The sequence below is a fragment of the Pedobacter soli genome (assembly GCF_900101435.1).
GTDB classification, from domain to species: domain Bacteria; phylum Bacteroidota; class Bacteroidia; order Sphingobacteriales; family Sphingobacteriaceae; genus Pedobacter; species Pedobacter soli.
The window spans coordinates 173,015-403,700 of sequence record NZ_FMZH01000005.1 but is presented as its reverse complement, the minus strand read 5'-3'; the positions used below and the strand labels follow the sequence as shown (position 1 = coordinate 403,700).

The window sequence follows — 230,686 nt, the reverse complement described above, 5'->3', positions numbered from 1 at the left end:
CAGTGTGGCCAGCCATCCTGATCTAAGCCTTCCAGTTCGTAAAAGCCCATTTCGCTCAATAAACGGCAGGTAGCAATGTGCATCAGTTCTTCTTTCTGCCTTTTGCTGTATTTCTTTGGTCCTTTGCCCAGTTCCTGCACACCGATTAAAAAAAGCATCACTTTTAAATCAGGAAACTCCGAATCAAATTCTATTGAAATCTTCTCCTGTAAAACTTTCCACTTGGCATTAATCTCCGAAGGTTTCATGTGTTGTTTCGTTAATTGTTAATTTTTCGGATTTTGATTCCAAACATTTGTGCAAAGATAGTGTAAAAACGTGTAAGCAGCAGGTAAAAAGGTTTGTGCTTTTAGGGCCAAAGCTTCCATCTTAATTGTATTTTTGGTTACATTTATAACTTATGAACTCAAACAAAATAATCAATGCAGGCGTATTGGCCTATGGTATGTCGGGCAAAGTTTTTCACGCCCCATTTTTAGATGCTCACCCGGGTTTCAATTTAAAAGCAATAGTAGAGCGCAGCAAAAAAATAGCTGTTAACGATTACCCCAATATTTTAAGTTATAACAGTGTTGATGAACTCTTAGCTGATGATGAAATTGAGCTGGTTGTAATTAATACCCCAAACAACCTGCATTACGAACATGCAAAAGCAGCTTTAAATAACCACAAACATATTTTGGTAGAGAAACCTTTTACTGCTACAACTATGCAGGCAAAAGAACTTTTCGAGCTGGCCGATAGTGTAGGCAAACAAATTTTCTTTTACCAGAACCGCCGCTGGGACAGCGATTTTACCTCGGTGCGTAATGTAATTCAAAGCGGTAAACTGGGTAAACTGGTTGAAATGCACATGCGTTACGATCGATACCGCAAAGTAATCGGGCCAAAGGCATTTAAAGAAAACCCGATTGAAGCCAGCGGCTTGTTATACGATTTGGGGCCTCATCTTTTAGATCAGGTAATCGGTTTATTTGGTAAACCTTTAAGCTACCATAAAATTTTAGGTAAAAACAGGGCCGGTACTTTGGTTGATGATTACTTTTCGATCCAGCTAAGCTATCCTGATAGCTTGAATGTTTTTGTTACTTCGAGTATGCTGGTGGTAAACCCGCAGGCAGGCTTTGTTTTGCATGGCATGAACGGAAGTTTTATTAAGCATAGAACCGATATACAGGAAGAGCAGCTTTTAGCCGGTATGAAATTAAGCGATCCGGCTTATGGCATCGAATCTGAAAGCAAAGATGGTGTATTAACTACTATTGATGCAGATGGCAATAAAACCGAAGAAACCATTCCATCAGAAAGAGGAAGTTATCTGCCACTTTTCGAAGCTGTTTATCAGGGCATTGTTAACAATGAGCCTTATCCGGTAACCCGCGAAGATGTTATAACACAAATGGAAATTATAGAAAGCCCGGTAACTGCATAAGCCTGATCATGAATTCTCTTCCATTTGTATACCTGATTCCGATTTTTCTGATTGCCCTTTATTTAATCCTGAAGAAAAAGAAAGTGGCCATAGAACCATTAACAGACGTTGACAAAAAAATACTTGACGATTACGTGGACTATTATCATAATCTCGATTCGACGGATAAGCTAAGATTTGAAGAAAAGGTTGCTGTTTTTTTCAGCACAGTTAAAATTGAGCCAGTAGGTTTAGAAATGACTACCCTTGATGAACTGTTGATCGCCGCAAGTGCAGTAATCCCGATTTTTGGTTTCGACGATTGGCAATACAAAAACTTAACCAGCGTTTTATTGTATCCCGATACCTTTAACAAGGATTTTCAGTTTGAAGGTGGCGAACGGAACATTATGGGCATGGTAGGTACAGGCTATATGAATGGACAGATGATTTTATCGCGTTCGGCATTACGCCACGGTTTTTCTAAAAGTGCAGGGAAAGAGAATACAGCCATCCACGAATTTGTGCACCTTTTAGATAAATCGGATGGAGCAACTGATGGTGTACCTGAAAATTTAATGGCACACGAATATACTTTGCCCTGGATTAAAATGATGCGTGAGGAAATTGAAAAGATTGAAGACAATAAATCGGATATTAACCCTTATGCCATTACCAACGAGGCAGAATTTTTTGCGGTAGTTTCCGAATATTTCTTCGAAAAACCCGAGCAGTTGAAAGATAAACACCCGGAATTGTACCATCAGTTAAGCCGGATTTTTGCACAACAGCCAGCCGGATAGTTTTACAATTTAAAAGAATGAAAATAATCATCACATTGCTCTGCAGTTTGGCATCGTTTGGTGTATGGGCACAAAAAACATACTCGCTTAAGCAAAATTATCCGACTGGTAACAAATATGATTTTTCGTTTGTTTCAGATCAGATAATCAACCAGAAAATTAGTGGACAGAGCATTAATTTAACACAAACTATCGGTACCGATTATACTTTTGACATTACCGAAGGGCATAACGGCGATAAAGATATCAAAGTAACCTACAACAGGTTGTTTATGAAATCGACCGCCATGGGTAATACCATGAACCTCGATTCGGACGAGGCAGACAGCACTAAGAAAAATCCGTTTGCCGGTTTAAAAGGCGCGTCTTTTTATATGACAGTGGCTTCAAACGGAGGAGTTAAAACTGTAGCCGGTATTGATAAAATGCTGGATAATGTGGCTGGGAAAATGACCAGTGATACCGCTAAGTTAAAGGCTGTTAAAAATGCCATGAGTAAGCAGTTTAGTGCCGAAGCGGTTAAGCAAACCATGGAATCGTCTTTTAAAATTTACCCTGAAAAACCAATTAAAATTGGTGATAGCTGGACGGTTGATACCAAACTGCAAATGAGTATGCCGATTGAAACCATTACGCAATATACCTTAAAAGAGGTGAACGGTAATACCGCCATTCTGAGTGTAAAAGGTAATTTAATTTCGAAAGGAAATTTTGAGGCCATGAATAATCACATGGAAACAGATTTAAAAGGCACCAACTCCGGTGAAGTGGCTGTTGATTTGAAAACAGGAATCGTATTGAACAGTCACCTGCGCATTGAGCTGTATGGTAAAATGAAATCGATGGGACAGGATATCGATTTTGAAATGCAGGGCATTAATAAAATTGTAGGAAAAGAGATTAAATAATTTCATTAGATCTTAAGACCTTATAGGTTTTTAAACCTATAAGGTCTGATAAAAGCTTACAAACTACCTGTTAAAGCCACCAAGAACTCTGTCGGTATTTCGATGTGTGGGATGTGCCCACAGGCATCAAACTCAATAATTTTGGCGCCGATAATTTTAGCGGCCGTTTGTTTGCCCAATAAACGGTACTGGCCGTGTATCGCCTGCTGATCTGGCGATAGTAAACCCTTACCAACAATAGTTTTATCTTCTTTGCCAATAAACAGTACTGTTGGTACTTTAAGGTTTTGAAATTCGTAAACCACTGGTTGTTCATAAATCATGGTAAAGGTCATGGCAGCCACCATTGCCCAGCGCGGATAATCGGCACTAAGCGTAACGCCTCCTGCAACACTCACCAGGTATTCATATTCGGGTTTCCAATACGTAAAATAAGAACCCTGATAGTATTTACGTACACTTTCTGCCGTGGTTTTGAGCTCGGTTTGATACTGCTGTTCTGTAGTTACGTAAGGTACAAAAGTTTTGTAATCTTCTAGCCCGATAGGGTTTTCGAGTAAAAGTTTTTCAGTTTTTTCCGGATACATTAAAGCAAAGCGCGTAGCCAGCATCCCACCCATGCTGTGACCTAAAACCACTGTTTTCTGAACGCCCAGCGTATCCAGCAATCTCTTGTTCCAGCTAGCCATTTGGTGAAAACTGTAGTGGATAAAGGGCTTTGACGATTTACCAAAGCCAATCTGGTCGGGTACAATAACGCGGTAGCCAATTTGGGTTAAGGCTTTAATTACGTTGGTCCAGTAGTAGCCGCCAAAGTTTTTTCCATGGAAAAGGATAGCGGTTTTACCATTGGCCGCCTGCGTAGGCTGAATATCCATATAGGCCATTTTAATATCCTGGCCTTCGGTATTAATCGGGAAATATTTTACAGGGTAGGGGTATTTAACGTTTTCTAAAGTGATAGATAACGTATCGATTTTTTGTGCTTTAAGCTGGCTAAAAACGAAAAGGGAGAGGGTAAAAAGAAAGAAAAACTTCTTCATGCATGGGGTATTGATATAAAAAACTAAACTAATTGGCCAAGTTATACTTTTGCCAATTAGTTAGCTTAAAAATCATGCCTTTTTTACACGATCAGCAATAAAGCTATTTAAATGTGTGCGTAATTTAGAAATGAGTCTTATTTGTTAATCAATTGCTTTAAATTAATGGTTGGTATTTGTATGTTCGTTCCATCAGAAATAGAACCTTTTGCCATATTGATTTTAACATTATGAAAATTGATAGCGTTTGGACCTACACTGTTTAACGTAAGATTTTCAATGGGTTTAAAATTTTTATCTTCTTCGTTATTAAACTCAGTCTTTGCATCCTTCAACATTAAAACTACCTGTTTTAGTTGCATATTGTTTACGATTAGGTAACCATTGTTAACCTCTGCCTTGAGGTTATCTATTTTAGCGTCTTCTATCGTAATATTTGTTACCACTGCATTATTTTCGCTATGGTCTGCTTTCTTAGTTAAATTTAGGTTTTTGATGTTGGCATTTTTGCCAAACTTAAAACTGTTTGATTTACTAATTTCTACATTTAAGCTATCTGTATTAGCAGCTAATTCATTAATTGATACATTATTAAAAACGATCCCTTTTAAGTTTGGAGAAAAAATTAACAAAGTGCCATGGAGATAGTTACCTTTTGATGTGAACGACAAGCTTAATTTTCCATTTTTGTCTACTTCATGCTTAAGCACATCAGCAAGTACATTTGTTGTTTTAATGAGGAATTTATCGCTTTTAATTATTTTTACATCAAGGTATACTAGATCTGAGCCATTGATAACTACATTTTGAAACTTACCGAACTCATAATTTTTGATGAACCGATCAATATCGCTGTTGGTGCTTTCAGCTTTCATCAGCATCTCACTATAGGTTTTATTATCTATCCGGTTTGCCTTTGCAATCAGAATCATTACCGTTAGTGGAATGGTTAGCAAAATGATTGCTAAAGCTATTAATAGTTTATTACTTGTTTTCATTATTTAGTCGTTAAAGTTTTGTGTTACGAAAGTTTGATATTGCGATTTTAATTCATCAAAATCTATCTCCAGGAGATAAAGGTTTCTGAATAAGTTGGGCAATTCGTTTTCCATAAAACTGGTCTTACGATATTGTTTTACCTGATCTATGGTGTTGTCTGATAAGAAAAAGCCAATTCCCCTCTTGTTGTTAAGAATGTTTTTGGTTTGCAACAACTCATAAGTGCGCATTACTGTGTTTGGGTTTACCTCAAGGGTTACCGCCATCTCTCTAACTGATGGAATTTTTTCTTCCGTTTTCCACTTTCCCAATAATATCTGCTCACAAATGTATTCGGCTATTTGCAGATATATGGCCTTATTATTATTAAATTCCATTTAGGCCTCCTTTTCTTTTAAACGTATAAATGTGATTAACCAAAAAATCATGGTTAAGCATAGAGCCACAAGGTTTGTTGCAAAGAATATATGCGTTTCATCCTGCCAGTAAGGGCTTCCAACCCAAACGGTATTATCTGTTAATTTGCTCATCACGTAGATTGTCGAAGCAATCCATAAAACAACAAATACCATTAAAGAAATAGCGGTTTTAACATAATGGAAGTTTTTAAAAAAAATAGAACCGAGTAGGAATATACTATTTATCAAAAGCGGCATATAATAGAATGAACGAAATTGAATAGCGGTTTCTGTTGAGAAAAAGTATGCAAAGTGATCGATTACAATTTTTTTGCCGTCATAATCAGTATAACTTGATGTTAATGTATGAGAATCACGAATAGAAGAAACAAAAGCCGCATCAACGAGATAAAAGCAAAGCAAATAACTGGGTATGGAGACAATTAATGTGTAAAACATAGCCGTGAGAAATTTTTCAAGAGTTGATGCTGGTATTAAAATATTAATTATGGCTTTGGGTTTTTGTCCTAAATTCATGAAATAGCTGCTGGATGTAATACTGATAAATATAAAACCAGTAACCAAGAAAAGCGGATGTCTGAAATTGAGGGAGTTGTAGTAACGACTATTTAGATTATCTTCAGTTATGTTAATCTTGTAAAATAAGATTAACACGCCTAATAGCACACCAAAGCTAATCAAATAAATTTTTCCAAACTCCAGCCACTGCCTTTTAAGCAATAAGCCAAATCGATTCATATTAAAAGTGTTGTTCATGGTTTAGCTGAATAAAGGTTTAAATTTGGTTTTCTCGGCAAGGATGGCGTTAAATAACAGTTCCATGTCCAGTTTGCTTTCTTCGTGGTGGTAGTTTGGCATTACGGCATTGTAGCCCGATAAAGAGGGCTCTGCATAAAAAATGCTTTCATCTATTTCTTTTACCTTTTTAAAAGTGAGTTTAGTTGTGATTTCTTCAACAGAAGCCTTAAGTGCAACATCGTTTTCATCGAGCATAATTACGGTATCTATTAAGTTATCCAGATCGCGTACCTGGTGGGTTGAGATGATGATACAACGTTCGTCAGTTAGGGCAGAGGCCATAATTTTTCTAAACTGAGCCTTCGATGGAATATCTAACCCGTTGGTTGGCTCATCCATAATAACCAGCCTGGCCTGCGTAGCCAGTCCGAAAGCAATAATGAATTTTTTCTTTTGACCATAACTCATATCAATCAGTTTATTGCTGGCCGGAATATCAAATTCCTTTAAAAGCGTGGCCAGATACTGGTGGTCAAAATTGGGGTAAAAAGGAGCGTTGGCTTTCAGGTACGAATCGATTTTTACCGGTGGTAAATAAAATTCTTCGGGGATGAAGCAAATTTGCGATAACAGTGCTGGTTGTCTTTTGGTTGGATTAAAACCCATTACATCCAGTTGGCCACCTTGCGGGTAAACCAAACCAGCCAGGTTTTTGAGTAAGGTAGACTTACCTGCGCCGTTTTTTCCAAGCAAACCATAAATATGGCCATTGCTTAAACGCATGCTCATATTTTTAAATAATGGCTTATGCTTGCTGTAGCCAAAATTCAGATTGTTAATTTCGATCATATCTACTGTATTAGTTAAATAATACACTAAAGTATGTTGGATTTTTTAATTCACCAAATTTTTGCAGAAAAAAGTTTCGGCGGTTGGCAAAGAGCGTTTCCTTTCCATGCACCAACGCTTAGCGTCCTCCGCTCTCCGCCACGAGAACGTAAAATCTCTATTTAATAAGTGCTGCATTAAAACATCCTTAACTTGTAGATTGTATGTTTGTGGAATAGGCAAAACGCAAGCAATTTATTTCCCTTTGTGAAAATTTTTGTGTTTTGCAGTAAAACAATCCATTATCATGTCGAAATTATTTTCTCCTTTTAAATTAAAGGATGTAACCTTAAAAAATAGAATTGTTATTTCTCCAATGTGCCAGTATTCTGCAGTTGATGGTTTTGCCAACGACTGGCATCTGGTGCATTTGGGTAGTCGCGCCGTTGGTGGCGCAGGCCTTATTATTCAGGAAGCTTCGGCAGTAACAGCCGATGGCCGGATAACTTACGCCGATTTAGGCATCTGGAAAGATGAGCACATTGAAAAACTGAAACAGATCGTTTCTTTTATTCACGATAACGGTGCAATTGCCGGTATTCAGCTGGCGCATGCAGGCAGAAAAGCCAGTTGTGAAGTACCGTGGAATGGTGGCGAGCAAATTGCCGACGGTGAGCAAAGCTGGCAACCTGTGGCTCCGTCGCCTATTGCTTTTAAACCTGGTCAGGTGGTGCCGCACGAGCTGAGCATTAAAGAAATTCAGGATATTGTTTTTGCCTTCAGGGCAGCGGCAAAACGTGCTTTAGCTGCAGGTTATAAAGTTGTAGAAATACACGCTGCGCATGGTTATTTGTTGCACGAGTTTTTTAGTCCTTTAAGTAATAAACGCAGCGATGTGTACGGTGGGAGTTTTGAAAACCGTATCCGTTTGGTAATTGATGTGGTAGAGGCGGTACAATCGGTTTGGCCAATGGAATTACCTTTATTTGTACGGATTTCGGCTACCGACTGGAGTGAAGGTGGTTGGAACGAAAATGACTCATTGCAACTGGCTGCGGTTTTAAAAGATCGTGGAGTAGATTTAATCGATGTTTCTTCGGGCGGTAATGTACCTGATGCCTTTATCCCGGCCGGGCCGAATTATCAGGTTCCTTTTGCCGATAAAATCAGGAATGAAATTGGCATTTATACCGGTGCAGTAGGTGTAATTGTAGATGCACATCAGGCAGAAGAAATTTTGCAGGATGAAAAGGCTGATTTAATTTTTATTGCCCGCGAATCGTTGCGCGATGCTTATTTCCCGACACATGCAGCACAAGTGCTTGGCGATGATATTGAATGGCCTAATCAGTATGTTAGGGCGAAAAGGGAGACTTTTAAGAAATAGTTAGATAAAGTTATAACAATTGATATTCGTCATTGCGAGAAGGCTTTTTCAGCCGTCGAAGCCTGCCTGTAGCAGGCAGGCAATCTTACAACGATAGCCACTAGCGTTCGCTTTAAGATTGCTTCGTGCCTCGCAATGACGAATTTTTTATTGAGGTCTGTCTGTGATAACCTGTCGAAATATCTCGTAAGACGTTTCGACAGGCTCGACGTGACAAGATTTTATTATTTAGCTACAGTAAACGGAATATACAATCCGAAAGTGATATTCCTGCCTGGGTTATAAATACCCAGGTTTAAGTTTTCCTGGTCGAAACGACCTGGTTTAAACCTGCTCAATGCGTCGTAATATTTCTGGTTCAACAAGTTGTTTGCCGAAACAGATAGTTTAACAGGCTGTTTGCCCAGGTTAAATGTAGCACCAATACCTGCATTTAATAAAGTATAGCCACTGGTTGGGGTTTCAAAAGCATCGTCTACACGACTTTGTTTAAATGCCGAATTGATACCCACCGAAAGATAAGCATCATTTGTGCCTTTAAGCTTTGGCTCAAAACGCAACTCGTTTCTTAAAGTACCTGCCGGAATAAAGGCAAGCGGCCTGTTTAAAGAGTTATTTTGTGCGTGCACATAACCAAAAGTATTTTCGAAATGGATAAATGGAACCGGGTGGATGGTTAATGATGCTTCCGCACCATAAAGGTTTGCATTTACTTGTCCATAATGGTAAACATCGAACAATGTTCCATCAACTTCCCTTTGCTCGCCATTATTTGATGCATAAATGTAATTGTGGATATAGTTATTATAAATGCTTGCACTTGCACTTATTATTTTCCCTTCATATTCCAGGGCAGCATCTACCTGATAACTGCGTTCAGGATTTAAATTAGCGTTACCGATTTCATAACGGAAAGTGCCCTCGTGTACACCATTCGATCCTAGCTCAGCTGGGTTTGGTGCACGGAAAGCAGAACCTGCGTTGGCTTTAAAATTTAATTCATCGCTAAATTGGTGAGTGAAGCCCAAAGCTCCGCTTACATTAGAAAACTGGTTTTTGAAAGGCGCAAAACGCTCTTCTCCATCGTCAAATAGTTGTTTCCCGTTATTTTTTCTGAAATCATAACGTGCACCAATACTAAAAGTATTTTTCTCCCAATTTTTCTTTGCATAAGCAAAAGCACCTAATCCAAAGGTATCGTAAGCTGGAATTAAAAATTCTGTGCCTTTATTTTGGCTGTGCGCATTATCCACACTTAATCCAAAAACAGGCTGCCATCCATTGGTTTCATGGATATAGTACTTAAGATCGGCATTATAAGTTTTAAGATCAAAGAACAGAGCTGGATCAGGTCCGTCTAATTCGCGGCGTTGATTCTGCTGATAGCCTAAATCTACTTTCAAATTATTGCTCCCTAAGATGAAGTTGTTGTTCAACGCAACTTTGAAGTGCCTGATGTCCTGACGTGGGAAATCTAAAGTACGGTTTTTAAAATCGTCGTTAGTAAATGCACTGCCATCCTCTTTTACAAAAATTCCATTATCATCAAGATTTGGCTCATAAAAACCAATGTTGTTGCGGAAATTAGAAACGTTTAAATGCGTATAACCCCAGCTTTTGTTTAAGCCGATCATTCCGCTTAAATCTGTTTCGTTAAAACCCGAATTAGGGAAATATCCCGTAGGTGTTTTAAAAGAATAAGCGTTTTTATAAGTACCTCTTGCTCTCCAGACAAATCCGTTTTCGTTACCGTTTAACATTAGTGAATTAGCAGTCTGGCCATTGTTGGTCGAGTAATTGGTAATAAACTCGCCTTTAATCTGACCTTCAGGAGCGGTGCTTGGCTCCAATAAATTAATTACGCCACCAAGTGCATCAGAACCATACATTAGCGATGCTGCACCACGTAAAATCTCTACACGGTCTGATTTGAACTGATCGATTTCGATACCATGTTCATCTCCCCATTGCTGACCCTGTTGCTTAATTCCGTCATCTAAAGTTACAATGCTGTTGTAGCCTAAACCTCTGATTACCGGTTTGGAAATAGAAGGGCCGGTAGTGATTTGGGAAACACCAGGAACTTTGGCCAAAGCATCAATTAAATTGGTTGAAGGTTGCAAAAGCTGGTCTTTACCTACCACTGCCGATGAGGCACTGTTTCTTTTACTGGTACTGCTGATCAAACTTCCGGTAATTACAATTTCTTTGGTTTCGATTGCTGTGGGTTGCAAAGAAAACTGAAGACCTGCACCCGTAGCCAGGTTCACCATTTGGGTGGCCGTTTTGTAACCCACGTAATGAACCTCAACCAAATAAGTGCCCTTTACAGGCAGGTTTTTAAGTGTAAAAGCACCATCGTTATTGGTTACTGCTGTAACTTTTAAATCGGGGATAAAAATAGTAGCACCCGGCAATGTTTGTTTGGTACTGGCATCAATAACCTGACCTGTTATATCTTTTAGTGCCAAAGCAAAGGCTGTGTTGCCCAATAATGTATATAGAATTACTAAGCCAATTAGCTGTAATTTTTTCATGAGAATGTATTGTAAATAAGTTGGATAGAAAAACCAGAAATACAGCGCAAAAGGCGGCTATTGTTTAGTCTTTCGTATAAATAATTTTAATAAAAAGCACGCATAAGGTGCATCGGGGAGAAAAAATTATGCCAGCGGCGGACCACGTAAGCTTGTACGCTTTACTTCGGTAAAGGCATTTTTTAAGGTAGGTTCTGTAGGGTTAAAAATCTTTGCGCACAAAAAGATCCTATAAATGTGATGTGCAGAAACATAGTTTTTTTCAAAACTTGCATTACAAATTAAACAGGTATCGCCATGCGCCTGCAGGTGACTAACGTGTTTACAGTTCACCTCTTTTTCTACAACCGGAACAGGAGCATGGTTGTGGAGCACACTCCATGGCGTTAAAGCAATAGCAAAAGCAACCAGCATAAATGCCGATAAATACTTTTTGATATTTTGCCTGTGCTTTTTCAACGCTTCAAAAGTAGTAATTCCTAAGCAATTATATATATTTGAAAAGTAACATTGCTTTTATTAAGGTTTGACTGGTAATCTCAGCAATTGTTAACGCTAAATCCAAATTAATAACATGTCTCTATTCGAATGGTTTTTTGAACGCGATAATCCCGGGCCTACTGGAAGCGTCGAAACTTACCACCATAAATTAAACTGGCCACGTTTCTGGATTATTGTTGCGGGCACTGCAGCTTTAATTGCATTATTGTTTTTTATCTATTATCTGCCTTTTAATCAATTGGAGGCTTTTGTTTTAAGAGATGCCTGCCTCGCAACTCTTTTTACCCTGGCTTACCTTGTGCTATCGTATTATATTTATATTAAACCTGATTATGATAATATGGGCTACCTTGGCTTTATCGACAATCCGTTTAAATATACCGATGATGTTAACCGGTTTATGCTGTTTTTTCAGGCACTACTATTGCCGGGTAAAATTATTGCCATACCAATTGTAAATCTGTTTTCGTTATGCTTTAAACGAAAAAATTAAACCGCTAATGGCTTTTATAAGAAAAAATTTACTTAACGGACTATTTATTATCCTGTTATTAGTGATCGTACTAGTACCCGATGCCAAAGCTTTTTTAATTAAGGGCCTGATGGAGATTGGATTTTTTAAAGCCAGGGTAGAAACTCCGGTAGCTTCGGGCATGAACTTGAGCGGTATCCGCTTTAAAGATGCGAAAGGTAATCAGGTTGATCTGGGCGATTTGAAAGGTAAAGTAATTTTCCTCAACTTCTGGGCTACCTGGTGCCCGCCATGCCGTGCAGAAATGCCATCGGTTAATAAATTGTACAAACAGTTTAAGGCTGATAAAAATGTAGTTTTCATTTTTGCGGATGCCGATGGTGACCTGGCTAAATCTAACCGCTTTATGGCCGATCGTAAATATGAACTGCCTGTTTACAGGGTGGAGAGTGAAGTGCCAGAGCAGATATTTTCGGGTTCGCTGCCCACAACAGTGATCTTCGATAAACAGGGCCGCCTTGCTTTACACCACGAAGGTGCTGCAGATTATGCAGATAAAAAAATCGTCGATTTCCTGAATAAACTCAGTCATTCAAATTAATTAAGGTGTCAGTTTAATCATATTCTGATAGTAAGATGATATTTGTATATTTGATTTATGTAGTTGACTACATATATTTGAGGAAAATATTTTACAATGCAGAACGAAATTAAAATAGCACGGTTAAACAATCAGAGTTGCGAACAAATTATTGGTTTGATTTTACCCATTCAGCAAATCGAATTTAATGTGGATATCGATTTGGCTGCACAACCCGATTTACTGGATATTGAAGCGAATTACGATGCTACAGGTGGTGCTTTTTGGGGAGCCTGGCTAAATTATGAGTTAATTGGTACCATTGCGCTAATTGCTGTACCCGAATACCATTCTGGTGCCATTAGAAAAATGTTTGTGAAAAGGGAATTCCGCGGTAAAGAGTTGGGGCTTGCACAATCCTTATTGGAAACCCTGATTGCTTATAGTCGTGAAAATAACCTCAAAGAATTATATTTAGGCACTAAAGATATTTTACAGGCAGCCTGCCGTTTTTACGAACGCAATGGATTTGTACAAGTTGAAATGGAAAAGCTACCTTCGTATTTCCCAAGGATGGCTGTTGATAATGTTTTCTACGGCCTGGATTTAAAACCTGCCTAAATGGAACAAAATGTAATAGATGCTTCGGGTTTATTGGCCATCTCTACGCGTTTACAACGACTGAGCGATCAAATCCGTAAAGATGGCTTGCTGATTTATAAAGCTTTTGGTATCGATTTTCAGCCCAAATGGTTTCCGGTTTTGTATACCTTATACAAAAAATCAAGTATGAGTGTGGTGCTGCTTTCCGAAGAAATTGGTTACGCGCATCCATCAACCATCAGTTTACTAAAAGAGCTGGAGAAAGAAAAACTCATACGCTCTAAAAAAGATAAAACAGATACGCGTAAACGCTTGGTAGAGCTTACAGAGAAAGGACAAACATTGCTTTCGACCATGGAACCGGTTTGGGAAGTGATTGTTAAAGCCACCGCAGAAATTACCAACACCCAAAATAACCTGATGGCAGCCATAAATGAAGTTGAGGCGGGTTTAAGAGAGAAAAGTTTTTTGCAAAGGGCAGAGGCTTACCTGAAAAAATAATTCAGTTTCGAATGGCAGAATGATGGTATAACGGGAAAGGTTAACCAATGATTTTGTTATTTTTGCCCTTATGATTTCATTTTTCGAGGCTTCGCTGAAGCAACTTTCCATCCATCATACAGGCAACAAATTGCTTGAAGAATATTATAAGCTTTCTGATGCGCCGTTAAAAATTGATGATGAGGTTTTGGGAAATCTGTTGATGCAGTATTTTTTAAAGCCTTTCGAAAAGGTAAATGAAGTTTACCATTTTTATCACCCCAACGATAACCTGGAACTGAACGAAGTATTTCACTTTGTGCACGAAATTTTCGAAAATAACCAACTCTTTCACGAAGATTCGCAACAACTGGCCAAACATCTATACGATGTAGCCAATCACCCCAAAATTAAATCGGGTGAGTTGTATGTGGCTTATTTCGAAAAAGTACAAATTGAAGGCGAACAGCTGGATGTGGTAGGGATATTCAAATCGGAGACCAAAGATACTTACCTGAAAGTTTACCCTGAGCTGGATGGCTTTAATGTAAGTTACGAACAGGAAGCCATCAGCATTAACAAACTGGATAAAGGTTGCCTGATTTTTAATGTAGCACGAGAAGAGGGCTACAAAGTGGTGGTACTTGACCAATCGAAAAGCAGCAATGATGCTGCCGTGTACTGGAAAGATGAATTTCTGAAATTGAAAATCCGGAACGACAGCTATAACCAAACGAACAATGTTTTAGGGGTTTACAAGAACTTTGTTACCCAGAAATTAGACGAGGAATACGAAATTAGCAAGGCTGATAAAATTGACTTGTTAAACCGTTCGATGAAATATTTCAAGGAGAAGGAAACTTTTGATATCGAGGAGTTTGGCAACGAGGTAATTGGCAATGCCGAAGGGATTGAATCTTTTAAAAATTACAAGAAAAACTACGAAGAAGAATACGAAAGTCCAATTGCCGACCACTTTGAAATTGCCGAATCGGCCGTTAAAAAGCAGGCACGTACCTATAAAAGCGTTCTGAAACTGGATAAGAACTTCCATATCTATATCCACGGCAATAAGGACATGATTGAAAAAGGTTATGACGATGATAAATCGATGAACTTTTATAAGGTGTATTTCAGGGAAGAGGAATAGTTTAGTCCTAAGTCAATAGTCTTAAGTCCTGATGCTTTGGACGATTATTGACTTTGGACTGCGGACTTCAGACTCAAGACTAAATCCGTTGTTGCGCCTTAAGCGCCAGGTACTGGTTGATAACGTTTACAGTTAATTTTTGCGTGGGTGTAAGAATGGCTAAAATACCATGTGCATTCAGTTCTTTAACCATCAGTTTTTTCTCGTACATAAACTTTTCTGCAATGGTTTTGTGGTAAATTCCTTCAACATCTTTGGCCGGATCGCTGCTCAGGGCCTTGAGTTCAGTATTTTCGAAAAATACCACCACCAATAAATGATATTTTGAAATCCGCTTTAAATAGGGGAGTTGTCTTTGCAAAGCCGATAAGCTTTCGAAATTGGTGAAAAATACCAATAACCCGCGTTGTTTTACCACCGAACGCACAGTAGCGTATAAGGCTTCGAGATTGCTTTCTAAATATCTCGTTTTTTCTTTGTAGAGCACGTTCATAATCGTGCCCAATTGTGCTGATTTCCGGTCGGCGGGCACCACGGCGCCAATGTTTTCTGATATGGTAATTAAACCGGCTTTATCTTCTTTCAGCATGGCTACTTTGGCCAGGGCAACTGAGGCATTGATGGCATAATCGAGCAGGCTTAAACCTTCAAAAGGCATTTTCATTACACGCGATTTATCGATAATGCAATAAATATTCTGCGAGCGCTCATCAGTGTAGGTGTTTACCATCAGACCGCCTTTCCGTGCAGTAGCTTTCCAGTTAATGGTGCGGATATCATCGCCACCTACGTAATTTTTGATCTGATCAAACTCGCTGCTGTGGCCAACCTTTCTAATCTTTTTAATGCCAAATGCCGTTAAATGATGCGAAACAGCCATCAGTTCATACTGCCCAAGGTTAATAAAAGAAGGGTAAACCGGTAAAGTTTTAGCACCATCAAAATTGTAACGCCGGCTGATTAAGCCCAGGGGCGAACTAATATAAGCCCTGATAAAACCAAAATTGTATTCGCCACGTTTTGTTGGGCGGAGGTTGTAGTGAATCGATTTAATTTCAGCCGGCTTGATATGCAGCCTGAAATCTTTATCACGCAGTTGAAACTGAAATGGAACTTCGTCAATTACCCTTACGGTAACACCAAAGCCATAGCGGTTTTTAATTTCGATTTGTACCGGGTTTTCATCGCCATTACTTAGGCGTTTCGAAGTAAACCTTTTGGCATCAACGCCCTCGCTAACGCGGTAGAGGATAAAAACATCGATCAAAAAAAGGATCAACAATACGCCTGTAGCTATTTCGGGTATATCGCCAAGCCAGGCAAAAAAGAATTTCAGCAAGAAAAGCACAACACAAAGCCCAATCGCCGTAAAAAGGCGGTCGCTTAGAAACAAATTGAGGTAATATTGCTGAAAGAGTTTTTTCAATGGTGCTTAATTGTTTAAACTGTTTAATCGGTTAACTGTGAACTATAAACTGATAACTGCAAAACTGACTACCTCGGTACTTCAATTTTTTTAATAATCTGATTTACAATATCGCTGGTGGTTAAGCCTTCCATTTCTTTTTCGGGCGATAATAAGATGCGGTGTGCCAATACCGGTCCGGCAACAGCAATAATATCATCAGGAGTTACAAAATCGCGGTCTTGAATAGCGGCAAAGGCCTTGGCACTATGTACAATGGCTAGCGATGCGCGTGGCGAAGCACCTAAATATAGTGCGGAATTATTGCGTGTTTCGTGCACAATTTTGGCAATAAACTCAAGCAACTTAGGCTCTACATACAAATTACGGATAATGGCCCTTGCTGCCTGAATCTGATCTACCGACAGCACAGGTTTCACTTCATTTAGTAAAGTTTTATTAACCAAAGTGTGTTGTGCCGTTAATATAGCCGTTTCTTCTTCGAGCGAAGGGTATTTTACTTCAATTTTAAACAGAAAACGATCCAGCTGTGCTTCGGGTAAGCGGTAGGTGCCTTCCTGCTCGATAGGGTTTTGGGTGGCCAGTACCATAAAAGGCTCATCCATTAAATAGGTTTCGCCATCAATGGTTACCTGGCGTTCTTCCATCACTTCGAACAATGCCGATTGCGTTTTGGCAGGAGCCCGGTTAATCTCATCAACTAGGATGATGTTGCCAAAAATGGGGCCTTTCCTGAATTCAAAATCGCCGGTTTTGGTGTTGAATATCGGCGTGCCCAAAACATCAGAAGGCATTAAATCGGGGGTAAACTGCACCCGCGAAAACTGCGCTGCGATAGATTTGGCCAGCAATTTGGCACTAAGCGTTTTCGCTACTCCTGGTACACCTTCAATTAAAATATGTCCATCGGCAAGCAGGCCTACAATTAAAAAATCGATAACCTGTTTTTGGCCGATAATGATATGCCCCAGTACGTTTCTGATCTGGTTTACCGCTTCATTTAATGCGCTTAAATCTGTACGTGGGTTAAACTGTTCTTGTTCCATTGCTATGCGTATTTTTATAAAACTGTTCTATGCTATCGTTTAAGTTGATCAATTCTGCATCATTTAAATAACCCATTTGAGGTATCTGTATAAAGTACCGGGTTAATGTTTTAGCCAAAGCCTCGTTAATGCCTGTCTTATCGATTAATAACTGTGTAAATTCTTTATCAATTTCGTTTGTTTTAAGGTAATACCGGCTGCGCAGGTGCTCCATAAAATAATTAATCCTTTTCAGTGCAATATCGTGGTTGTTGCGTTCCTGATAATACACACTGCCCACTACATGCGTAAATGCCAGCGACGAGTTTGTATTTGGATCGGCTACCGGGATGATCCTTTGCCTGCGTTTAATTTCAAACAGTACGAAAATGAGCAGACTGAAAATAGCCAGGTAGTAGGCGAATTTTAGTTCAGGATGTTTAAAAAACACCCCTAAAATATCGGTATTTGTATTTTTCTGCCCGGTAAAATATTCGTCGAAAAGGAGTGTTTTATTACCATGTAAATAACCCAGGGTTTTGGCAGCATATTCGGCACCGTATTTATTGAGCAGATTAAAATTGGTGTAAAAACCTGGCTCTGCAATTAAATACAGAAAACCCTTACCATAGTTGTAGCGGATAAAGTTTGGCTTACCGTTTCCATTTATGCCTAAAACAGTTGCTTTAGCGGTATCTATTTTAGTGAAATACTGACTGCCTATCCCTCTTTCAAATCCATAACTTGCCTCCGTTTTAAGGTTGGGATGTGTAAAATTAAGGGTATTACCTGCAGCATTTAAAGCCGTACCTGTTTTTAGTTTCAGCGCTTTCTCCATTTCGCCAAAATCGTAACTGGCAATAAAAACATCATTTCCGGCTTCTATGTATTTAATCAGCTGGGCTAAATCATCTTTACTGAGATCTACCTGCTGGGCAACCATAAAATAAACTGTTTGGTTAAAATGCTTCGATTTTAAAGTGTTGTAAACAGCCAACGGCGAAGTTTTAACAGCAGCGCCTGGCAAAATATCTTTTAACTGATGAAATAAAATATAGGTGCCATAAGGAATTTTATCTTTTGCAGCATAAGTGGGCGCCCAGTTGGTTGGTGTGGGCTTATTATATTGGGCAAGCAGGTAAGCCAATATTAAAATGCAGCCGGTAATGAAATATAATTTATATCCTTTCATCTAATCTGATTGTTAAAATGATTAAATGATTGGTTTATGGGTTCGAAGCGGTTGGCATCGACCGGGAAATCGCCATACCAGATATAATCGAACTGGAGGGTAAGTTTACCAAAATCATTCTTAAGTGCCGGTTCACGAAGCTCCGTTAGATAATGATAATTGGTTTTTTCAGGCTGCCATTCAATCAATTCAGCATCGCTTAGTTTTTTTAAAGCCCTTAAATACAAAAGCCTTACCGCCAGGCGGAATTTACCTTCGGCAACGAGGCGTTGCAGTTCCTGCTCGTAATCAATTTCGTGAATGTTTTCTGTTAAAACATCATAAGGCAGGATAGTTTCTTTTGATTTCTTGCTGAATATATTTTCTGACCCAATTAACTTAAGTACAATAAGGATCACCACAGCAACCCCCAGGCCAATAAAGATATAGCGCGAAAAAGGATTAGCCGCTGCGCCCTGAAACAACTCGCCAATTAAGCGCCAAAACTCCAGCCAGAACCGTTCCCACAGTGAAAGCTGTTGCTGACCAATTTCATCGTACTGAAATTCTTTTTGTGCTTTATAATTGCTTATGGCTTCTTTATCAAATTTTGAAGCGATAACCTGGCTATTGGTATCAATACGCACAAGCTGAGGTACAGAGCCGGTTTTGCCAGTTTGTGCTTTACCAATTAGCGGGGCAAAAAATAAAAGGAGTACGAAAATATGTCTGATTAAAGCGCCTTGCATCTGCTAGTATTCTTCTGGTCTGCTATCAACTGGTTTTTCGTTACTGCCGAAATTGGAAATGCGCTCCATTAAACCGGTATTTTCTTTTTGCTCAACCAAACTGAAGTACGCAAGTGAAATGGTAATTATGGGTATGATGGTAAAAACCTGACATAACGATTGTAGCACTGTAGTAATCATGCTTAATGTTACCGACATGTGCGGGCTTTTGCGGCCAAACATGCTGACCATGTTCAATAGGCTGGTTGGTAAAATGACCATACTCATGCAGGCATAGACAATAATCCAAACCACAACCAGTGTACCGAAGGTAACCCAGAAATTATCTTTTATAATTTTGAAACTTCTGTTAAAAGAATAGCCTAACGATCCGTTTTCGATTACCATAATGGGAAACATCATGGCCACAAATGGAAAAAGCCAGAAGCCAGGAACCAGGCAGAAGATAAAGGCAACCCCCAACATTAACATCAGTAAGAGTGAATTGCCAAAAACCCTGAAGAAATAGTATTTAAAGTAGCCCCAAACTTCATCGGTAGTAGGCGTTTGGTTACCTTTCTGTACGTATATGGCAATATAAGATAGTATGGCAACACTCATGCTGGCGTATGTGGCAAGCGAAAATAGAATGGTCAGGAAATACTCTATACCATATAAGCTTCCAAATCCAATTCCGGTGGTATTTCTACCATTGCCAATAGTATTAATAATGTTGACCATTTTATACTGTTGCATCAACATGGCGGCCATGCTGGCCAAAACAAACAGGCCGCAAAAAGTAAAGTAAGTTTTAATTAAGGGCTTAAAATTTTGCCGCATAAACGTGAAGGTATCGTTAATTACCTGGCCGAAATCTCTTCTTTTCTTAAATTCTAATTGATTTACCATGTTAATTACTTTCGGTTTGTTTGAGCTTAATTTTGGCTGGATAAATGAATACGTACCAAACGATAAAGGCTGCTGATGATAATAAAATGCTTGCACTCAATACCAGTGGCATTTCGGTATGGCGGGTAACAAAACTTTCGAAAAAGGCCGCAACAAGGAAGATGGGAATTAAACCGATTACGATTTTTAAACCATCTTTTGCACCTCTTAATACCGATGCCATGCGCGAATAAGTTTTGGGGAAAAGTAAACTATTACCTAATATAATACCCGCGGCACCTGCCAGCACAATGGCCGATATTTCGAGCGTTCCATGAATCCAGATCACCATTACCGATTGAAAACCCAGTCCTTTGCTAAAAAAGAAATATTGAAAAGAACCGAGCATTATTCCGTTTCGGAAAAGCGACACAATAGTGCCGAAAGAAAATATAATGCCCAACACAAAGGTATACAGCGCCACGTAAATGTTATTGGCGCCAATTTGAAAGAACATCATAAATTCGTTCTGTCGTTTGTACACCCCGAAAGGATCGCCTTTGGCAATGTTCTCGTTGGTCATATTTACATAACTATCGCCCATGATCAACCTTACAAAAGTATCGTCGTATTTGGCCGAAAGGGCACCAATGGCACAGGAAATGATAAAAAATGCAAATGCATACCAGATCTGTTTTTTGTATTGAAAGAATACCAGCGGAAGTTCGGTTTTCCAGAAATGGATAAAACGGTTGGCTTTCTCTTTTTTGTTCTTGTAAACCGACCGGTGTAATTTAGACGCCAGCCCATTTAAATAGGCTGTTGTTTTAGAGTTGGGATAAAATGTTTTGGCATAAGCCAGGTCGTTGGTGATTTCGATAAACTGATTGGCCACTTCATCAGGATTTGCCTGCTGCATGGAATCGTAATGCTGCCACTTCTCCGAATTTTGTTTAACAAATAGTGCTTCTCTCATTTAAGGCGTTACCAAATCTTGGGTTAAAATAGTTAATTTTTTATGGATAAAGAACCAATCGGATAAAATGGTGAAAAAATATAAGAAATGCTTAGTTTAAAAATTACCTATTGAAAATACAGCGATTATCCTTAAAAAAAATTATGTTTGAAATATGGATAGTATCAAAATTAGCACTGCTCAAAATATCGATATCTCTTATGAAATTGCCGGTCTGGGCGAACGTATTGCCGCAAGGTGTATAGATTTGGGCATTTTTCTGGTACTTGGCGTTATTGCTATGATTCTGATCGGCGCAGCTTCATACAGCATGTCGAGCAATGCTGCCATGGTAGTGTTTTTTATATTCCTGGCCATTTTTGTTTTTTACGATCTGGTTTGCGAGCTTACCATGGATGGACAAAGTTTAGGTAAGAAGGTACTTAAAGTAAGAGTAATTAGCCTGGATGGCGGCCAGCCAACGCTTAGCCAGTATTTATTAAGATGGTTGTTCAGGACCATTGATTTTGGCATTCCCTTTGGCTGGGGCGTGGTTGCTATAATTTCAGTAATCGCAACTAAAAATCATCAGCGTTTAGGCGATATTTTGGGTAAAACCACCTTAATTAAAACTACTCCGCGAACACAGTTTACCAACACCGCATTTAGTTTTAGCCTGCCCGAAACCTACGAAGCACAATTTAAAGCAGTTCTGCATTTAAACGATCGCGAAGTCGAGCTCATTCACGAAGTATTAACCAGTTACTACCAAACAGGCAATGCCGAATTAATTTATGCCATGGCAGCCAAAACAAAAGAACATATTGTGGTAAGCATACCGGCGGGTATGAATGAGTTACAGTTTTTAGAAACGGTGCTTAAGGATTATAAACACCTAACCTCGATGGTGAATGTTTAAGCTGCCAGATAATTGAATGGCTTAAAGGGAATATTTCTGGCAACCCAGAACAACATAACAAGCGCGAAAATAATTTTTGGGGTAATGGGTTTATGCCAAAAATTAAGGACAATAGCTTGTTGGGTAAAATAAGCATAAACTTTAGCACTAAGCTGCGCCAGCAGGAGAGGGATACTTAGTACCAGAAGGAGGTTATAATCAATAGCCTTTTCAATATTTAAATGCAATAGTGCATTAATTGCCCGTTGCGAGCCACATCCAGGGCAGTCGAGGTGTAGAAATTTATGGAAAGGACATTCCGGGAAGAAATGGTACACCTCAGGATTAAACTTATAGTATACTACAGAGAGTACTACTGCAATGATTAAACCTAAGATGTACTTCAATTTCATTTATTAGCGGTTCATTAATGCTCCACCCATTCCTAATACTACAAAGAACAAGATATATAAAATACCTACGCCAATTCCGCAGAAGAATCCGATTTTGGTCCATTTTCCGGCAGCAGCTGAAGCAGCCTGTGCACCGGCATAATCTCCCATTGCGTATTTGCTATTTACATTTGCCGCGTTTACAATACCGGCAATGCCGAATGGTAAACAGCAAAACAGCGTTACCAATATCGATTCTACAAGCCAGTTTTTAGGTTGAGGGGTTGGTGCGCCTCCAAATGGAGACTGGCCAAATGGCTGTTGACCAAATGGAGCTTGATCCTGAGGTTTTTGATCTTCCATAGTGTGGATTTAATTTGTTATTAATTTAAATAGTTAAACTAAAGTAATTTTTTTAATTTAAAAACAAAATAATCAACGAGTTAAATTATTTCAACACTGCGGCTACTTTTGTTAATAAGGCATCGGCCCACTGGCCATACATTTTACCGCTTGGATGTAATCCATCGCCTGCTACCAGTGCTGCATCGGTAGCTGCATTTCTTGAGGCCGGTGTAATATTGGTGTAGTTTACGCCTGCTGCGGCTGTTATTTCCTGATTTGCGGCATTAAAACTATCTATTTCAGCAGCAATAACCTGCGTATCCCTTCCAGAGTTTTTGCCAAATGGTGTAGCCCCCCAATCGGGTATAGAGATTACAAAAACCTTGCGCACATCGCCACCTGCAAAAGCAATGGCCTTTTGTAACAATTCTGCGAATTCCTTACGGTAGGTACTAAGCGGATAACCACGGTATTGATTGTTTACTCCAATGAGCAGGGTAACGAAATCATAAGTTCCGCTTAAATTCTCCTTTTTTATGCCTGCCTGTAATTCATCGGTAGTCCAGCCGGTTACCGCAATAATTTTGGGGTTGGCCACCCTGATGTTTTTATCTTTCAACTGGCTTTGCAGCTGGTAAGGGAAAGACTCAGCTTGCTTTACTGCTTCGCCAATGGTATAAGAATCGCCCAGGGCCAGGTAACTAAAAGTGCTGCCACCGGTAATGGGTTGGGTAATAGAAGTATCGGTGTTTAATGGCATGTTTTCGTGCTTAGTACAGCCCGAAGTTAAGAAAGAAAATAAAAGGACACTCAATAAAATCTTCATGGCTTAATTTACGAAGTAAGCCTGGCCTTAGTTTTATTGGTATGGAGTAATTTGTTTAAAGATTATTAAATCAGTTTCATTTTAAACAGGCTGGCAATATGGTTTTTAAGTTTTTCTTTCACTTCTTCCATATCCATTTTTCTGCCCAGTTCATGCTCTAGGGAGGTAACCGCCTTATCATCTATCCCACAAGGTACAATGTTTTTAAAATAACCGAGATCTACATTTACGTTAAAGGCAAAGCCATGCATGGTAACCCATCTGCTGCAGCGCACGCCCATGGCACAAATTTTTCGTGCTTTTTCGTTGTCGGGATCCAGCCACACCCCGGTGTAGCCTGGATAGCGGCCCGCCTCGATGCCATAATCTTTGAGGGTTAAAATTACTGCCTCTTCAAGGGTACGCAGGTAGAGATGGATATCAGTAAAAAAATTATCCAGATCCAATATCGGGTAGCCTACAATCTGTCCCGGCCCATGGTAAGTAATATCGCCGCCCCGGTTAATTTTATAATAGGTAGCCCCTTTATCTTTTAAGCCCTGCTCATCAAGCAACAGGTTTTCGGGGTGACCACTTTTGCCTAAAGTATAAACATGCGGGTGCTCACAAAAAATCAGGTGGTTAGGTGTTGGCGTGTGGGTGTTGTTTACCCTGTTTGCCGTTTTAATGGCTACCGTTTGGTTTAGCAAATCTTCCTGCTTATCCCAGGCCTGCTGGTAGTCGGTTAATCCCCAGTCGGTAAAAACTGTTGGCACTAAATCTTTGGCAATTACTTTTTCTGCTGTCTCGTTCATCTCCATTGGTATTTAATAATTGCCGGCTACATAGCCCAGCATGTAGCCATCTTTGGTTTTAAAATAATTAACAGTTAGCTCGCGGGGGCCGTTTGGTAGTTCTACCAATGCATTTAAGCTACCTTCGTTTTTAAGTTTAAAAGGTTTAATGTGGATATGTTGCTTAAACTCCAGACCTTTTTTGCCATGCCATTTGTAAATGGCTTCTTTAGCACACCAGGCAACATACAGGCCATCGGTATTATCGCCAATTTGTTTTTGGGCAAGCTCTACATCGCTTAAAAACTTATGTTTAATGCTTTTTATTTTATGCTTAATCAGTTCAATATCTACACCCACAGCATAATCTTTGCTAATCATTACCGCTGCATAATCGTAAGAGTGACTTAACGAAATCTGATAATCGAAATTAACCAGGTAAGGTTTGCCATGCTCATCAAACTGGCAATCAATATACTCGGTAGTATTGAGCATGGTGCGGAGCAATAGCCGGGTGCTTAACCAATGCAATAGCCTTTTGCCACTGTTTAACGATGAGATGATATCGTGTTCGTGCTGTTTGAGTTGCAGCCCAGCCAGCAATTCATCTTCTGTTTCCTCAATTTTCCAGATAGCTAAAACAGCATGGTCATCAATATTTTGGTTATAAATTATTGGCATTGATTAAATTGGAGATTACATGCAAAATTATCTTAAATAAATGATAATTTAGGCCAAAAATACGCATAAAAATGATATTATCTGATAGCAGGATATTAGAAGAAATTGAGAAGGGTACCATCATCATTGAGCCTTTTAAACGCGAGTGTTTAGGAACAAACTCTTATGATGTACATTTGGGAAAATATTTGGCTACCTATAAAAGCCGTGTGCTGGATGCCAAGGCACACAATGAGATCGAACATTTTGAGATCCCGAAAGATGGTTATATCCTGCAACCCGGAACATTATACCTTGGCGTTACCTTAGAGTATACCGAAACACACGGCCATGTGCCTTTTTTGGAAGGTAAGAGTAGTACCGGCCGTTTGGGTATCGATATTCATGCCACTGCAGGTAAAGGCGATGTTGGTTTCTGTAATACCTGGACATTGGAAATATCTGTTGCGCAGCCCGTAAAGGTTTATGCTGGAATGCCCATTGGTCAGCTCATTTATTTTGTGGTAGAAGGCCAGATCGGAACCATGTACAACACCAAAGGAAACGCAAAATACAACAATAAAACCACACGGCCGGTTGAAAGCATGATGTGGAAAAACAAGTTTTAGTTTAGGTGGGTTAATCGGTTAATTGTTTAAATCGGTTAACTGCTTATTGCAAACTGCCGATTGTAGGCTGAGAACTACAAACTTAGTATTATTTTCAAATTTCATGTGTTCTTCATAAAAATATGCCTCATGTTTTGTACCTTGAGGCGTATTTATTTTACCTAACCACATGAAACCCAGAATTATTCTCGCCCTCAGTTTTGTTTTACTCTTAATTGGCTTCACAGCTTTTAAAATGGACGATGATCCGTTTAGCCAGCTTTTACAAAAATTAGAAGATTATACCACCAAGTACCCTCAGGAAAAAGTACATATACATTTAGATAAGCCTTATTATGCCATAGGCGACGATATCTGGTTTAAAGCCTATATCGTAAATACGAAAACATCGGCTCCCTCCAACATCAGCAAAATTTTATATGTAGAGCTCATTAACGAAAAAGATTCGCTTAAAAAACAGATTAAACTACCCATAATGGGAGGCATCACCTGGGGCGATTTTAAGCTGACCGATTCGCTGAGCGAAGGAAACTACCGGATCAGGGCTTACACCAATTACATGCGTAATTTCGGAACGGATTTCTTTTTCGATAAAACCATTAAAATTGGAAACAGCTGGGCCAATAAGGTATTTACCAAAACAACTTACAACTTTAGCAAAGAGAACAATGCCGATAAAGTAACGGCTACCATTCATTTCGAAGATAAAAATGGCATTGCCTATAGCGAAAACGAAGTAAGTTACGATGTACAGCTCGATTACCGGAGTGTAACCAAAGGCAAGGTAAAAACCAGTTTAACCGGCGATGCCGTAATCAGTTTTACCAGCAACCAGACATTTCAAAATAAATCAGGGAAAATTATAGCTACCCTTACGCTCGATAATAAGCAGAAAGTAATTAAATCGATTCCGATTACTTCAACTTCTAACGATGTAGACGTGCAGTTTATGCCCGAAGGCGGTACATTGATTGAAGAGTTACCTCAAAAAATTGCCATCAAAGCCGTTAATCCAAGTGGTAAAGGCGAAGATGTACAGGGCGATATTATAGACGAAACCGGAACAACCGTTACCAGCTTTGCAACCACTTATCTTGGTATGGGCAACTTTGTGTTCAATAGTCAGGCAGGCAGGGTTTACTCGGCAAAAGTTAAATTTAAAGACGGTTCCGAAAAAACATTCAAGCTACCAGTGGCAGCAAAAAGTGGTTATGCCATTTCCTTAAACAATACCGATACCGCTAAAGTATCGCTAAAAATAATGGCCAGTACCGATTTGGTTAATGGCGACGAATTAAAAGTGGTGGCGCAACATGGTGGCACCGTGTATTATGTTTCGAAAGCCAAAATGGATAAACAGGTGTTAATGGCCAATATCCCAAAAAAGAACCTGCCGGCTGGCATTGTGCAGTTTACGCTGTTTTCAGCTACCAACCAGCCTGTGGCTGAGCGATTGGTATTTGTAACCAACAAAGCAGATTTAATCGATGTATCGTTAAATACCGGCGATGTAGCCAAATCGAGAAAAGGGAAAGCCAGTTTTAGTTTCGATGCTGCCAGTGAAGGTAAACCTGTTTTGGGCAGTTTTTCTGTTGCCGTTACCAATGCAAGCAAAGTGGCACCTGATGAAGATAATGAAACGAATATCCTTACTTCGCTTTTACTTACTTCTGATTTGATTGGCTATGTAGAAAAACCAAATCATTATTTTTTAAAGGATGATGTGCAAACCCAAAAAGAGCTCGATAACCTGATGCTTACCCAGGGCTGGAGAAGGTTTACCTGGAAAAATATCATCAACAACATAGGGCCAAATATTACCTATCAGCCAGAACAATCTATCACCATTAGCGGTACCGTAACCAAGGGCAACAAGCCTGTACCTGGCGGCAAGGTAATGTTAATGGCTACCAAAGGAACCATGTATATTTTGGATACGGTGACCAATGCCGAAGGGAAGTTCGTTTTTGATAACCTGAGTTTTGGCGATAGTACCAAATTTGTGGTGCAGGCACGTACCAAAACCGAACGCAAATTTGTTGATATAAATCTCGATATCGTACCCGGACAAATTGTAACTAAAAATAAAAATGGTGCCGATATCGATATCAATGTAAACAACACTTTAATGAAATACATTAAAGAAAGTGATAATTACTTTAACGAAATGACCCGCTTAGGTTTGTTAGAGCGTACCATTAAACTAGAGGAGGTAACCATTACCGAAAAGAAAAATCCGGCTAAAAACTCGTCCAACCTCAATGGTGCGGGGCATGCCGATTTCGTGTTAACTGCCGATCAGTTATCTACCTGTGTTACCCTTTCGCAGTGTTTGCAGGGGCGTTTGCCGGGGGTAATATTCAGGGGCAATATTCCTTATTTAATGCGTAGCCAAAATACCCCTATACAGCTAATTGTGGATGGCATGCAAATGGAAGCTGATTTTCTGGATAATGTTGTGCCATCTGATGTAGAATCGATAGAATTATTAAAAAGCATTGGTAATACCGCTATTTATGGTTCGCAAGGTGGCGGTGGTGTAATTATCATTACCACCAAACGTGGCGATGGTGGCAGAAGTTCTAACCGTTATGCGCCTGGTATTGTTACGTTTAACCCTAAAGGATTTACTGTATCGAGGGAGTTTTACTCGCCTAAATATGATGCGGCAAGCACCAGCAGCCGTGCCGATTTGCGAACTACCATTTACTGGAACCCACAAGTGGTTGCGGGGGCCGATGGTAAAGCCAAATTTGAATTTTACAATGCCGATGAACCCGGAAATTACCGCGTAGTAATAGAAGGAATCGATGCACTGGGCCATTTAGCGAGAAAAGTTTACACTTATGATGTGAAATAAAGAAAAATAGATAAATTTGAGTTGTTATGCAAGCATAGCTTGTTGGTTGCGAACTTTCTTGATACTTGCATCCCGATACTATAAAATGCTTGCTACTAAAACTTGATACTATTTTACCATGAACACCATAAAAGTAAGTGTTAAAGATCGTTTAGCTACGATAACATTAGATAGAGGAAAATCGAACGCCTTAAACCGCGAGCTGATTACCGAACTGGATGATATGCTGAAAAATATCGCTGCCGATGATAACATTGGTGGCGTTATTTTAACAGGTACAGCTCCTTTCTTTTCGGCTGGACTAGACCTTGTAGAACTTTATAACTACAATGAAGTCGAAGCCAAATCTTTTTGGGAGCTGTTTTTAGGTTTTACTGCAAATCTGGTTTCCTTTAAAAAGCCAATGGTAGCCGCAATAAGCGGGCATAGCCCGGCGGGTGGTTGCGTAATGGCCCTGGCTTGCGATTACCGGGTAATGGCCGAAGGTCAATACATTATCGGCTTAAACGAAGTACCTGTTGGTATCATTGTGCCTAACAGCATTTTTCAACTCTATGCTTTCTGGATTGGCAAGGCCGAAGCTTCACGAAGTTTACTTTCAGGTAAATTGTATAATCCGGAAGAAGCACTAAAAGCAGGTTTGGTAGATGAGCTGGTGCGTAATGAAAGTTTGCTGACTGCTGCCGAGCGTAAGATTAAAAAATACATGGAGCTCGAAGGCAACACCTGGTCACAAAGCAAACTTAACATCCGCGAAGAACTGATTGCTGCGGTAACCGCCGATCAATCTGCCGCACTCGAGAAAATGCTTGCCCAATGGTGGTCGCCGGCAACGCGTCAGATTTTAAAAACCATTTTGGAAAGCCTGCAGAGGAAGTAGTTTTTAGTTGGCAGTTGGCAGTTATCAGTTCACAATTGGCGGTTTTCAAGAACAATTAACCGATTAACCAGTTTGAACAGTTAACCAGATACCAACAATTTAACCTCTCCTGAAATTAACCAGTTTCAACAATTAACCGATTTAACCAGTTAACCAACCTTCATTATGTTCAGTTATAATTCACCCATGCTTAGAGACGATGCTTTAAAAGGTAAAACCATTGTAATTACCGGTGGCGGTACAGGGCTTGGTAAAGCCATGGGCGTTTATTTCCTGAAATTAGGGGCTAATCTGGTCATCACCAGTCGTAAGCAGGAGGTGTTGCAAAAGACAGCCGATGAGATGGAGGAGAAAACAGGAGGCAAAGTATTGGCAGTAGCTTGTGATGTTCGGGAGATTGCTCAGGTAGAGAATGTACTGGCCAAAACAATCGAAAGATTTGGTTCGGTTGATGTCTTGCTAAACAATGCGGCAGGTAATTTTATTTCACCTACTGAACGCCTGTCGGCCAATGCCTTTTCTTCCATTATCGATATTGTTTTAAAAGGAACAGTTAACTGTACACTTACTTTTGGTAAACACTGGATTGCCACAAACCAACCCGCTACAGTGTTGAACATTGTTACCACCTATGCTTTTACAGGCTCGGCCTATGTAGTGCCATCGGCCTGCGCAAAGGGTGGGGTTTTAGCCTTAACCCGTTCATTGGCCGTAGAGTGGGGCAAATATGGGATCCGTACCAACGCCATTGCCCCCGGACCATTCCCAACCAAAGGTGCATGGGAGCGTTTACTGCCCGGCGATTTGGCTAAAAAATTCGATTTTAAAAACCGTGTGCCGCTAAAAAGAGTTGGCGATCATCAGGAACTGGCCAATCTGGCTGCGTTTTTAGTGAGCGATTTCTCAGGTTATATTAATGGCGAAGTAATTACTATTGATGGCGGCGAATGGCTGCAAGGGGCAGGGCAGATGAATGGTTTAGAAGCCATCCCAAACGAAATGTGGGATATGCTCGAGCAAATGACCCGAAGCGCCAAGGGAAGCTAAGCAATTGTTGTAATGTTTGAAAGTTGGAATGTTTTAAAGTTTAACCCCAACATTACAACTTTTCAACCTTGTAACTTTCAAACCTTAGCATGTTGGAAGGTTTGACCCCAACATTACAACTTTTCAACCTTTTAACTTTCAACCTTAGCATGTTGAAAGGTTTGACCCTAACATTACAACTTTTCAACCTTTTAACTTTCCAACCTTAGCATGTTTTAAGATTCCTGCCAACATGCTAACCTGCAACCTTTCAACTGCTTTTGAATATTCAAAATTCCAACAAAATCCTATCTTTGCCCTATATGAATATCTTACTTTTAGGTTCAGGCGGCAGAGAAAGTGCATTTGCCTGGAAAATGAGCCAGTCTTCGCACTGCGATAAATTAATTATTGCGCCAGGAAACGGTGGTACAGGTGCTTATGGTACCAATATCAACATCAATGTAAACGATTTTGATGCCATTAAAAAAGTAGTTCTTGCCGAAAAGATTGAACTGGTTGTGGTAGGCCCCGAAGAACCTTTGGTAAATGGTATTCACGATTTTTTCCTTGCCGATCAGGCGCTTGCGCACATTCCGGTTATCGGACCGAAAAAAGAAGGTGCAATTTTAGAGGGAAGTAAAGATTTTTCGAAGCAGTTTATGGAGCGCCATGGTATTCCAACCGCGGCTTCTAAATCTTTCACCCCCGAAACCTTAGAAGATGGTTTAGCTTATTTGCAAAATCATGCTTTGCCGGTTGTTTTAAAGGCCGATGGATTAGCTGCGGGTAAAGGTGTATTAATCTGTACCGAAACCGTTGAAGCGCAGGAAGAATTAAAACTGATGCTGGGCGGTAAATTTGGTGCAGCAGGAGCAACAGTTGTGATCGAAGAATTTTTAAGCGGAATTGAGCTTTCCGTATTCATTTTAACCGATGGCGAAAATTACATCACCCTTCCATCAGCGAAAGATTACAAAAGAATTGGTCAGGGCGATACCGGTTTAAATACTGGTGGTATGGGTTCGGTTTCTCCGGTTCCATTTGCTACTCCAGAGTTTTTGGCCAAAGTAGAAGAACGCATTATTAAACCAACGGTAGAGGGTTTGAAAAAAGATAATATCGATTATACAGGCTTTATTTTCTTTGGTTTAATCAAAGTTGGCGAAGATCCTTATGTAATCGAATACAACGCACGTATGGGCGATCCGGAAACAGAAAGTGTTATTCCACGTATCGAAAACGATTTGGTAGAATTGTTTATGGCCAGTGCCAATAAACAGTTAAATCAGGTTAATCTGGTTATTTCAGAACAAACGGCTGCTACTGTAATGATTGTTGCTGGTGGCTACCCGGGCGAATACTTAAAGGGGAAAGCCATTACAGGTATCGAAAATCTGCGTCACTCTAACGCTTTCCACGCCGGAACACTTTTAGAAAACGATGTGGTTAAAACCAATGGCGGTAGGGTAATTGCCATTACCAGCTTACAAAAAGATTTGTTTACCGCTTTACAATCGGCCACAGCCGATGCCGGAAGAATTTACTTTGATGGAAAATATTTCAGAGAAGATATCGGCTTTGATTTAGTTTAACCGCTAATTTTTTTATAAAAAGAAACCCGCAGATTTTAATTTATCTGCGGGTTTTTTTCTTTATTTTACGTCATGCTGGTCCGATAGCTATCGGATTTATTTCAGCACCTCTGATACAAATAATCTTTACTTCGATTTATTTCCCAATAATTCCTGAAGTTTATCTTGCAATGCCTGCTCTCTTAATCCTTTAGCAACAATTTTTCCATTCGGATCAATCAAGAAGTTAGCCGGGATAGATTGAATACCATACATTTTAGCCACTTCGTTGCTCAATCTTAGCATTTTTTGTGCAAAAAAACCATCTTTTAAATTTCTGTAAAAACAGATAAGGCAATTTAGTTGCATTTGAGGCGTTAGATAGTAATTTTATTATTTAATTGAATTAAAATTGGTTAAGAAATTATGCGGCAATCGTACTGAACGGCTTTTTAGCCAGTTGCAAAACAACCGTGCTCAGTGCAGTATCGAAGAACAAGCAGATGCAAAAAGCGCCTGAAAAGCCCATTTACCGTTGTTATTTTTCCATACTGAGAACATTTTCTGACTTGAAGTCACCCCGATTTGATAAAGAAATAAAAAAACAAGATTGAATGCTTATCTTAAATCCTAAAATAAATGTGTTATCATGACTAATCCTGAAATTAAGAAAGGTAAAGGCCTAACGCTCTTTTGCGTACTTATGCTCGCCAATACCTGGCTACTGTCTGCGCAAACAGTAACCAAACAGTATGTAGACACTATTGTACACCGCTTGTCGGACCAATTGGAAGCACACTATCCTTTTCCCGAAATCTCGGCCCGCTATAAGCAAAAGTTGCTGGCCCGCCTGCAAGAAGGGGCATACCACAACCTTTTGGAAGAGCAACTGGCTAAGCAGCTAACCACCGACCTTAATGCCGTGCATAAGGACAGGCACCTGAATATTATAAGAGATAGCCTGGCCTACAGGGCAGCCATAACGCCAGCTTCGGCATCACCAGATAAGCAGCCGCCTGAAGAGCTGGCTTACGAGGGTAATTACGGGTTTGATAAAGTAGAAATAGATCATTTTCTTTCTACTGCTTACATAAGCGTACCGGGGCCCTGGCACGCTGTGCCCGAAGCCTTTGCTGCTGCAACCGCTGCCATGAACCTGGCTACCGGTAGTAAGCACATCATTATCGACATTCGCCGCAACGGAGGCGGTTCGGGCGCTATGGGGCGCTATCTGGCATCTTATTTTTATGCTACAGGGAATGATCAGTATTACCTGTATGGGTTTCATAAGGATAAAAGCCAGGACGAGCAGGAATGGACTTTGCCTTTTGTACCAGGTAAAACTGCACCTGATGCAAAATTGTATATACTAACCGGCCGCAATACCGGATCTGCTGCAGAGGGTTTTGCCTTTGCCATGCAGCGGCTGAAACGGGGCGTTGTTATTGGCGATACCACTGCCGGTGCGGGCATAGCAGGCAGCTATGTTCCGCTGCAATGCAACCTGATGCTTTTTTTACCCGTAAAAATGATTGTAGCACCGCATACTATCAAAGGTTGGGAGGGAGATGGTGTAATTCCTGATACTGCTACCGGCAAGCAGGATGCCTGGCTCCGTACCCGGAAAATCATTATACAGGATCTTTTAAAAAATGAAAAGGATGAAGAAAGAAAGGAAATGCTTACCTGGCGATTAGAAGATTTTTTAATAGGCGACACCAGGCCTATTGATTGGGCCCGTTACAATCGGCTGCCCTTCCAGTATTCCGAAAAAATATCTATCCGTAAAAAAGATGGTTTGCTGTGGTATGGTATTACCGAGAAGAATAAAACCACTAATTATTACCAGATGCAGGAGATAAAACCTGATGTTTTGTTGATCAAAGACCTGCTTCCGGAATTGGGCGCCAATGCCGCCCGTTTGTATATTAACCGCGATACCAGGGGCAATATTGTAGCGATCACCCGAAAAACGTACCTGAGGCAAGAGAACAATAAAATTGTTACCGGCAGCAGTCTCTCCCGTTCGACAAAGCAGCCATAGGCCAGGCACAGTTTTAATGCTTCTGCGGTCGCACTCAAAAAAATAGCCCCAACCTTCATCCGGTTGGGGCTTTATCTTTTATACTTCTGGTCTACACAAAAATGTGCCTGCCGGAAGCTGATTAACAAATGAGGTATTACTTCGATTTATTTCCCAGTAATTCCTGAAGTTTATCTTGCAATGCCTGCTCTCTTAATCCTTTAGCTACAATTTTTCCATTCGGATCAATCAGGAAGTTAGCCGGGATAGATTGAATGCCATACATTTTAGCCACTTCGTTGCTCCATCCTTTTAAGTCAGATACATGTGTCCAGGTTAACTGATCAGCTTCTACTGCTTTTAACCAGGCTTCTTTAGTGGTTCTGGTTGTTCCGCCATCTAAAGAAACGCCCAATACGGTAAAGCCTTTATCTTTAAATTTATTGTAGGCTACTACTACATTTGGGTTTTCCTGACGGCATGGGCCGCACCATGAAGCCCAAAAATCTACCAATACATATTTACCTTTAAAATCAGATAGTTTTACCGGTTTACCATCAGCGTCGTTTTGGGTAAAATCCATGGCTGTTGCTCCAATAGCTGTTTTTCGGCCTGCTTCAAAAATACCAGCAATTCTTTTACCGGTGGTTGTAGCTTTTAAATCGGCAGATAAACCTGTAAAAGCTTTTTCCGCTGCCTGAACCTGGTCAGGATCTGAAGCCAGCTGGCTAAGTGCGGTTAAGCTGATATACGATTTTGGGTTATTGTTTGCATAAGATAGTAAGATTGGTGTTAAAGCCGCAGTAGCTTTCTCATAGCGGCTCATGGCTTCCTCTCTGTTTTTTGGATCTTTTTGTTGCTCTGGCGTAAGCTTCGCATATCCTGTATTAATTGCGTTAATCTCATCATCAACTGATTTGGTTAAGGCTTTTAATTTTTTGTTGTCGTCGTTAATTACCGAACCGGTAATGGCGGCTGTTTTAATCGAATCGGTACCGGTTAGCTTAATGGTTCCTGGTTCAACAAAGAAAGGGGTAAAATCCAATACTTCGCCTTTGGCCGGACGATTGACAAATGGATTTTTATTGAGGAATAAGTTACCCGCAGAAGGCTCGCTTAATGTGCCTTTAAAGGCGAAGGTTCCGTTGGCTACAGTTGTAGAGTCGGTAACAGATTTGTCGCCGGCGCGGTAAACCAGGTAAACTTTATCTCCGGCTTTTAAGCCTTTAATATTCCCTTCGATGGTAAATGGCTTTTGAGCCAATGCTGCCAGGGGCAATAATGCCATAGCAGATAATACTAATTTTTTCATGTGGTCAGTTAATCGTTTTTCAAATATAGCTATATGTAGGCCTAAAACGTAATGGGCTGTGTAAAATTATATTAGCTAATTTCAGGAAAAACCAATTAGTTTAACTTCTGATACGTACGCCACCATAAATCGGGCATTTCGCCATTAACCGCAGTTTGGTAATCATCATACCGGCAAGGCACTAAATGGTAGCGTTCATTTTTAGATTGGCCCGATGGATAAGGTACCTGCATCCACCAGCGATCTGATTTTTTACTTTTTACAAAAGTCATTTCGCCCGAACCATCTTTCAAACTGGTTCTGTAAATAATAAACTGCGATTTTGGCGTAAGCGGGAAGTCTTTTTTGCGGGCGTAAAACCCATCAACAAAATACCAAACCATTTGAGCAAGTAAAAAAGCAGTTTGGCCGTTGTTGTCGTAGGCAGGGTTAAACTCGTAAAAACCGATTGAAGTTAATTTATCGTTCATACCCGCATAACGCGCCAGCCTGCAGGCTTCTTCGCCATCAAAACCATTTGGGGTAGTGTTGGCATTTGCTGCAGCATCGGCCGAGCGGATGGCACCCATATCAAAGCTGATCATGTTGGCATTGCGGATAATCGGTTCTGTTAGTGTAATATCCTGTGCAAACTCGCCCAGGCGGTGTACATCGAAATAGAGTTTATCCATTACACTCAGGCTCTCCTGATTTACAAAATAGGTTTGGTAACCCACATTGCTAAAGTTGAAAAGGTAATTCGGCTGGTGCAGAAAGATTTTGTTTAAATAACAGTCAGAACGGGTAGCAATGCCCTCAGTATCATCATCGCCAATGTCAAACTGGTTGTCGATAATAACCAGGTCTACCTTTTGTTCAAGATCTTCGTAGCCTAAATATTGCGCATAGGTTAAATCCTGTCCGCCACCGATGATGACCGGAATGATATTCATTTTAATCAGCTCAGCCACCACCATTTTAATGGCAATGTAAGTATCGGCAATGGTTGCACCATGTTTTATATTGCCTAAATCGACAATGCGGCTGGTAAAAGCTCCTTCGTTTAAGCGATAAAATTTCTCCCTGAAATAATCAGGTGCCAGGGCAGTACCTTCGTTGTTTACCGCGCCGCGACCATCGAGTACACCAAAAATGGCTAAATCGTAGGTATTCTCCTCAAAATCGGGGAACGATTCGGTATAAATTTGCGCTTTTAAACCCAACTGACTTGTAAAAAATCCTTGTTTTGGTGTAAAACTATCGGCGTTTATGGGCGAAAAGAAATCCGTTAATGACATATATTTAAAACTCTCGGCTCAAATATCTATTTTTGAATGCGTATTTCCACATATAGCTCGAAAAAAATAAAATGATACTGGTAACCGGAGGCACGGGATTTTTAGGATCGGAACTGATTAAGCAATTAACCAATAAAGGTTTACCTGTTCGGGCATTAAAGCGGGCGCAATCTAAAATACCGGCTTTAATTAGCAATAACCCGTTAATCGAGTGGTTCGAGGCTGATATTAATGAAACAGCAGCGCTAGAAGATGCATTTGTGGGCGTTACCAAAGTTTACCACTGTGCCGCATTCGTCTCTTTAAATTCGAAACACAAGAAACAGCTTTTTCATGTAAATATTGATGGCACTTCAAATATTGTAAACCTTTGCGCCGATAATAACTGTCGCCTGCTGCATGTAAGCTCTATTGCTGCGCTGGGAAATGCCAGGAAAGACAGTAAAATTACCGAAAAGGATTTTTGGGAATACGACGCTCAGGCACATGCCTATGGCCTGTCTAAGTACGAAGGCGAAATGGAAGTTTGGCGGGGCATTACCGAAGGGCTTGATGCTGTAATCGTTAATCCTTCTGTTATTATTGGTAAAAATGCAGGTTTCGAAGGAAGTGGAGCCATTTTCAAACTGGTAAAAGAGGGCTTTTCATTTTATACCGATGGCGCTTCGGGTTTTGTTGATGTGGAAGATGTTGCCAAAGCGATGATTTTATTGATGGATGCCGAAGTTTCTGGCGAACGTTATATTATTTCGGCTGATGATTATCACTACAAAGATCTTTTCACAGACATAGCCAAAGGTTTTTCGGTTAAAGCACCTACCAAAGAAGCTAAACCCTGGATGCTGGGATTGGCCTGGCGGGCACTCAGATTGGTATCTCTTTTTTCTGGCAAGCAGCCTTCAATAACAAAAGACACAGCCAAAAGCAGTGTAACATTAAGTTATTACAACAATAGCAAAATTATAGCGGAAACTGGTATTACGTTTAAACCGGTAGCGCAAAGCATACAGGAAATTACCCAACACTTAAAATAATGCCCAAACAAAAAGCTTATTACATTATCGATTTCGATAGTACTTTTACGCAGGTAGAAGCACTTGATGAACTCGCGAGGATCTCTTTAAAGAACCACCCAGACAAAGAGGCCATTTTCCAAAAAATTGAAGATTACACCAATTTTGCCATGGAAGGCAAGCTGTCTTTCTCTGAAAGTTTAGCCCAGCGTGTTAAACTTTTAGAAGCCAATGAAGATCATCTGAAACAGTTGATTAAACACTTAAAAAAGAAGGTATCTACTTCTTTTTCGCGCAATGCGGCTTTTTTTAAAAAGCATAGCGATGAGGTTTTAATCGTTTCCGGTGGATTTAAAGAGTTTATTACGCCCGTTGTTAGCCAGTACCACATCAAAAAGGAAAACATTTATGCCAATACTTTTGTAACCACCGGCGACGGGAAAATTATCGATTACGACCATGCGAACCCTTTAAGTGAAGAAGGCGGAAAAGTGAAGCTGCTTCAGCATTTAAAACTCGAAGGCGAATTATTTGGTATTGGCGATGGTTATTCTGATTTTCAACTGCGTGAGAGTGGTTTAATCAACAAATTTTTTGCTTTTACTGAGAATATTGCCCGCGAAAGTATTGTGGCTAAAGCCGATCACGTAACGCCTAGCTTTGATGAGTTTTTGTATGTAAATAATTTACCCCGTGCTATTTCTTATCCTAAAAACCGGATTCTTTGTCTGGTAATTGGCGATGTAGATCCTTTAACCATTTCGATTCTGAAAAATGACGGTTTATCCATCAGGCATAAAACTACTTTCGAAGAAAAATATGTTAAAGATGTGGGTATTATCCTTTTGGCAGACGGTGAAAAACTGAGCAAAGAGCAATTAAAAAATGCTGTTAAACTTAAAACCATTGGTTATTTGGGTAACGCCAAAAATAAAATTGATCTCGATTTGTGTACCAAACAAGGGATTGTGGTTTTTGATGACCAGAAAAATAATCCGCGTAACCTCGACTTTATCCCGAAAAGGGTAACTGATTTTATGAATACGGGTGCCACTTATTTGAGCAGTAACTTTCCGAATCTACAGTTGCCTAAAATTGATAAATCGCATCGCCTAATTCACATCCATAAGAACGTTCCGGGTATTATGGCTAAAATCAATACGGTTTTTGCCAAACACGATATTAATATTGTAGGTCAGTTTTTAATGACTAACCCCGAAATTGGTTATGCCATTACCGATATTAATACCGAATACGATAAGCAATTGTTCAAATCACTTAAAAAGATTGAACATACCATTAAGTTTAGGGTATTGTATTAGTTGTAAAATGTAAGATGGATTACTGAAATTCTGTGTCATCTAAAATTATTAGTGGGGAGCCTTTACCTTAAGGTTTCCCGCTGATTTAAATTCCATTGCTCCACGCTTAGCGCCAAACGCTTGCCCGCTTACTTCAAAAACTGGTGCCTCTTCAGTAATAAATGTTTCGGTGCACCAATAGCCTGCGATTTATAAATCCCGGTATGGCCCGAAAATAAATAAGCTGTAACGCAAGCCAGGGCAATGTACATTCCGGACGAAGTGCCAAAGAGCTCTACACCCATAAAAATACAGGCCAGGGGAGTATTGGCAGCTCCGGCAAAAACAGCTACAAAGCCCATTCCGGCTAACAAGCCGTAGGGAAGCGGAATAAGCAGGCTGAGAAAACTACCCAATGTGGCGCCTATAAAGAAAAGAGGCGTAACCTCACCACCTTTAAAACCTGCCCCAAGCGTTAGTGCGGTTAAAAATAATTTAATGGCAAAGGTGTAATAAGGTTCCTGCTGTGTAAAGGCTTCTGATATAACCGGAATACCGAGACCAATGTAACGTGTATTGCCGATAAGATAGATAATTGCAATTAAAATAAAACCGCCAATAAATGGACGTAGGGGAGGATAGCTAACCCGGCTAAAAAGTTTCGATATCCCATGGTTCATGGCAGAGAATAAGCGGGCGGTTAGTCCGAACAATATGCCGGCACCAAGAGACAGGAATAAATTAATTGCGTTCATTTCGGGTACGCTGGCGATGGCATAATGTGTATGTCCAACACCCCAGGTCTTACAGGCATAATCGGCAATTACGGCGGTAATAAACGAAGGTAAAATGGCATTGTACATTACCGAGCCGACTACAAAAACCTCTAATCCGAAAACGGCTCCGGCCAAAGGTGTGCCAAAAACCGAAGCGAAACCGGCACTGATGCCGCAAATGAGGATAATTTTCCGGTCTCTGGGTTTAAGTTTAAATATTTTGGTGAGCTGATCGGCAAAGGCTCCGCCAATTTGAACAGCAGTTCCTTCTCTGCCAGCAGAACCACCAAATAAATGCGTAATAATGGTACCCGCATAAATTAAGGGAGCCATTATAAGCGGGATAACCTTTTTTGGCGATTGCAGCTCTTCTATCAAAAGGTTATTCCCTTTTACCACTTCGGTACCCCAGTAGTAGTAAGCCAGGCCAATAATTAAGCCCGCCAGAGGTAAAAATGCTATGATCCATAAATGCGCTTCGCGATAATTCGTTGCCCAACTTAAGCTGGCTAAAAATAATGCAGATGCAGAGCCGATAATGCTACCGAGAACAAGTGAAATTAGTAACCACTTAATGGTGCTGGTTAATAATAGACCGAAATCTTTTTTGATGAAATGGTTGAAAGACAAAGCAAATCCCTCACCTAAATTTTTAACAGGCATTTAATTCAATTTTAATAAAATCGTAGGAGTCATCAGCCTGTTTTGGCGGTTTTGGCGGCACCCCATCGCCCTGATTTCAAATGTATAAAATTTAGCGATGGGTTGCAAAATTTTTAGCGGCTTAGGTGGCGGTGATGGAGCAGGAGGATAGTCGGCTAATTAGTTGCTTAGTGTACTTAAAACACTCAAAAACAAAGATTAATATTAGAAAAAACTATTAAAGAAGCTTGTTTTTTCTTAATTTGCGCAAAAAAATAATGATTGAATTCATGAATGCTAAAATGAGCGAATCTGTTTCAGAAATACCATTCGATCATTCAAAAATCAGTCTATCCAAAAAATAATAGTATGACCGAGACATTGGATATAAAAATCACCAAAGCAGATCAAACACGTTTGACTGTTACTGATTTTTCGCAATTACCGTTCGGTAAGGTTTTTACCGATCACATGTTTACCGCCGATTTCGAAAACGGCGAGTGGAAAAATTTACAGATTCTTCCTTATGGACCTATTCCGATGAGTCCGGCAATTTCTGCCCTTCATTACGGACAAGCCATTTTTGAAGGACTAAAGGCTTATCGTCAGCCAGACGGAAAAATTAGCGTCTTCCGTGCTGATAAAAACTTTGAGCGTTTTAATAAATCAGCTGCAAGGATGTCGATGCCAACCATTCCTGAAGAAATTTTTATGCAAGGTTTGGCTGCATTAATCAACGTTGATGAGAAATGGGTACCATCTCAGGAAGATTACGCCCTGTATATCCGTCCGGTAATGTTTGCAATGGATCCTTATTTAGGCGTTAAAGCTTCTGATAGCTATAAATTTGTACTGTTAACCACGCCAACAGGCCCATATTACAGCAGTGCTTTAAAAGTTAAAATTGAAACAGAGTATACCCGTGCCGATGATGGTGGTGTGGGCTTTGCCAAAACTGCAGGTAACTATGCCCGTTCATTGTATCCTTTTGAGCAGGCTAAAAAAGAAGGTTTTGATCAGTTAATCTGGACAGATTCGGTAACGCATGAGTTTATTGAAGAAGCTGGAACAGCCAATTTACTTTTCGTAATTGATGGTAAGCTTGTTACTCCATCTGTACGTAGCACGGTTTTAGATGGCGTTACGCGCGATACGATTATTAAACTGGCTAAAGAAGCTGGTGTTGAAGTTGAAGAACGTCGCGTGTCTGTTAAAGAAGTAATTGCCGGTATTGAGAATGGTTCGTTAACCGAAGCTTTTGCCGCTGGTACTGCTGCTACCGTAACACATGTTGGCGAAATGGGCTACAATGGTCAGGTTTATAAATTAACCGATCCTGCAACAAGGCACATTTCAAACGGTATTGCTAAAAAATTAAACGATATCCGTTATGGACTGGCTCCTGATGAGTTTGGCTGGAACTGGGTTTTATAATTCAGTAAAAAGATAATAAAAATGCCCCGGTACTAATTGTAATGGGGCATTTTTTATTTAATTTAGTTTTTAGACTTACTTATCCAGTATCACCACCCCTTTAGCTTCAAAAGCGAGCTCTTTTTTAGGATCGGTAATTTTAGCTACTTCTTCCGGTGTTTTTTTAGCATCTTCTGCATAGTGGCGTAAGGTTTCAACAGAAATGGTTTGTTTTTTGGCTAAGCCATCTAGAACCACTTTTTTACCTACAATATCTTTCGGCATAAAGAAGGCATAATCTTTAAAGGTTACGCGCATAGGATCTCCGTTTGGCATTTCCAAAGTCATCCAGCAGCCCTTTTTCTTGCATACATCAACTACTTTGCCTTCTATTTTCATTTCAGCTGTTTTTTTGTCGCCCATTGCGGCCTCCATTTTAGCAGCTGGCTTAACATCGCCTGGTTTAACTTCTTCTCCAAATTTCTGACCAGTATAAGCTGTTTGCGCAAATGCTACAGCGCCAAACAGGCAGAAGCTAAGGCTTAAAATAATTTTTTTCATTTTTTATGAATTTAGTTCCGGTTATTATCTTTTCAAAGTTATTTAAAAAAAGTCTAAATAACTAAAAAGTAAAAAACCCCGCTATCTGATAGCGGGGCCAATCATCCCTTTTTGAACTTAGTTAATAAACTTGAAGATGAGTTTAACCAATTAACTAATGAACAGCTTAAGGCAAACCTTATTCCAATTCAGGATATTAATTTGTGTTTTGTTTTAATTGTTTGTTTATCAGTGATTTGTCTTAGTTTGTTCCCTTGCGCTACTGGTGTGCCCAAAACTAAAGCGTGGAATTTATTCATCAATCTGGGGAAAGTTGTTGAAATATTTCCCCACATTTAATGCTTAACCAAATATCATTTCGAAAACCTCTTCTATTTTATTTACTGCTTTAATCTCCAGCTTGTATTTAGAAATGTCGATGCCTTTTAAATTATACTTAGAAATATAAATCGTTTCGAAGCCCAGTTTATCGGCTTCGGCAATGCGTTGTTCTATCCGGTTAACCGCCCTGATTTCTCCTGATAAACCAACTTCGGCAGCAAAACAGTTTTTGGAGGAAACGGAAATATCCTGATGAGAAGAGATAATGGCAATCAGCACAGCCAAATCTATTGCAGGGTCCTCAACCCTTATTCCGCCCGCAATATTTAAGAAAACATCCTGGGTACTTAACCTAAAGCCGCAACGTTTTTCCAAAACTGCCAACAGCATGTTCATCCTTTTCGTATCAAAACCCGTTGCCGAGCGTTGTGGGGTGCCGTAAGCTGCAGTGCTAACCAGTGCCTGTGTTTCAATAAGCATGGGGCGTGCACCTTCAAGCGTAGCGGCTATGGCTATTCCGCTTAATTCTTCATCACGTTGCGAGAGTAAGATTTCTGATGGATTGGAAACTTCCCTGAGCCCGCTTCCCTGCATTTCGTAAATACCCAGCTCAGCGGCGGCTCCAAACCTGTTTTTAATTGAGCGCAGAATGCGGTAAACATGGTGTCTGTCGCCTTCAAACTGTAAAACGGTATCAACCATGTGCTCCAGTATTTTCGGCCCTGCAATGGCTCCATCTTTGGTAATATGGCCAATTAAAAAAACTGGTACGCCTGTTTCCTTTGCAAAACGCAATAATTCGGCCGTGCATTCTCTTACCTGCGATACACTACCTGGTGTTGAATCGATATGCGCTGAATGCAGGGTTTGGATTGAATCGACAACCAGGATTTCAGGTTCGAGGATTTCGATCTGTTTAAAAATATTCTGGGTCGACGTTTCGGTTAGGATATAACAATCAGACGATGGACTTTCTTTAATTCGTTCGGCCCTCATTTTAATCTGCTGCTCGCTTTCTTCGCCAGAAACATAAAGTAACTTTTTGCCTTTTAAATTCAGGGCAAGCTGAAGCATTAAGGTCGATTTACCGATGCCAGGTTCGCCGCCAATTAAAACCAGCGAACCTTCTACCAATCCGCCTCCCAGTACGCGGTCGAGCTCTTTATCACCGGTTAATATCCTAACCTCGGTTGAGGATTGAATTTCATCTACCTTACTGGGTTTGCTTAACTTGCGACTGGTATTGTCGTTTTTCCAGGTAGGTACCGATGTGGGATTTTTTTCTACGATTTCTTCAACAAAAGTGTTCCATTGGTTGCAGGAAGGACATTTGCCCATCCACTTTGCCGATTCGTAACCACAACTCTGACAGAAATATGCTGTTTTTGATTTTGCCAATTGATTAAAATTTAGAGTACGAATTTAATCAAACCTCACAGGTTTCACAAACCTGTGAGGTTTGTACGATGGAACTGTAGCCCCTAGGTCGGATTTGTAACGCCGAAAGTCTGATCCCTCGGGGAGGATTAAAAATCCTCATTGCGGAAGACGGGATGATAAATCCCGACTAACAAAAAAAGCCTGGGGTTTAAATCCAGGCTTTCTGTTAAAATGTTTTGAGTTATAATTTAATCTCTTCATCCTTTGCGGAGATGAAGTGAAACTCAGTTAAGTAATACGATGATTGTGCCTTCACCTTAATCCACTGGCCATATTTAAAGAACCAGCGGCGCTGAAGGTTGAAAATACCTTTGGTAATGTAAGCTTCAATGTAAGGGTGAACACAAAGGGTTACACCTTTTTCATTTTGCTCTCTTAAAATATAATTAAGGTTGTTTTCAATATCATCCATTAAAACGATACTCGCTTTAATTTCTCCGGTCCCGTCGCAGGCCGGACATTTTTCTACCGTAACAATGTTCATTTCCGGACGTACACGTTGTCTGGTAATTTGTACCAAACCAAATTTGCTCGGTGGCAAAATAGTGTGTTTGGCCCTATCCAATAACATCAGCTCGCGCAGATAATCGAATAGTAATTTACGGTTTGTTGGTTTGTGCATATCGATAAAATCGATTACCACAATACCACCCATATCGCGCAGGCGCAATTGACGGGCAATTTCTTTAGCCGCCTCTTTGTTTACCTGTAAAGCATTTTCCTCCTGGTTTTCTTTACTGGCAGTACGGTTTCCACTATTCACGTCTATAACGTGGAGTGCTTCGGTGTGCTCTACAACCAGGTAGGCACCGCCGGGTAAGTTTACGGTTTTACCGAAAGCATTTTTAATCTGCTTTTCAACACCAAAATGATCGAAGATTGGTTCTTTCTGTTTATACAGTTTCACAATTTTTTCCATTTCCGGAGAAATATCGTGAACATAAGAACGGATATCATCGTACAGCTCTGGTGTACTTACGTAAACGTTTGTAAAATCAGGGTTCAGAATATCGCGTATTAATGTCGATGATCTGTCCATTTCTCCCCAAACTCTTTTTGAGGGCTCGGTTGAAGGCATTTTTTTAGTGAAGTTTTCCCATTTTGCAATCAGGTCTAAAAGATCTTTTTGCATTTCGGCAACCCCTCTGCCTTCAGAAACGGTTCTGATAATAACCCCAAAATTTTGAGGCTTAATACTTTCGATAATCTTCTTTAAACGATTACGTTCGGTATTACTTTTAATTTTTTTTGATACGGATATGGTATTGGAGAATGGCACCAGTACCACATACCTGCCGGCAATAGATAGGTCGGAACTTAAACGCGGTCCTTTGGTAGAAATTGGTTCTTTTGCAATTTGTACGGGCAGGAGCATGTTTTTACTCAGCACATCAGAAATTTTGCCTGCCTTATTAATATCGGCTTCGAGCTTTAAATTATCTAATAATGTGCCTGTAACCGAGCCATTACGCTTGATCTTAGTTAGCTTAATTAAAGATTGCACCTGAGGGCCCAAATCAAAATAATGCAGAAATGCATCTTTTTCATAACCAACATCCACAAAAGCAGCATTCAGGCCGGGCATAATTTTTTTAATGCGGCCTAAATAAATATCGCCTACGGCGTAGTTATTATTGATTTGTTCTTTGTGAAGCTCAACAAGTTGTTTGTCTTCAATCAACGCTATGGTAACTCCGGCAGGAGTCGAATTGATAATTAATTCTTTTACCAACAGCTACAGATTTAAGGCTTTCGCCTATTAACAAATGGATAGTAATAAACAAGAAAACATTTGATATAGCCACTCCGCTACGAAATAAAAATCGTATAAATACTTTAAACCTCACAGTGTTCAACTATGAGGTTTAAAGGGGCTTTATCAAAATAAGAAACTATTTTTTCTTATGTCTGTTTTTTCTTAAACGTTTTTTACGTTTGTGGGTAGCCATTTTATGTCTTTTTCTTTTTTTACCGCTTGGCATAATTTTAAGGTTTTAAATGTTTTTATTAATCTGTTAATTAATTTTTATTTTTTAGCTCAGCCACTTTCTTATCAATGAATGAAGATAAGGTTGGGTTTGCCGCTAATTTTTTGCTTGCTAAATAGGCGTTAACCGCTTCTTTATTTCTGCCTAAGTTTTCTAACGCTGTACCTAAATAAAAATAGGCCTCAGGGGTTTGTGCAGCAGCAATTACCGTGTTAAAACGCGGAATAGCTTTGTCAAACTGACCCGATTTTATAGAGAATAAACCTAAATTCATATTCGCTTTAACGTTTTTAGGATCTTTAGCAACAACCTCAAGCAACATGGCAATACCTTGCATTGGTGCACCCAGGCCGTTTACTATCGTTACACCTAAGCCCGTTTTGGCTTCAATGTTTGTAGAGTCTTTCTCTAATGCGTTTTTGTAAGAAAGGTTGGCTTTCTGCAATAATGCAGGTTGAGCCAAACTATCTTGTGTACTTTCAAAAGCTTTTATAAACTGATTACCTGCAGCTAGCCATGTTTTTGATGATGGTTCGCCCTGGGCAACAATCTCTAAATAAAGTGCCGATGGAGTGATCTGCTCAACATCGTCCCATTTTTGGGCCAGTTGTTTGGCAAGTTCTACTTTTTCTGGACCCTTTGCGCCTTTGTAACTGTTCTCTAAAGCTGTAATATCTGTAGCTAAATTTTTGTTTATTACATTTTTTGCAGCTGTAGAAGAAGTCTCGATGTTTAGTACCGTTGAGGTTGATGATGCTCCTGCTTCAGCCATTTGGCCACTTGCAGGCATTTTACCATTTTCTTCAGTTGGTTTAACTAAACCCTTAATGTCTCTTGTAAATAAGAATGCAACAAGCAATACAATCGCTCCAATAATAATGGTTTGTTTTGATCTGATGCTGCTACTCATACGACTAAAGGATTAGGCTTCTACGTTAATTTTTTTTGAATTACTTTTTACTTTATCAACAAATACTTTTGCTGGTTTAAAGCTTGGAACGAAGTGTTCTGGGATAATTATTGCAGTGTTTTTAGAGATGTTTCTCGCAGTTTTTTGCGCTCTCTTTTTAACAACAAAGCTTCCGAAGCCTCTAACATATACATTTTCACCGCCAATCATGCTGGTTTTGATAACCTTGAAAAATGCCTCAACTGTTTCCTGTACATCAACCTTCTCAATTCCGGTTTTTGTTGATATTTCTGAAATAATATCTGCCTTAGTCATATTTTATTATTTATTATATTATTATGTTTTAATATTACTACTGTTTTGGGGTTGCAAAAGTATTGCTTTTTAATGAGATAGGGAAATAAAAGATGATTTTTTTATCTCCAGACTTATCAGCGTAATGCAACTTTTTTTTTAATCGGATAAATTGGCCGTAATTTGCAGTAATGACATTTCAAAATGAACTCATCAATTGGTACCTGGTAAACAAGAGAGATTTGCCCTGGAGGCACACTAATGATGCTTATACCATCTGGTTATCAGAGGTTATCTTACAACAAACAAGAGTAGAGCAGGGGCTCCCATACTTTAACAAGTTTTTAGAGAATTTTCCTACTGTGACTGATTTTGCCAATGCCACCGAAGCTAAAGTTTTGAAGCTTTGGCAGGGCTTGGGCTACTATTCGCGAGGCAGAAATATGCATGCTACAGCACAGAATGTGGTAAATAATTACCGCGGAATCTTCCCAAACCTGCACGATGAGCTGATAAAATTGAAAGGAATTGGGGAATATACGGCTGCCGCAATCTCTTCTTTTTCATCAGGTGAGGCCCGCGCAGTAGTTGATGGAAATGTGTTCAGGGTGCTTTCGCGTTATTATGGAATTGATACACCGATAAACTCGCCAGCTGGTAAAAAAGAGTTTTATGCATTAGCTAACGAATTGCTTTACCGGGCCGATCCGGCGCTGTATAACCAGGCCATTATGGAATTTGGAGCCATGCAGTGTAAACCCAAAAGTCCGAATTGTACCATTTGTCCGCTTGTGCAAAGTTGTTATGCCTTTAAAAACGACAAGGTTAATGTATTACCTGTAAAAACCGGTAAGATTAAACAAAAACACCGATACATTAATTATTTTGTATGTACAGAAAATGATCAGGTTTTGGTCAAGGAAAGGCAGGCAGGCGATATATGGCAGCATTTATACGATTTTCCGAGTCTGGAGACAAAAGAAAGCATCGGAATTAACAATGCTGGCTTTTTAGAACAGGTAAAAGCTGTTTTTGGTGAGGAAGTTGAAGTAACACTCATTTCAACAAAAAAACACTTGTTAACACACCAAATTATCCATGTGCAATTTTTTGCATTAAAAAATTATATATTTAACTTTAAGAAACAAAAGGAACTTAATTGGGTTTCTTTAAATAAGTTAGATGAGTTACCGCAACCAAAAGTTATTCATGATTTTATTCAGGGATACTTTTATAAAAATGAAATGGAGTAACTAACCAGCTTAGCGGTGCGCATTTTATACAAACAACTAACCAAAAATATTTATGTCTGGGATTAACAAAGTTATTTTAGTAGGCCACTTAGGCAAAGACCCTGAGGTGCGGCATTTAGATGGTGGCGTAACTGTTGCCAGCTTTCCATTAGCTACATCAGAAACATACAACAAGGACGGAAAAAGAGTAGAGCAAACCGAATGGCATAATATAGTGCTGTGGCGCGGGCTGGCAGAGGTGGCATCTAAATACCTGCAAAAGGGTAAGCTGGTTTACATTGAGGGCAAGCTAAGAACAAGATCTTTTGAAGATAAAGAGAAGGTTAAGAAATATGTGACCGAAATTGTAGCCGAGAACTTTACCATGCTGGGCAGAAAGAGCGATTTTGAGCAAAGTCCGGCAATATCAGCACATACAACTCCAAGCACAGAAACTAAAATTGAGGATGAGTTTACCATTAGTCCATCCGATGAAAACGGCGACTTGCCTTTTTAAGCTATAATCTCATTAACAAAAAAACGGCCATCTGCTATCAGATGGCCGTTTTTTGTTATTATGGGGTATTACTAATTAATTGATCTTAGTATAGTAAATATTTAGTTTTACCTTATTCGTAGTATTGGTGGTTGCGCCAAGTACCGATCTTTCTGCGTTAATAGCAGTTGGTACTACCTGGAAGGCATCAAAACCTGTTGGTGCAATGAAAGTGCCATAATCTTTTGCTATAGTTTTATCAATCAGGCCTTGTACATAATTGGTAACAATAAAAATATACCTGTTTTTAAGCGAATCGTAATAGCCCCCAATTACTCCAGGGTTTGTTGTGCTGTAATCAGGAGTTGTTGTAGGTTGGTTCGCAATATCCCAACGGTATAGCGATAGGCGCTGAATTGGCGTAACCGGATAAGCGTATGTCCCTGCGCTTAAATCAACCACTAGTTCAGCTTTGTTTACCACAACTTTACCGTATGTACCGGTAAATGCATCTAGCTGAGGAAAAGAGATCTTTGTTTTAACTCCCGCCAAACCTTGAGTATAAGTTACGGTATAAGGTGAAGAAGAGCCGGCTGCCGGCGGATTTTTCAATTGTGTATCAACAGCTGTACCTGTATAGTCGTGTACAATTGTTGCAGCTGCAGCACTTGTAGTAGAAACAGGGAAGTTAACCGAAACAGTATCTACTCCACTTGTTGAGCTGGTTTTTTTGTATACCAGTTGCAGGTAAGAATTACTCAGGTTAATAAATGCAATACCTCCGGTACCAGTTGAAGTATTTTTGTTTACCTCGGCATATAAACCTTTAAAATAATCAATAAATTTAGCATTGGTTGATGTGCCTGTAGTGGGTAAACTCAATATTTGTGATTGAATAAACGCTTTATCCAGTGGAATTCTGATTTGTGCTTTTACAGTTTGTAAAGTATCGGCTTTACCAGTAACAACATTGGTAACTTTAATTGGCGTGTTTGGATAGAGTTTCTTTTTTACATTACCCAATAATTGCGCATTGTGCGCCTGAACGTCAGAGCTTTTAAAAGTGGTAACCTTATTGGTTAACTGATAAACATCAACGCTGTATTGAGATGAAATGGTATCACCATAAAATTTATTCGCAGTAGTGTCAATTCTTAAAACCAGAACGGCAGAGTCTAAAACCGGCGAAGTACCGAAATCATAGCTCAGGGTGCTTGGTGTAACCGTCATGGCTACGCTCGATTTGGTGGTGCCAAAAACAGGATCGACCATATATCCCAATGGGTAACGCGTTAAACTTTGCGTATTAGCGGCAGGTTCGGCTATTGTTTCCGATCTAACCTCGCTGGTTACCAGGGTACCGGTAATAGCCGTGCCAGGGTCAACATCTAAACCAACACCATCAGGATTTTTGCACGATGCAAAAAGAAAAAGACCTATCAACAGGGTTAATAAGTCTTGTTTTGTAAATTTCATATTTAAAATAATAATACCTAATTAAGCAAGTGAAACCAATTCATCATTTGAAATTTCTTCATAAAAAGTATAGAAGTTTTCAAAATTCTCGGTTAAGTTAAATGCTAATGTTGGCTTATTTGAATCTTTAACAAATTTTAACAAAGCAGCATCCAGGTTTTCGTCGCCTAAAACCACTGCATCTGAATGCGTTACCGCACCAACGTGCATGCTGTTGCAATCTGCCGGAATGAAAGCTTTGGTATCATCTTCTGTCATGTTGGCCATTACTGCTTTTTTAGCGAACTTATCGTTTAGTTTTTCAGTAAAGCCATCTTCGTAGATAGAATACACCACTTTCGAGTTTTTAAAAGTAGGGTCGTTTTTGTAAGTTGTTTTAATGTAAGCAGGTACCAACGAGCTCATCCAGCCGTGGCAGTGAACGATATCTGGTGCCCAGCCTAATTTTTTTACCGTTTCTAATGCACCTTTGCAAAAGAAAATGGTACGCTCGTCATTGTCGTCGAAGAATTTTCCGCTCGCATCTCTAAATACTTGCTTGCGTTGAAAATATTCTTCATTGTCTAAGAAATAAACCTGCATACGTGCAGCTGGGATGGAAGCTACTTTAATAATTAACGGGTTATCGTTGTCATCGATGATGATGTTCATTCCCGATAAGCGGATTACTTCGTGTAAACGATTTCTTCTTTCATTAATGTTACCGAATTTAGGCATCAAGATGCGGATTTCGAATCCTTTTTCTTGCATTGCTTGAGGTAATTGGCGTGTAATTTCAGAAATTTTAGTAAGCTCGAGGAAAGGCGACATCTCGTGTGTAACAATCAGCAGCTTCGTTTTTGCCATCTCCATATTCTAAGAAAATATTAAGTTAAATAAAAGATAATGAGCTGCAAAGGTAAGCATAATAATACTATTTATCAATATCGCAAGCATTTGTTTGGTTTCGTTTAGATTAATTTACACCTTTACGGCTTTAATTTAGATTGTCCGAATTGGAAATATTTAAAACAAAGGCAGCCCTTAAAGCATTCTTAAAACCTTTAAAGGCTTCAGGCAAAAAAATAGCACTCGTGCCTACCATGGGGGCGCTGCATAATGGCCATATATCACTGATCAAAGTGGCCCAGCAAAATGCCGATATCATTATCTGCAGTATTTTTGTTAACCCAACCCAGTTTACCGATCCTAAAGATCTGGAAAAATATCCGCGACCAATTGAACACGATCTGGCCATGCTCCAGGATGCTGGTTGCAACGGCGTTTTTATGCCCAATGTGGAGGAGATGTATCCGGCAGGTGCCGACGAAAAATGGCATATCGATTTAGGTAATGCTGAATTTCTGCTGGAAGGCGCTTTCAGGAAAGGACACTATCAGGGCGTAACCCAGATTGTGAAAAAGCTTTTTGATGCAGTTGAGCCTGATGTAGCCATGTTCGGGCAGAAAGATTTTCAGCAGGTACTGATGATTAAAAACATGCTGGCTCATTTTAACCTGCCCATTACCATTATTACCTGTCCCATTATCAGAGAGGATGATGGTCTCGCCATGAGTAGCCGGAATATTCACCTAACTCTTGAAGATCGCAAGCACTCGCTGGTATTGAGCAAATCGCTTCAGTTTGTGCTTGATCATTTTGACGAATACACCTTAGCCGAACTCGAAACCAAAGCAAAAGCATTGTATGATGGGATTGATGGTGTGGCGCTCGATTATTTTACCATTGCCAATGGCGATACTTTAGAACCGGCTAAAAGCAAAGCAGAAGATAACCTCGTGGCTTTAGTTGCCGCAAAAGTAGGCTCGACCAGGTTGATTGATAATATGATTATAAAGTAGTATCCGGATTAAAGTATCAGAAGTGCTTTTAGCTTTAAGCTTTCCTGAAACTCCAAACTGATGACACAAAACTCCAAACTGATTACTAACTTTGCTGAATGGTTATCACAATATTAAAATCGAAAATACACCGTGTTAGGGTAACACAAGCCGAATTAAACTATGTAGGCAGTATTACGATAGATGAAGATTTGATGGATGCAGCTAACATTATTGCTAATGAAAAGGTGCAGATTGTAAATAATAATAATGGCGCCCGTTTCGAAACTTATGTTATAAAAGGCGAACGTGGTACCGGAACCATCTGTTTAAACGGTGCAACAGCACGTTTGGCGCAGCTTGGCGATATTCTTATCATCATGTCATACGGCGCGTTGCCTATAGAAGAAGCAAAAAAATATAACCCAATATTGGTTTTCCCTGACGATAACAATCATTTGCTAAAATAATTTTGTGACCCTCGACCTTAAAACAGCGTTAAAATATCTCATCCTGTTTTTAATAGGAGTGGGTGTTTTATACTTAGCGTTTAGGGGGCAGGATTTAGGCAAAATCTGGGAAGAAATAAAAGGAGCTGATTTCTTTTGGGTAATCGCTTCTTGCTTAGCAGTATGGATTGCCCATGTGTTGCGGGCATTACGCTGGCAAATGCTTTACCGTTCCATTCACTATCAAGTTGGTTTCTGGAATGCCTATCACGCCGTAATTATCGGGTATCTGGCCAATCTGGCTTTACCCCGTTTTGGCGAAATTGGCCGCTGCTCGGTAATTAACCGGGCCGAAAAAGTGCCCATGTTTGCTGCTATAGGCACGGTAATTACCGAAAGGCTTTTTGATGTATTGGTGCTTTTTAGTACCGGACTGGCGATGCTTGTTTTTCAGTACGATATCGTTTCAGATTTTCTTTACCATACCATTTACCTCAATGTGGTTAGTAAGTTGGCAGCCTTAAATTATTTCTGGCTCGCAGGTATTGGATTGGTTGTTCTGCTTTTGATTCTCCTGGCGATTTATTACCTCAAACAAAAACTCAGTAAAAAGATGCTGCGGGTGTTTGTAAACTTGCGCGAAGGCTTTGGCTCTTATGGTAAACTGCAGCAAAAAAGCTTGTTTCTAACCTATACATTTGCTATCTGGTTCTTTTATTGTTTGTCGGTTTATCTGGCGTTTTTGGCTATTCCGGCCACTGCCCACCTGCCATATCAGGCGGCATTTACAGCTATTGTTTTTTCTGGCTTTGCCATGGCCGCACCGGTTCAGGGTGGGATAGGCGTTTTCCATTGGATGGTTGCGCAATCGCTTGTACTGTATGGGGTATCCTTTAAAGATGGATTGGCTTATGCTACCATTATCCATTCGGCACAAGTGCTGATTATTCTGATACTGGGAAGCTTAAGTTTATTTGTGATCTTAACGCAGCGGACAAACCGAAAATAAATACTATGCAGCCATAGTATTTTTGATCTATAAATCATACATTTGATTTACTAACCTTTTATACATAATTGTTATGCATTTTGAATTAAGTGAAGAACAGATCATGATACAGCAGGCTGCGCGCGATTTTGCCCAGCATGAACTAAAACCAGGAGTAATTGAAAGAGATGAGCATCAAAAATTTCCGGCCGAGCAGGTGAAGAAATTAGGCGAACTCGGCTTTCTGGGGATGATGGTCGATCCGAAGTACAATGGCAGTGGTTTAGACGCTATTTCTTACGTTTTGGTAATGGAAGAGCTGTCTAAAATAGATGCCTCTGCTTCTGTTGTTGTATCCGTAAACAACTCGCTGGTATGTTATGGCCTTGAGGCTTATGGAAGTGAGGCGCAAAAGGAGAAATATTTGAAACCCCTGGCTGCCGGCGAGCAAATCGGGGCTTTCTGTTTGTCTGAACCCGAAGCTGGATCTGATGCCACTTCGCAGCGCACTACAGCCGAAGATAAAGGCGATTATTATTTGCTTAACGGTACCAAAAACTGGATTACCAACGGCAGTACAGCATCAACTTATCTGGTTATTGCACAAACGCACCCTGAATTAAAGCATAAAGGGATAAATGCCTTTATTGTTGAAAAGGGAATGGAAGGTTTTACCGTAGGGCCTAAAGAAAATAAACTGGGCATCAGGGGCTCAGATACGCACTCGCTGATGTTTAATGACGTTAAAGTGCCCAAAGAAAATAGAATTGGTGAGGATGGATTTGGGTTTACCTTTGCCATGAAAACACTGGAAGGCGGGCGTATTGGTATTGCAGCCCAGGCATTGGGTATTGCTCAGGGGGCTTTTGAACTGGCTACGCAATATGCTAAAGAACGTAAAACTTTTGGCAAACCAATTGCAGAGCACCAGGCCATTGCCTTTAAACTGGCCGATATGGCTACCCAGATCGAGGCTGCACGCTTACTGGTTTATAAAGCCGCCTGGTTAAAAAGCCAGGGACTTCCATACACACAGGCAGGCTCAATGGCCAAATTGTATGCTTCGAAAGTGGCAATGGATGTAACCATAGAGGCCGTTCAGATACACGGTGGTTATGGTTTTGTAAAAGAATACCATGTAGAGCGTTTAATGCGCGATGCGAAAATTACCCAGATTTACGAAGGTACATCTGAAATACAGAAGATGGTGATCTCAAGAGAGGTAATCAGATAGTTTACAATTGGCAGTTATTAGTTGGCAGTTTGAATTGGAAACTGCCAACTGAAAGCTGGATTATTCCTTTTCTCCTGCAATAGCATTAAAAATCGCTTTCAATAAAGCTACAATAATGGCCAAAAAAGCTGCAGAGATAAAACCCGATGTGTTAAAAGAAGTCATCATGTTATCAACCAATAATACCATTAACACGGTGATGATAAATGAAACCAAACCCAGGGTAAGGAAATTAATGGGAAAAGTTAGCAGCCTTAATATAAAGCCAATGGTAGCGTTGGCCAGGGCAATTAAAACAGAGGCGATAATCGCACTGCCATAGCTATCAATATGTACACCTGGTACTAAGAAGCTGGCGCCGATAAAAAAGGCAAGTCCCGTTAAAAGGATTTCGATGATAAATCTCATAATTGTTTATTTTTGTGAATGTTAAAATGCTTTTCTAAATACTCAGCCTTGCTTATTGTTGTGTTTTTGGCAATTTCCTGTTCAAATACAAACAACAGGCCAATTATTCAGTTTTCTGGCGATAGCACCTCAATAATAATTAAAAATATTGATGAGGCCAGTCTTTTGCAGGTTAAAAATGCCTATAAAGCCAATGCTGATACCATTAATATGGTTACAGTATTGCTTAAACCCGGGGAACTGGATAGTTTACAAGATGAACTCGAAGTGCCAGGAAAGATTAGCATTGCCGGCGATTCATTGGTTTTTAATCCCGATAGCGCATTTGTGAAAGGTAAAAGCTATGTGGTAGAAAGTTATATCGGCGTAAAGTTTGCCACGGTAGGTAATTTGATCTCGGGAACAGCAAAACAGAACTTACAGGCACAGCGACAAACACTTAAGCGGTAATAATCAGCATAATAATTGGTGCAGGTGTTTGATTTTGTCTAAAAAATTACTACATTTGCATCGTAATCGAAGAAAAGAGAAGGGGACAGTGTCCCCTTTTTCTATGAAATCAGGTTAAAATATGCAGGTAGAAAAGAGAGTTGCAGCCCTCGTTGAGGAAAAAATTGCAGATCGGCCGGAGTTATTTCTGGTTGATGTGAAAATGTTGCCAAACAATAAATTAATTATCCATGTTGATGGCGACGAAGGTATTAGTATCCAGGATTGTGTGGCCATTAGCAGGCATGTTGGTTTTCATCTCGAAGAAGAAAATGCAATTGAGCAGGCTTATAACCTGGAAGTTTCTTCGCCGGGAGTTGGCGAGCCTTTAAAGCTTGTTCGCCAATACAGCAAAAATGTTGGTCGTACTTTAAGCGTTAAGCTAAAAGATGGCTTAAAAAAAGAAGGTAAACTGCTATCAGTTACAGAAAATGATTTGCTGATTGAAGAATCGGTAAAAGAAAAAGGGAAAAAGGCGGTAGCGGTTCAAACAACTGTTCCGTTTAATGATATATTAGAAACAAGTGTGTTAATTTCATTTAAGTAAGAATGAGTACTACAACAATTAATTTGATCGACTCTTTTCAAGAGTTCAAAGATTTCAAAAATATAGATCGCCCAACGGTGATCAGTGTGCTGGAAGAGGTTTTTCGTAGCATGTTGCGTAAAAAATACGGAACAGACGAAAACTGTGATGTAATTGTAAACCCGGATAACGGGGATTTGGAGATCTGGAGAACAAGAAAAGTAATGGAAGATGGCTTCTCTGAAGATGATGATCTGGAAATCGAACTTGCTGATGTACACAAACTTGACCCGACTTTAGAAGTTGGCGACGATTATATTGAGCAAATCACTTTAGAAAGCTTTGGTCGCAGAGCGATTTTAGCAGCACGCCAAACACTCGTTTCTAAAGTATTGGAATTAGAGAAAGATGAGATTTTCAAAAAATATAAAGATCGCGTTGGTGAAATTGTAACCGGCGAGGTTTATCAGGTTTGGAAAAAGGAAACTTTGGTTTTAGATGATGAAGGTAACGAACTTTTAATGCCTAAAACTGAGCAGATTCCTGCAGATTATTTCAAAAAAGGCGATGCTGTAAAAGCAGTAATCTCTAAAGTAGAAATGATCAATGCCAATCCAAAAATTATCATTTCGAGAACTGCACCTGAGTTTTTACAGCGTTTGTTCGAGCTTGAGGTTCCTGAAATTTTTGATGGTTTAATTACCGTTAAGAAAATTGTTCGTGAACCAGGAGAGCGTGCTAAAGTTGCTGTAGAATCATACGATGACCGTATTGATCCGGTAGGAGCTTGTGTGGGTATGAAAGGATCTCGTATCCATGGTATCGTTCGCGAATTGAAAAACGAAAATATTGATGTGATTAACTTCACAAACAACATCTCATTATACATTACCCGTGCTTTAAGCCCGGCTAAAATCACTTCTATTAAATTGGATGATGAAACCAAACATGCATCGGTTTACTTAAAACCAGATCAGGTTTCATTGGCAATCGGACGTGGCGGACATAACATTAAACTGGCTGGTAAATTAACCGGTTACGAAATTGATGTTTACCGCGAAGCTGGTGAAGAGAACGACGAGGATGTGGATTTAGAAGAATTCTCAGATGAGATTGATAGCTGGATTATTGATGAATTAAAGGCTATCGGGTGCGATACTGCTAAGAGTGTTTTAGCACTTACAGTAGAAGATTTGGTAAAACGCACCGACTTAGAAGAAGAAACCATTAAGGAAGTGGTTCAGATTTTACAGTCAGAATTTGAATAAGTGGTGTAATTGCCAAATAAACACTACTTTTGTTTTATTATAAAAAATAACAGGAGCTAAATGTCAGACGACAAACCAATCATTTTAATTAAAGCTATTAAAGAACTTAATATAGGCATGGGTACGGCCGTTGAGTTTTTAAACAAAAAGGGCTTCTCTGCCGAGAAGAGCCCTATGTTTAAACTTACGGGTGAGATGTATAATGCCTTATTGAAAGAGTATCAGGGAGATAAGATCGTAAGAGAAGAAGCCAAACAAATAGTGATTGGTAAAATACGTCGCGACGAGCCTGAAACTGAAAAGCCAGTAGAAGCGCCGAAAAAGAATACCGATTTTGAGAAAAATGAAGAGATTTTAATTAAAAATGCTCAATCATTTACTCCACCGGTAGAAAAACCAAAGGTTGTTGAAACACCTAAGGTAGAAACGCCGGCACCAACCCCTGCGGCAGCAGCACCGGTTGCAACACCAAAAGCTGAAGAAAAGGCTGATGAAAGCGCTTTACCTGGCGTCAAAATTGTTGGCAAGATCGATTTAAACGATCTTAACTCAAAAACACGTCCGGTTAAGAAAGAAGAAACACCTGCACCAGCACCAGTAGAAAAGGCTCCGGAACCAGTAAAACCGGTAGAGCAGCCCAAAGCTGAAGAAAAACCGGTTGAGGTTAAGAAAGCAGAAACTCCGGCGCCTGCTCCTGTAGCAGCTGCACCTGTTGCAAAAGCACCAGAGCCGGTAAAACCAGTAGAGCAGCCTAAAGCTGAAGAAAAACCAGCTGATGCTAAACCAGCAAGCAGCGAGCCTGAAGTAATTAAGGCACGTACGGTTAAATTAACCGGCCCGAATATTATTGGTAAAATTGTTTTACCAACTACGCCAGATCGCAGAAACGGTCCGGTTGCTTCATCTAGCGATAGCGAAGCAGCCAAACGTAAGCGTAAACGCAAAAAAACTCCTGGAGCGCCAGGGCAGCCAGGTCAACATGGTGGTCAGGGACAGCAAGGACAGCATCCTGCAGGTCAGGGTGGTGCACCAGGTCAGCCTCGTCAGCCTTATCAAGGTAACAGGCCGGGTGGTGGTACGCCATACCAGGGTAACAGGCCAGCCGGACAAGGCGGTACGCCTTACCAGGGCAACAGAAATAACAACAGACCAGGTTTCCAGAATAGAAATGCTGCACCAAGCGGACCTAAAGAAGAACCTACAGAGAAAGAAATTCAAGATCAGATTAAAGCAACACTTGCCCGTTTAAGCGGAGCAGGTAAATCTGGTAAATTTGCGCAGCGTGCTAAATTACGTCGTCAGAAACGTGATGATGTAGCAAGTAACGCAGAAGAAGCAGCAAATGAGCTTGAATCGCAATCGAAAATATTAAAAGTAACAGAATTTGTTACGGCTAATGAGCTGGCGAACATGATGGATGTACCGGTAACCAAAATTATTGGAACCTGTATGAGCTTGGGTATGTTCGTTTCCATTAACCAGCGTTTAGATGCTGAAACCTTAACCATTGTTGCCGATGAGTTTGGTTACGAAATCCAATTCGTTAAACCAGATGAAGAAGAAGACAATATCATTGAGGAAGAAGATAACGAAGAAGATTTAATCGAAAGAGCTCCGGTTGTTACCATCATGGGTCACGTAGATCATGGTAAAACCTCATTGCTGGATTATATCCGTAAAGCAAATGTGGTAGCTGGAGAGGCGGGTGGTATTACTCAACACATTGGTGCCTACATGGTAACTACTCCTTCTGGTAAAAAAGTAACTTTCTTAGATACTCCGGGTCACGAAGCCTTTACCGCGATGCGTGCACGTGGTGCTAAGGCAGCCGATATTGCCATTATTGTAATTGCTGCGGATGATGCGGTGATGCCTCAAACAAAAGAGGCGATTAACCACGCACAGGCAGCAGGTGTACCATTGGTATTTGCATTCACCAAAGTAGATAAGCCGGGTGCAAACGCAGATAAAGTACGTGAGCAGTTATCGGTAATGAATATTTTGGTTGAAGACTGGGGTGGTAAATACCAATCGCAGGAAATTTCGAGCAAAAGCGGCTTAAATGTTGATTTACTTTTAGATAAAGTATTATTAGAAGCCGAGTTATTAGAATTGAAAGCCAATCCGAACAAACGTGCTACAGGTACGGTAATCGAATCGGCATTAGATAAAGGACGTGGTATTGTAACTACAGTACTTGTTCAGGGTGGTACCTTAAAGGTTGGAGATCCAATTTTAGCGGGTAGCTACAGCGGACGTGTAAAAGCGTTAACCAACGAGCGTGGTGCTAAGGTAGATTCAGCAGGCCCATCACAACCAGTACAGGTTTTGGGTATGCAGGGTGCGCCTACAGCAGGCGATAGATTTAATGCTCTAGAAAGCGAAACCGAAGCACGTGATATTGCAAACAAACGGATGCAGTTACAACGCGAGCAGGGCTTACGTACGCAGAAACACATTACTTTGGATGAGATTGGTCGTCGTTTGGCAATCGGTAACTTTAAAGAGCTTAATATCATCGTTAAAGGTGATGTGGATGGTTCTATCGAAGCCTTATCAGATTCATTACTGAAACTATCTACCGAGCAGATCCAGATCAATGTAATCAGCAAAGGTGTTGGGCAGATTTCAGAATCCGATGTATTGTTGGCTTCGGCTTCTGATGCGATCATCATTGGTTTCCAGGTACGTCCGTCAACAGGGGCACGTAAACTGGCCGAAGCTGAGCAAATCGATATCCGTTTATATTCTATCATTTACGACGCAATCAACGAGATTAAATCGGCAATGGAGGGTATGTTAGATCCGGAATTTGAAGAGAAAATTGTGGCTAACGTAGAGATCCGCGAAACTTTCAAAATCACTAAAGTGGGTACCATTGCAGGTTGTATGGTATTGGATGGTAAAATTACCCGTAACAGTAAAGTACGTGTAGTACGTGATGGTGTGGTAATTTACACCGGTGAATTAGCCTCATTAAAGCGCTTTAAAGATGATGTAAAAGAAGTATCGAAAGGTTACGAGTGTGGTTTAAATATCCAGAACTTTAACAACATCGAAGTTGGCGATATCGTAGAAGCTTACGAACAAGTTGAAGTAGCGAGAAAACTGTAAGTTTTTTACTCAATAATAAGCGAGGGCATCAATAACATTGATGCCCTTTGCGGTTAAGAGGAATTTTTTGTTTTTTTTGAAAATCTGATTGAATGATAATTTCTGGAATAGAAACTTCATAGAGTTCAGCCACTTTGCCTAATTGTGATATGGCAAAATCAACCTCGTTATTTTCCCATTTTCGATAAGCAACCCTGCTTATCCCAATTATATCTGCAACATACTGTTGCGTGTAATTATATTTATCTCTATACCTTCTTAAGGTATTCCCTATATCTAACATGTGGAGAGGCATTAACGAATATGTGGTTTAATTATTCACTTTTAGTATAAATAATAAGTAAATAATGATAACAAGGGATTGTCAAAATTAACATTTTTTCTTTGTCTATTTGAAGAAAAAATATTTATGAAAAACTGGGTTAAAAGTGGGAAATTGATAATACTCTTAAGTTGTATACTCGTTGGCTCTCTACAAAGCTGCAAGAAAAATTTGGAGAAAGTTGAAGAAATTAAATCAGAAGTAACAAAAATTGAAAGATTAGAGGTGTATATCTCTAAGGTCTGGAATATTCCAGTTGATAAGATTAAATATGATGCTGTTAAAGAGATATTTGTCTTTAAAGATTTTGAAATTAATAGAGATGAAATTGATACCCTTTATTCAAGAGCAGCTGAATATCATTTAAAAATTGGGAAATAATTATGAGAAGGATTATTTTTCTTTTGGCATCTGTTTTATTAATGCTCAATTTAAAATCTCAAGCTCAGACTTTGGGAGTTAGTTTAAATGATTTTTCGATTAAAAATGAATATCTTAGTGAAGGTAAAATATACTCACCAAATGGCGTTGCTATTTCAGGTAATTTCGGCTTCGTAAGAACAAGTTCAAACGGGAATCCAATTAATGTGAAATTAGTGTATGTAGAAGGAGGAGTTGAAACAACTATAAGTGCAGAATCTGTATATAAAGGATCTTGGTCAAATGAGACCTCATGGATGTCAGAAGTTTCTGGTAAACTAACTACAAGTCAAACTTCAGGAAAAGTCTATTTAAAATTTACTATTTATAATTTAAATGGAACTATCTTGTCTGAGAATTTATCTACTCTAGCGTATTCAATTACTATATCGAACCAGGCTTCCAGTCCAGGTGATTCAGAGCTTCCAGCAACTCCTCCTCCTTTTACTGTTCCGGTTAATGGTTCTATCCCTCTTTTTGAGTTCTATAGTGCAACTCTAAATAGTCACTTTTATTCTACAGAATATAAAAATTACAGTGGTTACGTTTTTTCAAGAATTTTAGGTTATGTTTTTACATCCCCACAACCAGGTACTTCCCCAATGTATAGGTTTAAAGGGCCGAATTATTATGCATATTCTATCATTCCTTCTTCTCCCTACATAGGCTATAATTATGATGGACTTTTGGGATATATTTATCTAAATCAGGTTAGTAAAACAATACCAATATATCACCATCAAACTTCAATTGGTGGTGATATCTATTGGTTTGATGGACCTGGAGGCTTTTCAGGATATGATTTTTTAGGTATACAATTTTATATTCTTCAAAACCCACAACCAACAACTTATCCATTACCTGAAGAAGACACAATGGAATTGTATCAATATTACAGTACAAATGGTGACCATTTTTACACAACTTTAAAAAAGGATAGACCGGGATTTACTTATGAAAAGATATTGGGCTATGTTCATACTATACAAAAACCTGGAACTATCCCGCTTTACAGATATTATACTTCTGTTTCAATAGCAAAAGATCATTATTACACAACAGTTAAGCAGAACTATAATAATTATGTATACGAAGGTATTGTTGGTTATGTTTATCCTAATGCCGGAGCCCCCGGAACAACTCCTATCTACAGCTATTATGCTTCGGTTAACGGAGATCATTATTACAATAATGTAAATTCTACCTATGGAGGCTATGTTAATGAGGGTGTTAAATTTTGGATGCTTCAATACAATCATTAGAAAATGCTAATCTGTGCAAGGAAGGGTTATAATTTAAAAAAAGAAAGAATTGCCTTTTATGCATTCAAATAAGTTGTTAAGATATAACTCATATATTTCTAAATGAACTGAAGCCAGAAGATTTAAACTCTTCTGGCTTTAATGGTTTAATGAAGTGCTCTTTTTTATATCGGAAGGTTATTAATTAAAACAGTAGATTTGTATAATGATGAGTAAAATTACCGGTGGACCAACTGAATACTTCTTTAAACAAAGAATATTAAATAAGTACGATATTGATTATTACCAATGCCTGGAAACAGGTTTCGTTCAAACTGAAGAACCTTATTGGCTGGATGAAGCTTATTCATCAGCGATAACTAAATTAGATGTGGGCTTGGTAATGCGAAATGAGGGATTAAGGAACAGCGCATCAAGGATTATTACTAAATATTTTAATGCCGATGCCAGGTTTCTAGATTATGCTGGAGGCTATGGCTTATTTACAAGGATGATGCGTGATAAGGGCTTCGATTTTTATCATACTGATCGGTATTGTGAAAATATATTTGCAGAGTATTTTGATTTGGAAAATGTTAATGCAGCGCCAGATTTTGAGCTTGTTACTGCTTTTGAAATATTTGAGCACCTGGTCAATCCTGTTCAGGATATTGAGCGGATCCTGACTTATAGTAATAACTTGTTATTTACGACTGAAATTATACCACAACAGTTTAAAGATTGGTGGTATATAAGCCCGGAAACGGGTCAGCATATTGCTTTTTATACAATTGCATCCTTACAGTACCTGGCGGATAAGTTTGGCTATAATTTTTATACAGATGAACAGAGTACTCACCTCTTTACAAAAACTACACTGAAAAAAAATCCTTTTCAAGAAGAAGAACTTCCTTATTTGATTAAGAAAATCAAAGCAAAATTAGATCGGTATTTCAGGAGAAACAATCCGGAAAGAGAGTCATTGCTTCACCACGATTGGGATTTTATAAAAAATAGCATCGTTTAACTTTTTCAAATCATTAAACAGATTACTTGAGCGCAATGTAATATTTCCCATACTTATATGTTAAAAAATCTGGATTTGTTTAACTAAAATTCTAATTTGTTGATATTAGCGGATTATATATTATACCTGGAATGGAAAGCAAAGAATTAGGGACGGCAACAAAAAAAAACAACAAAAATTTTAATTTTATTGATGGTATTCGCTGCATTGCCATGATTACTATTGTGATGGAACATGCTATTTCTTTAGATATTTATCATCCAACAGATAAACTTGGTATCCTCATTGTTTGCGCATGGACTCAATTAATCAAGTTTGGAACAATATGCTTTTTTCTCCTGGCAGGGTTTCTGATTGGAGAAAAGTTTATGGTGTATACACCCGCAGAGTACATGAAAAGAAGAATGGGGACAACTATTGGGCCTTGGTTTTTTTGGTCTGTTGTATTTCTCTTAACCATGTTGGCGAACGACCTGGTGAAGGCTGTTAAATTTAGCGGAGGAGATTTTGGGCCCAATTACGCAGCTGATTTTATGGAACACCTTAGGGCTGTATATCTTTTTAGTAATTTCTGGTTTATTCCTAATTTTTTAATATGCATTGGTATTTTATTACTATTTAGAAAATACCTTTATTCTAACTTATTTGGTGCAATATTGCTCTTGCTAACCTTATTCTATACCGTAAATATCTATTTTGAATGGATAGAGCCGAGGCATTCTGTTGCACTTTTTGGCTTTATTTTCTTTTTATGGCTAGGGGCCCAGATTAATAAGAATCTTAAACAGTTTGATGTTTTTATGAATAAGGTGCCTTACCTTTTAATCATATTCCTTTTGTTGGTCTTCTTTGTACTTGGAACGAAAGAAGAACTGTATTTAACGACTGTTAAAAGTACCGATCCTTATAATACTTTAAGGATTACGAATATTATTTATTCATTACTTTGCTTTGCACTTTTATATAAAATTAAAGAAATAAAGGTAATCAGCTTTTTAAAACCCCGCGAAACCACTTTTGGTGTCTATCTGATACACTTTATTTTAGTTGCATCATTGCTGCCAATGATATTTGTATCGTTAAAATTTAGTGTCGCCACGCTCTCATTGGGCGAACTGGTGTTGTACCAGTTTGGAAGGTTTGTAATTGTTTATATCCTTACGTATTTGATTGTTATGGGCATTAACAGGACAAAAGCAAGTTGGTTAGTAGGAAGATAGGGAAAGCATTTTTATACTCAAGAATATAAGCGTATTTTTGTCGATTAAAATAGTTTATTTTCGGAAAATTGAAGAATTATAGTAGTGCAATGATAAAAGTGCTGGTAATCGGTGATATCATGATCGACCATTATATTTATGGTAAATGTAATAGAATATCACCAGAAGCACCTGTTCAGGTGGTTGAGGTGGGGAAAGAAGAGTATACACTGGGCGGTGCGGGAAATGTAATTAAAAATCTTATTTCTTTTAATTGTGAAGTAGAGATTATATCTGTTATTGGAGAGGATAACTATGGAGATCTGATCCTCAGTCAGTTACGGGGTTTAGGAATTGGCACTGCTGGGATAGCTAAGGATCCCAACCGCTGCACCACTGTAAAGTCGAGAGTGCTTGCATCTAATCATCATCTTATCAGGCTGGATCGTGAAAATACGATCAAAATCGAGCAAGAAATAGAAGCCCAACTCTTAGTCAGTATTAATGATAGGATCGGTTATTATGATATTATCTTGATCTCGGATTACAACAAGGGTTTGCTTACCCCGTCATTTTTAGAAAAGATATTTGCAGTTTGTAAAGCTAACGGAAAGAAAACATTACTAGATCCTAAAGGAACCGATTTCTCTAAATATAAAGGGGTGAATATTATAAAACCCAATAAAAAAGAGGCTGTTTTGGCAACAGGTATTGAAATCAATAATCAAGAGACTTTATTGGAAGCCTGCATAATGCTTCAAAACATTACACAGTGTGATGAGGTTGTGATTACTTTGTCTGAAGAAGGGATTGCATCCTTTTCAGCCGGCAAGTTAAACCTGATCCAAACGAAGGCTTTAGATGTTATTGATGTAACCGGGGCTGGGGATACCGTGTTGGCTTCCATCGGTGTTTCAATTGCGTCAAATAAATCGCTTACTGAAGCTTGTGATTTTGCCAATCATGCTGCTGCCATAGTAGTGAGTAAAGTTGGAAGCGCAGTGGCCAGTTATGAAGAAATAGAAGAAAAATTCCCAACTATTTAAATTATAGAAATGCAAGACCAGATTAAAAACTTATTTGTAGAGCATCTTGAAGTTGCAAAACAATCTGCAGAAAAGCTTGAGGATAAAATTGCCCAGGCGTGTAAAATTATTACGGATTGTATCAAAAGCGGAAATAAAGTACTGTTATTTGGAAATGGTGGTAGTGCAGGAGATGCACAACATATAGCTGCTGAGTTTACAGGCAGGTTTTTTAAGGAACGGAAATCTTTGCCAGCTATCGCTTTGACAACAGATACATCAGCATTGACAGCTATTGGCAATGATTATGGTTTTGAGCGTGTTTTCGAACGTCAGGTAGAGGGATTGGCCAATGCAGGTGATGTGCTGATCGGCATTTCTACCAGTGGCAATAGTGAGAATGTGATCAGAGCGTTGAAACTGGGAAAAACCATAGGCTGCCATACTATTGGATTGAGCGGGCGCGATGGCGGAGAAATGAATGAGTACTGTAGCCCTAATATTGTCGTTCCTTCTCCGGTTACTGCAAGAATTCAGGAAATGCATATATTAATCGGACATATTATCTGTAGTGAGGTAGACGCAATTTATTAATAAGATATATGGAAACTTTAAATGAGCTTCAGGCTGAAAAGGTTTTAAGCGGTGATCAATTAACGTCAAAACTCGCAACATGGAAAGCACAAGGGTTAAAACTGGTATTTACCAATGGCTGTTTTGACCTGCTGCATATAGGCCATTTAAGCTACTTGTTAAAAGCTGCATCTTTTGGCGATAAATTAATAATCGGGCTTAATGCTGATAGCTCGGTTAAAAGGCTAAAAGGCGAAAGCAGACCGATTAACAAAGCCGATAGCAGGGCTTTAATGCTTGCTTCTCTGTTCTTTGTTGATGCGGTTGTGGTTTTTGAAGAAGATACTCCGCTGAATCTCATTACAACAGTGATGCCCGATGTATTGGTAAAAGGGGGAGATTACCTTGTTGAGAATATTGTTGGTGCAAAAGAGGTGATCGACAATGGTGGAGTGGTAAATATCGTGGATTTTATTAACGGTTATTCATCTACTTCTCTTATTCAAAAAATTTCTGGTCGATAATCTTTAAACCAGATTCTCAACCAACTTTTTTACTGTCCACTCAAAATGTGCTTGTAAATAGAAGTCGTGTCCGTTCTCACCATCCGGAATTACATTTGGTGTTTCAAAACTCGTTTCCAAAATCCGGGGAATTTTGAGTGCTTCTGCAATCGAATATGGGAAAGATTGGTTTCCGATAAAAAAGGCGGAGCCTGCAATAACTTGTGCCATTTGTTTAAAATCATTAACAGGCTGAAATTTTATATGCGGTAATTCTTTTTGCATATCCTGAAATTCAGACTCCACACCTAAAAAAGTGATATTGGGATATTGTTTCAAAAAATCGTAGCTAATATGCGGGTTACGGTAACGTGTACTTCTAGCCAGTACAATCTCCTTTGAAAACTTTTGATTAGCAATAACTCTGATCCATGGTTCGTTTACAGTAGGAACTACACCGGTAGTGTAGGCGTACCATTTAATAATGTTTCCTTTGTCCAACCATATCGGAAGTTTCCTGAATAGATCCAATTTTAAATGAATTTCTTCATTTTGATAAATTGAACAACCGTTGATGTAATCCTGCTCTAAAATCAATGGGATAAGCATTTCTGCCATTTTTTTATTCAATGTAACATTGCCCAACGGATGGGTGTAGAGCGGATGTAAATTGTGTGGCTGATCTATAAGAAGATAAAGATTTACTGGTTCGCTGATTAATTTTGTGATAGCTTTTATGGTAGGTAGTGCATAAATAATATCGCCTGCATTTCCGCTATGCACAATGTTCAGTTCTCCGTTTTGCTTTGCCAAGGCAATAATCTGATCAGGGTTCAGGAAATTATTTTCTGCTGTAAACAGATTTATCTTATCCTGTCGTTTCTTATTTGTTTTATACTCTTTAAGCTTGTGCTTATAGACGATGTATTTAGGTTTATCGGTAAGTTTTAAATATAGACCGGCTATTTTATTCAGCTTCTTAAATTCTTTGCCCATTTTATCTTTAACTATGTTTTTAACGTGATAAATCACTCACCAAACTTTCGAAATGATCCTGGAATAAGATATCATATCCCCCTTTTCCTTCAGGAACTACATTTATAATATCGGTACTCAGCTCTAATATTCGCTGCACTTTTAGTCCTTCGGCAACTGAGAAAGGAAAAGATTGATTGCCAATAAATAATTTACAGCCTGCAATGGTTTCTGCAAGTTCCAAAAAGTTTTTTACCTCACACCACGCTAAGTCTGGAATCTGCTTTTTCATCTCTTCATATTCAGAAGCTACGCCTATGAATTTTACATTTTTGTACTGAGCTAAAAATGAGAAATCAAGATTAACATTCTGATAGCGCCCGCTTCTTGCCAAAAGAATAGTTTGATTAAACTCCTGGCGTGGCGTAACACTTAGCCATGGCAACCATAAATCTGCATTTACTCCGGTAATATAACCGCACCATCTGGCTATATTTCCACGGTCGAGCGGAAATACACCTGCTCTAAAAACATCCAGATCTATATGGATGTGTTGATTGGTATAGGGTTCAATCAAATTAATATAGGGCTGCTTTTCAAGTAAAGGCAATAATAAATTAACCATTTTTTGATTAAGCATTACATTTCCTAAAGGATGGGATAATGTGCTCGAAAGAATTAAGGGTTGATTGAGCCTTAAGTAGAGATTTAGCTTAGCGCCTGTTAACTCATGTAATTTTTTGAGCGTAGGTAAAGCATAAATTACGTCGCCGGCATTGCCGCTATGATTTACATTTAGTGTATCTGTTTCGGTTAGTATCGATTTGATTTTTGGCAGGCTATTTAATCTATTGCCGCTTGTAAACAGATTGTTGAACTGTTGTTGATGGTAGTTCTTTAATTCCCACTTGTAAATTTTATATGCGCTTTTGTCGGTGTATTTTAACCACCATTTGCTGATAAGATTTCTTTTCTCAAACATAGTTTAATCGTTAAAAGCCTGCATATCTATTAACCTCTTATATAAGCCGTTCTGATGTATTAATTCGGCATGACTCCCGGTTTCTACAACATTACCTTTATCAATTACCACAATTTTATCGGCATGTTGTATCGTACTTAAGCGATGGGCAATTACAATTGAGGTGCGGTTCCTCATCAAGTTGTTTAATGCATCCTGTACCAGTTTTTCTGATTCGGTATCTAATGCAGAAGTTGCCTCATCTAAAAGCATAATGGGTGGATTGGCCAATACCGCCCTGGCAATACATACACGTTGACGCTGCCCACCCGAAAGCCTGTTGCCGCGGTCGCCCACAAAAGTTTGGTAACCATTTTCGGTATTTTCAATAAAATCGTGAGCATTGGCAATTTTTGCTGCAGCAATCACTTCTTCCATTGTTGCATTGGGGTTGGCAAATGCAATGTTGTTAAAAATAGTATCATTAAATAGAAAAGACTCCTGATTTACAGTTCCCATTTGAGCTCTGATACTTTCGGCAGTAAGACTTCTATAATCATTCCCATCTATAGAAATAGAACCAGATTTGGGATCATGAAAACGTGGAATTAAATCCATCAAGGTACTTTTTCCACCTCCTGATGGACCTACCAGTGCAACGGTTTTTCCTTTTTCAATTTCAAAGTTAATTCCGTTTAGAATTTGTTTCTCACCATAACTGAAAGACACATCTTTAAAGTTTATGGTATGGTTAAAGTCTTCAAGTACTTTTGCATCCGGGGCATTAACCAGTAATGGTTTGGTATCAATTAAGTCTAAAACGCGGTCGCCGGCAGCTATACCAGAGTGGATACCACTAAATGAATCGGCAAGGGCTTTTACCGGTTGCATTACTTGAGAGAATGTTGTAATGTATACCAGAAATTTTGCAGGCGTTAAGTCTCCTTGACCTGTTAAAATCATGGTGCCTCCGTAAAGTACAATAAATACCACCACAAATACCCCTAAAGTTTGTGAAACAGGAGAAGCAAGTTGTTGTCTTCTGGCCATTTTTCTGTTTAGAAAAGAATAGAATTTGTTCTCTTCGTCAAATTTATTTTTGATCCGTTGTGTAGCATTAAAAGCTTTTATAATTTTAATCCCACTTAAAGATTCGTCCAAAAAACCCAGCATTTTAGCAAAAGATTCATGTGATTCTTTAGCCTGTTGTTTTAAACGTTTAACAATTTTGCTGATAATAAAGCCTGAAACTGGGATTACCAGTAATGAAAATAAGGTTAATTTAAGTGATATTGATACAAGAACACCGACATAAAATAAAAGCTGTAATGGCTCTTTAAAAACAACCTGTAAGGTATTAGTTACCGTGAATTGTACCACCTGAACATCAGAGGCAACTTTTGAAATGATATCACCCTTGCGTTCATTGTTAAAAAAACCAACGTGAAGGTTCATTACATTATTAAAAACTGTTCTTCTAAGGTTTAATAAGGTATGTACCCTTAAATCTTCCATAAACCTTTGTGAAAGGTAACGGAAAAGATTTGACAGCACAACCGTTATTGAAATCACAATACATACTATTTTTAAGGTTCCGGTTTTGCCATAAATTGTGATCGCATGTTTGATGTACTCGCTAAACCTGGCCATAAAATCTATCGATGAACTTACTTTCGAAAGTGTGGTAGGGGCATCTTTTATGAATAAAGTTTCTAATAGAGGGCCTAAAAGTGTAAATAGAAAGGTGTTGAAAATAATGGCAAAAAGTGTCGCAATAATATAAGGTATTGCAAACTTTTCAATTGGTTTGGCAAATGATAATAAACGAAAATATGTTTTCATTTTATATAAAATGGATATGTATGATAGAAGATATAATGTTAACTTCCAGAAAAAAATCTAATTAAAACTCAGCAAATGTACGTTTTTCAAAGAAACCTTAGCAAAATAGAGCTTTAATCGCCGCTAAAATTACAATCGCTTAATTTTCTTGGCAGTAACAGATTGGTTAATAATTTGCATCACATCATCTATTTTTAGCAAGGATTGATGTTTGTGTTTGAGTACAGTTAATCTTTTTCTGCTTTCCAGTATTTGGGGCTTATGCGCCAGATAATCGCGATAACTGCTCCAAACCCAGGTTTTCCCAGTTAATAGTTTCGGAATTAGTTCAGTGAAGATTTGTTGTAGGGGATATAAAGTCTTTCTGGCCCCATGTAGGTGTATGCCTTGAAGGATATACCGGTTACGATAATAGATTTTTTTGATAAAGTCTGATTTGATCTGTGTTTTGGTACTGCCACTTACATGATGGAAACAAACCGACTGATGTTCGTAATAACATTTCCATCCCAATTGCCAGGCACGAAGGCTTAAATCAAAATCTTCTGAAGAGAAGGGTGAATAAATTTCATCGAAACCACCCAGTTCTTTCAGTTTTTTGGCATTAACCAAAGCATTCGCTCCAGAAAGGTAAGCCGTATAAACCGTTTCATCAGTTGGATTTTCGCTATAATAAAACTTATTAGCCTTTATTCTACAGCCTCCATAATACAACAAACGGGCGGCATCTTCAATTCTGGATTCATCAAAACTCATAATGCGAGCCATTACCCCAAAAGTATCGGGCTTGTTAAAGTATTTAAATTGATGTTCAAAATAGTTGGGCGTAAGTTTAACATCAGAATTTAAAAGTAAAATCAGTTCATGTTTTGCTTCGCCTATACCGTGGTTGCAGGTATAAGAAAAACCTCTGTTGCGATCATTAACAAGTAATTTTATCTGCGGGTAATTCGTTTGGACAAATGAAATACTGTCATCCTTTGAACCATCATCAATAACAATAATTTCAAATTCGGTTCCGGCATTTTGAGCCGCAATGAAAACTGAAGGCAGGTACTTTTCCAGCAGATGCTTGCCGTTATAATTGGGAATTACGATAGAAACACTTTTCTGCATCTATTTAACAATTTTATAATTTCGGTATTCAAACAATCGTAATCCGGTTAAATCTTCAATTTTCTGAAGTAGCTTTCTTCTGAAATTCATTTTTGGCGTTTCCTTGGTCAGGTCTTTTTCAAATTTCCAGTTTGCAGCAGCAATCCTGGTCTGCATTACTTTGGGGTGACTTCCCTTAAAATGAACCAAACGGTCGGCATTGTGCATATCAAAAGTATCCTGAACGGGATAATTTGCCTCGATCCATTCTTCTGTTTGGTAGAATTGATTAAAGTTACGCACTTTTCCTTGTAAGCCTTTGGGGGGCTTTACCCAGCCATAATGATAAACATAGGCATCAATCAATTTAACCTTTAGCTTACGGTCGTTAATCCTGAAACCTTGCGCATCCCGGTAGGAATGCACACCAGGGAGGTTTTTAATGATACGTACCTCTCTTCTGTACCAACGTCTTGATTCAGCCAGGTAATCGTATGAAGCGTAAAAGTGTTTATATTTTAAAAGCAGGGCCTCAACATTTGGATTGTTAAGCTCCTGTTCCATCTCTTTTTTAATTAATGGCAAATATTCCTCGTGGATGGCTTCGTCTCCCTGGATATAGATCATCCAATCGGTATCTGCTGATATTTCGGCGAGGGCCTTATTGGTTTCGTCGGCAAAAACGCGCCCGCCTTCGCGAATGCTATCGTCCCAAACGGTATCAATCGTTCTGATCTTCTCAGGGGCGATCTGTTTAACCATTTCAGAAGTTCCATCGGTAGAATTTCCTAATGCCACTATAAAATCATCGCATAAAGGGAGCACTGAAAGTATGGCTTCTTTTGCCGGGTAATCGTTAACAATCGCATTTCTTAAAAAGGTAAAGCCGGTTACTTTCATTCAGTTTTGTTGTTGATGGCCTTTTGTGGCTAATAATTTTTGTTTATTTGTACAAAGATAGCTTTATTGATGAATACGTATCTATCCATTTTAAACGAAGTAAAAGCTGGCAATTATCGGATATTGGCAAGGGCTTTAACCCTGGTTGAGAATGATATTGAGCCATCGGTTGCAATTTTAAAAGATTTGGATAGCCGTGTTAATGTGCCGGTTTTAGGGATTACTGGTCCCCCGGGTGCTGGTAAAAGTACCTTGGTGAATGCCATAACCAATCATTTTACGGCCAAAGGAAAACGCATTGCCATATTGGCGATAGACCCGACCTCTCCTTTTAATTTCGGTTCTTTACTCGGCGATCGCATCCGGATGGCCAGTCAGTTTAATAAGCCTGATGTTTTTATCCGCTCATTAGCTACCCGTGGGGCTTTGGGAGGTATTTCTGCCAAAACCATCGAAATGGTAGATGTTTTAAAAGCCTCGAATTTTGATTTAATTATTATTGAAACAGTTGGCGTAGGTCAATCAGAAGTGGAGATTGCAGGGTTGGCAGATAAAACTGTTGTGGTACTGGTACCCGAATCGGGAGATGAGGTGCAGAATATCAAATCAGGTTTGATGGAAATTGCAGATTGCTTTGTAATTAACAAAGCCGATCGGGCAGGGGCTGATACTTTTGCGAACAACTTGAAGAAAGTAGTGCATCAGGGCACTAAAACCATCCCGATTTTAAAAACCATTGCTGATAAAAATTCTGGGATTGATACTTTATGTGAATGGATAGAAAAACCAAAAGCTTTAGATCATGAGAAGAGAGCACTTTTATTTGCTGAAAAAGCATGGAAAATTATTCAACATCAAAAAATGCAGCATATAAATAAAAAAAGGCTGCTTGAAAAAATCCAGGCAGCCTTATTGCAAGATGATTTTAATATTTACAGGTTTGCAGATAGCTTTTGCAACAGTTAAATGGTTAATTGTTTAAACTGGTTAACTGAGGACTGTAAACCGCCAACTGTGTACTTAAACCCAGCTAGCTATTCATAATATCTTCAATCTCCTCTGCAGCTAATGGAATATCGGCCATTAAATCTACATTGCCATTAGCAGTAATGAGGATGTTGTTTTCTAAACGTATGCCTAAGCCTTCTTCAGGAATATAAATGCCTGGTTCTACCGTTAATATATTGCCCGTTGCAAATGGTGTGTATCTGCCTGCAAAATCGTGTACATCGATGCCTAAATGATGAGAAGTGCCATGCATAAAGTATTTTTTGTATGCAGGCCATGCAGGATTTTGATTTTTTACTTCTTCAGTAGTGATTAAACCCAGTTTAATCAGTTGTTCTGTCATCACTTCTCCAACCTGTTCATGGTAAGTATTCCACAAAACACCTTCACCAATTAATTTAATCGATTCTTTCATTACATGGTGTACGGCATTGTAAACCTCTTTTTGTCTGGTCGTAAATCTTCCGTTTACCGGGATTGAACGGCTCATATCGGCGTTATAATTTGCATATTCTGCACCAAAATCAAAAAGAATTACATCGCCATCTTTGCAAGTCTGGTTATTATCGTTATAATGAAGGATATTGGCATTATGGCCAGAGGCGATAATCGGCGTATAGGCATGACCTGTACCACCCTGGCGGATAAATTCATGAATAATTTCTGCTTCAATTTCATATTCCTTAACACCAGGTTTGGTAAACTTCAATACTCTTATAAAGGCATCGCGTGTTATAGTACATGCTTTTTTGGTCAATTCAATCTCTACATCAGATTTTACCGCCCTTAAGCCTCTCATAATTGGAGCCGAACGCTCAAAATGATGCAACGGATATTTTGATTTTATTTTTTCGATGAAACGCAAATCGCGGTAGGGCACCTCAGGCGAATAGCGATCGTTTTCATTGGTGTTTAAATAAATGTGATCGGCATAGTTAACAATACTGTGTAAGATGTTGTCAAAATCTTCCAGCCAGTAGATAGCCTCAATGCCCGATGCAGCTTTAGCCTGCTCTTTGGTGTACTTATATCCTTCCCAAACCTTAATGTAATCGTTGGTCTGTCTTAAAAACAGGACTTCCCTGTACAAAGGATTAGGACAATCGGGATATAACAGCAGTATGGTTTGCTCCTGATCAATTCCTGATAAATAAAATAAATCAGGATTTTGCTTAAAAACAAAGTTTTGATCACCACTCCTGGGAAATTCATCACTGGCGTTGAATATAGCTAACGATTTGTTTTTTAGTTGTTTACTGAAGTTTTTTCTATTTAAGATAAATAACGACTGATCGATGGTTGGATATTTCATAGAAATGGTATTTTTATACTGTAAATGGCCAAATGTAAGAAAATGATCATTGACTGTGAAGTTTGGAACGGAGTTTGTATAAAAGTTTGAAAATTTAAAATTTTGTTTAATTTTGCGATTACTAAAAAATTAATCAATTAAATTGTTTAACCCTTAAAAAAGAAAAAGATTATGAATTATTCTACTTTAAAGAAAAGTGTTGCGCTTTCTTTAGTGGCATTAACAGGAGTTGCTTCTCTTGCTGTCGCTCAGGATGCTCCTGCAACCTCTTCTGCTGTCAAGGTATTTGGCGGTAGAGGTCAGTACAGAACTTGGTCTATCGGTGTACATGGTGGTGTTTTAATGCCAGTTGTAGCTATCGGTGGTACTAACGATTTCAACAAATGGGATGCTAACTTAGGTTACGGTTTAAACATCCGTAAACAATTAGGTCACTCTTTCGGTTTAGAATTAAACGGAACTCGTGGTAAACTTTCTGGTAACAACGATGGTCTTAGCAATCCTGCTATCAAAGAATTCGAAACTCAATTACAATATGCTGTAGATTTACGCGGTGTTGTAAATTTAGGTTCTATCGATTTCTTACGTCGTGAAAACTCTGTAGGTTTCTTCTTAACAGCTGGTGCTGGTATGTTGGCTTACGCTCCAAAAGTAACTACTTCTACAGGCGTAATTGACTGGAAAGGTAAAGCTGTTGGTCCTGCTGATGACAGACACGATGCTAAAGACTATGTAAAAGGTTTCTATATTCCAGTTGGTGCTGGTGTTAAATTCAAAGTTTCTGAGCGTGTTAACTTTAACTTAGGTTACACTATGAACTTTGTTGATGCTGATAACTTAGACGGAGTTTATGCTAAAGGTCAAACTAAAGATAAATTCTCTTACGGTTATGCTGGTTTAGAATTCTCTTTAGGTTCTTCAGCTAAACCAAGCTTAGAGTGGACTAACCCATTAGCTACTATGTACGATGAGTTAAAAGATCCAACTTTACGTCAAGAAGTTGAAGCATTGAAAAACCGTGTTTCTGCTGTTGAGAAATCTGTTGAAGATTTGAAAAAAGATTCTGATGGTGACGGTGTTGCTGATCAATTCGATAAATGCCCAGGTACTCCTGCTGGTACTGCTGTTGATGGTTCAGGTTGTCCGCTTCCAAAACCAGCTCCAGTTGAAACTCAAACTTCAAATGTAACTGGCTTCGAGAAAATCGGTTTCGATTTCAACTCTTCAGTTTTAAAAACTGAGTCTTACCCTACTTTAGATAAATTATCTTCAACTTTACGTGAAAACGGTGGTAAAGTAACTGTAAACGGTTACGCTTCTAGCGAAGGTACTGCTGCATATAACTTGAAGTTATCTAAAGACAGAGCTAACTCTGTTAAAACTTACTTGGTAAACTCTGGCGTTAACGCTAGTCAAGTTGCTACTAAAGGTTATGGCGAAGCTAACCCAATTGCTTCTAACGATACTGAAGAAGGTCGTATCCAAAACCGTCGTGTTGAAACTGCTAGAAACTAGTATTTCAATATAAAAGATAAGAAAGTCCCGATGCAAATCGGGACTTTTTTTATGCCTTTTAGTTTCGCCTGTTAAGCTTTTTCGCTAAGTTTGTATTATGTACTTCTTTCGAAAAAAGGATCCCAACAGGCCAACTAATATCAATATCAGGATTATGCATTTCATCAATGCACTGGCCATATCTATTTTTCTTGCAGGCATCATTTATAAGCTGATTCAATGGCTTGCCAGGTAATCTTAAAACTAATATGAAACAAATTATTAAAACCACTAATGCTCCAGCTCCAATTGGACCATATAGCCAGGCTGTACAAGCCGGAAATTTTTTATTCGTGTCTGGTCAGGTAGCAATTAATCCTGAAAACGGAGAGCTAAATATTGGCAATATCGAAGAAGAAACACATCAGGTTATGCGTAACCTTAAAGCGGTACTGCTTGAGGCTGGGTTAAACTTCGATCATGTTGTAAAATCTACCATATTTTTAAGTGACATGGGAACTTTTGCGCAGGTAAACGAAATTTATGGTCAATATTTTAGTGCTAACTTTCCTGCCCGCGAAACCGTTCAGGTTTCTGTATTGCCTAAAAACGTAAATGTAGAAATTTCTGTGATTGCCATTGTAGGATAATTCCAGCCTCTGGAAAATCATTTTTATTGCTGACATTGTTCCTTAAATGCGGAACAATGTCATGTCTATCCAATGCATGATAGAAAAGTAGCCAATCTCATATCATTTTCTATCTCTAATTGTTGCAGATTATAATCCTTAAAATTAGGAAGGTTAATCGCTACTAGTTTTTGTTTATTTGCTTTTACTGCCATCGATCATTATTTTTAATGCGCAATTGCTAAAAACGTAGTTTATCAGAAACACACTTATTCGTTGAATTCGATCTTAGATACACCTGTTGAATTTATAAAGGGCGTAGGGCCTAGTCGTGCCGATGTTTTGAAAAAAGATCTTGGTCTTTTTACTTTTCAGGATATGCTGGCGCATTACCCCTTTCGCTACATCGACCGCACCAAGTATTTTAAGATTAATCAGATTAATATCGATTCGCAATATATACAGATTATTGGACGGATTATTGGCAAAAAGGTAATTGGCGATAAAAGAGCAAAGCGGATTGTTGCTGTTTTTAAAGATGAAACCGGAATAATGGAGCTCGTATGGTTCCAGAGTTTAAAATGGGTTGACGACAACATTACGGTGGGTACAGCTTATGTAGCCTTTGGTAAGCCTACTTTCTTTAATGGTACTTTTAGCATTTCTCATCCGGAAATGGAATTGTACCAGAATAAACCTGTTGGAAGAGGAAACTTAACTTTGCAGCCTGTTTACAACTCCACCGAAAAGCTAAAAAAATTCAATCTCGATTCAAAAGGTATTCAGCGCTTAATTGCCGGCCTGCTAGATCAGGTAATTCAACAGGTGACAGAAAATTTGCCAGCCTATATCCTCGATAAATACCAGCTGCCGGATAAAAGAATGGCATTGCTGAATATTCATTTTCCCAAAAATCAAAAAGATTTAAGTGCTGCCGAAAGGCGTTTGAAATTTGAAGAATTGTTCTTTATTCAGCTTCAGCTTTTACATAATAAGCAGCTTAGGCAGCTAAAATTTAAAGGTGCAACTTTTGATAAGGTTGGCGATAAAGTAAACCGTTTTTACAAGGAGTTTTTGCCTTTCGAGCTTACCAATGCACAGAAGCGCGTGGTTAAAGAAATCAGGATTGATACCCAGCGCGGTGTGCAGATGAACAGGCTTGTGCAGGGCGACGTAGGAAGCGGCAAAACGGCTGTGGCGCTCATGAGTATGCTGCTGGCCAATGATAACGGCTACCAGGCCTGTATGATGGCTCCTACAGAGATTTTGGCCCGGCAGCATTATGCGTCCATTACAGATTTAGTTACAGACGAACTGGTGAAGGTTGCTATCTTAACCGGAAATACCAAAAAGAAAGAACGTGCTATTTTACATGAACAATTGGAAAGTGGCGAAATCGATATATTAATTGGTACCCATGCACTGATAGAAGATAAAGTTCAGTTTAAAAACCTGGGATTAGTGGTTATCGATGAGCAACACCGTTTCGGAGTAGAGCAACGTGCTAAACTCTGGCGAAAAAATATCATTCCTCCACATATTCTGGTGATGACTGCGACGCCAATTCCAAGAACCCTGGCCATGACACTCTATGGCGATCTGGATGTCTCAATTATTGACGAATTACCTGCCGGAAGAAAGCCTATTGAAACTAAACATCTTTTTGAAGGCCAGCGTTTAAGGATGTTCGGCTTTATTAAGCAGGAGATAGCCAAAGGCCGGCAGGTATATATTGTTTATCCGCTGATTAAAGAAAGCGAGAAACTCGATCTTTTACATCTGGAAGCAGGAGTTGAGCAACTGAGTTATCAATTTCCGCGGCCTGATTACCAGATTAGTATTGTACATGGTCAAATGGCCAATGCAGATAAACAGTTTGAGATGGAGCAGTTTATAGCCGGTAAAAGCCAGATTATGGTCGCCACTACTGTAATTGAAGTTGGGGTAAATGTACCCAATGCTTCGGTAATGGTGATCGAAAATTCAGAGCGGTTTGGCCTTTCGCAGCTCCATCAGCTGCGGGGCAGGGTTGGGCGGGGTGCTGAACAATCTTTCTGTATTTTAATGAGTGGCAATAAGCTGAGCAAAGAAGGAAAAGTTCGTTTAGAAACCATGGTGCGCACCAATAACGGTTTCGAAATTTCAGAGATTGATTTGCAGCTTCGTGGCCCCGGCGATATTACCGGCACCCAGCAAAGTGGGGTTTTAGATCTGAAGCTCGCCGATTTAGCTAAAGATCAGGTTATTTTGGCTGAAGCGAGGAATACCGTGATTGCTTTATTCGAAGATGATCCGCAGCTGTCCAAACCAGAACACGCTATGCTAAAAGCACATCTTCAAAAACTCGAGAGGGGAATTTCTTTCGATAAAATCAGCTGATTTTTCTGCAAGCTGATTATCCTTCCATTTTTAGAGAAAATACTGCTGCCCGGGCATTAGAAAAAAACAGACTTAGTGTATATTATACAAGAACTCCCGGCTTTGTATTTTTTAATCTACTTTGCGTAGTTTTATCCGTTTTTTTTACGAATACACCCCTTATAATTATTAATTTACCCCGGCATTAAAATCATAATAGTTTTTATCTTGCAGTTAACCAAATATAAACTGTCATACTGACAAGTCCAGTTCAAGGGCTGAAGAGTCGCAGTAGTTTTTAACTTCATAATATGGCTATATTGTTAATTTAAAGCAGTTAATAGGGGGTGATAAAAATATTGATCAATCCGGGCAGCCAAGGTGGAATCTCTGAAGGTAATTTTTGTGTAAGCAATTGTTTCAGTTGATCATATTTTAATCATTCATTTTTAGACGTCTAATCATTACTTCTATGTATTAAATAGTATTACAATCAGTATCTAACCAAAATAAATTGAAAACTATGAAAAAAAATCTATTGAAGACTTTTGCCAGAAGCAGCATGTTTCTTGTTTGCGGCGGTTGTCTTGTTTTTTCTTCGCCTGTAAGCGCTGCGATGCGCAAGAAAGAACCACTTCATCTTTACAAATTGCCCTTTCAGGACATCGTTGTAAAAGGAGAGGTTACAGATGGCAAAGGGCCAATACCTGGTGTTAGTGTTAAATTAAAAGGAGGAACAGCAAGTACGGTAACCGATGGTTCTGGTAAGTTTAGTATCAAAGTGCCGGAAAACGGTACGCTGGTTTTTACTTATGTAGGCTATGTAGACCAGGAAGTTGAAGTGAAAAATCAAACCAGTATTAAAGTAAAGCTGGTAGAAAACAACCAGAACCTTTCCGAAGTAGTCGTAGTAGGTTATGGAACACAAAAGAAAGCTGTCGTTTCAGGAGCGGTGGCTGCAGTTAAAGGTACTGAACTAGCAAAATCTTCTTCTGTAAACTTAACCAACTCACTGGCCGGACGTTTGCCAGGAGTAACTGCATTACAGAGTAGTGGCGAGCCCGGATATGATGGTTCTACTATTCGAATCCGCGGTATCAATTCATTAGGGAACAATAATGCCCTAATCGTAATCGATGGGATTCCAAACCGTGCCGGAGGTATGGAGCGCCTAAATCCGAACGATATTGAAAGTGTATCGGTTTTAAAAGATGCCTCAGCAGCCATCTACGGTTCGCAGGCGGCAAATGGCGTTATCCTCATCACCACCAAATTAGGTAAATCGGGCAAACCTCAGTTCTCTTACGATTTTAGCTATGGTTTACAGCAGCCAACACGGATACCTAAAATGTCGAACTCGACCGAATATGCCGAAATATTAAATGAACTGAATATTTTTGGATCAGACCTGAGCCCTAATGAGTGGTCGGCGGCCTGGAACAGTTTTAAAACAAATGGAACTTATACTTCAACAGCGGGAAAGGTAATCAATGCCGCTTATAAACCAGACGAAATCAGAAAATTAGGCGATGGCTCAGACCCATTAAGATATCCGAATACTGATTGGTTTAAGACCGTTTTTCAAACCTGGTCGCCACAACAAAAGCATAACGTTCAGATTAACGGGGGAAGCGAAAATGTAAAATATCTGGCTTCACTTGGTTACCTGGATCAGGATGGATATTACAAAAACTCAGCTACCGGCTATAAACAGTACGATTTGCGTTTTAATCTCGAAGCTAAATTAAGTAAATACATCACCACTACATTAGGGGTAAACGCCCGCGAAGAGGATCGTAATTTCCCAACTGTTGGTGCCGGAGATATTTTTAGGTTTTTAATGCGTGGCCGACCTACTGAAATAGCCATATGGCCTAATGGTTTACCCGGAAGGGATATTGAGTATGGTTATAATCCGGTTGTTTCTACTACTGATTTAACTGGTTATAATAAAGATGTAAGGGATTATTTTCAAACTACCGGTAAGGTTGAAATTAAAATACCAGGTGTGGATGGATTAAAAGTTACCGGAACAGCAGCCATAGATAAATATTCGGGCAGGCAAAAAAACTGGCAACTACCATGGACGCTTTATGACTGGGATAAAAAAACCTTTGAGGCTGATGGAGTAACTCCAGTATTAACCGGTACAATACGATCGCAATATACCGACCCAAGACTAAGGGAAACAGCTGGCGGACAGTTGGCGGTAAACTTAACCGGAATGATCAATTACGATAAAAAAATTGGCGATCATAATATTGGTTTAATGGCTGGGGTAACCCGCGAAAAAGTTGCGAACGATGGCTTCACGGCTTTTAGAAGGTATTTCCTGTCATCAGCAATTGAAGAGTTACTGGCAGGGGATGAAAAGGAGCAATCGCTGGGCAACAATCCCGGAGACCCCAATAATTTATATAACAGGGCACGTTTAAGTTATTTCGGAAGGGCTGGCTATAACTATAAAGAAAAATACCTGGCCGAATTTCTTTGGCGGGTAGATGGTTCGTACATTTTCCCAACCAACAGGCGTTTTGGGTTCTTCCCAGGTGTATCGTTGGGCTGGCGCTTATCAGAAGAAGATTTCTTTAAAAACAATGTCAGCTTTATCAATAACTTGAAAATCAGAGCATCATACGGTCAGATGGGAGCTGAGGCCTATTTTGGCGATGCCTTACAAGAATATCAATACCTCAGTTTGATGAATTTTGGAAGCTATATCTTCAATGATCTCGTTACTAAATCCATCACAGAAGGTAAGGTGCCTAATTTAGACTTTGGATGGGAAGTAGCCAATAATACTAACGTTGGTTTAGACGCGTCATTCTTAAATAACAGATTATCGTTAGAATTCGATTATTTCTATAATAAACGTACCAATATCCTGATTAGCAGAGGTAGCTCGGTTCCGGAAAGCACTGGTATAACCGACCGTTTGCCGCCTGTTAACCTGGGCAAAGTAAACAATAAGGGGTTCGAGTTTAAATTAAGTTATAATGACAGGGTTGGCGATTTAAATTTTGGAGTAAGTGTTAATGGTGGTTATGCCAAGAACAAAATCATATTCTGGGATGAAACTCCTGGAGCGCCTGAATGGCAACGTTCTACCGGTAGGGTAACCAATTCGTGGTTGGTATACGATTATGATGGTGTTTTTAGAGATCAGGCAGAAATTAACGCAAATACCTTAAATTATAGTGCCTTAACCAATAACCTGCGTCCTGGCGATATGAAATTTAAGGATATTAATGGTGATGGTAAAATTAATGCAGATGATAAAATCCGTTTGGATAAAAATGGTACCCCAACTTTTACCGGAGGTGTAAATTTAAACCTTCAATATAAAGGATTCGATTTATCGGTGCTTATTCAAGGTGCTACGGGCGGTATGCAAATTGTAGGCTTAACAGAATCAGGTGATATTGGTAACTTCCTGGAATGGTCGTATTTAAACCGCTGGAGCATTGATAACCCAAGTTCGGTAAATCCGCGCTTATCAAACCGTGGCGCTACCTATTATACCGATAGCAACAATGCATTAAATAATACCTATTGGTTACGCAGTAACAACTACATCAGACTTAAAAATGTTGAATTGGGCTATACATTACCAAATACGCTGGTAGAAAAAATTGGTCTTAATTCAGTACGGGTATATGCCAATGGCTTAAACCTGTTTACGCTGGATAAAATCAAGGTTTGGGATCCTGAATCGACCAACTCAAGTGGTCAGTACTATCCACAGGCCCGTGTAATTAACATGGGTATTAAAGCCGCCTTTTAAATAAATGTATAGCTGTTTATCAATAACAACGAAAAAAGAGATGAAAAATATAAAAGCAATAATTCAAAATAAAAAACTATACCTGTTGGTTTTAGTCACCTTTTTTGCAGCGGCATGTAAGAAAGATTTTATGGATGTTAATCCGCCTGATAAAATATCTGCCGATCTGGTGTGGAAAGATCCTGCATTAGCCCAGGCCTTTGTGAACGATATTTATAACGGATTAGGTAACGGTGGTTTTTCAGAGCAAATGCTGGCTTCTGTTTCTGATGAGGCTATGTTTACACACCCTACACGTGGTATCGATCTGGTTAATAATGCAACCATTAACCCTTCTACATTAGGTTGGGTTGACGATACCTGGGCCTACAAACAGATGTACAATCGCATCAGGGCATGTAATACCACGATTGAAAGAATTGTTGGTGGAGATAACGGATTGAGCAGTCAGGGTTTAAAAGACCAGTTACTTGGAGAAGCCTATTTTTTGCGTGCTTATTTTTACCAGCAATTGCTGCGCTATTATGGTGCTGTAGCCCTTATCACTAAAACCTATACATTAACCGATAACTTTAATATTAAACGCAACACTTATGAAGAGTGTGTTAACTTCATTATTAAAGATTGCGACGAGGCCAATAGGTTGCTTGCCGGTAAGACGCTGGATAAAGGCCGTACAAGCGCACTGGCAGCTTTGGCTTTAAAATCGAGGGTGTTGATTTATGCCGCAAGTGATTTGCACGATCGTGCTAAACTTACCGCAAAAATTACCGGAATAGCGGCGCAGAAATTAGATTTTCTATCCTACGCTTCGGGTAATCAGGCAGATCGTTACAGGCTGGCGCAAACAGCTGCTAAAGCCGTATTAGATGCAGGCACAGGTTATAAACTCACATTATCAGCTCCGGCAACAACGGCAGAGGGTCAGGTAAACTTTAAAAGCATTGCTATGGGGGGAGGAAGTAAAGCTCCCGGTATTGATGCAACTGCTGCCTCTGAGTTAATTTTTGCCCGTTATTTTATTACACAAAGCAACAACAGGCACGCGCAGCAAAACGGACCAAACGGATATCATAACTGGGCAGGTAACACGCCGATAGGTTTATTGGTAGATGATTATGAAATGAACGACGGAAGCAAATTTAGCTGGACTAACCCAGTTCAGAAAGCCAATCCTTATCAAAATAGGGATCCACGTTTTTACGCAACCATTTTGTACGATGGTGCGGGCTGGAAACCTCGCGATAAAGCATCAGGAAATGTAGATCCTGCCAATCAGATCCAAACCGGTATATATGATTTACTAAGCAGCGGAAGTGTAACAGATTTCAAAGGACTGGATACAAGGGGTAGTTCTATCGAAAACTGGAACGGTAGCTGGACAGGTTATTATTACCATAAATTTATTGATCCGGATCCAAATATTGTTGACGCTTCTGCACCTCAGACTATTCCATGGCCATTTTTTAGATATACCGAAGCTGTATTTAACTATATCGAAGCCAGTATTGAATTGGGTGAATTAACGAATGCTACGAACTGGTTAAATAAAATCCGTTTCAGGGCTGGCATGCCGGCAGTTACTGCTACCGATCAGGCTGGTTTGAGAGAGGTGTATCGTCATGAGCGCCGCATTGAAATGGCTTACGAAGAACAGCGGTATCACGATACCAGAAGATGGTTAATTGCAAGCGAAACATTGGGCCGTAAAGTAACTTACATCAAGGTAACCGGTAAATTTAAGGCTGGCAAAACCATGTCAGCACCTTACCATTACGATCCTACTGTTTACGATTATACTTATACCCCGGTTATTGAAAATGCACAGGAAAACCGCAGCTGGGATAATAAACTTTATTTCAGACCATTCAGTCGCGATGAAATAAATAAAAATAACCTGCTGGAGCAAAACCCAGGTTATTAAGATAACTGATTAAAGAAGCCCGGTGAGTTGACACTCATCGGGTTTTGTTGTTTATGCCATGCTAGTTTCATAAATAAACTTTGCGGCATCACAAAGTTTAACCCAGGTAGGAGATTTAAATTTTCAAGCCGTAGTTTTGCAGGGTAAACTTTTTTCAGTGACAGATTCAGACCCCAACCCCGTTATCGTAAAACCCGATCCCTTTGCCGCACTGCGGTATAAAGAATTCAGATCGTTTCTGGGTATGCGATTCTTTTTTACACTGGCCTATCAAATGCAGGCTGTAGTTATTGGTTACCACATTTACGATTTAACACACGATGCGCTTAAGTTGGGCTTGGTTGGCTTGTGCGAAGCTATTCCTGCTATTGGTATTGCGTTATATGGCGGTTACATTGCCGATAAAAGTGAAAAACGCGGATTGCTGATTAAAATTTTTACGGGTGTATGGCTGGCCTCGGTTTTAATGCTCATTATGACCAGTAAATATCTTCACCTTAAAGAAGATATAATTGTACTAATTATGTACGGCCTGGTGTTTTGTATTGGGATTGCCCGCGGCTTTTTTGGTCCGGCAACGTTTTCGTTGATGGCCAAAATTGTACCTAAAGAATTGTATCCTAATTCGGCCACCTGGAATAGCAGCAGCTGGCAGCTGGCTACTATTATCGGTCCGGTGGCAGGAGGTTTTGTAAACTACTTATGGGGCATTACTGCTGCTTATGGTTTTATAGTTGTACTTGTATCGATCTCCTTGATCTGCATTTTTAACTTCAAGAAACATCCATCAACCTATGTGCCCAAAGAGAATATCTTTCACAGCTTAAAAGAGGGAATACAGTTTGTTTTTAAAACCAAAATGATGGTTTGGGCCATGAGCTTAGACCTTTTCTCTGTATTTTTTGGTGGTGCGGTGGCCTTATTGCCCATGTTTGCGAAAGACGTTTTCCATTTGGGCTCTTATGGCTTGGGCATGATGCGCGGGGCAGCGTCGTTAGGAGCAGTAGTTACCATGCTGGCCATGACGCGCTTTTCGCCTATGGGCCGGCCATGGCGTAATTTACTCATCGCGGTAACCGGTTTTGGCTTAAGCATTATTTGTTATGGCTTATCTAAAAACTTTTACCTCACCCTGTTCTTCTTATTCCTCGAAGGTTCGTTTGATAGTGTAAGCGTAATTATCAGGCAAACCATTATGCAATTGCTTACACCAGATGAAATGCGCGGAAGGGTATCGGCAGTAAACAGCATGTTTATCGGTTCATCAAATGAGATCGGCGAATTTGAATCGGGTTTATCGGCTAAGCTGTTAACTTTAGTGCCTGCAGTTGTGTTTGGCGGAAGCATGACGATTGCCATAGCGGGCATTACCTGGTTAAAAACAAGGTCGTTAACGAAATTAAGCTTGCAGGATATTAACGAACAGACAACGAAGCCGGTTTAATCAATATCCTTGGTTCGTGTAGACACGAACCAGGGCGTTAAGTTTAGTCCGTTATACGCGTTTGTATTGCCCACCTAAACCCGATGGCACGGATGCCGGTATAGGTTATTATTATTTTCAAGGTAATTACCGGCAGGAGGAACAGCGGGACCGGAGCCAGCCGAAGCATTACTGAAATTGCTTTCCAAAAAATAATGCTGGGAATGGCTCGTGCCGACACGAGCCATGGCGATAGAAAATGGTTTGTGCGGATACAAACCATGGCAAAAAAAATGGTCCGCGTAAACACGAACCATGGTCAATTTAAAACTTTTTATTCTTGCCCCACATCAGGTAGATAATTGAACCCAGAAATGGAGCCAGCAGGATAATGATAAACCAAAGTACTTTGACCGAGAAATCCATGCTGCTGTTTCTCGAGATGTGGTACAATGCGGTTAATATGAGCGCCAGCCAAAGTATGGCAGCTACAATGATGAAAATAGCGATTTGATTGCTTTCTATTTGTGCCAGTAACATGCTTATTAATTTTGTTCCTAAACTTCAACAATCCGTTCGCCAATTTGTTGCCGCCACATGGCCTGATACAAACCATTTTGCGCAATGAGTTCTTCGTGTCTGCCTTGTTCAATGATGTGGCCTTTTTCTAACACATAAATCTGATCGGCATGTTTAATAGTCGATAAACGGTGCGCAATTAAAATGGTAATGTGATCTGTTAAATCGGAAACCGAACGAATGGTTTTGGTGATTTCTTCTTCGGTAATCGAATCGAGCGAAGATGTAGCTTCATCAAATACGAGGATATCAGGCCTGCGCAATAAGGCCCTGGCAATTGATAAACGCTGTTTCTCACCACCTGAAACCTTTACGCCACCTTCGCCAATGATCGAATCCAAACCTTTATCGGCACGTGCCAGTAAGGTTTGGCAAGCGGCCTGATTTAATACCTTGTAACATTCCTCATCAGTTGCCGTAGGATTTACGAATAACAGGTTTTCTCTTATGGTACCCGAAAACAGTTGTGTATCCTGCGTTACAAAACCAATTTTTTCGCGCAAGGCATCCAAATCAATTTTATTACTCGAAATGCCGTTGTATAAAATCTCTCCGGCTTTAGGCGGGTAAAGCCCAACCAATAGTTTTACTAAAGTTGTTTTGCCCGAACCTGATGGGCCAACAAAAGCAATAGTTTGCCCGTTGTGGGTTTTGAAAGAAATGTTTTCTAATGCATTTCTGTTTGCAGTTTGATGCTTAAAACCAACTTCGTTAAAGGTTAAATCTTTAATTTTCTGAATCGACGTTGGGTTTTCAGGTTTCTTATCTATCGGTGTGCTTAAAATCTTTTTAAAGTTACCCAACGAAACTTCAGCTTCGCGCCAGGCCAGAATAACATTGCCTAACTCTTGCAGGGGACCGAAAAGAAAGAACGAATAAAATAAAAAGGTTAAATACTGACCTGCAGAAATGGTGTTATCGAAAATAAGCAACAATAAAACCAGTACCATGGTACTGCGGACAAGGTTTACGGTTGTTCCCTGAACGAAGCTCATACTGCGCACATACTTTACTTTTTTAAGCTCGAGACCTAAAATCTTGTAAGTGGTTTTGTTCAATCGTTCAATTTCCTGATCGGCCAGACCTAAACTTTTAACCAGTTCAATATTTCTTAGCGACTCGGTAGTAGAGCCTGCCAAAGCAGTGGTTTCGCCAACGATAGCGCGCTGGATAGTTTTAATTTTACGGCTTAAGAACCAGCTTACAAAACTGATAATCGGAATAGCTGAAAAATAAACCAGGGTTACTTTGTAACTCACGGTAAAGGAGTAAACAATTACGAATACCATACCGATTAAGCTTACAAAAAGAATACTGATAAATGCGGTGATAAACTTTTCTGAATCCAACCGGACTTTTTGCAAAATACCCAAAGTTTCGCCGCTGCGCTGATCTTCGAAAACCTGGTAAGGCAATTTTAAGGAGTGCTGCAAACCATCAGCATACATTTTTGCACCAACCTTTTGTACAATAACGCTGGTAAAGTAATCCTGAAAGTTTTTGGCAATACGCGATACCATTGCCGCTCCGATAGCGAGGCCAATTAAGCCTACTGAACCCCAAAGGTATTCGGCATAGGTTAAGGAGTCTTTTTTGTTGATGAAGCGATCTAAAATTTTTCCGGTAATGAGTGGATCCATTAAAGAAAAGCCAATATTTAAACCCGCAAGCAATAACGCTAAGGCCACAATCCATTTGTGACTTTTCAGGTAGTTGAGTAATAATCCCATGAAAGTTTTGTTGTTTTATATACAAACATAAAAAAAGGGAACGGATAAAAATCCATTCCCCTTTTTTATGACTTTAAGCTAAGAAACTTAGCTAAATGTATTTTAGAAACCGTAGCGTAAGCCGATTTGTGCTTGCCATGGGTTACCTGTTGGTATAACGATACCGGTATTGTTTACGCGGTAGTTGTAATTAGAAGTAGCTGCATCAAAACCTGTAACGGCATATAATGCCTGCGTACCTAAAGTTTCTGAAGTACCCCAGGTTTTCTTAAACAAATTGGCTACGTTAAACAAATCGCCAGAAATTTCAACGCTTTGTTTTTTACCGCGTCCGAATTTAATCTGATAAGCTAATCTTAAATCAATTGTACCATAGAAACCATTTATACCACCATTACGCTCAGCAAAGGTACCTTCATACTTAGTGATATAGTCTTTCAAACTCTGGCTTGCGGCACCATTATCCAATAAGGTTTGTAAACCAGTTCTAAGTGCAGCTGGTACATTGGTGTTTGATCTGTTGAAGATATAGGCTAAATCATTTGTTGCCACGAAATCGCCATTGGTATTTCCACCAGATAGTAAACTATATCTGGTACCGCCAATACCCGAGTAACGGATACCAGCTTTAATACCATAGAATGATGGCAATGTACCGTATACTACTACCTTGTTTCTAAATTGACCATTCGAATAAGTCATTTTACTTAAGTTTCTTGGGTCATCAATTACAGGCAATGATAAGGTAGCTGAGTTGGCCACATTTCCGTTAAAAGAGGTGTTGTCTTTAGTATCATTCCAGGTATAACTTGCTGTAATTTCCCCATCTTTAAAGTATTTCCAGGTACCATCTATAACAATAGCAAACTGGTTTACTTTACCTTTGCTGTTCAATTCCAATACACGGCCAAATTGGTTGGTTAAGCGACCTAGTTTCCAATCGGTATTACCATTACCCGTATTAATTGAGTTTGCAGGTACATAAACTCCTCTGTTTCCTTCATTTGATAGGGTGAAGAAAGGGTTGGCAACCATATTCCGATCAACATACATGTAGTTGTTACGTGCTAAAGTTGCATAACCGGTAATACCTATCCTTATTTTATCATTTATTAATTTGTTATATGATATGTTGGCTTTATACACTACCGGTACTTTAGCATCATCAGCATAAGTGTTTATGGTAGGGATTTGTAATGCAGGTAAAGTTGGTGCTGTAGCGGTTCCGTTTCTATAGCCAATAAAATCTGGGGTAGGTACACCTGTTCCAGTAACGTCAACAGTAGCAAAGTGTTTACCATCAAAGGTCAGGTTGTTAATGGTCATGTAGTTGTTAATGTCCGATCCGAAAATACCTGCCCCTAAGCGAAGGTAATCGGTATGGTTTTCATTAACATCCCAGTTAAACTGGATACGGGGCTGAATTAAAAATTGTTTTAACTCATGATCCGTTCTAACGCCAATGGCATCAAATAGTTGTTGGTTAAGCGGCGATTTTGGATATGAACTGTAATCGATACGTAAACCACCTGTAAAGTCTAAGCCTTTACCCAGCTTGGTTTGCATCTGGCCGTAAATTGCCGTATTCCATAAATTGCCTACAACAGTCGGATCAGCAACTAACGGAACTTCTCTGTAATAACTGATTGGTATTAAATTTTCGAAGTTTTGCAGCGCGGTTGCATCGGTTGCTCCTGTGCCTGATCTGTTAAACATAAAACGACCATTTACTTCACTGCCATACAATGATTTTGCATGGGTGTACATGATATCTACACCAAATGTGTATTTAATTTTATCTGTATTATAATATAAGTTATCTACCAATTGGAAAACGTTATTGGTAAAACCTTCTTGTCCGAAGCGGTGACCACCAATTTGAACAGCTGTTGTTAAATTGCCAGTTGGGGTAGTAGATTGCAAGTTAGATACTATCGCTCTTGGTATAGCAAAACCTAATTCATCATTTTGCGTACTGGCCTGGTAGGTGTACAAATGCTGCAATTTTAATTCATTGGTAACTTTGCTGCTAATGGTTGAACGTAAGGTAGCCAATAAACTATTATCAACGTTTTTATCATTACCGTAACTTTCGTAAAAGTTGATAGCCGTATTATCTGCCAATCCCAGCGGATTTCTATCGTTGGTATAGTTATCCCTAACGGTTAATAAATTCTTTTCATCGATCTGCCAATCCAAACGTAAGAAACCGGCATCAGTTCCCCGCTTTTTATCGAAAGAACCAAATTGTGGTGTGTTGGCTACACCATATTTTGATCTTGCAACGGCTAAGAAATTATTTAATGTGGCATTTGTAATGTTGAAACGAGCAACATCCGCATCTGAGTTAATATCAGCAATAATTAATGGGCGAGAATCTCGTTGGTGATCCCAGGCTGCAAAATAATGTAATTTATCTTTAATGATCGGGCCGCCTAAGCTAAAACCATATTGATAAGTTGAAAAATCATTGGTTCTTCTGTTACCTCTGATGTCATACTTACTCGCAAGGAAATCAGCCCGGTTATAAGCAAAAGCACTACCCGTAATTTCATTTGTACCCGATTTGGTTACGGCACTGATTGTACCGCCACCCGAACGGCCTAAACTTACATCGTACTGATTGGTTACTACTTTAAACTCACGCACACTTTCAATGGAGATTGAGTATGGCGCACCACTACGGCTGGTTGTACTACCTGCCGAAGTTGGGTTTTTGGCGGTCATACCATCAATGGTGAAGTTGGTAGAAGAACCTAGCTGACCAGAAATACCACCTGGACCAGCCAAAGGAGATAAATCTGTTAAGCTTGAAAAGTTACGCCCGTTTACCGGCAATAAGTTCATGGTTTTCGACGAAATCTCTGTAGAGGCTCCAAATTGCTGAACCTTATTTTTTAATGAAGATCCATTAACTTCTACTCCATCAAGCATTTGGGCACTTTCCTGCATGTTAATGGCAATACGTACGGCATCACCTTGATTTAACATGTAGCCTGTTCTGTTTTGCTCTGCAAAGCCTATGTAAATGGCTTTTACAGAATAGGGGCCACCCAATGGTAACTCTTTAAAGGTATACTCACCTTGTGCGTTGGTTGAGGTTTTAGTGGTAAAACCGGTTGAGTTGTTTCTGATCTGTACCGAAACACCAGGAATAGGTTTCTTTTGCTGATCGGTAATAATACCCGAAATAGATGCCTGTGTAGTTTGCGCCAGCGCTGCATTATGAATGCTGCATAGCAGTAACAACACTGCAATAAGTAAATTTTTCATCATGATTAGTTTTCTGATTTTTTATGATCACAAAGATGTTACTGCAGTATTAAGCCGATTTGGATTCTGTATTATGAAATGGTTTAGGAATGGTTAGCTTTTGGCTTTATTGTTAAAATAAAGTGTATCAGGTAAACGAATTAAGCACTTGTTGTTAAGCTAGTGTTAGGATTGTCTTCATTACAAAGGAGGACGACGGCGAGGTATTACGATTACATGGGATGCATTACAAATGCATTTCTCACGCATCCTCGTTATTTCGAAGGAATCACTTTGTGACAAACGAGGACGATGCTGGGGCAGGCAGAAAATATTTTTATAAAGTTTTTAGCTTTTATGAATAATGTTTAAATTAGATACATGGCTGCTAACCAATTGGCTTTGTTTTAAAAGCTAGCTGGGTAATCCCTATAGCAGGTGTTTTTGAAATAAAAAGCACATTTCCAAAAAGGGTGAAAATCCCTATCATCCCAAATTACAGGGCCGGGGCGTAAAAACCAAGGCCAACCGATTAAAATGTTTTGTATGTCGGATGCTGACCAATTGTCAGTCGCAGGCTAACAATTCGATCTGTACACTGACCAATTGTCTGTGTATGCATTGCAATTGACTCTGGCGGGTTTACAAACGATTGTGGAAGCTAAACATAGCGTAGGGCTAGCCTCACAATTGATGCTGGCACCTCTGCAAATCAAAGTGGAAGCTACACAAACCGAAGCAGGAGCATCGCAATCGGCGCCGGATGCTTTGCAAAACATATTTAGCATAAAACAAAAGCCCTTACAGGCTTCGCACTACTTTATTAAATGAGATAAACCAATTATTAACATATATCTAAAAAATGAGAAACAATGACACAAAAGGATGAAAACTATTTAACTATGGCTACGGTAACGCTTCAAATATTGAATGCGAACAGGCAGATTTGGACCGATCAGACTGTATTCTGTAAAATTGTAGGCGAAATTGAGGAAGATCTTATGAGCATCGGCCTGGCGATAAACAAAGCAGGGGTGAAAAGTATGGGGGCAACTGTAACCAAATACCAGGCAGCAAATGCGGCCATTGCCGCTGCAGTTAAGTATTCTGGACTGGCGCAAATCCATGCTTTGGAAGTTGACGATAATGTACTTTTTGATGCGCTTAGAACATCGGCCACTAAACTGGAAAGATTGACAGACCAGCAATTAATCCCCGCATTGGAGCATATTTACAGTAATATCGCGGCGCTAACAGCAGAACTTAAGCCATATGGGCTTTCTGAAAAGGATCTTCAACTGTTTCAGAAACACATTAATAACTTTAAAAAGCATAAAGATAACCCAAGGGTAGTAATTGCTGAACGCAAAGGTTATAACGATGCTATCCCTACCTTATTAATTGAGCTTAAAACGTCTTTTTTTAAACTGGATCGTTTAATCAAAATTTGGGAGAGCACCAATGTGAAGTTTGTAAACGATTACGAGAATGCGAGGATTGTAATTAAGTTAGGTGCGAGGCATAAAAAAGAATTACCTACACCAGCAGCTGGTAATTAATATTCAGCGTAGTTAAGCCGCTGTGAAAGATTTGCATAAAAAACGGCCGATAAATGCATATCGGCCGTTGTACGCTCGGCTATAAAACAGTTAACCATATAAAACAGTTTTCGGTTAACAACTGGCAGTTTGCAATGCAGCAATCCAACAATTAAGCTATTGAATGATTAGCTATTTGCAGTTAACCAGTTCAAACAATTAACCGGTTAACCCTCAATAACTATTTCTTCTCTGCAGTATACTTATCGCTAAACTTCTTATCCAGCTGTTTGTGCAGGTTATCCAGGTTAATATCCCTGCCCTGAATAAAAGCCTGTTCTACCTTGTTGGTGCGCATATCCAATGCATCGCCGGCAGAAATAAAGAAGGTGGCATCTTTACCTGTTTCGATACTGCCTGTGGTTTTATCAACCCCCATGGCTTTTGCTGCATTTAAGGTAATGGTTGATAAAGCTTTTTCCTTATCCAGGCCCCAGGCGGTTACGGTACCCGCCATAAAAGGGAGATTGCGTTGTTGCCAATAACCATCAATACTTAATACCACATTTAAGCCTGCATTGGCCAAAACCGCTGCATTTTTGTAGGGCATATTCACATCATCATCATTATTGTTGGGCAAGGCATGTGGTTGTTTCACAATGAGCGTGATGTTGTTCTCTTTCAAAAAGTCGATGACCAGGTAAGCCTCGTCAGCGCCGGTAATTACCGGGGTTATGCCGAATTTTTTGGCAAAGTTTACGGCAGCAACAATATCCTTCTGACTATCGGCTGCGATAAATAATTTTTCGTCGCCCTTAAACACCCTTTTCATGGCTTCGAAACGGGTGTTAATCACCTCGGGTTTGCCCATTTCGGCGTAGGCCTTTGCTTCGGCAAAGAAAGAAGTTAACTGCGTAATGGCAGCCTGTGTTCTTTCTGCTAAAGCTTCGGGCGATTGCTGCGGGCGACCGAAACCGCCAAAACCGCCTCTAAAGCGGGGCGTAACCGGCCAGGTCATGTGCATGGCATCGTCGGTTCTTAAGGCTGCATCTTCCCAGTTCCAGGCATCGAGCTGTACTACTGAGGAACTGCCCGAAACGGTACCGCCCTGCGGAGTTGGCTGTGCCATTAGTATACCATTGCTACGCAATGTAGCAGGCACTTTAGAATCGGTATTGTAAGCTACAATAGAGCGGATGTGCGAATTGTAATCGCCGATTTCCTGAAAATCCAAAGTTGCTTTTACGGCTTCAATTTCGGTTAAACCTAAATTAGTGGTGGCAGCTATAAAGCCCGGGTAAATGTGCTTTCCGGTAGCTACAATCCGCATCACATCGTCTTGCGGCACCTGGCCATTGGCTGTTACCGAAATAATTTTACCATTGCCAAAAAGAATGGTGCCGTTTTCGATTACGGTACCGTTGCCTACGTGTACGGTTGCGCCGGTAATGGCAATGGTTTTGCTCTGTTTTTTTGCCGGCGAAATGTTGGCCTGGGCAAAACACATCAGGCTTGTTGCCGATAAGGCCAGGCTGAATAAATATTTTTTAGTGTGCATGTTCTTTCTCGGTTAATTCTGCTGAATAGTTTTCTAAGGTTTCGCAATTGTAAAGGCGTGGTGCATCACCCATTGGGCGTTGTGTGCGGCCTCCTTTACTTTTGCTCTCTAACATTTTCTGAATCAGACGGGCTTTTTCGGTCTGCATGGCTTTAATTACCTGTGCATCTTTTTCCAGATCCCAGTAAGCAATTCCATCTACAAAGGTTTTTTCTGCTTTGGCGTAAATAGAAAGCGGATTGGCTGTCCAGATCACCACATCAGCATCTTTACCTGCTTTTAAACTGCCCACTTTATCATCAATGTGAAGCATCCGGGCAGGGTTTAAGGTTACAAATTTTAAAGCATCTTCTTCAGGTACATTACCGTATAACACCGATTTGCCGGCTTCCTGGTTTAAGTGACGGGCCATTTCGGCATCATCAGAGTTAAAGGCAGTGGTAACGCCCACATTATGCATAATTTTTCCGTTGTATGGAATGGCTTCTGCTACCTCGTTTTTATAAGCCCACCAGTCAGAGAAGGTAGAGCCTGCAATACCGTGTGCCTTCATTTTATCGGCTACTTTATAACCTTCTAAAATGTGGGTAAAAGTATTGATTTTGAAGCCTAAACTATCGGCAACGTGAATGAGCATGTTAATTTCGCTCTGCACATAAGAGTGGCAGGTAATGAAACGCTTGTTGTTCAGGATTTCAACAATGGCATCCAATTCTAAGTCGCGGCGTACGCTATTGCCTTTTACCGAAAGGGCTTTGGCATACTCTTTTGCACGGGTAAATTCATCCACAAAAGTTTGCTCAACCCCCATGCGGGTAACCGGGAAACGAGCACCCGTACCGAAATTACTCTGTTTTACGTTTTCGCCCAGCGCAAATTTGATGAAACCATCGGCACCTGCAAATTTTAATTCCTCAGGCGATTTACCCCAGCGCAACTTAATCAATTGCGACTGACCACCTACTGGATTGGCCGAGCCGTGCAGGATATGCGAAGTGGTTACCCCGCCCGCCAGCTGACGGTAAATATTTACATCTTCTGAGTTGATGATATCGGCAATACGCACTTCGGCAGAAACCGATTGTGCACCTTCGTTAATACCGCCTGCACCTGCAATGTGCGAGTGCTCATCAATAATACCTGCGGTAATGTGTTTGCCTGTTGCATCAATTACTTTGGCATTGCCCGCCGAAAGGTTTTTGCCAATGGCTTTAATCTTGCCGTTTTCTAAAAGAATATCGGCATTTTGCAGTACGCCTTCTTTTTCATTCGTCCAGATGGTACCGTTTTTAATCAATACCGTTTCTTGCTTAGGCAGCTCAGTTGCACCAAAGGCCGTAAACGGATAAATAACCGGTCCAACCGCCAATACGGGTTTAGGCTCGTCTTTTTTAGGTGTTTCTTTTGCCGCTTCTTTATAGCTTGCGGTAAATTTTCCGCTGGTACCATCAGCAAGGGCCGATTCGCCTTTTATGGTAAGTGGATTGGCTGAGGTAATGTAGCCGCTTAAACGAACATCGCCTTTAGGGTTTTTCTTTAAATTGAAGTTAATGCTTACCCAATCGCCATTTCTGGTAAAGGTTGCCGTGGTTTTTACGCTATCTGCACCTGTTCTTTCTATGGCTGCTGCCGAACCACCACCTGTGCCGGTAATTTTAAGGGTTAAAGCACCTACTCCGTCAACATTGAGGTTGTAAGTTCCGCGTACATCGCTCACATCCATTTTGTTTACAATGAAACGTTTGCCCTGCACCCAGTTTTCGAAGATGATATTGGTGTTTTTAAACAGATTATCAGATGAGATTAGAAAGTTGGCTACTTTTCCTTTTTCAAGTGAGCCTACTTTATCGCTGATGCCCAAAAGTGAAGCTGGTATTTCGGTTACCGATTGTAAGGCCTGCTTTTCGGTTAATCCGTTTTCGATAGCTGTGCGGATATTTGCCCAAAAATCGCGGCTGTTTTCCAGACCAAAAGCTGTTAAAGCAAATTTAATTCCTGCTTTTTCTAATGCAGCCGGATTGGTTGGCGCCAGTTCCCAGCCTTTCATTTGCGATAAACTCACATTTCTGGCTTCGGCAGGATCTTCTACATCATACGCTTTAGGGAAAGTTAGTGGAATAATTAAACTTGCGCCGGTGGCTTTAACCTCGTTAATGCGTTGGTATTCATCGCCGGTTGATTTGATGATGTAGCTTTTGCCAAATTCCTTGCCTATTTTGTGGGCACGCAGGATATTCTGCCAGCCATCTACTTCAAAAATCTGCGGGATGTTTTGTTGCTTGCCAAATTCATCAAGCGAGATGTTGTACTCGTCTTTTTGTTTGCCATACCACTGGGCATCATAATAGGTTTGGCGCAATAAGGCAATCGATCCCATTAAAGAAGTTGGGTAATCGTTTGATGAGGTTCCTTTATTGAAAGAATAATTGGCTGCGGTCTGGTCTTTCAGGATCACACTGTTATCAGCGCCTTCATTTAAGGTTACTGCTGCAGAAACTCCGCGGGCAATACCATCGCGGTTAATCACATTAACACTCCCGAAACCAACTTTGCGCAGTTCGTCTGCTTTCTTACTGTCGGTTGAGAAAATGTTTTTCACATAAGTTTCTGGTCTGATGGCTTCATTCCAGCCGTAAGCCCCTTTTTTAGTCGAAACAAAAATAGACTGACGCTGACCACCAAAGCCACGTTGTGCAGCAGGTGTTTCGCCAATGCCATAACTGGTAAAGGCATCAACCAGCGATGGATAAATAAATTTTCCTTTTAAATCGATTACCACATAACCTTTGGGCACAGCTAAGCCGGCACCGACAGCCTGAATGGTTTGTCCTTTAATTAAAAGTGTAGCATTTGTTAGGGTTTGGTTGGCATTTACTACTATTGTTGCGTTGGTAAAGGCAAACATTCCAGGTCTGGTATCAAAAGAGCCGTTAACAGGGAAGGTGGTTTGCTGTGCAAACAGAAATGTAGCAGAAAATACCAGCCCAAGGGCGAGTAAAATTTTCTTCATAATAAGTTTAGATTTTAATTTGTTTAAAACTAATATAAATAAGCGTTCATTTTGCAGAATATCCTATTTTTTACAATTAATGCCTACTTTTGATTAAACATATTTTAGAAAAATGTACAATATCTTAAAATCTGCGCACTCCGGATGGCGCTACATCGTATTAATTTTATTGGTTATCGCGGTAATAAATGCATTATCGGGCTGGTTTGGAAATAAAACATACACAGAAGGTAACCGTAAACTAAATGTATTTACCCTGATTAGTGCACACATTCAATTGTTAATTGGATTGGTGTTGTACTTCTTAAGTCCGCTTACCAAATTGCCTATGAGCGATGCCATTGGTCGTTATTTTAAAGCGGAGCACACTTCTATGATGATTATTGCAATCATTTTGATTACGGTAGGTAATGCTAAATCGAAAAAAGTGGCTGATGCTGTTGCTAAACACCGCACCATCGCGGTTTTCTTTAGCCTTGCCCTTATTCTGATTATCGTAGCCATTACTTTGATGGTTAAAGAAGTTCCTGGAAGATCGTTTTTTGGGGTTTCTTAGTTAATATGCCTGATTACCCTCGTGGTATCCTTATAAGTTTAAATCCTGCCCTTTGGAGGGTGGGATTTTTTGTGTCCAGCTTTTTCAGCCACGGATACACGGAAAACACGGAATGTTATAAATATTGCTCAGTGTGCTCAGTGCTTTTCTTTGCGTGCTTTGTGGTTAAAAAAGAGATTCTGGCATGCTCCAGAATGACGGCAAGAATAGCTTTGTGGTTAAAAATGACGCTAACTTTTACCACCGAGGACACTGAGTTTTACACAGAGTAGCATTGAGGCATATTGCTCAGTTCACGCTGTGCTTTTCTTTGTGTGCTTCGTGTTTAAAAAAGAGATTCTGGCATGCTCCAGAATGACGGTAAGGGTAGCTTTGCGGTTAAAAACTAACCTTTTCAGCCACGGATGCACGGAAGACACGGAATGTTATAAATATTGCCCAGTGTGCTCTGTGCATTTCTCTGTGTGCTTTGTGGTTAAAAAAGAGATTCTGGCATGCGCCAGAATGACAACAAGAATAGCTTTGCGGACTTAGCGCTACTCTTTGTGTGCTTTGCGGTTAAAATGTAGCTAAGCCTTGCATGCTTTACATGGTAAATAAGCTCCATTGCCAACTTCGCGGCTAAAAAGCGATTTGTTTAAATTATTTTCATAAATATTTCGCTTTTTCAAAATTCTTTATATTTTTGTGGCTCATGATCAACAATATACATACATGGCTTTGGCAAAGTAATTCGAAAACGGATTGCGCTGGCTGCGTATGAAAAAAATATAGTTTATCAACCTAAACCTTATTAAAGAACCATTAAAGCCCGGCGTAGAACCACACGCCGGGCTTTTTATTGTTATAAGAAATAATTTAACCGTTGTTGCGGTGCACGAAGCAACAACAATACTGTAAAATCATGTATAAAATAAATACAACTTACAAAAAACTACTTGCCGATACCACGACGCCGGTAAGCATTTACCTGCGCTTGCGCGATGTTTATCCCAACAGCATTTTGCTTGAGAGTTCGGATTACCATAGTCGCGAAAACTCAATGAGTTTTGTTTGCGCCGAGCCGGTTGCGGGTATCATTTTAAAAGGTTCGCGACTGGAAACTTATTTTCCGGATGGAGCTGTTGAAATTACCGAGAGCAAGAACCTGATTGATGAAATCGCCGATTTTAAAGACAAGTTTAAAGCAAGCGAATTGCCCGAAATTAAATTCATTTCGAGTGGTTTGTTTGGTTATTTTACCTGGAATGCCGTGCAGCATTTCGAAGATATTAAGTTTACATCGGAGACACCTGAAGGCGAGGAGATCCCCGAAATGCAATACCACTTGTACCGGTATATCATTGCCATCGATCACTTTAAAAACGAAATCACCCTGTTCAAAAATACTTTCGAAGGTGAGGAGGAAGGTGGTTTGGAGAAAATGGAATACCTGATCCAGAACAAAAACTATCCGGAATATAAATTTCAGACCCGGGGTAAAGAATCATCCAACTTAACCGATAAAGGATTTATGGATCTGGTAGAAAAGCTACAAAAGCACATTTACCGTGGCGATGTTTTCCAGATTGTACCTTCGCGTGCTTTTAAGCAGGCTTTTTCTGGCGATGAATTTAATGTTTACCGTTGTCTGCGTTCTATAAACCCATCACCTTATCTGTTTTATTTCGATTACGGTAATTTCAAACTTTTTGGTTCATCGCCCGAAGCACAGATTACCATCAAAAACAATTCGGCTAATATTTTCCCGATTGCCGGAACCTTTAAACGGAGCGGAAACGATATTGAAGATGCAGAGCAAGCCAGAAAGTTAGAGCAAGACCCTAAAGAAAGTGCAGAGCACGTTATGCTGGTTGATTTAGCCCGAAATGATTTAAGCAGGCATTGTAACCGGGTGGAGGTAAAATCGTTTAAAGAAGTGCAGTACTACTCGCACCTGATCCATTTGGTGAGCAAGGTTAGCGGCCATTTGCAGGAAAACGTTAGTGCTTTTAAAGTAGTGGCCGATACTTATCCGGCAGGTACTTTAAGTGGTGCACCGAAATACAAGGCCATGCAGCTGATTGATGAAAACGAGAAACTAGGTCGGAATTTCTACGCTGGCGCCATTGGTTTTATGGGTTTTAACGAAGATTTTAACCACGCCATCATGATCAGGACTTTTATGAGCAAAAATAACGAACTGCATTACCGCGCAGGGGCAGGTATTGTGGCCGATTCGGTACCTGAAACCGAAATGCAGGAAGTAAACAATAAAATTGCCGCATTGCGTAAGGCCGTGCAGATGGCAGAGGGGATATAGTTGGGAGTTAAGAGTTTTTAGTTTGGAGTAAAATCCACTAATCAGAAATACAATGGAAAATATAAATAAGAAAACCGTTCTGGTGATCGATAACTACGATAGTTTTACCTATAACCTGGTGCATTTAATTAACGAAGTTGGTTACGAGGCCGAAGTTTGGAGAAACGATAAGTTTGAGCTGGCTGATGTAGAAAAGTACGATAAAATATTGCTTTCACCAGGTCCTGGCATTCCGGAAGAAGCGGGTTTATTGCTCGATGTAATTAAAACGTATGCGCCAACCAAAAGCATTTTTGGGGTATGCTTGGGGCAGCAGGCTATTGCAGAAGCCTTTGGTGGCACGCTGTACAATTTAGGTAGACCAATGCATGGCATTGCTACACCGGTTACGGTTGTAGATGGCGACGAACCTTTATTCTGGGAATGTCCGCAAACCATAAATGTTGGCCGTTACCACAGCTGGGTGGTGAGTAAAGATAACTTCCCCTCGTGCTTAAAAATTACAGCCCGCGACCATAAAAACGAAATTATGGCTTTAAGGCACGAAACACTTGATGTGCGCGGTGTACAATTTCATCCAGAAAGTGTGCTTACCGAGTTTGGCCGGCAGATGATGGAGAATTGGTTAACAAATTAAGAATTGTCCTGCTGGTCGTCATCCTGATCCGATAGTTATCGGATTTGTTTCAGGATCTCAACTGATGGAATTAGTTAAATTTTAGATGTGGATATCATAGCACTTTTTTATTGAAATTTGTCACGTTGAGCTCGTCGAAACGCCTCGAAAGAAGTTAATAAAGCTCCTTCGACAAGCTCAGGATGACAATTCGAGATTTATGATACCCGCTTAACAGATTGATAGATGAACATACTAGATAAAATCGTACTCCGTAAAAAAGAAGAAGTTGCCGCTGCAAAAGCGCTTGTTTCTGTTCAGGATTTAGAAAATGCCGTGCATTTTAAAAGGACACCACATTCTTTTAAAGATTTTTTGCTGTCGGCAGACCGTACAGGTATTATTGCCGAGTTTAAGCGACGTTCGCCTTCAAAAGGATTGATTAACGGTGTGGCTGATGTAGCTGAAGTTACACAGGCCTATAACAGCGCCGGTGCATCGGCACTTTCAGTATTAACTGATGTTGATTTTTTTGGTGGTAAAACGGAAGATCTTTTAGCTGCGCGGGCAGCGAACAATATTCCAGTTTTAAGAAAGGATTTCATGATTGATGAATACCAGATTCTTGAAGCAAAAGCCTGGGGAGCCGATATTATCTTATTAATCGCCTCTATTTTAACTCCGCAACAGATTAATGATTTTGGCAAGTTTGCCCAAAACCTGGGTTTAAATGTGCTTTTGGAAGTACACAATCTCGAAGAACTGGAAAGAAGTATTTCGCCTAATTTAGATGCCATTGGGGTAAACAACCGGAACCTGGCCGATTTTACTGTCGATATTCAGACCTCATTCGATCTGGTAAATAAAATTCCGGATGAGTTTTTGAAAATCTCTGAAAGTGCAATCAGCAATCCGCAAACCATAAGGGAATTGAAAACTGCTGGTTTTAATGGCTTTTTAATCGGTGAAAATTTTATGAAAACCAATAATCCCGGACTTGCGATTCAGCAATTTGTGGCAGAGATATAAGGACTTTTAAACCTCGCAGGTTTTAAAAACCTGCGAGGTTTGGTTGGCCGCAATTTTGTATCTTTGCATCAATTACATGGGAAGACAAAAATTTTATGATACTGCCATTGTGCAGGAACGGGCAATTTTAGTTGGGGTAGTAACTCCCGGCGAGAAAGAAGCCCAGACAAAAGAATATTTAGACGAGCTGGCCTTTTTGGTAGATACAGCCGGTGGGAAAGTGGAGAAGGTTTTTACGCAAAAAATGCTCAAGCCTGAGCGTGCCACCTTTGTGGGTACGGGTAAGCTCGAAGAAATTAAAGCTTACGTTAAATCAGAAGAAATTGATACCGTGGTTTTCGATGATGAATTATCGCCATCGCAACTACGCAATATAGACCGCGAATTAGGTGTTAAGGTATTAGACCGGAGCAATTTAATTCTCGATATTTTCGCCAACAGGGCGCAGACTGCCCAGGCCAAAACCCAGGTAGAACTGGCTCAGTTACAATACGTATTACCGCGCTTAACCGGTATGTGGACGCACCTGGAACGCCAGAAAGGTGGTATCGGGATGCGCGGTCCGGGTGAAACCCAGATTGAAAGCGACAGAAGGATCATTTTAAATAAAATATCTTTATTAAAAGAACGCCTGAGAAATATCGACAGGCAAAACGAAACGCAACGCAAAAACCGGGGGCAGCTCATTAGGGTTGCTTTGGTAGGTTATACCAACGTGGGTAAATCTACGATTATGAACATGTTGTCGAAATCGGAAGTCTTTGCGGAGAATAAACTCTTTGCAACGTTAGATACGACTGTTCGTAAAGTTGTGATCGAAAACCTGCCTTTCCTGTTATCCGATACGGTTGGTTTTATCCGCAAACTTCCTCACCATCTGGTAGAATGTTTTAAATCTACCCTGGATGAAGTTAGGGAAGCCGATTTGCTGGTTCACGTGGTTGATGTTTCGCATCCTAATTTCGAAGACCAGATTAATACGGTTAATGAAACTTTAAAGGATATCGGGGCAATTGATAAGGATATGATCCTGGTGTTCAATAAAATTGATGCCTATGTTTCGCCTGAAGTAGAAGGAGATGATGACGACGGTAAACTGACGTTGGAAGATTTTAAAAACAGCTGGATGAGTCATGGCAAAGTGCCGGTGCTGTTTATTTCAGCAACTCAAAAAGAGAATATAGAAGAATTTAAAACGTTATTGTACGATAAGATCAAGGCTGCGCATGTGGCGAGGTACCCGTATGATAGCAACCTTTTATATTAATGACCAAAAATCAATAATCAATTTTCAGACAGTTCTAGAGGGAAAAAATAACCAAGAATCAATACTCAATTTTCAAACTAATCCAGTGTATTAAATAATCAATTTGCAATAATCAATTTTCAGATGAAAGAAAAATGATTAAGCATTGATTGTGTACATTGTATTTTGGTTATGGGGTTTTGATCATTGGAATTTGGTTATTGGTCATTATGATTTGGTTATTGGTCATTTTGACTATTGCGATTTCTTGATGATAGCATTAAAAATTAACATGAGTTGATTGGCTTCACTTACTAGAAGTGATTTTGTAGGTTCTAACTCTTTTTGATCGTCAATATCGATAAGATTAAGCCAGAGCCTGGTTTCTTTAGCTTCTTTTCTACAAACCTTTATGCGGTAAACGAAATCAGCTTTGCTTAAAGATTCATTGGCTTCAATATAATTTGCAGAAACAGATCCTGAAGATCGGATAACTTGTTTAATATCCGGAATGTTAATTATATTATGGGTAAGCATTTTGCAATAAGCCCTAATGGATTTAGCAAATAGAAATGTTCTTTCTTCAAGATTAAAATTAGTTCCGTTGCTCATTAATTAAATATAAGTATTTTTACAAAAAAACTAGGAGCCTGTGATTGGGCCACAGTTTGAGAATTTGTTTTTTGAATTTTAACTATCTTTTCCAATTGATTGATTCAGGCCAATTCAGTCTGAAAATTGAATATTGGTAATTGATAATTTTAGAGTAAACCTTATCATTTTGATATTATCGCCTTTATGGTTTGATAATTGAATATTGGTAATTGATAATTTTACAGTGAACCTTATCGTTTTGATATTATCGCCTTTTATGGTTTGATAATTGATTATTGGTAATTGATAATTATAATAATATGGAAAGTAAACGTCAGCAGAAATTTGCAGGAGTATTACAAGAGGAGTTAGCACAGGTTTTTCAGCGCGAAGGAGCTTCATTTTTACCCAATACATTAGTAACCATTACACGTGTAAGGGTTTCACCGGATTTGGCAGTGGCAAAAGTTTACCTGAGCTTTTTCAATACCAATAATACCACGCTTTCTATCAACACTGTTAATGCACATGCCGGTGAGATCAGATATAAATTAGGTAGCAGAATCCGTCACCAGGTAAGGGTAGTGCCTGAGTTAACTTTCTTTGTAGATGATACCAACGAATATGTAGAACGAATGGATCATCTTTTTGATAAGATTGCCAAAGAGCCCAGACAAAAAGACGAAGACAGCGAATAATTTTTTGTGAGGAAGCTCAGGGAACCCGTTAATTTCTTCACTCATTTTATACCGGCTTTGATTGCGATTCCGGCAGGATACTTTTTGCTTCAAAAGTGCCAGACCCCGATTGAATATACCGCCGCGTGGATTTACAGCATTGGCACTTTTATCCTTTTCGGAGTAAGTGCCATGTACCATGGATATCCGGCAACAGAATATGGGGTGCGGTTTTGGCAAAAGTTCGATCATTGCTGCATTTACCTTATGATTGCTGGCTCTTACAGCCCTACAGCATTATTAGTCTTTGATGACTGGCTGAGCTGGAGTTTATTTACAATTGTGTGGATTATTGCCATTGTTGGCTGCCTGCTTAAAATCTTTAACCGGTTAAAAAGTACAGCTATTTCACTGTCTATTTATATTTTAATGGGCTGTTTAATTGTACCATTGATGCAAAAGATGCTGGGTACGCTACCCATTGGTGCTGTAGCCTGGTTGCTTTTAGGCGGTGTTTTTTACATAGGTGGTACCTATTATTATGCAAAAGACAAACAATTATCGAGGTGGATGCATAGTCATGAACTTTGGCATTTGTTTGTAATTGGTGGCGCATTATCGCACTACATTTATAATTACGTTTATATTTTTAAATAAACTCCTTTCATGCATATTCTCGGGCAGGTAATTGCAGGCAACCATGATTTGATCCACAAGGTGGTAGATTTTGATCCGGAACAGGATCAGCTTTTAACCCTTGATTTTACCGCTGCAAACACCGAACTCACCGATGAGATTTTAGGTAATATTGACCAGTTTTCGGCCTGGATTGATGAAAAGCTCAGGCTAGACCAGGCCAGATACGGTATTGGGGGCTATAATGAACACCGTACCATTTATTCGCGCAGTGCACATTTTGATACCGGTGAGGAACCCCGAAGGTTACATTTAGGGGTAGATATTTGGGCTCCTGCCGGAACACCTGTTTACAACTTCTACGATGCAACTGTTCAGAGCTTTGCCAATAATAATAACTATGGAGATTATGGCGCCACCATTATTTTAGCTTATGACATTGCCGGTTATAAATTTAATGCACTTTACGGTCATCTGAGCTTAGCTTCTTTAAATAATCTGGAAGAGGGCATGCAGATAAAAGCAGGAACCAAATTTGCCGAACTCGGGAATAAAGATGAAAACGGTTGCTGGCCACCACACCTTCATTTTCAGCTTATCGAAGATATGCAGGGCTTAAAAGGCGATTACCCTGGCGTATGTAAGTTTAGCGAGAGGGAAAAATATTTGGCCAATTGTCCGGATCCGGAGCTTATTTTGAGATCTACCTTCTTTTAACCGCAAAGAAAAGAGGGAACTCGCCAAGGACGCAAAGTTTAGCCGCAACCTTTCCGTGTTTCTGTGCTTCCGTGGCAAAAAAATGTTCTATGAACCAAAACTCATTTTCTCTGTGAAAACTTTGTGCCTTCTCTGTGGTTAAATAAGGGTTGGCTGCATAAACTACATCTATCTCATCCTTTCAGCTTTTTTTAGTAAATTAGTAATATGAAATACCTGATAACTATTTGCCTGGTTTTTTGTTGCACTTTGGCCATTGCTCAGGTACAGTTTAAATCGGGTAAAAGCGGTTTTACCAATTTCCTCAGAGATAACACCATTTACCCACAATTTTCAAAAGACAATTGCATTCAGGGAACTGTAAATGTGAGCTTCAAACTGGATGAAAAAGGAAAAGTATATTTTTCGAAAATAAGTAAAGGAATTCTTTCCGAGCTGGATGAAGAGGCACTCCGTCTGGTGCGGTTAAGCAGTGGTAAATGGCAGGTGCCCGCTGGTTACGATACCACCGTTTCGATTATTGCGCCTGTTAAATTCCAGCTTTCGGGCTACAATTGCGAAGGTAAATCAAGTGAGGATATTCAGGAAGCCATTCGCAATTATCAGGCTGAAGAAGGTTTAACCAATTCGGTTATTAATTTTTATAAAAATATCGATCAGGCCAAACCCGGACAGGAAATCCAGATTATTGCTATCAAAAACCAATTGGGCATTGATGATGAATACCTGGACGACCGCATTAAAATGGGGTTGAAAAAGATCAAACAGGGCGATAAACAAGGGGCCTGCGAAGACTTCCTTTTTGTTAAATACATGGGAAGCAAAAAAGCAGATGATTATTTGGCCAAATACTGTAAATAATAACAAGATCTTTTATTGCAAGCAAATCTGTGAGGAAAGCGTGGTTATTGTGGCCACTTTTTTACCCTTGCACTTTGCTGGTGTCCATTTAAAAGATTTAGCAATCTTTAACATCTGTTCGCCAACTTTACCAACCTGATCCTTTACTACTCTTTCTCGGGAAATACGGCCATCCACATCAACTAAAAAAGATACGATGAACCGGGTTGATGCACCGCTTGGAATCGAATCTAATCTTACAGCAGACATTGCCCTATAAAGTTTAGTCAGGCCGCCCTTCATTCGTAGCGGGTTCGTCATAGCTGCTATAAATTACCTTCCCCGTTAAAAGGTCTTTTTTATGGGGGCAATCTGTTTTGTTGTTAACAGGGGCTACCGATTTCTGATCAGTAAAATAACCGAACACTGTACCGAGAAACATCGAAAGCGCTAACATTAATCTGAACATGGAGCAATGAATTTGAATAATGGCTAAACCAAGATAACAAAATTGATTAATTTAGCCAATAATGAAAAACACCACCCGATTTTTTGCCTTATTGGATATCATCAGTATCGTTTTGCTGGCCAAACAATTTTGGCAAATTTTAACCCACCTAAACGAAATTCCCGATCAGATACTTTCGCAAGCCAAAGTGGTACTGCTCCTGCCGCTATTTGTTTCACTGTTTATCTCTGCTGGTGGTTTAATGCTGAATAAGAAGTTTGGTTTTATTACCTATTACATCCAGTTTCCGTTTCGCCTGGTGGTATGGGTGTTTTCTATCGGTTTCATTACCTTTTTACCCGAAATGTTAAACCTCAGTGAGCGCTGGTTCGACATTCTGTTCCGGATCTGTTTTATTGCTGAATTTTTCAGGTTGTATTTTACCATCAGGATTCACCGTTCTTTATTTCGCTAGGCAGAATAACCGTAATGGCTGCTGGCATAATGCTGGCTTCAACTTTATTTACGCGACCAATATATTCGCCATCTACCTGAAAATGGGCTTTGTGTTTAGAAGAAATCCTAACTTCGGCAGTTTGAAAAACTTCGATTTTCTTTGGGTTGAAGGGCAGTTTGGTAAACCAGATTTTTAAGATTTCGAGGTAAGAGTAATCCTTAACTAAAACCACTTCAAAAAGATCGTCGTCCAGTTTGCCATCGGGGTTTATCTTCAAACCGGTTCCGTACATGGTGGCATTGGCGATGGCCACCATAGCCGCTTTAGAAGTAATGGTTTCGTTTTTAAGCCTGAGTTGTACATCCATCCTGCGGTGGTTCCAAAGGGCATGCCAGGTGGCCTTGGCGTAACCCCACATGCCGCGCTGCGGAAGTGTATCGAACTTCTTAACCAGGTAGGCATTAAAACCCATATCAGATAAATGAATACAGATTTCATCATTGAGCTTAACCACGTGGATTTTCTGTTGCCGGCCTTCCGCTACAATAGCCAAAGCCATCTTTATATCCGTTGGAATCCCCAGCTCTTTAGCCATACCATTGGCCGAACCGGCCGGGATAATGCCTATCGGCGTTTCGGTATTCAGCAAACATTCAGCAACGAGCTTGAGCGTTCCATCGCCGCCAACTGCTACTACGCGATCTGCCTTCGAACCGGATATTTTTTGCTTAATCTTCTCTAAAGAGCAATCTTTGGGCAATTCGAAAAGATCGGTTTCAATTGCTTTTCCTTTAAAATAGGTAGAAATTACTTCTTTTAGGTTTATATCGTGACTGCCAGAACCTGGATTAATGATGAATAGTAATTTCATGAGTTAGCCAATGCTTTTACATCACAAACAACTTTTAATAAACTCTGTTTTAATAACGATGAATAAATCGGTTAGTGTAAAAGTATATCATGGTTATGGGCATGCGCATAATCTGGTGGTGTATGGCCATGTTTTTAAACGGAAGGCCAAAACCAGGCAGGTTTACAGCAACAATATCGTGGTAAATATTGTACATCTTTTAAAGTTGTTCATACTAAAACCCTATGCTTTTGTTGATGTGCGGCTGCAGTTTTTTGATCAGACCATTTATAACAAAACCGAACGCGATGGCTTCTTTAAATTTGAATGGAAAGCCGGGCGTGAAATTCCGGCCGGGTGGCACTATGTAAAAGTTGAAGCGGTTGACACAGCAGGGAAAGTTTTGAACGCTGGAGAAGGAAAGGTTTATGTGCCGCACCTTACGCAATATGCTTTTATTTCTGATGTGGATGATACCGTAATGGTTTCGCATTCGGCTACTATTGGCAGAAGGCTGCGGGAGCTGTTTATTAAAAACCCACATACACGGAAAACTTTCCCCGAAGCCGCCAGCCATTACCAGCAACTGGCCCTCTCGCATACAGAACCGGAGCAACCCAATCCTTTTTTTTATGTAAGCAGCAGCGAATGGAACCTGTACGATTATTTAATTGAAACCTTCAGGTTTAACAAATTACCGGATGGGGCTTTTCTGCTCAATACGTTAAAAAAATGGAAAGATTTAATTAAGACGGGTAAAACCGGCCATGAAGGTAAATTATTGCGGGTAATGCGCATTTTGGATGCCTTCCCGAACCAAAAGTTTGTGTTTTTTGGCGACAATTCGCAGCAAGACCCTGAAATTTATAGTACCATCGTCGAAAAATATCCTCAAAATATCGAGGCGGTTTACATCCGCAACATTCGCCCGGAAAAGGAAGCAGAAACAAAGCGCTTACTTAAAAAAGTAGCGGATAAAAATGTTAGCGCCTGCTTATTTAACGAAAGTAAGGAAGCGATCGAACATTCGAGGTTGATAGGCTTGATTCAATAATTTTTGGAGCGCAATTGCAGTGCCGGTCGGTTTCAGCAGTCCCGCTTTCCTTCCTGCCCCGATGAAATATCGGGGGCATCCATCCAATCGGGGCTAAGTACAGTACCATCTGCCAATGGCAACAGGCCATGATTCAATAAACCTGACAGGAGCGAGCACCGAACGCAGAGAGGTAAAGCGGATGGCAGGACTTTCGGATCCGATGACCACAGGACCCTGCTTTTCAAAAAAAAGATGAAGATCTCTCCTGCCTGTACCTGAAAAAAGCCTTCCCGCAATAACGGATAAGCTACGAAATCGACTTTCCGAAAGGGGTAAAGGCTAAATTCATTAATTTAAAATGCTGGCGGCCAAACGGAATGCCCACAATGGTAATGCACAGCAAAATGCCGAAGAATAAATGCGTTAAAGCAATCCAGAAACCTCCGCAGAAAATCCAGATCAGGTTCATGATGGTAGAAAGGCAACCGGTATTAGATGAGGTATCGGTAATTTTTACCCCAAAAGGAGCCAGGCCTACAATGGCAAATTTAAAGCATTGAATCCCGAATGGAATACCTACAATGGTTAAGCAAAGGATTAGCCCTCCGATAATGTATTCGAAGAAAATAAATATACCGCCAAAAATAATCCAGATAATATTGCCTAAAAAGTTCATTGTATTTTTTTAGGTTAAGATTGACTTTCGAAGTATTTGTTACAGGGTCATTCTTCTTTTCCCTGAATCATCGGAATCTGATAATCGAGTTTGCGGCTTTTAAAAAATGCTTTTAATTTTTGCCAGGTAATGATTCTTAAATTATCCGAAAGCTTAATATCAGCAGAGGTTACAAAATGTTTGCAGTCAAAGCAGATATCGAAAAAAGAGCATTTATTTTGTTTGTAAATTAAAATGCCATGATGGGGCATAAAGCACATACCCCTTTCAAATGTTTCTCCCAATTTTAGTGGCATAATTAAAGTGCTTGCTAATAAGTCGATATCTTTTTTGCCAAGTTTTAATCTTTGCTTTATAATTTTCTCATTCAGTCTACCATTTTCGATTAAACGTGGCGAATAATCACCATCATTCTGTATTGGCGTATAAGTTAAAGTATGGCTAACAATTACTACGGAATCGGCTGCCATAAAGGTTTGGTATACTTTGTTCTTACTTTTTTGAGCAAATGCAACTGGTGTTATGCAAAAAAAGAATACAGTTAAAAGGAAGATTTTTATCATGAGCGTTAGCAATTAAAACTAATATAGGCTTTTTTTGAGCTTTTCTTTTGTAATTTAGGAATACACACAAAAGAAACACAACATGAAAAAATTATGGATTACTGCGGCTGCGGTCGCTTGCTTTGCGTTATCTGCTGCGCGTGCGCAAACGGTTAATGGTATCAGATTAACCGAACTTAAAGCTGGTTATATTGAGCTTTCTGCAGTGAGTAGCACTTTTGAGGATAAATTATGGATTAAACTGGAGTACGGCCAAAAGGTTTCGGAGCTTAATGATGTCTGTATAAAAGACGACAATGGTAAACGCCTGGAATTTAATTCTGCCCTTGATGGCGTGAATAAACTCAAAAATTACGGTTATGAATTGTTTAGTGTTTATACAGATCAGATAAATCAGACTTCAAACCGCCCGGTATACGTGTTAAAAAGAAAATAAACAATAGCTCTGGGCTTAGGCACTGCGCTATCGTTTTATCTAAAATTAAGTATTACAATTCAAATAGTTTGTCATGTTGAGCTTGTCGAAACACTTTAATAGTCCTTCGACAGGCTCAGGATGACAATTAATAGATGATACCTAGATAAAATCAAGTGTATTAAACTTCTTGTTCAGGATATCGGCATTGTTTACATCGAGCCATTTATCTAAAATGGTACCGTAAACCTGCCTGAAATCGAGCTGGTATTTTAAATCGCCAGTATCCAGATCGCTTAGGTTTGGGGCTGCATTAAAAATGCCCTGTTTCTTTAATTTTCCACCAAACACGAACATGTTGTTGGCGGTTCCGTGGTCAGTTCCGTTACTGGCGTTCTGTTCAACCCTGCGCCCAAACTCAGAGAAGGTAATTACCAAAGTATCATCGAGCTTATTGTTCGATTTTAAATCTTTTAGGAACGCAGCCATGCCTTCGCTATATTGTTTAAGCAGGTTACCTTGTTGCCCAATCTGGTTTACGTGAGTATCGAAGCCGCTCAGCGAAACATAGTAAACCCGGGTTTTGAGCCCCGAAGAAATAAATTTTGAAACTGTTTTTAACTGATTGGCAAAACCGCTGTTTGGATAAGTTGATTTGGATTGATAAATCTTCGAGGTATTCTGGATATAACTGGCCGAAGAAGAAGTTTCGATCATGGTTTTATACAAATAGCCTAAATTATCTTCGTCTAAATGTTCCTTGTCATTTTGCAACATGGCCTTAAAAAACGGATCGTTGGTGTTGCGGAATAAAGCTGCGGGATCTTTTAAGGCAATTCCTTTTTTGGTTTGCCCTTTCATGGCCAGCGAAAGCGAATCATCAACTTCGATAGCGGTATAGGGGAATTTGCAGGTTTGGCAATTGCTATCTAAATAACGGCCAATCCACCCGGTTGATAAAAACTGGTTGCTGTCGCTACCGGTTTGCCAGATATCCATCGAACGAAAATGGGAACGGTCTGGATTGGGGTAACCTACATCGTTAATGATGGTCATCCAACCCTGGTCGTGGATTTCTTGTAAAGCGGCCATGTTAGGGTTTAAGCCCTGCATATCGTTAAGCTTAATTATTTCTTCTGGTTTAATGGCAATGCTTTTTCGCTTTTGGTAGTAAATATCGTTGCCATACGGGATAACCGTATTTAAACCGTCGTTACCGCCCGATAACTGCACTACAACTAGGTTTTTGTAAAGGCTGAGTTCATCAAGCGCCATGGCTTCAAGCGGTTTCATAAAAGCCGGCACAAATAACGAGCCTGCAGCAACAAAACCTGTATTTCTTAAAAAATTTCTTCTGTTCATTTTGTTAGTTCTTTTTGTGGTCAAAGGTTTAGTGTTTGATAAACTGCAATTGACTATAGTTCATCAGCTATTAACCAATTTTTAACAAAGTTGATATTCGGGCATGCTGGTAATTTCTACTGCTGTACTCCGTAAACCTTTATTGTCGCTCACCATTGAGGTAATTTTGGTATTCAGTTTAGGTTGTAACAGAAACTCGGTAAGTGCCAGTGGTGTTAAGCCTTTTGGCAGCGTATTTAAAAATTTTGGCCAGTCGGCATTTGCATTTACGTACGATTTCGGTTTGTTGTTGGCATTTGCATTGCTGGTTGCCGTTCTGCTCAAGGCAATTACGGCTTCATCTTCCGGATCGGCCTTGCCACTGAAATCAATTTCGCCATCGTTTAAAACCAGCGAGGGAATACGCATTCTGAGCATTAGGGATGAGCTGTCGATCCAGCTTTGCCCACCCGGCCAACCGGCAACGTTGGGTGGGTTAAATAAATACTGACCTAAACTGCTTTGCAGCTGAATGAGCACTTGTGGTTTGTTGTAGGTAACATAAAACTCGCGACTTAAACCCACTAAAAATTCAGCTGGTGATTTGATTTTAGTACCCACATTTTCCGAAGCGTAAAACCAATCAGAAGTGAACATTTTTTTCATCATCGCTGCAATGTTATACTTCGAATTGTAAAAAGTTGTAGCTAGTTCTTTAATGTGAGCATCGTTCGGGGTATCGTTTACAAAGAATTTATATACTTTCTGCGCAATAAATTGTGCGGTTTGGGGCTTTTCTAAAATGATATCGATAATATGCTCGCCTTCAAAGTTGCCAATTTTACCAAAGAAGGTTTTGGTACCATCATCGTGCAGATTTTTACGGAAAATAAAAGAACCATCTTTATCGTACATCCAGCCGGTAAATGAACGTGCCGATTCTTTAATATCTTGTTCCGTGTAATTGCCTCTACCCAGGGTAAAAAGCTCCATGAGCTCGCGCGCAAAATTTTCGTTGGGCTTGCCTTTGCGGTTTTGCTGGTTGTTGAGGTATTGCAGCATGGCGGGGGCTTTCGAAACCTCAACCAAGAGTGTTTTAAAGCTGCCCAAGGCATTTGCCCGCTGGATGTTGTTTAACTGCTGAGCAAAAAACGGGTTGTTGTTGCGGCAGGCAAAATGCCCATGCCAAAAGAGGGTCATTTTCTCTCTTAGCGGCGCATCGGTATTGATCATTTTATTTACAAAAGCAATATTGAGATCGCGGCTTACCTCATTTTGCTCGCGAACGATTTGCTGGCGCATTTTCTTTTCCTCATCCGTGAGGTCTTTTTTCGAGTATAAACCAGCCTGGGCCAATAACTGCCGCTTCGATTCATAATCGTTTACCAAAGCAATGGGATCGTCTTTTTGTGAAGTTTCGATCAGGCGGTCAACAGTTTTTTCGAGATTTTTTTTGCTTAATTTTTCCAGGTCGGTATATGAAATCCCGAAGCCTGCACGGTTATAAAGATGCTTAACTTTGAAGAAATTATCTTTGGCGATCATAGTTAACGATTTTACAGTATGACTTATTTAAAACACAAGGGTTTAATCTTTGTTTTCTTTCTTATTTTCGTTCCATGTTTTTTCAACTGTTAGCCGATGATCCCGCTTTTCCCGATCCTGCCCTGGCAGAAGAAGATGGTTTGCTGGCCGTTGGCGGTGATTTAAGTATGGAAAGGCTATTAATTGCCTACTCTAACGGTATTTTTCCGTGGTTTAGCGAAGAAGATCCCATTTTGTGGTATTCACCACACGAACGCTGTGTAATTTATCCCGATAAAATCAAGATCAGCAAAAGCATGAAGCAGGTTTTAAAGCAGGGGATATTTAAGGTTACCCTTAACCAGGCTTTTAAAGAAGTGATTTTAAACTGCGCCACTGCGCCAAGAAAGGGGCAGGATGGTACCTGGATTACGACTGAGATGCAGGAAGCTTACCTTCGGCTGCATCAGAACGGATATGCCCACAGCGTAGAGGTTTGGCAGGATGATAAACTGGTTGGTGGTTTATACGGTTTAAAGATAAACCAGGTTTTTTGTGGCGAAAGCATGTTTAGTCAGGTGAGTAATGCTTCAAAAACAGCCTTAATTTTTTTAAGTGAACTTAATATTGAACTGATTGATTGTCAGTTACCCAACGATCATTTAATGAGCTTAGGTGCCGAAATGATCAGTCGTGAAAGGTATATGGAAATGCTTCAAGCTCAGGCTTAATCTCTGTTAGCGGCATCATTCAACTCTTGTTCTTGCATGGCTTTTTCTATTCTTTTATCGGGGATAAACCAAATGCAAGCTACAAAGAAGTAAAGTGCAACACCTAACCATGGGTTTATAAAGCTCAGGCCAATTCCGGCAATGTAAAAAAGCAACGAAATTTTGCCTTTAAAATCGTTTCCTATGGCTTGTACTACTAAAGAATCGCGGCCTTCAGTCCGTTTAATTACGATTACAAATATTGTGTATGCAACTGCAGCTAAAAATAACACTACGCCATAAACAATTACCGGCCAAAGTGCAAAGTGATTTTCGCCCATCCAGCCTGCAGCAAACGGAAATAGCGATAACCAGAACAGAAAATTGAGGTTGGCCCACAACATGGCTCCGCTCACTTTTTTGATGGCATGCAGTAAATGGTGATGATTATTCCAATAGATACCTACAAAAATAAAACTTAAAATGTAGCTGATGAATTTGGGAATCAAAGGCTTAAGGCTTATCAAACTTTCGCTGTGCTCTGGAACTTTAATCTCTAAAACCATAATGGTGATGATGATTGCGATTACGCCATCACTAAATGCTTCTAATCTGCCTTTGTTCATAAACCGTATGCATTAACCTGCCGGATGCAATTATGAGCTAATTTATATAAAAAATAAACACCTGCAAGTTTTGGCCTGCAGGTGTTTCATTATTGTTTTGTTGTACTTAGTATTTAACGATAAAATCGCTGTTTTCGTTGATACTCGTTGAAAACGAGCACCATGATTAACATTATAATTCCCTAACCCAAATATTCCGGAAACTAATTGCCGGGCTTGGGTCGCCGTGATCTTGTAATTTAATTGATGCCGGACCATGTTTTTTATACTCAGGCGCGCCAATGTATCTGGTTTCGCCTTTTAATACAAAGCCATTTTGCAACAACACGCCGTTTAAAAACAGGGTAACGCTTGCTGGTTTTTGTAAGGTTCCGTCTTCGTTAAAACGTGGCGCATTCCAAATGATATCGTAATATTGCCATTCGCCTGGTTTTTTATTGGCGTTTGCTAAAGGAATGCCTTGTTTGTAAACACTTCCGGTTTGCCCGTTAACATAAGTTTTATTGTTGTAGGCATCCATAATCTGGATTTCGTAACCATCATCTCCGCCACCTGTTGAGGCTAAAAACACACCGCTGTTTCCACGTGCCTGTCCTTCGCCTGAAATATTGGCCGGAATTTTCCATTCCATGTGCAACTGGTAATCGGTAAATTTTTTATTGGTTTCAATATTGCCGGTTCCTTTTTTAACGGTGAAGAAACCATCATCAATAGTCCATGCGGCAGGTTTAGATGGATCTTTTACCGAATGCCAGGCATCCAGATTACGGCCGTTAAATAATATAATGGCATCAGAAGGGGCGTCTTGTGGCAATTTGCCAGGCGTAACAATCTTAGGTACGGGTTCCCAAACCTCGGTGGTTTTAGGGTCTCTGGCAGGATCTGGTTTTTTATCTTGTGCCATAGCTTGCCCTGCAAATAAAACAGGAATAAATAATAGTGTGTATTTGTTCATAATTGTGGTTTAACTTTTTAAAGTTAACCAGTTTATTAAGAAATGGAAATTTGGTATTTAAAATATTACCCCAAATCGTCTACAACATAGGTTTCGCTAATGATAACTTCATCTGGCGCAATATCTTCTTTTCTTTGTTCGGCTAAATCGCGCATAGGGCAATAACCTGTAATACCGCGGTATAACAAGCCAGCACCAATGGCTGCACCCGTTAACCCGATTACAGGATGAGTGAAAACACTGGTAATGCCTTTGAAAAGGAGGTAGGCGCCTGTTGCACCAGATAGCCAGCGTTCTGATTTGGAAACATTCTGAAACAATTCGGGGTATTTCCAGGCTTCTTTTACATTATTGACAGCAGTGTTAAAATCTTGATTTGTCATGATGGTAGAGTTTATGTTCTACAGTACAACAAGTAAGAGGGGAATGAGTTTGAAGTAATTTAAATTGTGAGGCTAATAAAGTTTTTTACCACCTAAGACATTTAAGGGCATTTAAGGAAACCTGTCATTCTGAATGCAGTGAAGAATCTCTGAAAGATAGCCTGATAAAAAAGATCCATCATTGCATTCAGGATGACATTTCACTTAGTTTAAAATCTCCCGGATATCTTCCTTACTCAGCGATTTAAAGAAACTTTCTTCGGTGGTAATGAGTGAATTGGCCAGCGATTTTTTTCGGTTTTGCAAAGCCAGAATTTTCTCTTCAACGGTATCTTTGGCAATAAACTTATAGATGAAAACCTTTTTATCCTGCCCGATACGGTGGGTCCTGTCGATAGCCTGTTGCTCTACGGCCGGGTTCCACCAGGGGTCGAGAATAAAAACGTAATCGGCTTGTGTTAAGTTTAAACCTACACCACCTGCTTTTATCGAAATTAAAAACACCTTCAATTCGGTGTTTTGCTGAAATTCGGCCACAATTTCGCCCCGGTTGCGCGTTGCTCCATCCAGATAAGCGAAAGGGATATTTTCGGCTTCGAAATGTTTTTTAAAGATATCAAGGTGCTTAACAAATTGCGAGAAAACCAAAACTTTATGTCCGCCTTTCAGCACATTATCCAGTGTATGAATTACGTTTTCGAATTTACCTGAATCTGATAGGTATTCGCCATCGATCATTACCGGGTGATTGGCCAACTGGCGTAAAGCCGTTAAGCCTTGTAAAAGCTGAACCTGTTTTTGCGCAAAAGTTCCATCATCCATACTTTGCAGCAGATCGTTGCGGTAAGCCGATTTTGTTTTTTCGTAATAGGCAGCCTGGTCTTCGCTCATATCGCAATAAATAACCTGCTCGGTTTTGGGCGGCAACTCTGCAGCTACCTGTTCTTTTGTTCTGCGCAGTACAAAAGGCTTAATTATAGTTTGCAGCTTGCGGGCTTTTTCCTCGTCTTTTTTCTTCTCTATAGCCTGCACGTATTCTTCAAAAAAGAAAGCCTGGGTGCCTAATAAACCGGGGTTTAAAAAGGTTAACTGCGACCACAAATCGCTTACCGAATTTTCTACCGGCGTACCACTCAAAATTAAACGGTGTTTCGATTTGAGGCTTCTAACGGCTTTGAATGATTTGGAGGCAGGGTTTTTAATGTTCTGACTCTCGTCCAATATTACGTAGTTGAAGTAAAAGTTCTTCAATTCATCCACATCTACCCGCGTAACGCCGTAAGTGGTAATAATGATATCGTAATTGGCAAAATTGGCCACATCTTTATTTCTGTTGGTGCCGGTATGCGCCAGTATTTTAAGTTTTGGTGTAAACTTTTTGGCCTCTGTTAACCAGTTATAGATTAAAGAGGTAGGCATGATAATAAGCGATGAGGTTTGGATGCCCTGCAGCTGATCATCTTCTTTTACTTTTTGCAGCATGGCCAGCGTTTGAATGGTTTTACCCAAGCCCATATCATCGGCAAGGCAACCACCAAAGTTGTATTCGCGCAAAAAGCTGAACCAGTTGTAGCCGGCTTTCTGGTAATCGCGTAAACTGCCTTTAAAATGTGCGGGCATTTGTGTATCGGCAATATCTTCAAAATCAGATAAGCGCTGAAGCTTACGTTCGAGTGTTACATTGGCCAGGCTATCTTCGGCAAGATCATTAATTAAGCCGATGTGGTGTTTCTTGAGCTTTAAACTTTTGCCAGTTTCGGCCAGGCTGAATAAACTGCCGTATTGCGTAAACCACTTATCCGGAATAATGGCCACTTCGCCATCTGGTAAGAGGAATTCGCGTTTTTTATGCAGGATATGCTGTTTTAAAGAAAGAAAAGGAATCTGGTATTTACCAAACCAAACTACGGCATTGATATCGAACCAATCGTTTTCTTCTTTAACCTCGAGGTCGATTTTACTTACCCCAAACACAAATTTCTTTTGCCCGGTGGCTTGCTCAATTTCAAAACCCGAAGCCTGTAATATCTCAATGTGCTCGTTTACCCAGTTTATGGCCGCATAACTCGGATTTTCCTCTCCCGAGATTACTTCCAGGTTACTGAATAAGGAACTTGTTTTTTTCAATCCGAGCGATAAAAGCAGGTTAAACTGTTTTTTCTCCCAGTCTGCCGAACGTTTAATGCGGTGAAAAATATAATTGTCTGCCGTTTTTTCCAGTCGAACGGTTACTTTATGTGCATTTTCTACCGGGAAAGTATATTCGCCATATTTAAAGTACAGCTGAATTTGTGAAAGACCTCCATCTACATACAATACTTTAATTACAGGGATGGCTTCAAACTGTTCGGTCCTGATTTCAAAGCCTTCGGCATAAACATGGTGCTTCTCGATTAAAGGAGCAACAAATTTTTCGAAATAGGTAGCCTCGGTAGTTTTGGGTATGGCGATATAGCGTTTGTTCAGAAAGGGCTGTAATTTTTTACCTTCAATATCCTGATCAAAAAAGTACAGTACATCGTTAAGCAGTAACCAGGCTGGTTTGTTGCTGATGATTTGCGCTTCTTTAAACATAAACTCGATGCGCAGGTTCTGGTACTTGATGGTAGGGAAGTAACGCGTTTCGGTTTCGTTTCGGCGGAAGTGAAAAAGGATAGAAGCGGGTTCGGCAGCGAGTTCTATTTTACGCTCAACCGGCCAGCCATCTTTATCCATTATATATAGCTCGTTTTTGGTTTTTAGTAATTCTAAAGCTTCAGCCAGTTTCTTCTCTATTTTCGGACGTACGCTTTCGTAAAATTTATCGTCGAAAACTTTGGTGAAGAACTCAGTTGGCCTGATTAACTTTTTATAATATTTTTTGATAACCGAATCCTGCTCAATGTCATCCAGAATCCGGATCAGCTTATAATCGATATCGCTTAAGAAACGGTTGAACTCCTCGGCCGTATGAGTGAAGATTCGCTGGTAAGTAAAAGAGAAATCGCCTTGCGGATTTAGCTGAACGATGTGTGGTTCAATTAAATAGCCCAAATACTCATGCTTGCACAAAGAGTACACTACTTTACAGGCTTTGGAACTATCGACACGTAACATTGATGGGATTAAAATTTTTGGAAGCTAAGCGCTTAAAAAACTTTAAACTTACAATATTTTGGGTTTACATCAAAAGAACTGATGGTTTTTGAAACAAAAAAAAACGAAATTTTTAAGGAACAACTGAATGGTAATACTTTGGCTAAACAGGCTATTGCAATGCCAGTAAATATTAATCCTTTATAATTGCTTACAACTTATTATCTTAGCAATGTATAACGGTTTGTTAAAAGCCGTTAAGCTTAACGCCGAACAAACCAAATGAAATTTTTTTACCCGCTCTCTCTGTTTATCTGCCTGTGCTTTTGCAGCTATGCGCAAGAAATTCCAAGAAGTACGCAATATATTTTTAATAACATTCTGCTTAATCCCGCCCTGGCTGGTATTGACAATTATACCGACTTAAAAATTGGTCTGCGCAAACAATGGAGTGGTTTAGAGGGAGCGCCCAGTACACAATATCTTTCGTTAAGCACAGCCATTGGCGAAGATTTTGTGCGTAGTAATGTAAATTCGTTTGCTGGTAACGGCGAAAACCCAATGAGCAGAAGTTATGTTAATAATTATACAGCAGCAGAGCCGCATCATGGTATTGGTTTGGTAGCCATGACAGATAAGGCGGGTTTGGTAAGGCAAACAAATGTAAATGTAACTTATGCTTACCATCTTGGCCTTACCAATGAGATCAACTTATCATTGGGCTTATCAGGTGGTTTTAAGTCTATCAGTGTAGATGTGCGTGGAATTATAGCCGACGAATCAGGCGATCCGTTATTCTCTGCAGATTACAACAACAAAATCAGGCCCGATATTGGCGCCGGACTTTGGTTGTATAGTCCCAGGTTTTTTGCGGGCGTTTCGGCGAAGCAACTAATCGGCAATAAAAATAGCGTGGTAAATAATCAGGTGAAAAGCAGTCCATACCAATCGGCAACTTTTTACGGAACGGCAGGCTACAAAATATTCTTAGATGAAGATATTGCCATGATTCCCTCAGCGTTGATTAGCTATTGGGCCAATGCGCCTGCAACTTTTGATGCCAACCTGAAATTTGCCTATAAAGATAAATTCTGGGTTGGAACCAGTTTCCGCAATAACGATTCGTTTTCACTTTTGGCCGGTTTTAATATTGCTTCGCTGGTTAACCTCAGTTATTCCTATGATGTTAATACTTCGGGCTTACGCTCGGTAAATAATGGCACGCACGAAATTGTGTTGGGCATACTCCTGAATAACCGTTATCAGGTAGCCTGCCCAAGCAGGCAGTTTTAACGTAAAAGTGTAATACTGCCTCCTAACGGTTTACATTCGGCCCTTAAATCGATTACGTAATAATAAACACCTGCAGGTAATTCCTTATCCCTGAATCTGCCATCGAAAGGTTTGGTATAGTTTCCTATAGATTCGTAAACCAGTTGCCCGCCACGGGTGTAAACCTTGATATTGGTGCCTTTAAAATCAGGTAAGCCACGTACCTGCCAAACATCATTCATGCCATCGCCATTTGGCGTCATGGTATTGGTGATCTCCAGGTTATCGTGTGTTACCTCTACGTGTACTTTGGTAAACTCGCTGGTACAGGAGCCGAGTTTTCTGCGCACAAAGTAATCGGCTGTTTTAGCAACTTTAAAGCTGAAAATACCCTTGGTGCTTTCTAAAAATGGTTTGCTGTCGTCTATTCTTTCAAATAGCTGATAAGTTCCCTCTTCTGGTGCAATTACAGGCAAAACAATATCAGATACATAACAAACGCGCAAATCGTTGATAACCGGGGCCAGAATTTTGAAAGGTTCATCAACAATGGTAAAAGGCTCACTTATGGCGTAACCACAACTCGTTTTGTCTTTCACTTCTAATCGGTAGGTACCTGCACCAATGTTGGTTAAATCCTGCGTAAACTGAACAGCCTCACCTGCTTCATTTATCCATTTAAAGTCGTACCCCGGCACACCCCCAATAACCTGAACGCCTGTAACAGAACCTCTTTGCAAAGAACAACCATCTTTAACTGCTTTACCTGTATTTGGAACTATAGTAAGCAATGGGGTAACTTCAATCGTGTACGGACCAATAACAAATGGTGCACAGTTATTAATGTCATAAGCATACATCGTATAAACACCGCCCGGTAAATTTTTGAGCGATATAGAATTAATAGTTTTAGTGCTTAGTACAATGTTGCCAGCTTCATCTTTCCATTCATATCGATACGGAAGTGCAGAGCTAAAATCAAGATCAATAGTTCCATTTGTAAGTCCGCAGGTTGTTGGCGATTCACGGTGCGAAAAATTATAAACCGGGGGAGGTGTTGCAGTTATCACAAAATCTCTGGACACACGTGGACAAGTAGAGCTACTGTTGCTAGCCCATAACCTGTAAGAACCAGGTTTTAAATTTTCGATTAATAAAGATGTTCCGGCAGAATAAGTTCCTTTCTTTATTGTAATTCCATCCGGACCAATCCATTCATAACCATTCGCGTCAGTTAAGGTAATTCCTCCTAAGGCGCCATTGTCGCTATTACAGGTTACGTTTTTCTTAATGCCTGCATCACTAATTTGAATGGTATTATCGGTTATGATAAAGTATGATGCCGAAGTAGATGGACATTCACCTTCATCAGATACCACAATCGTATAATTTCCTCCATCCACATTTTGTAGATCGAGCGTTGAAGCGATAACATCGCCCAGGGCTCCGGTGATCGGGTCAGGCTTATACCATTTGTAAGTCACAGTACCGGTAAAATCTGTAATTTTTAAGCCTGTAATTGCGCCATTCTGACTGCCACAGGTAGCATGTTTTGGCGCGATGGTACTGGTAATAATAATTTTTGGTTTTCTTTTTACTGTAATGGGGTCTGAATCTAATGAACAGCTTGCTTCATCTGAGACTTTTACATAATACGTGCCTTCTGGTAAATTAGCCGGATTGCTTCTGCTCACTACAGCATTTGTTGCAGTATTGATCCATTCGTATTTTAAAACTCCTTTTCCCCTTAAAACTTCAGCGGTAAATGTAAAAGATGTTTGTCCGCAAACCGGGTTAATTGGTAAAATGGTAGGTTTAGTTAATTTTTGGTCTTTAATGATGAATACAGTTGGAAATGCCTTACAGCCATCGTCAACCGTTACTTCGTAAGTGCCCACATCTAAATTAGATATGCTTTGCGTATTACCTTTGGGTACCCGGCTGCCATCTGTTTCTATTTTTACCCAGCTAAAGGTGAAACCCTCACGCGGCTCGGGAATAGTGATCGATCCATTGGCGTTACAGGTAACCGGTTCAACTATGGCTTCGTTGGGTAGTAACTCTGCCGTAGAGAAAGGAGAGGTAGTAGCATTTAATAAACTGGCAGTTGCCGTAACCATTCCGCTCAAAGCGCCGTTATACTCCCAGCGCCCATCGCTGCCGGCTTGCACAGTGGCAATATAGGTTTTACCCTCGCAAATGCCCTGACAATTTACGGTATAAAATAGCTCTACTTCCGAGTTTGGCGTAGCCCTGCCAGAAACATAATCGCTGCGTTTTTTGAGGACCTGGATATAGGGTTGAAGGATAGTGAGGGTTTTCCCGATCCCGAAATTTTTATTGCAGAAAAAGCTGTTGCGGGTAACTTTTACCGGTTTGGCCGATACTGTTTCTAATCCGAAGTTGTTATTGGCAATTAAGTTTGCTTCGGCAGGGGTTGCACCACCTACAGTTCCACTGGCGCCGGCCTCTAATTTTACGCCCATGCCGTTACCCATTACTACTGTGCCGGCTGCATCGGTACCAATGGCGTTACCTGTTAAAATAAAGTCGGAGTTGGTAATCGAAACACCTGTGGTGCGGTTACCTCCGATTATGTTATTGCGCACATAAAGCGCAGTGTTTATTGCGTTTACTTTTAATCCCGAAATTTCTAAGGCTGAAGACGATAAAAATAGCGGAAGCTCGTGGAAATCTTTCTTACCGGTATAATCAACCCCAATTTTGTTGTTAATTACATTGATGTCGAACCTGGCGCTGCTGGAGTAGGATGATCGGGTAATATCTACATTGATGCGGTTTGCAGCAATTACGTTGCCTTCGCCTGGGTTATCACCACCCACATCAAGCCCGCAGTCGTAAAGATTGGCCGAAATACCTGTTACGTTGGTGTTGGGGGTGATGCCATCATAAATTACCCCGATTAAATTAGATTGGATCTTTATTTTGGTATTTACCGCTGTACTGAAAAAAGAACTGTTCTGGACAACAATGCCATTAATATTGCCACCGATTACGTTTCCTTTTCCGGGTGCCCCGATAGTAATGTTGTTTGCACGGTAATCGAGTACAATACCCGATCCCTGGAACATATTTACATTTTGAAGGTTGGTTATGGTTGCGAAATTACGGATGTAAAGCCCATAAATTTCCACACCGGTGGTTTGGACTAATGTATTGGCATATTGGCCGATAACCAGGCCTGAAAAGGTGGTGTTGGCATATTCAGGTTCTAAAATTACTTTAGCCCCTGAAACACCGAGCGCAGGCCAGGAGGCTTGCGAAGTTCCATCGATGATCACATTTGAGGTTACCACCGGCAATGCCGTGCGGAGCCTGATGGTACGGTTAGCATTATCGGTTGGGGTACCCGGTAAATTAAAGTTAATGGTAAAGGTTGTTGCCCTGTTGGCTACAGCAGCCTGTGTTAAGCCCTCGCGCAAAGTACCGGGGCCGCTATCCGCGTTACTGGTTACCACATAAGTTTGGGCATAAATATTTTGAAAGAAAAATAAGCCTGCAAATAAGGCTAAAAGTTTAGAGAGGCGCATAAAATTGTTTGGTAAGGCCAAAATACGAATAAACTTTTAGTAGCTAGTGTTTTAGTTAAAAAACCAGATTATTTTTTGCTTTGCCTGGGGAGATTAATTTTTATAGCAAAATTTTCCCACAGATTTAAGGGGATCAAACCGCAGATCAGACAGGATTAGTATGGTACTCATTACAAACGAAGAAGAAAGGCAAGTTCGATTGAATCGAACTGTTATTCATGCACGCGTTATAAACGCGCGCAAGCTTATATTTAATCTGCGGTTTTTTCTGTTTAATCTGCGGGAAACAATAATAATGCTGTATGCATATTATGTACGATTAGAATCGCACTGCTATTTATGCAAGCACCAGGGCCAAACAAAAAAGGCATCCTGAAAAATCAGAATGCCTTTCTTTTTCCTGTTGCAATAGCTTATTTCCAGCCACCGCCCAGTGCACGGTATAAATTTACTACCGATTGTAGTTTTTGCAATTTATCGTTAATGCCGCTTAACTGTGCAGTTAACAGACTCTGTTCTGAAGTTAATACATCGGTATAATTGGTAGCCGAGCTATAACGCAATAACTCTTTGGTAAAATCTACTGCTTTGGTTAACGAAGCAATTTGTTTAGCTCTTGTAGCTTCTTTTTCTACAGCTGTTTGGTAGGCGAATAAAGCATTTGATACTTCCTGTCCGCCGGTTAAAAGCGTTTGCTGGAAATTATAAAATGCAATCTGCTGATTGGCTTGCGCTGTTTTCAAGCGAGCTTTATTGGCTCCTTTAGCAAAAATAGGCTGGGTTAAGCCACCTACCAGATTATAGAAAATAGATTTGCTGAAGAAATCCTGCAACTGTAAGCTCGATAAACCACCGGAAGCAGTAAGGGTTAAAGCCGGATAAAAATAGGCTTTGGCTACATTGGTGTTTTCGAAAGCTGAACGGAAACCAAATTCGGCTGCAATTACATCCGGACGGTTTTGCAGCAACTGCGCAGAAACACCGGTTTTTAAATCGGCATAAGGTGTTTGCTGATCTAAGGTAGTACGGTTAATGGCATTTGGCGCTTTACCTAATACAACGCTCAATGCATTTTCAGCTTCCTTTATGCTCCTTTTTAAATCGGGTAAAGTAACCTGAGCCGCATATAAATTGGCCTCGCTTTGAACCACGGCTGCTCCATTAACCACAGCGCCTTGTTTAAGCTCTCTCATGGTTTCCACATCCTTGGTTCTCACTCTAATGGTTTCTTCGGTAATGGCCAGTTGCTTATCCAGCGCCAGCAAAGTGTAATAGTTGTTGGCGATGGTAGCAATTAACTGGGTTTGAACAGCTCTTTTGGCTGCATCGCTTTGCAATAAGGTAGCGTAAGCGGCACGCTTGGCACTGCTTAATTTGCCCCAGATATCCGCTTCCCAGGCTGTGCTCAATTGTGCTTTATAGGTTTGGGTTTCCAAATTAATGTTAATCCCTGCCGGAAAGTTTAATGCAGCCTGTGATTGTTTATTATCGGTTACGTTTACATCGGCCTGTAAGCTTGGCAAAAATGCCGCCCGGCTTTGTTGTAAGGTTGCCTCGGCAATTTTAATCCTTTCGATGGCCTGTTTCAGGTCTAAATTTTCATTTATCCCTTGCTGGATTAATGATTGTAAAGTGGTATCCGAAAACAGTTGTTTCCATTGCAGGTCGGCTATAGAGGCCGTATCTGTCGTATTGTTGTCGCGGTACAACCCTTCACTTTTCACCTGTGGGCGCTCGTACTTTTTGGTCACACAGGCACTAAGGCTAAGGATGGCTATACCGGTTAAAATGGAATGCTTATATGTAAATTTCATGTTTTTAAAATTAATGTGGACCGTTAACCGCTAACTCGTATTCTTCTTCTGTTTGCTCGCGGTCAATGCCTTCATCAAAAGGAGATTTGTTGCTTATTTTTTCCTGCAATGTCTGGAAAACAATAAACAATGCAGGAATTACAAACACTCCGAATATGGTACCAATTAACATACCCCCAACAGCACCAGTACCAATCGATTTATTTCCTGATGCACCCACACCAGTAGATAGCATTAGCGGCAATAAACCCAGAATAAAGGCGAAAGAGGTCATCAAAATCGGGCGCAAACGCGCCGTAGCACCATCAATAGCCGCATTGGTAATACTCATGCCTTTCCGCCTGCGGTCTACCGCGTATTCAACAATCAGGATCGCATTTTTGGCCAGTAAACCCACCAGCATAATCAGTGTAATTTGCGTATAAATGTTATTGTCAATACCAAAGATCTTATCGAAAATAAATACCCCGGCTAAACCAATTGGCAGCGAGAATAGTACAGCCAATGGTAAAATGTAACTTTCGTATTGTGCCGAAAGCAGGAAGTAAACAAAGATTACGCAAAGCAGGAAGATGAAAATGGTCTGACTACCGCTGCTTACCTCTTCACGCGATAAACCAGAGAATTCATATCCATATCCGGTTGGAAGGTGGATCGCCGCTTCTTCCTGGATTGCTTTAATGGCATCACCAGAACTGTATCCGGCATTTGGGTTACCTGTAACCGCAATTGAAGTGTAGAGGTTGAAACGCGAAATTGCCTGCGGTCCGTACACTTTTTCTAAGGTAATAAATTCAGAAACAGGCGCCATGGTGCCGCTTGAGTTGCGCACATAAATATTGGTTAAGCTTTGCTGATTTGCACGGTATTTGGCATCGGCCTGGAACATTACACGGTATTGCTTACCAAATTTATTAAAGTTAGAAGCATATACACCACCATAATAGCCTTGTAAAACGCCCAATACATCGCTAACGGTTAAGCCAGCCTGTTTAATCTTAGCTACGTTAACATCGATTTGATACTGAGGGAAATTGGGGTTAAACGAAGTTGATGCGTATTGAATTTCCGGACGTTTACTTAAAGCGCCTAAAAATGCATTACCAATTTCGTTGAATTTCTTAATATCACCACCGGTTTTATCCTGTAGTTGAAATTCGAAACCACCACCGGTACCAAATCCCTGAATGGTTGGCGGAGCAAAGAAAATTACTTTTGCACCTTTAATTCCGCTGGCTTTGCCGAATAACTCGCCAATAATGGCTTTAACATCCCTTTTGCGTTCATCCCAGGGCTTAAGCCTTGCGATAACCATACCGTAAGAACTACCCGAACCACTGATTAAACTCCGGCCTACTACCCTGAAGGTAGCTTCAACTTCTGGTACCTTACTTACAATATCATTGATTTTTACAATGATTTTATCTGTTTCTTCCTGCGAAGTTGATGGTGGTAAAGAAATATCAGAGAAAATGGTTCCCAAATCTTCGTTAGGTACGAAACCTTTTGGTGTGGTATTCATGATCCAAACCAATACCACTGCAAACACGGCAATACCTAAACCCGCTAACCATCTTTTTCTACCTAAAAAGCCTACCGAACGTTTGTATTTCTGCGTTACAGCATCAAATGAAGTGTTAAAAGCATCGTAAAAGCGATGTAAAAAGTTTTTATCCTTTCCGTGCTCGTCTTTGTGCGGTTTCAAAAACATAGCACACAACGCCGGACTTAAAGTTAAAGCATTAATAGCCGATAAAATGATAGATATGGCCAGTGTTAAACCGAACTGCTTATAAAATACACCCGAAGAGCCCTGAATAAAACTCACCGGGATAAATACCGCCGCCATTACCAGGGTAATCGAAATAATGGCTCCGCTGATATCGTCCATTGCATCTTTGGTAGCTTTTTTGGCATCGGTATAACCCGCATCCAGTTTAGCATGTACCGCCTCAACCACTACAATGGCATCATCTACCACGATACCAATGGCCAGTACCAATGCAAATAAGGTTAATAAGTTAATAGTGAAACCAAATAAACTTAAAAAGAAGAAAGTACCGATAATCGCCACCGGAACACTAATTGCAGGAATTAACGTTGAGCGGAAATCCTGTAAGAAAATAAACACCACTAGGAATACCAGGATAAAGGCCTCGATCAGCGTGTGGATTACCTTTTCGATTGATGCATCAAGGAAGTTGTTAACGTTAACAACAGTTTCGTAATGCACACCTTTAGGGAAAGAAAGTGCTGCCTTATCTAAAGTTTTGATCGAATTTTCGATTACTTCTTTCGCATTTGAACCAGCAGTTTGGCTAATGGCAATACCCAATGCCGGTTTACCGTTAAATTTCACGTAACTGGCATAGCTTTGCGCACCAAGTTCTATTCTGGCCACATCTTTTAAACGCAAAATCTGCCCGTTGGCATCGGCTTTAATGATGATGTTGCTAAACTCGGTTTCGGTTTTTAAACGGCCGCTGTATTTTAAAGTATACTGGAATGCTTGTCCGCCTTGCTCACCAAACTGACCTGGAGCGGCCTCAATGTTCTGCTCGGCCAGGGCCACATTCACATCATTTGGAACCAGGCCATAAACGGCCATCACCTCTGGCTTAAGCCAAATCCGCATGGTGTAATCTAAAGTACCAAAAGCACTGGCATCACCTACACCATTAATCCTTTTAATTTCGGGAATAATGTTAATGTTAGCATAGTTCTGCAAAAATTTCTGATCGTATGAAGGATCGTCACTGTAAATGGCAAAAATAAGGAGGTTACTCGCCTGTCTTTTAGCGGTAATTACACCCGATCTTGTTACCTCTGCAGGCAATAAGCTGGTTGCCCTGGCTACACGGTTCTGTACGTTTACAGCTGCCAGATCGGGGTTTGTGCCTAGTTTAAAGTTAACTGTGATGGTTGCAGTACCATCATTACTGGCGCTTGAAGTCATGTAGGTCATGTCTTCCACACCATTTATCTGTTCTTCGAGCGGAACAACAACGCTACTCATTACCACATCGGCGTTGGCACCCTGGTACGACGCAGATACCTGTACGGTCGGAGGCGCAATTTCTGGATACTGCGAAATGGGTAAAGTTACAAGGCCTAATACACCTAATATTACAATTATAATGGATATAACTGTCGATAAAACGGGCCTGTCTATAAATTTCTTAAACATAAATAATATGGATTACACTGATACAGTGTGAATTGCACTAATTGTTATTTTTTGATTTCAGCATAAACTGAATCGGCTGCTTTTTCTTCAGGTTTAATTTTTGTGCCGTCTTTTAACGATTGGAAACCTTCTAAAATTACTTTGTCGCCGGTTTTAAGACCTTTGGTAACTACGTAAAAATTGCCTTTGGCTAATTCCATTACCTCAATCTGTGTATTTACCACTTTGGCTGAGTCGCCTAAAATGTAAACGAATTTCTTGCCCTGTAAATCGATGGTTGATTTTTGAGGGATTAAAATTGCATTTTCAACATGTTGAGGGATTCTAACTGATGCGCTGGCCCCATTTTTTAGTAAGAAAACCGGGTTAGGGAAAGTAGCCCTTAAACTTGCCGAACCTGTATTGGTGTTAATCTGTCCGTTAATCGATTCGATTTTACCATTTTGGGCATAAATACTGCCATCGGCCAGTACTAAACTAACCGGCGGAATATTTTTCATTTGCTCGGCCAGTGTTTTGCCTTTATAGGTGCTTGCGAAATCTAAAAGTTGTTTTTCGTTTAAAGAGAAATAAGCATAAACTTTCGAAGTATTCGAAACTGTAGTAAGCGGTTGTGCGCTGCTGCTGCTAACCAAACTTCCGTTTCTGAAAGGAATGCTTCCTACCACACCATCAACCGGACTGGTAATTGAAGTATAGCCTAAATTAACCTTTGCATTTACCAACTCTGCTTTTGCCTGTGCCAATGCAGCTTTTCTGCTTTGAAGCGTTAACTGCGCTGCATCGAGGTCGTACTTACTGATGATATCTTTATCTACCAAAGGTTTGGTTTTATTCACCATTAACTGGGCGGCGTTTACATCGGCCTCGGCACTGCTAATGGCTGCTTTTGCAGTTCTTACCTGCTGTTCGTATTGGGGGGCATTAATGGTAAAAAGTAACTGACCTTTTTTAACCACAGCACCTTCATCCACAAATATCTTCTCAATAAAACCGTCAACTTTCGGGCGGATATCGATATTCTGGATACCTTCTATCGTTGCAGGATAATCTGAATCGAGGGTGGTGTTCTGTGTGTTTACTGTAAATACGGGGTAGGCTTGCGGACCTGCAGCTGCTGCGGCGGCAGCTTTTTTAGCTTCGTCGTTATTTCCGCAGGATGCCAGAAGCATACCAATGCTCATGCTAAAAAAGAGAGTTGTTACTTTTCTCATGGACTATTTCTGTGTGTTTAAATTTAAATTTCCGGATTAAGGGCGTTATCAATAAGGATGGACTTCAATTGTCGCCGATAATTGCCCAAAAATAGAGCCTAACCAAAAATAAATCTGTCCAAATTCTGTCATTTAATCAATCGATTGATTTATTTGGTGATTAAAAATTTACTTAAATATAAGTAAATAATTGTTTTTAAGTGTTTTGTGCGTGATTTTTATTTAAAAAACCGACTTGTAAATATCTTGCGACAGATGTTAAAAGCTGTTAAATAAGCAAATACAATGTTAATTTTATCGCATAAAACTGTTGTTTATTTTGAGCAATAGCCGCTACCTGATGTACAATTTAAACAGAATGAAAAGGGGGGATGTTCAGCGGTTTTTAGCTTTATTGATATGAAAAATCTTTTGCTGTTAGTTGTAGTTTTATTTGCCTCGGGCTGTTTAATTCCCGGCGCGCCACACTACTATCATTACAAACTAAAGCAGAATAATGCCGATTCTGTTGTGGTGATTTCCTATCCTTCCCGACTCGATTATCAATACCGGTTTAGCCAAAATGTTTGGGATAGTGTTTTGGTGTTTGATCCGATTCACCGGCTTTTTCAAAAAATGACTTTACATGAAAATGCCGACTTTTATCCAAAGGCTTATTACTCGCTTTACAAAAAAGAGCGGTCGAATTTGCAAAAAATGAATAAAGTGAAATCTCTTGTCGTGAAAAAGTATAAACAAAATTTAGCGGAAACAGACACGCTTTACTACCAGGATTTACGCTGAAGATTTAATCCACTTCGCCCTCAAAAACAAGTTTGGCTGGTCCGCATAAAAAAACATTGGTAAATGCAGTACCATCGTAATCAAATTCGATTTTAATATCACCACCCAAAACTTTAATATCGGTTTTAATGTGGCCGCTTAAGTTTTTATGTTTGGCCATCGCCATGGCTACGGCAGTAACTCCTGTACCGCAGGCATAGGTTTCATCTTCAACGCCACGCTCGTAGGTACGCACAAACAGGTGATCGCCTTTATCTTCTACAAAGTTTACGTTTATACCCTCAGTTTTATAGGTGTCGTTGTAACGGATGCTTTTACCCTCATGAAAAACATCAAGATCTTTTAAACCGGTTTGTAAAGCCACGTAATGAGGTGAACCTGTATTTAAAACATAAGCTTCGCCATCTTTGTTAATGGTGTCAACATCAATCATTTGCAAATCAACCCATTCGCCATTTTCTGAAATTCTGGCATAATGCGGTCCATCTACTGCCAAAAAGTTTGTCTCCCGGTCAATAATGCCAAGTTGTTTGGCAAAAGCGACAATACAACGACCGCCATTACCGCACATACTGCCCAGGTTACCATCGGCATTAAAATAATGCATTTCAAAGTCATAATCTTCGTGTTTGGTCAGGAACATTAAACCATCGGCACCTATGCCAAATCTTCTGTGGCAAAGCTGTTCAACTAATTGATTATCAATATTTTTTAACGGACTCATGGTGTGGTCTATTAAAATGAAATCGTTGCCTGCGCCCTGATATTTATAGAAATTAATTTTCATGAAAGCTTCATCTTTTAGTGCAATATTTGAATTGCAAAGTGTAACCGGCACCTCGTGTTTTTTTGATTTAACATTTTTTAACACAAAACCGGGTGCACTAATGATGCAAATATCGTTTATATGGTATTAAATTTGAATAATTAACGAAAGAAATTTTAGCAGATAAAAACTGCAGGAGCATTCTGCTTAAATCAAAGTGAAACAAACACTCCCGCAAAATTAGTAAATTTAACAACTGAAATAGGGTGAGCTAAAACAATTAGCTAGCAAAACGGCTTATCATATATCAGGGGTTTTAAAATTTTATAAACACATGGAAACCATTAAAGGCAAGCAAGATTAAACATACAGATCAATGCTTTTAATAGCTTCATAGCCATTAAAAAAATAAATAATAAACACATGAAAAAAATATTGGGAATTACCGTGCTAGCTGCTTTTATAGGTGGGGCAGCAGCAATAGGGGGTTACAAACTTTTTGAACGTAACCAAACAGGCAGTACAATTTCTGAAAAACAGAATTTATATTTTGCAAATAACCCACTTAAAGTATCGTCGGCAGGCACAACCGATTTTACACAGGCTGCAGCAGCAGTTGCACCAGGTGTGGTGCACATTAAAACTACCTACGCTGCACAAAGCGGTGGTGGCAGAGGCTCTTCTCCGTTTGATATGATGGAAGATTTCTTCGGTGGCGGTGGCCGTCAGATGCAGCGCCAGCCGAGGGCAGCGTCGGGCTCAGGTGTAATCATCAGTCAGGATGGTTATATCGTAACCAACAACCACGTGGTAGAAAATGCAGAAAAGGTTGAGGTTGTTTTAACCGACAGACGTAAAGTTGAAGCCAAAGTAATTGGTCGCGACCCCAATACCGATTTGGCTTTAATTAAAGTAAATGCTAACAATTTACCTGTAGTAAAAATGGGTAACTCTGATAATGTACAGGTTGGCGAATGGGTTTTAGCTGTTGGCTTCCCTTTAGATTTAAATACCACTGTAACAGCAGGTATTGTAAGTGCTAAAAACCGCAGTATCGGTATTATTGGACGCGAGCAACAAGGAAACGAAATCACTGAAGAAGAATATCGCGAATATCAGCGTACAGGTAAAAGACCAGATCGTCCGGCCAATACCAGTATCGAATCATTTATTCAGACAGATGCGGCCATTAACCCTGGTAACAGCGGTGGTGCATTGGTAAATGCAAATGGCGAACTGGTAGGTATTAACTCAGCAATTGCTTCGCAAAGTGGTTATAACCAGGGATATGGTTTTGCAATTCCGGTTAACCTTGCCCGTAAAATTGTAGATGATTTTATGAAATATGGCTCGGTTAAACGTGGTTACATTGGCGTTAACTTTGTTCCGCTAAGTGGCGATGAAAAACCTGAAGGCATTAAAACCAACGAAATCAGTGGTCTATATGTAAGCGATGTAGTTGCCGGTGGTGGTGCAGCAGCAGCTGGTATTAAATCAGGCGACGTAATTAAAAAAGTTGATGGCGTGGTGATTAACGATTCGCCTGACTTACAGGAAAGAGTTGGTCGTTTAAACCCTGGCGATAAAGTAAAATTAACTGTATTGCGTGATGGATCTTTAAAAGATTATACCGTTACCCTTAAAGGCGAAGCCAGTGTAGGTTTAACTGCCAATAATACAGCTGGTAAAGCTGCCGAGGTTTCAAAACTGGGTGCAACTTTTGCTCCCGCCAGCCAGGCTCAAAAAGCTAAATATGGCATTAGTGGCGGTGTAGTAGTAACTTCGGTTACAACCGGAAAAGCTTTCGATAACATTGGTGTAGAAAAAGGGTTAATTATTACCAAAGTAAACGGACAGCCTGTTAATTCAGTGGCAGATGTACAAAAAGCATTGCCACTAGGTAGAAATAACATGGTAAGCATTAGTGGTGTTGGTGAGCAAGGTTCATATAACTACAGTTTCCCGGCGCAATAAATTTTGCAGAAAAAAATAGTTTAAAAAATGTCCTCCCTGTTTAAAAACCGGGAGGACATTTTTTTTAATCCTGATGGATGGGCTCGTGATGGGCATGGCAGGCATCTGCACATTCTTCGCACGTTACGGCACATTGCCTGCAGTGCTCGTGGTCGTGTTTGCCACACTCAGCGGCACACAAGCGGCAAATTTCTTCACATAACAACAAATACTGTTTGCTAATTACCGATTCGCGCTGCAAGAGCCGCGTAGCCTGCGTACAAATATCGGCACAATCGCGATCCAGTTTAATACAATCAACCATCATGTTCAGGTCTTCCTCCTGTAAACACGACGATGCACAATGCTCGCAAGCCATCGCACAATCCAATAAAGCCTGAATTAAGGCATGATTCCGGTTTTCCATAGCTTAAAAATTTTGGTTATCAATATGCTCTTTATTAATAACCTTCAGGAAATTAAACGGTTTTATAAAATCGAAATGGTTTGCACGCGATTGTTAAAGTTTGTTAATCTTCCGGCCTCAGAAATATATTATGCTCCTTTTGAAGCGTTTTTGAACATAAGCCCGTTTTGTTAATTAATCTATGTTCATCCTAAATTCATCATTGCGATTTAGTTTAGTGATTTACCGATTGATTATCAGTGTTTACCGATACTCTATAAAATTAATTTTTTTATTGTTACATATTTGAAACAGCAACAAAAACCGAATATTATGGCTTTAGCTCACATTAACCTCAGCGTAAAACAGTATTTCAATTTCATGTGCCACACCGATTTTGAAAGAAGGATATTTCACGATAGCTACAGGGAATTTCAAAAGAAATCGAAGATATTCAGCCAAAACCAGCAGGTACATACCTTTTCGCAAATGTTGCAATTAAATGAAAAGGCCGGTTCATTGCACCAGAAATTACAGTATGCAGTTATGCCAAGCATCGCAAATTTAGAACAGAAAATGCCGGTGTTGGGCGATTTGGATGGCAATGCACTTAAATTTGATTGGGCCGAATTAAATATTGTAAGTTCTGATTTGTTAAATAAAGGAGCCCACGTAGTTTCGATTACTTATACCAGTCCAAAATTAGTGCTGCACGAAATAATTGGCGATTTACTGGTTTTGAGTTATTGTAAACCAGGTAGCAAAGGCGAAACCTTAATGGTAAAAATTACCGAAAACCTGATGGTAAATTACGAAGAAAGCAACAGTTTGGTTTACAGTTAATCCATCTTGCGCATTTCTTTAGCCCGGGCCCAAAAAAATATTATTAATTTGTAGCATGCAACAATTTAAAGCTCCAACTTTTATTATTCACGTGGCAGGTTGGCTTTTATTTCTAACCTTTCCATTATTGTTCATCAACAACGAACAATCGGGGCAAAGTAGTTTTTTGTTGCTGGCATCGCCATTTTACTGGTTGTTTTGTCTTACCTACATGTTGATGTTTTATTTCAATGCCCTGGTGCTGGTACCCAAACTCATGTTTAAAAAGCGGTACCTGTTATATACCGCAACAGTTTTGGGCTTGTTTAGCTTTGTGTATTATGCCCAGCCTTACGATAACCTGCTGGGGCACAACAAAAGTGTAATGGCAGCATTAAAAGGCGAGGTTGATAAACAGCCAAAAGGCTTAAACCAATCGCTGCAACCTGGCAAAGACAGTGTAATAGGGCCTGGCGTAGAGATGCCTTTCGGGCCTTTACCCAATCAGGATTTGAGGATGCAGGACCCTAACCTGAAAAAACAAAAAGGGATTTTAGATTTGCACAGGCCCGAAAATATCGACGTCATCAGTTTATTTATTTTTATGATGATTATGGGATTGAGCATTGCCACCAGTACGGTTGAGCGCTGGCAAACCGCCGAATCGAAAGTGGTAAAAGCAGAGGCAGAAAAAGCAACCGCCGAACTTTCATTCCTCAAAGCGCAAATCAATCCGCATTTTCTTTTTAATACGCTGAATAACATTTATACCCAGTCGGTTATCAATAGCGAACATACTTCAGAAAGCATCATGAAACTATCAAACATCATGCGTTATGTTACCGACGATGTAACGCAGGATTTTGTGATGCTTAAGGACGAAATTGATTGTGTACGCGATTATATCGAGTTGCAAAGGTTGAGGCTGGGTGCCGATGCCGAAATTAGTTTCGGGGTGGAGGGAAAACCGGAGGGGAGAAAAATAGCCCCCTTAATTTTTATGACCTTTATCGAAAATGCATTTAAATATGGTGTTACCAAAAAAGAAAAAACCATTATCAGCATCAAACTGAGTATCGGTGCCGATAAAATTGATTTCTCCTGCCAGAATAAAATTTATGCCCATCAGTCTAATTTGGAACGTTCGGGCATTGGTATTGCCAATACGCGTCAGCGCCTAACGCATTTATATGCGCAACAACACCGTTTGGATATTAAAAACACAGGCGAAATGTTTACCGTTAACCTTTGTGTAAATTGCTAACCTTTAACCGATAAATTATGGCCTTAAAATGTGTAGCTATAGATGATGAACCTCTGGCACTCGAACTGATCAAAAATTATGTTTCGAGGTTTCCCGGGTTGCAACTGGTACAGGTTTTTGAAGATGCCCTGTCGGGGGCAGAGTACCTGAAACAAAATCCTGTTGATTTGTTATTCGTAGATGTTAACATGCCCGATATTTCTGGGGTTGAACTGGTGCGTAGTTTGGTAAATAGCCCTATGATTATCTTTACAACTGCCTACCGGAATTATGCTTTCGAAAGTTACGAACTTCAGGCTATCGATTACCTTTTAAAACCTATCGATTTTAACCGTTTTACTGCGGCAGTAGAGAAAGCGATCGATTTTCATAAATACAAAAATGCCACTCAGGAAAATACCAGTGACGAAAGCATTTATGTGTATTCGGAGTATAAAATGATTAAAATCTTGCTCCGCGATATCGAGTATATCGAAAGCATGGGCGATTATCTTAAAATTTACCTGTGCAATGCTGATAAACCGGTTTTAACGCTCATGACCATGAAAAAGGTGTTGGAACGTTTGCCTGAGGATCAGTTTGCACGTGTACATAGGAGTTTTATTGTAGCCTTGACCAAAATTAAATCGATACACAATAGAAAAGTGAATTTAACCCATGTAGAAGTGCCTGTTGGCGACGCTTACAGTGGTTTTATTAATCAGCAAAAAGGGATATGAAGTTAAAAGCTAACATAGCAACAAGCGAAAATGGTTTTATTTTCAATCCGGCAACCGGCGATTCATTTACAAGTAATGGTATTGCCGCCGAAATTTTAACTTATATGAAAGCGGGAGAGAGCGAAGCAGAAATTAAACAAAAAATCCTCGATCGTTATGAGGTAGAATTGTGCCAGCTGGAAAGAGACTGGGACGATTATATGTTGCAGTTAAAGGAAGCAAATCTTTTAGATTTGTAACCCCAAATAAAACTAATCATGAGCGTTTCTCCCCACTTAAACCAAACCAAAACCTTAACCATTGCGGTTACAGGTTTAAATGCCAACGATAATCCCGGACCAGGTTTAGGGGTAATCAGGGCGTTGCGGGATGGTTTTGGAGAAAATTTACGGATTATTGGCCTGGCTTACGAAACTCTTGAACCGGCTATTTATTTAAGCGATCAGGTAGATAAAACCTACCGTATTCCTTACCCAACTGCCGGAGTGGAGGCTTTAAAAGAGCGTTTACAGCAGATACAGGAAGTAGAACACATAGACGTGCTGATCCCTAATTTCGATGCCGAGCTGTTTAATTTCATTAAGCTGGAAAAAGAGTTGTTAAATATGGGTATTCGTACCTTTTTGCCTACACACCAGCAACTGGCAGACCGTGATAAGGTAAACCTGCAGGCATTTGGAAATAAACATGGCTTGGAGGTACCTGCCAGCGAAACCATTTTAGCAGTCTCCGAACTTGATCAGATGGCAGATAAATTGGGCTTTCCACTGGTGATAAAAGGGAAATTTTACGAGGCCACTATCGTGCAGCATATCAGCGAGGCCTACAAAGCTTTTTATAAGTTACAGGCCAAATGGGGGCTCCCCATTATTGTGCAGCAATTTATAAAAGGTACCGAAATTAATATCGCCGGGTTGGCCGATGGAGAAGGAAATACGCTGAGTGTAATCCCGATGCGTAAAATGTACATCACCGAAAAAGGCAAAGCCTGGGCAGGTATTACCATAGCTGATGATAAGCTGATTAACCTGGCTAAAGCATTTGCGAAAGCATCACAATGGAAAGGCGGTTTCGAGCTGGAAATTATGCGTGATGAAAAGGATAGGCTGTACATTATGGAGGTGAATCCCCGCTTTCCTGCATGGATTTACTTATCCGCTGCAGCAGGGCAAAACCAACCCCGTATGCTGGTTGATCTGGCTTTAGGTAATCAGGTAAAAGAGTTAACAGCTTATACTGCAGGTAAAATGTTTGTCCGTTATGCCTGGGATAATATTATAGATGTTGCAGAATTTCAAAAGTTATCGGCTTTTGGCGAACTGTAGAATAGTAGCAGAAGATATGCAAAAGATTGAATCTGGTCTTGATACTTCATACCAACCTCTTGATACTAATTGAAGATGAAACAAAAATACGAACGACCAACCATCAGAAAAATGAATACCGGACTCATGAACAAGTTTGGTACGCGTACTGATTTTGACCCTGTTGAAAGCATTGATGGCGTTGCCGTCAAAGATCTGGTTGCGCAATATGGTTCGCCTGTTTTTGTATTATCCGAAAAGCAGATCAGACGGAATTATCAGGCGGCCTTGCGTTCGTTTAAAACGCGTTACCCCAAGGTGCAGTTTGCCTGGAGTTATAAAACCAATTATCTGAATGCAGTTTGTAAGGTTTTTCACCAGGAGGGGAGCTGGGCAGAAGTGGTTTCGGGTTTCGAGTACCATAAAGCATTGGGTAACGGAGTTGCTGGTCATCAGATTATCTTTAATGGCCCAGATAAAAAAGAAGCAGATTTAATCTTAGCAATAGAAAACCATTCGCTCATCCACATCGATCATTTCGACGAACTTTATTTGCTGATCCAGATTACCCAACGCATAAATAAAACTGCAAAGGTGGCCATCAGGGTTAATTTTGATACCGGTGTTTACCCCATTTGGGATCGCTTTGGTTTTAACTATGAAAATGGTCAGGCCTGGACGGCTATTAACAAAATTGCAAAGGCCGATAAAATGGAACTTGTAGGGCTGCATTGCCATATTGGTACCTTTATGTTATCTACAGCTGCTTATGCTGTTGCTGCCGCTAAACTTTGTCAGTTAGCGCTGAAATGCAAAAACGAGCTTCAAAACCCGTTACAATATTTAGACCTGGGTGGCGGCTTTCCTTCTACCAATACACTAAAAGGAGCTTATTTACCTGGTGTAGATACCGTGCCATCGGTCGAAGATTTTGCCGAAGCCATTAGCAATACCATTTTAGAAGCGGGCTTTGATACAGATGAATTGCCGCTTTTAATTTTAGAAAGCGGACGGGTATTGATTGACGATGCAGGTTATTTAATTGGAAGTGTTTTGGCCAATAAACGGCTAAGCGATGGTAGGCGTGCTACCATTCTCGATTTCGGTATCAACATCCTGTTTACTTCAAACTGGTACGACCATAAAATAAGTGTGGCCAAAGAATCGGGACAGTACACCGAAGAAACTGTTTTATTCGGCCCGCTTTGTATGAATATAGATGTAATCAGAGAAAGCATTATGCTGCCGCTTTTAGAGCGCGGCGATCAGGTAGTAGTACATAAGGTTGGCGCTTATAATATGACCCAATGGATGCAGTTTATCAATATGCGCCCTGCTGTGGTGTTAATCGATCAACAGGCCAAAAGTCATTTGATCCGTAAACCGGAAAATCTTACCTATTTAGAAATGATGGAAGTAGTGCCCGATTATTTAAAAATATAATATTGAAGAAACGCGTGCAATATTACTTTAGCGCCGCCTTAAGCAGCTACGCCATCCTGTTCTTCTCGCAGAACCGGATTTTAGGTGTGCTGTTGCTCGTGGTTTCTTTTTTCAATTTTGATGCTGGTTTATCGGGGCTCATAAGTGTAATTGGATCTTTACTGCTGGTTAATACCCTTGGTTTTAAAAAAGAAGATATTAAATCGGGGCTATATAGCTTCAATTCGCTGCTGCTGGGCATTGGTTTTGGCACTTTTTTTAGCTTCAGTTTCGCCTATTGGCTGTGGCTGGCCGCGGCTTGTTTATTGTGTGTTGTTTTAAGTGTTAACCTCAGTTCGTTTTTAGGTAAATATGCTTTGCCTTCACTTTCTATTCCTTTTGTGCTAACTTTTTGGATGGTTTTAATTGCCTCAAACGGTTATTTAGGTATGGGCTTGCTGCAAAAAGGCAGTTCGCTAATCTTTGAGCTAAACACCAACCCGCCATCTCATTTTAGCCAGCTCTGTCTCTTTTTCGATCACCTGAATATACCAGCTTACGTGCTGCTCTTCTTCAGATCGGTAAGTGCCATTTTATTCCAGAACAGTGTGCTTGCCGGAATAATCATTAGCATAGGTTTTTTAATTCATTCGCGTATTGGTTTTAGTCTGTTGGTACTGGGTTTTATTGTTTCCTGTGTAATTAACCAGCTCACAGGCACCTACCCGGGCGGAATAAGTAATTACTATCTGGGTGCAAATTTTATGATGGTAAGTTGTGCCATCGGTGGCTTTTTCTTAATTCCTTCCTGGCGCGCTTATGTATGGGCAATTGCTGTAATTCCTTTTACTTTTCTGGTTTTAAACGGGCTGTCGCGTGTATTGCTCCTGTTTAATCTCCCTGTATTTTCCATGCCATTTTGTTTGGTTACACTCGGCTTGCTGTATTTTTTTATGCTCCGGAAAAAACCAGGCAAACTGCAGCTTACACCTTTCCAATATTACTCGCCCGAAACCAATTTGTATCAGTTTTTAAACGACCGGCAAAGACTGAAAGACTTTAAGTATTTCAATTTAAGCTTGCCTTTTATGGGCGCCTGGACGGTTTCGCAAGGCTACGAAGGCTCAATTACGCATAAAGGCGACTGGCAACACGCTTTAGACTTCGTGCTCAAAGATCTTGACAATAAAACGTATCAGCTACCGGGGGTAAAGGCAGAAGATTATTATTGTTTTAACAAACCGGTTTTAGCAGTGGCCGATGGTCAGGTAGAGGAGGTGATTGGCCATATAGATGATAATGCAATTGGTCAGGTTAACCTGCAGCAAAACTGGGGCAATACCATTGTAATTAAACATGCCGAAAATTTATACAGTAAGGTTTCGCATTTAAAAAAGAACAGCATAAAAGTTAAGGCAGGTGATTATGTTAAACAAGGCGATATTATAGCGCTTTGCGGTAATTCTGGCCGTTCACCCGAGCCTCATCTGCATTTTCAGGTACAGTGTACTCCCTACATTGGTTCTAAAACTTATCCTTATCCTTTTGCTTATTTCACCGTAGCGGGCCAGCCTGGATTAAAAACATTTGAGGTGCCGCAGGAGGGGGCTACCATTGAACGGCCGGAGATAAATCCCTATTTAAAAAATGCTTTTCATTTTCAACCGGGCTATGTAGCTATCGTAACTGGTGATAACGGGCATACCGAAACCTGGGAAGTATTTACCGATGATTTCAATTCGACCTACTTTTTTTGTCACGAAAACCAGGCAGTAGCCTATTTTGTAAGCAATGCCAGCGTATTTTATTTTACGCGGTTTTACGGAGAAAGAAATTCCTTGCTTTTCCGCTTTTATCAGCTTGCTTATAAAATTAATTATTCGCAGCAGCCTGTTGCAGATCATTTTGCCATAGATGCCGAAAGTTTGAACCCTGCCTTGTGGTTACAAGATTTTTTAGCTCCTTTCTATCGTTTTATCCAAAATTCTTATAGTAATTCTATTGAAAAAAGGCCCGATGGATTAATTGTGCATAGTAAAGTGAATCGCCAGCTTTTACGGAGGGGTAAAAAATTGGTACAAGCCGAAATATTTGTAGATAATAAAGGTATTCAAGGCTTTGCACTTCAATATCAAAACAAAAATTTAAAAGTAAAATGGGAAACAAGTTCAGTTTAACAGTTTTGCTTTTAATTGTTTCGATAACAATTGGTAAAGCGCAAAGCAACTATCAGGCAACAGATAGTACATCTTTGGCGCTTTTTAATGCCGCCGAGTGGCAGCAGCTTATTGTTTTTGGTAAATCGGCCATTAATGAAGGCGAAGATTTTCCTTTGCTGCGGTTACGCATTGCTTATGCATCATTTGTACGCGGTAATTATACCGATGCGCTGGTGCAATACAATAAGGTGCTGGCAAATGATAAACATAACCAAATTGCCCTGTATTATGGCTATTTAAGTAGCCTTTATTTAAACCGGCCAGATAACGCAGGGTGGTTCGCGGCAGGTTTAGATACGGCAAATGTAGAAGGCAAACAATTAAGGCCTTTTAAAATGATTTCGGTAGGGGCTGAGAGCGGAATTAAATTTACCAATATCTACGAAAGGGGTAATTCCTCCTATTCAAGGGCTTTTCTTGATTTTGGCCTTACTTATAAACTAAACTTATCAACTTCGTTTTCATATTACAACCAGCCTATCCACAACGATCATATTGTACAGCCGGGCTATTATGCAAAATTGAATTATACACCGTTTAAAAGGTTTAGCTTTATTGGTGCTTACCATTATATGCGGTCTGATTTAAGGCAATTGGTATATCAGAACAATGCTGGTTTATTCGGTGTTAAATATGCAGGTGATGCCGGCGATTTTCAGGGAGATTTTATTTTATCGCAAATTGGCGATGAAAAAACGAGGCAGTACAATATGCAATTTGTAAAGTATTTAGCTGGTAACCTGGATTTTTACAGCATTACCCGTTTTTCGCTGGTTAATGTATTAAGCGAGCACAATATCGTTGTACAGCAGTTGTTTGGCTTTAAGCCCTTTAATCAGCTATGGTTTGAAGGTGTGGTAACAATGGGTAATCAGTACAATTACGCAGAGGCTGATGCCTTGTATTTTTATAATGGCTTTGATAAAACGAAGTTTAAAGCTGGTGCAAACTGTTATTTTTTGTTAAAACAACGGCTACTTTTAGGATTGAATTATACATTTGAACGTAAATCAGATAATATTTTTAAATTTAATTATTTACAACACTCAATTAACGGCGGCATTACATGGAATTTTTAAAACAATTTATGGTCTTTGCGATTCTGGGCTTATCTGTATTTGAGGTAAATGCCCAAACCAATGCCGCATTGCAAAAAGCCTTTCAAAATAGTTATAACAACGAAAGTAAAAAGAGCTATACCGAGGCCATAAGTGATATTATGCCCTTTTATGCCGAAAATAATTACGAAACAAACCTCCGGATCGGTTGGTTGTATTATCTGGCCAAAAACTATACCGCATCGCAAAATTATTATAACAGGGCAATCAGCGCAAGGCCAAATTCGGTTGAGGCACGGTTTGGCTTAATCAAAGCGCTTTCGCTACTAAGCAGCTGGGATAAAGTGATGGAGCAGTACAACAGTATACTCAAAATTGATCCGCAAAATACACAGGCAAACTATTGGGCCGGGGTAATTATCTACAACCGGAAACAATATGCCAATGCATCTAAATATTTTGCCAGGGTGGTAGCTTTGTATCCTTTCGATTATGATGGGAACCACATGTTGGGCTGGGCGTTGCTGTTTTCGGGCAGAAAACCGGAGGCAAAGGCCTGTTTCGAACGCGCATTATTGATAAAACCAGGCGATACATCGAGTACCGATGGACTAAATAGATCGATTAAATAGGGCCTAAAGGGCAATTAATCAATGTATTTAGCGAATATTTACAGATAAAAAAATAAAAAAGTGATTTATAGGTATTTAAGTATATATTTGACGCAAATTAAAATACAATATAATGCAACAAGGAACAGTAAAATTTTTTAATGAAACTAAAGGTTTTGGATTTATCATCCCTTCAAATGGCGATGCCGAAATTTTTGTTCATGCTTCAGGCTTAATCGACAGCATTCGCGAGAATGATACCGTAAACTACGAAGTAGAAGAAGGTAGAAAAGGCCTAAACGCGGTAAATGTAAAAGTAGCTTAAGAAAACTCAAACACATAAATCGTAAAAGGTCCCGATGCAAATCGGGACCTTTTTTTATGCTATTGATTTTTATCGTCATTGCGGGGAGGAACGACAGCCTGCCCCATTTTTCGGGGAAGCAATCTTATTAAAAAAGCTTTAGATTGGAGCCTCTTAGAGATTGCTTCGTTCCTCGCAATGACGAATTTTCTACGATAAAAACCTTAAAAAACCTATAATCCACCAAATATTTCAGAATATGCTTTAGAATGTTTCTAAATAAATGTTTTATCGTTGTTTTGTCATATTCGTTTATAAATTAAACTCATAATTAAATACTTTTGCAAGAAATATAGATATAAATCCTAATCAAATGAGTGGTTTCGGAAATGCGTTTTCTTCATCAATAGGGAAGAAATTCATCATGGGTATTACAGGTTTGTTCCTGATACTTTTTTTAATTGTACACTGTTTCATTAATGCATTAATTTTCATTAATGATGGTGGCTTAACCTTTAACATTGGGGCGCACTTTATGGCTACCAACTGGTTAATCAGGGCAGGCGAGGTAGTACTGTTTATTGGTTTGCTTGTGCACATTTTTCAGGCATTGCGGTTAACCCTGCAAAACCAAAAAGCCAGACCTGTTAAATATGCCGTTAACGATGGTAAAGCGAACAGTAAATGGTATAGCCGTTCAATGGGGTTATTGGGTACGTTATTGCTTATTTTCTTAGTGGTTCACTTAAAAGATTTTTGGGTAGTTTCACGTTTTACCGGAATTCCAACGGTTGATGCGAATGGCCACGAAGATTTGTATGCTGTAATGAGAGAGAAATTTCAGGATCCTGTAAGGGTTGCAGTATACATTTTAGCTATGTTTTCTTTATGCTACCACTTATTGCATGGTTTTGCTTCGGCTTTCCAAACATTAGGTTGGAACCACTCAAAATATAACGGTTTAATAAAAGGCTTTGGCGTTTGGTATTCGATCATTATTTCGATCCTTTTTGCCGCAATGCCAATTGCAGTTTATGCAGGTTTAATTAATTAGTTTTTAGCACAAAAGAGATATGTCAGATATTAATTCAAATATTCCAGAAGGCGATTTAACAAGCAAATGGACTAAGTATAAGTCTTCTGTGCCTTTGGTTAACCCATCGAACAAAAGAACAATTGAAGTAATTATTGTAGGCTCAGGTTTAGCAGGTGCTTCGGCAGCGGCTACTTTAGCTGAAATGGGTTATAAAGTTAAATGTTTCTGTTTTCAGGATTCGCCACGCCGTGCACACTCTATTGCGGCTCAGGGTGGTATCAATGCTGCAAAAAATTACCAGAATGATGGCGATAGTATTTATCGCTTGTTTTACGATACGATTAAAGGTGGCGATTACCGTGCCCGCGAAGCAAACGTGCACCGTTTGGCAGAGGTAAGTGCTAATATTATCGACCAATGTGTGGCCCAGGGTGTGCCTTTGGCACGCGAGTACGGCGGTTTGTTAGATAACCGTTCGTTTGGTGGTACACAGGTTCAACGTACTTTTTATGCTGCAGGTCAAACCGGTCAGCAATTATTACTAGGTGCCTATTCAGCTTTAGAACGCCAGGTGGGTATGGGTAAAGTAGAAATGTACACGCGCCACGAAATGCTTGAGGTGGTTAAAATCGACGGTAAAGCACGTGGTATTATTGCCCGTAACTTAATTACAGGTGAAATTGAGCGTCATTTCGGCCATGCAGTAGTGTTGGGTACAGGTGGTTACGGTAACGTGTTCTATCTTTCTACCAACGCAATGGGTAGTAACGTAACGGCAGCCTGGAAAGCACACAAACAAGGTGCTTACTTTGCAAACCCTTGCTATACGCAAATTCACCCAACCTGTATTCCGGTTTCTGGCGATCACCAGTCTAAATTAACCCTGATGTCTGAATCGTTACGTAACGATGGAAGAATCTGGGTACCTAAAAAGAAAGATGATAACCGTAAAGCTTCAGAAATTCCTGAAGATGAAAGAGATTATTACTTAGAGCGCCGTTACCCTGCTTTTGGTAACCTGGTTCCACGTGACGTGGCTTCGCGTGCAGCAAAAGAGCGTTGCGATGCAGGTTATGGTGTAGGAGCTTCTAAACTGGCTGTTTACTTAGATTTTAAAGCGAATACTGAACGCTACGGAAAAATCGAAGCTGCAAAGGCTGGTAACCACAATCCGGATAAAGAAACCTGCATGCGTTTAGGTACTGCCGTAATTAAAGAGAAATACGGTAACCTGTTCGATATGTACGCACAAATTACCGGCGAAAACCCTTACGAAACACCAATGCGTATTTACCCTGCGGTACACTATACCATGGGGGGACTTTGGGTAGATTATAACTTAATGACTTCGGTACCGGGCTTATATTGCACCGGAGAGGCTAACTTCTCTGACCATGGTGCTAACCGTTTAGGTGCATCTGCTTTAATGCAAGGTTTAGCCGATGGTTATTTCGTTTTACCTTACACCATTGGTGCTTACTTATCAAAAGAAATTTCTACCAAAGCTATCCCGACTGATCACCCTGCGTTTGTAGAGGCGGAAGCCAGAGCGGTAGGTATTTTAAATACTTTGATTAACATTAAGGGAACTAAATCTGTAGATCATTTCCACAAACGTTTAGGTCACATCATGTGGGAGAAATGTGGTATGGCCCGTAACGAGAAAGGCTTAAATGAAGCCATTCAGGAAATCAGAGCCCTGCGCGAAGAATTCTGGAAAGAGGTACGTGTACCTGGCGCTGCCAACGAGCTTAACCCTGAACTGGAGAAAGCAGGCCGTGTTGCCGATTTCATCGAATTGGGTGAGTTAATGTGTATCGATGCATTAAACCGTAACGAGAGTTGTGGTGGTCACTTCCGCGAAGAATATCAAACGGAAGAAGGTGAGGCCTTACGTGATGACGAGAACTACGCATACGTTGCCGCATGGGAATTTAAAGAAGGTGTAAACTTCGAACTTCATAAAGAAGAACTGAAGTTTGAAAATATTAAAGTTGCACAAAGAAGTTATAAATAGTGATGCGTACAGCGTTTAGCGTAAAGCGGTTAACTGCCAAACGCCAAACGCTTATCGCTTACCTAAAATCTCAATGTTATGAGTACAGGAAATATGAACTTAACGCTAAAAGTTTGGCGTCAGAAAAATAACAATACCAAAGGTGCTTTGGTTGATTATAAATTATCCGGTATTTCGCCAGATATGTCTTTCTTGGAGATGTTCGATGTGTTAAACGAAGATCTGATCAATAAAGGCGAAGAACCAGTGGTGTTCGATCACGATTGCCGCGAAGGTATTTGCGGAATGTGTTCGATGTTCATCAACGGTCGTCCGCACGGGCCAAAAGATTTGGTTACTACCTGCCAGTTACACATGCGCTCATTCAAAGATGGCGATACCATTGTAGTTGAGCCTTGGAGAGCAGCGGCTTTTCCGGTAGTTAAAGATTTAACTGTAGATCGTTCTGCATTTGACAGGGTTATTGCTGCCGGTGGTTTTATTTCGGTTAATACGGGTAATGCACAAGATGCCAACAACCTGCCAATTCCTAAAATGCAGGCTGATGCAGCTTTCGAAGCTGCTGCGTGTATCGGTTGTGGCGCCTGCGTAGCTACTTGTAAAAATGCTTCTGCAATGCTTTTCGTATCGGCTAAGATCTCTCAACTGGCTTTATTGCCACAAGGTCAGCCAGAGCGCTACCGTCGTGTACAAAGCATGGTTGCACAAATGGATGCTGAAGGTTTTGGTAACTGTACCAATACCGGTGCTTGCGAAGCAGAATGCCCTAAAGGAATTTCTCTAGAGAATATTGCCCGCATGAACCGCGATTTCGCTACTTCGAAATTCATTTCTGAAGAAACCGTTTAAAAATATACTGTGCATTCCGGTTTTACCGGAATTCTTAAGCCTCCACCTAGTGGGGGCTTTTTAGTTTTAACACAAAGCATTGTCTTAATTTAGATTGTCATCCTAGCCTGTCGAAAGACCTATCTAAATACTGTACAGGAAAGCTCAAGGAGACTTATATTTATACCCCTTTTTTAGTTTAAGACATCTGCTATTGTATAATCATTTTATATCACTGATCATTTTTAAATGCTATAAAATGAGATAAATCTGGTTAAAAGCATGATAAATGTTAGTATTTAATAAAAAAGGCTAAATAAATTTCATCAATTTTTTAGCTGATTATAAGGGTCTGATTGGCTGTTATTTTAACATTTCGGCTATATATTGAAAACATATGAAACGCTAAAGCTTAAAATCGAAACTCAGGACAAGAAATTACTAACAAAATAAAAGTTTGCGAAACTGATAATAATTTTATGTATGCATATTAAAATTTTGCTTAAATGGAAATTTTATTCTGTATTATTTGCATATACATTAAAGATTTTCTAAATTTATTGCTCCGAGACAGGAGAGAAAACATAAAACCCCGGCAATTTGTGCTGGGGTTTTGTGTTCTTTAAGAAATTGAGGTTCGCCTAGTTAAGTGCGAAATTAACGTTGATGTTGTATTTTACCCGCACAGGTACACCAAACTGTATACCTGGATTCCATTTGGGCGAACCTGACAGCACTCTTATGGCTTCTTCATTAATATCGGCGCTAACTCCACGCATTATTTTAATATTAGTTAGCCCGCCGTTCTTTTCTACAACGAAAGATAAAAATACCCTTCCCTGAATCTTATTCTTCGCCGCTTCTTTTGGGTATTTAATGTTATCGTTCAAGTACTGGTAAAAAGCCTTTAAACCACCTGGAAATTCAGGCTGTTTCTCTATCGTAACGAAATCGAACACACCGTTAGGGATCGAATCTCTTGATGGCTTGTTGCTAATGCCAGACTTCATTGCAGGATCAGGTTTGGCTGAAAAATTCAGTTTGGCTATCTTTTTTTTAAGGGCAATATTTTCGGCACTGTTTTGCTTTGCTTTGGTAAATACAATGAGCAAGCCATTGTTGTCATTTATCCCAAATTGCGAAGTCTTATCCCTCTCTTTTAAAATGGTCACAGATTCAATGTCTTCGTTTTTAAATTTACGCAGCGTATCCATGCCATTTACCAATAGTTTTCCATCTAAAATAACACTTGGCTTTGGGGTTGCCGGACCTACATTTTGCGCATGTGCTGTAAAGTATATTAAAAGACTGAGCAGCGTAAACAGATATTTTTTCATGCCCAAATATAGCATTTGTTAGTTGCTGTGGAAGGTAGTAAATGGAGTAGAACCCATGATTTTTCTGATTTACTCCTTATTGTGCCACGTGAAACATAAGTTAATATTAATTTAATCTTGCGTTTATGAAGAAGCTTCTTATGCAAAAAAAAATCTCCGGTTGTTAATAAACCAGAGATTTGAATTGGAGCAGCAACCGCTCAATTTAATTTTTTGTGCTCCTTGCCTTAGTAAGGTCGAAGTTTATATTAATGTTATACCTTACACGTACGGCTTTACCATCCTGCTCGGCTGCTGCCCATTTGGGCGAATTTTTAAGCACCCTAACCGCTTCTGTATCTGTTTCAGGGCTCAGACTGCGTGTAACCATAATATCGGAAATGGAGCCATCTTTTTCTACGGTAAATGCCAGAAATACTTTGCCTTCTGTTTTATTGTTTTTGGCTACTTCGGGGTACTTTATTTCTTTTTTAACATACTGGTAAAATTCGGCAATCCCACCAGGGTACATTGGCTGCTTTTGTACTGATACAAAATCGTACACCTCGTCTTTATCTTGTGCTTTTGCAGAATTAACAAGCATGGCGCAGCCCAGTAGGGCTAAAATCATTAGCTTTCTCATGGTTTTTTGGTTAAAGGTTAATTAATTATTCTTCTGTGGAAGGGGTTTTGCGTCCTTGGTTTTGATAATGATTACACCATTGATTCCTTTAGCACCATAAAGTTTTTTTGCTGCTGTATCTTTTAAAACTTCCATAGATTGGATATTGCTCTGGTTTATCGAGGTTTCTTCCTTGATTTCCTCTCCGTCAACGATGTAGAGGGGGGAGTTTGAACCATTTCTGAGCTTGACTTCGGTTTTGGTAATGTTAAGGTTATAGGGTGCAGGTTTAATGTTGAAAGTTGCCTCTTTTTTGGTTTGCTCTGCATTAATATTGTTTTCAGGAGCTATGCCACTTCCTACAAGCGCTGTTTTTGTTTTAATTTCAATTACACCTGCCAAACCATCGGCGCCATAAGCTGAAACCGCACTGCTATCTTTTAAAATCCTTACCGATTCTATGTTATCAGGTGCAAGTGAAACCAGGTTAATATCCCTGCTATATTGCTTGTTGCCATCAATTACAATTAATGGTTTAAGGCTATTCAATGCAGCATTACTGCGCAATCTGATGGTTGTAGTTTTTGTGCTATCTGCTTTTTGTGCAAAACCTGCCAGGGTAAATCCCATTACAATGGTAAAAACGATTATCTTTTTCATGCTGGTTACTTTTTTGGTTAGCATTTTTTATTTAAAATCGAAAAGTGGTGCGTTTTTGTCGATGTTGAGTTCTTTTATTTCCGGTTTTCTGAAAGCGTTATTTTTTGATCCCTTACTGGTAATGAGTATTGCGCCACCTTTTGCTGCTGAGCCGTAGAGATCGGTAGCAGCCTGATCTTTCAATACCTCGATCGATTCGATGTTATTCGGATTTATGGTACTCAAAGGTGTATTCTCAGCAAGTTTTACACCATCTAAAATCACTAAGCCGGTAAACTTAATATCGTTACGGAGTTTAATGGTTGACTGATTTTTAGCAGTTTTTGTTTCATTATCGTTCAGCGTAAAATTAACATTAATGTTGTACCTTACCCGTACAGGCAAACCATTCTGAATCCCCGGGTTCCATTTTGGCGATTCTTTTATAACCCTTAGTGCTTCCTCATCGGTGCCACTGCCCAGGCCTCTGGTTATCTTGACATCACTTAAGAGACCGCTTTTTTCTACTACAAAAGATAAAAATACTTTACCCTGTACATTTCTTTCCTGCGCCAGTTGAGGGTATTTTATTGCTCCGCTTAAATACTTGTAAAATTTGGCTATCCCACCCGGAAACTCCGGTTGTTTTTCAATCGAAACAAAATCGTAAACTGTTTTATCCTGATCGGGTTCAAGAATCAGGCTTGGTGTTGTTGGACCAGGTAAATAGGAGACAACGCTAATTTTATTCAGGTTAGTGTAGCCGGCGGTTTTGGGCAAAGCTTTATTTTTAAACTCTTCTGAAGATTCGGGCATGTTAAAGCTTACGGTAAGCGCGTATTTACCATCAGCTATCTTTTTAAAATCTTTGTAAGAGAGGATCGATTTCATTACTTCCTCATCGCAACCTGCGCCCAACTCTACATTAGGGCTTATGTTTACGAGCTTGCCATTCTTTACGCTGAATTTTATCTGCGTATTACCTTGCACTTCGTAGCTGTTGGCAAATGCCGGATATTTAATGTTTTGAGATAAAAACAGGTAAAAACCATTCCAGTTGGCATCGGCCTTGCCTTCGACAGAAATTTTGTGTACTGCGGGCGCCTCGGTTGTTGTTGTATTGACCATTTGCTGTACCATTTCTATTGGTTTCTCCAAGGGAATGCGATCGGTAATAGAGATTAATTTCTCGTTTTTACGTACCGTAGCCGAAGAGAATACAATAAGCAGCGCAAACAGCGGGATAAAGATTCCATACTTCATAATGGCAATCTTTTTAGACCGCTCTTTATGAAGCATGAAAATTCTTTTTTTGATTAATGATTTATCTAAAAAATTGTTGGTTAAAGCATTTGGCGAAATGCCGAAAGATTTGCTGAGCAGCAGCATCGCATACTCGGCTTTATCGCCCTGGTATGCTGCTGCCAGCTCGTCTGCCAAAAACTCGTGTATATTTTTAATCGTTTTTTTATAAAGGTATATCACAGGGTTTAGCCAGGTAATGATCCCTAAAATTTCAAAAAATAAAATATCAACGGTATGCCATTGCTTAATGTGTGCCTGCTCGTGGATATCAATTACATCCATTTGAGGCAGATTCTGGTCGATAATTTTTTTGCCGAAGAAAGAAAAAGCCATTCCGGCCTTTCCGGGTACCAGCATCTTTTTTACCGCCATTAAGTTAAATACCAATCTACCTAAGAAAAACAGGATACCTGCACAATAGATATATACAAATGCATTGGCCCAATTGAGGCCATTGTTGCGCTCTGTTACTACTGTGGCTTGTTGTAATACGGCCTCCCAGTTAACTGTTGTATAAACTTGCCGGGCGGCTTTATGTTCAGTAAGCCATTCTAAACGAATAAATGGAATACATAGCGAAAGCACGCCGGCAGATACCAGATAAATACGGTTTAACGTAAAATAGGTTTCCTTATCCAGCAGTAATTTATAAACACCGTAAAAAACAACCAAGTATAAGTTTACCTGCAATAGGTAGTGGGCAAAACTCATTTTGGCTTGTGTTTAATGTTATTGATCATTTTTAAAATCTCATCAACATCACTTAAATCCAGTTTTTCTTCTTTAACAAAGAAAGAGAACATGCTCTCTACTGAATTTTCGAAGTAATTGCCCAACAGTTTTTCTGTTGCATGGCGCTTATACTCTTCTCTGCTTACTAAAGGGTAGTACTGGTGTGCTTTCCCGAATGCTTCATGACCAATAAATCCTTTGGTTTCGAGGATTCTGATAATGGTTGAAACGGTGTTGTAAGCTGGCTTAGGTAATGGCAGTTCGTCAATTACTTCTTTGACGAATGCTTTTTCCAGTTGCCATAAAACCTGCATAATCTGCTCTTCGGCTTTAGTTAAATCTTTAATTTCCATCATGGTAATAATAATAAGGACAGGCAAAATAATTTGCTTAAACTAAAGTTAAAACTAATTGGTTAGTTATCCAAATTTTATTTGATAATTATTAGAAAAAAAATAAAGAGGCAACTGATTCGGTTAGTAGACTGAAGGAGGAGGCGTTAATGTATTGTTAATGAGTTGTTTGGCTTGTATTTTTTTGCCGGGCTAAATGGTAATGAGGTTGTTTTTTATGCCATACACTACCAGCCCGGTGCGCGATTTGATGTTGAGTTTGGCAAAAAGCGATTCGCGGTAGTTATCAACAGTGCGCGGGCTCACATTCATAATGTCGGCAATTTCCTTGTAGGTAAGTTCGGTGCTGCAGTGCTGCAGGAAGGTAAGCTCCCGCGCCGAAAATATGGGTTTTGCATCGGTATCTTTCAATGCAACCAAAAGCCTGCCCGATACCAGTTCGTTTACGAAAAAGCCTTTTTCTACAATTACTTTAATTGCTGCAAATAAATCGGATGGGGTAGACTCTTTAAGCATATAGCCCCCGGCCCCGGCCTTAAGCATACCAATAATGGCTTTTTCATCCTCCAGCATACTCAGCGCAAGTACATGTACATTCGGGAAATTGGTTTTAACCCATTTAGTAGCGGCAAAACCATCCATAACCGGCATGTTAATATCCATTAATACCAGCTGAACATCTGGATGGTTATTGATTTTAGATTGCAGGTCGATTCCGTTTATGGCCTCAAATTTTACTTCTATTTCATCAAATTCTTCCAATAAACTGGCCAGCCCTGAGCGGAAAAGGGTATGGTCATCAACGATAGCGATAGCGATATTAGGGTGTTGCATATTATTAAGGATAGGGGATCTCTATTGAAATGGAAGTACCTTTTCCCGGTGCCGAATTTAATATTAATTTTCCATTGATCATCTCAATTCTTTTATAAATAGAATTGAGGCCCATGCCTGATTTACGGGCTTTAATTTCGTCGGGGTTAAAACCCACGCCATTTTCTTTTACCTTTAAATGCAGCACATTTGTTGCAAGATAGGCGTCGATCTGGATCTGGGTGGCCTGTGCATGCTTAATCATGTTGTTGATGATTTCCTGGAGCAAACGCAGGATAATCAAGTCTTTATCAGGCGAGGTGTAATCTGATTCTGATAAGGTATTGTTAACCTGGAGCTCGTAAGCACCGCTTTTGCTGAGCCAGCTAATTTCCTGATCAATGGCATGACCAAGTCCGTTTTCTACCAGCTGCTCGCCATGTAAGAGTTTAGCCAGTTCTCTCAGTTCTTTAATAGATTTATTAACCAGTTGTAGCGAATTCTCGATTTTCTTTTTGGCTTTAACCTCATCGGATAAATTTACCGAATTGAGGGTAAGTGTAGTAAGGCTGAGTAGCTGGCCTACATTATCATGCAATTCGGTAGCAATGCTCTGCATGGTTTGGTCTTGCACCTCTACACGCGCCTGCAGCATTTCAGCTTCGAACTTTTGCTGCATATTTTGCTTTTCGAGTACATGGTTCTTCTTATGCCGGTTATATGACCTGATATAAAGCAATAAGAATATGGGCATTAAAAGAAATATAAGTGTTGAAATGGCAACTAAGATTGCAATTTTCGTTGTTTCATTCTGCATATAAAGGAGTAAATCCAAAGGCTGTATAAAATATAATTTAACAGTACGTAAATACAATATCTTAAAGTGGCATATCCAATAATTTTCACATTAAATAAACCATCAAAAATATTGGCCATGGTGCTGCCAAAATAATAGAATAAAACACCGGTTACCCACCAGAATTCGGGATGGTTTTTAATTTCGATAAAGTTCTCGTCTTTTAACAGCAGGTAATAATAATAAAGGCAGTAAAGCGCATAAACTACCGACATTACGCTTATGGTCAGGTTATTGGATTCGCTGAAAGGCTGCTTAAATAAAAAGATAACATAACTAAGGCATATAATTCCGCCGCCAATAGCAAATATGGGCTTAGGGTTAATATATGCCTTAATACAATGGTAAAGGCCGAATAATATCGTACTGATCTCAAAGAAAAGGAAGATATTAAACAACCATAAATTGTGCTGATGCCTGGATGAAAGATAGGCTGCGTACTGCTCAGTTAATAATGCTATTGCTATGTAACAGGTAACTACTTTCCAAAAAGCATATTTATCTTTCCATACTAATGCAACTGCAGAGATAAGACATACAGTTTCGGCGATAACTATGGGAGATAATCTCATGGGTTATAAACTTGTTCCCTCGCAAATGTCAGGACAACCTTGTCCACGGTTTCCAATATTATCCAAATCGTCTTTATGGTCTTCTCCATTTCCTACGTTTAAGATAGTAGGTACCAGCAACAAAGTGTTTTTGCCTACATTTCCACTTTTTACGCCATCAGGTAAGGCATCGGTATACTGGGAAAAGTAAACTCTAAGGCCATCATATTTGCCTTCACTCATTGATTTGGCGATTTCTAAGATTTGATCTGCCGGAAACCACACGGCTTTGGTAAATGATTCCGGGAATTTTCTTGCCTGTACAGCATAAGCATCAACCATGGCCTGCGCGATCTTTGGATCGATAGGCTCCGAATTTAAATTTTGACTCATAAAAATGTATTGTTTGATTTGCGATAAAATTCGATAATAATAAGTGTTCCCACAAGAATAATCTGCAATTTAAATACCGTAAAAATACCCTATTAATAAGGGCGTTTTGCACAATCGCCCAATTATCGACTACCACTACTTTTGGTATTACAATGATGACCAAATAAATTGCCGTTACCAGATACTAAAGTCGTGAATCCTCAAAATGCTGTTTTTGTACCCGTTTAAAAAAGGGTCTGTTTTGGAGAAACTGTCCGTTTATTTAGCAAGTTGTAAACCATAATTTGATTAAACCTTTAATTCTTTTAAAAATGATAAATAATATCCTGCTTCAGGAAAATCATAGCGGAATAAGCGAAAGAGAAGTTGAAATAGTACATCTGTTATCAATGGGTTACAACAGTAAGGAAATTGGCGAAATGCTTTTTATCAGCGAGCACACGGTTAATACCCACCGGAGAAATATGGTAAGAAAACTCGATTTAAGAAATTCGTACCAGTTGATTGTATGGGCATTTAAAGAAAGAATACTGTCCTTATAAGGGCTAAAAGATATAACAACCTCTCAATAATTACAAAGCCTGCAATTTGATCCCTAAAGTCAAATCGGCAGGCTTTTGTTTTTGATTATTTTTATGTACTTATGGTCTTGCTGGCTGCGGCGCCGGTAGTTCTTTTCTTGGTATTTGTGCCTCGCGTTGTGAGGTGTTGTAAACAAAAGATGCTATAATGGTAGCGGCTTGTTTTAAGTCGTCTTCTACCAGCCTGTCGTAGGTATCCATATTGCTGTGGTGTGTTCTGGTATTGTAATCGGCAGGATCCTGGATAAACTGAAAACCTGGGATACCCACGGCATCAAAAGCCTGGTGATCGGTACCGCCAGTGTTATTTATGGTAATGGTAGTAGCACCCAAATCGTTAAATGGAGTTAACCAGCTTTGAAAGATAGGCCCTGCGGCTGTATTGCCCTGTAAATAAATCCCACGTATTTTACCGGTTCCGTTATCGAGGTTGTAATAGGCCGATATTTTCTTCTGATCAGGCGCTAATACCATGGTTTTCGGATCGCCGAAGTGTTTGGCCACGTAGCCTCTGGAACCAAATAAACCCTGCTCTTCCGAACTCCACAAGGCAATGCGGATGGTACGTTTAGGTTTAAAATCTATAGCTTTTAAAATGCGCATGGCTTCCATCATTACGGTAGAGCCGGCAGCATTATCGGTGGCGCCGGTAGCGGCATGCCACGAATCGAAGTGGCCGCCAATCATTACCACCTCATCTTTTAATTTTTTATCGGTACCAGGTATTTCGGCAATTACATTGTAGCCTTGAGGATCCTGATCGTAGAAAGAAGTTTTAATATCAGCTTCTACTTCTACCTTTTTGCCTGCGCGTAACAGACGTAAAATGTGTAAGAAATCTTCTGCTGCTACCTCCAGTTCGGGCGATACGGGTTTGGCATCTAAAGCATAAGAAGCGCCATTACTGGTAAAAAAGGTACCTTGTCCACCGCGGGCATAAGTTAAAATGAGGCCAACTTTTTCGTCAACAAACATGGCATTCATGGCGGCTCTTATTTCGCGCATTTTCATCATTTGTGCCATTCTATCGGCCATTGGTCCACCGGTTGGGCGTTGTCTTGCTCCCGCAGCTTGTGGTTTTGCAGCAGCCATTTGTGCTAAAGTAGAATCGGCATAGCGAGCAAAATCTGCTTTTGTACCACTGGTTAAAGGAGCACCCTGATCCATCATGATAATTTTGCCGGCCAGTTTACCTTTGTATTTGGCTAAATCGGCAACGCTATCGGCTTTGATTAAAATTACTTCTGATTTGATTGGCCCGTTTGTGCCGGGAGTCCAGGCTTTTGGCGAAGCAATAATGGCATGGTAAAAAGGGAGTGTAGTTGCCGCATAATATTTATCGATTTGCCAGCCTTTACCAAAAGTTCCCCAGGCTTCAAGGTGCGCATTTTTAAGGCCCCAGTCTGTTAATTGTTTTACTGCCCAATCTTGTGCCTTTTTTAAGCCTGGCGAATTGGATAAACGCGGACCGCTTACATCGGTCAGGTTAAAGGCAATGTCCATTGCTTTCGAATTTTCAAGGCCTTCTTTCCTTATTTTTTGAACTATGGCTGCATCGGGGGTATCTTGTGCAAAAGCCGGGAAGCACAAGGCAAGAGCCAGTGCGGTAATGGTAAATCTTTTGATCATGAGAATAATTTGTTAGGTGATTTTAACTTAAAAATACATTTAAAAGCCCTTCAAATCGTTTTACAATGAGATTTTTACATGGAGGCTGTTTTTATATGGCGTTTTTTGCGTGGAAAGGTGTTTTTTTAACCGGACGGAAGTTAAATAAATCTTATCCGATAGCTATCGGATGAAATGAAAAGCCCGAAATCCCGATTTTTCATCGGGAGAGGACTTGTAATGTAAAGCAGGAGAGGCGTTAAAATGAAAGGCTGAAATTGCTTTTCGAATTATTATTTAATGCTCTTTCTGCTCACGATAAAATAACCCACGATAAAAAGAATGAGCGCATAAATTAAGCTGGTCCATATTTCTTGTGTAAAAACGGGAAAATCTAAGGGATTGGCACCTTTTTTTACTTTTGTTATCCTTAACGATAGGGTTGGCAGGCAGTAAGGGATTAAATAAGCGTATTTCCAGCCTACATTGGCGGTAATGATGCCCATAATGGTGCCTACAAAACCTATGCCCATGGGTTTAAGAAAATCGGCCCACACCAAACTGAGGATAAACTGCAGGGATAAAATACCCAGCGATGACAGGAATAATTTGGTGTAAGCGTTGATTAAAATGTTTAGCGGGTTATATTGATTAAAGTTGTATTTGGGCACCAATACCTGAAGTAAATGCCCAAAACCATAGGTGAGTGAGGCAAATAAAAACAAGGAGATAAATATTAAGCCTACTGCGTAGAGGTATTTCGCCGTGTAAATAGAAAACTTGTTTAAGGGCTGGGCAAACAGGGTTTTCCAGGTATCGTTTTTGTGTTCGATGTTGTTTACCGAGAAAGCCATAAATATAACATAGAATGGCATAACCAGTAAACCCATTACGTTTAGCGCTGCCCCACAGTATTGCCCCCATAGCATTATGGGCGGATAATGATAGTTTAAAATTTTTTCGGAGCTCGAGTAAAAACCAAAAGTAATGAGCCCGCAAATGATTAGCGGTAACAATATGGCTGCCCAAAACGCCAGGGTTTTCTTTGATTTGTAAAATTCGGATACTAACGAGATGTATAAAGAGCGCATATTAGTTGGTTTTGGTAATATCGAGGAATAAATTTTCGAGATCTTTGCGCTGCTGATATAAGCTGCTTACCTTAAAGCCATTTTGCACCAATAATGCATTTAAAGTAGCACTTTCCTGCGCAGAGGTAAATGGAATGGTGATTTTTTTATCGGTTTGGCCTGCAATTTCATAACCCGATTTTGAAATGAATGCGCCAGCTTTTTCAGTATCATCAACTTCAATTTCGAGCATGGGTTTGCTAAGTTGGTGAAGCTCATCGATAGTGCCCTGAAACAGCAACTGCCCTTTGTTAATAATACCAACGTGGGTGGCTGTTCTTTCTATTTCGGCCAGCAAATGGCTTGAAACGAGGATAGTTTTATGGTGTTTTACGGCAAGGTCTATCATGAGGTTGCGCACTTCGATAATGCCGTTCGGATCGAGGCCATTGGTGGGTTCATCGAGCAAAAGTAATTCGGGATCGGAAACGAGTGCAAGGGCAATGCCTAGACGCTGTTTCATACCCAGCGAATACTTGTTCGATTTTTTGTCGGCAGCATCGCTTAAACCAACAAGGGCCAGCATTTCGCTGGCCTTGCTCTTTTTTATACCGAGTAATATACAGCGGTTTATTAAATTTTCTTTACCAGTTAGGTGGCCATAAATAGCGGGCTGCTCTACCAGGGCGCCCACGCGTTTTAAAATGGCTATCCGGTTGTTGTTAATCTCCTTACCGAAAATAAATACCTGATCGGAAGGCGATTTTAACAGGTTGAGCAATATTTTAATGGTAGTGGTTTTGCCAGCGCCATTAGGGCCTAAAAAACCATAAATACTGCCTTTGGGTACTTGTAGCGAAAGGTCTTTTACAATGGCCTGATTGCCAAAGTTGAAATTTAAGCCTACAGTTTCGATAGCGTAATTACCCATTATTTCCTATTTGAAAATAGCAGATACTTGTTTTACAATTGTGGTAGAAGCTTTAGCAGGTTTTACAACAATTTCAGCATCGCTTTTGTTGGTGTTAAACGTAAGGGTTAAAATCATCAACATAAATACTGGAAATAATAAAAATAAAAATGGTGATGTGTTTGCTAACTTTTTCATGATCGATTGTTTTATTTGAGAGACAGTGAAGCTGACATCAGCAGTTACTGCCTGGTTGTTTAAGTTGATTGCTGATGTAGTTTTCATGTTATTATCGTTTTGATGATTCAAAGAAAGTCAAGAAAAACAAGCTGCTAAAATGTATTATACCAAGTGTTCAAGATTCTAGATCAACAGACATTTTTGGCGTTTGTCGATAAAATTTGGCGATTGGGCCGTTGGTAGAAAAAAAATGCCCGTTGGTAGATTGTGTTCGGTTTAAATTGAAAGTTTATTTACTTTGGATGCATGAAGCGATTATCTCAAATATTGATTTTACGCTTTTAATTGATAAACACATTTTAAATGAAGGAAAATAAGGGAGTTCTAATATTACATAGTATTTTCTGGGCAATAATTTTAGTAGGTGCTGGGGTTATTCTTATAACAAGTACCTCGCAGGTAACTGTTAAAAGGGAATTAATCTCTTTTGGCGTTTTTGGGATCTTGAATGTTTCGGTGTTTTACATTAATTATATTTTTTTAATCCCCGAACTGATAAAGAAAAGAAAAAAGTATTGGCTTTATGTTATTGCTTTTTTTCTCATGATTGGGATTGCAGCTTTAGTCAAAACAATAATTGCAGTCTTAAATCCTGCAGATATGATGATTGTACGGGGACACAGCAGCGAGTATAATGTAAACGAATATTTTATCGGGAAGGCATTTGTGGGTGGTTTTTTTATTATCAGCAGCTGCATTATTAAATTTACCATCGATTGGTTCTCTAGTGAAAGAATTCAAAGAAATTTAGAAAGCGAGCGCCGCGAAATGGAGCTCCAGTTTTTAAAATCGCAGTTAAACCCACATTTTCTGTTCAATTCATTAAATAATATTTACTCGCTGGCTTATCAGAAATCGGATAAAACTGCCGATGCAATTATGAAGCTCTCGGAAATTATGCGCTACATGATTTATGAAAGCAATACCCCAACAGTTTCATTAAGTAAAGAGGTAGATTATTTAACCAATTATATCGAACTGCAAAAAATCAGGTTTAAAGATGGTGCTTTCATTGAGCTTACGCTGAACGGCGAGATTGACGACCAGAAAATAGTGCCCTTAATGTTAATTTCGTTTGTTGAAAATGCCTTTAAACACGGTGTAGTGAACGACCCGGCCGAGCCTGTAAAAATAAATATTATTGCCAACCAGAAGATTTTGCATTTTAGTGTAATTAACAAAAAAAGCCATTTAAATAAAGATGCACAGGGTGGGGTAGGTTTAACCAACGTAGAAAGACGTTTACAATTGGTTTATCCTGACAGATATAAATTAAATGTTGTAAATTCGGCTACGCATTACACCTGCGAACTGATGATTGATATATAACCGGGAGCGATTTATACACTCGGATATACATTAAATCGTGAATTAAAATTAAAATCTAAAATGAACCTAAACTGTATTGTTGTTGATGATGAGCCTTTAGCGCTTGATATTTTACAGGATTATATCTCAAAAGTACCCTTTTTAACGATGGTTAAAAGATGCGAAAACCCCATTGAAGCCTTGCAAATTGTGCAGGGTGGGGGGATTGATCTGGTGTTTTTGGATATTCAGATGCCTGAATTAACGGGCATACAGTTTTTGAAGATTGCAGGCAACAAATGCCATTATATTTTAACCACGGCCTATCCGCAATATGCACTTGAAAGTTACGACCTGAATGTTTCTGATTATCTGTTAAAGCCAATTGCTTTCGATCGTTTTTATAAGGCCGTAGAAAAGGTACACAACCAGGTAAAGCCAGTAGAGGTCCCAGCAAGTGTTGCTCAACCTTTGGTTACACCAGCACCGTTTTCGGGTACACCAAACCCGGTACAGGATTATATTTTTGTTAAAACGGAGCATAAGATCCAAAAAATTTACCTCCACGATATCTTGTACATTGAAGGCTTAAAAGATTACATTTCTATTTTTACGAAAGATGAGCGTGTAATTACGTTACAGAGCATGAAGAAAATGGAAGAGGCGTTGCCGCAGAGCCAGTTTATCCGCGTACACAAATCGTATATTGTTGCTGTAGATAAAATTGAAAGCATTGAGCGCAGCCGCATCACCATTAACCAGAAGATTATTCCGGTGGGCGATACTTACCGCGACGAATTTTTCAGGGTAATCGGGAATAAGAATATTTAGTGCTGAGTCTGAAGTCCGGAGCCGGTAAGCAAAAGCTGGAATTAAACGTTTGGCCCTTCCTGATCTTGATACTAAGTACCTGATACTTTGTTTTCCTCAAGCTCCTGACCTAAAACTTTTCTGATTGCATTTTCGGCTTCGAAAGTAATTTCGTTTGCTGTTTTTCCTTCTGGTTCTATCGGTTTTAAAACCGTCCATTTAAGGGCATTTCCAGTAGTTAAAGGGAACATTCCAAAACGTACGATTTTCCAGGAGTTTTCGATTGCTACCGGAACAACGAGTGCATAGGGTACCACTTTTAAAATCGTTGCAATACCGCCAAACTGAAAGGTTTTTACCTGTCCATCTTTAGCCCGAGTACCTTCAGGAAAGATTACTGTGCTCCAGTTGTTTTCTTTCATGCGGCGGCCAAGTTTAATAATTTCAGATATGGCCTGTTTATTGTCTTTGCGGTTAATGTTGGCCCCACCACCTAAACGCAGGTTGATGGATATAGATGGAATACCTTTGGCAAGTTCAATTTTGGAGATAAACTTTGCGCTGTATTTTCTTAAAAACCAGATTAGCGATGGGATATCATACATGCTCTGGTGGTTCGCTGCAAAAATAATGGGCCTGTCAGTCGGTAAATTGTAGGTGTTTTTAAAGCTTATGGAATTAAAAAGAAACAGCTGACAATAGGTTAAACAAAAATTCAGCACATCAACAGAAACCTTATGCGCTTTATAACCGGATAGTTTATAGCATAACCATTGAATAGGGTGGAAGATGCAAAGGAATAATCCGAAGAAGATATAGAAAATCGGGCTTAAAATATAGCCAAAAAGCTTGCTCATCTGGTTGATTTAATGGATGGCAAAGATAACAATAAATTATTCGGGTTCTTTAAAGATGTACTTTTCTTCATATTGTACGTCAAAGGTTCTTAAAAGACCTGTATATTCTTTTATAAAATTTTCTTTTCTGTGGTGTTGCTCTTGATTCTGGATATATTGAATAACCCTTGGAACCTGGCTTTTTGCATATGAAAATGCACCGTAACCCTCCTGCCAGGCAAATTTAACCTTGCAGAAACCCTGATTGTTTATCCATTTTGAGCTTTCGGTTTTTACATTTTGAATTAAGCCCGAAATTGATTGATGTGGGCGCAGGCCGATAAAAATATGGATGTGATCGGGCATACAATTGATCTGGATCATTTTATGATCATTGGCCTGGAAAATACCCGTAATATATTTTAAAAGCCTTTCTTTCCAATCTGGTTGAATTAATGAAGCCCTGTATTTAACGGCAAAAACAAATTGAATGTGTAATTGGGTATAGGTATTTGGCATAATGCATATAATTAAAAAATCAAACGTTCCTATGGAACGACATAACGATCGCCATTTTTACCGGAATATTTGCCCTTAATATGCAACCGGTAATATATGGGGATGATTTCTTATTAATGCAATCGTTAATTTAAATTACAAAATATTTTTTAAATTTTCTACCCGGGATTTGTTCCTACGGAACATTTAATTTGTGAATTAGAATAATGTCCCGTAGGGACATTTGCCCGGTAGAAAAATATTGCGAAATATTTTTAATGTTCCGTTAGGAACATTTGGTGATTGTATGCATTACAATTGGCCGTTTTGCATCATTATTTTGGCTTTTAAAATTGCCGCTACGCTTATCGAATCGGTTATTTCGCCATTGAGCACCATTTGATATGCCGCTTCAAAAGGTAATTTTTTAAGCATCAGTTCCTCCGTTTCTTCAGGCATGGCAATACCCTTAATCAGGCCGGTAGCCACATAAACAATGCTCAGTTCATCGCTTACCGAATTGGAGAGGTGCAACCTTAAAATTTCTTTCCAGTTTTGAGCGCTCATACCGGTTTCTTCCAGTAATTCCCTTCTGGCACTATCTAAAGGTACTTCGTGGAAAGGGCCACCACCCTCAGGAATTTCCCAGCTGTAAGCTTTTATGGGGTAACGATACTGACCAACCAGCCAGGTATTATAATCCTCATCAAGTGGTAAAATCCCGATGGCCAGGTTCTTAAAATGCACCTCACCATAAATACCTTTTCCGCCAGTGGGGTTAATTACCTGATGCTCGGTTACGCGGATCCAGTTGTTATCGTATTTTACATCACTTTGCAGCGTTTTCCAGGGATTAATCTCTTCCATACTGCAATATAGGGATTATCCTTTTAGCTTATTGCGGTTTTGCCGGTGGTGGTGGCGGAATTTTATTCACCTTGATTTTAGTAAAACGATAATTGAGGCTAAAGGTGAAATTTTGGGTATTGTTAGTCGAATAATTCTCTACCCTGAAATTCTGACCTTCGTTAAAAAAGGTATTGGTGCGGTTACCTAAAATATCGTTGATGGTTACGCGCAGGTTTAACCGGTTAGCGAAAAAGACCTTCCTCGCCGAGAAATTGGAAGTCATAGAGCCTTTGTTGCGGCCCTGAGCATTGGCATTGTTGGCATAATTTAAATTCGACTCAAAAGCTGTTTTAAATGGCAATTGCATAGACAGGCCAACTGCAGCCCTGAAGCTAATCCCATCACGGTTTAAAGAGCTATTGAGCTGCGATTTATAATTGCTTTGGATAACACTAAAATTTCCGTTGGCCGATATTTTATTGGTTGGGCGGTAATTGCCGATTAAAATGAGCGATAGCGCACGATTGGTGCCCACATTATCGTAGGTGTTTTCAGATCGCGCCGTGTTCGAACCCGGAATTAGGGTAACCGTACGGTAACGTTCTATCACACCCTGACTTGTAGAATACGATAGCCTTGGGTTAAAAGACCATTTCTGCCCGAATGCTCCGAAATTGATATCGAACTGGTGGGTATAAGCAGGCGATAAATTGGGATTTCCGTAAGAAATGTTCAGTGTATCTACATTATTTACCTGAGGGTTTAATGTATTTTCACGCGGGCGATTAATGCGGATGCTGTAGGTAGCACCAATATTGTAGCGTTTGCGGTAAAAACGGTTGAGTGAGAGATTAGGGAAAACACTTAAATAGGGCTTTACATTATAATTTTCTCCTGTCGATAAATCGAAGGCAACATCCGTAAGCTCTGCTCTGACACCGGTTTTTACGCCCCAGCCTACGTTACGGTAATTGTAAGAGGCATAAGCAGCACCAATGTTTTCGTTGTATAAAAATTGGTTTGATAATTTGTTGTTCCGCAAAAATTGCTGGGAAGCAAAATTGAAGTTTTCAATAAGCAGATTGTTATCATTTTTTCTATAGCTAAAAGCCAGGCCTGCCTCTATCCTGTCGCGCTTTTTAAATATGGACTTTTCGTAATCCAAAGTTACATTTAATCCGCGGTTGCCAGTGTGGTTATTGTTTTGCTGCAAGCTGGGATTTAGTGTACTAGGCTGGGCATAGGTGGTACTGTAGCTGCGGAAATCGATATTTTTATTGGTGTTGAAATTTAGTCCTAGTGATATTTTTCCGCCGCTGGTGTCGGTTTGTAGATCGTAATCGGTATTAAAAACAAAATTGTTGCTGTTCCCGTTACCGGTATTGAGCTGGTTACGCAAGCGGCTTTCTATATAATTTTCATTTAAATAGTGCAGATCGGTAGAAGAATTGGAGTTGGTATGGTTGAGGTTGTAATTGGTTGACAGGCGCAAACTTTGTTTGGGGCTAATGGTCCAATCTAAACCCAGCCTGAAATTACCGCCGTTATTATGGTTTTTGTAGCCTCCGTACTGATCGTAATAGAAAGTGGTATCGGGAAAGAAATTCTCGCGGAAATTATGGCTATCACCTTTGCTTACATTGTAGCGGTAAGCGGCACTGCCATTAAGCGCGTACGATTTACCCCGGTAAGAAGCGTTTGCATTGGTGTTGCCGTTGCCCTGTAAGCCACCTGCAATGCCAACATTGCCATTAAAGCCAACTTTAAAACCTTTTTTCATCACAATATTAATGATGCCTTCGCCATCGCCGCTGTATTTGGAAGGAGGGTTGGTTAGTACCTCTATTTTATCAATCGCATCTGAAGGAAGTACATTGAGCAGGTCGGCAATGTTCGAGGTCATATAATCAGATGGTTTACCATCTATAAAGATCCGGGTATTTCTTTTGCCTGCTATGGTGGCATTGCCATCAATATCAACCTGTATCATAGGTACATTTTTAAGTACATCGGTGGCAGTGCTGCCTTCGGCCAGTAGGGTAGAGCCTACATTATAGGTAACGCCATCGGCACCAAATTCGATGGGTGGTTTTTGTACGGTAATGGTAACTTCCTGCAGCGAATTTTGTTCGGAGCTAAGTTTTAACGCTCCCAGGTTTTTATCGTAATCTTTCTCGGTCAGGGTAATGCCGTTTACTTTTAACGGGGCGTAGCCAACAAAACTTACACGGATGCTGTAATTGCCTGGCTTTAGGTTTTTAATGCTAAAGCGGCCGTCTTCGTCGGTAGCTGAGGTAATTACCGGCTGTTCAGAGTTATCGAGGTAAACCGATATTACTGCAGATGGAACGGGTAATCCACCAACTTCTTCGACCACTTTTCCACTAATTACACCTTTTTCGGCCGCAAAGGTTGTAAAGGAGTAGAAGAATAGAAAAAATATAAGACCAAGTTTAGGTAAAGGTTTTTTCAAGCGCTAATTATTTAAAAAAAAAGGTGCTTAGCAAATTTACTAAGCACCTTTGATAAAATTAAAATGATCCTTCATCAGGTCGGTTATCCTGATCTTCTCTTTTTTGTTTTTTAGTACCTGTAAATGTAGTTTTACCAAAACGGTAAGAGAAGGTTAAGTTACCCATAGTTCCCTGAAACTGGCGTTCAAAATCAACAATGGTGGCTTTATCTTCTGTAGTCATGCTCCATCTTCTGGTGTTAAACACATCCCTCACATTGAAACTTAACGAAGCTTTTTTGTTCGGGAAATCATATTTAGCACCTCCGTCTACACCATACATGGCATTACGCTTACCTTGAGCCATTACTTCAGGGGCACGGTAATCGCCACGCAGCTGTAACGACAGGTTTTTAACTACGGTTAAGTTTGCGGTAAGGTTCGCATTCCAGCTAAAACCGCTGCTAGAAGGGATATCAAATCTTGCATCGCCAGCAAACTTAGCCTGATATAAGTTAACGTTAGTGGTAAAATTTAACGGTTTAATCAGATCAAAACGACCAATTAATTCTACCCCGCTATTAATCTGGTGCGATAAGTTTTGAGGGGTTGAAGTAATGATACCATTAACTGGCGTGCTTCTTACCCTTTGGATCACATCGTTGGTTTGACGGAAATATAAGCTCGAAGTTAAAGTTACTTTCTTCCAGTATTTGCTATAGCCCAACTCAAATGAGTGCACATCTTCCGGTATCAGGTTCGGATTACCGCCTCTGTAGTTTAACGGATCAGAAACATCTAAAAACGGGTTGGTATCCCACGGGCGTGGACGGTTTACACGACGGGTATAGCTTAACTGAAGCTGGTTTTCGCCTTTCAATTTTTGCGTTAAGAAAACGCTAGGGTATATCCTTTTGTAATGGATGTTGCCTTCGCTAGTGGTTAGCACGTTATTGGTATAACCTTCCAGGTGCGTATCTAAGCGCGCATCTTCGCCCCTTAAACCAATCTGATAACCAAAATCTTTAATCTGGTTCTGGTAGTTAAAATAAAGTGCATGTACCTGGTCTTTGCTATCGAAACCATTAATCAGTTTATTGTTCTGGATAAAAATATTGGTGTTTGTAGGGATCGAATCTGCATATTGATCGTTATTTCCTAAACGGATCTGGCTGCGGTAACCTACCTCAATTTTACCTGCTTTACCAACCGGCAAAGCATAATCAGTTTGAATATTGTAATTGGTGTTGTTGCCGGTATTAAATACACGTTGCAAACTTAACGTTTCGTTTATTGGCGTACCATTGCGGTTTGTAGTGGTGGTACTGTAATTCTGGTCGTTGTTATTGGTGCCATACGAGTAACCAAAGTTAAAGGTTAGCTCTTCTTTCGGTTTTTTAAACTTCTGTACAAAATCGAGGTTGGCATCGTAACTGTTGCCATAACCATCAGTAGTATTGGTTCTGGTGCTCAGTAAAACCGGTGCTTGAGCAAGGTTTAATTGTCTGATATCAAGCAGCTCATTCCGGTCGTTTGCCCTTGAATTAAAACCTCCTGATAAACTGATTACACTTTTAGGCGCCACATAATAATCGATACCTGCTTTGGCATTATGGCCTTTATCTAACGATTTTGAAACGGTATTTTGACTGGCAAAACGCGTTGTAGCCTCATCTGATTTATAAGTAATATCTTGAAAACCGCCACCAACACGGTTACCATAACGGTAGCTGTAGTTACCATAAATGTTTACTTTACTGTTTTGGAAGCTTAAATTGGTGTTGGCATTGTAGTTATCGCGGTTACCAGCTGTTGCTGCAACCGAACCGTTAAAGCCAAGTCTGGTATTTTTCTTTAATACAATGTTAATGATACCCGATTGGCCCTCTGCATCGTATTTAGCCGATGGATTGGTAATTACTTCAACACTTTCGATCGAACTTGCCGGAATAGAGGCTAAAATCTGCGCCACATTTCCGCCGGCGATTAAAGAAGGTTTACCATCAATTAAAACCTTAACCCCGGTCGATCCGCGTAAACTCACATTTCCGTCCATATCGGTAGAAACCGAAGGTACATTTTGCAATAAATCGCCGGCCGAACCACCTTCGCTCACCAAACTCTGGTCAACAGAAAATATTTTCTTGTCAATTCCCATCTGCATAGCGGCTTTTTGGCCTGTAACGGTAACCTCGCTCAGTACATTGCCCTTGGCAGCATTCATTTTTATCTCGCCGAAGTTTAATGCACCCGTGGCGGCTGTAATGGCTACGTTATCGCGAACCATGGTTTGGTAACCCACAAAGCTGATTTTAAACGTAAAGTTTCCTTTTGGAATATTGGTCATCGTAAACGCTCCGTTTACATCTGTTTGGGCAATTTTGGCATTTTTTCCTGTAGATTTATCGATTAAAACTGCTGTTGCAAATGGAATGGTTTCTTGTGTTTTAGCGTCTTTAAGTACCCCCGTAATTTTTGCACTTCCGCCGGTTTGGGCAAAAAGATTAAAAGCAAGGGTTAGAAGCAATAAGGTAATTGGTATTGTTCTCGAATGTAAGAGTCTCATTAAAAGTTAGTTTTTGTCGTGTATTTTTATAAAGGGAGACAAAGTAACGGCAAGGAAGTTTAATTAAGGAGGCGTAACCATTTTATTACAGCCATTTTATGGTAATATTTTTGTTGGTTATAAATCGATTTACAGTTAGCAATTGGCAGTTTTCCCTTTCGTGGAAAACAATGGTGGAATATTACAATTGAACGATCTTCAAAATGTTACTTTTGTTTATCACATTGAGCATAAAATAACAGATGAAAAAAATATTGATTGTTGATGATTTGCACCCTGTATTTAAAGAACGGGCTATTGCTATGGGATATGAGGTTGATGATGAACCGCAAATTACCCGTCAACAAACACTCGGGAAAATAAAAGATTATACCGGTATTGCTGTGCGGACTAAATTCAGGATTGATGCCGAAATTTTTGCCGCGGCACCCAATTTAAAATTTGTGGCCCGGGCTGGGGCAGGTTTAGATAATATCGACGATCAGATTGCTTTTGAAAGAAATATCGAATTGATTAATGCACCGGAAGGCAATTGCGATGCTGTGGGCGAACATGCTACCGGTTTGTTGCTTTCGCTGATGAATAATTTCAGGAGAGCAGATATCGAAATCAGAAATGGCCTTTGGGACCGCGAAGGGAATCGTGGTTATGAGCTGAAAGGCAAAAAGGTTGGAATTATTGGTTATGGCTTTATGGGGCAGAGTTTTGCTAAAAAGCTGGCGGGTTTTGAGGTTGATGTTATGGCTTACGATAAATATAAAACCGGCTTTAGTGATGCATTTGCACGCGAGGTAAGCATGGAAGAAATTGTAAAACACAGTGATGTGTTGAGCCTGCACATTCCGTTAACTACCGAAACCAGGCTGATGGTAGATGATGAATATTTCTTTCACTTTAAAAAACCGATTTTCTTCATCAATACTGCCCGTGGCGAAATTGTTAAAATTGATGCGGTATTAAACGCCATTAAAGCAGGTAAAATATTAGGTGCCGGACTTGACGTACTGCAAACAGAAAAATTTCCAGCCCTGGGCGAACAGTCCTGGTATAATGAACTTAAAAATAACGATAAGGTGATCTTAACCCCGCACGTTGGTGGCTGGACATTTGATTCTTATCGTAAAATATCTGAAGTATTGGCTGAGAAATTAAGCGGGATTAAATTTTAGATATACAATATCTGCAAGATTTAAAATAAAAACGTTTGCGCTCGTTTCCAAACGAGTGCATAAATAGCTATACGATTCTATCGTTTGTAAACGATAAATTATTCAACGCTCGTTAGAAACTAGCGTTGGCTTAAGTATATAACCTCGCAGGTTTCAAAAAACTGCGAGGTTTGAAGCATTATAAATTAGCTGCGTGTAAAAAACAGTTGATATTTTTTGCCTCAATTCAATCATAATGTTTAAATTGAGTTAGAAAATTTAACTCAATTTATCATGCCGAAAGATCACTTATATTCAACTACAGTAACCTGGACGGGCAATAAAGGCTCTGGTACAATGGATTATCGCTCGTACGATCGCGATTATGTTATTTCAATAAAAGGTAAAGCCGATATTTCGGGTTCGTCAGACTCGGCTTTTTTAGGCGATAAATCTAAATATAACCCCGAAGATCTGTTATTGGCTTCTATATCGAGCTGCCACATGTTGTGGTATTTACACCTTTGTTCTAAAAATGAAATTGTGGTAATCGATTATAAAGATGAGGCGGTAGGCACCATGGAAGAATCGGCTGATGGAAGTGGACGTTTTAGGGAAGTTACGTTGCACCCGCAGGTTTTAATTGCAGATAAGGCACATTACGAGCTGGCAGAAGCATTACATAAAGAAGCCAATAAAATGTGTTTTATAGCTAATTCACTCAATTTTCCGGTAAAACACGAAGCAAGCTGCAAAGCAGAGAACGCTTAGGAATAATAAGTTATTAGTTTTCAGTTGGCAGTTTTAATAATTGCCAACTGAAAACTGTGAATTACCAACTATTTGGTTGCCCAAACATTATCAGCAGGAGTGGCATCCATATAAATGCCATTATCCAGCGAAACTGATTTTATCTTTTTGCCTGCATTAAATGTTACATTAATTTCTTTCTGGTTTGCTTTCCAAACCGCAGGCGTTTTATGGATCGTATCTGTTTTTCCATCGGTATAGGTAACTACCACATCAAACGGAATGGCAAAACCGCCCACATTTTTAATCGTTACGGTAGCTTTACCAGCTGTAGAACTCACTTTGGTAACGGCTAAATCGAGGTAATTGTTGGTGAAGAACCAGTTCTGGAAAAACCAGTTCAGGTTTTGTCCCGATCCTGAGTTCATCGAATTAAAGTAATCCCACGGAATAGGGTGTTTGCCGTTCCAGTTGCTCATGTAGGTGTGCAATGCTTTTTTAAATAACTCATCACCCAGCATATCTTTCAGTGCCAGGTAAGATAAAGAAGCTTTACCGTAAGAGTTATTGCCGTAACCAGCTCCCGAAACCTGATCGGACATCGAAATTACCGGCTGATCTTCTTCTGCTGATTTATCGTTAATGTACTTATCAACCCTAAAGTTTTTGTAAAATTTATCGGCTGCTTCTTTACCGTGTTCGGCAATGCCAATCAGGTATTCAAAAGTAGTTGCCCATCCTTCGTCCATGTAGGCATAACGGGTTTCGTTAATACCCATGTAAAATGGAAAGTAGGTGTGCGCCACCTCATGGTCTTGCACCAGTTGCGCAAAAACCGGGTCGCCAAATTGCGAATCGTTTACCATCATCGGGTATTCCATATCGGCAAAACCCTGGAAGGCGATGGTTTTGACATAAGGGTAAGGAATGCCTGGCCAGTTGTTCGAAAACCAGTCTAAAGCATTCAGGTTGTATTTAACTGAATTTACAAAATCGGTACCGGTGGTTGGGTTATAAGCGGCTTGTGTACTGGCCCTGCGATTGGTCTTTTTATCTACAATTACACTGGCGCCATCCCATACGTAATGGTTACTCAAGGCAAAAGTAACATCGGTAATGTGCTGTACGGCAAATTTCCAGGTATTCCAGTCTTTTTGTGCAGTAACCTTACCGTCTTTCATTTCCTGCTCGGTTGCAATGTGGATTACCTCATCGCCATTGTACGATTTTTTTAAACGTGCCGAAATTTCAGGTTGCAGCACTTCATCCGGATTTAGGAAATCGCCCGTAGCATAAACTACATAATTTTTAGGCGCTTTGATCGAGAATTCATAATCGTTAAAATCGTTGTAAAACTCTGCCCGGTCGGTATGTGGAATGCGATCCCAGCCGTTATAATCGTCGAAAACTGAAATGCGGGGATAACTATAGGCTACAAAAAAAGAATTGGGATCAATTTGTCCTTCTCTGCCACTTTCTTTTGATAAGGGATAATCCCAGGTTATTTTAACTGTGATTTTTGATTTGGGCAATAAAGGCTTTTTTAACTTTACATTACCAACGGTTCCCCAATCTTTACTGTTTACGTTATAGGTTTCGCCATCAACTGAAAAAGCAGAAATATTTAAACCCGAGCTTAAAAAATCTTCACTTACCGCACCGCCTCTTGGCGAAGTTGGTTTATGCAGGTTATTTACAAAACGAATAGCCAGGTTTCTTAAGGTATCAGTACTGTTGTTGCTGTACAAAATTTCTTCCTCGCCGCTAACCACCTTTGTTTCGGCATTTACCTTAATATCCATGTTATATTTACCATGGTTTTGCCAGTAATTTGGCCCCGGTTTTCCGCTTGCCGAGCGCGTACCCTTTGTATAGGCCGCTTTAATATTCCGTGGCATATAAAGCTCTTGTGCAGAAGCTGCATAGCCGCCCAGGCCGATCAGCAGGGCTATAGAAAGTAACTTTTTCATTTTTACGAATAATTTTAAGCTAAAAATAGAATTAATGATTGAATTTCGGAGGGGTGTATGACTGAATGTTACGATTTGGTGAGCTTCGCATATTGGTAAAATGATTGGATTTTTAAGTTTTGAAGGATTGAAATAATGTTTAAGCTAATTCCATAATCTTACTCAAACATGGGTAAACTGAAAAATCATGGTAATTTATTTGCTTTTGTAATTTCCACAATTTATCTTCGTTATAATTGAAGCAAGACTATGTAGCAAACCAACTATGTAGTCTTGTTTGTTTTTTATAGCGTTTGAATAAAAATTAAAAGAGCAATGACAGAGGTAACATACTATACCCAAGAGGGGTTGGATAAATTGAAAGAAGAAGTACATTATCTAACTACAACCGGTCGTCAGCTTATATCTAAAGCAATTGCAGAAGCAAGGGATAAAGGTGATTTATCGGAGAATGCAGAATACGATGCAGCTAAAGAGGCACAGGGGTTGCATGAAGCAAAAATAGCCAAATTACAAAATACGTTGGCCAATGCACGTTTAATTGATGAGTCGAGATTAGATTTATCGAAAGTGCTTGCATTATCTATCGTTAAAATAAAAAATGTTAAAAACGGTGCTACCATGACTTATCAATTGGTGGCCGAGAGTGAAGCTGATTTAAAAACAGGAAAAATTTCTGTTAAATCGCCTATTGCGCAAGGCTTACTGGGTAAATCGGTTGGCGAATTTGCCGAAATCGAAGTGCCTGCAGGTAAAATGCAATTCGAAGTACTCGAGATCTCGAGATAAGTATATGGCGTATGGCGATAGATGGGTAAACCGCTTCGCGCCATACGCTTAACGCTAACCTTTATACCCTTTACCTTAATGACTATATTTTCAAAAATCGTTGCAGGAGAAATCAGCGCACATGTTGTAGCCGAAACTGCTGAATATTTAGCCTTTTTAGATGTTTCTCCATTAACTGCTGGCCATGTGCTGGTAATTCCGAAAATCGAAGTCGATTATATTTTCGATATGGAAGAGGATCATTATGTTGGGCTTTGGATGTTTGCCAAAATTGTAGCTAAAGGGGTAAAAATTGCTTTCCCTTGTAAAAAGGTTGGTGTTTCGGTAATTGGATTAGAGGTGCCTCATGCACACATCCATTTAATTCCGATGAACAATGTGAGCGATATGAACTTTAGCAAAGAAAAGCTAAAGCCTACCACCGAAGAATTGGCAGAAGCTGCTGCGAAAATCAGGCAGGCTTTACTCGAAGCATAAAAAAAGGTCGGCTGCAAATTTGCCAGCCGACCATTCTACCCGCCTAACCCTCAAATTTTTTATGGTGCCGGAGCAACTGCAGTTGTGGTATACACATACGGCCAAACTGAACCCGGGGCTGCAGTTCCTGGAACAGTAATACCTTTATTATCGCCTCTTTTCGCATCAGGTACGTAATAATACAATGGCCAGCCCTTGTAAGTAAGTTGTTTTTTGCCAATTGCAGCGACTGTAATTACAGCAAGATCAGTTTTTGCAATAGCTGATGGTGCAATCAATACTTCAGATTGATAAACCGGCCAGATTCCTTCCTGGGTAACGCCTTTGGTGTAATTGTTAACCCCATTTTTATCGGGTCCAAAAGCATAAAGCGTTCTGCCAAAGGCATCGGTAAAATATTTGGTATTGCCGGTTCCTTCTACATAAGCACTGGTGTAGCTTTTGCCATTAGCACCAATTAACTGGGCATTGGCTATCATTAATGAATAATCAGGCTTGGCCACAAACCAGATTCCACCCACACCATCACCTTTAATTTCTCCGGCGACAGCATCGCTGGCATAGTAATATAAGGGATAGCCGCGGTAAGTACTTTGCTTACGTCCATCGGCACGGGTTACTTCGCCCACTTCGGCTTTGTTTAAGTTGAGGTCGGTGCTGGCATCAGCCGAATAATATATTGGCCAGGTTGTTTCGCAGCCACCACTGCAGGTTGGCGTACCTGCTACATCAGAAGCAAAAAAGTAAAGCGTTTTTCCATCCTTATCTGTTAATACCGCTCCAAATGTGGTACTGGTTGCCAGCTGGATCCCTTTTTTCTGTGGTACAGGTTCAGGAGTGGGTTCGTCGGCACTGTTCTTTTTGCAGGCTGTAATAACCAGGGCCATACAAGCTAAGGCCAACAGGTTTCTTTTTAAGTAGATTAGCATAAGATTTCGTTTTTAGTTTTAACTTTAATAAAATAATATGCTGCTATTACGCCATGGCTTTGTAAATAGTTGCTTCCGGAAACAACATTTTTTGTGAAAACCAGCGAAATAAAAATAATTTCAAAAAAATAAATTTTAAAGGCAACCTTTTGTAATCGGTTACCGTAATGTGTTTTGAAAGGAGAACATGTGACCGCTAGTAGCGATACCGAACATACTATACAAAAGCATATTCAGGGCTGTATTAGAAATGATAGAGATAGTCAGAAAGCACTATACAAACATTTCTATAGCTTTGCTATGGGAATTTGTTTGCGATACACTAGCGATCGGCTGGATGCTGCGGGGATACTGAATGATGGCTTTTTTAAAGCATTTAAAAATATTTCAAAATACGAAACTTCTAAAGCGTTTATGCCCTGGCTTGGGCGGATTATAACCAATACTGCAATAGATTATTACCGTGCCAATTTAAAATTTGCCGATCATGTTGATATTCAGGATCACGAAAACATTGTGCAGGTAAGTTCTGTATACGATAAACTGGCCTATCATGATCTGCTGGCACTGGTGCAGAACTTGAGTCCGGCTTACCGAACGGTTTTTAACCTTTTTGCCATAGATGGGTACAGCCATGAAGAAATTGCCGAAATGCTGGAAATATCGGTTGGCACATCAAAATCGAATTTGTTTAAAGCCAGACAAAAATTACAGGAAATGTTAAAAGCTACCGAAGCGAAAACTTACGAGGTAAGAAATTCGGAAGTAGATAGAAACCTTTTACAGGTTAGGTTAAACACAAACATGCAATGAAAGAGGGAAAAGATATAGATAAATTGTTTAAGGACGGACTGGAGAACCCCGATCTGCCTTTTAATGATTTAGATTGGGATGATCTGGAGGAAAGATTGCATCCGAAACCAAAACGAAGGGTAATACCTGTGGTTTGGCTTGCTGCTGCGGCGGCAATTGCAGCGATGCTATTGATTGTATTTTTATTGGTAAAACCAACTGAAGGACCGGCTGGTGTTAATCCTTTAGTGAAAAACAGTGGGCGCGATAAAAACAAAGCTAATCCCGAAAATAATGCAACTAAGGTTACAGAAACACATTTAAAACCAAATGATCCGATAGTAAATACTGATCCGGCAGGGTTAGTGGCTAATAAAGCTAACAGGAACCCATTTGTACAGAGACCTGTCGGGAAAAATGTTTTGAGCGGAACAAATACGCCAAAGTTAGTTTTGGTGGATGCTGATCGCGCAAATTTATTGGCTGATATGGTTTATCAACCTGCGCTCCATACTGAATTTGATCCGGTAGCTTTTAAAGATCAAAAGCTGATTGCCTCTGTAGCTACCGGTAAGCCAGAGCGGATTAAGCAACCGGTTTTGAATAAAAAACCACGGTTGGTATTGAGTATTTTAGCTGCACCCGATTTAACGAGTGTGCAAAAATCGGGTATGAGCAGTTTAAGTGGTGGTTTTGGCGTAGAAGCAACTTATAGTTTAACCAAAAAACTCAGTATCACTACCGGGGCCACCTATGCTAAGAAAATTTACGATTCGGACTTTAGCTTGTATAAACCGAATAGCAATTACGTTTTTAAAATTATACCCTCAAATATCCATGCCAATTGTGATGTGATTGATATTCCTTTAAATGTTAACTATAAGGTTTTTGGGAACAGCCGGAATAGCATTTCGGTAAGTACCGGGCTTTCGAGTTACCTCATGCTAAAAGAGAAATACAGTTATAGCTACAATGGTGCTTACCAGGGACCGCAGGATTATGAAGTGAGGGGCCGCAACCAGCATTATTTAGGTATTGCCAATGTAGGTGTCGAATTTCAACACAAAATAAATAACAATTTAAGTATCAGCGCCAAACCATTCATGAAAATCCCGCTAACCGATATTGGTTATGGAAATTCACGCTTATCATCAACCGGCGTGGCCGTTTCGGTAAATATGAATTTGTTCGGAAAAGGAAATTAATCCTGTTTTATTGTCTTTGCTGCGGTAGCGGTACAAAATCTGTTTCGCCTGGTACAGGTTTGAAGCTTTGCTCCAGCCATTTTTGCTTAGCCTTTTCAATCAGCGCTTTATCCGATGCAACAAAATTCCAGTAAATGAAACGTTCTTCGGGGAAAGGCTCACCTCCAAAAATGTAAACGGTTGTGTTTTCGTGCAGTGTAAATTCACACAATTTGGCATCGTTGGCAATTAAAATCTGTCGTGGCTCAAAAATATGACCATCGCTTTCTATGGCGCCTTCTAAAATGTACAGGGCACTCTCGCCGAAAAGAGAATCGCCAATATTAACTTTTTGGCGGCTTGTACTTTTTAATTCTAGGAAATACAGCGGACTATAAACCGGAACAGGTGATTTGCGGCCAAAAGCTTCGCCCGCAATTAATTTAATCGCAACACCATCTTGTTCCCATGCGGGGATATCGGTTTCTTCGACGTGAAAAAACTCCGGATCCATTTGTTCAAGTGCTTTTGGCAAGGCTACCCAGATTTGTAAGCCATGTAGCATTTTATCGGTATGCCGTAAATATTCTGGTGTACGCTCCGAATGCACAATGCCACTTCCCGAAGTCATCCAGTTTACCTGGCCGGGTTTAATCACCACATCAGAACCCAGGCTATCTTTATGGGTAATTTCGCCCTCAAACAAAAAGGTAAGAGTAGAAAGGCCGATGTGCGGATGCGGCGGAACATCAAGGTTTTCATGATCGCTCATTGCTGCCGGGCCCATGTGGTCGATAAAAGAAAATGGACCAACCATTCTTTTCTCTCTGAAAGGCAGTAATCTGCCAACCATAAAATTGCCAATATTGGCCGGGCGTTCTTCGATAATGAGTTTAATGTTCGACATGATTATGGGGATTTTTGATGAGGTGAATTTACGGAAAAACGATGGAATTTGGAGGAGAATTATACATCTCTCGTCATTGGCGAGTTTATTTTCTTTTATAAAGATCAATGGATTCCTCCAGCTGAAAAAGCCTCCTCAAAATTACGGACCAGGCGATAGCATAACGATCTCCGTGGTTTCTGTGTTTTCCGAGGCTAAAAATCTGAGTGCTGTCAGATGTTGCCATTCGACAGATTTTATTAGCTTGATCTAATAGAACTGAGATGTGCCGGCTGGTAACAGCCGACACCACAGCCTAACAGTTGACAGCACAAAAAAAACACCCCTTTCGAGGTGCTTTTTTAAACTTAAAAAGAAAAAATAAAGCTTGTTATACCAATTGCATCAAAGCTTCTTTGCTAAAGCCTTTCAATTCTTCGGTGCGATTGTTTTTAATTTTTTCTACCCAATTCGGATCGGCTAAAAGCGGTCGGCCAACGGCTACGAGGTCAAAATCGCCGCGATCCATTCTGCGTACCAGTTCTTCTAAAGAGCTGGGTTGTGAGCTTTGGCCGGCAAAAGCGCCAAAGAAATCGCCATCTAAACCAACCGAGCCAACCGAAATGGTAGCTTTGCCGGTTAATTTTTTAGCCCAGCCTGCAAAGTTAAGGTCAGAACCTTCAAACTCTGGCTCCCAGAAACGGCGTTGCGAACAGTGGAAAATATCGATGCCGGCATCGGCCAGTGGCGTTAACCATTGTTCCATTTCCTGCTCGTTTTTGGCCAGTTTAAAGTCGTAAACTGCGGGTTTAAACTGCGATAAACGAATAATTACCGCAAAATCTTCACCAACTCTTTTACGTACTTCTTTAATTACTTCTACGCCAAAACGGGTACGCTCGGCTAAGGTTTTACCACCATAAATATCGGTGCGGTTGTTGGTTGCATCCCAGAAAAACTGGTCGATTAAATATTGATGTGCACCATGTATTTCAACAGTATCAAAACCAAGAGCTTTGGCATCAGCAGCTGCCTGCCCGAAAGCAGCAATGGTATCGGCAATGGCGGCATCTGTCATCGCTACGCCGTTTTCAAATCCCGGACTGTTAAAAGATGAAGGCCCTTCAAATGGAGCACTTGGTAGCCAACCAGAAGCATGATTGGCATGAATACCCTGGTGCCAGATTTGTGGTCCCATTTGCCCACCAGCACTATGCACTCCTTTAATTACATTTTCCCATCCTGCTAGTGCTTCGGTTCCATAAAAATGTGGAATGTTCGGATCGGCAGAAGAAGATGGCCTGTTAATTACCGTTCCTTCTGAGAGGATTAAGCCGACCTCACCAGCCGCTCTTTTGGTATAATAGGTGGCTACATCAGCTGTTGGTACGCCGCCCGGAGAAAATGAGCGGGTCATAGGAGCCATTACGATTCTGTTTTTTGTATTTAATGTTTTAAGGCTAAATGGCCTGAATAAACTATCTGTGTTCATATCCGTGGATTATAATGTTGAATTGATGATTTGACTTAACTTTTCTATACCTGCTTTATTGCGTTTGTAATAGGTCCATTGCCCAACACGGGTGGCGCATACCAGATCGGCACGTTGTAAAATAGAAAGGTATTCGGAAATGGTACTTTGAGATAAGCCCGCCTTATATTGAATTTGCCCCACGCAAACGCCAACGTTTTCAAAATCGGCATTAGGTTGTTCCGGGAAATTTTTCTCGGGTTCTTTTAACCAGTTTAAAATTTGCAAACGGGTTTTATTTGAAAGGGCTTTAAATATCTCTACCTGATCCATGATGCAAATGTATATCGACTTTTCCCGATATGCCAATTAAAAGATTGAAATTTACATTTGGATGTTTGATTCCGGGCATTTTAACCGCAGAGTGCACGGAGAAAGGCGCAAAGGTCGCAAAGCTGTTATGTCGTCATTCTGGCGCAGGGCAGAATCTCTGTTTTTTAACCACAGCGCACTCAGAAGAAGGCACTGAAGACACAGAGAAGGGAAGAACCAATTTCTTTAACATTAATTTAACTGCAGCGTGAGTAAAGAAGGACGCAAAGCTGTTATGCCGTCACCCTGGCGCAGGCCAGAATCTCTTGTTTTTAACCACAGCGTACACAGAGAAAGGCGCAATGGGCATAGAGTAGGTTGGAAGCAATTGCTTTTAGCACTAAATTTCAGGACTTACGACTCCTGACCTCCGACTATACCAGTAATTTCAAAATTGTGGGCAAAAAAGAACGGGGATAAATCATACCGACCTATCCCCGTCATCTAAATTAACGCTCTCATATATATAAACAACCAAAAGGGCGATTTATTATATAGCAGTGAAAATTTTTTTTATTTTTTTTCTGCAGCCTTCTTTGCAGCGGCTTTTGGCTTCTTCGGCGCAGCTTCAATGTCTGCAGCTGGCGCAGCCTTTTTGGTAGCAGGTGCTTTTGTTTTTTTAGGTTCAGCTTTATCAGCTTCTACTAGAGTTTCTTTCTTTTTAGCTAGTGCTTTAGCTTTTTTAACTTCAGCAACAGGTTCGGCTACCACTTCTTCTTTTACTTCTGCAGCTTTAGGAGTTGCAGTATTTTGTAAATAAATGGCCAGTAATTGTTTTAAATAAACATCCGGTTTGGGCATGTTGATTACCGTACCTGGTTCTTTATCCTGCGCTTGTTTAGTATAAGCCGATTTAATTTTGCCCCAGTCTTTTGAATAAAGTTTGATGAACATTTCTAAAAACTGTTCGTCTGTATATTTTTTAGGCAGCCTGCCCAGCACTGCCTGTATTTTTTCTTCTTTTCTATGTAATATCGCCATCGATTTTATTTTCTGCAAAGATAGCCGAATTTTATCATATTCAGGTTTTTGCTTTTTTAGGCCGAAATGCCAGGGTTAGCATTGGTTTCTTCTAATGTAACATCTTTTCTTCTGTTCTTTACCAAACGTTCGCGATGCTGCATACCCCATTCGCGCAGTTCGTTAATTACACTATCCAATGTTCCGCTGTACTCGGTTAACTCGTAAGTTACGGTAACAGGTGTGGTGTGGAACACTTTCCTAATTACAAACTCATTCAGTTCGAGTTCTTTTAATTCTTTCGAAAGGATTTTTGGGGTAATTTCTCCCAGTGATTTTTGAATTTCGTTAAAACGGAGCGGCCTTTCCTGCAAGCTCAAAATCAGGGGGAGCTTCCATTTACCGTTCAATACATAGAGCGCATCTTTTATTGCGTTCATGCTAGCGGTGCAGGCAGATTTATCGTGGTGTTTATCTTTTGGTCCCATGTTGCAAAGTTACATGCTTTCCTAAATGATACCGCTATCCTTTGGGAAAGTAGTATCATTTAGATAGTAAAAGTATCTAAGTTTGCCTCAAAAAAAATATGAACACAAAAGCAATTCAAATTACGTATTGGGTATCAACAGCATTGGTTGCGTTGATGATGGTTTTTTCAGCTTATTCCTATTTCACCAACCCGGAGGTTAAGCAAGGTTTTCAGCATGTAGGTTTTCCAGATTATTTCAGGATAGAATTGGGAATAGCGAAATTGTTGGGAGCCATTATTTTATTGCTACCGGTAAAAGGTTTGATTAAGGAGTGGGCTTATGCCGGGTTTACAATTGTATTTATTTCGGCATGTATTGCGCACCTGGCTTCGGGCGATACAATTGGTCACGCCAGTGCACCCTTGATTTTTTTAGTGGTTTTAGCCGTATCTTATTTTGCTTATCATAAAGGTAAGCGTCAAACTAATAAAACGATTTAGATTGTATTGCAACAAATTAATGATGAAATATAAACTCTCGGGTTTTTATTTTATTTTGGGTTTGATATGAAAATCTATACCAAATATTCGGCCCTCGCTTTATTTGCTTCGATGGCCTTTTTTACTGCATTTAAAGATGGTGGTAAACCACAAAAGAAGGAGGTTAAAGCAGACCAGCGACCAAATATCATCGTCATTCTTGCCGATGATCTGGGGTTCTCGGATATCGGTTGCTATGGTGGTGAAATTAAAACGCCAAATATTGATTATCTGGCCAGTCAGGGCATTCGTTTTAGAAATTTCTATAATACTTCGCGTTGTTGCCCCACACGAGCTGCGCTCCTAACCGGCCTTTACAATCACAATGCAGGCATTGGCGAAATGACCCAGGATCGCAATATTGAGGGGTATCGCGGCGCTTTAACCAAAAATGCGGTTACCCTTGCCGAGGTTCTAAAAGATGCTGGTTACCGTACGGCCATGTCGGGTAAGTGGCATGTTTCAAACACAGTTGAGCAGCCTACACCTCAGGCACAGCAGGATTGGTTAAACCATAAAACCAGTTTTCCGTTGTTTTCGCCGATTGACCAATACCCAACCAACCGGGGGTTCGAAAAGTTTTTTGGTACGCTTTGGGGCGTGGTCGATTTTTTTGATCCTTTTAGTCTGGTGAGTGGCACTACGCCAATAACCGAGGTGCCCAAAGATTATTACCATACCGATGCCATTAATGATACGGCTTCAACCTATATCCGCGAATTTAGTAAAGGCGATAAGCCATTTTTCTTATACGTAGCCGAAAATGCACCGCATTGGCCATTGCAGGCAAAACCAGAAGATATTGCCAAATATAAAGATACCTATAATGTGGGCTGGGATGCCATTCGCGAAGCCCGTTACAAAAGAATGGTGGCTATGGGTTTAATCGACCCTAAAACAGCCCCGCTTTCGCGAAGAAAGAGCAGCGTGAACTGGGAAAATAACCCAACCAAACAGTTCGATGAAATGGCCATGGCCGTGCATGCAGCCATGATTGACCGCATGGACCAGGGTATTGGACGGATTATTAAAACTTTAAAGGAAACCAACCAGCTGGATAACACTCTGATTGTATTTTTAAGTGATAATGGCGCAAGTCCGGAAGATGCCATGCGTTATGGCCCCGGTTTCGACAGGCCAAGTCAAACCCGCGCCGGCGAAAAAATTGCTTACCCCATTTATAAAAAAGTAATGCCCGGCCCGCAAACCAGTTATACCTCTATCGGCCCCATTTGGGCTAATGTAGCCAATACGCCTTATCAGTTGGCTAAAGCGCAATCATATGAGGGTGGTGTACATACACCAATGATTGCTTTCTGGCCTAAGGGGATTACTGCTAAGAAGGGAAGTTACAGCGATCAGGTTGGTCATGTAATGGATTTTATGCGCACTTTTGCCGAGCTTGGAAAAGCCAGTTATCCAACCCAGTATAAAGGCAATACCATTAAGCCTATGCAGGGTGCCAGTTTAGTGCCTGCGCTTAAAGGAAAGCAAGTTGTAGGGCACCATGAATTATTTAATGAGCACTTTAATGCACGTTATGTACGTGCGGGCGATTGGAAACTGGTTAACCTGGCCGGTGATTCGACCTGGCATTTGTACAATATTAAAAACGATAAAACCGAATTAAAAGATCTGGCTAGCCAAAACCCTGATCGCGTAAAGGCATTAAATGCCAAATGGCAGGCCTGGGCAAAAGAAAACCATGTGCTGCCGAAAAAATAGCCATTAAATATTAATTTAGCGATAAGAGGCTGGAAAGCATTGACCCATATCCGGTTAATCCTTCCAGCCTTTTTGCATTTTCTTATAGGCTTTTTTGCTGATTTTAGATCTCTTTTTTGATCGCGATTTCCCTTTCTTCTTCCGTGCGTTAATGTTGTTTACCAGCGAATTTTTAACACCAAGTTTATTTTTCTTAAGTTTCTTTTTGCCCTTTTTCTTTGCTTTTGCCATAATGTATTGAATTGCTGTGCTTATTCAACATGAAATCAGTAAAAAAGTTCCGGCAAAGTGGTAGGTGAGCTTTTTAACAAAGTAGTTTGAGCTATGTAGCAAAGCGCTTCAGTCATAATCGATCTACCTTTGAGTTAAATAAAAACAGAAAGAATATGAAAATTTGGTTTATAACAGGTAGTGCCCGTGGTTTGGGTCGTAACCTAACAGAAGCAGTTTTAGAACATGGCGATAAAGTTGCCGCAACAGCAAGAAATATAAATGCGCTACAAGATCTGGTTGAAAAATACCCCGGTCAGGTTTTGCCTATCCAATTAGATGTAACCGATTACGATCAGGTTCATTTGGCAGTTGAATCGGCAATAACACATTTTGGCCGGATTGATGTACTGGTAAACAATGCGGGTTTTGGTATTGTAGGTGCCGCCGAAGCATTTACCGATGAGCAGGTGAGAAGTCAACTGGAAACCAACCTCTACGCACCCATTGAAATTACAAGAGCAGTTTTACCTTTTATGCGTAAACAACGTTCGGGTCGTATTTTACAAATCAGCTCAATAGGTGGCCGTGTAGGTAATGCGGGTATTGGTATTTATCAGGCAGCAAAATTTGGATTGAGTGGCTTTAGCGAAGTACTGGCCAAAGAAGTGGTTGATTTTGGGATTTACGTAACCAGTGTAGAACCTGGTGGTTTCAGAACGGATTGGGCCGGCGATTCAATAACTTATGCCGCGCATATTGAAGGTTACGAAAAAGTAGAACAAAGGGCTGAATATTTTAAAAACGGAGGGTTTGTACCCATGGGCGATCCGGCAAAAGCAGCCAAAGTAATGTTGGATTTAGTGGATAGCCCGGAACCTCCTGTACATCTGGTTTTGGGAAGCGAAGCTATTGGCATGTTAAAAAATGCAGATGAAGCGCGCACTGTCGAAATGGAAAAATGGATGGCCGTAAGTATATCAACCGATCACGATGAAGCCAATAATTTCCTCACTTCAGATTTAGGTAAAAGCTTTTTAAAAAGGTAGGCAGAATAGGTTGAACACAGGTATGGCCCAATAGCTGTGTTCTGCTTTAAAATCCGGTTCTAAAGCTGCAATTGCTTTTTTTATTTTATAAATTTGATTACATGCAAGCAAACAAAAAGCCCAATATCCTTTACTCTTGTTATTCGCAAAAAAATAGCGAAGGAGAGCAGTTTATTGCCCAGCATAATTTAGGTTTCATGATTTCGGGGAGCTCGGAGCATTTTATTGGTGGTGAAAAATTTGTTTTCAAACCCGGCGATTTTCGTTTTTTTAAAAGGAATCAGTTAACCAGGTGGACTAAATTTCCGCCGGCAGGAGGCGAGTACCGGTCTATTTCTATTTCGATAGATCAGGATACACTGCATAGCATTAGCGAAGAGTACAACCTTAAGGCTACGGGCTTGGATAATGGACCAGGGGCGATGCTACTGGCACCCAATAACCTGTTAAAGAATTATATCGATTCTTTAGGACCTTATTTGGATGGCAATAACCAATTTAACAAAGGCTTAACCAATTTAAAGGTTAAGGAAGCGGTAATGGTACTGCTCGAAACCAATCCGGAATTAAAAAACGTACTATTCGATTTTTCTGAACCCGGAAAGCTGGATCTGGAGGCCTACATGAATGAACATTATAAGTTTAATGTAGATATTAACCGTTTTGCTTACTTAACAGGCCGAAGTCTGGCTGCTTTTAAGCGCGATTTCCAGAAGATTTTTAATACTTCGCCTAACCGTTGGTTACAGCAAAAACGCCTTGCCGATGCACATTACCTGATCAGCGAAAAGGGCTGGAAATCATCAGACGTATACCTGGAAGTGGGGTTTAAAGATTTATCGCATTTTTCTTTCGCCTTTAAAAAAGCTTATGGTGTTGCGCCATCGAGGATTGGTGCAATAGCCTGAGAAGGCTAATATCGCGGATTTAGGAAGAAAAGGCATAACAAACAAAAAGCACCTGTCAGTTACGACCGGTGCTTTAAGAAAAATAAAAAAAGTATTATTTGCTTACCATGGTTAAAATACTGCTCGTTGTAAAAGTGGTTGCTGCGGTACCTTTGGTATAGGTTGCACCAGTGTACAAACCATAGAAATTCGATCCACCACTTACGCTACCTCCGGTATAAATTGAATAGGTAGTTCCCGCTGCCAGGGTTGGGCTGCTAAATAACATGGTCATTTTTGAATACGCTCGTGGTATTACAAAAGTAAAAATATCTGTTCCTGTTGCCGATTCTACATGAACAAGCTGGTTTGCAGTTGCTGAGCTGGTAAATATTACTGCACGTTGTGTTGTTACACTGGTGGTTGGGTTGCTGGTTGCCCCGCCCACACCAATTAATGTTCCACCGGTAATTTTAAACTGGTTGTTGTCGCAATCGAAGCCCTCTTCGGGTGCTGTTGATCCTGAAGATACAATTAATCCGCCGGTAATTGTTAAAGTTCCGTTCGAATCTATCCCGTCATTAGTGGTGCTGTAGGCGTAAATGTTACCGCCATTAATTACAATTTGTGTCGTGGCATTAAGGCCATCGTCGTATGCTACAGATTGCACTGTGCCACCGTTAATGGTTAAAATGCTCTTGCTTTCTATACCTTCTGCTTCAACACCAGTAGTTTTAACACTTATGTTTCCGCCATAGATGGTTAGGTTGCCATCACTTTTAATCCCTTTTGCGGAGGTATCGTCGCTACCATAGGTAAATTTGCCACCAGTGGTTGATACATTTATGGTTCCATCATTAATAACCAGTGTACCATCAACATTAATGCCCTTACCACCTGTTCCGGTACTGGTGATGTTAACCGTGCCTTTATCCATTTTGAAATTACCGCCTGCTTTTATACCTGCAGCAGATGAAATATCTTTATCATCGGTATCGTAAAATGCAGCGCCAGAGGTGGTAATGCTCGCATTCGCATTGGTGATGGTAAAATCTTTGCCGCTGCTGAGGCCCTTAGCACCTTTACCCGAAACGTTTACCTTAATGGCATCGGTACTGTTGATAATTGTGGCGCCTTCGCTTTTTATGCCCATTGCTTTTTCGCCGGTGGTAGTTACGGTTAGTGTGCCGCCATTTATTTTAACTGATGGATCGATGCTTGTATCGGTTCCCTCGTACGAAGCTACCAGACCATCATCTACACTGTTGATGGTGATTGAACCGGCAGTAGTTTGCAAATAACCTTCCTCTACTTCTATGCCGTCTCCGGCTGAGGTAATGTCCAAAGAACCACCTTCCATCAGAAAATAATCGTTGGCATGAATTCCATCAGAAACTGCACCCGTAATGGATATCGTTCCCCCCTGTATGTCTACGTAATCATCGCTGCAGATGGCGTGTTTGTAATTACCTTTAACAATTAAGCGGCCATTACCTGTCAGAATGAGCTGTCCGTTACTGAAAAAAGTACCTTTCATATCTTCCGATCCGTTAGCGGTGTAGGTGGTGCCATCAATTAACCGGTTGGTAGTGCCTCCGACCAAGGTAACGGTTGCTTTTTTGCCCGATTGGATATTAATTGCCGGCCCATTAGTACTCAATATATCTGCGCCGTTTAAGATCAATCCGAATTTATAATCGCTGTATATTTTTACCGATCCACTGGTTGTACTGCCCGAAACCACATAGTTTAATTCTGTACCAGAGAGGGTAGAGGTGATGATTACCACCCCATTGCTATTCAAAATGGTAACCCCGCTGTTGGCATAAGGATTGGTAATTGTAGCCACGTTATTGGCATAAGCAATGGTTATGGCATTAGCTACCGTGGTATCTTTGCTGTTGGTAACAATGGTGCCGTAAGTTACGGCTGTTTCGGTTGTGGTGGTGGTTTCTTCGTCGCTACTGCTTTTTTTACAGGCAAACAAACAGGTTAATGCCACGCAACAGGTTAAGGCGGGTAAAAGTTTAAATATCCTCATCTTTTAAAATCGTTAATAAAACGGGATGAATTTATCGCGATTGCCTGCGCCGAAATGTTAAGACTCTACGAATGGTTAATTTGAGTCGATAAATATAAGAGTGGGTTGGTTTTAAGGGGCAATTAGAAACAAAAAAAGCATCAAAACTGATGCTTTAAAATAAGTTAAACTTTTTTTGGTGGAAGATCGAAGGCAATGGCTTCATGCTCGAAATGATCTTTGTGTGAGCCATCGCAAAAAGGTTTATTTTTTGATAAGCCACAGCGACAGATTGATACTACTTCTCTACCTTGTAAGCCATAAGTATTTCCGTTTCTATCTACAATTTCGAAATCGCCTTCTATTTTAACGGAGCCATTATTGTTAATGGTAAGTTTTGTTTTAGACATGTGTTTTGTTAGTTTGCTGCAAAGCTAAAACATACTTCCCGCAATCTGAGATCTGTTTTCTATTTAGAAACATTCTCTGGTTCGCCATCTTCTACCTTTTTAATCACATAGGCAGTCATTTCGGTTCTAATCTTAAAGCCTAGTTTCTCATATAGTTTGATGGCGCCCAGATTGTCGTTTTTAACATGTAAAAAAGGAATTTCTTTACGGTTAAGTATCCTGCGGATCTGTTCCTGTAAAATTTTAAAGGCGTGCCCTTTCCCTAAATGATCGGGATGAGTGCAAACTGCACTCACTTCGCGGTATGGGGCAGGGAAGAACCTGTGGCCTGCCATGGCGATTAATTGGTTTTCGGCAAATATACCGGTGTAGTTACCCAATTCGATTGTTTTGGACAAAAACGGGCCTGGTTTGGTAAGCTCAACCAATGCTGCCATTTCGGTAATGTGGCTGTGGTTAAGGTCTGCCAGCTCTTTATTTGCACCTTCTGTTACATTCGGGCCCTCATAAACCAACTGAAACATGTCAATTTGCAACAGTAGCGTCCACGGGGCGGCTATTGTTAAAGGTGTTTTTGAAAAGACTACAAACAGGCTATCTGGCTCACTGATCTCGTAAAGCGTTTGCAGGTTTTCTGCGGAATTATCTTTTAAGCCTGCAAATGCAGCAATATCTTTCAGGTAGTATTTAACCTCATCAGTACCTTTTGCAAAATGCCCATGCGCAGTATTTAAGGCATGAAATATTGGGTTATCTAACAGGTGTTCCATGCAACAAAGATATTCAATTGGCTATTAAATTCTTGTTGAGCTGGGACAAATACCTATGGTGTCGTGTACTACGAATGTAAAAATGATTCGATTAAACCTGCGGTAAATCCGAGTGTTTTTGGATCGATATCAGGCGCGCATATTTCGCCAATCATGCTTCCATGTATACCTGGTAAAATTACGAGGCGCGAATTTTTAATCAATCTAGATGTTTTAACCAGATGTTCGGGAGTAATCACGTCGCGATCGGCCAGCATTAACAGAGCCTCAGCTTTAATTCCGGCAATTTCATCATCACTGAGGTCGACGAAGTTCATCATACGCTGTTTATCTTTCTCAAACATATTTTGCAATCCGGCAGGATCGGGGTCCAGCTCCAGATAGGACTTTTTCAGGCCTTCGGGCATGTGGTCTAAAGTTGCTGCACCGAAACCATCATAAAAACCATCTATTAATCCTGTTTTTTGATAATTGGCAGAAATGACCACGATTTTATTTACCACAATAGGATAACGCACCGCAATGTGCAGTGTTGTGGTGCCCCCGTTGCTAAAGCCGAGAAAATTTGCTTTTGCAATATCCAATTGCTCGAGTAAGGTAACTACATCATTCGCATCCTGTTCAAAAGATTCGGGTGCATCGCGGTCGCTGGTACGTCCGTGCGCCTGCAATTCTACAGCAATCAATTTATTGTTTTGGGCCAGATAAGGAATAAAGTTGCCAAAGTTGGATGGGATGGTAGAGCCTCCACCATGAATCAATACCAAAGGAATTTCACCTTCGCCATAAATCTCGTAATACATACTGATCCCGTTAACGGATTTTGTACCAGCTGTTTTTTCAATTTCCATATCTTTATGATTTACTTAGCCATTTTAACCTGCCAGTGAGCATTTATTTATAAATTTAGCATAAGTAAGCCATTAAATTGTAGAAAGTTCTGGATATTGTTAAGTATATCGCCCGAAATGTAGCCGTTTACCTGTTGCTAGCCATCATCACTTATCTGATGCTGATTGGCATTATCCGTTATTATCCGCTGCGTGATGATATTGGCTTTTTGCAGTTTAAACAAGAATACCTGGATATTCTACCCTGGAAAATTGCTTTTTACACGCATGTGTTTACCATTATTTTCGCCCTGTTGGCTGGCTTCACCCAGTTTTCGACAACGATATTGGCTAAACATAAAAGGTTGCACCGCATAATGGGCAAAATTTATGTTTACGATATTTTTCTGAACTTCCCGGTGGCTTTTGTGATGGGGATTTATGCCAATGGCCTTTTACCTACCAAAATGGCTTTTATCCTGCTAGATTGTTTGTGGTTTTGGTTTACTTATAAAGCGGTGGTTGAGATTCGGAGCGGCCATGTTTCTGCGCACAAGGAATTCATGATCCGCAGTTATGCACTAACCTTATCGGCTGTTTCGTTAAGGTTTTGGAAAATCGTTATTTTAAGTTTTGTACAGGTAGATCCTTTACCACTTTATATGATTAATGCCTGGCTGGGTTTTGTGCCTAATTTGTTGTTTGCTGAATGGCTGATTCGATCAAGGAGGCGAAAACTAACGTTCAAAACGAATATTGTACAAGATTAAAGCGGCAATAGCACTAAAAATAACAATGCTGCTCAATATAAAAACACCGATAGAAATGGCAGTTACATACTGATTATTACTTGCAATTAGCTTTTTTCGTGTAAGCGTTGTGATAAAAGCTGCGGCCAGCAAGGAAATAAGTGCTGGAATAACAATAAAAACGAAGATAAGTTCCATAAGCGTTAATTTTTTGTACTAAAATAACGATTAATTTATTAGTTGAGATCAGGCTGAACAAAAAAGCATCAATCGCTTGATTGATGCTTTGTATTTAGTTGGGACGAATTAAATTAAAGTGTAAACTGAATTTGTTGCACCAGGTAAGCTTTCCCAAATTTTTGAGGATTATGCGTAACTGTTGCTTTAATGGCCTTCCACTTTGGTTTTAACTTCCAGTCGGCACGTATTTCTTTAACATTCTGCCAGATTTCTTCCAACTGCCCTGCTACAGTATTGTTGGCAGCATTCAATTGTAATTTATCGGGAATAAAATAATAATCGTTTCCTGTTTTGTTTAATCTGATCGTTGGTCCGCCTGGTACGTAAGATACAATCAGCTGGATATCGAAAGATTCAGTTCCTTTGTATTGTTCCTTACTCGTAATTCTTAAAAATTCAAAAGAATCAGACGAGCTATCTTGCGGAGGATCGTCGTCATGGTGAAATTTTGCCCTTACCCGATAACTAAAGCCAGGTTCTCTTTGTTCAAAACCAGCCAGATAGGCGCCGGCAGGAACATTTTCGGGCAGCTTAATTAAAATATCTTTTTCAGCGCCATAGCGGTGATCGACCAGTAATTCAACTTCCTGGCCGTTTTTTAAGTTATGCGGCCCGTAACTGGGGTCTTTTTTGCACGATAAAAAAGAAAGGGTCAATAAAAACAAGGCAAGTTTTCTCATAAAAGCTTTGATGTGGTTTTGGTTAATTTAGTTTTCTTAAGGAAACGATAAAGTTTAGGGAAACGCTACATTTTATCTTCTAAGAGATGTTTTTCGGTCTTTTTATAGCATTAAATCGGTATTATTTATTTATTGGAGGACTCAAAAAATCAAGAATAACCTTATTCAGATCATCTGGTTTTTCAAAAGGAACGTAATGTGTTGCATTGGGAATGATTTGTAACTGAGACTTGCTAATGTTAGCCGCAATTAATCTCGTATGCGCTGGCTTAATAACATCATCACTTCCTGCAATAACCAATACAGGATTGGCAATCTGCTGCAGCTGTTTTGTTGTGATATGGGGCTGTTCCAGAATCAGACTAATTAAATGGGAGTTTTTTGGTGGGCTTTGGGCCTTAAGCTGATTGCTGAAAGCGGTGAGTAAACTATCTGCTACGCCCGATGGATCGAGGTTTGAACCAATGGTTACGATATTGTTTACCAGTTCCGGATGGGTAATATTGAAGCTTAGCGCAGTATTGCCGCCATCACTCCAGCCAACAATATTTACTTTTTTCAGCTCCATTGCTGTAAGTACCTTATACAGATCATTGGCAAAGCCATCGTAACTATAAGCTCCTGAAGATAAATCTGTACTTCTGCCCTGACCTCGCGTATCGATCGCAATTACCCTGAAATGCTTTGCAAAAACAGGAATTTGCTGATAGAAATCTGCTATACTTCCGTTATTGCCATGCAAAAGTACCAGGGGCTCTCCTTTACCATATTCTTCTGTGTAAATTCTGGCATCTCCCAGGTCAATATATTTGCCATTTTTGTTTTTACCATATCCACTTTGTTGGGCAGCCTGCTTGTAACGGTAATAATTGGTCAGTGCAGTTATCTCTGGCTTTTCAACTGTTAAAGGCTTTTCAGCCAGCCCTGGTTTGTCTGCTTCCTTGCTGTATTTAAGATCTAAATTGGCGATGAAAGTTCCGGCATTACTTTCCCAGTTTCCCTGACTTTGGTATCTGAACAGCAAATCTTTAGCTACCGTTTTCTTTGCCGAAACACCAAAAACAAAATTATTGCTGCTATCTGGTACATAGGTAACCAGTTGCAGGGTCACAGCGATCTTATCCAGACCATCAAAATTGAGCTGATGAGCTGCAAGGTCTATATGTTGCCAGCCAGTAGTGGTGGTACGATAAGTGATGTTTTTACGTAAAACATTACTGTCTGGTAAATTATTTTTTACGGTATAAACATTAAGCTTTAAGGTGATCGCAGAAAACCTTGAGCTGGGCATGATATAGAAATTATAGGCTTTAAGCACCGTCCGGTTGTATATTTCGAAGATATTTCCCTGTTCTATGCTTGGAACGTTCTTATCGAACATTTTAGAAAAAGTAATCATGGGTCTGGATTGCTGCCCTACAATCCGTTCTTTCAATTTCGTTCCTTTGATAAGCACTTCGGCCATATCAAATATCTTTTCTTTGAGTGTAACGACGATACCCGGTTTAAGTTCATTTTGCTGAACCTGCCGATCCATAAAACCGATGGCACTGAATGTTACACTACTGCCGGCAAGACTATCGGGGATAACCAGTTTGAAAGAACCGTCTTCACCTGCAACAGTAGCAACCCTGCTATTTTTAATTCCTATTGAACAATAGGAGATAGGATGTTGCTGAGTATCTTTGATGCTACCGGTTAAAATATATTGTGCCGTGGCATTGAATAATGTAAATAAGGCTGCAAAAGTTAAAAACAGCCTTTTAAAACAGTAAGGGATCTTTATCATATACCGCAAAGACGATGCAGCCGGCTAAGTAGTTGCATAACCTAAGGGGTTTTAGATTCAACAGTTCAGGAATAGCTTTATTCAGAGCGCTTTAGTTTTGCCTGCTCTTTAGCGATAAAATATTCAAATATTTATCAATGCGCCTCTTGTTTTGCTGTTGCAACAGGGCGGGATAGATGTTCATCAGGATATTCACCAAAGTCATTACCACCGCAAAAAGGTACAAACCTTTAAATATTTTAATAAAAATAAACACAGACATAAAACCAAAAGCCAGTAAATGGTTAAGCTCAGCCAGGTTCATTTCTTTTCTGTATTCATTTAACTCGCTGACCCTGATTTTTTTCTTCATAGAGAGCTTAGGGTTGAAAAATTTAAAGAAAGAATGCAAAATGATATATTTAAATACATTCAGTCCCAATAATTTGTTAACCTTCTCATTTTTTATGAAGTTAAGGTGCGTTATGCGCGGATGGTATAAATTCATTTTTGTGAAGAAGGCATTCAATAACATGCCGGCAATCCAGGAAATAAAAGCAATAGAGAAACTGAAAGTGATTTGTTTGATGAGCATAATGGTCGGTTTTCCTGTCGATAAATCAGGGATGCTAAAATACAAGACACTTTTTATCTTTTAACAATGCTGATTGTAATTTCGAAAAATAAATAGCAGGTATTAAACCTACACTTCAGGGGTAAATGTTTATTAACTTATTTTTTGCGGTATCAGTCTTTCACTTGAATGCAGATTAGAATTATTTGCTAAATTAGCTAAAAACTAGACTATGAAATTCTTAATTACTTTGATCATTTGCCTGGCCTGCTATTCGAGCCACGCACAAACTGCCAAAGAGCTCGTTGGAAAATGGAAACTTGTAAAGCAAACCAATAACGGCATCGTATCTACCCCCGAAAATACCTATCAGGTTTTTAGTGAGGATGGGGTATTTAATGGGATTAATGGAGATAAATCCAGAAAGGGGAAATGGAAATTATCGGCCGATAATAAACAATTAACCATTAAAATCAGTGTGGTTTCAATCGCTTTCTCAGTTGATTATTTCGATGCCAAAAAACGCATTATAAGCAGCAATAAAACAGGCACCCTGGAATATGAAAAAGTTACTGAATAGTTAACGGATAAATCGCTTGTAAAACGGGGAAGAGATATATGAGCAGGTTGTGCCAGGCTTGCAGCGAAACGTTTGATGACTTTCGCCGAAATCCTCATTTAAATCTTGTAAATAAAAAAAGCCTGCAAATTTTAAATTTGCAGGCTTTTTTTATTTGTATTCGTAGCCCGTAGGGGAATCGAACCCCTGTTTCCAGAATGAAAATCTGGCGTCCTAACCCCTAGACGAACGGGCCATTATTAATAAAAGAGTGTCTTTTCAACTCCTTTGGTAGCGGGGACACGACTCGAACGTGCGACCTTCGGGTTATGAGCCCGACGAGCTACCAACTGCTCCACCCCGCACTCTATTTTTTCGCCCCAAATATCCGTTTGAGGGAGTGCAAAAGTAGAATTTATTTTTGAAAATACAAACCCTTTCAAGAAAAAAATCGAATTAAAATTTAATTGTCTGGCTTCCTTTGTTTTTAAAACAAGGCTAAATAATTTAAAATGAATAGCTTAAAGCCTGTTAAGTCGATTAAAATATTTTTCACTTTTTTAAGCAAAATTATTTTACTTGAAAACATTTGGAATATTCGCTATTGCTTCGTTTCTTTGTTTAAAATTAGTCTAAATAAGAATAACTCATTTCTCTTCTGTCTTTAGACTTCAATTTTTATCTCAATATATATTTGGTTAGTTATGTTGATTAAAAGACCTGTTTACCCGCATTGTTATCTGATGCGGGTAAATCAGGCGCAAAAAATAGTCTAGTTTAATACATTTAGGATCAAAACATCAAATCTTTGATGGCTTTAGTAATTCTAAAGAAAAATTTTTTGATTGCTGTTAGCGCTTCGTGGTGGCATTGGAGTCAGTTTTTTTATTATTGGCTAATCTTTAGCAACCGTTATTTTTGCTGAAATCGCGTTTAAAAAGTATCCTGCTATTTTGTTCAATGTAGTCGCCTGATAGAATCAGATAGGGATGATTAGGAGAATACCCTGCGCTGCGACTTCTAATAATTATTCTGTCATTAACTTTCAGGCTTTTTAATTGCTGAAAATCCTTAGGGATAAATTGCATCATGTATTGTTCGCTGTCAATTCTGACTATAAGCCATTTTGGTCCTGATTTTACATTTGCACGCTGAAAAGTAACTGAGGTTACCACAGCCTCCATATTGGCAAAGTCATTTATGTATTTCTTTATTTTATCATGACTTGCGCGTACTTTTTTGCCTTCAGGTGAAATCTCCCATTTTTTGAACTTTATACCGTCAGGTGATGCCTCCCATTTTTTTCTGGCCTCCAGGAGTGCTTTCTTTTCGTTAATAGATAACAGCCTCGGTGATCTTTCGGTTCTAAATTCACGATTGGCGAATAAGACTCCGCTCACTACAACCAGCGAGAGGATCATCGCATAGATTACATTTTTTTTATTTTTCATATCCTTTGAAATTGATTGAACAAATCTACCCTGATGCTTTCCGGACTGCACGGTTTGGACTGTAAATAAAAATGTAAATTTTGTAAATAAATTATAAATAGCAGTGGAATTGCCTGTTTCAGTGGGTGGAGGAGATTTAGCAAATCGCCATAAACAACAAAAGCGACCATTTCTGATCGCTTTTTGTAGCCCGTAGGGGAATCGAACCCCTGTTTCCAGAATGAAAATCTGGCGTCCTCACCCCTAGACGAACGGGCCATTTTTTAGAGTGTCTTTCAACTCTTTTGGTAGCGGGGACACGACTCGAACGTGCGACCTTCGGGTTATGAGCCCGACGAGCTACCAACTGCTCCACCCCGCACTCTATACAACTCGTTTTTTCTCTTGAATTAAATCCTTAACCCTGTTTCCGAATTGGAATGCAAAGATATAATTCGTTTCTTTGTACTGCAAATTTTTTTTAAAAAAATATTTCAATGACGCATAAAGCAGGTTTTGTTAGTATAGTAGGTAAGCCCAATGTAGGTAAATCTACCTTGATGAATGTGCTTGTAGGCGAGCGACTTAGTATTATTACCCCTAAGGCTCAAACCACAAGACACCGTATTTTAGGAATTGTAAATGAAGCAGAATATCAGATTGTTTTTTCTGATACTCCAGGGATAATTAAGCCAAAATACAGTTTACAGGAGAGTATGATGAGCTTCGTTAACGGCTCATTAACCGATGCTGATGTGCTTTTATTTGTAACTGATATTAATGAATCGCATGATGAAGACGATGTTTTGGATAAAATTTTAAATAAAGATATTCCAACAATTGTCTTAATTAATAAGATAGACCAGGCTACACAAGAGCAGGTGGATGAGAAAATTGCTTACTGGAACGAAAAATTAAAGCCAGTTGCCATTTATGCCATTTCTGCTTTGCATAAACACAATGTGGATGGTTTGCTTGACCGCGTTTTGGAAATGTTGCCAGAGCATCCACCATATTACGATAAGGAAGATTTAACCGACCGTTCTGAGCGTTTCTTTGTTTCAGAAATCGTACGCGAGAAGATCTTTTTAAACTATCAGAAAGAAATTCCTTATAGTACAGAGGTAATTGTGAAGAGTTTTAAAGAAGAACCTCTTAAAAATGGTAAGGGTTTAATGGTACGCATCAGTGCCGAAGTTGTGGTAGAGCGCGATTCGCAGAAGAATATCCTGATTGGTACTGGTGGCAGTATGTTAAAGAAAGTTGGTACTGAAGCCAGGCTCGAAATCGAAAAGTTTTTAGATGCCAAAGTATTTCTGGAGCTGTTTGTTAAGGTGATCCCGGATTGGAGAAGTAAAAAGAACTACCTGAAAAGTTTCGGATACGATAATTAATTTCGATTTTTAAGGATGAAGAAAAGCATAACGATCTTGTTGTTATTCGTAAGCGCTGTGGTTGTTGCCCAGGAATCGAATAACGGTAAAAAATTGTGGGCCAAATCAATCCTGAACGAAAAAGCGCCCGAACTGGTAGTAGAAAAATGGATTTCGAAACAGCCCGATACCAAAGGTAAATTTGTATTGATTGATTTTTGGGCAACCTGGTGTGGTCCGTGCAGGGCGTACATCCCTTCGTTAAACGATATGCAAAAGAAATATGCCGATAAAGTAGTAATTATCGGGGTTTCTGATGAGTCTGCTGAAAAAGTGGAAGCTTTTAATAATCCGAAAATTAACTATTCCGAAGCAATTGATACCAAAGGCACAGTGAAAAATCAGCTGGAAGTTAAAGGTATTCCGCACGCGATTTTAATCGATCCGAAAGGGATTGTGCGTTGGGAGGGTTTTCCATTGCTAAAGGATAACGAACTTACTGAAGAAGTACTGAAAGGACTTTTAGAAAAGTATAAAAATTAATATCACTGAGGTTACGAAAATTAACCGTACCTTTGCAGCCCGAAATAAATCGGTTAGTAGTTGATAGTCAATGGCTGATAGCCAAATAGTTTAAGCAGCGGCCTAAACACAACGACCATTAACTATAAGCCATTAACTATCAAAAGAACACCCATGAGTAATATTATAGCCATCGTAGGCAGGCCAAACGTAGGCAAGAGCACCCTTTTTAACCGGTTAACCGAAAGCCGTAAAGCCATTGTTGATGACATGAGCGGAGTAACCCGCGACAGGCATTACGGAGTGGGTGAGTGGACTGACAAACAGTTTACCGTAATTGATACAGGTGGTTATGTAGCCAATTCGGAAGATGTTTACGAAGCCGCAATCCGCGAGCAGGTATTAATTGCCATTGAAGAAGCCAGTGTGCTGATTTTTATGGTTGACGTAACTACAGGCATTACCGATTTAGACGACGATATTGCTCAGGTATTGCGCAGAAGCGATAAACCGGTTTTTGTTGCTGCAAATAAAGTAGATAACACCGCGTTATACAACGAAATCCATACTTTTTATGGTTTTGGTTTAGGTGAGGTTTATCCGCTGTCATCAATGACGGGCTCCGGAACGGGAGAGCTGCTGGATGAAATCATTAAAAAATTTGACGATACTCCGGAGGAAGAAAGCCAGTTGCCGAAAATTACCATTGCAGGTCGCCCGAATGTGGGTAAATCTTCTTTGGTTAATGCTTTAATCGGTAAAGAAAGAAATATTGTTACCGCCAATGCGGGTACTACGCGCGATTCGATTAAAATTCACTACAACCAGTTTGGCCATGAGTTTATGTTAATTGATACTGCGGGATTACGTAAGAAAACCAAGGTGAAAGAAAATCTTGAGTTTTATTCGGTAATGCGTACCATCAAAGCTTTGGAAGAAGCAGATGTGGTAGTATTGATGATCGATGCGCAGGAAGGTCTCGAGAGTCAGGATATCAATATCTTCCACCTGGCCGAAAAGAATAAAAAAGGTATTGTAATTCTGGTTAATAAATGGGATTTGATTGAAAAGAATACCAAAACCATGAAAGCTTTCGAAGATGAGATTAAAGAGCGTATCCGTCCGTTTACCGATGTGCCAATCATTTTTACTTCGGTACTGAATAAACAGCGTATTTTTAAAGCTGTTGAAGCTGCTTTAGAAGTATATCACAACAGAGGCAAAAAGATTCCTACTTCTAAGTTAAACGATGTTATGCTGCCTTTGATCGAGAGTTACCCGCCACCGGCATTAAAAGGCAAGCACATCAAAATCAAATACATTACACAGATTAACGGAACATCGCCAATGTTTGCTTTCTTCTGTAATTTGCCGCAATACATTAAAGATCCTTATAAACGTTTTATCGAAAATAAACTGAGAGAGAATTTTGATTTCGCGGGTTCACCTATCCAGATTTTCTTCAGACAGAAGTAATTTAAGCAGGTTTAAAGGCGTAAGGTTTAAAGCCGAAACATCAAACCATAATATTTAAAACAGGGCTACATTCCATAGTGAATTAGCCCTTTTTTTATTTTTGCTGTAGTGCTTAATTCTGGACCGTGGTTATTTGCACCATATAAGTCATGTCAGAACATTTAAGCTTTTATGAATTTAGATGTCTTATATGGTTTAAAGATTTGGGGTGTTTTAAATCTGTGTTCATCATTTTTATCTGTGGTAAAAAATTAACTTTGTTGCATGCAAATTCAAGTATTAAATAGCCAGTTAACAGATATTGATGTTATTTTCGATTTTTACGACCTGGCTGTTGCCCACCAAAAGAAAGTTTTTAACAAGCATTGGCAGGGTTTTAGCCGCGAGCTGGTACAAACTGAAATTGCAGAAAACCGTCAGTATAAAATTTTGGTTAACGGCGAAGTAGCCTGTGTTTTTGCAGTAACCTTTAACGATCCACTCATCTGGGGCGACCGCGATCATGACTCGATTTATATTCACCGGATTGTAACCCATCCCGGTTTCAGGGGCTATGCTTTTGTAAAAGAAATTATTAAATGGGCCCGGCAATTTTGTCTGGATAATGATTTAAAATATATCCGGATGGACACCTGGGCTGATAACGAAAAGCTTTTGGATTATTATACCAGCTGTGGTTTCGATTATGTTGGCGTGGTAACCATGCAAAAGACCGATGGCTTGCCTAAACATTACGAGGGAATTAGTCTGAGCTTATTTGAAATTGCGCTGTAGAATTTAAAAGAGGAATCTTATCCAGTACGCTTTAAGATTCCCATCCGATAGCTATCGGATCGAGTTGGGAATGACGAATCCCATACTATTTCAGCTCTATCTTCCAGCTTAACATATCATCCACTTCGCCAATATGGGTAAAACCGTTTTTTTCTAAGATGGAGTAAGAAGCTACATTGTCTTTCGTAGTAGCTGCAAAAACCGATCGTACTTTTGGCTGTGCTTTGGCCCATTCCAAAATCCGGCCAACAGCTTCTGTCATAAAACCCCGGCCTCTGAATTCTTCGTAAGTGCCATATCCAATTTCAATTTCTCCATTTGGATCGGGTTCACCAACGAAACAAATATCGCCCACCATGCGGTTGTCAGGTTTAGAAACAATGGTCCAGAGGGTGTGGTAAAGGTAATCTTTGTCTTTATCGAAAACATTGGGTAAAATGGTGTGCTGTAAGGCTTCCTGCAGCTCGGGTGCAATGTTTTTCTTGGTGGGCAGTAGGTTAAATTCTTTTTCTAAAGAATGATCGTCTTTAATGTATTTTAATAGTTGGTTATGGGTTAGGGGCTTTAAAATGAGGCGTGGTGTTTCTATCATGTCGGGCTGGTTAATGGGCTCAATATAATGCTTTAGCCATTAAAATCAAGGTTTTTCAAAACAAGGTTATGTTAATAAACTTTAATCACTTGCCCTGTAATAATACCAAGCAGGCTTTTTTCAAATGCTTTTACAACCTTATCCATAGTAACTGGTATTTCACCTGGAAAAGAATCGAAATAAGCAGGCGAATCTTCAACCACATTTGGGCTAACTGCATTAATGCGTACGCCGTTTTCTAGCTCAGGTGCTGCTGCAATTACAAATGAGTTTAAACCGCCATTTATAGCACTTAATGCCGAGCCAGCTGCTACCGGATGATCGGCCAGGATGCCAGATGTTAGGGTAAAAGAACCTCCTTTATTAATGTAGTGCTGCCCTAGGAGTACCAAATTAACCTGGCCCAGTAATTTATCCAGCAGGCCTTTCTTAAACGTTTCACCTGTCATTTCTTTAACGGGGGCAAAAGGGCCTTTGCCGCTGGTGCTAATCAAGGCATCAAAAGGGCCTATTTTTTCGAACATGGCTTTAATCGATGCTTCATTGGTAATATCAACCTGTACATCTCCTTTGGTATTACCTACACGTATCACTTTGTGTTTTTGGGCAAAAGCATCACTAACTTTTTTGCCCAAAGTCCCGGTTGCGCCTACAACTATAATGATCATTGTTGATTATTTAAGTTTAACTTATTGAGTATGGTTGTTAAACATAAAGATCAAACAAATGTTTTTGAAAAACAATTAGTGTTGCAACACCATTTCGGCTTTTAAATCGGCTATAAAAAGATCAATATGTGTCTGATTAACATTGGGCATGCAAATAATGTGTGAATGGCCATTTTCGGCAGCCAGTTGCCATTTTTTACAGATAGCGGCTGATGGAGCAGGGAAGTTAACGGTAATGGCATTGGTGTTCCGCCAGGCAGCTATCCCCATTTCTTTAAGTTTTAATTCCGTGTATGTGGCAGTTTCCAGGCTGTGCAGCGCACGTGCTTTTAAACCTGCTATTCCAAGTCGTTTAATGGTGTGCCACAAAAACAGTGGGCTATGTCCATTCCTCGAGCCTGTAATCGTAGTATCTACACTGCCAATATAGGCTACCGAACGTGCAATCCTGTCGCGGTTTGATTTTTTAGCAATCACCACGCCGCAGGGCATTGGCGAACCGAAAAATTTATGTCCGCTAATGGCAATGCTATCAGCTCCATCTTCAAAATCAAATGCAGGGCGGGGTTCAATCAATGCGCTGTAAGTGCCTGAAAGCGCCGCATCGGCATGGATATAGTAATGCTGAATGGCCAGTTTTTTTAAAATCGCTTTAATTTTGGCAACATCATCGCGTGCTTCCGTCATGGTGGTGCCGATATTGGCCATAATGATAACCGGCATGTGACGGTTCATCCTGATCGTGTACTCCAGATCATCATAATCAATTTCACCATTCTCCTGCGTGCGGATGACAATGTTTGGCATGTTAAGCAGATGGAGATTTTTCTGAACACTGTAATGGGTAGCTTCAGAGTAATAGACCATACCTTTCGGATGAAGCTCGCGGGCCAGGTACAGGCCATAAAGGTTTCCTTCCGAACCACCATTGGTTACGTAACCCCACCAGTTATCTTCAGGCGCCCGGAAAAGATTGGCAAAGAAAGCTACTACTTCCTTTTCCAGTTCGCGCGAACCCACTCCATAAGTAGAAGTAACAAATGGATCGCCGAGATTATTCATCGGGTATTTCAAAAAGTCGGTTAGCTCCTGATAATCGAAATCTTTAGCAACCGGATAGCCGAGGAACAAATCGGTTTGGTTCTTTACTTTTTCTAATAAATTGCTTAATGTATGTTGGTCTGTTGCTGATAAATTGCCTGATGTCATAACTGATTAGATATGCGGGCAAAATTATGTAAATAGAAATATAATATCGCTGTTTTGGTTTAAATAAGAATATTATATTGTTTTTGTTGTGTGATTTAAAATTATAGCTCTTTTTGGTTTGATCGGAGAGGTTTGCTAAAAAATATAATATGGCTATTGCAGGTTGACTAGTGCCTGCCTTACCGCATTGTCGGTTTGGTTAGCGGCTTTGTAGTAACCTACATCTCCCAAATAATAACGGCAAAGCAATGCTTTCAGGTCGTTTTGGATTATAGTTTTAGCATTATATAGTTGAAAACGATCAATCGGCACATTTTTACGCTGTATAAAACCGATAAAATCTTTAAAATCGTTATCGGTAATGGTAAAAATATTAATATTCTGTTCTACAAAGCTGGCGCTGTATCTGTTGGTTAAAACATTAAATACATAATCAGAAAGTACTTTTTTACTCACCAGGTTGCTGTAAAATTTATTGTATCCGGTAGTGTCCAGTCGTACAAAAACATCAGGCTGTATACCACCTGCCGGCTTAAATCTTTTAGTGGGTTGGGGATTTACACCCTCTGTTTTTTCAATCGAATCCTGGAAAGAAGTCCGGTCGCCGGTTAATTCGCCATCCATCATGCGTTCATCCAGCTCATGCTTATAGGCATCGTAACCTTTTTTATAAGATTTTTGAATACTGCGTCCAGAAGGGGTGTAGTAGCGGGCAATGGTAAGGTTTAATGCAGAACCATCGCCAAAGGCAAATTGTTCTTGTACCAGGCCTTTACCAAATGAGCGGCGGCCAACAATAATACCTCTGCCCAAATCCTGAATGGCTCCGGCAACAATTTCACTAGCGGAGGCCGTATTTTCATTAATCAGGACAGCCAGTTTACCATTTTGAAAAGCTCCGGTTCCGGTAGAGAAATAATCGGTACGCGGCTCATGTTTGCCCTGGGTGTAAACAATTAACTTATTTTCGGGTAAGAACTGATCAGCTAAACCGGTTGCCGCGGTAAAATAACCACCACCGTTATCGCGCAGATCAAGAATCAGTTTTTTCATACCTTTCGCTTTCAGGTTGTTCGCGGCTGCTGCAAAATCATTATCAGTATTGGCTCCAAATTTACTGATGCGTACATAACCCGTTTCGTTGTTAATCATGTAAGCTGCATCGATACTACTGATGTTTACCTTACCCCTGGTAACCATAATACGGTTGCTTTGCGTAAGGCCCGGATGTAATAGAACCACGCTTACGCCAGTTCCGGCTTTACCTTTAAAACGTCCGGTAAGCTGGTCTTTTGGTAAATTCCGCCCGCTAACTACTGCGGTATCGATACTCAGGATTTTATCACCCAGTTTTATGCCCGCCTGTGCAGCCGGACCATCCTTAACAACACCTGTAACCATCATGGTATCATTAAGCATGTAATATTCTATACCAACACCTTCAAAGTTTCCTTCCAGGTTATCGCTCATGTCTTGTGCATCTGTGGGAGGAAGGTATACGCTATGCGGATCGAGCTGGTGTAGCACGCTGTCGATAGGTAAATTTTGAAGCGAATCGGTATTGATATCATCAACGTAGTTGCCGTTGATGATGTGGAGGATTTCGTTGAGTTTCTCGTCGCTGTTATTGGCCAGCTGTGGACTTCTCTTGACGCCAAAGCCCTGGTCTTTAATGAATTTTATGCCCAAGAACATACCTGCTATTAAGATTACAGAATAGCTTATAGCGATCAGTATATTATTACGGGTGTTTTTTTTCATCAGCGTTACTGCAAATTTATGAAAATTAGCGGGTTGATATATTTTTTAACTGCATTTTCTTGTCTTTTGTTTATAATTTTTAACATAAATTAACCTGAAGAATGTGCTGATTGAATTTTGTGCTGCATATTTTTGAATTTTTAGGGGGGTATTTAGAAAGAATTTACCGAATTTTATCAAAATTAAATTTATGAACAGAGTTACCGAGCAGGAATCTAACTATAGCCACATCGATAAGATGTCGGTGTTGGAAGTTTTGCAGGGCATTAATAACGAAGATAAAACTGTGGCTTTTGCCGTAGAAAAATCTTTGCCTCAGATCGAAAAATTAACTTCGGCAGTTGCCGAAAGAATGAAAAAAGGTGGTCGTCTTTTTTATATCGGAGCAGGAACGAGCGGGCGCCTCGGGGTGGTAGATGCTTCAGAATGCCCGCCAACTTATGGTGTGCCATTTGATTGGGTTGTTGGGATTATTGCCGGTGGCGATACCGCGATCAGAAGAGCGGTAGAATTTGCCGAGGATGATGCTGAACAGGCCTGGAAAGATTTACAAGAGTTCAATATCAACGAAAAAGACTGTCTGGTTGGCCTGGCCGCATCAGGCACAACCCCTTATGTTATTGGAGGCTTAAATACCGCCCGTAAGCATGGCGTTTTAACCGGTTGCATTGTTTGCAATACCGGCGGACCAATTGCAGCCGAATCAGATTTTCCGGTTGAAGTAGTAGTAGGTCCAGAGTTTATTACCGGCTCTACGCGCATGAAATCGGGTACCGCACAAAAACTGGTTTTGAACATGTTGAGTACCACTGTTATGGTGCAGCTTGGACGTGTGGTGGGTAATAAAATGGTCGATATGCAATTAACCAATCATAAGCTGGTTGATCGCGGAACACAAATGGTGGCAGACGAGCTGCGTATTGGTTACGAAGAAGCTGCCGAGCTGCTCAACCGTTATGGAAGCGTGCGTAAGGCAGTAGAAGCGGGGCAACATTTATAAAGGATGAAGATAAGAGAATATGCACGAGATTGAGCCTTATTACCAATGGAGAGATGATTATATCTCGGCAGAAGACGAACGCTCGCCGTTTTACAATACCGAATACTCAGAGCTTTACTTCGATAAACAGATTTATAACTTTTTGCTACACCCACAGTGGGATGATTTTGGTTCGGGTACCCTCTATCTGAAAATACTTTATGCCGATTACGACCGCAGTTACGCCATTATCGAATTAATTGGCGAGTGGAACGATGCCATTAACAACGATATCATGTTGCTTAAACGCGATGTGGTTGAGCTGATGATGGATGAAGGCATCAATAAATTTATCCTTATTGGAGAAAATGTGCTGAATTTCCATGCGTCTGATGACAGTTATTATGAAGAATGGTTTCAGGAGGTAGAAGATGGCTGGATTGTGGGTGTGAACTTTCAGGAACACGTAATTGCCGAGTTTCGCGATAACAACATCGATTATTACATTAACTTTGGCGGCGATTTCGATAATCTGCCATGGCGTACCTTAAAGCCATTACAGTTCTTTAAAAAAGTTGAAGAACTCTTGACAAAAAGATTAAACTAAATGTTTATTTTTATAATTTATCACACAAAAAATTAAAATGGAACAACAAAATTATCAATATCAGGACAACAGTGTTTTCGTTCAGGAAAAGTCTGTTTCTAAAAAATTCTTTGCCAACGTCTTCCTATGGATGTTCGTCGCACTGAGCTTATCTACAGTAGCGGCATATCTGTTTGGTACCAACGAACAGCTAATGCAATACCTTATCAATATTAATCCTAATACTGGCAAGGTAGGGATGTCAATCTTTGGCTATATCGCCATGTTTGCTCCGCTTGGGTTGGTTTTATTAATGGGATTTGGTTTAAGCCGTTTATCATTACCTGCGTTAATTGGTGTATTTGTGCTTTATTCTGTATTAACCGGAGTGAGTTTAAGCTTTATCTTATTGGCTTATACTTCTGGTTCAGTAGTAAGCTGTTTTGCTGGTGCTGCCGGTATTTTCGGTATTATGGCTTTTATGGGCTATACTACAAATGTCGATTTAAGCAAATTTGGACCTATTCTTATGGTAGGGGTAATTGGTTTAGTAATTGCGAGCGTAATTAATATGTTTGTTCAAAGTGAGCAATTTAGCTTGTTTATGGCTTTTATTGGTATAGCGATCTTTACTGCTTTAACAGCTTACGATGTGCAAAAAATTAAAAGGATTGGAGAAGGGATCGAGGCTAGCGGCGAGCAGGTGCTTCAGGTTGAAACCAAAAAAATGGCTATCGTAGCTGCATTATCGTTATATCTTGATTTCTTAAACATATTCCTTTATTTACTGCGTATTTTCGGAAACAGAAAGTAAGCTTAAATACCGAACAATATTCTTAAGGCTGTGCAGTTTTGCATGGCCTTTGTAATTTTATTTGGCTGCGAAGCGATAATTTTTGGAAATGATGCCGCTTTGTTGCATTTTTGTATGCTTATTAAGAAAGACGGAGGGATTAGACCCAACGAAGTCTTAGCAACCTGTGCCACACAAGGTGCTAAATTCTATCTCGATTTTATTCGGGGAAAGATAAGTTTAGGATTACGATTCTCGTACCAACTTTTTAGATAAGCTTTTTGAGTATTACGAATAAAGTATCAGGTATCAAGACATAACTGTTTTATTACCTTGCTTTTTGTAGTGTTATCATTTATTAGGAGTAATCTTGATACTCGATTCCCGCTACTTGATACTTATTATCACAACAAGAATGAGCATAAGAGAAGAATTAGAAAAACGTATTTTGGTGATTGATGGTGCTATGGGTACCATGATTCAGCGATATACCCTAACCGAAGAAGATTTTAGAGGGGAGCGCTTTAAAGATCATCCCTGCGATGTAAAAGGCAATAACGATTTGCTTAACATTACGCGCCCCGATATTATCAAAACCATACACCTCGAATACCTGGCTGCCGGTGCCGATATTATCGAAACCAATACTTTTAGTACGCAGCGTATTTCGATGGCCGATTACCAGATGGAAGACCTCTCTTACGAAATGAGTTTCGAAGGCGCAAGGGTAGCCAAAGAAGCGGCAAATGAGTTTATGGCGGCTAATCCCGATCGCAAGTGCTTTGTTGCCGGTGCCATTGGCCCAACCAACCGTACCCTTTCAATGTCGCCCAATGTAAACGATCCGGGTTTCAGGGCGGTTTATTTCGATGAGCTTGAAGCTGCTTATTACGAGCAGGTACGCGGCTTGGTAGATGGTGGATCGGATGTATTGTTGATTGAAACTATTTTCGATACTTTAAATGCCAAAGTGGCCATTGTTGCCATTAAAAAATATGAAGAAGTAATTGGTCGTAAGCTCGAGATTATGATTTCGGGTACCATTACCGATGCTTCTGGTAGAACACTATCAGGCCAAACTGCCGAGGCTTTCTTAAATTCAGTAATGCATGCTAAGCCTTTGAGCATTGGTTTTAACTGTGCATTGGGAGCTAAAGAAATGCGTCCGCATATTGAAGAGCTTGCTGCAAAAGCAGGCTGTTATGTTTCGGCTTATCCGAATGCGGGTTTACCAAACGAGTTTGGTGCTTATGATGAGCAACCGCACGAAACTGCCCATCTGGTTGATGATTTTATTGCCTCGGGCTTTGTAAATATTGTTGGGGGCTGTTGTGGTACCACGCCAGATCACATTGGCTGCATTGCTAAAAATGCACGAAAAGCCGAACCAAGAAAATTACCTGTACTTGAGCCTTACATGCGTTTAAGCGGGCTTGAGCCGGTAACCATTACACCAGATAGTATTTTCGTAAACATTGGCGAAAGGACCAACATTACCGGATCGCCTAAGTTTTCTAAACTGATTTTGGGTGGTGATTACGAAGCTGCATTAGCTGTTGCATTGCAGCAGGTAGAAGGTGGTGCGCAGGTTATTGATGTGAATATGGATGAGGGGATGCTTGATTCGGAAGCTGCCATGACCAAATTCCTAAACCTGATTGCCTCTGAGCCCGATATTGCGAAATTGCCCATCATGGTCGATTCATCGAAGTGGTCGGTAATTGAAAATGGATTAAAATGCCTGCAGGGAAAAGGGATTGTAAATTCCATTTCTTTAAAAGAAGGTGAAGATAAATTCCGCGAAAGTGCCCGTAAAATTATGCAATATGGGGCAGCTGTAGTGGTAATGGCTTTTGATGAGCAGGGACAAGCAGATAATTACCAAAGAAGGGTAGAAATCTGTAAACGCAGCTACGATATCCTGGTAAATGAAATCGGTTTCCCGCCAGAAGATATTATTTTCGACCCGAATATTTTAACTGTGGCCACCGGACTGGAGGAGCACAACAATTACGCGGTCGATTTTATTAATGCTACCCGCTGGATTAAAGAAAACCTGCCTCATGCCAAGGTAAGTGGTGGGGTTTCCAATATTTCTTTCTCTTTCAGGGGAAATAATGTTGTTCGCGAAGCCATGCACTCTGCATTCCTTTACCATGCTATTCAGGCTGGTTTGGATATGGGCATCGTAAACGCCGGGATGCTTGAGGTTTATCAGGAAATTCCACCAGAATTGTTAGAGAGGGTAGAAGATGTACTGTTAAACCGGAGGGAAGATGCAACCGAACGCCTGGTTGAATATGCCGATACCGTAAAATCAAAAGGTAAAGAAGTGGTAAAGGATGAGGAATGGAGAAAGGGCTCTGTAGAAGAAAGGCTGTCTCATTCTTTGGTAAAGGGAATTGTAGAATACCTGGATGATGATGTAGAAGAAGCACGTCAGAAATACGACCGCCCGATTCAGGTAATTGAGGGGCCATTGATGGACGGGATGAATATCGTGGGCGATTTGTTTGGTGCCGGAAAAATGTTCCTGCCCCAGGTAGTAAAATCGGCCAGGGTTATGAAAAAAGCGGTTGCTTATTTATTGCCCTTTATCGAACAGGAAAAACTTGATAATCCAGATCAGGACCAGAATTCTTCGGCCGGAAAAGTGTTGATGGCTACGGTGAAAGGCGATGTACACGATATCGGTAAAAATATTGTGGGTGTGGTACTGGCTTGTAATAACTTCGAAATTATAGATATGGGCGTGATGGTTCCTGCACAGGATATCATCAAAAAAGCCAAAGAAATAAATGCCGATATTATTGGTTTAAGTGGATTAATTACGCCATCGCTTGATGAGATGGTTCACTTTGCCAAAGAAATGGAACGCGAAGGTTTTACCATTCCTTTAATTATCGGTGGAGCAACTACATCACGTATTCATGCAGCCGTAAAAGTTGCACCAAACTATTCTGGCCCTGCTATTCATGTTTTGGATGCTTCCAGAAGTGTTACGGTATGCAGTACCTTAATGAACCCTGATACGAAGGACGAATATGTGGCTGGTATTAAAGCCGAATATGATAAAGCACGTGAAGCACATTTGAACAAGCGTTCTGATAAGCGCTTTAAAACTTTAGAAGAGGCTCGCGAAAACAAGTTTAAGATCGATTTTAAAGCTGATCTGCCGGTTCCTGAATTTACGGGTACGAAAGTTTTTGATAATTATCCATTAGAAGAACTGGTGCCTTACATCGATTGGACGCCATTTTTCCATACCTGGGAGCTGCGTGGAAGTTATCCGAAAATTTTCGACGATAAAAACGTAGGTGACGAAGCTAAAAAACTATTCGATGATGCACAGACTTTGTTAAAACGCATCCTCGACGAGAAATTGTTAACCGCAAGAGGTGTCATTGGTTTCTGGCCTGCAAATGCAGTTGGAGACGATATTCAGTTAACAGCTGACAGTAATCAGTTGGTAAATAACTCCGAACTGAAAACTGAAAACTCCCAACTGATAACCATACACACCCTCCGCCAACAAGCCGAAAAAGTAGACGGACAACCTTATTATGCTTTATCTGATTTTATTGCGCCAAAAGAAAGCGGTATTCAGGATTATTTCGGAGGTTTTGCGGTAACAACTGGTATTGGTATTGATGAACTGGTGAATGAGTTTGAAGCTAACCACGATGATTATAACAGCATTATGGCCAAAGCATTGGCCGATCGTTTAGCCGAGGCCTTTGCCGAGCGGATGCACGAGCGCGTACGTAGGGAATACTGGGGTTATGCCAAAGATGAAAATCTAAGCAATCAGGAATTAATAAAAGAAGAATATGCAGGTATTCGGCCAGCGCCGGGTTATCCGGCTTGTCCTGAGCATACCGAAAAAGGAACATTATTCGCTTTGCTTGATGCCGAAAATAAAATTGGTTTACGCCTGACAGAAAGTTACGCCATGTATCCAACTGCTGCGGTAAGCGGGTTCTATTTCGCACATCCCGATTCGAAATACTTTGGATTAGGTAAAATAACCAAAGATCAGATTGAAGATTATGCCACCAGGAAAAATATGCCGGTTGAAGAAGTAGAGCGGTGGTTAAGTCCGAATTTAGCTTATTAACCCCCCGCTTTGTCATCCTGAGTATAACGAAGGATCTCAAAGTGGAGGACATATTTTGATGTTGCAGTCATAAAAAGATAGGGACTGCTATTGTTTTTGAGATGCTTCATTAGCATTCAGCATGACAACTAAACCAGGTTATGAAGATTACAGACCATATAAAAAACGCAAAGGGTAAAACCTTATTCTCTTTCGAGTTATTGCCACCAATGAAGGGGCAGAGTATCCAGTGGGTTTACGATGCTATCGATCCTTTGCTGGAGTTTAATCCGCCATTTATTGATGTAACTTCCCTACGCGAAGATTACATTTATAAAGAGCAGGAAAACGGTTTATTGCAAAAAGTATCATACCGCAAGCGTCCGGGTACTATTGCCATTTGTGCGGCCATTATTCATAAATACAAGATTGATGCGGTACCGCATTTAATTTGTGGTGGTTTTACCAAAGAAGAAACCGAGAACGCACTGATTGACCTGCAGTTTTTAGGGATTGATAATGTACTGGCTTTACGTGGTGATGCGCGTCAGGCCGAAGCTTCTTTTATCCCTACCAAAGGCGGCCACCACTATGCTACCGATTTGATTCAGCATATTAAAGACCATAATAACGGTAAGTTTCTGCACGAAGATATCGATACCTATAAAAGCGATTTCTGTATTGGTGTAGCAGGTTATCCGGAAAAACATTTTGAAGCACCTAATTTAAATGCCGACTTTAAATACCTGAAAAAGAAAGTTGATATGGGCGCCGAGTTTATTGTTACCCAGATGTTTTTTGATAATCAGAAATATTTCGATTTTGTTAAAAAATGCAGGGAGAACGACATCAATGTGCCAATTATTCCAGGTTTAAAGCCAATTAGTACCTTAAAACAGTTAACAGTTTTACCTAAAATTTTCCACCTCGATTTGCCAAACGAGCTAACCGAGGCGTTATCGTATGCTAAGAACAATGCTGAGGCCAAAGAAATAGGTACGGCAGCCATGATTAAACAGTGTAAAGAATTGATGGAATTCGGCGCACCTGTGCTACATTTTTACACCATGGGCCGACCTGAGCAAACCAAAGAAATTGCCAGGGCGATTTTTTAACAGATCTTAAGCAACCTCGCAGGTTTTATAAAGTTGCGAGGTCCGAATGTTTCCGCACAATTAAACTCTATTGACTATGAATCATTTAAATAAAGACCAGCAAAACCTCGATAACATCTTAACCGATGTAAAAGAGCAGGGGATGGCTTATTTAAATCAGATTCATGAACGCGCTACGGCGAGTAGTGGTGGCGTAGAATTGATAAATAGTTTAGCTGCTGAAGGAGTTGGCGCAGAAGGTGCTTTAAAACAATTTAACGAACGCTTCGAGCCCATTATTGTAGCCTCATCAGGGCCGCGCTATTGGGGCTTTGTAACCGGTGGTACAACGCCTGCAGCTATTGCCGGCGATTGGCTGGCTACCATTTACGATCAGAATACCCAATCAGCAAAAGGAAATGGCGATATTTCTGCTTTGATTGAGCTGGAAACCATACAGCTTTTGCTGTCGCTTTTTAATTTACCCCATCAGTTTTTTGGCGGCTTTGTAACCGGGGCAACCCTCTCTAACTTTACCTGTTTGGCAGTAGCACGGCAGTGGATTGGTAAACAGGAGGGGAAAGATTTTGCGCGTGAGGGCATTACAGGCAAGGTAAATGTTTTATCGGCAACTCCTCATTCATCGTCGGTTAAATCGCTGGCGATGCTGGGTTTGGGCAGTAATAACATTATCCCTGTAAAAGTAATGCAGGGTAATCGCGAAGCTTTGGATATTGCCGATTTAGAATTGAATATACAAGCACTAAATGGGGCTCCTTTTATATTAATTTCAAGTGCCGGAACGGTAAATACAGTCGATTTCGACGATTTTGAAGCCATTAACCAATTAAAACAAAAATATAATTTCTGGTGGCACATCGATGCTGCTTTTGGTGGCTTTGCCGCTTGCTCACCTGAGTACAACCATTTGGTAAAAGGTTGGGAAAACGCCGATAGTATTACGGTCGATTGCCACAAATGGCTGAATGTTCCCTACGAAAGTGCAGTGTTTCTGGTTAAGGAGGCGCATCAGCTATTGCAGGTGGAAACTTTCCAAAATTCGAATGCAGCTTACTTGGGCGATCCAATGGAAAACTTCAGCTACCTCAATTTCCTGCCCGAAAACTCAAGGCGTTTAAAAGCCTTACCAGCCTGGTTTACCTTAACCAGTTACGGAAAGCAGGGTTATCAGGAAATTGTTGAAAGCAATGTAGAAATGGCTTTGCTATTTGCTGATTTCATTAATAATCATCCGGCCTTCGAATTACTGGCTCCGGTGCGTTTAAATACCGTTTGTTTTACTTTAAAGGAAGAAAATCATGTGCAGGAGTTTCTGAATAAACTCAATGCAACCGGCAAAGTCTTCATGACACCAACTTTCTACAATGGCAAAAAAGGAATCCGGGCAGCCTTTGTAAACTGGCGTACCTCAGTAGCTGATGTAAATTTTGTCACAGCTGCTATGCTCGAAATTCTTACAGAACTTTAACCGAGGGTATTATTGTTTTAAAAGCGTAGCGCTTATATTTGCAATAATGAAGCTGGATACCCTTAAATATATACTTGTAACCTGCATTGCGCTTACTTTTTTGATAAAAGTAAGTCATGTGGTTTCGTATTTAAGTTATTCTGGCGATAACACCGAAGTATTGTCGATGCATGATGATGCCTCTGAAAAAGAGGAGAAAAAGCTGGAAACCGAATATGCTATACCGCAATTTGTCTCAAATATCCAGTCTTATTTTCCCATGCTAACGGCTAAGAAGTTAATTGTTCCTGATTATTCTTTTAGATTAGCGTACTTTCCTGAGGTTTTAACACCTCCTCCTTCTATATAATACATCTATTACAAGTATCAGGTTTTACTAAAAGGTGAAACCCATTGTCTATTATTAAAAATTCAAAAACCATTCTATATGAAACGAGCAATTTCATTTGCAGTGTTTTTAATCGCTGCTTCTTTAAAAATCAGTGCACAGGAAGTTGTGCAGAATAATGTTAAACCTATCGAAAACGCACTAAGTCAGGTTACCAAATTACAGCCTGTAAGTTTTAATTACGATAAAGCCTGGGCCGAAAAACTTCGCTTATCGGCTAATCCTCAAATTGGATTTGTAGGCGCTGAGGCTAAAAAAGCTGTTCCAGATATCGTTTCGGTACAGGCAAAAGATTATTCTTTTGGTAAAAATGCTTTTAAAACCGCAACCATAACCAAGGTAGATTACGAAAGTTTAGTACCACTTTTAGTTGGTAGCATTAAAGAGCAACAGCAACAAATTGAAGAATTAAAGCGCGAAATTAAAGCTTTAAGGGCGCAGCGTTCTAAATAGCATCCAGGATTTTAAATCCTGGGTCCAGGAGTCCGGATTACAAATCCGGACTAACATGAGATCGTCACCCTGATCCGATAGCTATCGGATTTATTTCAGGGTCTCTCAGCAGATTATATAGCAATAAACGGATTCAGGCAGCCCTTAGTTGGTCCGGATTTGCAATCCGGACCTATCGTTTTTCGGATTTTTAATCCGAAGTAGTTAAACTCACATATAAACAACTTCCAATAAACCCATTCCTCCCGCATAATTTATAGCTGAGCTGTAATTGTAATATTCTGCTTCAGTTACAATTCCTGCTTCAATAGGATTGTTGTGGATATAATCCAATTTTTGATCCTTGAACTCATTTGAATATAGGATAATTGGGTGAAACCCGTCCTGCCAGAATTTGTAGTCCTTATTTTTAATATTTGTTCGGGCAGCAAATGCAAATTTATCTAAAAGCCACTCCCGGCTTTCGTTAATTTCGCCCAGGGTTTTGATGATTTTCTTTGAAGTGAATTTTTTGAAATCTCTGATGATATCTGAAAGCTTTTTGCCTTCAGTGGCACTTACAATCATATGTAAATGACTGGGCATTAAACACCAGGCATAAATAATTAATCCCTTTTCCGATTGACAATATTTAAGGCTTTCAATAATAACCTCCACAAGTTCTTTTCTCGTAAATGCATCAATCCAACCCACTACAGTTGTGGTAATGAAATAAATTTCATTCTGATCGGTAACGGTGTACTTGAAAGCCATAATCCACGAATTAAATACATAATATAAGGATTTCATCCCTAATATCAATTATTCTGGCAGCAAATCATAAATGGGGGCTGGATCAGGATTAAAAATCCTGGGTTCAGTAGTCCGGATTAAAAATCCGGACTAACATAAACAAAAAATGGATTCAGGCTTAAGCCCGAATCCATTTATATGCTCGTAATTAGATAAGTTTTATCCTCTTAGCAAATAAGCCTTAAATCCTTCAAAATCTACACCTAATTGGTCGGCCTGTTTAGGTTTGCTTTCTAAAGCGGTAACCTGCTCCGGGATTTCGATTTTTGCAGCAATCGCTTCCGGAAAAATATCCGGGAATTTGCAGGCATGCGCCGTAGATAAAAATACGGCGGCACTTTCGTCTGCCGGATTTTCATTTCTGTATTTTTCTACTGCTAAATAGGCAATGGCAGTATGCGGACAAGCTACATAATTAAACTGATTATCGAGTGCTTTAATTCCGGCCAGCGTTTCTTCGTCAGTGAAACGGTAAGCAGTAACCACTTTCTTCAAAGCTTCTACATCTTGGTTAAACAAATCCATAATCCTTACCCAATTGCTTGGTGCACCAACATCCATCGCGTTCGAATAGGTTTGCGTAGAAGGTTTGGTTTCATAGTTGCCGGTTTCTAAAAAGCGTGGAACAGTATCGTTAACATTTGTGGCAGCAATAAACTGTTTTGCCGGTAATCCCAGTTTGTAAGCCAGCAAACCTGCACCAATATTGCCGAAGTTTCCACTTGGTACCGAGAAAACCACATCGCTAAGCCCTTGTTTTTTCAGCTGTGCGTAAGTGTTGAAATAATAGAACGTTTGTGGAATTAACCTCGAAATATTAATGGAGTTGGCCGAGGTAAGGCGGAATTTCGCATTCAGATCGGCATCGGCAAAAGCTTGTTTAACCAAAGCCTGGCAATCGTCAAAAGTGCCTTTTACTTCAATGGCGCGGATGTTGTGTCCGTTGGTAGTCAGCTGCAGTTCCTGTATCGGACTCACCTTGCCTTCAGGATATAAAATGGTAACGCGGGTATTGGGTACGCCTAAAAAGCCGAGTGCTACAGCGCCGCCGGTATCACCTGAGGTGGCTACCAATACATCAAGCAGTTGCTCACCATCTTTTAAAAAATAGGCCATCACCCGGCTCATAAAGCGAGCTCCAAAATCTTTAAAGGCTAAAGATGGTCCGTGGAAAAGCTCCAGCACAAAGGTTCTATCGTCCAGTTTCACTGCCGGTGCTTCAAAATTAATGGCATCGTTAATCAGTGCTTTTAAATCATCAGCCGGAATTTCATCTTTTAGCAGGGTAGAGGCTACTTTGTAAGCAATTTCTGGTAAGGTGTATTGCTCAATATTTTCGATAAAAGCAGCATCCAGCTGCGGAATTTCTACCGGCATGTACAAACCTTTATCTTGTGGCATGCTGTTAAACACGGCTTCTTTAAAAGAAACACGTAAATCTTTATTGTTGGTTGAATATAGTTTCATTATTTAATGAGGTTGGAAGGTTGGAAGGTTGGATGGTTGGAAGGTTTTGGAAACTTAGCCCTCTGCCTTTTAGTCCTCAACCTTCCGCCCTTATGAAATTACTCTTGGTCCTTCGGCATTAACCGGAGAAACAAAAGCTTTACTGTTAATATTGATTTTATGTAAATGTTGCTGCTGCGATTTGGTAATTTTTCGGGCTGTTTCTTCATCTTTGGTTAAGGCGAAAACAGATGGACCTGAACCTGAAATTCCGAAGCCGATGGCCCCATTTTCCATAGCTAAAGCCCTCATTTCTTCAAATCCCGGAATTAAGATCGAACGGGTAGGCTCTACCAGTACGTCTTTCATACTTCTGCCAATCAAATCAAAATCGTTCATAAATAAACCGCTTACCAGTCCGGCAACATTGCCCCATTGGGTAACGGCATCTTTTAACGATACTTTGCTACGGATCATCTGGCGTGCATCTTTGGTAGGTACATCCACCTCAGGGTACACAATGGCCGCATACATGCCCGCAGGCGTAGGTAAAGAAATTACATCCAGCGGCTCATAGCTTCTAACCAATACAAATCCACCCAGTAAGGCTGGAGCAACATTATCGGCATGACCATAACCACAGGCCAGTTCTTCGCCCTTCATGGCAAAAGGAACCAGTTCTTTGGTAGTCAGCAAATCGCCCATTAATTTGTTTATGGCAAATAAACCCGCAACCGTGCTCGCAGAGCTAGAACCCAGCCCACTACCAATAGGCATCTTTTTATGCAGCTCGATTTCTACACCCACATCTAAGCGGTTTATATGTTTCAGGTAGTGTTGTACGCTGGCGCTAACAGTATTTTTTGCAGCATCTAAAGGCAAGCGACCATCATCGCCGGTAATCTTTTTAATTACCACTCCAGGCGTATCCGTGAAGCGCATTTCAACTTCATCGCCAGGTTCATTAACGGCAAATCCCAGTACATCGAAACCACAAACTACGTTAGCAACAGTGGCTGGGGCGAAAACTTTTATACTCTTTTTCATTATTAATAGGCTTAGCGCTTGGTTAAGCAGTTATTTGATTTAAGTGATATTGTAAATGCACAAGGTAATCTTCAATAAAATAGGAAAGGGTGTGCAGTTCAGTCTTTCCTTTTCCGGTGTCGCAGGTGTTTTGCAGTTTTTCCTCAGGAATATTTTCAATAACACGGGCAATCTGGTTATTCAAAAGTTTCCAAAGGGTTTTTACTTCTGCAAGATCAGCTGCCTGATAATTTTGACAGGCTACCCACTCATCCTGGTGATAAATGATTTTAACTTCTTGCTCGTATTGTCCCACAATGAGGCGGCGGATATTATTAGATGCACTATCAATCAAATGTCCCAATAATTCCTTTTTCGACCATTTATGCGGTTGTGGTTTATCATTCCAGGCTGCTTCGGTAATGTTTTCAAAATCAATCATCGCCTGATTTACCAGGCGGATGATTTCATTTTTTTGTGCTAAAACTGGATGCATAAGCCTAATTACTCAAAGTTCCTACGTTGATGATATCAGCAAAAACACCTGCAGCAGTCACTTCTGCACCTGCACCCGGGCCTTTTACCACCAGCGGACGCGATTTGTAACGGTCGGTAGTGAAAGAAATGATATTGTCACTTCCGGAAAGCATAAAGAAAGGATGACTGTCATCAACCATTTGCAGGCTGATTTCAACATTTCCATCTTCTAGTTTACCGATGTAGCGTAAAACCTTGCCATCTTTGGCTGCGGTATTTTTCAGATTCTCGAAATACGCCGCATTCGCCTGTAATTCCGAATAGAAATCTTCAACTGAAGTGGCATTTAAACAGGCATCCGGTAAAATGTTGTCGATTTTTACGTCGCTGGCTTCTAAAGGATAACCGGCATCACGAGCCAGGATCAGCATTTTACGCATAAAATCTTTTCCGTTTAAGTCATCTCGTGGATCGGGTTCTGTATAGCCGAGTTCCTGTGCTTCTTTTACAGTTTCGTAAAATCCGGCATCACCTTTAAAGTTATTGAAAATATAAGAAATGGTTCCCGATAAGATGGCTTCAATACGCGCCACTTTATCGCCACTCATCATCAATTCCCTCAAGGTGCGGATAATTGGTAAGCCCGCGCCTACATTGGTTTCGTAATAAAAATCTACCCCAAATCTGCGTGCAGTATCTTTAAACGATTTGTATTGCGCAAAATCAGCTGAGTTACCTTTTTTATTACAGGTTACTACCGAGATACTGCTCTCGAATATGCCCTGGTAAAATTCAATTGGTGCTTCGGCAGCCGTATTATCAACAAAAACACAGTTAGGCAGGTTCATGGCTTTCATTCTGGCCACAAATTCGGCCAGGTTGGCCTGTTCACCCTGATCTGCTAATTCAGTTTCCCAGCTGTCGAGCGATAAACCATCTGCATTGAAAGTCATTTTGCGCGTATTGCTTATTCCGGCTACTTTTACCTGAAGGTCGTTATTGGCTGCCAGAAAAGGCATTTGCTCTTTTAACTGGTTAAATAAGGTTTTGCCAATATTTCCCGTTCCCAGGCAAAAGATGTTTAAGGTCCTTTTCAGGTCGGTAAAAAAAGCATCGTGCACCGCATTTACGGCTTTCGATAAATCGGCTGCGCTGATAATCACCGAAATGTTGTATTCTGATGAGCCCTGTGCAATTGCCCTTACGTTGATACCGTTACGGCCCAGTGCACTGAACAAACGTCCGCTCATACCAGGAGTGCGTTTCATGTTTTCACCCACTATGGCTAAAACCGCCAGGTTGTTTTCAACTTCTGGTAATTCGAGCTTTTTGGCGTCTAATTCGAGTTCAAATTCTTTTTTAATTAAGGCAATAGCATGTGCTGCATCGGTTGGTTTAACCGCAAACGTAATGCTGTGCTCTGATGAGGATTGGGTAATCAGCACCACATTAATCTGCTCGCGCGAAAGTAAAGAGAACAAGCGGCCGCTAAAGCCAGCTTTACCTACCATACCACTACCACTCAGGTTGATGATGCTGATGTGATCGATAGATGAAATACCTTTTATTGGCAAGTTAGATGATTTAACATCGCTTTTGATATAGGTTCCGGCAAAGTCCGGTTCGAAAGTGTTTTTGATCACAATCGGAATTTTTTTCATGAAAGCAGGGATCATGGTTGGCGGGTAAATTACTTTCGCTCCAAAATAACTTAGCTCCATAGCTTCAGTATAGCTCAGCTCAGGTAAAGAGAAGGCTTTTTTCACCATGCGCGGATCGGCAGTCATCATGCCGTTTACATCTGTCCAGATTTCTATTTCTTCGGCATTTAAGGCGGCGCCCCAAACGGCTGCAGTGTAATCAGATCCGCCACGCCCCAGGGTAGTTACCCGTCCTGCTGTGTTGCTGGCAATAAAACCGGTAACAAAGAGCACCTTGTTTTTATTTTCCTGATAAAAGTTGTTGATGAGCATTTCAGTTAGCTCGGTATCTACTTTTGCCTGGCCAAAATTGCTGTCGGTTTTGATATAATCTGCTCCGTTTACATAAAGTGCATCGCTGAGTTGTTGCGAAGCGATATGGCTAATCATAAATGTTGAGCAGCGTTCGCCATAACTCAGAATCTGATCTTTGGTTTGTAAGCTCAGCTCTTTTAAGTTACTTACTGCTTGTAATAAATCTTCCAGCTCATTGAAAAAGATTTTTAACCGTGTAAATACCGGGTTTTGCGCTGCAGCTGGCAAAAGCGAACGGATTACCGCAAAATGTTTTGCTTCAATTGCTTTTAAATGAGTATCGTAATCTACGCCACGCTCAGCCATTTCGGCCATTTCGGTAAGCAAATTGGTTACACCGCTCATTGCCGATAATACAACTACCGGGCTGTTCTTCTGTTTTTCTTCACCTACCAGGCGTAGTAGGGTTTTAATGTTCTCGGCCGAACCTACGGATGTGCCGCCGAATTTGAGTACTTTCATTAGTTTGGGGTTTTTATGGTAATGAAACCTGTACAATGGCTTGCTAAATTGTTATTTGAGCTTATTGTAGCAGTTTTCAATGGTTTTAGCTTAAAAAAAAAGCGTCCCGACTGCTGTCGGGACGCTCTCTGTGTTTTATGTTTTTTCAATTTACAACAAATTAGCCCCGCTGGTTTATACCGGTGGTAATAATAATGGTTGTAATAATTGAAGAGTTAAAAATCATCTTGTCTTGGTGTACTTTTTACACCGTAAAGTAGAAGATAATTTTTTTAAAATGCAAATGTTTTTTAATTTTTATTTCGAAATTTTTATTAAAACGTTTAAGTATATGCAATAGCGATATTTTTTAAACTGCAGTACTTTGCAAATAGAGTTCCTTATTTTTTTTAATAAGGCTAATTATCGGCTACTAAATGTTTCCATAAGCGGTACAATATTTTTTACATTTTGGGTAGCTGATGGTTGCTTGCCGCTGTCCGTAAGATTTTAAGCGTCGGATAATTTCATGAAAACTGCCTTGACTTACGTGATTTAAATTGTTGTTTAACGTTTTACTTAGTGTAATTTTAAACTTTTTTTATCCTTGTAAAAATGCTTGTAAATAACTGTAAATAAAATATTTACATAATAGTGTATTTGCTACAATATGTAAAAAATTAGCTGTAAAAACTAGTTTTTCTGAAAGATAAGTAATTACCTTTGCTGTACTAACTAACTTATTGTCATGAGCAAAGAGAAACTGCAAACGCCAGATTTAAGCTATTTAAATTTAGGCGAAAACGTTGCTGTAAAGTACCAATTATCCCCAACGGAATTAATTGAAGATGCGTTATTGAATAAAGAAGGTACGCTGGCCTCATCGGGAGCGCTGGCGGTTGATACCGGAAAATTTACCGGACGTTCTCCTAAAGACCGGTTTATTGTTTGCGACAGCGTTACCGAAGACCAGGTATGGTGGGGCGATGTAAACATTAAAATCAGTCCGGAGAAGTTCGATCAGTTATTTGATAAATTAACGGCTTATTTGGCCGATAAAACCATCTATGTCCGCGATTCATCGGCCTGTGCCAATCCGGATTACGATATTTCTATCCGGGTAATTACCGAAACAGCCTATCAGAATCTTTTTGCTCATCATTTATTTATCCGTCCTGAAGCGCATCAGCTGGGTATCACGCCCGAGTGGACGATTATTGCTGCCCCGGGTTTTCTGGCCGATCCTTCAACTGATGGAACACGTCAGGAAAATTTCTCCATCCTGAATTTCACTAAAAAAATGATTCTGATTGGTGGAACAGGTTATACGGGTGAAATTAAAAAAGGTATTTTCTCGGTGTTGAACTTTATTCTGCCGGTATATAAAAATACTTTATCAATGCACTGCTCGGCCAATGTGGGTAAAAATGGCGACACTGCTATATTCTTTGGTTTATCTGGCACAGGTAAAACGACACTTTCTGCTGATCCGGAAAGGGGATTGATTGGTGATGACGAGCATGGATGGGGGGCAAGTTCGGTTTTCAACTTCGAAGGAGGCTGCTATGCGAAATGTGTAGATTTAACCCAGGAAAAAGAACCTCAGATATATAAGGCTATCAGAACGGGATCTTTATTAGAGAATACCAACTTTTTTGAGGGTACAAAAGAAGTAGATTATACCAATATTGCTAAGACTGAAAATACACGTGTCGCCTATCCTATTGATTACATAGATAATGCCATAATCCCATCAATAGCTGAAGTACCCAAAAATATCTTCTTTTTAACTGCAGATGCCTTTGGTGTATTACCTCCAATCTCTAAATTGAATGTAGAACAGGCCATGTTTCACTTTATGAGTGGTTATACCGCAAAAGTTGCAGGTACCGAAACCGGGGTAACCGAGCCTCAGTTAACATTTTCTGCCTGCTTTGGTAAGGCCTTTTTGCCGCTCCACCCATCAAGATATGCTGCATTACTGGGCGAGAAGATGGAAAAACACCAGGTAAATGTATGGCTGGTTAATACCGGCTGGACAGGTGGCGCATACGGTATTGGTAAAAGAATGAAATTGAGTTATACCAGGGCAATGATTACTGCTGCATTAAATGGGGATTTAGACCACAATAAATATAAGCAGCACCATGTATTTAAATTGATGATGCCTTTAGCTTGTCCGGGAGTGCCCAACGAAATTTTAGATCCGTCTAAAACTTGGGACGACCAGGAAGAATACTTTTTAAAGGCCTACGAATTGGCCGATGCATTTGCAGAGAATTTTAAACAGTTTGAGGTGCCCAAAGTATCAAAAAGGCATGGCGAAGCGTTAAAATTATGTTAAATGTGCTTTAAAATGCATTTTTTGAGCAAAAAATTTGCAATTCGTTTTTTTTTTAGTTTTTATTGTGAAAGAATTGCCTCCGGCTGAGGCAATTTTTTTGTTTATATGCCCAACTGAGTTACCGTAAACTAAATGTTAAGTAACGATTTGATTGTTTATTGATTTATTAATTTGTAATTTAAAATCAATTTATAAATTTGTTTTTCGCAACAAAATCAGATAAGACACGTTGTGTGTAATACAAAAGAAATAACAGCTAAAAATTAAAAACAAGAACTAAAACTAAAATTCAAAAAAAAATGGCAAACGCACCAAAACCAACAACTGTTAAAAAAGAGAGCTCTTCAAGTGCATCTAACGTTTTCGCAACATTGGTAATTCCTATTTGTATTGTAATTGGCTTCATCATCTGGAGATACGTATTAGGAGATCCTTCAAACTTTATCGATAACAACAACGAAAACTTACCTTTGCCAAATAACTACCCTGGTACAGCGTTTAAAGGAGGTCCGATCGTAGCGGTATTAATCGGTTTATTATTAACTACAATCGTTTTCTCTATCGAGCGTTTAATCGTAATCAGCAAAGCAAGCGGTAAATCTAGCTTAGATACTTTCATCATCAAAGTAAAAGGATTATTAAACGCTGGTAACATCGAAGCTGCTAAAGCTGAGTGTGATAAACAACAAGGATCTGTTGCTAACGTAATTAAATCAGGTTTAAAAAAATATAGCGAGGTTGAAGCTGACACTAACTTAGATGTTGAGCAATCAATCGTTGCCATCCAAAAAGAGGTTGAAGAAGCTACTGCTTTAGAAATGCCTATGTTAGAGCAAAACTTAACGATCATCGCTACTTTGGTATCTATCGGTACGTTAATCGGTTTATTAGGAACAGTAACAGGTATGATCCGTGCATTCGCCGGTTTAGCTAACTCAGGTGCTCCGGATCAGGCTGCATTAGCGGTAGGTATCTCTGAGGCCCTAATCAATACCATGACTGGTATCGCGGTTTCTACTTTAGCAATTATCATGTATAATATCTTAACTTCTAAAATTGACAAGTTAACTTATGCTATCGATGAAGCTGGTTTCAGCATCGTTCAAACTTACGCTAGTTCGCATAAATAATAAATTTTGAAAAAATTTTTACCGGCTTTATGGAAAACCGGGAAAAAGATCATCATTATTAAAAAGTAATTAAAATTATGCCTAGAATTAAAGTTAAAAGAACCAGTACAGTAACAGATATGACCGCCATGTGCGACGTAGCTGCACTGTTACTTACGTTCTTCATATTAACTGCTACGGCAAGACAACCAGAACCACTAGCGGTATCAACACCTTCATCTACGTATGAATTTAAGGTTCCAGCTGAGAACAATGCAATATTAACCATTGGTCAGGGTAAGGTTTTCTTCGAGGTAGCAGGCCAGAAAGTTAGGGCGAGAACCTTAGAATTGATGGGCCAGCAATACAAAATCACTTTTACTCCGGAGGAAATTAAAAAATTCTCTGTAGTAGGAACGTTTGGTGTACCGGTTTCAAGTCTAAAATCGTTCTTAGCCATGTCTGGAGCAGACCGTATGAAACCAGGTGTTCAAAATGGTATTCCTACAGACTCTACTGATAACCAGTTAAACGCATGGGTTTTACATGCACGTACTGCAACTGCTGAGATTAATCAGCAACCAATGCGTGTAAGTATCAAAGGCGATTCTAAAGAGGAGTATCCTGTAGTTAAAAAAATCGTAGATGTTTTGCAGAAGCAAAAAGTGAACAAGTTCTTATTGGTTACTAACGCTGAAGCTAGAAAAAAATAAAAGATGGCAGAATTAAACACAGGTGGGAAGAAAGCCACCCCGAGAGTAGATATGACGCCGATGGTTGATTTGATGTTCCTTTTGGTAACATTCTTTATCTTAACCACTTCAATATCTACGCCACAAGCAATGGATATTGTTAAGCCTGATAAAGACGACAACAACAAGGATAACAGGTTGGAACTGAAAGCTTCTAAAACAATGACTATTTTATTAGGTAAAAATGATAAAGTAGCCTGGTACATGGGAGAAGCTGGTGCAACAGCTCCAACATACGAAAGCTTATCGCAAGTTGACAAGTCGATTATCGAAAACAGAAAAAAAGCAGATGCATCTGGAGTAAAAGGCGAATTTGTGGTTTTAGTTAAACCAACAAGTGGCTCAAACTTCAAGAACTTTGTTGACATCATGGATGAATTGGAAATATTAAAGGTTAAAGTTCGTCAGATTGATGATGACAATATCTTGGATAGTGAAAAAGAATCAATGAAATCTCAAGGTATTTTATAATTTGTTAAATCAGTAATCATGTCAAAATTAGATATATTAAGAAGGGAGTGGATTGATGTAGTTTTTGCTGAAAAAAACAAAAACTATGGCGCTTACCAATTGCGTAAAAGCAATGGTACCAATACCACTCGGGCATTAATTATTGGTTCAATAGTATTTCTAGCGCTTTTCTTTGCTCCAAAAATCTACGGATTAATTAAAGGTTCTTTGGAAGAGGAACAACAAGTAGAGAAAGCGAAAGAGGTAATTATTGCACCTCCGCCCCCAGTTAACCCAGAAACGCCACCTCCGCCACCGGTAGAGCCACCGCCACCGAAGGTAGATCAGGTAAAAATGCCGCCTCCAATCGTAAAGCCAGATGAGCAGGTACGTGACGAGGAGCCACCAACAGTTGAAAAACTGAAAGAGGCAGATCCAGGTCAGAGAGATATTAAAGGTGATCCAACCGCTGATATCGTAATTGCTGCACCTGTAGGCGAAGGCCCTAAAAGAGAAGCAGCGGTTGCTGTTGATGATAACCAGGTTTATGACTTCGTTAGTATCGAGAAACAACCAGAGTTTCCGGGAGGCTTACCTAAGTTCTACAAATACCTAAGCGGTGCGATTAAATATCCGCCAATGGCTCAGGAAAACAACGTACAAGGTAAAGTGTTTTTATCTTTCGTAGTAGAAAAAGATGGTAAATTAACCGATATTACAGTAACACGTGGATTAGGAAGTGGTACAGATGAAGAAGCAATCCGCGTATTAAAAGCAAGCCCACGTTGGAATCCAGGTATTCAAAATGGTAAACCAGTAAGGGTAAAATACAACATCAACGTTAACTTTACATTGAACTAATAGTAGATGTTAAATTTTGATATCTTTAAGCAAAAATCGCCTAAACAGCGGTTTTTGCTCATTTTAGGGCTAGTAGCTTTCCTGTTATATCTGGTAATGGGGATTGCTTTTATCTTTTGGCCACCCATTGCATTGCGATTTAATTTCATCCCAGCATGGGGACGTATTGCAATAGGAATCTTTTTAATTTTTTATGCTTTTGTAAGATTGTTAAGTCTTGGAAGGCGCGACTAAAGCCGTAATGAAAAATATTCTCTTCATTTTTATGGTACTTGCTTTAATCTCTTGTAAACGAAAAGATAAAAGTACAGGTGTTAAAGAAACCCGCACCAGCGGAACAATGAGAATGCTCGTTGATGAAAGCGTGAGCCCGATTGTTCAGAAACAAATCGAGATTTTTAAGCTGGATTATCCGGAGGCAAAGTTTGAAACGACAATCAAACCCGAAGAAAAGATCATCGCTGCTTTTTTAAATGATAGCGTTCGCGTAATTGTAATGCCCAGATTGCTCACCAAGCATGAAGAAAAATATTACAATCAACGCGGCATCAAAATCAATTCAATTCGGTTTGCCATAGATGGAATTGCATTAATTACAAACAAAGACAATATTGATAGTACAATTACCGTTAAAGAAGTGGTTGATGTATTACAGGGGAGAAATTCAGATAAGAAACTGGTCTTTGATAACGCTTATTCAAGTACCTTTCAATACTTTAAACATTTGGCTAATATCAGCCAATTTCCCGCAAAAAACGTTTATTCAAAAAATTCCAGTAATGAAGTTATCAAACTTGTTGCGCAGGATAAAAATTTTATTGGTATTTTGGGCGTAAATTGGATTTCTGAACAGAATACCGAAATGGCTCAATACCTGGCTCAGGTTAAAATGCTGGGGGTTAAAAATGAAAAAGGAAAAGTTGGGAGCGATAATTTTTACAAGCCTACGCAGGAAAATCTTATAAACGGAGTCTATCCTTTTCTAAGAAACGTAAATATAATTGAGTGCGAGGGTAGAGATGGTTTAGGCACAGGATTTGCAACATGGTTAAGAAGCCAGAGAGGACAGTTGATTGTACTTAAATCTGGACTTGGCCCACATAAGCTAATGCCAAGAGAAATAAATTTAACTAAAGAAAGTAATAAATAAATTATAAATTGAACCACGAAGTATTTAGAGATAATGCTTCATAATTGTTAAAACCAATGTTCGGTAAGTTTGGTTGGAGATTTTGGATAAAAATAGAACTCACTCCACCCGATTTTAAAAACATTTAAAAACAAAAAATTGATCCAATGAAAATTTCAAAGAAAGCAATAACCTTAAATGTAGGTTTGGTGTTGATGGGTTCTGCAGTTTTTGCTCAAAGTTTAACTGATGCGAAAAAAGCCATTGATGCAGAACAGTATCAGAAAGCTTCATCGATGCTTAAGTCGTTGGTAAGCTCTAAAGCCTCAGATGGCGAAAATTATTATAACCTGGGTTTGGTTTACCTGAAAACAGGTTACATCGATTCAGCAAGAGCCGTTTTTACTAAGGGTTTAACCGCTGATCCGAAAAATGCTTTAAACCTGATCGGTTTAGGCGAAGCTGATTTATTGTCGAACAATGCTAATTCAGCAAAAACCAATTTCGATAAAGCAATTGAATTGGGTAAAAAAGACTATCAAACTTACTTGCAGATTGGTAGAGCATATTTAGCTCAGGATAAACCAAGTGACGAAGTTTCTAAACCTGATTTCACTAATGCAATTGCCAATATCACCAAAGCCGATGAATTAGATGCGAAAGATAAAGATGCTGGTGTATTCTTAGCTTTAGGTGATGCTTATGCATTGCAAAGAAAAAACTCTGAAGCATTAGGCCCGTATTTCCGTGTAAACGATGTTGACCCTACCAACAGAAGAGCTAAAACGCAGATCGGTAAAATGTATAAAGAATCGCGTGCTTTTCCTGAAGGTGAAAAAGAATTATTGGATGTAATTGCTGCAGATCCGAACTATGGTCCGGCTTACCGAGAATTAGGTGAGTTATACTTACAGTGGAGTAACTTCGGTACAGATAAAGAGAAAGCTGCCAAAGGAATTGAAAACTATAAAAAGTACATGGATTTAACTGACAAATCTTTAGAGTCTCAGTTACGTTATGCTCAATTCTTGTTCTATGCTAAAGATTTCAAAACGTTAGAACAAGTGGCTTCTAGTATTCAAGCACCTGCAAACGATCCTAAAAATGCAATTGTATCCAGGATGAAAGGCTGGGCAGCTTATGAAAATAAAAATTATCCTGTTGCTTTGACTAGTATGACTGAGTTCTTTGCTAAGGAAAAAGATACAACCAGAATTTTAGGTAACGATTATCTTTATTTGGGTAAAGCGCAGTTGCAGGCTGGACAAGATAGCTTGGCTTTAAACAATATTATTAAAGCTACAAAAGTAGATTCAGCAAATGCTGAGGCTTTATCAGAAGCTGCTGCTGCATTATATAAAGCAAAAAAATATGCTAAGTCTGCTGATGTTTATGAGTTAGCTGCTAAATATAATCCAAATGGTAAAGGTTCCCTTTATAACTATCTATATATTGGTATCAATAGATTCTTAGAATCTTATTATCTTAAGAAGGAAAATAAGCCAATGAATATTGAAGGTTTAGTTAGGGCTGATACAGCACTTGGAACTTTATCTAAAGCTTCACCTGATTTTGCATTATCTTACTTTTACAGAGCCAGGATTAACGATTATATCGATCAGACTAAAAATGCCTCGGCTACAAAAGGTTTAATGATTCCATATTATGAAAAATATGTAACATTAGTTAAACCTGAGGAGCAGGCATCGGCCAAAAGCAATTTAATTGAATCTTATCGTTTATTAGGTGCATGGTATGCAGATAAAGATAAAGCAAAAGCGATAGATTACTTAAATAAATGTCTGGCATTAGATCCTGCTGATAGTTATGCAACTGCTAAATTAAAAGAGTTACAAGCTCCGGCAGCTGCTAAAGGTAAAGGCAAATAATTAAAAGTTAAATAATTTAGAAAAGGCAGAGTTTGGTTACTCTGCCTTTTTCTTTTACTTTTGCATCACAAAATAAAAATTATGCAAGCGCAAAGTACCTCTATAGATTTTTTACCCATTATATTTCAAGTTATTGTTGCTTTAGGTTTCGTAGTACTCACATTGGTGGCTACACACGTATTAGGCCCTAAACGTAAAACAGCCGATAAGCTAGAAACCTTCGAAGCTGGTATTAAAAGCGTGGGTAATGCCCGTCAGCCATTCTCAATTAAATATTTCGTAGTAGCCATCCTGTTTGTATTGTTCGATGTGGAGGTTATTTTCATGTATCCATGGGCGGTTAATTTCCGTGCATTAAAGATGGATGGTATGATTGAGATGTTCATTTTTATGGGCACTTTATTGCTTGGCTTTATCTACGTAATCAAGAAAAAAGTATTAGACTGGAACTAGTCAGTTAGCAGTTATTAGTTCGCAGTTTGTATGATTCTTGTGACTGAAAACTGAAAATTGCCAACTGAAAACTGTACGTGTATCAGTTACACTAACCAGGCTTGATTTTGGTT

At 39.9% G+C, this 230,686-nt stretch carries 215 protein-coding genes, 4 tRNA genes and 2 riboswitches (1 of these 221 only partly in view); of the genes, 110 read left to right on the top strand and 109 right to left on the bottom strand.

The features are described 5' to 3' along the window. Positions 1–248, bottom strand: the 5' portion of a protein-coding gene (locus BLR37_RS13770) for a hypothetical protein (protein ID WP_090769462.1). 97 nt of this gene lie to the left of the window's left edge; the window shows 248 of its 345 coding nt (coding positions 1–248); the start codon lies at positions 246–248; its stop codon lies off the left edge, out of view. 152 nt (positions 249–400) lie between these two features. Here BLR37_RS13770 and BLR37_RS13765 point away from each other — a divergent pair, with 152 nt between their 5' ends. From BLR37_RS13765 to BLR37_RS13755, 3 genes are read left to right on the top strand one after another with little or no spacing between them, the layout of a single operon-like run. Continuing rightward, entirely contained in the window at positions 401–1,432 is a 1,032-nt protein-coding gene (locus tag BLR37_RS13765; RefSeq protein ID WP_090769461.1) for a Gfo/Idh/MocA family oxidoreductase, read from the top strand. 8 nt (positions 1,433–1,440) lie between these two features. Continuing rightward, on the top strand, positions 1,441–2,214 hold the full coding sequence (locus tag BLR37_RS13760) for a M90 family metallopeptidase (protein WP_090769459.1): 774 nt from the start codon (positions 1,441–1,443) through the stop codon (positions 2,212–2,214). Positions 2,215–2,231: 17 nt separating this feature from the next. Continuing rightward, a complete protein-coding gene (locus BLR37_RS13755; protein ID WP_090769457.1) occupies positions 2,232–3,122 on the top strand; it encodes a DUF6263 family protein in 891 nt (296 codons plus the stop codon). A gap of 56 nt (positions 3,123–3,178) precedes the next feature. Here the strand turns inward: BLR37_RS13755 and BLR37_RS13750 are convergent, their stop codons facing one another. The 5 genes from BLR37_RS13750 to BLR37_RS13730 all read right to left on the bottom strand — a co-directional run bounded on the left by BLR37_RS13750 (position 3,179) and on the right by BLR37_RS13730 (position 7,170). Beyond that, a complete protein-coding gene (locus tag BLR37_RS13750) occupies positions 3,179–4,165 on the bottom strand; it encodes an alpha/beta fold hydrolase (protein WP_090769454.1) in 987 nt (328 codons plus the stop codon). Between the two features lie 137 nt (positions 4,166–4,302). Beyond that, positions 4,303–5,163, bottom strand: coding sequence for a hypothetical protein (locus tag BLR37_RS13745; RefSeq protein WP_090769453.1), 861 nt, complete (start codon positions 5,161–5,163; stop codon positions 4,303–4,305). A 3-nt stretch (positions 5,164–5,166) separates the two neighbouring features. Further along, positions 5,167–5,541 (bottom strand): GntR family transcriptional regulator, encoded by a 375-nt coding sequence (locus BLR37_RS13740; RefSeq protein ID WP_090769451.1) that lies wholly within the window; start codon positions 5,539–5,541, stop codon positions 5,167–5,169. Further along, the gene (locus BLR37_RS13735; RefSeq protein WP_090769447.1) at positions 5,542–6,339 is read right to left on the bottom strand and encodes a hypothetical protein; all 798 of its coding nucleotides are present in this window, start codon (positions 6,337–6,339) and stop codon (positions 5,542–5,544) included. 3 nt (positions 6,340–6,342) lie between these two features. Further along, complete coding sequence (locus BLR37_RS13730) at positions 6,343–7,170, bottom strand: ABC transporter ATP-binding protein (protein ID WP_090769445.1); 828 nt, start codon at positions 7,168–7,170, stop codon at positions 6,343–6,345. Positions 7,171–7,456: 286 nt separating this feature from the next. Between BLR37_RS13730 and namA the strand changes: the two genes are divergently transcribed. Beyond that, positions 7,457–8,536 (top strand): NADPH dehydrogenase NamA, encoded by a 1,080-nt coding sequence (namA, locus tag BLR37_RS13725; RefSeq protein ID WP_090769444.1) that lies wholly within the window; start codon positions 7,457–7,459, stop codon positions 8,534–8,536. A gap of 224 nt (positions 8,537–8,760) precedes the next feature. Here namA and BLR37_RS13720 read toward each other — a convergent pair whose 3' ends face one another. Both BLR37_RS13720 and BLR37_RS13715 read right to left on the bottom strand, forming a co-directional pair. After that, complete coding sequence (locus BLR37_RS13720) at positions 8,761–11,073, bottom strand: TonB-dependent receptor (RefSeq protein ID WP_090769442.1); 2,313 nt, start codon at positions 11,071–11,073, stop codon at positions 8,761–8,763. Positions 11,074–11,199: 126 nt separating this feature from the next. Next, positions 11,200–11,532 carry a hypothetical protein gene (locus BLR37_RS13715; protein ID WP_090769440.1) on the bottom strand — a complete coding sequence of 111 codons (333 nt, stop codon included), beginning with the start codon at positions 11,530–11,532 and terminating at the stop codon, positions 11,200–11,202. A 115-nt stretch (positions 11,533–11,647) separates the two neighbouring features. Between BLR37_RS13715 and BLR37_RS13710 the strand changes: the two genes are divergently transcribed. From BLR37_RS13710 to BLR37_RS13690, 5 genes are all read left to right on the top strand, one after another. Beyond that, positions 11,648–12,067 (top strand): hypothetical protein, encoded by a 420-nt coding sequence (locus BLR37_RS13710; protein WP_090769438.1) that lies wholly within the window; start codon positions 11,648–11,650, stop codon positions 12,065–12,067. Between the two features lie 7 nt (positions 12,068–12,074). Then, positions 12,075–12,647, top strand: a complete 573-nt coding sequence (locus tag BLR37_RS13705; protein WP_090769436.1) for a TlpA family protein disulfide reductase — start codon at positions 12,075–12,077, stop codon at positions 12,645–12,647. 96 nt (positions 12,648–12,743) lie between these two features. Continuing rightward, on the top strand, positions 12,744–13,247 hold the full coding sequence (locus tag BLR37_RS13700) for a GNAT family N-acetyltransferase (RefSeq protein WP_090769433.1): 504 nt from the start codon (positions 12,744–12,746) through the stop codon (positions 13,245–13,247). Beyond that, positions 13,248–13,730 (top strand): MarR family winged helix-turn-helix transcriptional regulator, encoded by a 483-nt coding sequence (locus tag BLR37_RS13695; RefSeq protein ID WP_090769431.1) that lies wholly within the window; start codon positions 13,248–13,250, stop codon positions 13,728–13,730. It begins immediately after the preceding gene. A gap of 70 nt (positions 13,731–13,800) precedes the next feature. Further along, on the top strand, positions 13,801–14,859 hold the full coding sequence (locus tag BLR37_RS13690; protein ID WP_090769429.1) for a nucleoid-associated protein: 1,059 nt from the start codon (positions 13,801–13,803) through the stop codon (positions 14,857–14,859). Between the two features lie 79 nt (positions 14,860–14,938). Here the strand turns inward: BLR37_RS13690 and BLR37_RS13685 are convergent, their stop codons facing one another. From BLR37_RS13685 to BLR37_RS13660, 6 genes are all read right to left on the bottom strand, one after another. After that, positions 14,939–16,285 carry a DUF58 domain-containing protein gene (locus BLR37_RS13685; protein ID WP_090769426.1) on the bottom strand — a complete coding sequence of 449 codons (1,347 nt, stop codon included), beginning with the start codon at positions 16,283–16,285 and terminating at the stop codon, positions 14,939–14,941. A 68-nt stretch (positions 16,286–16,353) separates the two neighbouring features. Then, positions 16,354–17,331, bottom strand: coding sequence for an AAA family ATPase (locus BLR37_RS13680; RefSeq protein ID WP_090769424.1), 978 nt, complete (start codon positions 17,329–17,331; stop codon positions 16,354–16,356). After that, positions 17,312–18,502: a DUF4350 domain-containing protein gene (locus BLR37_RS13675; protein WP_090769422.1), complete on the bottom strand. Its 1,191-nt coding sequence runs from the start codon at positions 18,500–18,502 to the stop codon at positions 17,312–17,314. The genes BLR37_RS13680 and BLR37_RS13675 overlap by 20 nt, the downstream gene beginning before the upstream one ends. Further along, positions 18,499–19,230, bottom strand: a complete 732-nt coding sequence (locus tag BLR37_RS13670; protein ID WP_090769420.1) for a DUF4129 domain-containing protein — start codon at positions 19,228–19,230, stop codon at positions 18,499–18,501. The genes BLR37_RS13675 and BLR37_RS13670 overlap by 4 nt, the downstream gene beginning before the upstream one ends. A gap of 3 nt (positions 19,231–19,233) precedes the next feature. Continuing rightward, a complete protein-coding gene (locus BLR37_RS13665; protein ID WP_090769418.1) occupies positions 19,234–20,118 on the bottom strand; it encodes a hypothetical protein in 885 nt (294 codons plus the stop codon). 1 nt (position 20,119) lies between these two features. After that, entirely contained in the window at positions 20,120–21,073 is a 954-nt protein-coding gene (locus BLR37_RS13660) for a stage II sporulation protein M (protein ID WP_090769416.1), read from the bottom strand. A 154-nt stretch (positions 21,074–21,227) separates the two neighbouring features. Between BLR37_RS13660 and BLR37_RS13655 the strand changes: the two genes are divergently transcribed. Then, positions 21,228–21,971, top strand: a complete 744-nt coding sequence (locus tag BLR37_RS13655) for an RDD family protein (RefSeq protein WP_090769414.1) — start codon at positions 21,228–21,230, stop codon at positions 21,969–21,971. On the opposite strand, the gene BLR37_RS13650 is transcribed toward BLR37_RS13655, so the two are convergent. From BLR37_RS13650 to BLR37_RS13630, 5 genes are all read right to left on the bottom strand, one after another. Then, complete coding sequence (locus BLR37_RS13650; protein ID WP_090769413.1) at positions 21,968–22,363, bottom strand: DUF2752 domain-containing protein; 396 nt, start codon at positions 22,361–22,363, stop codon at positions 21,968–21,970. The genes BLR37_RS13655 and BLR37_RS13650 overlap by 4 nt on opposite strands. A gap of 3 nt (positions 22,364–22,366) precedes the next feature. Continuing rightward, positions 22,367–22,705 carry a CD225/dispanin family protein gene (locus BLR37_RS13645; protein ID WP_039477141.1) on the bottom strand — a complete coding sequence of 113 codons (339 nt, stop codon included), beginning with the start codon at positions 22,703–22,705 and terminating at the stop codon, positions 22,367–22,369. 85 nt (positions 22,706–22,790) lie between these two features. Further along, positions 22,791–23,513 (bottom strand): SGNH/GDSL hydrolase family protein, encoded by a 723-nt coding sequence (locus BLR37_RS13640; protein ID WP_090769411.1) that lies wholly within the window; start codon positions 23,511–23,513, stop codon positions 22,791–22,793. A 65-nt stretch (positions 23,514–23,578) separates the two neighbouring features. After that, positions 23,579–24,307, bottom strand: coding sequence for a lipoyl(octanoyl) transferase LipB (gene lipB, locus BLR37_RS13635; RefSeq protein ID WP_090769409.1), 729 nt, complete (start codon positions 24,305–24,307; stop codon positions 23,579–23,581). Between the two features lie 12 nt (positions 24,308–24,319). Beyond that, on the bottom strand, positions 24,320–24,967 hold the full coding sequence (locus BLR37_RS13630; protein ID WP_090769407.1) for a 4'-phosphopantetheinyl transferase family protein: 648 nt from the start codon (positions 24,965–24,967) through the stop codon (positions 24,320–24,322). Between the two features lie 71 nt (positions 24,968–25,038). Between BLR37_RS13630 and dcd the strand changes: the two genes are divergently transcribed. From dcd to purD, 5 genes are all read left to right on the top strand, one after another. Then, positions 25,039–25,575 (top strand): dCTP deaminase, encoded by a 537-nt coding sequence (gene dcd / locus BLR37_RS13625; protein ID WP_090769405.1) that lies wholly within the window; start codon positions 25,039–25,041, stop codon positions 25,573–25,575. A 169-nt stretch (positions 25,576–25,744) separates the two neighbouring features. Beyond that, complete coding sequence (locus BLR37_RS13620) at positions 25,745–28,435, top strand: carboxypeptidase-like regulatory domain-containing protein (RefSeq protein ID WP_244154661.1); 2,691 nt, start codon at positions 25,745–25,747, stop codon at positions 28,433–28,435. A gap of 118 nt (positions 28,436–28,553) precedes the next feature. Then, a complete protein-coding gene (locus BLR37_RS13615) occupies positions 28,554–29,315 on the top strand; it encodes an enoyl-CoA hydratase/isomerase family protein (protein ID WP_090769403.1) in 762 nt (253 codons plus the stop codon). A 165-nt stretch (positions 29,316–29,480) separates the two neighbouring features. Then, the gene (locus BLR37_RS13610) at positions 29,481–30,362 is read left to right on the top strand and encodes an SDR family oxidoreductase (protein WP_090769401.1); all 882 of its coding nucleotides are present in this window, start codon (positions 29,481–29,483) and stop codon (positions 30,360–30,362) included. Positions 30,363–30,664: 302 nt separating this feature from the next. Continuing rightward, positions 30,665–31,936: a phosphoribosylamine--glycine ligase gene (gene purD, locus BLR37_RS13605; protein WP_090769398.1), complete on the top strand. Its 1,272-nt coding sequence runs from the start codon at positions 30,665–30,667 to the stop codon at positions 31,934–31,936. Positions 31,937–32,062: 126 nt separating this feature from the next. On the opposite strand, the gene BLR37_RS25360 is transcribed toward purD, so the two are convergent. Beyond that, the gene (locus BLR37_RS25360) at positions 32,063–32,221 is read right to left on the bottom strand and encodes a peroxiredoxin family protein (protein ID WP_167356607.1); all 159 of its coding nucleotides are present in this window, start codon (positions 32,219–32,221) and stop codon (positions 32,063–32,065) included. 343 nt (positions 32,222–32,564) lie between these two features. Here BLR37_RS25360 and BLR37_RS13595 point away from each other — a divergent pair, with 343 nt between their 5' ends. Beyond that, positions 32,565–33,959 carry a S41 family peptidase gene (locus tag BLR37_RS13595; RefSeq protein WP_090769395.1) on the top strand — a complete coding sequence of 465 codons (1,395 nt, stop codon included), beginning with the start codon at positions 32,565–32,567 and terminating at the stop codon, positions 33,957–33,959. 136 nt (positions 33,960–34,095) lie between these two features. Here the strand turns inward: BLR37_RS13595 and BLR37_RS13590 are convergent, their stop codons facing one another. Continuing rightward, a complete protein-coding gene (locus tag BLR37_RS13590; protein WP_090769393.1) occupies positions 34,096–35,250 on the bottom strand; it encodes a TlpA disulfide reductase family protein in 1,155 nt (384 codons plus the stop codon). A gap of 95 nt (positions 35,251–35,345) precedes the next feature. Then, on the bottom strand, positions 35,346–36,527 hold the full coding sequence (locus tag BLR37_RS13585) for a formimidoylglutamase (RefSeq protein ID WP_090769391.1): 1,182 nt from the start codon (positions 36,525–36,527) through the stop codon (positions 35,346–35,348). Between the two features lie 71 nt (positions 36,528–36,598). On the opposite strand from BLR37_RS13585, the gene BLR37_RS13580 reads away from it, so the two are divergent. Together BLR37_RS13580 and BLR37_RS13575 are read left to right on the top strand one after the other, a co-directional pair. Then, positions 36,599–37,561 carry an NAD-dependent epimerase/dehydratase family protein gene (locus tag BLR37_RS13580; protein ID WP_090769390.1) on the top strand — a complete coding sequence of 321 codons (963 nt, stop codon included), beginning with the start codon at positions 36,599–36,601 and terminating at the stop codon, positions 37,559–37,561. Further along, positions 37,561–38,862 (top strand): HAD-IB family phosphatase, encoded by a 1,302-nt coding sequence (locus tag BLR37_RS13575; protein WP_090769388.1) that lies wholly within the window; start codon positions 37,561–37,563, stop codon positions 38,860–38,862. Before BLR37_RS13580 ends, BLR37_RS13575 begins: the two co-directional genes overlap by 1 nt. A 128-nt stretch (positions 38,863–38,990) precedes the next feature. On the opposite strand, the gene BLR37_RS13570 is transcribed toward BLR37_RS13575, so the two are convergent. Next, positions 38,991–40,280 carry a voltage-gated chloride channel family protein gene (locus tag BLR37_RS13570; RefSeq protein ID WP_090769386.1) on the bottom strand — a complete coding sequence of 430 codons (1,290 nt, stop codon included), beginning with the start codon at positions 40,278–40,280 and terminating at the stop codon, positions 38,991–38,993. 16 nt (positions 40,281–40,296) lie between these two features. Beyond that, positions 40,297–40,359, bottom strand: a riboswitch (Fluoride riboswitch). Positions 40,360–40,628: 269 nt separating this feature from the next. On the opposite strand from BLR37_RS13570, the gene BLR37_RS13565 reads away from it, so the two are divergent. Beyond that, complete coding sequence (locus tag BLR37_RS13565; RefSeq protein ID WP_090769385.1) at positions 40,629–41,693, top strand: branched-chain amino acid aminotransferase; 1,065 nt, start codon at positions 40,629–40,631, stop codon at positions 41,691–41,693. A 75-nt stretch (positions 41,694–41,768) separates the two neighbouring features. Here BLR37_RS13565 and BLR37_RS13560 read toward each other — a convergent pair whose 3' ends face one another. From BLR37_RS13560 to BLR37_RS13540, 5 genes are all read right to left on the bottom strand, one after another. Further along, positions 41,769–42,233, bottom strand: coding sequence for a DUF4920 domain-containing protein (locus BLR37_RS13560; RefSeq protein ID WP_039477164.1), 465 nt, complete (start codon positions 42,231–42,233; stop codon positions 41,769–41,771). A 342-nt stretch (positions 42,234–42,575) separates the two neighbouring features. Further along, complete coding sequence (gene radA, locus BLR37_RS13555) at positions 42,576–43,952, bottom strand: DNA repair protein RadA (RefSeq protein ID WP_090769383.1); 1,377 nt, start codon at positions 43,950–43,952, stop codon at positions 42,576–42,578. Positions 43,953–44,175: 223 nt separating this feature from the next. Continuing rightward, positions 44,176–45,726 (bottom strand): Rne/Rng family ribonuclease, encoded by a 1,551-nt coding sequence (locus BLR37_RS13550; protein WP_039477170.1) that lies wholly within the window; start codon positions 45,724–45,726, stop codon positions 44,176–44,178. A gap of 287 nt (positions 45,727–46,013) precedes the next feature. Further along, a complete protein-coding gene (locus BLR37_RS13545) occupies positions 46,014–46,892 on the bottom strand; it encodes a tetratricopeptide repeat protein (RefSeq protein WP_090769381.1) in 879 nt (292 codons plus the stop codon). Between the two features lie 12 nt (positions 46,893–46,904). Further along, complete coding sequence (locus BLR37_RS13540) at positions 46,905–47,207, bottom strand: HU family DNA-binding protein (RefSeq protein WP_025143406.1); 303 nt, start codon at positions 47,205–47,207, stop codon at positions 46,905–46,907. A gap of 170 nt (positions 47,208–47,377) precedes the next feature. On the opposite strand from BLR37_RS13540, the gene mutY reads away from it, so the two are divergent. Together mutY and BLR37_RS13530 are read left to right on the top strand one after the other, a co-directional pair. Then, positions 47,378–48,439 (top strand): A/G-specific adenine glycosylase, encoded by a 1,062-nt coding sequence (gene mutY / locus BLR37_RS13535; protein WP_090769379.1) that lies wholly within the window; start codon positions 47,378–47,380, stop codon positions 48,437–48,439. 52 nt (positions 48,440–48,491) lie between these two features. Next, a complete protein-coding gene (locus BLR37_RS13530; RefSeq protein WP_039477192.1) occupies positions 48,492–48,935 on the top strand; it encodes a single-stranded DNA-binding protein in 444 nt (147 codons plus the stop codon). Positions 48,936–49,010: 75 nt separating this feature from the next. Here BLR37_RS13530 and BLR37_RS13525 read toward each other — a convergent pair whose 3' ends face one another. Together BLR37_RS13525 and BLR37_RS13520 are read right to left on the bottom strand one after the other, a co-directional pair. After that, complete coding sequence (locus BLR37_RS13525) at positions 49,011–50,390, bottom strand: DUF4270 domain-containing protein (protein ID WP_090769377.1); 1,380 nt, start codon at positions 50,388–50,390, stop codon at positions 49,011–49,013. Positions 50,391–50,411: 21 nt separating this feature from the next. Beyond that, positions 50,412–51,236: a glycogen/starch synthase gene (locus BLR37_RS13520; protein ID WP_039477271.1), complete on the bottom strand. Its 825-nt coding sequence runs from the start codon at positions 51,234–51,236 to the stop codon at positions 50,412–50,414. A 149-nt stretch (positions 51,237–51,385) separates the two neighbouring features. On the opposite strand from BLR37_RS13520, the gene panC reads away from it, so the two are divergent. From panC to BLR37_RS13500, 4 genes are all read left to right on the top strand, one after another. Next, positions 51,386–52,231 (top strand): pantoate--beta-alanine ligase, encoded by an 846-nt coding sequence (panC, locus tag BLR37_RS13515; RefSeq protein ID WP_090769376.1) that lies wholly within the window; start codon positions 51,386–51,388, stop codon positions 52,229–52,231. A 98-nt stretch (positions 52,232–52,329) separates the two neighbouring features. Further along, entirely contained in the window at positions 52,330–52,680 is a 351-nt protein-coding gene (gene panD / locus BLR37_RS13510; protein ID WP_090769374.1) for an aspartate 1-decarboxylase, read from the top strand. 4 nt (positions 52,681–52,684) lie between these two features. Then, positions 52,685–53,668 (top strand): lysylphosphatidylglycerol synthase transmembrane domain-containing protein, encoded by a 984-nt coding sequence (locus BLR37_RS13505; RefSeq protein ID WP_090769372.1) that lies wholly within the window; start codon positions 52,685–52,687, stop codon positions 53,666–53,668. 73 nt (positions 53,669–53,741) lie between these two features. Further along, complete coding sequence (locus BLR37_RS13500; protein WP_090769370.1) at positions 53,742–54,881, top strand: acyl-CoA dehydrogenase; 1,140 nt, start codon at positions 53,742–53,744, stop codon at positions 54,879–54,881. A 60-nt stretch (positions 54,882–54,941) separates the two neighbouring features. On the opposite strand, the gene BLR37_RS13495 is transcribed toward BLR37_RS13500, so the two are convergent. Next, on the bottom strand, positions 54,942–55,289 hold the full coding sequence (locus tag BLR37_RS13495; protein ID WP_090769368.1) for a phage holin family protein: 348 nt from the start codon (positions 55,287–55,289) through the stop codon (positions 54,942–54,944). Positions 55,290–55,355: 66 nt separating this feature from the next. On the opposite strand from BLR37_RS13495, the gene BLR37_RS13490 reads away from it, so the two are divergent. The 4 genes from BLR37_RS13490 to infB all read left to right on the top strand — a co-directional run bounded on the left by BLR37_RS13490 (position 55,356) and on the right by infB (position 60,686). Further along, on the top strand, positions 55,356–55,739 hold the full coding sequence (locus BLR37_RS13490; RefSeq protein WP_143009575.1) for a hypothetical protein: 384 nt from the start codon (positions 55,356–55,358) through the stop codon (positions 55,737–55,739). Positions 55,740–55,860: 121 nt separating this feature from the next. Beyond that, a complete protein-coding gene (gene rimP / locus BLR37_RS13485; RefSeq protein ID WP_039477203.1) occupies positions 55,861–56,325 on the top strand; it encodes a ribosome assembly cofactor RimP in 465 nt (154 codons plus the stop codon). A 2-nt stretch (positions 56,326–56,327) separates the two neighbouring features. Further along, on the top strand, positions 56,328–57,572 hold the full coding sequence (gene nusA / locus BLR37_RS13480) for a transcription termination factor NusA (RefSeq protein WP_039477204.1): 1,245 nt from the start codon (positions 56,328–56,330) through the stop codon (positions 57,570–57,572). A gap of 60 nt (positions 57,573–57,632) precedes the next feature. Continuing rightward, positions 57,633–60,686 carry a translation initiation factor IF-2 gene (gene infB / locus BLR37_RS13475; RefSeq protein ID WP_090769365.1) on the top strand — a complete coding sequence of 1,018 codons (3,054 nt, stop codon included), beginning with the start codon at positions 57,633–57,635 and terminating at the stop codon, positions 60,684–60,686. A gap of 28 nt (positions 60,687–60,714) precedes the next feature. Here the strand turns inward: infB and BLR37_RS13470 are convergent, their stop codons facing one another. After that, entirely contained in the window at positions 60,715–60,969 is a 255-nt protein-coding gene (locus tag BLR37_RS13470; protein WP_167356606.1) for a helix-turn-helix transcriptional regulator, read from the bottom strand. A gap of 126 nt (positions 60,970–61,095) precedes the next feature. On the opposite strand from BLR37_RS13470, the gene BLR37_RS13465 reads away from it, so the two are divergent. The 7 genes from BLR37_RS13465 (at position 61,096) to rfaE2 (ending at position 67,017) form a co-directional block, all read left to right on the top strand. After that, complete coding sequence (locus BLR37_RS13465; RefSeq protein ID WP_090769361.1) at positions 61,096–61,389, top strand: hypothetical protein; 294 nt, start codon at positions 61,096–61,098, stop codon at positions 61,387–61,389. Between the two features lie 2 nt (positions 61,390–61,391). Further along, on the top strand, positions 61,392–62,690 hold the full coding sequence (locus BLR37_RS13460; protein ID WP_090769359.1) for a hypothetical protein: 1,299 nt from the start codon (positions 61,392–61,394) through the stop codon (positions 62,688–62,690). A gap of 205 nt (positions 62,691–62,895) precedes the next feature. After that, the gene (locus tag BLR37_RS13455) at positions 62,896–63,696 is read left to right on the top strand and encodes a class I SAM-dependent methyltransferase (protein ID WP_090769357.1); all 801 of its coding nucleotides are present in this window, start codon (positions 62,896–62,898) and stop codon (positions 63,694–63,696) included. 131 nt (positions 63,697–63,827) lie between these two features. Continuing rightward, entirely contained in the window at positions 63,828–64,916 is a 1,089-nt protein-coding gene (locus tag BLR37_RS13450) for an acyltransferase family protein (RefSeq protein ID WP_090769355.1), read from the top strand. Between the two features lie 68 nt (positions 64,917–64,984). Then, a complete protein-coding gene (rfaE1, locus tag BLR37_RS13445; protein ID WP_143009574.1) occupies positions 64,985–65,941 on the top strand; it encodes a D-glycero-beta-D-manno-heptose-7-phosphate kinase in 957 nt (318 codons plus the stop codon). 9 nt (positions 65,942–65,950) lie between these two features. After that, positions 65,951–66,514: a D-sedoheptulose 7-phosphate isomerase gene (locus tag BLR37_RS13440; RefSeq protein WP_090769351.1), complete on the top strand. Its 564-nt coding sequence runs from the start codon at positions 65,951–65,953 to the stop codon at positions 66,512–66,514. Between the two features lie 8 nt (positions 66,515–66,522). After that, on the top strand, positions 66,523–67,017 hold the full coding sequence (gene rfaE2, locus BLR37_RS13435; protein ID WP_090769349.1) for a D-glycero-beta-D-manno-heptose 1-phosphate adenylyltransferase: 495 nt from the start codon (positions 66,523–66,525) through the stop codon (positions 67,015–67,017). Between the two features lie 3 nt (positions 67,018–67,020). Here the strand turns inward: rfaE2 and BLR37_RS13430 are convergent, their stop codons facing one another. From BLR37_RS13430 to BLR37_RS13410, 5 genes are all read right to left on the bottom strand, one after another. Beyond that, the gene (locus BLR37_RS13430; RefSeq protein ID WP_090769347.1) at positions 67,021–67,992 is read right to left on the bottom strand and encodes a hypothetical protein; all 972 of its coding nucleotides are present in this window, start codon (positions 67,990–67,992) and stop codon (positions 67,021–67,023) included. Between the two features lie 19 nt (positions 67,993–68,011). Further along, on the bottom strand, positions 68,012–68,953 hold the full coding sequence (locus tag BLR37_RS13425) for a hypothetical protein (RefSeq protein ID WP_090769345.1): 942 nt from the start codon (positions 68,951–68,953) through the stop codon (positions 68,012–68,014). A gap of 3 nt (positions 68,954–68,956) precedes the next feature. Beyond that, positions 68,957–70,774: an ABC transporter ATP-binding protein gene (locus BLR37_RS13420; protein ID WP_090769343.1), complete on the bottom strand. Its 1,818-nt coding sequence runs from the start codon at positions 70,772–70,774 to the stop codon at positions 68,957–68,959. Positions 70,775–70,903: 129 nt separating this feature from the next. Then, positions 70,904–71,890 (bottom strand): glycosyltransferase family 2 protein, encoded by a 987-nt coding sequence (locus BLR37_RS13415; protein ID WP_090769339.1) that lies wholly within the window; start codon positions 71,888–71,890, stop codon positions 70,904–70,906. Next, positions 71,891–72,769 (bottom strand): glycosyltransferase family protein, encoded by an 879-nt coding sequence (locus tag BLR37_RS13410; RefSeq protein WP_090769337.1) that lies wholly within the window; start codon positions 72,767–72,769, stop codon positions 71,891–71,893. It lies immediately after the preceding gene. A 69-nt stretch (positions 72,770–72,838) separates the two neighbouring features. Between BLR37_RS13410 and meaB the strand changes: the two genes are divergently transcribed. Further along, positions 72,839–73,735 carry a methylmalonyl Co-A mutase-associated GTPase MeaB gene (gene meaB / locus BLR37_RS13405; RefSeq protein ID WP_090769335.1) on the top strand — a complete coding sequence of 299 codons (897 nt, stop codon included), beginning with the start codon at positions 72,839–72,841 and terminating at the stop codon, positions 73,733–73,735. 64 nt (positions 73,736–73,799) lie between these two features. On the opposite strand, the gene BLR37_RS13400 is transcribed toward meaB, so the two are convergent. Further along, positions 73,800–75,089: an aminopeptidase P family protein gene (locus BLR37_RS13400; RefSeq protein ID WP_090769333.1), complete on the bottom strand. Its 1,290-nt coding sequence runs from the start codon at positions 75,087–75,089 to the stop codon at positions 73,800–73,802. Positions 75,090–75,260: 171 nt separating this feature from the next. On the opposite strand from BLR37_RS13400, the gene BLR37_RS13395 reads away from it, so the two are divergent. From BLR37_RS13395 to BLR37_RS13370, 7 genes are all read left to right on the top strand, one after another. After that, entirely contained in the window at positions 75,261–76,604 is a 1,344-nt protein-coding gene (locus tag BLR37_RS13395) for an OmpA family protein (RefSeq protein WP_090769331.1), read from the top strand. A 97-nt stretch (positions 76,605–76,701) separates the two neighbouring features. Then, a complete protein-coding gene (locus BLR37_RS25690; protein WP_341844541.1) occupies positions 76,702–76,839 on the top strand; it encodes a DUF6728 family protein in 138 nt (45 codons plus the stop codon). Between the two features lie 13 nt (positions 76,840–76,852). Then, positions 76,853–77,233, top strand: coding sequence for a RidA family protein (locus tag BLR37_RS13390; RefSeq protein ID WP_090769565.1), 381 nt, complete (start codon positions 76,853–76,855; stop codon positions 77,231–77,233). A gap of 255 nt (positions 77,234–77,488) precedes the next feature. Next, a complete protein-coding gene (recG, locus tag BLR37_RS13385) occupies positions 77,489–79,591 on the top strand; it encodes an ATP-dependent DNA helicase RecG (protein WP_090769330.1) in 2,103 nt (700 codons plus the stop codon). Between the two features lie 502 nt (positions 79,592–80,093). Further along, positions 80,094–83,354 carry a SusC/RagA family TonB-linked outer membrane protein gene (locus BLR37_RS13380; RefSeq protein WP_208599658.1) on the top strand — a complete coding sequence of 1,087 codons (3,261 nt, stop codon included), beginning with the start codon at positions 80,094–80,096 and terminating at the stop codon, positions 83,352–83,354. Positions 83,355–83,394: 40 nt separating this feature from the next. Further along, positions 83,395–85,278 carry a RagB/SusD family nutrient uptake outer membrane protein gene (locus BLR37_RS13375; protein WP_090769323.1) on the top strand — a complete coding sequence of 628 codons (1,884 nt, stop codon included), beginning with the start codon at positions 83,395–83,397 and terminating at the stop codon, positions 85,276–85,278. Positions 85,279–85,435: 157 nt separating this feature from the next. After that, positions 85,436–86,722 (top strand): MFS transporter, encoded by a 1,287-nt coding sequence (locus tag BLR37_RS13370; protein ID WP_244154660.1) that lies wholly within the window; start codon positions 85,436–85,438, stop codon positions 86,720–86,722. A 303-nt stretch (positions 86,723–87,025) separates the two neighbouring features. Here the strand turns inward: BLR37_RS13370 and BLR37_RS13365 are convergent, their stop codons facing one another. The 3 genes from BLR37_RS13365 to BLR37_RS13355 all read right to left on the bottom strand — a co-directional run bounded on the left by BLR37_RS13365 (position 87,026) and on the right by BLR37_RS13355 (position 92,286). Continuing rightward, positions 87,026–87,241 (bottom strand): PLDc N-terminal domain-containing protein, encoded by a 216-nt coding sequence (locus tag BLR37_RS13365; protein ID WP_039477234.1) that lies wholly within the window; start codon positions 87,239–87,241, stop codon positions 87,026–87,028. 17 nt (positions 87,242–87,258) lie between these two features. Continuing rightward, positions 87,259–89,010 carry an ABC transporter ATP-binding protein gene (locus BLR37_RS13360; protein WP_090769320.1) on the bottom strand — a complete coding sequence of 584 codons (1,752 nt, stop codon included), beginning with the start codon at positions 89,008–89,010 and terminating at the stop codon, positions 87,259–87,261. Positions 89,011–89,112: 102 nt separating this feature from the next. Beyond that, a complete protein-coding gene (locus tag BLR37_RS13355) occupies positions 89,113–92,286 on the bottom strand; it encodes a TonB-dependent receptor (RefSeq protein ID WP_244154659.1) in 3,174 nt (1,057 codons plus the stop codon). Between the two features lie 630 nt (positions 92,287–92,916). On the opposite strand from BLR37_RS13355, the gene BLR37_RS25355 reads away from it, so the two are divergent. Together BLR37_RS25355 and BLR37_RS13345 are read left to right on the top strand one after the other, a co-directional pair. After that, a complete protein-coding gene (locus BLR37_RS25355; RefSeq protein ID WP_167356605.1) occupies positions 92,917–93,093 on the top strand; it encodes a hypothetical protein in 177 nt (58 codons plus the stop codon). A gap of 41 nt (positions 93,094–93,134) precedes the next feature. Continuing rightward, entirely contained in the window at positions 93,135–93,821 is a 687-nt protein-coding gene (locus tag BLR37_RS13345; RefSeq protein WP_039477242.1) for a hypothetical protein, read from the top strand. Between the two features lie 220 nt (positions 93,822–94,041). Here BLR37_RS13345 and BLR37_RS13340 read toward each other — a convergent pair whose 3' ends face one another. Together BLR37_RS13340 and BLR37_RS13335 are read right to left on the bottom strand one after the other, a co-directional pair. Beyond that, positions 94,042–95,358: an amidohydrolase family protein gene (locus BLR37_RS13340; RefSeq protein WP_090769310.1), complete on the bottom strand. Its 1,317-nt coding sequence runs from the start codon at positions 95,356–95,358 to the stop codon at positions 94,042–94,044. Next, the gene (locus BLR37_RS13335; protein WP_090769308.1) at positions 95,348–98,368 is read right to left on the bottom strand and encodes an amidohydrolase family protein; all 3,021 of its coding nucleotides are present in this window, start codon (positions 98,366–98,368) and stop codon (positions 95,348–95,350) included. Before BLR37_RS13335 ends, BLR37_RS13340 begins: the two co-directional genes overlap by 11 nt. Before the next feature lie 112 nt (positions 98,369–98,480). Here BLR37_RS13335 and BLR37_RS13330 point away from each other — a divergent pair, with 112 nt between their 5' ends. The 5 genes from BLR37_RS13330 (at position 98,481) to hflX (ending at position 104,138) form a co-directional block, all read left to right on the top strand. After that, positions 98,481–98,924 carry a cytochrome B gene (locus BLR37_RS13330; protein WP_090769302.1) on the top strand — a complete coding sequence of 148 codons (444 nt, stop codon included), beginning with the start codon at positions 98,481–98,483 and terminating at the stop codon, positions 98,922–98,924. Between the two features lie 904 nt (positions 98,925–99,828). Then, positions 99,829–101,226 (top strand): anthranilate synthase component I family protein, encoded by a 1,398-nt coding sequence (locus tag BLR37_RS13325; RefSeq protein WP_208599657.1) that lies wholly within the window; start codon positions 99,829–99,831, stop codon positions 101,224–101,226. Positions 101,227–101,278: 52 nt separating this feature from the next. Next, positions 101,279–101,863: an anthranilate synthase component II gene (locus tag BLR37_RS13320; RefSeq protein WP_090769301.1), complete on the top strand. Its 585-nt coding sequence runs from the start codon at positions 101,279–101,281 to the stop codon at positions 101,861–101,863. Positions 101,864–102,088: 225 nt separating this feature from the next. Next, positions 102,089–102,871: an indole-3-glycerol phosphate synthase TrpC gene (gene trpC / locus BLR37_RS13315; RefSeq protein ID WP_090769299.1), complete on the top strand. Its 783-nt coding sequence runs from the start codon at positions 102,089–102,091 to the stop codon at positions 102,869–102,871. Positions 102,872–102,947: 76 nt separating this feature from the next. Further along, the gene (gene hflX, locus BLR37_RS13310) at positions 102,948–104,138 is read left to right on the top strand and encodes a GTPase HflX (protein ID WP_090769295.1); all 1,191 of its coding nucleotides are present in this window, start codon (positions 102,948–102,950) and stop codon (positions 104,136–104,138) included. A 234-nt stretch (positions 104,139–104,372) separates the two neighbouring features. On the opposite strand, the gene BLR37_RS13305 is transcribed toward hflX, so the two are convergent. Beyond that, positions 104,373–104,729 carry a four helix bundle protein gene (locus BLR37_RS13305; protein ID WP_090769293.1) on the bottom strand — a complete coding sequence of 119 codons (357 nt, stop codon included), beginning with the start codon at positions 104,727–104,729 and terminating at the stop codon, positions 104,373–104,375. 302 nt (positions 104,730–105,031) lie between these two features. Here BLR37_RS13305 and rbfA point away from each other — a divergent pair, with 302 nt between their 5' ends. The 4 genes from rbfA to BLR37_RS13285 all read left to right on the top strand — a co-directional run bounded on the left by rbfA (position 105,032) and on the right by BLR37_RS13285 (position 107,602). Continuing rightward, a complete protein-coding gene (gene rbfA / locus BLR37_RS13300) occupies positions 105,032–105,409 on the top strand; it encodes a 30S ribosome-binding factor RbfA (protein ID WP_039472670.1) in 378 nt (125 codons plus the stop codon). A 6-nt stretch (positions 105,410–105,415) separates the two neighbouring features. Next, the gene (gene trhA, locus BLR37_RS13295; RefSeq protein WP_090769291.1) at positions 105,416–106,045 is read left to right on the top strand and encodes a PAQR family membrane homeostasis protein TrhA; all 630 of its coding nucleotides are present in this window, start codon (positions 105,416–105,418) and stop codon (positions 106,043–106,045) included. A 9-nt stretch (positions 106,046–106,054) separates the two neighbouring features. Further along, positions 106,055–106,741, top strand: a complete 687-nt coding sequence (locus tag BLR37_RS13290) for a peptidoglycan DD-metalloendopeptidase family protein (RefSeq protein ID WP_090769289.1) — start codon at positions 106,055–106,057, stop codon at positions 106,739–106,741. Positions 106,742–106,948: 207 nt separating this feature from the next. Continuing rightward, positions 106,949–107,602 (top strand): TonB family protein, encoded by a 654-nt coding sequence (locus BLR37_RS13285; protein ID WP_090769287.1) that lies wholly within the window; start codon positions 106,949–106,951, stop codon positions 107,600–107,602. 12 nt (positions 107,603–107,614) lie between these two features. On the opposite strand, the gene BLR37_RS13280 is transcribed toward BLR37_RS13285, so the two are convergent. Next, positions 107,615–107,851 carry an energy transducer TonB gene (locus tag BLR37_RS13280; protein ID WP_090769285.1) on the bottom strand — a complete coding sequence of 79 codons (237 nt, stop codon included), beginning with the start codon at positions 107,849–107,851 and terminating at the stop codon, positions 107,615–107,617. A gap of 13 nt (positions 107,852–107,864) precedes the next feature. Continuing rightward, a complete protein-coding gene (locus BLR37_RS25520) occupies positions 107,865–108,050 on the bottom strand; it encodes a hypothetical protein (protein ID WP_143009573.1) in 186 nt (61 codons plus the stop codon). A 61-nt stretch (positions 108,051–108,111) separates the two neighbouring features. Between BLR37_RS25520 and BLR37_RS13275 the strand changes: the two genes are divergently transcribed. Further along, entirely contained in the window at positions 108,112–108,504 is a 393-nt protein-coding gene (locus BLR37_RS13275; protein ID WP_090769284.1) for a hypothetical protein, read from the top strand. Here BLR37_RS13275 and BLR37_RS13270 read toward each other — a convergent pair. Continuing rightward, the gene (locus BLR37_RS13270) at positions 108,476–109,357 is read right to left on the bottom strand and encodes a diacylglycerol/lipid kinase family protein (RefSeq protein ID WP_090769282.1); all 882 of its coding nucleotides are present in this window, start codon (positions 109,355–109,357) and stop codon (positions 108,476–108,478) included. The two genes, BLR37_RS13275 and BLR37_RS13270, sit on opposite strands and share 29 nt — an antisense overlap. Before the next feature lie 58 nt (positions 109,358–109,415). On the opposite strand from BLR37_RS13270, the gene BLR37_RS13265 reads away from it, so the two are divergent. Continuing rightward, positions 109,416–110,390 carry an App1 family protein gene (locus BLR37_RS13265; RefSeq protein ID WP_090769280.1) on the top strand — a complete coding sequence of 325 codons (975 nt, stop codon included), beginning with the start codon at positions 109,416–109,418 and terminating at the stop codon, positions 110,388–110,390. 289 nt (positions 110,391–110,679) lie between these two features. On the opposite strand, the gene BLR37_RS13260 is transcribed toward BLR37_RS13265, so the two are convergent. Both BLR37_RS13260 and BLR37_RS13255 read right to left on the bottom strand, forming a co-directional pair. Then, positions 110,680–111,048 (bottom strand): YccF domain-containing protein, encoded by a 369-nt coding sequence (locus BLR37_RS13260; RefSeq protein WP_039472680.1) that lies wholly within the window; start codon positions 111,046–111,048, stop codon positions 110,680–110,682. Positions 111,049–111,095: 47 nt separating this feature from the next. After that, on the bottom strand, positions 111,096–111,518 hold the full coding sequence (locus BLR37_RS13255; RefSeq protein ID WP_143009572.1) for a hypothetical protein: 423 nt from the start codon (positions 111,516–111,518) through the stop codon (positions 111,096–111,098). Between the two features lie 175 nt (positions 111,519–111,693). On the opposite strand from BLR37_RS13255, the gene BLR37_RS13250 reads away from it, so the two are divergent. After that, a complete protein-coding gene (locus BLR37_RS13250; RefSeq protein WP_090769276.1) occupies positions 111,694–112,047 on the top strand; it encodes a hypothetical protein in 354 nt (117 codons plus the stop codon). A gap of 141 nt (positions 112,048–112,188) precedes the next feature. On the opposite strand, the gene BLR37_RS13245 is transcribed toward BLR37_RS13250, so the two are convergent. Both BLR37_RS13245 and BLR37_RS13240 read right to left on the bottom strand, forming a co-directional pair. Next, a complete protein-coding gene (locus BLR37_RS13245) occupies positions 112,189–113,388 on the bottom strand; it encodes a DUF1501 domain-containing protein (RefSeq protein WP_090769274.1) in 1,200 nt (399 codons plus the stop codon). 81 nt (positions 113,389–113,469) lie between these two features. Further along, complete coding sequence (locus BLR37_RS13240) at positions 113,470–114,912, bottom strand: DUF1800 domain-containing protein (RefSeq protein ID WP_090769272.1); 1,443 nt, start codon at positions 114,910–114,912, stop codon at positions 113,470–113,472. 74 nt (positions 114,913–114,986) lie between these two features. Here BLR37_RS13240 and aat point away from each other — a divergent pair, with 74 nt between their 5' ends. After that, positions 114,987–115,622: a leucyl/phenylalanyl-tRNA--protein transferase gene (gene aat / locus BLR37_RS13235; protein ID WP_090769270.1), complete on the top strand. Its 636-nt coding sequence runs from the start codon at positions 114,987–114,989 to the stop codon at positions 115,620–115,622. On the opposite strand, the gene BLR37_RS13230 is transcribed toward aat, so the two are convergent. From BLR37_RS13230 to BLR37_RS13215, 4 genes are all read right to left on the bottom strand, one after another. Beyond that, complete coding sequence (locus BLR37_RS13230) at positions 115,619–116,227, bottom strand: TMEM175 family protein (protein ID WP_090769268.1); 609 nt, start codon at positions 116,225–116,227, stop codon at positions 115,619–115,621. The genes aat and BLR37_RS13230 overlap by 4 nt on opposite strands. Positions 116,228–116,399: 172 nt before the next feature. Further along, entirely contained in the window at positions 116,400–117,182 is a 783-nt protein-coding gene (locus BLR37_RS13225) for a 3-keto-disaccharide hydrolase (RefSeq protein ID WP_039472694.1), read from the bottom strand. 65 nt (positions 117,183–117,247) lie between these two features. Further along, a complete protein-coding gene (locus tag BLR37_RS13220) occupies positions 117,248–117,565 on the bottom strand; it encodes a YgaP family membrane protein (protein WP_052265985.1) in 318 nt (105 codons plus the stop codon). A gap of 204 nt (positions 117,566–117,769) precedes the next feature. Beyond that, positions 117,770–120,661, bottom strand: coding sequence for a DEAD/DEAH box helicase (locus BLR37_RS13215; RefSeq protein ID WP_090769266.1), 2,892 nt, complete (start codon positions 120,659–120,661; stop codon positions 117,770–117,772). A 261-nt stretch (positions 120,662–120,922) separates the two neighbouring features. Here BLR37_RS13215 and BLR37_RS13210 point away from each other — a divergent pair, with 261 nt between their 5' ends. After that, on the top strand, positions 120,923–121,933 hold the full coding sequence (locus BLR37_RS13210; RefSeq protein ID WP_090769264.1) for a PorP/SprF family type IX secretion system membrane protein: 1,011 nt from the start codon (positions 120,923–120,925) through the stop codon (positions 121,931–121,933). Here the strand turns inward: BLR37_RS13210 and BLR37_RS13205 are convergent. The 4 genes from BLR37_RS13205 to BLR37_RS13190 all read right to left on the bottom strand — a co-directional run bounded on the left by BLR37_RS13205 (position 121,930) and on the right by BLR37_RS13190 (position 131,678). Further along, on the bottom strand, positions 121,930–125,463 hold the full coding sequence (locus BLR37_RS13205) for a T9SS type B sorting domain-containing protein (RefSeq protein ID WP_090769263.1): 3,534 nt from the start codon (positions 125,461–125,463) through the stop codon (positions 121,930–121,932). The genes BLR37_RS13210 and BLR37_RS13205 overlap by 4 nt on opposite strands. 413 nt (positions 125,464–125,876) lie before the next feature. After that, entirely contained in the window at positions 125,877–127,277 is a 1,401-nt protein-coding gene (locus BLR37_RS13200; protein WP_090769261.1) for an efflux transporter outer membrane subunit, read from the bottom strand. A gap of 10 nt (positions 127,278–127,287) precedes the next feature. Continuing rightward, positions 127,288–130,464, bottom strand: a complete 3,177-nt coding sequence (locus BLR37_RS13195; RefSeq protein WP_090769259.1) for an efflux RND transporter permease subunit — start codon at positions 130,462–130,464, stop codon at positions 127,288–127,290. A gap of 44 nt (positions 130,465–130,508) precedes the next feature. Continuing rightward, entirely contained in the window at positions 130,509–131,678 is a 1,170-nt protein-coding gene (locus BLR37_RS13190) for an efflux RND transporter periplasmic adaptor subunit (RefSeq protein ID WP_090769257.1), read from the bottom strand. Positions 131,679–132,077: 399 nt separating this feature from the next. Here BLR37_RS13190 and BLR37_RS13185 point away from each other — a divergent pair, with 399 nt between their 5' ends. After that, positions 132,078–132,461, top strand: a complete 384-nt coding sequence (locus BLR37_RS13185) for a hypothetical protein (protein ID WP_090769253.1) — start codon at positions 132,078–132,080, stop codon at positions 132,459–132,461. Between the two features lie 4 nt (positions 132,462–132,465). Here the strand turns inward: BLR37_RS13185 and dapF are convergent, their stop codons facing one another. Next, the gene (gene dapF, locus BLR37_RS13180) at positions 132,466–133,248 is read right to left on the bottom strand and encodes a diaminopimelate epimerase (RefSeq protein WP_090769564.1); all 783 of its coding nucleotides are present in this window, start codon (positions 133,246–133,248) and stop codon (positions 132,466–132,468) included. A 402-nt stretch (positions 133,249–133,650) separates the two neighbouring features. On the opposite strand from dapF, the gene BLR37_RS13175 reads away from it, so the two are divergent. Further along, entirely contained in the window at positions 133,651–135,201 is a 1,551-nt protein-coding gene (locus tag BLR37_RS13175) for a trypsin-like peptidase domain-containing protein (RefSeq protein WP_090769251.1), read from the top strand. A gap of 64 nt (positions 135,202–135,265) precedes the next feature. Here the strand turns inward: BLR37_RS13175 and BLR37_RS13170 are convergent, their stop codons facing one another. After that, positions 135,266–135,607, bottom strand: a complete 342-nt coding sequence (locus BLR37_RS13170; protein WP_090769249.1) for a four-helix bundle copper-binding protein — start codon at positions 135,605–135,607, stop codon at positions 135,266–135,268. A 312-nt stretch (positions 135,608–135,919) separates the two neighbouring features. On the opposite strand from BLR37_RS13170, the gene BLR37_RS13165 reads away from it, so the two are divergent. The 13 genes from BLR37_RS13165 to BLR37_RS13105 all read left to right on the top strand — a co-directional run bounded on the left by BLR37_RS13165 (position 135,920) and on the right by BLR37_RS13105 (position 149,211). Further along, entirely contained in the window at positions 135,920–136,429 is a 510-nt protein-coding gene (locus tag BLR37_RS13165) for a hypothetical protein (protein ID WP_090769247.1), read from the top strand. A gap of 55 nt (positions 136,430–136,484) precedes the next feature. Next, a complete protein-coding gene (locus tag BLR37_RS13160) occupies positions 136,485–137,672 on the top strand; it encodes a sensor histidine kinase (RefSeq protein ID WP_090769245.1) in 1,188 nt (395 codons plus the stop codon). A 17-nt stretch (positions 137,673–137,689) separates the two neighbouring features. Further along, a complete protein-coding gene (locus BLR37_RS13155) occupies positions 137,690–138,391 on the top strand; it encodes a LytR/AlgR family response regulator transcription factor (RefSeq protein ID WP_090769243.1) in 702 nt (233 codons plus the stop codon). Next, a complete protein-coding gene (locus tag BLR37_RS13150; protein WP_090769241.1) occupies positions 138,388–138,630 on the top strand; it encodes a PqqD family protein in 243 nt (80 codons plus the stop codon). Before BLR37_RS13155 ends, BLR37_RS13150 begins: the two co-directional genes overlap by 4 nt. Before the next feature lie 18 nt (positions 138,631–138,648). Then, a complete protein-coding gene (locus BLR37_RS13145; protein WP_090769240.1) occupies positions 138,649–139,716 on the top strand; it encodes an ATP-grasp domain-containing protein in 1,068 nt (355 codons plus the stop codon). Positions 139,717–139,791: 75 nt separating this feature from the next. Next, positions 139,792–141,138: a type III PLP-dependent enzyme domain-containing protein gene (locus BLR37_RS13140; RefSeq protein WP_090769238.1), complete on the top strand. Its 1,347-nt coding sequence runs from the start codon at positions 139,792–139,794 to the stop codon at positions 141,136–141,138. Positions 141,139–141,140: 2 nt separating this feature from the next. After that, a complete protein-coding gene (locus tag BLR37_RS25660) occupies positions 141,141–143,294 on the top strand; it encodes an urea transporter (RefSeq protein WP_090769236.1) in 2,154 nt (717 codons plus the stop codon). Continuing rightward, a complete protein-coding gene (locus BLR37_RS13130) occupies positions 143,273–144,415 on the top strand; it encodes a hypothetical protein (protein ID WP_090769234.1) in 1,143 nt (380 codons plus the stop codon). The genes BLR37_RS25660 and BLR37_RS13130 overlap by 22 nt, the downstream gene beginning before the upstream one ends. Beyond that, positions 144,403–145,026 carry a tetratricopeptide repeat protein gene (locus BLR37_RS13125; protein ID WP_090769232.1) on the top strand — a complete coding sequence of 208 codons (624 nt, stop codon included), beginning with the start codon at positions 144,403–144,405 and terminating at the stop codon, positions 145,024–145,026. The genes BLR37_RS13130 and BLR37_RS13125 overlap by 13 nt, the downstream gene beginning before the upstream one ends. A gap of 112 nt (positions 145,027–145,138) precedes the next feature. Next, entirely contained in the window at positions 145,139–145,330 is a 192-nt protein-coding gene (locus BLR37_RS13120) for a cold-shock protein (protein ID WP_090769230.1), read from the top strand. 352 nt (positions 145,331–145,682) lie between these two features. After that, a complete protein-coding gene (locus BLR37_RS13115) occupies positions 145,683–146,363 on the top strand; it encodes a succinate dehydrogenase cytochrome b subunit (protein ID WP_090769228.1) in 681 nt (226 codons plus the stop codon). Positions 146,364–146,382: 19 nt separating this feature from the next. Continuing rightward, positions 146,383–148,362: a fumarate reductase/succinate dehydrogenase flavoprotein subunit gene (locus tag BLR37_RS13110; RefSeq protein WP_090769226.1), complete on the top strand. Its 1,980-nt coding sequence runs from the start codon at positions 146,383–146,385 to the stop codon at positions 148,360–148,362. A 78-nt stretch (positions 148,363–148,440) separates the two neighbouring features. Further along, positions 148,441–149,211: a succinate dehydrogenase/fumarate reductase iron-sulfur subunit gene (locus BLR37_RS13105; RefSeq protein WP_090769224.1), complete on the top strand. Its 771-nt coding sequence runs from the start codon at positions 148,441–148,443 to the stop codon at positions 149,209–149,211. 620 nt (positions 149,212–149,831) lie between these two features. Here the strand turns inward: BLR37_RS13105 and BLR37_RS13100 are convergent. The 9 genes from BLR37_RS13100 to BLR37_RS13060 form a co-directional block, all read right to left on the bottom strand. Further along, on the bottom strand, positions 149,832–150,527 hold the full coding sequence (locus BLR37_RS13100; RefSeq protein ID WP_244154658.1) for a TonB family protein: 696 nt from the start codon (positions 150,525–150,527) through the stop codon (positions 149,832–149,834). A 205-nt stretch (positions 150,528–150,732) separates the two neighbouring features. Continuing rightward, entirely contained in the window at positions 150,733–151,149 is a 417-nt protein-coding gene (locus tag BLR37_RS13095) for an energy transducer TonB (RefSeq protein ID WP_090769220.1), read from the bottom strand. A 21-nt stretch (positions 151,150–151,170) separates the two neighbouring features. Further along, positions 151,171–151,788: a TonB-dependent receptor plug domain-containing protein gene (locus tag BLR37_RS13090; protein WP_167356604.1), complete on the bottom strand. Its 618-nt coding sequence runs from the start codon at positions 151,786–151,788 to the stop codon at positions 151,171–151,173. A gap of 27 nt (positions 151,789–151,815) precedes the next feature. Beyond that, positions 151,816–153,783 carry a M56 family metallopeptidase gene (locus tag BLR37_RS13085; protein ID WP_090769217.1) on the bottom strand — a complete coding sequence of 656 codons (1,968 nt, stop codon included), beginning with the start codon at positions 153,781–153,783 and terminating at the stop codon, positions 151,816–151,818. Then, positions 153,780–154,157, bottom strand: coding sequence for a BlaI/MecI/CopY family transcriptional regulator (locus tag BLR37_RS13080; protein ID WP_039472733.1), 378 nt, complete (start codon positions 154,155–154,157; stop codon positions 153,780–153,782). Before BLR37_RS13080 ends, BLR37_RS13085 begins: the two co-directional genes overlap by 4 nt. Positions 154,158–154,349: 192 nt before the next feature. Then, a complete protein-coding gene (locus tag BLR37_RS13075) occupies positions 154,350–154,991 on the bottom strand; it encodes a response regulator transcription factor (protein WP_090769216.1) in 642 nt (213 codons plus the stop codon). Positions 154,992–154,995: 4 nt separating this feature from the next. Then, positions 154,996–155,724: a sensor histidine kinase gene (locus tag BLR37_RS13070; RefSeq protein WP_167356603.1), complete on the bottom strand. Its 729-nt coding sequence runs from the start codon at positions 155,722–155,724 to the stop codon at positions 154,996–154,998. A gap of 29 nt (positions 155,725–155,753) precedes the next feature. Beyond that, entirely contained in the window at positions 155,754–156,398 is a 645-nt protein-coding gene (locus BLR37_RS13065) for a hypothetical protein (RefSeq protein WP_090769211.1), read from the bottom strand. 3 nt (positions 156,399–156,401) lie between these two features. Further along, positions 156,402–156,770, bottom strand: coding sequence for a hypothetical protein (locus tag BLR37_RS13060; RefSeq protein ID WP_090769209.1), 369 nt, complete (start codon positions 156,768–156,770; stop codon positions 156,402–156,404). A gap of 311 nt (positions 156,771–157,081) precedes the next feature. Between BLR37_RS13060 and BLR37_RS13055 the strand changes: the two genes are divergently transcribed. Continuing rightward, positions 157,082–157,312 carry a response regulator transcription factor gene (locus BLR37_RS13055; RefSeq protein WP_052265991.1) on the top strand — a complete coding sequence of 77 codons (231 nt, stop codon included), beginning with the start codon at positions 157,082–157,084 and terminating at the stop codon, positions 157,310–157,312. A 99-nt stretch (positions 157,313–157,411) separates the two neighbouring features. Here the strand turns inward: BLR37_RS13055 and BLR37_RS13050 are convergent, their stop codons facing one another. The 4 genes from BLR37_RS13050 to BLR37_RS13035 all read right to left on the bottom strand — a co-directional run bounded on the left by BLR37_RS13050 (position 157,412) and on the right by BLR37_RS13035 (position 161,224). Continuing rightward, positions 157,412–158,980, bottom strand: coding sequence for a M28 family metallopeptidase (locus BLR37_RS13050; protein WP_167356602.1), 1,569 nt, complete (start codon positions 158,978–158,980; stop codon positions 157,412–157,414). A 272-nt stretch (positions 158,981–159,252) separates the two neighbouring features. After that, positions 159,253–160,050: an ABC transporter permease gene (locus BLR37_RS13045; RefSeq protein ID WP_090769207.1), complete on the bottom strand. Its 798-nt coding sequence runs from the start codon at positions 160,048–160,050 to the stop codon at positions 159,253–159,255. Position 160,051: 1 nt separating this feature from the next. Beyond that, positions 160,052–160,960 (bottom strand): ABC transporter ATP-binding protein, encoded by a 909-nt coding sequence (locus tag BLR37_RS13040; RefSeq protein ID WP_090769205.1) that lies wholly within the window; start codon positions 160,958–160,960, stop codon positions 160,052–160,054. 6 nt (positions 160,961–160,966) lie between these two features. Then, on the bottom strand, positions 160,967–161,224 hold the full coding sequence (locus tag BLR37_RS13035; RefSeq protein WP_090769203.1) for a hypothetical protein: 258 nt from the start codon (positions 161,222–161,224) through the stop codon (positions 160,967–160,969). Positions 161,225–161,779: 555 nt separating this feature from the next. On the opposite strand from BLR37_RS13035, the gene BLR37_RS13030 reads away from it, so the two are divergent. Further along, positions 161,780–162,508: a sensor histidine kinase gene (locus BLR37_RS13030; RefSeq protein ID WP_244154657.1), complete on the top strand. Its 729-nt coding sequence runs from the start codon at positions 161,780–161,782 to the stop codon at positions 162,506–162,508. Between the two features lie 60 nt (positions 162,509–162,568). Beyond that, a complete protein-coding gene (locus BLR37_RS13025) occupies positions 162,569–163,318 on the top strand; it encodes a LytR/AlgR family response regulator transcription factor (protein WP_090769199.1) in 750 nt (249 codons plus the stop codon). Positions 163,319–163,389: 71 nt separating this feature from the next. Here BLR37_RS13025 and BLR37_RS13020 read toward each other — a convergent pair whose 3' ends face one another. The 5 genes from BLR37_RS13020 to BLR37_RS13000 all read right to left on the bottom strand — a co-directional run bounded on the left by BLR37_RS13020 (position 163,390) and on the right by BLR37_RS13000 (position 170,498). Further along, complete coding sequence (locus tag BLR37_RS13020) at positions 163,390–164,154, bottom strand: lysophospholipid acyltransferase family protein (RefSeq protein ID WP_090769197.1); 765 nt, start codon at positions 164,152–164,154, stop codon at positions 163,390–163,392. Between the two features lie 36 nt (positions 164,155–164,190). Further along, positions 164,191–164,652 (bottom strand): IS200/IS605 family transposase, encoded by a 462-nt coding sequence (gene tnpA / locus BLR37_RS13015; protein WP_090769195.1) that lies wholly within the window; start codon positions 164,650–164,652, stop codon positions 164,191–164,193. A 291-nt stretch (positions 164,653–164,943) separates the two neighbouring features. Then, a complete protein-coding gene (locus BLR37_RS13010) occupies positions 164,944–165,498 on the bottom strand; it encodes an NUDIX domain-containing protein (RefSeq protein ID WP_090769193.1) in 555 nt (184 codons plus the stop codon). 28 nt (positions 165,499–165,526) lie between these two features. Further along, entirely contained in the window at positions 165,527–167,953 is a 2,427-nt protein-coding gene (locus BLR37_RS13005; protein ID WP_090769191.1) for an outer membrane beta-barrel protein, read from the bottom strand. A 58-nt stretch (positions 167,954–168,011) separates the two neighbouring features. Continuing rightward, positions 168,012–170,498, bottom strand: coding sequence for a TonB-dependent receptor (locus BLR37_RS13000; protein ID WP_090769188.1), 2,487 nt, complete (start codon positions 170,496–170,498; stop codon positions 168,012–168,014). A gap of 242 nt (positions 170,499–170,740) precedes the next feature. Here BLR37_RS13000 and BLR37_RS12995 point away from each other — a divergent pair, with 242 nt between their 5' ends. Together BLR37_RS12995 and BLR37_RS12990 are read left to right on the top strand one after the other, a co-directional pair. Next, positions 170,741–171,667, top strand: coding sequence for an NAD(P)-dependent oxidoreductase (locus tag BLR37_RS12995; RefSeq protein WP_090769186.1), 927 nt, complete (start codon positions 170,741–170,743; stop codon positions 171,665–171,667). 273 nt (positions 171,668–171,940) lie between these two features. After that, positions 171,941–172,417 (top strand): OsmC family protein, encoded by a 477-nt coding sequence (locus BLR37_RS12990; protein WP_090769184.1) that lies wholly within the window; start codon positions 171,941–171,943, stop codon positions 172,415–172,417. Between the two features lie 68 nt (positions 172,418–172,485). Here the strand turns inward: BLR37_RS12990 and BLR37_RS12985 are convergent, their stop codons facing one another. After that, entirely contained in the window at positions 172,486–174,366 is a 1,881-nt protein-coding gene (locus tag BLR37_RS12985; protein ID WP_090769182.1) for a M1 family metallopeptidase, read from the bottom strand. Between the two features lie 315 nt (positions 174,367–174,681). Between BLR37_RS12985 and greA the strand changes: the two genes are divergently transcribed. Both greA and BLR37_RS12975 read left to right on the top strand, forming a co-directional pair. Then, positions 174,682–175,155 carry a transcription elongation factor GreA gene (gene greA, locus BLR37_RS12980; RefSeq protein WP_039472782.1) on the top strand — a complete coding sequence of 158 codons (474 nt, stop codon included), beginning with the start codon at positions 174,682–174,684 and terminating at the stop codon, positions 175,153–175,155. A gap of 78 nt (positions 175,156–175,233) precedes the next feature. Further along, complete coding sequence (locus tag BLR37_RS12975) at positions 175,234–175,632, top strand: HIT family protein (RefSeq protein WP_039472785.1); 399 nt, start codon at positions 175,234–175,236, stop codon at positions 175,630–175,632. A 59-nt stretch (positions 175,633–175,691) separates the two neighbouring features. Here BLR37_RS12975 and BLR37_RS12970 read toward each other — a convergent pair whose 3' ends face one another. Further along, positions 175,692–176,561 carry a hypothetical protein gene (locus BLR37_RS12970; protein ID WP_090769179.1) on the bottom strand — a complete coding sequence of 290 codons (870 nt, stop codon included), beginning with the start codon at positions 176,559–176,561 and terminating at the stop codon, positions 175,692–175,694. A gap of 174 nt (positions 176,562–176,735) precedes the next feature. On the opposite strand from BLR37_RS12970, the gene BLR37_RS12965 reads away from it, so the two are divergent. Next, positions 176,736–177,374, top strand: a complete 639-nt coding sequence (locus BLR37_RS12965) for an RNA polymerase sigma factor (RefSeq protein ID WP_244154656.1) — start codon at positions 176,736–176,738, stop codon at positions 177,372–177,374. Next, positions 177,371–178,558, top strand: a complete 1,188-nt coding sequence (locus BLR37_RS12960) for a hypothetical protein (protein WP_090769177.1) — start codon at positions 177,371–177,373, stop codon at positions 178,556–178,558. Before BLR37_RS12965 ends, BLR37_RS12960 begins: the two co-directional genes overlap by 4 nt. Before the next feature lie 7 nt (positions 178,559–178,565). Here BLR37_RS12960 and BLR37_RS12955 read toward each other — a convergent pair whose 3' ends face one another. The 5 genes from BLR37_RS12955 to BLR37_RS12930 all read right to left on the bottom strand — a co-directional run bounded on the left by BLR37_RS12955 (position 178,566) and on the right by BLR37_RS12930 (position 182,714). Continuing rightward, entirely contained in the window at positions 178,566–179,444 is an 879-nt protein-coding gene (locus tag BLR37_RS12955; RefSeq protein WP_090769175.1) for a pirin family protein, read from the bottom strand. 370 nt (positions 179,445–179,814) lie between these two features. After that, positions 179,815–180,915 (bottom strand): NADH:flavin oxidoreductase, encoded by a 1,101-nt coding sequence (locus BLR37_RS12950; protein ID WP_090769174.1) that lies wholly within the window; start codon positions 180,913–180,915, stop codon positions 179,815–179,817. 9 nt (positions 180,916–180,924) lie between these two features. Further along, complete coding sequence (locus tag BLR37_RS12945) at positions 180,925–181,227, bottom strand: ArsR/SmtB family transcription factor (protein ID WP_090769173.1); 303 nt, start codon at positions 181,225–181,227, stop codon at positions 180,925–180,927. Between the two features lie 552 nt (positions 181,228–181,779). After that, entirely contained in the window at positions 181,780–182,247 is a 468-nt protein-coding gene (locus BLR37_RS25515) for a hypothetical protein (protein WP_208599655.1), read from the bottom strand. Positions 182,248–182,303: 56 nt separating this feature from the next. Then, the gene (locus tag BLR37_RS12930; protein ID WP_090769169.1) at positions 182,304–182,714 is read right to left on the bottom strand and encodes a winged helix-turn-helix transcriptional regulator; all 411 of its coding nucleotides are present in this window, start codon (positions 182,712–182,714) and stop codon (positions 182,304–182,306) included. Between the two features lie 98 nt (positions 182,715–182,812). Between BLR37_RS12930 and BLR37_RS12925 the strand changes: the two genes are divergently transcribed. Next, positions 182,813–183,196: a DoxX family protein gene (locus tag BLR37_RS12925; RefSeq protein ID WP_090769167.1), complete on the top strand. Its 384-nt coding sequence runs from the start codon at positions 182,813–182,815 to the stop codon at positions 183,194–183,196. 66 nt (positions 183,197–183,262) lie between these two features. After that, positions 183,263–184,960, top strand: a complete 1,698-nt coding sequence (locus BLR37_RS12920) for an arylsulfatase (protein ID WP_090769165.1) — start codon at positions 183,263–183,265, stop codon at positions 184,958–184,960. A 54-nt stretch (positions 184,961–185,014) separates the two neighbouring features. On the opposite strand, the gene BLR37_RS25350 is transcribed toward BLR37_RS12920, so the two are convergent. Beyond that, a complete protein-coding gene (locus BLR37_RS25350; RefSeq protein WP_167356601.1) occupies positions 185,015–185,191 on the bottom strand; it encodes a hypothetical protein in 177 nt (58 codons plus the stop codon). A 155-nt stretch (positions 185,192–185,346) separates the two neighbouring features. Here BLR37_RS25350 and BLR37_RS12915 point away from each other — a divergent pair, with 155 nt between their 5' ends. Continuing rightward, positions 185,347–186,219, top strand: coding sequence for an oxidoreductase (locus tag BLR37_RS12915; RefSeq protein ID WP_090769163.1), 873 nt, complete (start codon positions 185,347–185,349; stop codon positions 186,217–186,219). 101 nt (positions 186,220–186,320) lie between these two features. Beyond that, positions 186,321–187,127 carry a helix-turn-helix domain-containing protein gene (locus BLR37_RS12910; RefSeq protein ID WP_090769161.1) on the top strand — a complete coding sequence of 269 codons (807 nt, stop codon included), beginning with the start codon at positions 186,321–186,323 and terminating at the stop codon, positions 187,125–187,127. A 94-nt stretch (positions 187,128–187,221) separates the two neighbouring features. Here the strand turns inward: BLR37_RS12910 and BLR37_RS12905 are convergent, their stop codons facing one another. The 4 genes from BLR37_RS12905 to BLR37_RS12890 all read right to left on the bottom strand — a co-directional run bounded on the left by BLR37_RS12905 (position 187,222) and on the right by BLR37_RS12890 (position 191,157). Next, the gene (locus BLR37_RS12905; RefSeq protein ID WP_090769160.1) at positions 187,222–189,147 is read right to left on the bottom strand and encodes a carbohydrate-binding domain-containing protein; all 1,926 of its coding nucleotides are present in this window, start codon (positions 189,145–189,147) and stop codon (positions 187,222–187,224) included. 164 nt (positions 189,148–189,311) lie between these two features. Beyond that, on the bottom strand, positions 189,312–189,536 hold the full coding sequence (locus tag BLR37_RS12900; protein WP_039472820.1) for a CDGSH iron-sulfur domain-containing protein: 225 nt from the start codon (positions 189,534–189,536) through the stop codon (positions 189,312–189,314). 59 nt (positions 189,537–189,595) lie between these two features. Beyond that, positions 189,596–190,306 carry a GNAT family N-acetyltransferase gene (locus BLR37_RS12895; RefSeq protein ID WP_090769158.1) on the bottom strand — a complete coding sequence of 237 codons (711 nt, stop codon included), beginning with the start codon at positions 190,304–190,306 and terminating at the stop codon, positions 189,596–189,598. A 68-nt stretch (positions 190,307–190,374) separates the two neighbouring features. Continuing rightward, positions 190,375–191,157 (bottom strand): alpha/beta fold hydrolase, encoded by a 783-nt coding sequence (locus BLR37_RS12890; protein ID WP_090769156.1) that lies wholly within the window; start codon positions 191,155–191,157, stop codon positions 190,375–190,377. Positions 191,158–191,291: 134 nt separating this feature from the next. Between BLR37_RS12890 and BLR37_RS12885 the strand changes: the two genes are divergently transcribed. Continuing rightward, positions 191,292–191,906, top strand: a complete 615-nt coding sequence (locus tag BLR37_RS12885; protein WP_244154655.1) for a DUF2306 domain-containing protein — start codon at positions 191,292–191,294, stop codon at positions 191,904–191,906. Here the strand turns inward: BLR37_RS12885 and BLR37_RS12880 are convergent. From BLR37_RS12880 to BLR37_RS12865, 4 genes are all read right to left on the bottom strand, one after another. Continuing rightward, on the bottom strand, positions 191,874–192,083 hold the full coding sequence (locus BLR37_RS12880) for a hypothetical protein (protein ID WP_090769152.1): 210 nt from the start codon (positions 192,081–192,083) through the stop codon (positions 191,874–191,876). The two genes, BLR37_RS12885 and BLR37_RS12880, sit on opposite strands and share 33 nt — an antisense overlap. Before the next feature lie 113 nt (positions 192,084–192,196). Beyond that, positions 192,197–192,805: a hypothetical protein gene (locus tag BLR37_RS12875; protein ID WP_090769150.1), complete on the bottom strand. Its 609-nt coding sequence runs from the start codon at positions 192,803–192,805 to the stop codon at positions 192,197–192,199. Positions 192,806–192,926: 121 nt separating this feature from the next. Then, positions 192,927–194,594, bottom strand: a complete 1,668-nt coding sequence (locus BLR37_RS12870; RefSeq protein ID WP_090769148.1) for an alpha/beta fold hydrolase — start codon at positions 194,592–194,594, stop codon at positions 192,927–192,929. Positions 194,595–194,685: 91 nt separating this feature from the next. Next, positions 194,686–195,168 carry a glycosyl-4,4'-diaponeurosporenoate acyltransferase CrtO family protein gene (locus BLR37_RS12865; protein WP_244154654.1) on the bottom strand — a complete coding sequence of 161 codons (483 nt, stop codon included), beginning with the start codon at positions 195,166–195,168 and terminating at the stop codon, positions 194,686–194,688. A gap of 211 nt (positions 195,169–195,379) precedes the next feature. Here BLR37_RS12865 and BLR37_RS12860 point away from each other — a divergent pair, with 211 nt between their 5' ends. After that, on the top strand, positions 195,380–195,727 hold the full coding sequence (locus tag BLR37_RS12860) for a lipocalin-like domain-containing protein (protein ID WP_039472843.1): 348 nt from the start codon (positions 195,380–195,382) through the stop codon (positions 195,725–195,727). Positions 195,728–195,890: 163 nt separating this feature from the next. On the opposite strand, the gene BLR37_RS12855 is transcribed toward BLR37_RS12860, so the two are convergent. The 5 genes from BLR37_RS12855 to BLR37_RS12835 all read right to left on the bottom strand — a co-directional run bounded on the left by BLR37_RS12855 (position 195,891) and on the right by BLR37_RS12835 (position 197,518). Then, a tRNA-Glu gene (locus tag BLR37_RS12855) sits at positions 195,891–195,962 on the bottom strand. A gap of 33 nt (positions 195,963–195,995) precedes the next feature. Next, positions 195,996–196,071: transfer RNA gene (locus BLR37_RS12850), tRNA-Met, on the bottom strand. Between the two features lie 537 nt (positions 196,072–196,608). Next, on the bottom strand, positions 196,609–197,157 hold the full coding sequence (locus tag BLR37_RS12845; RefSeq protein ID WP_090769146.1) for a hypothetical protein: 549 nt from the start codon (positions 197,155–197,157) through the stop codon (positions 196,609–196,611). A gap of 186 nt (positions 197,158–197,343) precedes the next feature. Next, positions 197,344–197,415, bottom strand: a tRNA-Glu gene (locus tag BLR37_RS12840). A 27-nt stretch (positions 197,416–197,442) separates the two neighbouring features. Beyond that, positions 197,443–197,518: transfer RNA gene (locus tag BLR37_RS12835), tRNA-Met, on the bottom strand. Positions 197,519–197,633: 115 nt separating this feature from the next. Here BLR37_RS12835 and era point away from each other — a divergent pair. From era to BLR37_RS12815, 4 genes are all read left to right on the top strand, one after another. Next, on the top strand, positions 197,634–198,530 hold the full coding sequence (gene era / locus BLR37_RS12830; protein ID WP_090769144.1) for a GTPase Era: 897 nt from the start codon (positions 197,634–197,636) through the stop codon (positions 198,528–198,530). Between the two features lie 15 nt (positions 198,531–198,545). Then, positions 198,546–199,052: a TlpA family protein disulfide reductase gene (locus tag BLR37_RS12825; RefSeq protein WP_090769142.1), complete on the top strand. Its 507-nt coding sequence runs from the start codon at positions 198,546–198,548 to the stop codon at positions 199,050–199,052. Between the two features lie 153 nt (positions 199,053–199,205). Beyond that, positions 199,206–200,507 carry a ribosome biogenesis GTPase Der gene (der, locus tag BLR37_RS12820; RefSeq protein WP_090769140.1) on the top strand — a complete coding sequence of 434 codons (1,302 nt, stop codon included), beginning with the start codon at positions 199,206–199,208 and terminating at the stop codon, positions 200,505–200,507. A 264-nt stretch (positions 200,508–200,771) separates the two neighbouring features. Continuing rightward, positions 200,772–201,281 (top strand): GNAT family N-acetyltransferase, encoded by a 510-nt coding sequence (locus BLR37_RS12815; RefSeq protein WP_208599654.1) that lies wholly within the window; start codon positions 200,772–200,774, stop codon positions 201,279–201,281. 85 nt (positions 201,282–201,366) lie between these two features. On the opposite strand, the gene BLR37_RS12810 is transcribed toward BLR37_RS12815, so the two are convergent. From BLR37_RS12810 to BLR37_RS12795, 4 genes are all read right to left on the bottom strand, one after another. Further along, positions 201,367–201,873: a GNAT family N-acetyltransferase gene (locus BLR37_RS12810; protein ID WP_090769138.1), complete on the bottom strand. Its 507-nt coding sequence runs from the start codon at positions 201,871–201,873 to the stop codon at positions 201,367–201,369. Positions 201,874–201,944: 71 nt separating this feature from the next. Continuing rightward, positions 201,945–202,541: a short chain dehydrogenase gene (locus BLR37_RS12805; protein ID WP_090769136.1), complete on the bottom strand. Its 597-nt coding sequence runs from the start codon at positions 202,539–202,541 to the stop codon at positions 201,945–201,947. A gap of 75 nt (positions 202,542–202,616) precedes the next feature. Then, on the bottom strand, positions 202,617–203,750 hold the full coding sequence (locus BLR37_RS12800) for a histidine decarboxylase (RefSeq protein ID WP_090769134.1): 1,134 nt from the start codon (positions 203,748–203,750) through the stop codon (positions 202,617–202,619). A 153-nt stretch (positions 203,751–203,903) separates the two neighbouring features. Beyond that, positions 203,904–205,511: a S41 family peptidase gene (locus BLR37_RS12795; protein WP_090769132.1), complete on the bottom strand. Its 1,608-nt coding sequence runs from the start codon at positions 205,509–205,511 to the stop codon at positions 203,904–203,906. A 190-nt stretch (positions 205,512–205,701) separates the two neighbouring features. Between BLR37_RS12795 and murQ the strand changes: the two genes are divergently transcribed. From murQ to BLR37_RS12755, 8 genes are all read left to right on the top strand, one after another. Continuing rightward, complete coding sequence (gene murQ / locus BLR37_RS12790) at positions 205,702–206,511, top strand: N-acetylmuramic acid 6-phosphate etherase (RefSeq protein WP_039472914.1); 810 nt, start codon at positions 205,702–205,704, stop codon at positions 206,509–206,511. A gap of 19 nt (positions 206,512–206,530) precedes the next feature. Further along, positions 206,531–207,097 carry a hypothetical protein gene (locus tag BLR37_RS12785; RefSeq protein ID WP_039472916.1) on the top strand — a complete coding sequence of 189 codons (567 nt, stop codon included), beginning with the start codon at positions 206,531–206,533 and terminating at the stop codon, positions 207,095–207,097. Between the two features lie 37 nt (positions 207,098–207,134). Further along, entirely contained in the window at positions 207,135–207,890 is a 756-nt protein-coding gene (locus BLR37_RS12780) for a Bax inhibitor-1/YccA family protein (RefSeq protein ID WP_090769131.1), read from the top strand. Between the two features lie 115 nt (positions 207,891–208,005). Then, positions 208,006–208,110, top strand: a riboswitch (SAM riboswitch). Positions 208,111–208,284: 174 nt separating this feature from the next. Continuing rightward, on the top strand, positions 208,285–211,986 hold the full coding sequence (metH, locus tag BLR37_RS12775; protein WP_090769129.1) for a methionine synthase: 3,702 nt from the start codon (positions 208,285–208,287) through the stop codon (positions 211,984–211,986). Between the two features lie 140 nt (positions 211,987–212,126). Continuing rightward, entirely contained in the window at positions 212,127–213,080 is a 954-nt protein-coding gene (gene metF, locus BLR37_RS12770) for a methylenetetrahydrofolate reductase [NAD(P)H] (protein WP_090769127.1), read from the top strand. 76 nt (positions 213,081–213,156) lie between these two features. Further along, entirely contained in the window at positions 213,157–214,548 is a 1,392-nt protein-coding gene (locus BLR37_RS12765; RefSeq protein WP_090769125.1) for a pyridoxal phosphate-dependent decarboxylase family protein, read from the top strand. Between the two features lie 46 nt (positions 214,549–214,594). Next, positions 214,595–214,897, top strand: coding sequence for a hypothetical protein (locus tag BLR37_RS12760; protein ID WP_090769123.1), 303 nt, complete (start codon positions 214,595–214,597; stop codon positions 214,895–214,897). A gap of 78 nt (positions 214,898–214,975) precedes the next feature. Further along, a complete protein-coding gene (locus tag BLR37_RS12755; protein ID WP_090769121.1) occupies positions 214,976–215,389 on the top strand; it encodes a tail fiber domain-containing protein in 414 nt (137 codons plus the stop codon). A 210-nt stretch (positions 215,390–215,599) separates the two neighbouring features. Here BLR37_RS12755 and BLR37_RS12750 read toward each other — a convergent pair whose 3' ends face one another. From BLR37_RS12750 to thrA, 5 genes are all read right to left on the bottom strand, one after another. After that, entirely contained in the window at positions 215,600–216,178 is a 579-nt protein-coding gene (locus tag BLR37_RS12750; RefSeq protein WP_244154653.1) for an REP-associated tyrosine transposase, read from the bottom strand. Between the two features lie 162 nt (positions 216,179–216,340). After that, positions 216,341–217,648, bottom strand: a complete 1,308-nt coding sequence (gene thrC, locus BLR37_RS12745; protein WP_090769119.1) for a threonine synthase — start codon at positions 217,646–217,648, stop codon at positions 216,341–216,343. Positions 217,649–217,738: 90 nt separating this feature from the next. Beyond that, positions 217,739–218,674: a homoserine kinase gene (locus tag BLR37_RS12740; protein WP_090769117.1), complete on the bottom strand. Its 936-nt coding sequence runs from the start codon at positions 218,672–218,674 to the stop codon at positions 217,739–217,741. A 22-nt stretch (positions 218,675–218,696) separates the two neighbouring features. Further along, entirely contained in the window at positions 218,697–219,149 is a 453-nt protein-coding gene (locus BLR37_RS12735) for a DinB family protein (RefSeq protein WP_090769115.1), read from the bottom strand. A 4-nt stretch (positions 219,150–219,153) separates the two neighbouring features. After that, on the bottom strand, positions 219,154–221,607 hold the full coding sequence (gene thrA, locus BLR37_RS12730; protein ID WP_090769113.1) for a bifunctional aspartate kinase/homoserine dehydrogenase I: 2,454 nt from the start codon (positions 221,605–221,607) through the stop codon (positions 219,154–219,156). 727 nt (positions 221,608–222,334) lie between these two features. Between thrA and pckA the strand changes: the two genes are divergently transcribed. The 8 genes from pckA to BLR37_RS12685 all read left to right on the top strand — a co-directional run bounded on the left by pckA (position 222,335) and on the right by BLR37_RS12685 (position 230,573). Further along, the gene (pckA, locus tag BLR37_RS12725; RefSeq protein WP_090769112.1) at positions 222,335–223,930 is read left to right on the top strand and encodes a phosphoenolpyruvate carboxykinase (ATP); all 1,596 of its coding nucleotides are present in this window, start codon (positions 222,335–222,337) and stop codon (positions 223,928–223,930) included. 299 nt (positions 223,931–224,229) lie between these two features. Further along, positions 224,230–225,060, top strand: coding sequence for a MotA/TolQ/ExbB proton channel family protein (locus tag BLR37_RS12720; RefSeq protein WP_039472953.1), 831 nt, complete (start codon positions 224,230–224,232; stop codon positions 225,058–225,060). A 77-nt stretch (positions 225,061–225,137) separates the two neighbouring features. After that, the gene (locus tag BLR37_RS12715) at positions 225,138–225,752 is read left to right on the top strand and encodes a biopolymer transporter ExbD (RefSeq protein WP_090769110.1); all 615 of its coding nucleotides are present in this window, start codon (positions 225,138–225,140) and stop codon (positions 225,750–225,752) included. 3 nt (positions 225,753–225,755) lie between these two features. Next, a complete protein-coding gene (locus BLR37_RS12710) occupies positions 225,756–226,262 on the top strand; it encodes an ExbD/TolR family protein (protein WP_090769108.1) in 507 nt (168 codons plus the stop codon). A gap of 18 nt (positions 226,263–226,280) precedes the next feature. Continuing rightward, positions 226,281–227,102, top strand: coding sequence for an energy transducer TonB (locus BLR37_RS12705; RefSeq protein WP_090769106.1), 822 nt, complete (start codon positions 226,281–226,283; stop codon positions 227,100–227,102). A gap of 241 nt (positions 227,103–227,343) precedes the next feature. Continuing rightward, entirely contained in the window at positions 227,344–228,252 is a 909-nt protein-coding gene (locus BLR37_RS12695) for a PstS family phosphate ABC transporter substrate-binding protein (RefSeq protein WP_090769552.1), read from the top strand. Positions 228,253–228,398: 146 nt separating this feature from the next. After that, on the top strand, positions 228,399–230,120 hold the full coding sequence (locus tag BLR37_RS12690) for a tetratricopeptide repeat protein (protein ID WP_090769104.1): 1,722 nt from the start codon (positions 228,399–228,401) through the stop codon (positions 230,118–230,120). Positions 230,121–230,201: 81 nt separating this feature from the next. After that, the gene (locus BLR37_RS12685; RefSeq protein ID WP_039472969.1) at positions 230,202–230,573 is read left to right on the top strand and encodes an NADH-quinone oxidoreductase subunit A; all 372 of its coding nucleotides are present in this window, start codon (positions 230,202–230,204) and stop codon (positions 230,571–230,573) included. The last annotated feature ends 113 nt before the right edge of the window (positions 230,574–230,686 follow it).

What these genes read in the sequence shown, in the direction of transcription:
- BLR37_RS13665 (WP_090769418.1), bottom strand. Translation starts at nt 20,118, where the DNA reads ATGGTAAATCAATTAGAATTTAAGAAAAGAAGAGATTTCGGCCAGGTA.
- BLR37_RS13205 (WP_090769263.1), bottom strand. Translation starts at nt 125,463, where the DNA reads ATGCGCCTCTCTAAACTTTTAGCCTTATTTGCAGGCTTATTTTTCTTT.
- BLR37_RS13455 (WP_090769357.1), top strand. Translation starts at nt 62,896, where the DNA reads ATGATGAGTAAAATTACCGGTGGACCAACTGAATACTTCTTTAAACAA.
- dcd (WP_090769405.1), top strand. Translation starts at nt 25,039, where the DNA reads ATGATATTATCTGATAGCAGGATATTAGAAGAAATTGAGAAGGGTACC.
- BLR37_RS13595 (WP_090769395.1), top strand. Translation starts at nt 32,565, where the DNA reads ATGACTAATCCTGAAATTAAGAAAGGTAAAGGCCTAACGCTCTTTTGC.
- BLR37_RS13050 (WP_167356602.1), bottom strand. Translation starts at nt 158,980, where the DNA reads ATGATCAAAAGATTTACCATTACCGCACTGGCTCTTGCCTTGTGCTTC.
- BLR37_RS13020 (WP_090769197.1), bottom strand. Translation starts at nt 164,154, where the DNA reads ATGAGCAAGCTTTTTGGCTATATTTTAAGCCCGATTTTCTATATCTTC.
- BLR37_RS13365 (WP_039477234.1), bottom strand. Translation starts at nt 87,241, where the DNA reads ATGTTACTGGCACAAATAGAAAGCAATCAAATCGCTATTTTCATCATT.
- infB (WP_090769365.1), top strand. Translation starts at nt 57,633, where the DNA reads ATGTCAGACGACAAACCAATCATTTTAATTAAAGCTATTAAAGAACTT.
- BLR37_RS13040 (WP_090769205.1), bottom strand. Translation starts at nt 160,960, where the DNA reads ATGGGTAATTACGCTATCGAAACTGTAGGCTTAAATTTCAACTTTGGC.
- BLR37_RS13340 (WP_090769310.1), bottom strand. Translation starts at nt 95,358, where the DNA reads ATGCACACTAAAAAATATTTATTCAGCCTGGCCTTATCGGCAACAAGC.
- BLR37_RS13630 (WP_090769407.1), bottom strand. Translation starts at nt 24,967, where the DNA reads ATGCCAATAATTTATAACCAAAATATTGATGACCATGCTGTTTTAGCT.
- BLR37_RS12765 (WP_090769125.1), top strand. Translation starts at nt 213,157, where the DNA reads ATGAATCATTTAAATAAAGACCAGCAAAACCTCGATAACATCTTAACC.
- BLR37_RS13125 (WP_090769232.1), top strand. Translation starts at nt 144,403, where the DNA reads ATGGAATTTTTAAAACAATTTATGGTCTTTGCGATTCTGGGCTTATCT.
- murQ (WP_039472914.1), top strand. Translation starts at nt 205,702, where the DNA reads ATGAACAGAGTTACCGAGCAGGAATCTAACTATAGCCACATCGATAAG.
- BLR37_RS12720 (WP_039472953.1), top strand. Translation starts at nt 224,230, where the DNA reads ATGGCAAACGCACCAAAACCAACAACTGTTAAAAAAGAGAGCTCTTCA.
- BLR37_RS13045 (WP_090769207.1), bottom strand. Translation starts at nt 160,050, where the DNA reads ATGCGCTCTTTATACATCTCGTTAGTATCCGAATTTTACAAATCAAAG.
- BLR37_RS13645 (WP_039477141.1), bottom strand. Translation starts at nt 22,705, where the DNA reads ATGGAAGATCAAAAACCTCAGGATCAAGCTCCATTTGGTCAACAGCCA.
- BLR37_RS13470 (WP_167356606.1), bottom strand. Translation starts at nt 60,969, where the DNA reads ATGTTAGATATAGGGAATACCTTAAGAAGGTATAGAGATAAATATAAT.
- BLR37_RS13030 (WP_244154657.1), top strand. Translation starts at nt 161,780, where the DNA reads ATGATGATTGTACGGGGACACAGCAGCGAGTATAATGTAAACGAATAT.
- BLR37_RS13010 (WP_090769193.1), bottom strand. Translation starts at nt 165,498, where the DNA reads ATGGAAGAGATTAATCCCTGGAAAACGCTGCAAAGTGATGTAAAATAC.
- BLR37_RS13735 (WP_090769447.1), bottom strand. Translation starts at nt 6,339, where the DNA reads ATGAACAACACTTTTAATATGAATCGATTTGGCTTATTGCTTAAAAGG.
- BLR37_RS13705 (WP_090769436.1), top strand. Translation starts at nt 12,075, where the DNA reads ATGGCTTTTATAAGAAAAAATTTACTTAACGGACTATTTATTATCCTG.
- BLR37_RS12710 (WP_090769108.1), top strand. Translation starts at nt 225,756, where the DNA reads ATGGCAGAATTAAACACAGGTGGGAAGAAAGCCACCCCGAGAGTAGAT.
- BLR37_RS13755 (WP_090769457.1), top strand. Translation starts at nt 2,232, where the DNA reads ATGAAAATAATCATCACATTGCTCTGCAGTTTGGCATCGTTTGGTGTA.
- BLR37_RS13140 (WP_090769238.1), top strand. Translation starts at nt 139,792, where the DNA reads ATGAAACAAAAATACGAACGACCAACCATCAGAAAAATGAATACCGGA.
- BLR37_RS13255 (WP_143009572.1), bottom strand. Translation starts at nt 111,518, where the DNA reads ATGGCAGCCGATTCCGTAGTAATTGTTAGCCATACTTTAACTTATACG.
- BLR37_RS13675 (WP_090769422.1), bottom strand. Translation starts at nt 18,502, where the DNA reads ATGAAAGGATATAAATTATATTTCATTACCGGCTGCATTTTAATATTG.
- BLR37_RS12740 (WP_090769117.1), bottom strand. Translation starts at nt 218,674, where the DNA reads ATGAAAAAGAGTATAAAAGTTTTCGCCCCAGCCACTGTTGCTAACGTA.
- BLR37_RS13655 (WP_090769414.1), top strand. Translation starts at nt 21,228, where the DNA reads ATGGATAGTATCAAAATTAGCACTGCTCAAAATATCGATATCTCTTAT.
- meaB (WP_090769335.1), top strand. Translation starts at nt 72,839, where the DNA reads ATGAATACGTATCTATCCATTTTAAACGAAGTAAAAGCTGGCAATTAT.
- aat (WP_090769270.1), top strand. Translation starts at nt 114,987, where the DNA reads ATGTTTTTTCAACTGTTAGCCGATGATCCCGCTTTTCCCGATCCTGCC.
- BLR37_RS12795 (WP_090769132.1), bottom strand. Translation starts at nt 205,511, where the DNA reads ATGAAAAAAAACACCCGTAATAATATACTGATCGCTATAAGCTATTCT.
- BLR37_RS12690 (WP_090769104.1), top strand. Translation starts at nt 228,399, where the DNA reads ATGAAAATTTCAAAGAAAGCAATAACCTTAAATGTAGGTTTGGTGTTG.
- BLR37_RS12750 (WP_244154653.1), bottom strand. Translation starts at nt 216,178, where the DNA reads ATGAAATCCTTATATTATGTATTTAATTCGTGGATTATGGCTTTCAAG.
- BLR37_RS12985 (WP_090769182.1), bottom strand. Translation starts at nt 174,366, where the DNA reads ATGAAAAAGTTACTTTCTATAGCCCTGCTGATCGGCCTGGGCGGCTAT.
- BLR37_RS13720 (WP_090769442.1), bottom strand. Translation starts at nt 11,073, where the DNA reads ATGAAAAAATTACAGCTAATTGGCTTAGTAATTCTATATACATTATTG.
- BLR37_RS13730 (WP_090769445.1), bottom strand. Translation starts at nt 7,170, where the DNA reads ATGATCGAAATTAACAATCTGAATTTTGGCTACAGCAAGCATAAGCCA.
- BLR37_RS13115 (WP_090769228.1), top strand. Translation starts at nt 145,683, where the DNA reads ATGAGTGGTTTCGGAAATGCGTTTTCTTCATCAATAGGGAAGAAATTC.
- BLR37_RS13245 (WP_090769274.1), bottom strand. Translation starts at nt 113,388, where the DNA reads ATGAACAGAAGAAATTTTTTAAGAAATACAGGTTTTGTTGCTGCAGGC.
- era (WP_090769144.1), top strand. Translation starts at nt 197,634, where the DNA reads ATGACGCATAAAGCAGGTTTTGTTAGTATAGTAGGTAAGCCCAATGTA.
- BLR37_RS13190 (WP_090769257.1), bottom strand. Translation starts at nt 131,678, where the DNA reads ATGAGAAAAGTAACAACTCTCTTTTTTAGCATGAGCATTGGTATGCTT.
- BLR37_RS13290 (WP_090769289.1), top strand. Translation starts at nt 106,055, where the DNA reads ATGCATATTCTCGGGCAGGTAATTGCAGGCAACCATGATTTGATCCAC.
- BLR37_RS13540 (WP_025143406.1), bottom strand. Translation starts at nt 47,207, where the DNA reads ATGACTAAGGCAGATATTATTTCAGAAATATCAACAAAAACCGGAATT.
- BLR37_RS13590 (WP_090769393.1), bottom strand. Translation starts at nt 35,250, where the DNA reads ATGAAAAAATTAGTATTATCTGCTATGGCATTATTGCCCCTGGCAGCA.
- BLR37_RS13275 (WP_090769284.1), top strand. Translation starts at nt 108,112, where the DNA reads ATGAAAAACACCACCCGATTTTTTGCCTTATTGGATATCATCAGTATC.
- BLR37_RS13560 (WP_039477164.1), bottom strand. Translation starts at nt 42,233, where the DNA reads ATGAAAAAAATTATTTTAAGCCTTAGCTTCTGCCTGTTTGGCGCTGTA.
- BLR37_RS13360 (WP_090769320.1), bottom strand. Translation starts at nt 89,010, where the DNA reads ATGGGATTATTACTCAACTACCTGAAAAGTCACAAATGGATTGTGGCC.
- rfaE2 (WP_090769349.1), top strand. Translation starts at nt 66,523, where the DNA reads ATGGAAACTTTAAATGAGCTTCAGGCTGAAAAGGTTTTAAGCGGTGAT.
- BLR37_RS13500 (WP_090769370.1), top strand. Translation starts at nt 53,742, where the DNA reads ATGCATTTTGAATTAAGTGAAGAACAGATCATGATACAGCAGGCTGCG.
- BLR37_RS13390 (WP_090769565.1), top strand. Translation starts at nt 76,853, where the DNA reads ATGAAACAAATTATTAAAACCACTAATGCTCCAGCTCCAATTGGACCA.
- BLR37_RS13285 (WP_090769287.1), top strand. Translation starts at nt 106,949, where the DNA reads ATGAAATACCTGATAACTATTTGCCTGGTTTTTTGTTGCACTTTGGCC.
- BLR37_RS12755 (WP_090769121.1), top strand. Translation starts at nt 214,976, where the DNA reads ATGAAACGAGCAATTTCATTTGCAGTGTTTTTAATCGCTGCTTCTTTA.
- BLR37_RS25360 (WP_167356607.1), bottom strand. Translation starts at nt 32,221, where the DNA reads ATGCTAAGATTGAGCAACGAAGTGGCTAAAATGTATGGTATTCAATCT.
- BLR37_RS25690 (WP_341844541.1), top strand. Translation starts at nt 76,702, where the DNA reads ATGTACTTCTTTCGAAAAAAGGATCCCAACAGGCCAACTAATATCAAT.
- BLR37_RS12875 (WP_090769150.1), bottom strand. Translation starts at nt 192,805, where the DNA reads ATGAGAAAACTTGCCTTGTTTTTATTGACCCTTTCTTTTTTATCGTGC.
- BLR37_RS12805 (WP_090769136.1), bottom strand. Translation starts at nt 202,541, where the DNA reads ATGATCATTATAGTTGTAGGCGCAACCGGGACTTTGGGCAAAAAAGTT.
- BLR37_RS13200 (WP_090769261.1), bottom strand. Translation starts at nt 127,277, where the DNA reads ATGAAATTTACATATAAGCATTCCATTTTAACCGGTATAGCCATCCTT.
- BLR37_RS13400 (WP_090769333.1), bottom strand. Translation starts at nt 75,089, where the DNA reads ATGAAATATCCAACCATCGATCAGTCGTTATTTATCTTAAATAGAAAA.
- rbfA (WP_039472670.1), top strand. Translation starts at nt 105,032, where the DNA reads ATGGAAAGTAAACGTCAGCAGAAATTTGCAGGAGTATTACAAGAGGAG.
- BLR37_RS13155 (WP_090769243.1), top strand. Translation starts at nt 137,690, where the DNA reads ATGGCCTTAAAATGTGTAGCTATAGATGATGAACCTCTGGCACTCGAA.
- BLR37_RS13110 (WP_090769226.1), top strand. Translation starts at nt 146,383, where the DNA reads ATGTCAGATATTAATTCAAATATTCCAGAAGGCGATTTAACAAGCAAA.
- thrC (WP_090769119.1), bottom strand. Translation starts at nt 217,648, where the DNA reads ATGAAACTATATTCAACCAACAATAAAGATTTACGTGTTTCTTTTAAA.
- BLR37_RS12870 (WP_090769148.1), bottom strand. Translation starts at nt 194,594, where the DNA reads ATGATAAAGATCCCTTACTGTTTTAAAAGGCTGTTTTTAACTTTTGCA.
- BLR37_RS12735 (WP_090769115.1), bottom strand. Translation starts at nt 219,149, where the DNA reads ATGCATCCAGTTTTAGCACAAAAAAATGAAATCATCCGCCTGGTAAAT.
- BLR37_RS13085 (WP_090769217.1), bottom strand. Translation starts at nt 153,783, where the DNA reads ATGAGTTTTGCCCACTACCTATTGCAGGTAAACTTATACTTGGTTGTT.
- BLR37_RS13420 (WP_090769343.1), bottom strand. Translation starts at nt 70,774, where the DNA reads ATGAAAACATATTTTCGTTTATTATCATTTGCCAAACCAATTGAAAAG.
- BLR37_RS12955 (WP_090769175.1), bottom strand. Translation starts at nt 179,444, where the DNA reads ATGTCGAACATTAAACTCATTATCGAAGAACGCCCGGCCAATATTGGC.
- BLR37_RS13585 (WP_090769391.1), bottom strand. Translation starts at nt 36,527, where the DNA reads ATGTCATTAACGGATTTCTTTTCGCCCATAAACGCCGATAGTTTTACA.
- BLR37_RS12930 (WP_090769169.1), bottom strand. Translation starts at nt 182,714, where the DNA reads ATGGGACCAAAAGATAAACACCACGATAAATCTGCCTGCACCGCTAGC.
- BLR37_RS12780 (WP_090769131.1), top strand. Translation starts at nt 207,135, where the DNA reads ATGGAACAACAAAATTATCAATATCAGGACAACAGTGTTTTCGTTCAG.
- BLR37_RS12890 (WP_090769156.1), bottom strand. Translation starts at nt 191,157, where the DNA reads ATGGAAATTGAAAAAACAGCTGGTACAAAATCCGTTAACGGGATCAGT.
- BLR37_RS13170 (WP_090769249.1), bottom strand. Translation starts at nt 135,607, where the DNA reads ATGGAAAACCGGAATCATGCCTTAATTCAGGCTTTATTGGATTGTGCG.
- BLR37_RS13025 (WP_090769199.1), top strand. Translation starts at nt 162,569, where the DNA reads ATGAACCTAAACTGTATTGTTGTTGATGATGAGCCTTTAGCGCTTGAT.
- BLR37_RS12860 (WP_039472843.1), top strand. Translation starts at nt 195,380, where the DNA reads ATGAAATTCTTAATTACTTTGATCATTTGCCTGGCCTGCTATTCGAGC.
- BLR37_RS12705 (WP_090769106.1), top strand. Translation starts at nt 226,281, where the DNA reads ATGTCAAAATTAGATATATTAAGAAGGGAGTGGATTGATGTAGTTTTT.
- BLR37_RS12970 (WP_090769179.1), bottom strand. Translation starts at nt 176,561, where the DNA reads ATGCTAATCTACTTAAAAAGAAACCTGTTGGCCTTAGCTTGTATGGCC.
- BLR37_RS13175 (WP_090769251.1), top strand. Translation starts at nt 133,651, where the DNA reads ATGAAAAAAATATTGGGAATTACCGTGCTAGCTGCTTTTATAGGTGGG.
- BLR37_RS13210 (WP_090769264.1), top strand. Translation starts at nt 120,923, where the DNA reads ATGAAATTTTTTTACCCGCTCTCTCTGTTTATCTGCCTGTGCTTTTGC.
- BLR37_RS12865 (WP_244154654.1), bottom strand. Translation starts at nt 195,168, where the DNA reads ATGCTCATCAAACAAATCACTTTCAGTTTCTCTATTGCTTTTATTTCC.
- BLR37_RS13000 (WP_090769188.1), bottom strand. Translation starts at nt 170,498, where the DNA reads ATGAGACTCTTACATTCGAGAACAATACCAATTACCTTATTGCTTCTA.
- BLR37_RS13230 (WP_090769268.1), bottom strand. Translation starts at nt 116,227, where the DNA reads ATGAACAAAGGCAGATTAGAAGCATTTAGTGATGGCGTAATCGCAATC.
- BLR37_RS12715 (WP_090769110.1), top strand. Translation starts at nt 225,138, where the DNA reads ATGCCTAGAATTAAAGTTAAAAGAACCAGTACAGTAACAGATATGACC.
- BLR37_RS13250 (WP_090769276.1), top strand. Translation starts at nt 111,694, where the DNA reads ATGAAAAAATTATGGATTACTGCGGCTGCGGTCGCTTGCTTTGCGTTA.
- BLR37_RS13240 (WP_090769272.1), bottom strand. Translation starts at nt 114,912, where the DNA reads ATGATCGCCAAAGATAATTTCTTCAAAGTTAAGCATCTTTATAACCGT.
- BLR37_RS12695 (WP_090769552.1), top strand. Translation starts at nt 227,344, where the DNA reads ATGAAAAATATTCTCTTCATTTTTATGGTACTTGCTTTAATCTCTTGT.
- BLR37_RS13320 (WP_090769301.1), top strand. Translation starts at nt 101,279, where the DNA reads ATGGAAAATATAAATAAGAAAACCGTTCTGGTGATCGATAACTACGAT.
- BLR37_RS13415 (WP_090769339.1), bottom strand. Translation starts at nt 71,890, where the DNA reads ATGCAGAAAAGTGTTTCTATCGTAATTCCCAATTATAACGGCAAGCAT.
- panD (WP_090769374.1), top strand. Translation starts at nt 52,330, where the DNA reads ATGGTTATCACAATATTAAAATCGAAAATACACCGTGTTAGGGTAACA.
- BLR37_RS13700 (WP_090769433.1), top strand. Translation starts at nt 12,744, where the DNA reads ATGCAGAACGAAATTAAAATAGCACGGTTAAACAATCAGAGTTGCGAA.
- BLR37_RS13095 (WP_090769220.1), bottom strand. Translation starts at nt 151,149, where the DNA reads ATGAGAAAGCTAATGATTTTAGCCCTACTGGGCTGCGCCATGCTTGTT.
- BLR37_RS13495 (WP_090769368.1), bottom strand. Translation starts at nt 55,289, where the DNA reads ATGAGATTTATCATCGAAATCCTTTTAACGGGACTTGCCTTTTTTATC.
- BLR37_RS13380 (WP_208599658.1), top strand. Translation starts at nt 80,094, where the DNA reads ATGAAAAAAAATCTATTGAAGACTTTTGCCAGAAGCAGCATGTTTCTT.
- BLR37_RS13610 (WP_090769401.1), top strand. Translation starts at nt 29,481, where the DNA reads ATGTTCAGTTATAATTCACCCATGCTTAGAGACGATGCTTTAAAAGGT.
- BLR37_RS25520 (WP_143009573.1), bottom strand. Translation starts at nt 108,050, where the DNA reads ATGTTCAGATTAATGTTAGCGCTTTCGATGTTTCTCGGTACAGTGTTC.
- BLR37_RS13260 (WP_039472680.1), bottom strand. Translation starts at nt 111,048, where the DNA reads ATGAACTTTTTAGGCAATATTATCTGGATTATTTTTGGCGGTATATTT.
- BLR37_RS13640 (WP_090769411.1), bottom strand. Translation starts at nt 23,513, where the DNA reads ATGAAGATTTTATTGAGTGTCCTTTTATTTTCTTTCTTAACTTCGGGC.
- BLR37_RS13165 (WP_090769247.1), top strand. Translation starts at nt 135,920, where the DNA reads ATGGCTTTAGCTCACATTAACCTCAGCGTAAAACAGTATTTCAATTTC.
- BLR37_RS13690 (WP_090769429.1), top strand. Translation starts at nt 13,801, where the DNA reads ATGATTTCATTTTTCGAGGCTTCGCTGAAGCAACTTTCCATCCATCAT.
- BLR37_RS13065 (WP_090769211.1), bottom strand. Translation starts at nt 156,398, where the DNA reads ATGAGATTATCTCCCATAGTTATCGCCGAAACTGTATGTCTTATCTCT.
- der (WP_090769140.1), top strand. Translation starts at nt 199,206, where the DNA reads ATGAGTAATATTATAGCCATCGTAGGCAGGCCAAACGTAGGCAAGAGC.
- BLR37_RS13145 (WP_090769240.1), top strand. Translation starts at nt 138,649, where the DNA reads ATGAGCGTTTCTCCCCACTTAAACCAAACCAAAACCTTAACCATTGCG.
- BLR37_RS13130 (WP_090769234.1), top strand. Translation starts at nt 143,273, where the DNA reads ATGGGAAACAAGTTCAGTTTAACAGTTTTGCTTTTAATTGTTTCGATA.
- BLR37_RS13710 (WP_090769438.1), top strand. Translation starts at nt 11,648, where the DNA reads ATGTCTCTATTCGAATGGTTTTTTGAACGCGATAATCCCGGGCCTACT.
- BLR37_RS13670 (WP_090769420.1), bottom strand. Translation starts at nt 19,230, where the DNA reads ATGCAAGGCGCTTTAATCAGACATATTTTCGTACTCCTTTTATTTTTT.
- trpC (WP_090769299.1), top strand. Translation starts at nt 102,089, where the DNA reads ATGAACATACTAGATAAAATCGTACTCCGTAAAAAAGAAGAAGTTGCC.
- BLR37_RS13570 (WP_090769386.1), bottom strand. Translation starts at nt 40,280, where the DNA reads ATGCCTGTTAAAAATTTAGGTGAGGGATTTGCTTTGTCTTTCAACCAT.
- BLR37_RS13185 (WP_090769253.1), top strand. Translation starts at nt 132,078, where the DNA reads ATGAAAAATCTTTTGCTGTTAGTTGTAGTTTTATTTGCCTCGGGCTGT.
- BLR37_RS12685 (WP_039472969.1), top strand. Translation starts at nt 230,202, where the DNA reads ATGCAAGCGCAAAGTACCTCTATAGATTTTTTACCCATTATATTTCAA.
- BLR37_RS12905 (WP_090769160.1), bottom strand. Translation starts at nt 189,147, where the DNA reads ATGAGGATATTTAAACTTTTACCCGCCTTAACCTGTTGCGTGGCATTA.
- BLR37_RS13355 (WP_244154659.1), bottom strand. Translation starts at nt 92,286, where the DNA reads ATGATGAAAAATTTACTTATTGCAGTGTTGTTACTGCTATGCAGCATT.
- BLR37_RS13525 (WP_090769377.1), bottom strand. Translation starts at nt 50,390, where the DNA reads ATGAAATTTACAAAACAAGACTTATTAACCCTGTTGATAGGTCTTTTT.
- BLR37_RS13060 (WP_090769209.1), bottom strand. Translation starts at nt 156,770, where the DNA reads ATGAGTCAAAATTTAAATTCGGAGCCTATCGATCCAAAGATCGCGCAG.
- BLR37_RS13765 (WP_090769461.1), top strand. Translation starts at nt 401, where the DNA reads ATGAACTCAAACAAAATAATCAATGCAGGCGTATTGGCCTATGGTATG.
- BLR37_RS13330 (WP_090769302.1), top strand. Translation starts at nt 98,481, where the DNA reads ATGTACAATATCTTAAAATCTGCGCACTCCGGATGGCGCTACATCGTA.
- BLR37_RS12995 (WP_090769186.1), top strand. Translation starts at nt 170,741, where the DNA reads ATGAAAAAAATATTGATTGTTGATGATTTGCACCCTGTATTTAAAGAA.
- BLR37_RS12975 (WP_039472785.1), top strand. Translation starts at nt 175,234, where the DNA reads ATGACTATATTTTCAAAAATCGTTGCAGGAGAAATCAGCGCACATGTT.
- BLR37_RS13680 (WP_090769424.1), bottom strand. Translation starts at nt 17,331, where the DNA reads ATGGAACAAGAACAGTTTAACCCACGTACAGATTTAAGCGCATTAAAT.
- BLR37_RS12800 (WP_090769134.1), bottom strand. Translation starts at nt 203,750, where the DNA reads ATGACATCAGGCAATTTATCAGCAACAGACCAACATACATTAAGCAAT.
- BLR37_RS13265 (WP_090769280.1), top strand. Translation starts at nt 109,416, where the DNA reads ATGAATAAATCGGTTAGTGTAAAAGTATATCATGGTTATGGGCATGCG.
- BLR37_RS13745 (WP_090769453.1), bottom strand. Translation starts at nt 5,163, where the DNA reads ATGAAAACAAGTAATAAACTATTAATAGCTTTAGCAATCATTTTGCTA.
- namA (WP_090769444.1), top strand. Translation starts at nt 7,457, where the DNA reads ATGTCGAAATTATTTTCTCCTTTTAAATTAAAGGATGTAACCTTAAAA.
- tnpA (WP_090769195.1), bottom strand. Translation starts at nt 164,652, where the DNA reads ATGCCAAATACCTATACCCAATTACACATTCAATTTGTTTTTGCCGTT.
- BLR37_RS13345 (WP_039477242.1), top strand. Translation starts at nt 93,135, where the DNA reads ATGACACAAAAGGATGAAAACTATTTAACTATGGCTACGGTAACGCTT.
- nusA (WP_039477204.1), top strand. Translation starts at nt 56,328, where the DNA reads ATGAGTACTACAACAATTAATTTGATCGACTCTTTTCAAGAGTTCAAA.
- BLR37_RS13160 (WP_090769245.1), top strand. Translation starts at nt 136,485, where the DNA reads ATGCAACAATTTAAAGCTCCAACTTTTATTATTCACGTGGCAGGTTGG.
- BLR37_RS13530 (WP_039477192.1), top strand. Translation starts at nt 48,492, where the DNA reads ATGTCTGGGATTAACAAAGTTATTTTAGTAGGCCACTTAGGCAAAGAC.
- BLR37_RS13465 (WP_090769361.1), top strand. Translation starts at nt 61,096, where the DNA reads ATGAAAAACTGGGTTAAAAGTGGGAAATTGATAATACTCTTAAGTTGT.
- BLR37_RS13335 (WP_090769308.1), bottom strand. Translation starts at nt 98,368, where the DNA reads ATGAAGAAAATTTTACTCGCCCTTGGGCTGGTATTTTCTGCTACATTT.
- lipB (WP_090769409.1), bottom strand. Translation starts at nt 24,307, where the DNA reads ATGAACGAGACAGCAGAAAAAGTAATTGCCAAAGATTTAGTGCCAACA.
- BLR37_RS13650 (WP_090769413.1), bottom strand. Translation starts at nt 22,363, where the DNA reads ATGAAATTGAAGTACATCTTAGGTTTAATCATTGCAGTAGTACTCTCT.
- BLR37_RS13695 (WP_090769431.1), top strand. Translation starts at nt 13,248, where the DNA reads ATGGAACAAAATGTAATAGATGCTTCGGGTTTATTGGCCATCTCTACG.
- greA (WP_039472782.1), top strand. Translation starts at nt 174,682, where the DNA reads ATGACAGAGGTAACATACTATACCCAAGAGGGGTTGGATAAATTGAAA.
- BLR37_RS13545 (WP_090769381.1), bottom strand. Translation starts at nt 46,892, where the DNA reads ATGAGTAGCAGCATCAGATCAAAACAAACCATTATTATTGGAGCGATT.
- BLR37_RS13305 (WP_090769293.1), bottom strand. Translation starts at nt 104,729, where the DNA reads ATGAGCAACGGAACTAATTTTAATCTTGAAGAAAGAACATTTCTATTT.
- BLR37_RS13580 (WP_090769390.1), top strand. Translation starts at nt 36,599, where the DNA reads ATGATACTGGTAACCGGAGGCACGGGATTTTTAGGATCGGAACTGATT.
- BLR37_RS13450 (WP_090769355.1), top strand. Translation starts at nt 63,828, where the DNA reads ATGGAAAGCAAAGAATTAGGGACGGCAACAAAAAAAAACAACAAAAAT.
- BLR37_RS12925 (WP_090769167.1), top strand. Translation starts at nt 182,813, where the DNA reads ATGAACACAAAAGCAATTCAAATTACGTATTGGGTATCAACAGCATTG.
- purD (WP_090769398.1), top strand. Translation starts at nt 30,665, where the DNA reads ATGAATATCTTACTTTTAGGTTCAGGCGGCAGAGAAAGTGCATTTGCC.
- BLR37_RS12900 (WP_039472820.1), bottom strand. Translation starts at nt 189,536, where the DNA reads ATGTCTAAAACAAAACTTACCATTAACAATAATGGCTCCGTTAAAATA.
- BLR37_RS13460 (WP_090769359.1), top strand. Translation starts at nt 61,392, where the DNA reads ATGAGAAGGATTATTTTTCTTTTGGCATCTGTTTTATTAATGCTCAAT.
- BLR37_RS12845 (WP_090769146.1), bottom strand. Translation starts at nt 197,157, where the DNA reads ATGAAAAATAAAAAAAATGTAATCTATGCGATGATCCTCTCGCTGGTT.
- BLR37_RS13410 (WP_090769337.1), bottom strand. Translation starts at nt 72,769, where the DNA reads ATGAAAGTAACCGGCTTTACCTTTTTAAGAAATGCGATTGTTAACGAT.
- BLR37_RS13395 (WP_090769331.1), top strand. Translation starts at nt 75,261, where the DNA reads ATGAATTATTCTACTTTAAAGAAAAGTGTTGCGCTTTCTTTAGTGGCA.
- BLR37_RS12825 (WP_090769142.1), top strand. Translation starts at nt 198,546, where the DNA reads ATGAAGAAAAGCATAACGATCTTGTTGTTATTCGTAAGCGCTGTGGTT.
- metF (WP_090769127.1), top strand. Translation starts at nt 212,127, where the DNA reads ATGAAGATTACAGACCATATAAAAAACGCAAAGGGTAAAACCTTATTC.
- BLR37_RS12880 (WP_090769152.1), bottom strand. Translation starts at nt 192,083, where the DNA reads ATGGAACTTATCTTCGTTTTTATTGTTATTCCAGCACTTATTTCCTTG.
- BLR37_RS12760 (WP_090769123.1), top strand. Translation starts at nt 214,595, where the DNA reads ATGAAGCTGGATACCCTTAAATATATACTTGTAACCTGCATTGCGCTT.
- BLR37_RS13615 (WP_090769403.1), top strand. Translation starts at nt 28,554, where the DNA reads ATGAACACCATAAAAGTAAGTGTTAAAGATCGTTTAGCTACGATAACA.
- BLR37_RS12950 (WP_090769174.1), bottom strand. Translation starts at nt 180,915, where the DNA reads ATGAACACAGATAGTTTATTCAGGCCATTTAGCCTTAAAACATTAAAT.
- BLR37_RS13325 (WP_208599657.1), top strand. Translation starts at nt 99,829, where the DNA reads ATGTATAAAATAAATACAACTTACAAAAAACTACTTGCCGATACCACG.
- BLR37_RS13740 (WP_090769451.1), bottom strand. Translation starts at nt 5,541, where the DNA reads ATGGAATTTAATAATAATAAGGCCATATATCTGCAAATAGCCGAATAC.
- BLR37_RS13035 (WP_090769203.1), bottom strand. Translation starts at nt 161,224, where the DNA reads ATGAAAACTACATCAGCAATCAACTTAAACAACCAGGCAGTAACTGCT.
- rimP (WP_039477203.1), top strand. Translation starts at nt 55,861, where the DNA reads ATGCAGGTAGAAAAGAGAGTTGCAGCCCTCGTTGAGGAAAAAATTGCA.
- BLR37_RS13575 (WP_090769388.1), top strand. Translation starts at nt 37,561, where the DNA reads ATGCCCAAACAAAAAGCTTATTACATTATCGATTTCGATAGTACTTTT.
- BLR37_RS12920 (WP_090769165.1), top strand. Translation starts at nt 183,263, where the DNA reads ATGAAAATCTATACCAAATATTCGGCCCTCGCTTTATTTGCTTCGATG.
- BLR37_RS12915 (WP_090769163.1), top strand. Translation starts at nt 185,347, where the DNA reads ATGAAAATTTGGTTTATAACAGGTAGTGCCCGTGGTTTGGGTCGTAAC.
- BLR37_RS13075 (WP_090769216.1), bottom strand. Translation starts at nt 154,991, where the DNA reads ATGCAACACCCTAATATCGCTATCGCTATCGTTGATGACCATACCCTT.
- pckA (WP_090769112.1), top strand. Translation starts at nt 222,335, where the DNA reads ATGAGCAAAGAGAAACTGCAAACGCCAGATTTAAGCTATTTAAATTTA.
- BLR37_RS12785 (WP_039472916.1), top strand. Translation starts at nt 206,531, where the DNA reads ATGCACGAGATTGAGCCTTATTACCAATGGAGAGATGATTATATCTCG.
- BLR37_RS13280 (WP_090769285.1), bottom strand. Translation starts at nt 107,851, where the DNA reads ATGTCTGCTGTAAGATTAGATTCGATTCCAAGCGGTGCATCAACCCGG.
- BLR37_RS12810 (WP_090769138.1), bottom strand. Translation starts at nt 201,873, where the DNA reads ATGATAGAAACACCACGCCTCATTTTAAAGCCCCTAACCCATAACCAA.
- BLR37_RS13105 (WP_090769224.1), top strand. Translation starts at nt 148,441, where the DNA reads ATGAGTACAGGAAATATGAACTTAACGCTAAAAGTTTGGCGTCAGAAA.
- BLR37_RS13215 (WP_090769266.1), bottom strand. Translation starts at nt 120,661, where the DNA reads ATGTTACGTGTCGATAGTTCCAAAGCCTGTAAAGTAGTGTACTCTTTG.
- BLR37_RS13120 (WP_090769230.1), top strand. Translation starts at nt 145,139, where the DNA reads ATGCAACAAGGAACAGTAAAATTTTTTAATGAAACTAAAGGTTTTGGA.
- dapF (WP_090769564.1), bottom strand. Translation starts at nt 133,248, where the DNA reads ATGAAAATTAATTTCTATAAATATCAGGGCGCAGGCAACGATTTCATT.
- BLR37_RS13100 (WP_244154658.1), bottom strand. Translation starts at nt 150,527, where the DNA reads ATGAAAAAATATCTGTTTACGCTGCTCAGTCTTTTAATATACTTTACA.
- hflX (WP_090769295.1), top strand. Translation starts at nt 102,948, where the DNA reads ATGGGAAGACAAAAATTTTATGATACTGCCATTGTGCAGGAACGGGCA.
- BLR37_RS13440 (WP_090769351.1), top strand. Translation starts at nt 65,951, where the DNA reads ATGCAAGACCAGATTAAAAACTTATTTGTAGAGCATCTTGAAGTTGCA.
- BLR37_RS12990 (WP_090769184.1), top strand. Translation starts at nt 171,941, where the DNA reads ATGCCGAAAGATCACTTATATTCAACTACAGTAACCTGGACGGGCAAT.
- BLR37_RS25350 (WP_167356601.1), bottom strand. Translation starts at nt 185,191, where the DNA reads ATGGCAAAAGCAAAGAAAAAGGGCAAAAAGAAACTTAAGAAAAATAAA.
- BLR37_RS13225 (WP_039472694.1), bottom strand. Translation starts at nt 117,182, where the DNA reads ATGAACAAATACACACTATTATTTATTCCTGTTTTATTTGCAGGGCAA.
- BLR37_RS13055 (WP_052265991.1), top strand. Translation starts at nt 157,082, where the DNA reads ATGATAAATAATATCCTGCTTCAGGAAAATCATAGCGGAATAAGCGAA.
- BLR37_RS13660 (WP_090769416.1), bottom strand. Translation starts at nt 21,073, where the DNA reads ATGAGAGAAGCACTATTTGTTAAACAAAATTCGGAGAAGTGGCAGCAT.
- BLR37_RS13220 (WP_052265985.1), bottom strand. Translation starts at nt 117,565, where the DNA reads ATGACAAATCAAGATTTTAACACTGCTGTCAATAATGTAAAAGAAGCC.
- BLR37_RS13150 (WP_090769241.1), top strand. Translation starts at nt 138,388, where the DNA reads ATGAAGTTAAAAGCTAACATAGCAACAAGCGAAAATGGTTTTATTTTC.
- BLR37_RS12945 (WP_090769173.1), bottom strand. Translation starts at nt 181,227, where the DNA reads ATGGATCAGGTAGAGATATTTAAAGCCCTTTCAAATAAAACCCGTTTG.
- BLR37_RS13520 (WP_039477271.1), bottom strand. Translation starts at nt 51,236, where the DNA reads ATGGCAAAAACGAAGCTGCTGATTGTTACACACGAGATGTCGCCTTTC.
- BLR37_RS13270 (WP_090769282.1), bottom strand. Translation starts at nt 109,357, where the DNA reads ATGAAATTACTATTCATCATTAATCCAGGTTCTGGCAGTCACGATATA.
- BLR37_RS12815 (WP_208599654.1), top strand. Translation starts at nt 200,772, where the DNA reads ATGCAAATTCAAGTATTAAATAGCCAGTTAACAGATATTGATGTTATT.
- metH (WP_090769129.1), top strand. Translation starts at nt 208,285, where the DNA reads ATGAGCATAAGAGAAGAATTAGAAAAACGTATTTTGGTGATTGATGGT.
- thrA (WP_090769113.1), bottom strand. Translation starts at nt 221,607, where the DNA reads ATGAAAGTACTCAAATTCGGCGGCACATCCGTAGGTTCGGCCGAGAAC.
- BLR37_RS13425 (WP_090769345.1), bottom strand. Translation starts at nt 68,953, where the DNA reads ATGTTTGAGAAAAGAAATCTTATCAGCAAATGGTGGTTAAAATACACC.
- BLR37_RS13760 (WP_090769459.1), top strand. Translation starts at nt 1,441, where the DNA reads ATGAATTCTCTTCCATTTGTATACCTGATTCCGATTTTTCTGATTGCC.
- BLR37_RS13090 (WP_167356604.1), bottom strand. Translation starts at nt 151,788, where the DNA reads ATGAAAAAGATAATCGTTTTTACCATTGTAATGGGATTTACCCTGGCA.
- BLR37_RS13750 (WP_090769454.1), bottom strand. Translation starts at nt 4,165, where the DNA reads ATGAAGAAGTTTTTCTTTCTTTTTACCCTCTCCCTTTTCGTTTTTAGC.
- BLR37_RS13375 (WP_090769323.1), top strand. Translation starts at nt 83,395, where the DNA reads ATGAAAAATATAAAAGCAATAATTCAAAATAAAAAACTATACCTGTTG.
- BLR37_RS12910 (WP_090769161.1), top strand. Translation starts at nt 186,321, where the DNA reads ATGCAAGCAAACAAAAAGCCCAATATCCTTTACTCTTGTTATTCGCAA.
- BLR37_RS13565 (WP_090769385.1), top strand. Translation starts at nt 40,629, where the DNA reads ATGACCGAGACATTGGATATAAAAATCACCAAAGCAGATCAAACACGT.
- BLR37_RS13620 (WP_244154661.1), top strand. Translation starts at nt 25,745, where the DNA reads ATGAAACCCAGAATTATTCTCGCCCTCAGTTTTGTTTTACTCTTAATT.
- BLR37_RS13070 (WP_167356603.1), bottom strand. Translation starts at nt 155,724, where the DNA reads ATGCCCATATTCTTATTGCTTTATATCAGGTCATATAACCGGCATAAG.
- BLR37_RS13430 (WP_090769347.1), bottom strand. Translation starts at nt 67,992, where the DNA reads ATGGGCAAAGAATTTAAGAAGCTGAATAAAATAGCCGGTCTATATTTA.
- BLR37_RS12960 (WP_090769177.1), top strand. Translation starts at nt 177,371, where the DNA reads ATGAAAGAGGGAAAAGATATAGATAAATTGTTTAAGGACGGACTGGAG.
- BLR37_RS13195 (WP_090769259.1), bottom strand. Translation starts at nt 130,464, where the DNA reads ATGTTTAAGAAATTTATAGACAGGCCCGTTTTATCGACAGTTATATCC.
- BLR37_RS12895 (WP_090769158.1), bottom strand. Translation starts at nt 190,306, where the DNA reads ATGGAACACCTGTTAGATAACCCAATATTTCATGCCTTAAATACTGCG.
- BLR37_RS13080 (WP_039472733.1), bottom strand. Translation starts at nt 154,157, where the DNA reads ATGGAAATTAAAGATTTAACTAAAGCCGAAGAGCAGATTATGCAGGTT.
- BLR37_RS25515 (WP_208599655.1), bottom strand. Translation starts at nt 182,247, where the DNA reads ATGGCGATATTACATAGAAAAGAAGAAAAAATACAGGCAGTGCTGGGC.
- mutY (WP_090769379.1), top strand. Translation starts at nt 47,378, where the DNA reads ATGACATTTCAAAATGAACTCATCAATTGGTACCTGGTAAACAAGAGA.